The organism is Streptomyces sp. XM4193 (assembly GCF_023072595.1).
Classification (GTDB): Bacteria; Actinomycetota; Actinomycetes; order Streptomycetales; family Streptomycetaceae; genus Streptomyces.
The window spans coordinates 57,672-288,357 of the sequence record NZ_JALLGK010000001.1 but is presented as its reverse complement, the minus strand read 5'-3'; the positions used below and the strand labels follow the sequence as shown (position 1 = coordinate 288,357).

The following is a 230,686-nucleotide window of genomic DNA, read 5'->3' as shown; positions in this document are numbered from 1 at the left end:
GGGGGCACGGCCGGCAGGTTCGAGGGCTCAGTCGGTCCTTACCAGCTGCTGCTGGAGGAGGACGAGGTGAACTTGCGTACGAGGAAGACGAGTCCGGCGACGATCGCGGCGAAGAGCAGCACCTTGAAGAGCAGGGCGATCACCGTCGTCAGAATCCAGGTCACCACCTTGAAGACGAGGAGCGCGACGACGATGATCGCGACCCACTTCACCCACGAGGGGAGTCCGGCGAAGGTTCCTGTCGAGCTCATGGTGTCCTGCCTCCTGTTGCCGTGTGGCACGGCTCCTGGTGTTGCCTCTTGACTGCGTCGGCCGGGCGCCGTTCGCCTTGCCTTCTCGGCCGTCGGTTCGACGGCCGGCCGCTGTGTCGCTGTGTCTTCGATGCTAAGCGGCCCACCGGGGCAGACGGGAGGGCCCGCTGCCCCGGTCCTCCCCTGAACCGACCCTGAGGCGCCCCTGAGTTCGGCGCTCCGACCCAGGCGTGACCCCGTCCGGCCGCCGGGCCCGCCCGACAGCAGCAGGGTCAGCAGGACGCCGGAGTCGACCGGGCACCCGACTCAGCACGGGCGCCCGGCTCAGCAGGGTTTCGGGATCAGCCGGGCGTCGGCATCAGCCGGGCGGGGAGAAGACCACCAGGACCCGCAGGTCCTCACTGATGTGGTGGAAGCGGTGCGGCTGTCCGGCCGGCACGTAGACCACGCTCCCCCGCGCCACCGGGGTGGACTCCTCGCCGACGGTGATCACCGCCCGACCGCTGACGACGAAGTACACCTCGTCCTGGTCGTGCGGCTTCTGGGTGTCCTGCTCGGTGCGGTCCAGCGCGTAGAGCCCGACCGACATGTTCCGTTCCCGCAGAAACTGCAGGTACGCACCGTCGTTGGCGAGGCGCTCGGCCTCCAGTTCCTCCAGGCGAAACGCCTTCACCGGCGCCTCCCCCCTGCCCAGCACACGCCCGACTCTGAAACGATCTGCTGCATGAAGAGCTTCCTTCTCAAGACAATCGCCAACGCCGTCGCGCTAGCGGTGGCCGTGTGGCTGCTGGCCGACATCACCGTCTCCGGCGACACCTCCGGAGAGCGGACCATCACCCTCGTGCTGGTCGCGCTGATCTTCGGTGTCGTCAACGTCGTGGTCAAGCCCGTCGCCAAAGTGCTGTCCTTCCCTGTGCTCGTCCTCACACTGGGCCTCTTCGCCCTGGTGATCAACGCCCTGATGCTGCTGCTGACCTCCTGGCTGGCGGACAAGCTCGACGTCGGCTTCCACGTGGAGGGATTCGGCACCGCGCTGCTCGGCGGACTGATCGTCTCCATCGTGTCCTGGGGCATGGAGATGGTGCTGCCCGACGGCAAGTGAGACGGCGCCCGCTGCGGGCGCACCACCGGGCGGCGTGCTCGTCGGCGCATCGCCGATGATGGGTGCATGGACGCATCGACCCCCCGTACCGACCGACCGGAACCCGCGTATCACGTCTGCTTCGTGTGCACGGGCAACATCTGCCGCTCGCCCCTCGCCGAGTCCGTCTTCCGCGCAAAGCTCGCGGAGGACGGGCTCGCGGACGAGGTCCGCGTTTCCAGCGCAGGCACCGGCGGTTGGCACACCGGCAGCGTCGCCGACCACCGGACCGTGGAAGTGCTGGAAGAGGCAGGCTACGAGTCCGCGCACAGCGCACAGCAGTTTCAGGCCGAGTGGTTCGACGGGCTCGATCTGGTGATCGCCCTCGACCTCGGCCACGAGCGGGACCTCAAGAAGCTCGCCCCCACCGCCGCCGACGCGGCGAAGGTGCGGCTGCTGCGCTCCTACGACCCGAAGAGCGCGAACTCGCCGGAGGTCGCGGACCCGTACTACGGGACGCGCGCGGACTTCGACACGGTGCTGGAGCAGGTCGAGGCAGCCGTCCCTGGTCTCCTCCGGGCCGTGCGCGAGGACCTCGCGGGCCGCCGCGCCGCCGCCGGCACCTCCCCGGAGCCGGACCGCGCGCCGGGCGGGGAGCCGGGAGCGGACGAGGACCCGGAGCCGGGCGCGGACGAGCGTCCGGGCGGGGCCGACGCCGGACGGATGGAGGCCGCACGATGAGCGGACCCGCCGAGGACGCCCCGCAGCCGGCAACAGGAACCCCTCGACCCACGGCCTTCGAGGAGCAGCCCACCGGCGAGGGCACCCGCGCCGTGCACGCCGGGCTGCCGGAGAGCGAGCCGTACGCCCCACCTGTGCCGGGCCCCGTGCTGACCTCCCACTTCCATCTGCCCGGCGACCCCGCCGACGCTCCCTACACGTACGGGCGCGACGGCAATCCGACCTGGACCGCGCTGGAACGCGCGATCGGCGAGCTGGAGGCCCCCGGGCAGGACGTCGAGGTGTTCGCCTTCTCCTCCGGGATGGCGGCGATCTCCGCGGTGCTGCTCTCCCGGGTGCGCCCCGGGGACACCGCGGTGCTGCCGGACGACGGGTACAACCTGCTCGGCCCGCTCGGCGAGCAGCTGACCGCACAGGGCGCCCACGTACGGCGGGTGCCGACGCACGGCCCCGAACTGCTCGCGGCCGTCGAGGGCGCCGCCCTGGTGTGGCTGGAGACCCCGTCCAACCCCGGTCTGGACGTGTGCGATCTGCGGGAGGTCGTCGAGGCGGCCCACCGCGCGGGCGCGCTCGTCGCGGTGGACAACACCCTGGCCACCCCGCTCGGCCAGCGACCGCTGGAGCTGGGCGCCGACTACTCGGTGGCCAGCGGCACCAAGGCGCTCAACGGGCACGGGGACGTGCTTCTGGGCTATGTCGCCTGCCGGGGCGAGGAGTTGGCCGCGCCGGTGCGACGCTGGCGGAAGCTCGTCGGAGCCGTGCCCGGCCCCGTGGAGACGTGGCTTGCGCACCGCAGCCTGGCGACGCTGCACCTGAGGGTCGCCAGACAGCAGGAGAACGCCCTCGCCCTCGCGCGGGAGCTCCGCGACTGGCCGGAGGTGAGCGCCGTGCGCTACCCCGGACTGCCCGAGGACCCCTCGCACGAGGTGGCGGCACGGCAGATGCGGCGCTACGGCTGCGTGGTCTCCTTCACCCTCCCCGATCTCGGCTTCGCGGAACGGCTGTTGGGCGCGGCGCGCATCGTGGAGAACGCCACCAGCTTCGGCGGTGTGCGCACCACCGCCGAGCGGCGCGGACGCTGGGGCGGCGACGACGTGCCCGAGGGGTTCGTCCGGCTCTCGGCGGGTGTGGAGGACGCGGCCGATCTGATCGCCGACCTGCGGCAGGCCAGGGACCGCGCCCGGGAGGGCTGAGCGCAAGCGGGAGCCGGGCCTGGGGCCCGGGAGCCGGAGCCCGGAAGGGCGTCGGCGGGATCGTGGCGGGTCGTCGGAGGCGGGTCGTACGGGTGGCGGGCGCGCCGGCGGGGTGCGGTTGCGAACGCTCGGGGCCGGGTTCGGGCGGCAGAAAGGTTTCGACACCGCCGGGGCGCGGCAGATTTCCAGGCATGGCGGCTGAACGTCCCGTGGTCAAACGCACTGCTCGCGCGATCCTGCTCGACGGCGACGAGCTCCTGCTGATCAAGCGCACCAAGCCCGACCGACCGCCGTACTGGATCACTCCGGGCGGCGGCGTGGAGCCCGGCGACGAGAGCGTGGTCGCCGCGCTGCACCGCGAGGTGGACGAGGAGCTCGGCGCCAAGGTCGTCGACGTGGTGCCGGCCTTCGTCGACACCGTGCCCTACTCGCTCGCCGACGACGGAGAACCGGCCGACGGCCGACCGCTGCCGGCCGACGCCGTGAAGGTGCAGCACTTCTTCGTGTGCCGACTGGAGTCGATGGACACCTCGCGGCGCCACGGCCCCGAGGTCGACGAACCGCGCGGCGCCTACGAGATCGTCCGCATCCCGTTCACCCGCGAGGGCATCGCCTCGGTCGACGTCGTGCCCCCGACGCTCAGCGCGCATCTGCGCCGCAACATCGAGGGCGTACGCGCCCTGTTCGCCGACGACCTCGGCTGAGCGACGGCGCCCGGCGCCGGGCGGCAGGACCGGAGCCGGGCGGCGGCAGTGGTTCGGGCTTCGTGCCGGGCTTCGTACCGGTGCCGCGTGCCGAGGGGCGTGAACGAGCCCGGCGGGCCGGGCGGTTGGCAGTCGTCCTAGCAGTCGGTGCGGGCGAACCAGCCCTCGAACTCGGCGTCGGCGCTCAGCTCCTCGCCGCCTCCGTCGACCGGGTCCGGCTGCTGCGCGTCGCGCACGGTCCCCGGCCCGCGGGCCTCGGCCTCGGCGAGCACCCGCTGTGCCTCCTCCCGCCAGTCCAACACCGGCTGCGGCGGCATCAGTTCGCGGTTGCGGGCGACGGCGGCCGACTCGTCGACGTGCGCCGCCCGCTCCCGACGGCCGGGCAGCGCGGGCAGCGCCTCCGACGAGCGGGAGGGCGCGGGCAGCTCCTGCCCGGCCGACCGGACGGGCAGGGCAGGCCGGTCCGAGGGCGCCTGCCAGGCGGTGTGGTCCTGCCACACGGAAGGCACCGGGGCGGGAGCGTGCTGCTCCCTCGGCACCGGCAGGGCCGACGGACCGGAGTGCGGCTGCGGTTCGTCCCCGGCCGGTTCCTCGCGGCCGAAGGGCCGGTCGCCGCCGGTGGGCAGCGGCAGCGGGGGAAGCGCGGGCAGGCCGGCGGGCGGCTCCTGCGGACCCCGGACCCGGAGGTCCCCGAGTCCGCCGCCGGACGTCCGACCGGACCCCGGACCGTTCGACGGCCGGTGCTCACGCTGTGAGTTCGGCGTCTCGTGCTCCCACGGGCGGTCCGGCGCCCGGTGCTCACGAGCCGCGCTCGGCGGCTCGTGCGGTCCGGACCGCGGCCCGGACCCGGCAAGCGGTTCCGCCGCTTCGGCGGACGCCGGCCGACGCGAGGGCGCGGAGGGCTCGGCCGGCGGCAACTTCCCCGCGTACGACGGGGGTTCGGCCGGAGGCGACTGCTGCTCCCGAACGGACGGGGGTGCGGCGGCGGGCATCGGCGGCGCGAGCGGAGCCCGCGGCGGCACCGGCGGAGCCGCCGCCTCCGCGGACCGCCCGGACCGCCCGGGCTGCTCGGACCGCCCGGGCTGCTCGCCGCCGTACCGACCGTCGGTCGACCCGGTGCGGGTACGGGAGTTCGGCGAGGTGTCGGCGTCGGCGCTCCGTCCGGCGGCGGGCTGCTCGGCCGGCGGCGGGGGAACGCGGGGCGTCCCGGTGGCGCCGGTCCACTCGCGGCGCCGTACGCGTGCGGCGTTCTCGCCGAACGAGCCGGCCGGGCTCCCGCCGCGGTCGTCCGGCCATCCGCCCGCGAACGGCGGCGCCGGCGGGACGGCGGAGGACGGCGCCGAGGGGAACGCGCGCACCGGACGGGACACGGGCGCCGGCGGGAAGCCGGGCGCCGGCGGGTTCGAGGCCGACGGGCCGGAGGCGGCCGACGACGGAGCGGCGGCCCATGCGTTCGAACCGGCTTCCTCCGCCCGCCCGGTGTCGGCCTCGGGCCGATGCGCGGCCCGGCACCCGGACGCGGCACGGTGCGCGGGCTCCGACGAGGACGCGGGCCAGAGCGAGGACGCGGGCTCCGACGAGGACGCGGGCCGGGGCGCGGAGGCGTACGCGGGCTCGGCCTCGGGCTCGGTCCCGTGGGCTCGTGCGGCGTCCGGTTCGGGCTCGGTGGCCGCCGCGGGCACCGGTGCCCGCGATCCGGCCGACTCGGGCGCCCGCTCGGACACCGCAGCGGGCCCGCCCGCGGACACCGGAGCGGACTCGCGCTCGGGCTCCGCGGCGAACTCGCGCTCGGACTGCTCCGCTGCGGCGGCGGCCGTGCGGTCGCGGCTCACACCGAAGAAGTCGCCGCCCTTGCGTCCGGAGTCGTCGGTGCCCCAGTCCCTCGGGGTGCCCTTCGGTGCCTTCTGCAACTGCGGTATGTGCTTGGCGCAGTGGATGTACGCCTCTTCCACGGTGACCTGCACCCACAGCTCGGCGCGCCGCCCGGGGACGGTCTCCACCGGCAGGTCCGGCTGCTGCTCGCGCAGTTCGGCGTCCGGTACGACCCGGGCCTTGCCGTTGATGTGCAGCCCGATCCGGGCGCGGAAGAAGTCGACCAGAATGATGCCCAGATGCGGGTTTTCCTCGATGTTTCCGAGGCTCGCGTGAACGCCGTTCCCGCGGTACTCGGGGAACACGAGTGTCTTTTTGTCGAGCACCCGCAGAAAGCCGGGCGGCCCGGCACGGAAAGTGTTGTCGCATTCGCCGGCCGCGTCGGCCGTGGCCAGGAAGAACATCTCCTGCTCGGCGACGAACTCCCGCATGTTCGCGTTGAGATGGTCGAGCATCTGGGTGTCGTAGAAGCGGTCCGCCCGCTTGGTCGACCCAAGCCGTCGCTGCACCTCGTGCTCGCCGTCGCTGCCCGGCCGCTGTCGGGGCTCCTCGACGGGCTCCCGCACGGTTTCGGCCCCGTCGCGCGCTCGGGGGGCGGTCCCGCCCGCCCCGGACTGCGCCGTGTGCGCCCCGGCCGTCGTCGGGTCGTACGCCCAGCTCGGCCGCCTCGGGGACGGCTCCGGGTACGGCCCCGGGTACGGGCCGATCAGCGGATCGGTGAGCGGGTCGGGCAGCGGATCGGTCAGCGGATCGCTGGGCGTACCTGCTCCCGACGCCTGGTGCCGCGCCGGGAGCGGCCAGGCGGCCGGCCCCGAAGTGTCTTCCGGATGACGGTCGTCAGCCACGTCGTCTACCACTTCTCAATCTCCCGCGAAGGCCAGTTCGTCGAGTGCGTCGTGCCGTATCCGCTCCTGCGGGATGCCGACGTCGCGCAGGGCGTCGATTCCGCTGCGGATCATGCCGGGTGGGCCCGAGACGTAGCCGTCGTGCCCGCTCCAGTGCCCCGAACCGCGGATCACGTCCGGCACCTGGCCGGTCAGCACGCTCGCACGGACCGGGCAGCCGTCGCCGACCACGGGGTGCACGGAGAGCCAGGAGTGCTCGGACTCCAACTGCCGCATGGTGTCCAGGTCGTAGAGCTCGTGGGCGCTGCGCGCGCCGTAGAAGACGTCGAACAGCCGGCGCCTGCCGTACTCGGCGACTTCCTCGATCATCGCCTTGATCGGGGCGATGCCGGTCCCGCCGCCGAGGCAGAGCAGCCCGTTGTCGCTGTGGTGGTTGACGGTCATGGTGCCCGCGGGCCCGCCCAGCCGCACCACGTCGCCCGGCTGCGCCCGGTTGACCAGCGCGCCCGAGACCCAGCCGGCGGGGACTGCCTTGACGTGCAGCGTGATCAGCCCGTCCGAGCGCGGTGCGCCCGCGAAGGAGTAGTGCCGCCAGACCCTGGGCCACCAGGGCGTCTCCACGCTGGTGTACTGGCCCGCGCGGAAGGCGTACGGCTGGTCGGTCCGCAGCGTGATGACCGCGGTGTCCGACCTCCGCCGCTCGTGCGCCACGACCTCGGCCTGCCAACTGGCGGGCGCGCGCTGCTCGTCCACCGCCGCGGCGTCGATCATGATCTGCGAGATCAGCGTGTACGCCTTGACCCAGGCGGTCTCGGCCGCGGGCGACCAGGTGAAGTGCGCGAACCGCTCCAGCGCGCCGAGCAGGCACTCGCCGAGCGACGGGTAGTACTCCGCCCTCGTGCCGTACTTGCGGTGGCCGCGGCCGAGGCCGGAGAGGTAGGAGGTCAGCACGGCCGGGTTGCCGGCGTGGCGGGCCGTGGTCAGCAACGCCCGGAAGAGCCGGTCGCGTTGGGTGTCCATGGCGGCCGGGAAGAGGTCGCGCAGCTGGGGGTTGCGGAGGAAGAGCAGGGAGTAGAAGTGGCTGGTGACCGCGTCGGCGACCGGTTCGATCTCGGCCAGCGTCTGCTGGATCAGGTCGATCTCGGCCGCGCTCGGCACAGCGACGGGCGGCAGCGGTACGGCCTCGACGCCGTCGGCGGGGTGCGGTTCGGGCGTGGCGGTGAGCGGACGCTCCCGAGTTCGGCCTGAATCCGGCGTTTGAGCGGCGGGTGCGGATCGCGCGGCTCCCGAGCCCGCGGGAGAGGGACGGGCGGAGGCGGCGAACCAGCCACCCTCGTCACCGCTGCTGCCCCGCGTCGGTATGTCGTGATCCTCCGACATCGTGGTCATGCGCTGCCCTCGCCCCTTACATATGCGACCGGTTCTGCACACAGGAGTGACGAAAGTGTGTGCGGTAATTCCCAATCTCTTCTCAGCTGGGGTGCTGCGCATTTGTCCGGGCAGGGACGGCTGCTCTTCTCAAAATGCGCGGCACGATGCGTCGTCGACCATACCGCCAGCAGAACCGCACACAAGTGCCGCAGGAAGAAATCTCCACGAAGCCGGAATCAGCCAGTCCGTGCTGCGGTACGGTAACCCACCACATCCCGAGGAAAGTTCACAAGAGCGACAGAAGCGGGCAAGAGCCGCAAGCGTCCCCTCGACTCCTCCCCGACAGCCGCACGTACGGCGAACGTCCGCACGATTCCCCGTCACCACTACTGCCGTGAGCGCGCCGACGACGGCGACCTAGGGTTTCGGACATGAGCGACTTCATCTTCCGTCGAGCGACGGAACAGGACATCGAGGCCATAGTGGCGATGCTCGCCGACGATCCGCTGGGCGCCACCCGCGAGAGCCCGGACGAACTCGGCCCGTACCGTACGGCGTTCGCGGCGATCGACGCCGACCCCCAGCAGCTGCTGGCGGTGGCCGAGCGCGACGGCCGGGTGGTCGGCACCATGCAGCTGACCTTCGTACCCGGCCTCTCCCGCAAGGGCCTCACCCGCGCCCTGATCGAGGGCGTCCGGGTGCACAGCGACGAGCGCGGGTCCGGCCTCGGCACCGAGCTGACCAACTGGGCGGTGGACCAGGCCCGTTCGCGCGGATGCTCGCTGGTGCAGCTCACCTCGGACAAGGCCCGGGTGGACGCGCACCGTTTCTACGAGCGACTCGGCTTCGAGGCAACCCATCTGGGCTTCAAACTCCCCCTGGACTAGGAGGCGTCGCCTCTCGCGCAGCAGCGCACCGCCGCCCACCGGAGCACCGGCGGCCGGACAGGGGCCGGTCAGCAGACGCGGAGGGGCAACAGGCAGGCAACGAGCAGCAGAGGCCGGGGCCGCAGACGACCGGGCCGGCAGCTACAGCGGCCGCAGCGGGACGACGGCGGGCCGGGCGGGTGTTCTGCACACCCGCCCGGCCCGCCGTCGTCAACAGGTCGCGCTCCGGGCCGCTCGGGACACCGCCCCGCGCGGCCACTCGCGGCTAGTCGTCCTGGCCCCGCAACCCTCCGAAGATCGAGCCGCCGCGTTGGCCGCCGTTGGAGGCCCCGACATCGGCACCACCGTCCTGACCGCCGTCCTGGCCGCCGTCCTGACCGCCGTCCGGCCCCTCGTTGGTGCCGCCGGCGTCCTCCTCGTCGCAGTCCGGGTCCCAGGGCAGACAGGGAGTCGAGGGGTCGCTGGGCGACGGACTGTTGCTCGGTTCGCTCGGATCGTCCGAGGGCTCCGGCTCCGACTCGGTCGGGTCGGGCGTCGGGTCCGGGGTCGGATCGGGCGTCGGGCTCGGGGACGGTACGCCTTCGCTGTCCTCGACGTTGTCGATCGGGGTCGGTTGCGGGAACTCCTCCGCCTCCTTGCCCTTGAGCGCCGCCGTCATGTACTCCGTCCACACCTCGGTGGGCAGGGCACCACCGTTGATCGCCTCGAAGCCGCCGACGCCGCGCATGGAGAGCGGGGTGCCGTCCTTGGGATCGGAGCGGAACATCGCGACGGAGGTGGAGAGCTGCGGCGTGTAACCGACCCACCAGGCCGACTCGTTGCGGTCGGTGGTGCCGGTCTTGCCGGCGGCCGGCCGGCCCAGCGCCCTGGCCGCCTTGCCCGAGCCCTCCTCGCCCTCGATGACGTCCTTGAGCACGTCGGTGACGGTGTCCGCGACGTTGGAGTCGATGGCGCTGCGCTTGGTCGGCTTGTCGAAGCCCTCCAGCTCCTCGCTCTCGCTGACCACCCGGGTGACCGAGTACGGCTCGGTCTGGGTGCCGGAAGCGGCGAAGGTCGCGTACGCGTCGGCCATCCGGATCGCGCTCGGGGTCGAAGTGCCCAGCGCGAAGGAGGGGTTGAGGTGCGGGTTGGTGCTCTCCTTCTTGATGCCGGCGGCCATCGCGGTGTCTCTGACCTCCGCCATGCCGGCGTCCATGCCGAGCTGGACGAAGGGGGTGTTGGCCGAGACCTCCATGGCCTTGCGCAGCGTGATCGGTCCCCAGTCCTTGTCGTTCATGTTGACCTGGCGGAACTTCTCGTTCTTGCTGTCGAGGTACTCCGAGCCGTCCTGGTTCTTGATGGTGATCTTGTTGTCGCCGTTGTACTTGCTCTCCGGCGAGATCCCCTGGCCCTGACTCTTGGCGGTGCCGTTCTCCATCGCCGCCGCCAGCACGAACGGCTTCCAGGTCGAACCGACCGGTACACCGAGGGTGTTGGCGTTGTTGGCGTAGTGGCCCTTGTCGAAGCCCTCACCGCCGTAGACGGCGATGATTCTGCCGTCCCCCGGCACCACCGAGGCGGCACCGAACTGGACGTGCTTGTCCACGTCCCGCTTGTCGGTGTCCAGGTTCTCCTTGCGGACCCGCTTGACCGACTTCTCCAGCTGCCCGACCTTCTTCTTGTCGAAGGTCGTGTAGATCTTGTAACCGCCGCGGTCGAAGCGCTCCTTGGTGATGTTGGTCTTGTTGAGCACCTCGGCGCGGGCGATGTCCATGAGGTAGCCGACCTGGCCGACCTTGCCGCTCTGGTCCTGCCGCTGCTGCGGCTCGGGGAACTCGGTGTACTTCGCCCGCTCGGACTTGGTCATCGCGCCGGTCTCGACCTGACGGTCCAGCACCCACTTCCAACGGGCCACCGCACGCTTGCGGTTCTCCTTGGCCGAGCTGTTGGGCCCGACGCCGCCGTGCGGGTCGTAGAGGTCGGCGCCCTTGAGCACGGTGGTCAGCAGCGCCGACTCGTCCGGCTTCAGGTCCACCGCGTCCTTGCCGTAGTACGCCTGGGCCGCGGCCTGGATGCCGTAGGCGTGGCGACCGTAGTAGCTGGTGTTGAGATAGCCCTGGAGGATCTCGTCCTTGCTCAGCTCGGTGCCGGCCTTGATGGAGATGAACAGCTCGCTCACCTTGCGGCTGATCGTCTGCTCCTGGCTCAGCATGGAGTTCTTGACGAACTGCTGGGTGATCGTCGAACCGCCCTGGGTCTCCTTGCCCCTGGCCATGTTGAACACGGCGCGGGCGATGCCCTTGGGGTCGATGCCCGGGTCGTCGTAGAACGTCTGGTTCTCGGCGGCGATCACGGCGCTCTGCATCGACTTCGGGATCTCACCGATCTCGACGTTCTGCCGGTTCGTCTCGCCCTCACGACCCAGGATCTGGTCGTTCGCCCAGTAGTAGACGTTGTTCTGGGCCTTGGCCGCCTCGGTCTCGTCGGGGACGTCGACCCAGGCGTAACCGATGCCCGCGGCACCGAGCAGCAGTGCGACGAAGCCGACGCACATGGCCATGACCTGCTTCCAGGACGGCAGCCAGCGCCGCACCCCCGACTTGCCCGCCCGCGGGTAGTCGATCAGACGCTTGCGACCGGAAGCGGCCGGCGGCTCGGCCCTGCGGCCACGGCGCCCACCGGCCGCGGCAGTTGATGCGGAAGCGCTCTCGGCGCTCTCGGCCCCGCGACGACGACCGCGCTGCGCGGCTCTGCGCGCCTCGGCTCTGCCGCCGGCGGGGCGCCCCTCCGGCGCCGCACCGTACGAACTGGTGGTGGCGCCCCGGGGCGGTTGCCCGCCAGGGGGTGGTGTCCCGCCCTGGGACGGTGTCGCCCGCCTGCCGCCGGACGGCGGCTGCGCGGCACGACGACCGCGCTGCGGCGGTTTGCGACGGTGCTCGCTCATGGGAAAAGCTACTCCTCGGTCAGGCACCCACGCCTGAAGGCGGCAGTGTACTTCCGGCCCCCCGAAGTGCGACCCGCCAGGTGAAGAGGGCGCACTACATCCAGGACGACGACGTGTGGGGACGCCGATCGGTTCCCGGTGGTGTTCTGCACAGCGTCAGGTTACGCACGTACAGAAGATGCTCAACAGGTCATCCCTTACCAAACAGGGCAGTTGGGGCCTGGTGATTCCGTGATCTGAATCCCTTTCGCCGATCCCGGCCTTGCCGACCGCGACCCTGCGCCCTATCGTCTGGATGTATCGAGTCGATACATCAACTCGGCATAGGGCACACGGCGGACACAGGTCGCAGGTGGTCATCACCACGACCGGCGGTCCACCGCACACGGACAGCGACGGCGGAAGGGATGGGTCGACCTCGATGAGCAGACGGTCGGGCGTCCTGGAGTTCGCCGTTCTCGGTCTGCTGCGCGAGTCCCCCATGCACGGGTACGAGCTGCGCAAGCGACTCAACACCTCGCTGGGCGTCTTCCGGGCGTTCAGCTACGGCACCCTCTACCCCTGCCTCAAGGCACTGCTTCAGCAGGGGTGGATCGCCGAGGAGCCGGGTAGCGCGACTACCGAGCCCCTCACCGCACAGCTCACCGGTCGCCGGGCGAAGATCGTTTACGCGATCACCGCCGAAGGCAAGGACCACTTCGAGGAGTTGCTCGCCCAGACGGGTCCCGACACCTGGGAGGACGAGCACTTCGGCGTGCGTTTCGCCTTCTTCGGTCAGACCTCGCGGGACGTACGGATGCGCGTTCTGGAAGGACGCCGCAGCCGCCTGGAGGAGCGCCTGGACAAGATGCGCGCCTCGCTGGCGCGCACCAGGGAGCGTCTGGACGACTACACCCTCGAGTTGCAGCGACACGGCATGGAATCCGTGGAGCGTGAGGTCCGCTGGCTCAACGAGCTCATCGAGAGCGAGCGGGCCGGACGCGACAAGCGGGACCAGTCCCCGCCCGAAGGCGTCTCCGCGCAGGAGGCCCGGGCCGAGGACGGACCCGCGGAAGGTCGGCGTCAGTCAGAGAACACGGGCGGGCTGCCCCGGCATCGGGGTAGTGCCCGGCCGGACTCGTCCGAGGACATCAAGTAGGGACTCCGCGTCCGCGGGTCTTCTCCGAGAACGAACAGGGAGCAACCGGAATGGGTTCGGTTCGCGTAGCCATCGCCGGCGTGGGCAACTGCGCCGCCTCGCTTGTGCAGGGTGTCGAGTACTACAAGGACGCCGCCCCGGACAGCCGCGTCCCGGGTCTGATGCACGTTCAGTTCGGCGACTACCACGTCAAGGACGTCGAGTTCGTCGCCGCCTTCGACGTGGACGGCAAGAAGGTGGGCCTCGATCTCGCGGACGCCATCGGCGCCAGCGAGAACAACACCATCAAGATCTGCGACGTGCCGCCGAGCGGTGTCACCGTCCAGCGCGGCGAGACCCACGACGGTCTCGGCAAGTACTACCGCGAGACCATCGAGGAGTCCGACGCCGAGCCGGTCGACGTCGTCCAGGCCCTCCGCGACGCGCAGGCCGACGTGCTCGTCTGCTACCTGCCGGTCGGCTCCCAGAGCGCCGTCGAGTACTACGCACAGGTCGCCCTCGACGCCGGTGTCGCCTTCGTCAACGCGCTCCCGGTCTTCATCGCCGGCACCAAGGAGTGGGCGGACAAGTTCACCGCGGCCGGTGTGCCGATCGTCGGTGACGACATCAAGTCCCAGGTCGGCGCGACCATCACGCACCGTGTGATGGCGAAGCTGTTCGAGGACCGCGGCGTCATCCTGGACCGCACGATGCAGCTGAACGTCGGCGGCAACATGGACTTCAAGAACATGTTGGAGCGGGAGCGGCTGGAGTCCAAGAAGATCTCCAAGACCCAGGCCGTCACCTCCCAGATCCGCGACCGCGAGCTCGGCGCGGACAACGTCCACATCGGCCCCTCGGACTACGTGGCCTGGCTGGACGACCGCAAGTGGGCCTACGTCCGCCTCGAGGGTCGGGCCTTCGGCGACGTCCCGCTGAACCTGGAGTACAAGCTGGAGGTCTGGGACTCCCCGAACTCCGCCGGTGTCATCATCGACGCCGTTCGCGCGGCGAAGATCGCCATGGACCGCGGCATCGGTGGCCCGATCCTCTCGGCCTCCTCGTACTTCATGAAGTCCCCGCCCGTGCAGTACTTCGACGACGAGGCGCGGGCCAACGTCGAGAAGTTCATCAAGGGCGAGGTCGAGCGCTGATCCGTCCGCGCGCCGGCAGCGGGTGACCGCCGCCGACCGCAACCGAGTGGGGCCCTTCCTACCGAGATCCTCAGGGATCACCGGGGGAAGGGCCCCACTCGTGTGCGCGGCGACTCGGGCGCCGCCGGCGCGCTGCGCATGTGCCCGCGCCCCGCTGCACACCCGCCCGCACGCCGAGCGGTCGGTGCGCGACAGTCGACGCGCGACAGTCGCCGGTCGGTGCGCGACAGTCGGCGGCCGGCGCCCCGCTCGGGCGGCTCAACTCGGGCTGTGGATGCGGGGGTTCCGCGGGCGGGCTTGTTTCACGTGAAACAGGCCGGGCTTCGTCAGCGCTCAACCAGCCGGTCGAACTGGGTCGTTGTGTGCCGCAGATGCGCGGTGAGCTCGTCGCCCACCCGCGGTTCGGGTGCGTCCGAGGGCACGAAGAGAATCGACACCTGCATGTGCGGCGGCTCGGCGAACCAGCGCTGCTTGCCTCCCCAGACGAAGGGGGAGAGGTTGCGGTTCACCGTGGCGAGCCCGGCGCGCGCGACGCCCTTCGCCCGGGACGTCATCCCGTGCAGGGCCTTCGGCGCCTCCAAGCCGACCCCGTGCGAGGTACCGCCGGCGACCACCACGAGCCAGCCGTCACCCGGGGACTTGGCCTGGCGGTAGCCGAACCTGTCCCCCTTGGTCACACGCGTCACGTCCAGCACAGCGCCGCGGTACTCCGTCGCCTCGTGATCACCCAGCCACAGTCTGGTGCCGATCCGCGCACGGAAACGGGTCTGCGGGAACTGCTGCTGGAGCCGCGCGAACTCGTCCGGGCCGAGGTGGCTGACGAACATGGTGTCCAGCGGAAGCCGGGCAGCGCGCAGCCGGTCCATCCAGCCGATGACCTCGTCCACCGCGTCGGTGCCGTCGGTCCGGTCGAGCGGCAGATGGATCGCGAAGCCCTCCAGCCGCACATCGTCGATCGCGGCCCGCAGCCGGCCCAGGTCCTCCTCGACCACTCCGTGGCGCTTCATGCTGCTCATGACCTCGACCACGACGCGAGCGCCGACCAGGGCGGCGACCCCGTCCACCGAGGAGACCGAACGGATGGCCCGGTCCGGCAGCGGCACCGGCTCCTCACCGCGACGGAACGGCGTCAGCACCAGCAGATCTCCGCTGAAGAAGTCCTTGATCCGGGCCGCTTCGTACGTCGTGCCGACCGCCAGCACGTCCGAACCGAACTGCGACACCTCGTCGGACAGGCGCTCGTGGCCGAAGCCGTAGCCGTTGCCCTTGCAGACCGGGACTATCCCCGGGAACTGCTGGAGCATCGCGCGCTGATGCGCCCGCCAGCGATCAGTATCGACGTAGAGGGTGAGCGCCATGGCCGGTAGGACACCTTTCTTGAGGTCTGTCGATTCATTGGGGTCTGTCAGGGGATTCGCGGGTACGGCCGCTGCCGGGCCGCGACTGCGGGGCCTCGCCCGCGGCTCGGCGGCCACGGATCGCGGGGCCGTCCGCCGGAGCCGGCGCCGAAGCGGCGACCCCAGCGGCCCGACGGGGCGTCAGCGACGGGACATGTAGATGTCCAGGGCCTTGTGCAGCAGCTTGTTGAGCGGGAAGTCCCACTCGCCGATGTACTCGGCGGCCTCGCCACCGGTGCCGACCTTGAACTGGATCAGCCCGAAGAGGTGGTCGCTGTCGTCCAGCGAATCCGAGATGCCGCGCAGGTCGTACACGCTTGCACCGAGCGCGTAGGCGTCCTGGAGCATCCGCCACTGCATCGCGTTGGACGGGCGCACCTCGCGCTTGTGGTTGGCCGAGGCGCCGTAGGAGTACCAGACGTGGCCGCCGACGACCAGCATCGTCGCCGCCGCCACGGCCTCGCCCTCGTGCATCGCGAAGTACAGCCGCATCCGGTTCGGGTCCTCGGTGTTGAGGGCCTTCCACATCTGCTGGAAGTAACTGAGCGGCCTGGGACGGAACTTGTCGCGCTCGGCCGTGATCTCGTACAGCCGCTGCCACTCCGCCAGGTCCTCGAAGCGGCCCTGGACGACCTCGACACCGGCCTTGTCGGCCTTCTTGATGTTGCGCCGCCACAGCTGGTTGAAGCCCTTGTGGACCTCTTCCAGGGAACGGTTCTCCAGCGGCACCTGGAAGACGTAGCGCGGCTGCACATCGCCGAATCCGGCGCCGCCGTCCTCCCCCTGCTGCCAGCCCATCTTGCGCAGCCGGTCGGAGACCTCGAAGGCGCGGGGCTCGATGTGCGTCGCCTCCACGTCCCGCAGCCGCTTGACCTCGGTGTCCTGTATGCCCTTCTTGATCGCCGCGGCGTCCCACCTGCGGATCACCACGGGCGGCCCCATCTTCACCGAGAACGCGCCCTTGTTCTTCAGGTGCGCCAGCATCGGCTGGAGCCACTCCTCGAGATTCGGGGCGTACCAGTTGATGACCGGCCCCTCGGGCAGGTACGCGAGATAGCGCTTGACCTTGGGCAGTTGGCGGTAGAGCACCAGCCCGGCGCCGACCAGCTCCCCGCTGCGGTCGTCGAACCAGCCGAGGTTCTCCGAGCGCCACTCCGTCTTCACATCCGCCCACGCGGGGACCTGGCAGTGGCTCGCCGAGGGCTGGCTCCGGATGAACTCCAGATGCTGCTCACGGCTGATCGTCCTCAGGGTCAGACTCATAAGGGGGCGCTCCTCCGCGCTTACTTCGCCGGGTCTGCGCGAAGCCTACTGCGCGGGGCCCTCGCCACGCGTGGCCGTACCTGCCCCTTCCGAAGCCCGACGACGGGGCCGGAGACGGCCGCGGCACCGGCCCGGCGCGGACGGGACGGCGGAGTTGTCGCACTTTCGTGTGGTCCTCGGAGCCGGCCGCGGCCGCCCGGCCGGGGACGACCGGGGACGACCGGGGACGACCGGGGTCGCGCGTACGCCCGGTGAGCGCGCACGCAGCTCCCGCCACGCCCGCCCGCGCACACGGGCCGCCGACCCTGCGCGGGCGGGCCGACGACCCCGCGCGGGTGGGAACTCGTGCGGCGCCGGGGTCAGCCGATCAGGCCGCCCCACAGACCGCCGTGTGCGATGCCGATGTAGAAGCCGACCGCCGCCGCACCCAGACCGATGACGGACAGGAAGCGCTCGCCCGTGGTGGACGAGATCATCTGGCCCCACAGCCCCGCGCCGACGCCGAACAGGCCCGCCCAGGAGGCGATGAGATGGAGCCCGGGGAAGAAGGCCGTGGCCAGGGCAACGAGACCGAGCACCACCGCCGCCGCGGCGAACGCGTTCGCGGCCGGATGCGCTCTGCCGTCGCTGTTGAGGACTCTGCCGAGGGGGGAGGCGGGTGCGCGCTCCCGTACCGCATGTGCCATGTGGGCACCTCCTGCCGGTCGTACCGGTGCGCGGCGCCGGGGAGTGTAGTGCCGCTCACACCCGATGTGTCCAGATTGCGTGCAGGGGTGGCCGGATTTCAAGCGGAGGGGTCGGGGCGGCTACTCTGTACCGTCTGCGTCGAAGTCCTGCCGTTCCCCCGATGCCCCGCCACAGCCGCCGGCCGGTTGTCAGTGGCGTCGGATACAACGGTGGACAGCGAAGCAGGTACGCATCACGACCCTCCTGCCACGGAACGACCGTGGCCGCTGAGTCCAGAGGAGGTGGGTTTTTACATGCGTCACTACGAGGTGATGGTGATCCTCGACCCCGATGTCGAGGAGCGCTCCGTATCCCCGCTGATCGAGAACTTCCTCGCCGTCGTCCGTGAGGGCAACGGCAAGGTCGAGAAGGTCGACACCTGGGGCCGTCGCCGTCTCTCCTACGAGATCAACAAGAAGCCCGAGGGCATCTACTCCGTGATCGACCTGCAGGCCGAGCCTGCGGTCGTCAAGGAGCTCGACCGCCAGATGAACCTGAGCGAGTCGGTTCTGCGGACCAAGGTCCTCCGTCCCTCGACCCACTGAGCGAGGGCCCGTCACGTACGGGTTCCCGGTTCAGCGGGCCGAAGAGTCCAGCGAGTAGCCGCGGCTACCAGCACCAGCAGCCACACCCCGCACCGCACCGCCGAGAGGTTCACCCATGGCAGGCGAAACCGTCATCACCGTCGTCGGCAACCTGACCGACGACCCCGAGCTGCGTTTCACCCCGTCCGGTGCCGCCGTCGCGAACTTCACGATCGCGTCGACGCCTCGGACGTTCGACCGCCAGACCAACGAGTGGAAGGACGGCGACCCGCTGTTCCTGCGCAGCTCGGTCTGGCGTCAGGCCGCGGAGAACGTCGCGGAGTCCCTCACCAAGGGAATGCGCGTGATCGCCCAGGGTCGGCTCCGTCAGCGCTCGTACGAGACCCAGCAGGGTGAGAAGCGTACGGTCGTGGAGCTCGAGGTGGACGAGATCGGGCCCGCGCTGCGGTACGCCACGGCCAAGGTCACCAAGACCGGATCCCGTGGCGGCGGCCAGGGCGGCGGCTTCGGCGGCGGCCAGGGCGGCCAGGGCGGCGGCTGGAACGGCGGCGGCCAGCAGCAGGGCGGCGGCGGCCAGGGGGGCGACCCCTGGGCGACCGGCGGACCCGGCGGTGGCGGCGGCCAGCAGCAGGGCGGCGGCTGGGGCGGTGGCTCCGGCGGCGGCCAGGGCGGCGGCTACTCGGACGAGCCCCCCTTCTAGAGCCTCGACCGGGGCGTCCGGCAAGGGCGTCCGCGGGCTCCGGGAGTGCGGCTCAGCACACACTTCTTGATTTCACTGGAGAGAGACAATGGCGAAGGCGCCTGCTCGCAAGCCTAAGAAGAAGGTTTGCGTGTTCTGCAAGGAGAAGATCTCCTACGTCGACTACAAGGACACGAACCTGCTGCGGAAGTTCATTTCCGACCGCGGCAAGATCCGTGCCCGCCGGGTCACCGGCAACTGCACCCAGCACCAGCGGGACGTCGCCACGGCTGTGAAGAACAGCCGTGAGGTCGCACTGCTGCCCTACACCTCGACCGCGCGATAAGGAAAGGGTGACCGACAGATGAAGATCATCCTGACCAACGAGGTCTCCGGCCTCGGCATCGCCGGCGACGTCGTGGACGTCCGCGACGGCTACGCCCGCAACTACCTTCTCCCCCGCGGTTTCGCGATCCGCTGGACCAAGGGTGGCGAGAAGGACGTCGAGCAGATCCGTCGCGGTCGCAAGATCCGCGAGATCGCCACGATCGAGCAGGCCAACAGCATTCGCGGCCAGCTCGAGTCCACCAAGGTGCGGCTCAAGGTCCGCGCCGGCGACGGCGGCCGTCTCTTCGGTTCCGTCACCCAGGCCGACATCGCCTCCGCGGTGAAGGCCTCCGGTGGCCCGGACCTGGACAAGCGCCGTATCGAGCTCGGTTCCCCGATCAAGAGCCTGGGCGGCCACGAGGTCTCCGTGCGTCTGCACGCCGAGGTCACCGCCAAGGTCGGCATCGAGGTTCAGGCCGCGTAAGCGGTCGGCGGCTTCTGCCGCTGCAAGCCCGAGGGGCCGGCTCTCCGTTGCGACGGAGGGCCGGCCCCTTCGGCGTGCCTACGGCGGGGCGGTGCAGTGCGACTACCGGGTGCACCCGGCCGCGCGGTGCGCACACCGGCGGCGGGGTGCCTGTTCGCGACGGCGGTTCGGGCCCGGCGGGGCGCACCGGCGGCAGGGGCGCGGGCCCGGCAGTGCGGGGCGCGGGCGCCTCAGCGCACGGCGCCGGTCACCACCCACGCTCCGGAACGCGCTCGCCACCACAGCGTGGCCAGCCGCACCGACATCATCAGTCCGGCCAACGCCGCCCAGAGCGCGGTCAGTCCGCCGCCCAGCGCCGGCACCGCGAAGGCCGCCGGTGCGAAGACCACCAGCACCGCGAGCATGGCCCAGGCCAGGTACGGCCCGTCGCCGGCGCCCATCAGCACTCCGTCCAGGACGAAGACGACGCCCGCGATCGGCTGCGTCACCGCGACCACCAGGAGCGCGGCGAGCAGCTGCCCGCGCACCTCCTCATCCCCGCTGAACAGCCGCCCCACGAACGGCGCCGACACCGCCACCAGGACACCGAGCACCGCTCCGGACGCGACGCCCCACTGCACCATCCGCCGGCACGCGGCCCGTGCCCCCTCGGCGTCGCCCGCGCCCAGATACCGGCCGATGATGGCCTGCCCGGCGATCGCGATGGCGTCCAGGGCGAAGGCCAGCAGCGACCACACGGTGAGTGTGATCTGGTGCGCGGCGACCTCCACATCGCCCAGGCGGGCTGCGACCACGGTGGTAATCATCAGCACCGCGCGCAGCGACAACGTTCGCACCAACAGCGGGACTCCGGCCTGGGCGCACGCCCGGATGCCGGCGGCGTCGGGCCTGAGCGAGGCGCCGTGGTGCCGGGCGCCGCGCACCACCACCGCGAGGTAGACCGCGGCCATGCCGCACTGGGCGATCACGGTGCCCCAGGCGGAGCCCGCGATCCCGAACCCGAACCCGTAGACGAGCAGTACGTTCAGCGCGGCGTTGGCGCTGAAGCCGCCGATGGCGACGTAGAGCGGGGTGCGGGTGTCCTGGAGTCCGCGCAGCACCCCGGTGGCGGCCAGGACCACGAGCATCGCGGGGATGCCGAGGGCGCTGATCCGCAGGTAGGTCACCGCGTGCGGCGCCGCCGTCGCCGAGGCGCCGAACGCGTCCACCACCGCGGGGGCGAGCGGCCAGAGCACCGCGGCGACGGCGGTGCCGAGCAGCAGTGCCAGCCAGACTCCGTCCATGCCCTGCCGGATCGCCGCGGCCATGTCGCCGGCGCCGACGCGGCGGGCGACGGCGGCGGTGGTCGCGTAGGCGAGGAAGACGAAGACGTGCACACCGGTGCCGAGCAGCGCCGCGGCGATACCGAGCCCGGCGAGCTGCGGCGTACCGAGGTGGCCGACGATCGCGCTGTCGGTCAGCAGGAAGAGCGGTTCGGCGACGAGGGCGCCGAAGGCGGGCAGCGCGAGGGCGATGATCTCGCGGTCGTGGCGGCGGGCTTCGGCCCTGCGCCCGCCCTTCGGCCCGGGTGCTGAGGCGGTGCGGACGGTCCTGGCGTCGGGCCCGGTGCGGTGCTCTGGCATGCGTCTGATCCAATCATCCACAGGTAATGATCGCAATGAGCATCGGGTCATTACAGTTGCGCGGAATGGGCGATGCGGCACGTACCGGCGCGGAGAACTTCACCACCTCGGCCAACTTTTTCTCCTGCACAGAACGTGGACGACAAAACCCCAGCTCAGGACGGGAGTTCAGAGGTGGGCCCCAACTTCTCCACAGCACTGTCCCCTGACTCGCCCACAGGAAGACCGGGGTTCTCCACAGGTTCGATGCGATCACCCACAGGGTCCTGTGGATAACTGAATTGGTAACTGACCCCGCGCGCCTTACCGTTGTCCGGCACCTGCCCCGTGTGCGACTCGCCTTCGCCGCCCGTTCGGCGCGCGGTCACATCGTCGGCAGGACGCGATCTGTCAGTACGGTGCCGTAGGAATGTGCCGTGACGAACCAGCCGTACGGCACCACCGCACGGCAGCAGTCGACAAGCGCCGCACGAGCACCGCCCACCGCCAGGTGCGGCCCGTCGGCCGGTGAGGAGGTGGCGCGGGGTGACCCAGCCCGAGCGTCTCGAGAGCCCCTGGGCGGCCGGCCCCGGCGGCCACTCCGGCGAACGCATGCCCGCCCGCCAGCGCCGTGCCGACCACCGCGAGGGCCAGGACTCCTACGGCGAGAACGGCTACGGCGGCCACCCCGACCCCTCCGGCGCAGACTCCGCCGGCTACCCGGGCAGCGCCTTCGAGCGCGTCCCGCCGCAGGACCCCGCGGCCGAACAGTCCGTGCTGGGCGGCATGTTGCTCTCCAAGGACGCCATCGCCGACGTCGTCGAGGTCCTCAAGGGCGCCGACTTCTACAAGCCCGCGCACGAGACCGTCTACCAGGCCATCCTCGACCTGTACGCCAAGGGCGAGCCGGCCGACCCCATCACCGTCGCCGACGAGCTCACCAAACGCGGCGAGTTGGCGAAGGTCGGCGGCAACGGCTATCTGATGTCGCTGGTCCAGGCCGTCCCCACCGCGGCCAACGCCGAGTACTACGCCGAGATCGTCCACGAACGAGCGGTGCTCCGCCGCCTGGTGGAGGCCGGCACCCGCATCACCCAGATGGGATACGCGGCCGACGGCGACGTGGACGACATCGTCAACTCCGCCCAGTCCGAGATCTACCAGGTCACCGAGCAGCGCACCTCCGAGGACTACCACCCGCTCGTCGACATCATGGAGGGCGCACTCGACGAGATCGAGGCGATCGGCTCCCGCAGCGGCCAGATGTCCGGCGTCCCCACCGGGTTCGCCGACCTGGACTCGCTCACCAACGGCCTCCACCCCGGCCAGATGATCGTCATCGCCGCCCGTCCCGCAATGGGCAAGTCGACGCTGGCGCTGGACTTCGCCCGGGCGTGCTCGATCAAGAGCAACCTGCCCAGCGTGATCTTCTCGCTGGAGATGGGCCGCAACGAGATCGCGATGCGCCTGCTGTCCGCCGAGGCCCGGGTGGCGCTGCACCACATGCGCTCCGGCAGCATGACCGACGAGGACTGGAACCGCGTCGCGCGCCAGATGCCGCAGGTCACCGACGCACCGCTGTACATCGACGACTCCCCGAACCTGTCGATGATGGAGATCCGCGCCAAGTGCCGCCGCCTCAAGCAGCGTCACGACCTGCGGCTGGTCGTCATCGACTACCTCCAGCTGATGCAGTCCGGCGGCGCCCGGCGTCCCGAGTCGCGCCAGCAGGAGGTCTCGGACATGTCCCGGAACCTCAAGCTGCTCGCCAAGGAGCTGGAGGTCCCCGTGATCGCGCTCAGCCAGCTCAACCGTGGCCCCGAGCAGCGCACCGACAAGAAGCCGATGGTGTCCGACCTCCGTGAGTCGGGATCCATCGAGCAGGACGCCGACATGGTCATCCTGCTGCACCGCGAGGACGCGTACGAGAAGGAGTCCCCGCGCGCGGGCGAGGCCGACCTGATCGTCGCCAAGCACAGGAACGGCCCGACGGCCACCATCACCGTCGCCTTCCAGGGCCACTACTCCCGCTTCGTCAACATGGAGAGCGGCCTGTAGGCAGCCGGTGGGCTCCGGCCCGTACCGTGCGTTGAAGTTCCGCCGACACCCTTGGCCGCACGGGCAATCGCCCGTGGGCCGGAGGTGCGCGATGGACAGTGTCGCCGCGCCGGTGAGTGTCCGTCGGAGGTGTCTCCGCCGGTGGAGGACCGAGAACGGTTGCGGCGACCGCCGAGCTTCTGCAGTCGCTCGGCCGTGGCGGACGTTCCGCCGGTACAGGGGCCGGCAGCACTGCTCGGGTACCTGGCGGTCGGCGACGACGCGCGTGAACGGTGCCCGGATCGAAGAGGGTTGATCCGGGATCAGTACGGCGATCCTCGCTTCACACCCAGTCACCCTCCGGTTCGGCCGCCCGGAGCACCGCGCCCGCGTCCTCCGTCAACGGCTCGCCGTGGGGCACGCACACCGTCTCCACTTCCAGTGCGGCCAACCGTCGGAAGGAAGCGACGGCCTCTTCTCTGTCCACGTTGAACGGACCGAGGATCGCGCGGCCATCCGCCGTCGCGACGATGTCCCCCGGGAACAGCACGCCGCTGGAAGCGAGATGGAGCGCGATGCCTCCCGGAGTGTGGCCCGGAACATGCAGGACGCGGACCGTCTCGGCCCAGCCGTCGAGAGTGTCGCCGTCGCGCAGCTCGACGTCCACCGGCACATGCTTCACAGGAGGCACACCCGCCTCGGCGAATCCAGCCGTGATCTGCTCATGAAGGGCGCGTTCCGAGGCAGTGAGCACCGGCTCGGGTTCGGGGGCGGTGCCGCAGATGAACGGGGTGTCCAGCACACCGGCCAGGACTCGGGCGCCGGTGGCAGCGACGAGATCCGCGGCCGAGCCCATGTGGTCGACGTGGGAATGGGTCAGAACGATCTGCCGCACGTCCTGAGGACTGCCGCCGAGCTGATCGAGGGCCTCCAGGATCGCCGGGGCGGACCCCGGCACACCGGTATCGATCAGGGCGTAGCCGTCCGGCAGACGTACGACGTGAACGTGCCCGACGGCGAAGGGCAACTGCCAGACGGCCCGGGTGATCCGGATGAGGTCAATGGCGTGACGCTAACGGGCGGCCGTGGAGGAGCAGGTCGCCTTGCGCTGCGGGCGAATTGTGCGCAGCGTGAACGAACGCCACGGCCCGCTGCCGGCTCCCGGGGGCCGAGGCGCCGCCGTCGGCGGGCTCCCCTGCTCGGCACGACAGGTGCCCGTGAACGCTTGAGCCGCCTCGCGGCTGCATCCGCCGCTCCCAGCCTCGGCGCGGCGGCGAGCGGCCTCGGTCTCAGCACGTTTCGCCCTCGTCGCGCAGATCAACGGGCCGGTGAACGGAAGCGGTGACGCAGTCGGGGAGCCACAGGTCAGCGCGATTTCCTGGGAAAGAAGCCGGAAGAACCCGCGGGCGGGCGTGCCGTACGCGTCGGTGAGCCTCAACCCGGCCCCGGGGCACGGCCGTTCCTGCGGAGACGACCGGTCCCGTCCCCACGAGCCGGCCGCCCGGGGCGTGCCTGTGTCCGGGGCCTGCCGGTGCCCGTCGGCGGCCACCGTGCGGAGCACGAGGCCGAGCCCCCGGTCCGACGGTTCGGACCGGGGGCGCGTTCATGCGGTCGACAATGAGCGCATGGACGTACCCGCGTTGCTCGAGGCAGCCTCGCTGCTGGTTCCGGAAGGGGCCGCCACCGAGAACGACCTCACAGTGGGAGACATCTGGGACCACCTCGTCCACGACGAGTGGGAGATCGCTCTGGGCCTGCTGGAGGAGCTCGGGGGCGCTCGCTCGCTGCCCGTGGCGTTCTGGCAGCAGCTCGCCGAAGCCGCTGAGGAACTGCGGCTGGAGCGGAGCGCGAGGTGGTGCCGGTGGCGGTGCTCCGAGATCGGCAACGGGGTGATCCGTGCGGACCTGACGCTCTGCTCTGCCGCCGAGGCGCGACGCAGGACGCCGATCCCCGGTGCCGGTGTTCTGCGGCCCATGTGGGACATCGGGCACCCCTCGCCCACCGGCGGCCGTGCGGTCGGCATCGCCCGGCTCTGGGTCGAGCAGCTGCCCGTGCTGGAGCCCGGCGGACGGGCCACGGTTCGCCTGCTGCCTCTGACTCCCGCCCACTGGACGGACGTTCGGCCCGGCCGGCAGATCAACATGCACGAGGACCGAACCGTGGCCGGCACCGCAGTCGTCGTGGAGGTTCGGGGCCCCGCCGCCACCGTGCCCGCGCGATGACTCGGGCGGACGGCGACTTGAGCCGGGCGATGCACGCGACACCGTGCCCGGCGGTGCACCCGGACCGGGCGTGCGGAGACGCGGTGCAGCCTGCTGGACGGTCCGCGAGGGAGGGCAACGATCCGACGCAGCCGTCGCCGGCATGGAGTGAGCTGCGCGGCGCTCTGCCACCGCTTCCGCCAGGCTGTGCACGGGGTCGGGCACGGGCGGGGGTCCGGGGCGCGGCGGAGGCGGGCGCCCCCGCGGGTCGCTCGGGTGCGGCGGGTGCGGCGGGTGCAGCGGGGCGAAAACCCGGTGCTCCAGGGCCGGTTGACGCTCCATACTCGGGTGATCGGTACGACGGGGGGAGAGGACCGCGATGAAGCTTGCGGAGGCACTGGCGGAGCGGGCGGCGGCGACGCGCCGGGTGGAGCAGCTGCGCGCCCGCGTCGTCGGCAGCGCGCGGTACCAGGAGGGCGAGACACCCGCCGAGGACGCGGGCGCGCTGCTGGCGGAGACCGACGAAGTGCTGGACACCCTGGAGGCGTTGATCCGGCGGATCAACCGCACCAACGCCACCGTGGACATGGGTGCGGACGGCACCCTCACCGACGCGCTCGCGCGCCGCGACACACTGCGGCTGCGCCACTCGGTGATCACCGCCGCGGCCGACGCGGCGGCGGGCACGAAGGACCGGGGGTACGGCCGGCAGCTCCGTTCCGAGCTGCTGACGCTCCCCGCCCTCCCGGTCGCCGAACTGCGTGGTCGGGCGGACGCGCTCGCCCGGGAGCTCCGCGAGGTCGACGTGCGGATCCAGCGGGTGAACTGGGAGGCCGACCTGCTGGACTGAGCAGGTCCGACACATCGCGATGCGGAGCAGGTAGCCGCTTCGGAGGCGTGCACACGCCGAGGGCCGGCGGTCTTTCCGGCCCACTCCTGGCGCGTGAAGAGCAACGCGGGGGTTCGACTCCCCTTCATACGGCGCAGCTCAGCACCGCGCACAGGTGACAGTGCACACCGCACAGCACATCACCACGTGCAGATCCGAGGCGGCGAGGGCGGGTTCGGGGCTCTCCGCATCCCACCAGCGCCTCGCCCGCGCGCACGGCGCGTACCGGGTGGGTTCGGCGCGGTCGGCGCGTACCGGGTGGGTTCGTCGCGGTCGGCGCGTACGGACCGTCGCGGCGTACGGGCCGGGTCGGCGCGTGCGGGCGCGGGCGCGTCGGCTGTACGTGCGTCGGGGCGGTTCGGGGGAGCGGAGCAGAAGCGGCGGCTCGCGGCCGGAGCGCCGGTGTCCCGGCCGTCGTCGGCGTGAACCGGACGTCGTGGCGCAGGAGTTGGACGGCCGACCAGCCGGCGGGGCGCCGCACGGATGGCGACCCGCGGGCGCCGACCCGGTGGGCCGGACTCGCAGGTCGGTATCGCAGGTGGGTGTCGCAGCGCCGGGGCCCGCCGCGTCCCCTGTGCGGGCCGGGGCACGGTCGGTCAGTCTCCTCGTCGAGGACGGCTTCGTTCCGGGTCCGGTGCGGGGCCGGGACCGTGGGGGAGGGCCAGGGCCCGGGCGAGGCAAACGAAGGCGAGCGTGGTGACGACGGCTCGTACGGTGTTCCAGACCGTCCAGAGCTTCTCGTCGAGAGCCGCGCGGGCCTCCGCCCAGTCGGCTTCGGTGGTGAGTTCGCCGAAGGATCTCAGCTCCTGGTTGAGCGGTTCGTGGACGGCGACGGTGATCACCCAGGCCAGTGCGAGGAACACCAGCGCGGCGACGATCCAGCGCAGTGCGGTGCGCGCCGGCTCCCGCGCACCCGCCGCCGGCCCGGCCCCGGGACGCGGCTTCGGGCGCCGGTGGAGCACGGCGGAGACGGCGGTGAGGAGCAGTGCTCCGGTGAAGCCGACGCCGATGAACAGCGGTCCGACGATCGCCCTGTCGAGTGCCCGGAAGGCGGTGACGAAGGCGCGGTCGTCGAGGTCGCCCAGGCCCGGCATGACGGCGTTCGACCAGTCGAAGAAGACGCCGGCGGTCAGTCCGGTGGTCACGGTGGCGGCGAGCAGGACCAGGAGTCGGAGGGTGCTGTTGCCCGCTGTGGGACGGGCGGTGCTTTCGGTGTCTTGCGGTAGCGCATTCATGTGTCCAGAAAAGCCCGATTCGACGAGACGTTCCATGCTCTCGGAGCTCGCGTCCATGTGAATGCGTCCATCCACCACTGTGGACAACTGTGCGGCACAGCAGCGACCGCACACAGATTCCGAGGAGGCTGTGGAGGCTGTGGACAACCCCGGTGCTCAGCCCGGCCGCGGTCTACCGTGGAGCCATGGACCCGCTCACCGCACTGCTGGACGCCCCGCGCGCCAGCGGTGCGTTCCTCCTCCGGGTGACGATGTCGCCGCCGTGGTCGGTACGGGTGCAGGACGAGGCGCCACTGGCGGTGGTGGCCGTCACCGGCGGACGGGCCTGCTACGCACCGGACGTCGGCGATCCGGTGCACCTGGGCGCCGGCGATCTGCTGCTCATCGCCCGCCCCGATCCGTACCTGTTCGCCGACTCCCCCGACCGTGCGCCGCAGGCGGTGATCCACCCCGGTGGCCGCTGCGAGACCCCGCTGGGCGGGAGCCTGGAGCTGCCGATGAGGCAGGGCGTGCGGAGCTGGGGGAACGCGGCGCAGGGCCGGGACGTGATGCTGGTCGGCAGCTACCCGCGCGTCAGCGAGGTGGCCGCCCGCCTCATCCGGGCGCTGCCGCCGTCGGTCCTGGTGCGCGCGGACGAGCACCGTACGAGGCTGATCGACGTCCTCGCCGAGGAGATCCAGGGAGAGGGGATCGGCCAAGCCGCCCTGCTGGACAGGCTGTTGGACGGTCTGACGGTCTCCGCGATCCGCCACTGGGCGCATTCCGCCGCCTCCGCCGCGCCGGGTTGGCTGCACGCGGGTGCGGACCGGGCGATCGGTTCCGCGCTGGACCTGATGCACGAACGCGCCGAACACCCGTGGACGGTCGCCTCGTTGGCGCAGCGGGTCGGCCTGTCCCGGGCGGGTTTCTCGCGGCGTTTCGTGACCGCCGTCGGGGAGCCGCCGATGGCGTACCTGACCTCCTGGCGGCTGGCGCTCGCCGCAGACCTGCTGCGGCAGGAGGACCTGCCGGTGTTCCGGGTGGCGTCGGAGGTGGGCTACGCCAGTCCGTTCACGTTCAGCACCGCGTTCAAACGCCACTACGGCGTCAGCCCGCTGGGCTGGCGACAGCGTGGGGCCCAGCCCGCGGACACCGACGTTCCGGCATCCTGACGTCCCCGAACCGACTCCGCCGCACCGCTCCGTGACGATCTCCAATTCCCCTCACACACAAGGCAGTTGAGCCCGCCGCCAATCCGGGTACGGAACTGTTCGCCGATAAGGGGCGTCTCTGCCGGTGACCTGGGGAACGGGGGCGCACCGTGTCAGAGCCATTCGAAACCGGCGTGTACGGGCTGAGCGGCGAACTGCGACAGCTCGGTCCGTACCGGCTGCTCGCCCAGCTCGCCACCGGCGGCATGGGCCTGATCCATCTTGGCCGGAACACGGCGACGGGCCGGGTCGCCGCGCTCAAGACCGTGCTCGCACCGGCGGGCGTCAGCGCGGAGGCGCGCAGGCGCTTCGAGCGGGAGGTCGGCCTCGCGCGCCGCGTCAACAGCAGGTACACCGCCAGGATCCTCGACTGCGACCTGACGGCGGCCCTGCCCTGGATGGCGATGGAGTACATACCGGCGCCGTCGCTGGAGGCGCTGGTCGTACAGCGCGGGCCGCTCACCGATCCGCGCGCAGTGCGCTGGATCGGCGCCGGCGTGGCCCGTGCGCTCAAGGAGCTGCACAGCAAGGGCATCGTCCACCGCGACGTCAAACCGCTGAACCTGCTGCTGACCGCCGACGGCCCGCGGGTGATCGACTTCGGCATCTCCCACGCCGGCGATCTCACGAGCACCCGACTCACGCTCGGCACGGTCGCGTTCGCGGCTCCCGAGCAGGCCGAGGGGGAGGCGAGCACCCCGGCGTCCGACATCTACTCGCTCGGGATCACGCTGTACTACCTGGCGTGCGGCAGGCTGCCGTACCCGGACACCCAGGAGCCGTTGCAGCAGCTCAACCACGTACGCCGCGCCGCCACCGATCTGGGCGCGCTCCCGTCGGAGCTGCGCGCCGTGATCGGCGACTGCACGGCGCCGCGCCCCGCCGACCGGCCGACGGCCGACCAGCTCGTCCGCCGCTTCGGCGCGGACAGTTCGACGGCGCTGCCCGCCGCCTGGTCGGCGCTGATCGCCTGGCACTCGGCGGAGGGGCGGCGTCTGCAACGGGCCGCCGACCAGTCCGAGGCGGAGACGGTCACCAACAGTTGGATCGCGGGCGGCGCGGGCCGGACCCGCCACAACACCGGGCCGACCGGTGGAGGCGGAGCGGCCGGCAACGGCGGTGCGGGGCGCGGCGGTTCGGGCGGCTCCGGGCCCAACTTGTCAGGCTCCGGCGGCGGTTCGGGCGGCGCTGGGCGTCCGAACCGGACGGGTGGCGTGCTTGCCGTCGTCGCGGCCGTCGTCGGCGCACTGATACTCGTGCCGATCCTGGACGACAGGATCGGCTCCTCGGGCGCCCGCGCCGGCAACAGCCCGACACCGACGGGCAGTTCACCGACCCTGACCGACACCGACACCGCGCCGGACACCGCGCCGGACACCGACGACCCGTACGAACCCGCCGAGCGCCCCACCCCCGAGAGGCCGACCCGGACACCGCCTCCCGTCCACACCCCGCCCGCCGAGCGCCCCACGTACGAGAGGCCGACCCGCGAGGCTCCCGCCCCGCCTCCGCGCACCCCGCGCCCGCCGCCGACCTATTGGGGCGCCATCGCCGTCGGCGAACGGGGAGGCTGGGGCAGGTCCTGGGACCACAACTCCCAAAGCGCCGCCCGGCAGGGCGCGCTGAGCCGCTGCCGAGGCACCAACTGCAAGGTGCTCACCAGCTTCCGCAACGGCTGCGGCGCGGTGGCCCACAACCGCAACGCGGGCCACTACTGGGGCGGTTCGGGCGCCACCCGGCAGGAGGCGGAGAACCGGGCGCGCGCCAACGCGGGCGGCGGCTACATCCTTCTCTGGCAGTGCACCACCCGCCCACGCTGAGCCGACGGCCCCGCCGGAGCCCGTACGTCGCGTCACTGCCGCCGCCCCGTACGCCCCCGCGGGCCCGTGCGTCGCGGCCCCCGCGCTGCCCGCCCGTGCACACCGCGCCCCGTACGCGTACGCGCCCGCGCACGCCGCACCCGTACGCCCCCGCGGCCCCCAGGCCGTACGAGTTGCCGAAACCGCAACGAACTTTGCCGCGCCGCTACCGCTCGGGGCACCTTTGCCGCAGCAGCACATCCGCCACTCTCCGAGGGGAATCACCATGGACCAGCAGTTCTGGGACGAGCTCTACGGCAGCCGCGAGCAGCTCTTCAGCGGAGCCGTCAACGGCGTACTGGTCACCGAGACCGCCGAGCTCCCGGTCGGCCGGGCCCTGGACCTCGGCTGCGGCGAGGGCGGCGACGCCCTGTGGCTGGCCGGCCGGGGATGGCAGGTGACGGCGACCGACATCTCCCGCACGGCGCTCGACCGCGCCGCCGCCACCGCCGCCGAGGCGGGCCTCACCGAGAAGGTGACCTGGACCCACGCCGACCTCTCGCGCACCCCGCCGGCCGCCGACTCCTTCGACCTGGTCAACGCCCACTACTTCCCGCTCGAGGTCGAGCCCGGCCACGCGGCCCTGCGCGCGCTGCTGGCCGCCGTCGCACCGGGCGGGACCCTGCTGTACGTCGGCCACGACGTCACCGGCCTCACCGCGGACGACACCCACGGCTTCGACCCGCACGCCTTCTACAAGCCCGCCGAGGTCGCCGCTCTCCTCGACGACCGCTGGACCGTCCTCGTCGACGAGACCCGCGCCCGTACGACGCCCGCCCCCGAGGGCACCCACCACACCCACGACACGGTCCTGCGCGCCCGGCGGCGCGACTGACGCGCACCGAGCCGCACCGAGCCGCACGGGGCGCACCGAGCCGCACGGGCCTCCAACAGGTCGCGTTGTCCGGCCGGTTGGGCCGGTCGGTACGGGACCCCGGTGGGCGGCGCCGGCCGTACGACAGCCGGCGCCGCCCGCAGGGCTCACTCCGTCGCCGCCCCGGCACTCGGCGCAGCCACACCGGCGTCGGATCGTCCGTCCGATCCGGCGTCGTGCGTGCGTTCGGCGAGGCGGGCACAGCGCTGGCGGGCTGCCTGCGGCGTGGCCAGCCCGAGACCGAAGGCCACGTCCGGCCAGGTCATCCCGCGTCCGCGCGCCATCCGCAGCAAGCCCGCCTCCAGCTCGTCCATCTCGCCGCGCATCAGCGGTACGAGGCTGAGCGCGGCGGTGATGTCGGACCGGTCCACCTCCGGCTCGTCCTCGTCGAGCTTCGCGGCACCGCTGAGCAGGAACGACACCAGCCGTACGGCCTCGTGCGGGCCGAGCACGGAGGGATGGGCCTGCCGGGCGCGCTGCTCGGCGGTGGCCGCATGGCGTTCGGCGATGCGGAAGAGGGAGGCGTACACGCGCTCCGCCCGGGCCTGCTCGGGGTGGGGCGCGACGAAGGGATCGCCGGACTGCTGCTGGGCTGCGTTCTCCATGCCGACCAGAGTGCGGGCGCAACACGGTGAAGTCAACGGTTTATTGTGAACACTTTGTTTGCCCAACGGGCGGCGTCGCGCCCCGGCCAACTGCCCCGGCCGTCCCGGCTGTTGAGACCCCGCCCGCACCGGTCTCCCGATGTACCGACGCTCCGTACGCGCGAAGCGCCGTACGCGACGCCCCGTACCCGACGCGCCCGCGCCCGCCCCTCGGCTGCTCAGCGCACCATCAGGGTCACGCCCGCGGTGATACCCACCGCGATGATCACCCCGCGCAGCACCGCGGGCGGCAGACGCCGACCGATCCGGGCTCCGAGCAGCCCGCCGATCGTCGCGCCGACGGCGACGACCAGCACCACCTTCCAGGCGATCTGCGCGACCGCGATGAAGATGACGGCCGCGACGCCGTTGACGAGGGAGGCAAGAACGTTCTTCACCGCGTTCAGCCGCTGCAGTTCTTCCTGGAGGAAGCTCCCGAAGAGGCCCATCAGGATGACGCCCTGGGCGGCGCCGAAGTAGCCCCCGTACACCCCCGTGCCGAGCACACCGCACCACATCGGCAGCCCGCCGTCCTCGCGCGGCCGCTCGCTCGCCGCCCGCCGCTCCCGCGTCCAGCGGTTGATGCGCGATTGCAGCAGCACCAGCAGACACGCGCTGAGGATCAGCACCGGAACGATGGTGTCGAACGCCGACTCCGGCAGCTTCAGCAGCAGCAGCGCGCCGAGCAGTCCGCCCAGCAGCGAGGCCGAACCGAACCGCAGCACCCGCCGCAACTGACCGCGCAGCTCCCGCCGGTAGCCCCAGGCCGCGCTGAGGGTGCCGGGGACGAGCCCGAGGGTGTTGGAGACGTTGGCGAGCACCGGCGGGTAGCCGAAGGCCAGCAGCGTGGGGAAGGTGATCAGCGTGCCCGATCCGACGACCGCGTTGATACCGCCGGCGGCGATGGCGGCGGCACCGATCGCCAGAGCCTCGACCGCGTCCACTGGACCACCCTTCGGAGTGCGCACGACGTGACGGCGCCACAGTGATCGTCGGCCAACGCGAAAGCGGCCGTCAACCCACCACCCCCGCACGTCTCACGGCTCGGACCCGCTTCCCACCCCGGGCCGACCACACCCCGAACCACACGACACCACTCCCACCCCACTCCCACGCCCAGCCCCGCGCAGCCGCACCGCCCACACCCGACGGGACCGCACGGAACCGCACAGGACCGCACCGCCCGGCACCCTCCGCGGGCGCTCCGGCCCACCGCCACCGGGCCCGCCACCACCACCGGAACGGGCCACCGCCGCCGGGCTGTTGACAGCCGCGACGCGGCGGCCGTACGTTGCGTTCACCCTCGCCTAACGCGCGTTACCCGAGGAAACGCGCGATCCGCCCGGCCGTGGCGACACACCGGCCCGAAGCCGTGGAGGCGACCGTGACACCGGACCGCACAGCAGGACCGGACGACCCCCCGACGCCCAACGCCCCCGGCGCTCCGGCCACTTCCACCGCACCGGCCACCCCCGCACCGGACGCCACCGCACCGGACGCCACCGCACACCCCGGCGCGGACGTCCCGGGCCTCCCGCCAACCGCACCATCCGCCCCGCCGCGCCGCGATCACACCCCGCCGCGCCCCGCGCGCCGCGTCACCATGAGCGATGTCGCCGGTCACGCGGGCGTCTCCCGCACCAGCGTCTCCTTCGTGCTCAACGGCCGTACCGACACCAGCATTCCGGAACGCACCCGGGCCCGTATCCTCGCCGCCGCCGACGAGCTCGGCTACCGGCCGAACGCCGGCGCCCGCGCCCTGGCCTCACGTCGCAGCGAGTCCTTCGGCCTGATCTCCGAGATCGTCACCGAGCCGTACGCGCTCGACATCATCCGCGGCGCCCAGCAGCGCGCCTGGGCGGACAACCGCTTCCTGCTCATCGCCGCAGGCAGCGACCGCGGGGGCGGCGGCCCCGAAAGCCCCTCCGCCCGTACCCGGCCCGCGCCCCGCAGCACCCACAGGAGCCCGCGCACCCCGCACGAGACCGCCCCCGCCGACCCTGGCAGCGCCGACGCCCACACTGCCGACACCCGCACCGCCCCCGCCGACGAACTCGACGCCGTCGCCGTCGAGAAGCTGCTGGAGCAGCGCCCCGGCGGCTTGCTGTACGCCACCGCCTCGCACCGGATCGTCGCCCTGCCGCCGGCCGCGTACGAGGTGCCCACCGTCCTCGTCCACTGCCGGGACGCCGAGGGCCGGCTGCCGAGTGTGCTGCCCGACGAGGAGGGCGGCGCCCGTACCGCGACCCGCCGTCTGCTGGAAGCCGGCCACCGCCGTGTCGCGCTGCTGAACCTCGCCGCCACCATGCCCGCCGCGGAAGGCCGCCGCCGCGGCTACGAACAGGCCCTGCGCGCCGCGGAGTCGCACCTCGACCCCGGGCTCGTGGTCACCGCGGGCACCACCGCCGACGACGGGCACCGGGCCGCTCGCGCGCTGCTCGACACGGCCTCCGCGCCCACCGCGCTCTTCTGCGCCAACGACCGGATGGCGATGGGTGCCTACGACGCCGCACGGGAGCTCGGGCTGCGCATCCCCGACGACCTCGCGATCATCGGCTTCGACAACCAGGAGCTGATCGCCACCGGCCTCCGCCCCCGACTGACCACCGTCGCGCTGCCCTTCCACGAGATGGGCGTGCGCGGCGTGGAGCTGCTGACCCGCCTCACCGCGACCACCGCCGCCCCCGACACCGCCGACGCCCCCGCCGCCACCGCGGGACGCCGTCCGCGGGACGCACCCACCGACCCCCGGACCGGCGTCCGTACGACCGACACCACAGTGGGCGCCGGCACCGGCCGCGGCCCGCACCCCGGCACGCCGGCCCCCGTCCAGCTCGTCCTCGACTGCCCGCTCGTCGAGCGCGGCTCGGTCTGACCATCCGGGCGCGCGCCCCGCGAACGCCCCGAAAACCCCCGTACAGCAAGGGAGTTCAACCATGCTCGTGACCGGCGAATGCGTCGCGGACATCGTCCAGGAGCCGGGCCTCGCGGACCGCGTACACCCGGGCGGCAGCCCGGCGAACGTCGCGTACGGGCTCGCCAGGCTCGGCCACGAGGCGCACTTCCTCACCCAGCTCGGCGACGACCGCCTCGGCGAGCTCATCGCCGCACATCTGCGCTCCGCCGGTGTCGTCCTGCACACCGACGGCCCCGAGGACGTACGCACCCCCTCCGCCGTCGTCCACCTGGACTCCGCGGGATCCGCCCGCTACTCCTTCGACATCGCCTGGACGCTGCGCGAGACTCCGGTCCCCGACGGTCGCAGGCATCTGCATCTGGGCTCCATCGGCGCCGCGGTGCAGCCGGGCGCCACGACCGTCCTCGCGCTCGCCGAGAAGCTGCGCCCCACCGCCACCATCAGCTACGACCCGAACGTGCGGCCCGCGCTCATGGGCGACCACGCGGACGCCGTGGCGCAGGTGGAGCGGTGCGTGGCACACAGCGACGTGGTCAAGGCCAGTGACGAGGACCTGAGTTGGCTCTACCCGGGCCGACCGCTCGAGTCGATCGCCGAGCAGTGGGCCACCGCCGAATCCGGTCCCGCGCTGGTGCTGATCACCCGGGGCGCCGAGGGCGCACTCGCCCGTACCGCCACACTGACCGTGGAGCAGCCCTCCGCCCCGGTCGAGGTGGTGGACACCGTCGGCGCCGGCGACGCCTTCATGTCCGGCACCCTGCACGCGCTCGACGGCGCCGGGCTGCTCGGCGCCGCCGCCCGCGGACGGCTCGCCGCACTCGACGCCGCGACCCTGCGCCACGTGCTCCGCCACGCTGCCGCGTCCGCCGCCGTCACCGTCTCGCGCGCGGGCGCCAACCCGCCGGACCTCGCCGAGCTCACCGCCGCCCTCCCGCGGGCCTGACCCCCGCGACGGCACCCGAGCCGACACCGTCACCGACCGAGACACCGAACACCGACTCCGGCGCCGTCTCCGACGCCCTGCGGTGTCCGCCTCCCCAACGGGCCCGGCGGGCACCGTAAGGCAGGATGGGCCCATGAGCGTGCGTGACGACAGCCCGGTACCGCCCACCGCTCAGGACAAGGTCGCCTCGGCCGGGTCCGAGCTGATCGGTGGCCCGCTCGGCCGCCGGGCACTGACCGGCACCAACTGGTGGACCCCGGTGCGGGTCGTGGCGCTGGTCGCGCTCGGCATGTTCGCGCTCGGCATGGTGCAGAAGCTGCCCTGCTACAACGGCGGTTGGTTCTTCGGACAGGGCGCCCAGTACGTGAGCGCCTGCTACTCCGACATCCCGCACCTCTACACCGGACGCGGCTTCGCGGACGGCGCGGTGCCGTACCTGGACAGCATCGCCAAGTACAGCGGCGGGATGGAGTACCTCGAATACCCGGTGCTGACCGGGCTGTTCATGCAGGTGGCCGCCTGGCTGACGCCCGGCTCCGAGAACATGGTGCACGCCCAGCAGATGTACTGGCTGGTCAACGCGGGCATGCTGATGGCCTGCACCGCGCTGCTCGTCGTCTGTGTCGCCCGGGTGCACCGTCGCAGGCCCTGGGACGCGCTGCTCGTCGCGCTCGCACCCGCCTTCGCCCTGACCGCGACGATCAACTGGGATCTGCTGGCCGTCTCGCTCACCGCCGCCGCGATGCTCGCCTGGTCCCGCAACCGCCCGCTGCTCTTCGGTGTGCTGCTCGGGCTGGCCACCGCCGCCAAGCTCTACCCGGTGCTGCTGCTGGGCCCGTTGCTGCTGCTCTGCTGGCGGGCGGGGAAGTACCGCGACTTCGGGCTCGCACTGGCCGGTACGGCCGGCGCCTGGCTCGCGACGAACCTGCCGGTGATGCTGGTCGCCTGGGACGGCTGGTCGAAGTTCTACTCCTTCAGCCAGGAACGCCCCGTCGACTTCGGCTCGATCTGGCTGATCATCTCCCAACGCACCGGCGACCCGCTGGAGAACGCCAACACCTACGGCACCGTGCTGATGCTGGTCGGCTGCGCCGGCATCGCACTCCTGGCGCTCACCGCACCGCGACGACCGCGATTCGCCCAACTCGCGCTGCTGGTCGTGGCGCTCTTCATCCTCACCAACAAGGTCTACTCCCCGCAGTACGTGCTGTGGCTGATCCCGCTCGCCGCACTGGCCCGCCCGCGCTGGCGGGACTTCCTCATCTGGCAGACCTGCGAGGTCCTCTACTTCCTCGGCATCTGGTACTACCTGCTCTACAACCACGGCGGCGACAACAACCACGGACTGACCCCCGAGGCGTACCACCTCGCCATCGCCGCACACATCCTCGGCACCCTCTACCTCTGCGGCGCCGTGGTCATGGACGCGATGCGACCCGAGCGGGACTGCGTCCGGTGGGACGGCTCGGACGACCCCTCGGGCGGAGTGCTCGACCACGCCCCCGACCGCTTCTCGCTCGCCGACCCGACGAAGACACCCTGGTATCCCGAAGGAAGCCGGCCGGCAAGCGCCGGCCCGGCGGCTGCCGGCGCGACCGGCACGGAGAGCCGTGGAGACCAGGACGAGCAGCCGATGACCGTCCGCTGGGGCACCACCCCGACGTCCTGACCCACGGCGTCCCGCACCCCGCGGCGCCTCTCCGCCCCGTTCCGCGCTCTCCCGCGAGAACGTCCCAACTCCGTTTCCGCAGCGGACTGTTTCACGTGAAACAGCGTCCCGGAGCACTCCCGGCTCGCCGCCCCTCGCACACGTCCCGGAGTCGGGGAACGGGGACAGGGCCGGGGACAGGGTCACACCCCACTCCAACCGGATGCCAAGATCCAGCTGCGCCGCGGGATCTGCGAAGCTGCTCACATGGCTGAGGCGCGCACCGGTTCGATCAACGACGCCCGCACACTTCTGCACTTCCGCGACTTCCGTCGTCTGCTCGCCGTCCGACTCACCTCCCAACTCTCCGACGGCGTCTACCAGGTGGCGCTCGCCGGCTATGTCGTCTTCTCGCCGGAGAGCGAGACCTCACCCGGGGCGATCGCCGCCGCCATGGCCGTCCTGCTGCTTCCCTACTCGCTTCTCGGCCCGTTCGTCGGCGTCCTGCTCGACCGCTGGAAGCGCCGCCAGGTGCTCCTCTACGGCAATGTGCTCAGAGCGGTGTTCGCCGCACTCACCGCCGCCCTGATCGTCGCCTCCGTACCGACGTGGCTCTTCTACCTCTCCGCGCTCTGCGTCACCGCGGTCAACCGCTTCGTCCTCGCCGGGCTCTCCGCCTCGCTGCCGCGCGTCGTGGACGAGGAGCGGCTGGTCATCGCCAACTCGGTCTCCCCCACCGCCGGTACGCTCGCCGCCACCCTCGGAGGCGGCGTCGCCATCGCCATCAGGGTCGTCAGCCCTGACGGTGCCGCCGCCGACGCCCTCGTCGTCCTGGCTGCCGCCGCGATCTATCTGCTGAGCGCCGGCACCGCGCTGCGGCTCCAGCGCGACCAGCTCGGCCCCGACCCGTCGTTCCTCCAGCCCCGGCTGCGCGCCGCGCTCACCGACACCGCCCGCGGGCTGCTCATGGGCTTGCGCCATCTGCGCCGACGTTCCGTCGCCGCCAAATCGCTGGCGGCCGTCACTCTGCTGCGCTTCTGCTACGGCGCCTTGACGGTGATGCTGCTGATGCTCTGCCGTTACGCCTGGAGCGACGATGTCTCCGACGGCATGGCGCTGCTCGGAGTGGCTCTCGGACTTTCGGGCGTCGGCTTCTTCGCCGCCGCCGTGATCACTCCCTGGGCCGCCCAACGGTTCGGCCGGCTCGGCTACATGGCGCTCTGCGCCGCTGCCGCAGCGGTGTTGACGCTGGTGCTCTGCCTGCCGTTCCACCCCGCTCCCATGCTGGCGGCAGCGTTCTTCGTGGGGATGGCCACCCAGAGCGCGAAGATCTGCACCGACACCGTCGTCCAGTCGGAAGTGGAGGACGGATTCCGCGGTCGGGTCTTCGCGCTCTACGACATGCTCTACAACGTCGCCTTCGTCGGGGCCGCCGCGGTGGCCGCGGTGATACTGCCGCCCGACGGCCGTTCGCCGTCGCTGGTGGTTCTGGTCGCCGTTCTCTACGGCGGCACCGCACTGGCAGTACGCCGCTTCGCGCGCGACTGACGGCGGCGAGCCCGCCCACGACCGACGCCACGAGCCCCGGACAGCAGACGGGCGCACGGCTCACAGCTCACAGCTCACAGCTCACAGCTCACAGCTGGCCGACGAACGGCGCCGGTTCACGGACGGCTCCCGGCACCCGACTCCCGGACGATCCCCGGCGCCGAGGCGGACACCGCCCCTCCGCCCGCGCCCCACCGGTCTCATCTGTGTGTCATGTGCATCAGCACTGTCACAGCCCTTGCCGCTGTCTGCCCAACTGTCAGTGGCGGCGGCTAGGTTACGAACGTCCGTCGGACCCCCGGCGTGTGCGGTCAGACGCGGTTCTCTGCTTCTGCGCCCAACTGCCTTGCGGAGAAAGGGGGTTCACCCGGTGGAGAAGTGCGCGGCCCGCCAGGGGCCGAGCCGCTCTCGCACCCTGGAGGACCCTGCCTCTCCGCTGCTCAACTCCGCTCGCTAGCTTTGCGCTTCGAACATGCGCGGCGCGTACCGAACTCGGACGCGTACCGAGCACCGGCGCGTACAGAACACCACAGGGGGAACCACCCATGTCCACACCTCCTCCGCCCCCCGGCGGATTCCCGCAGGGCGGCCAGCCCGGCCAGCCCTACGGCGGCCAGCCCTACCCCGGTCAGCCCGGTCAGCCCGGTCAGCCTCCGCAGGGCGGTATGCCGCCGCAGGGCGGGGGTTACGGCTACCCGCAGCAGGGCGGTCAGCCTCCCTACGGCCAGCCGTACGGCCAGCCCGGCGCACCTCAGGGCGGGATACCCGGGCAGCAGCCTCCGCAGCAGAGCTCGCCGTGGGAGAAGATCAAGAAGGTCAAGACGATCGTCGTCGCGATCGTCGTCGTGGCGGGCCTGGGCCTCGCCGCCTACGGCTTCTTCACCAAGGACGACGCCGAGGACGTCGCTGTCGGCGACTGCCTCCGGAACACCGGCTCCGACAGCGACCCCGACATCGAGAAGCTCGACTGCTCGGACTCGGAAGCCACCCACAAGGTGCTGAAGAAGATCGAGGGCAGCTCGCTGAGCTTCTCGTGCAACAGCGTCGAGGGCACCACCACCAGCTACACCCAGCAGAAGAAGGGCGACTCCTTCGTCCTCTGCCTGGGCCCTGCCAAGTAACGGCATCCCACGGCTGACCGGCCCGCACCCCTGCTGCTCAAGCGGGTCCGGCGGGCGGACGGCGCCGTCGCGACCGCCGACCTCGACCCACCCGACCGAGGTCGATCGAGCGACAAGCGGGGGTGTGTTTCACGTGAAACACACCCCCGCTTCGTCTTCGGTACGGCGGAGTCAGCTCGCCTGCGCCGCCCACCACTTCCGGAGCGCGGCCACCGCTTCGTCCTCCGTCATCGGCCCTTCCTCGAGCCGGAGTTCCAGCATGTGCCGGTACGCCTTGCCCACCATCGGGCCCGGCGCCACACCCAGCAGTTCCATGATCTGATTGCCGTCCAGAGCGGGACGAATGGCGTCCAACTCCTCCTGCTCCTGGAGCCGCGAGATGCGCTCCTCCAGACCGTCGTACGCGCGCGACAAGGCGTTTGCCTTGCGCCTGTTGCGAGTGGTGCAGTCCGAACGCGTCAGTTTGTGGAGCCGGTCGAGCAGCGGGCCCGCGTCCCGCACATAGCGGCGCACCGCCGAGTCGGTCCATTCGCCCGCGCCGTAGCCGTGGAAGCGCAGATGCAGCTCCACCAGCCGCGACACATCCTTGATCAGCTCGTTCGGGTACTTGAGCGCGACCATCCGCTTCTTGGTCAACTTCGCACCAACCACCTCGTGGTGGTGGAAGGAGACTCGACCGTCCTTCTCGAAGCGCCGCGTCTTCGGCTTGCCGATGTCGTGGAGCAGCGCGGCCAGTCGCAGCGTGAGATCAGGACCGTTCTCCTCCAGGTCCATCGCCTGTTCCAGAACGATCAGAGAGTGTTCGTACACATCCTTGTGGCGGTGGTGTTCGTCGCGCTCCAGCCGCAGCGCGGGGATCTCCGGCACCACGCGCTGCGCAAGCCCCGTGTCGACCAGCAGCGCGAGCCCCTTGCGCGGATGAGCCGCCAGCAGCAGCTTGTTGAGCTCGTCGCGCACCCGCTCCGCGGAGACGATGTCCAACCGGTCCGCCATCTCCGTCATCGCCGCGACGACCGGCTCAGCGACCGTGAAGTCCAGCTGCGCCGCGAAACGTGCAGCCCGCATCATCCGCAGCGGGTCGTCGGAGAACGACTCCTGCGGCGTACCGGGTGTACGCAGCACCTTTTCGGCCAGATCCCGCAACCCGCCGTGCGGATCGATGAACTGCTTCCCCGGCAGCGCCACAGCCATGGCGTTCACCGTGAAGTCGCGGCGGACCAGATCCTCCTCGATCGAGTCGCCGTAGGAGACCTCGGGCTTCCGCGAGACCCGGTCGTACGCCTCGGACCGGTACGTCGTCACCTCGATCTGGTAGGTGGTCGCCTCACTGCCGGCCTCGGTCGCCTCGCTGCCGGCCTCGGTCGCCTCACCGCTGGCCTCGGGACTCTGCGCGCCCCCCGCGGCCTTCTGGCAGCCCACGGTGCCGAAGGCGATCCCCACCTCCCAGACCGCGTCGGCCCACGGGCGGACGATGCGCAGGACGTCCTCGGGGCGGGCGTCGGTGGTGAAGTCCAGATCGTTGCCGAGCCGGCCCAGAAGTGCGTCTCGCACCGAGCCGCCGACCAGCGCGAGCGAGAAGCCGGCCTGCTCGAAGCGGCGCGCGAGTTCGTCGGCGACCGGCGCGACCCGCAGCAGCTCGGTCACCGCCTGCTGCTGCACGGCACTGAGTTCGCTGCTTCCGGGCGCCGGCGCTGCACCGTCACCCGCACTCCGCTCGGTGTCCCGGTGGTCTGAATTCTCGGCGTTCTCGGGCTGGCCCGTCTTGGCGTTCGACACAGCAGAAGAGCCTACGTGGCCGTTTGCCACGCCTCTGCACAGAGCGGCACCGAACCCGTCGCAGACGCCGCCGCACAACCTGCCGCCCGGTGACGGTGGGCGACGATTCACGTGAAACACTCCGCGGCACGAGCGGCCTGTGGCAATCGTTAGCATCTGCAGTGCGCAAGACCATCACCAGCACGAGCGCATCGACACAGGACGGACCAGCGCGTGGCCGAAGCGGCAAACAAGCACGGTACTTCTGGCGCGCCTGCCCGCAGGAGCCGATCACGTCGTACGACGACCCTGTGCGTGCTGGTACCGCTGATTCTCAGCACGCCCGGCGCGGTGACGGCGGCACACGCCGACGCCCCCCGTTCCGCGCCCGGCACGCCCCTGCCCGCCGCGCAGAGCACCGTACGGCAGGCCGCCGTGCAGCCGAGCGCGCAGCAGGCAGCCGCGCAGAGCCGACAGGCAGCACCGCACCGCCTGCAGAACGGCACCGGCTCACGCAGCGCCGAGGTCACGCTGAACACGGTGAGCCCGGCCGTGCCCGACGCCGACGGCACGCTCACCCTCAGCGGCACCGTGACCAACCGCAGCCGCACCGCGATCTCGGACGGCGAGATCGTCCTCTACTCCGGCCAGCGCCTCGTCTCGCGCAGCGCGATCGAGCAGACGGCCAAGCGCACCGGCTTCCAGCCGGGACAGGAGGGCACCCGCGTCTCCGGCAAGGGCACCACCGTCGAGGTCGACGACCTCAGCCCCGGCCAGACCCGCTCGTTCAGTCTGCGGGTGCCCGTCGAGCGGCTGGGTGTCGGCGACGACGGGGTCCATCAGCTCAGCGTGACGCTCACCGGTCAGAGCCGGGCGGAGCCGTACGAACACGTTCTCGGGGTCGCCCGCACCTTCCTTCCGCAGTACGGCGGCTCCGGCGGCGAGACGGACATGACCTTCGTCTGGCCGCTGATCTCCGGATCGCACCTCACCGCCCGCACCGAGTCCGACCGGCGCCAGACGCCCGTCTTCCGTGACGACCGGCTGGCCAAGGAGATCGCGCCCGGCGGCCGGCTGGAGCAGTTGGTGGCGCTCGGCAAGAACCTTCCGGTGAGCTGGGTAGTCGACCCCGATCTGCTGGCCTCGGTCGACGCGATGACCAAGCCGTACAAGGTCGAGACGCCCGAAGGTGTCGTGGCCGGCGACACCAGGTCCAACGCGGACGCCAGGCGCTGGCTGAACAACCTCCAGGAGGCCGTCGAGGACAAGGAAGTCGTGGCGCTTCCGTTCGGCGACCCGGACCTCGCCGCACTGGCCCACCACGGCAAGAAGGTCAGCGGCACTCTGGGGCATCTGCGCCCGGCGACCGACGGTGCGCGCAAGACCGTCGAGACGATCCTGCACACCACGCCGAACACCGACTTCGCCTGGCCGGTCGAGGGCGCCATCGACCCGTCGGTCGTCTCGGTCGCCACCTCGGGCGGCGCGCGCTCCATCCTCACCCGCAGCGACAGCCTCCGGGAGACGGACGGCCTGCCGTACACCCCGAGCGCCGCCCGCCCGATCGGCGGCGGTGTGACGGCGGTGTCGGCCGACGCCCGGCTCTCCAAGTTGTTCCGCGACGACATGACCAACGCGGAGAAGGCCACCTCGGCGGTTCAGCAGTTCGTGGCCCAGAGCCTGGCGCTCTCCGAACAGAACGCCGCCGGCACCCGCAACCTCGTCGTCGCGCCGCAGCGCATGCCCTCCGCCAGCCAGGCACGCGCCATGGCGGCAGCGGTCGAGGCCCTGGAGGACGCCGGCTGGAGCGACTTCACCGAGCTCGGCGAGGCGTCGAAGGCGAAGCCCGACCCCAAGGCCGCCAAGAGCGTGCCGAGCACGGGCGCCTACCCGGCACGGCTGCGTCAACAGGAGCTGGACACCAACGCGTTCAAGCAACTGCAGCGCACCCAGAGCACCCTCGACGACTTCACCGTCATCCTCAGCCAGGACGACCGGGTCGTCACCCCCTTCGGCAACGCGCTGCGCCGCGAACTCTCCACCTCCTGGCGCGGCCGGGAGAACGAGGCCGCCGCCTACCGCGAGTCCGTCCAGGCGTATCTGTCCGAACTCACCCGCCAGGTACGGCTGGTGCAGAAGTCCCGGATGACCCTGTCCGGTCGCAGCGCGACCATCCCGGTCACCGTGCAGAACAACCTCATCCAGCCGGTCGACGGGCTGGAGCTGCGGCTCACCTCCCAGCGCCGCATCGGCCTGGAGATCGAGGAGGAGCGGCAGCAGGTCGTCGTGGAGGGCGGCCACAGCCAGTCGCTGAAGTTCGAGACCTCCGCCAGGGCGAACGGACGCACCCTGCTGGAGGCCAGGCTCTACACCAAGGACAACAAGCCCTACGGTCCGCCGATGCGCTTCCAGGTCGACGTCACCGAGATCACCTCCACGGTGCTGCTGGTGATCGCGGGCGGCGTCCTGCTGGTCGTGCTCGCGGGCGTGCGGATGTACACCCAGCGCCGTAGGCAGGGCCCCGCGCCTGACCCGGACGCCCCGCTCGTACCGGGCGCCGACGCCGACCAGCGCCCCGAGCCCGAGCCGGACACCGACGCCGCCACCGCTGCCACCGCTGCCACCGACACCGGAGCACACCCCGCCGGCACGGCTGACTCGGCTGACCCGGACGCCCCCGCCGATGTGACGGCCGGCCCCGCCGCCGGGACGACCCCGACGGACCCGCCCGCCCCGGAGACCTCCGGAACCGGCCCGGACGCGCCCAACTCGACGTCCGACGCCGAGGCACCGGACACGGACACCGGGCCGGAAAAGCCCGACTCACCCGGCGCAGGTGAGAAGGTGGACCGTTGAGCGAGGTGTGGGGCCGGCAGAAGCCCGCGGACGACGAGGTGGGGTACCAGTGAACGTGCCGTACGACCGGGAGCCCGACCAGGACCCGGGCGCCGATCAGGGCGCTGCCCCTGACCCGTATCTGCGCGACGCCTTCCGGCGCGACCCGCACCTGCGGCAGCAGTCACCGGGGCACGCACCGCAGGCGCACCCCGGCTCGGGTGGCCCGCACGGGTCGTACGACCCGCACGCCCCGCAGCCGGGCGCCGCCCCGTACGACCCGACCCCGGGCGCCGCGCCGTACGCCGACCCCGGGAACGTGCCGCCCCCGCCCCCGCCGGCGCCGGGCGAGCCCGAGGCGTACCAGCAGCCCCAGATGCCCGACCCGCAGCTGTGGGCCACGCCCCCCGCGCCCGAGCCCCACGGCGGCCCCCACGGCGACGACGGCCGCGGCGGCCACGCCCCGCGCGCGCAGTACACGGGGGTCGACGACCTCCTCGCGCACGCCCAGGGCACCGACCGGGAACGCACCGGGCAGCAGCCCAGCGACGACGTTCCCAGGGCGCTGCCGAACGACGACGCCTTCGCGCACCTCTTCCGCGACCAGAACGCAGCTCCGCCGGCCGCTCAGCACACACCGACCGCCGCGCCGCGCTCCCCGTACCCGCCGCCCGCCGACCGGCACCCGCAGCAGCCGGGCGGGCAGGAGCCGCCGGTCCACCAGCCGCCGGTACAGACGCCCGCCGCCGCGGCCGGCCACCCGCCGTTCCCGCCGCAGCAGTCCGCCGCGCCCCAGCCCGGGGCGGAGAGCCCGCCGCCTCCGCCGCCCGGCGAGACCCCGGCACCGGAGTCCGCCGCGCCGGAACCCGAGCCCGCGGCCGCCCGGAAGTCGGGCGGAGGCGGCGGTCTGCTGAAGTCCAGCGCGATCATGGCCGCCGGTACGCTCGTCTCCCGCCTCACCGGCTTCCTGCGCACCGTGGTCATCACCGCCGCGCTCGGCGCCGCGATGCTCGGCGACACGTACACGATCGCGTACATGCTGCCGACGATGATCTACATGCTGTCGATCGGCGGCGGCCTCAACTCCGTCTTCGTGCCCCAGCTCGTCCGGGCGATGAAGAACGACGACGACGGCGGAGTCGCCTACGCGAACCGGCTGCTCACCCTCGTCATGGTGGCGCTCGCCGCGTTGGTCGGCATCGCCGTGCTCATCGCCCCGCTGCTGATCAAGATGCTCTCGGTGCCCATCGCGGGCAACGAGGACGCCAGCAACGTCGCGATCACCTTCGCCCGCTACTGCCTGCCCACGATCTTCTTCATGGGCGTGCACGTCGTCATGGGCCAGATCCTCAACGCGCGCGGCCGTTTCGGCGCGATGATGTGGACCCCCGTCCTCAACAACATCGTCATCATCGCCACCTTCGGCGCCTTCATCTGGGTGTACGGAACGCAGCGCAGCTCGGAGCTGGGTGTCACCACCATCAGCGAGGAGGGCGTACGGCTGCTGGGCATCGGCACGCTGCTCGGCCTCGTCGTGCAGGCCCTGGCGATGGTCCCCTATCTGCGCGCCGCCGGCTTCAACTTCCGCCCGCGCTTCGACTGGCGCGGCCACGGCCTCGGCAAGGCCGCCAAACTCGCCAAGTGGACGATCCTCTTCGTCCTCGCCAACCAGGCGGGCCTGGTGGTCATCTCGCAGCTGGCCACCTCGGCCGGCGCGGACGCCGCCGAGGCGGGCAACGCCGGCGCGGGCATCATGGGCTACAACAACGCCCTGCTGATCTGGCAGATGCCGCAGGCCATCATCACAGTCTCGGTCATGGCAGCGCTGCTGCCCCGGCTCTCCCGCTCCGCGCACGACGGCGACCTCGGCGCGGTGCGCGACGACCTCTCACACGGGCTGCGCACCTCCGCGGTCGCCATCGTCCCGATCTCGTTCGGTTTCATCGCACTCGGTGTGCCGATGTGCATGGTGCTCTTCTCCTCGGCGGGAACGACCGCCGCGGCGTCCATGGGCTTCATCCTGATGGCCTTCGGAGTCGGCCTGATTCCGTTCTCCGTGCAGTACGTCGTGCTACGCGCCTTCTACGCCTTCGAGGACACCCGCACGCCGTTCTACAACACCGTCATCGTCGCCGCCGGAAACGCCGCCGGCGCCGGGCTCTGCTACCTGGTGCTGCCCAGCCGCTGGGCGGTCGCCGGAATGGCCGGCTTCTACGGCGTGGCCTACGCGGTCGGCGTCCTCATCGCCTGGCGGCGTCTGAGCCGCAAGGAGAACGCCACCCCGGACGCGGGACCGATCATCCGGACGTACACCCGTCTCGCGCTCGCCAGCGTGCCGGCAGCCGCCCTCTCCGGAGCCACCGCGTACTTCGTGCTGGGCGCCGTGGGCAGCGGCTTCCTGGGCGGTGCGGCCTCGCTGCTGGCCGGGTCGGTGGTGCTCGCCGTGGTCTTCGTGCTCGCCGCCAAACGGCTGCGCGTACAGGAGATGACCGCGATGGTGGGGATGGTTCGCGCCAAGCTCGGGCGCTGATACAACCCTTCACCGGTGCCATGTGTCGTGCATGTCGAGGACTACAGGCACAATTGTCTTGGCCGGGTTCCGCTCACGGCTGAAGTTCAGCCGCCAGGGGATCCGATGGCGCTGTCGATCCGTCAAGGAGACAGCGACCTCTCCCGCACTGCCACGCGGGAAAGGTCACCAAGGTCACAGGGCTGCAGAGCCGAAAGGCCGAATCTGCCGCCCGGTGTCGGGTAGTCGCGCGATGTGCGCCGACGACCGAGGTGCACCGATGACGGCAGCAAGCGGATGGGGAGGCAGGAGCGACGGTGGCGGAACGAAACACAGCTGCCGTTGACGTGGCGAGCGCGACCGACGGGAGCGAGGAGACTCCGCCCCCGGCGAGCGCGCCGACCGAACCGAAGAGTTCGTCGAGGCCCGAGAAGGCAACGACGCGGACGACGAGGACCGAGAGGTCCGAGGACTCCGACGGCTCCGAGGAGAAGGCCACGGCCGACGGCAGAAGGCCGCACCGCACCCCCGCAGGCACCAAAGGCGCTCCGAGCGAGCTGCACAGCGGTCACAAGCTCGCCCGCCGGTACCGCCTGGAGGAGTGCACCACCAGGCTCGACGGCTTCAGCAGCTGGCGTGCCGTGGACGAGAAGCTCAGGCGCGCGGTGGGCGTCCACCTGCTGCCCGCGGGGCACAGCAGAGCACGTGCCGTGCTCGACGCCGCCCGCTCCTCCGCCCTGCTCGGCGACCCCCGCTTCGTCCAGGTGCTGGACGCGGTGGAAGAGGGCGACATGGTCTACGTCGTCCACGAATGGCTGCCCGACGCGGTGCCGCTCACCGAGGTGCTCGCGGCCGGCCCGCTGGAGCCGTACGACGCGTACCAGCTCGCCCACCAGGTCGGCCAGGCGATGGCCTCGGCGCACCGCGAAGGGCTCGCCCATCTGCGCCTGACCCCCGGAGCCGTACTGCGCACCGGCTCCGGCCAGTACCGCATCCGCGGCCTCGCGGTGAACGCCGCGCTGCGCGGCATCACCGACGACCGCCCCGAGCGGGTGGACACCGAGGCGATCGGCGCACTGCTCTACGCCGCGCTGACCCAGCGCTGGCCCTACGAGCGGGACGCGTACGGCCTCACCGGCGTCGCCGGCCTGGCGGGCGGCACTCTCCCGCCCGACCAGGTCCGCGCCGGTGTGCACCGCGGCCTGTCCGACGTCGCCATGCGCGCGCTGGTCAACAAGGGCGCCACCGCCACCAGCCAGGACCCGCCCTGCACCACACCGCAGGAGCTGGTCACCGCGCTGACCGAACTCCCCCGCATCAAGGCACCCGAGCCGGTTTTCCCCGCCCCCTACCAGCGCCGGGAGTACCCGCCGTACGCCCACGGCGCCTACCCGAACAAGGCAGCGGCGGCGGCAGCGTCCCACGACCCTGTCCCCGCCGCGCCCGCCCCGACCCTGCCCGGACGCACCGGCAAGGCGCTCAAGTGGGGCGTTTCCGCACTGCTCATCGCCGCCCTCGGTCTGGGCAGTTGGCAGGTGGCGGACGCGCTGATGAACGGCGGCGGGGCCAGTGGCGGCGAGCAGGACGCCGACGACTCCGGCTCCGACGACAAGCCGAAGCAGCAGGCCGCCGGCAGCAGGCTGACGATCCAGGACGCCCGGGAGTACTACCCCGACGGCCGCCCGCAGGCCGCCGACAAGGTGGCGCTCAGCTACGACGGCGACCCCAAGACCCACTGGAACACCAAGAGCTTCCAGGACGGCCCGGCCACCGCCCCGTACAAGGACGGCGTCGGCATCGTCTACGACCTCGGCAAGGCGAAGAAGATCTCCTCCGTCTCCCTCGACCTGCGCAACAGCGGCGAGCACACGGAGATCGCGCTCTACGCCCCCGACTCCCTCGCTCCGTCCGGCGGACCGGATTCGCTGCCCAGGATCGGCGCCGCGAAGACGACCAGTTCCTCCGCCGCGGTGAAGCTCAAGAAGCCGGTGGAGTCCCGCTACGTTCTGGTGTGGCTGACGGCGATGCCGCACTCGGGCAGCGACGGCTTCAGTTCAGCCGGATACAAGCAGGGGATCTCGCATGTGGTGGTGAAGGGGTCCTAGGATCTGCCCCACCATGACCGATCACGATCCCGCCAGGCAGTCACCCGGCACGTCCGCCCCTGCCGAGGCCACCGACGCCGAGCTTCTGACCCGTCATGTCGACGGCGACCCCGACGCCTTCGGCGAGCTCGTGCGCCGCCACCGCGACCGGCTGTGGGCCGTGGCACTGCGGACGCTCGGCGACCGCGAGGAAGCCGCGGACGCCGTTCAGGACGCGCTGGTCTCGGCGTACCGGTCGGCCCGCACCTTCCAGGGCAGGTCCGCGGTGACGACCTGGCTGCACCGCATCACCGTCAACGCGTGCATCGACCGCGCACGCAAGGCGGCGTCGCGCCGGATGTCCCTGACCGACGACACGGAGAAGCTGGACCAGCTGCTCGAACCGCAGGAGTCCGCGGCCGTACCGGCGGAGCGGGCCGATCTCCAACGCCAGGTGGTCGCGGCGCTCGACGAGTTGCCGACCGACCAGCGCGCAGCCCTGGTCCTGGTCGACATGCAGGGCTACCCGGTCGCCGAGGCCGCCCGGATGCTCGACATCCCACCCGGCACGGTCAAGAGTCGGTGCGCCCGCGGCAGAGCCCGGCTGCTCCCGCTCGTCCGGCATCTGCGCCCGGGCAGCGACCCCGAGGACCGGGGGAGCGGGCCGCCGGACGCCACCGGCCGCGGCTCCACCAGAGCCCCGACGGCGAAGGAGCGGGAACCGGAGCGGAACCGGACGCGGGGGACATCCGTCCCACCGGCAGGACAGGGCGAAGGAGCCGGAGCAGTGAAGGACGGAGGTGCACCCTCATGACCGAGCCTTTCCCGACGTCCGGAGCTGACGAGCACCCTGAGGTCGCCGACATCTCCGCTCTGGGCGAAGGATTGCTGCCGCCCGACCGTACCGCCGAAGTCACCGCACACCTCGCCTCCTGCACGCTCTGCGCAGATGTGCGGGACTCGCTGGAGGAGATCCGCTCGGCACTCGGTACGTTGCCGGGGCCGATCAGGATGCCGGAGGACGTGGCCGGGCGCATCGACGCGGCACTGGCCGCCGAAGCGCTGCTGGACGCGGAGACCCGCGCCGAGTCGGCGGCCACCGCCTCTTCCGCACCGGACAGGACGCCCGTCGGCAGCACGGCCGTCGGCAGCACGGCGGCAGCAGCGGATCCCGCGACGGATCCCGGCTCTGCGGAGCCTGGTTCGGTGCGGTCTGGTTCTGCGGAGACTGATACGGCAGCGCCTGTTTCACGTGAAACAGGCAAGCCCGCTCCCCTGCGCGAGCGCCGCGGCGGCGCTTCCCGTCGGCCGCCCTCGCGCAGCGGCGCAAGCGCCGGTCCGGGGCGTTCCTCCCGACGGCGCCGGCTGATCCTCACCTCCGCGGCTGCCTGTGCGGCGCTCGTCGTCGGCGGGCTGATGGTTCCGCTGCTGATGGAGGACAACGACGACAGCGCGGGCATCGCACAGAGCGACACCACGAAGGACGGCGAGCGCGGCATCGCCGCAGCCGATCTGGACAGCCAGGTTCGAGAGTTGCTGGACGCCTCGCCCCACGACACCTCACGGGAGCAACCGCCGTCCGCCGAGGGCAGCAGGAACCCCGGGCAGCCGAGCCGTCAGGAGGATTCCAGCGCCAGCCCCTTCGGCGCGGAGACCGCCACTGAGGTGCCCGACTGCGTCAGCAAGGCCATCGACCGCACCGAGACGCCGCTCGCCGTCAGCCGCGAGACGTACGAGGGCGTGGAGTCCTACGTCGTCGTCCTGCCGCATGAGGGCGAGCAGCGTCAGGTGGACGCCTATGTGGTGGGCGCCGACTGCACCGACTCCGCCGACGGCGGGCCCGGCAAGGTGCTCGCCGAGCAGACCGTCGAACGCCCCTGAGCCGGCCGCACCCACCCGTCGGCTCGCGTCGGCGGGTGGGACTCGGCACGAGGCGACGTCGAGCGGGAATGCGCGCCCCGTAGGATCGCGTTGGATGGAGTGAAGGCTCCGTCCAGCAGATGCAGGAAACCTCGGCAGACAAGGATGACCCCCGTGAGCGACGTCCGTAACGTGATCATCATCGGCTCCGGGCCCGCGGGCTACACCGCTGCGCTCTACACCGCACGCGCCTCGCTCGAACCGCTGGTCTTCGAGGGCTCGGTCACCGCCGGCGGCGCCTTGATGAACACCACCGAGGTGGAGAACTTCCCCGGTTTCCAGGACGGGATCATGGGCCCCGAGCTGATGGACCAGATGCGCGCCCAGTCCGAGCGCTTCGGTGCCGAGCTGGTGCCGGACGACGTCACCGCCGTGGACCTGACCGGCGAGATCAAGACGGTCACCGACTCCGAGGGCACCGTCCACCGCGCGAAGACGGTGATCGTCACCACCGGTTCTCAGCACCGCAAGCTGAACCTGCCCAACGAGGACGAGCTCTCCGGTCGCGGTGTGTCCTACTGCGCCACCTGTGACGGCTTCTTCTTCCGTGAGCACGACATCGCCGTCATCGGCGGCGGTGACACCGCCATGGAGGAAGCCACCTTCCTCTCCCGCTTCGCCAAGTCCGTGACCGTGGTGCACCGTCGGGACACCCTGCGCGCCTCGAAGGCCATGCAGGAGCGTGCGTTCGCCGACCCGAAGATCTCCTTCGCCTGGGACAGCGAGGTCAAGGAGATCCACTCGACGGACGGCAAGCTCTCCTCGCTGACCCTCGCCGACACCAAGACCGGCGAGACCAAGGAGCTCGCAGTCTCGGGCCTCTTCGTCGCCATCGGCCACGACCCGCGCACCGAGCTGTTCAAGGACGTGCTCACGCTCGACGAGGAGGGCTACCTCACCGTCGACAGCCCCTCCACCCGTACGAACATCCCGGGTGTCTTCGCCGCCGGTGACGTCGTCGACCACACCTACCGCCAGGCGATCACCGCAGCCGGCACCGGCTGCTCCGCCGCACTCGACGCAGAGCGCTACCTCGCCGCGCTCACCGACGGCATCGCCGAGGCTGCGGAGCCCGAGCAGGCCGCTGCCGCGATCTGAGGAACGCCTGGGCTCCGCGCCTTCGCTGATCACCGCTGTTCGCGTTTCACGTGAAACGGGCTGCCGCACCACGCGGCAGCCCGTTCGCCGTTTCTCAGCCCCTCTGCCCGGCTCACAAGCAGCGCGCCGCCGGACAGGGTTGGGGCGCGGCGCCCGAGTCGTGCCCCAAGAGTGAGCGGCCGGCCAGGAACACCCGCACACCGCCGCGCAGTACGTCTTCGCACAGACGAGCGCCGCGCGGATCAACTCCGCGCGGCGCTCGTGCACTTCGCTCAGAACGCTTCTCCCAGAACCGTTCCTACTCCTCGTCCTCGCTCTCGGACCCGGGGAGCTGGTCGAGCACCTTCCCCTCGCCCGGCGCCATCTGCGTCAGGATGCGCTCCAGATCCTCCATCGAGGCGAACTCGACGACGATCTTCCCCTTCTTCTGCCCCAGGTCGACCTTCACTCGCGTCTCGTAGCGGTCCGACAGCCGACCGGCGAGCTGGTCCAGCGAGGGCGAGATCCGCTTCCCCGCACGCGGCTTCCTGGGCCGCTTCTTGGAGCTCTCCGACCCCATCAGGGTCACGATCTCCTCGACCGCTCGCACCGAGAGCCCCTCGGCGACGATGCGGTGAGCCAGTCGATCCTGCTCCTCCGCGTCGTCGACGGAGAGCAGTGCCCGCGCATGGCCGGCCGAGAGAACTCCGGCTGCGACCCTGCGCTGCACGGGCGGAGACAGCCGCAGCAGGCGGAGCGTGTTGGAGACCTGCGGACGCGAACGCCCGATGCGGTCCGCCAACTGGTCGTGCGTACAGCTGAAGTCCTTCAGCAGCTGGTCGTACGCAGCGGCCTCCTCCAGCGGGTTGAGCTGAGCCCGGTGCAGATTCTCCAACAGGGCGTCCAGGAGGAGCTTGTCGTCCTCGGTCGCCCGTACGATCGCGGGGATCTTCTCCAGTCCCGCTTCGCGGCAGGCCCGCCAACGACGCTCACCCATGATGAGCTCGTAGGCGTCACCGCCCAACTGGCGCAGCACGACCGGCTGGAGAAGACCGACCTCCTGGATGGAGGTCACCAGCTCTGCCAGTGCGTCCTCGTCGAAGACCTCTCGCGGCTGACGCGGATTGGGCCTGATCGCGTCGAGCGGCACCTCTGCGAAGTACGCGCCCGCCACCGTCTCGGACGCCGCGGCCGAGGCACCGTCGTTCTGCGCCGGCACCGTACCGCTTGCCTGGCGCTCGCCGGCGGCGGCCTCCTCGGATCCTCCGCCGGACCTCGCGGAGGCAGTGCTCGCAGCGCCGCCCTTGCCCGCGACCACCTTCGCCGCAGCCACGCCGCGGTCCGAACCGAGCACACCTGCCGCCGTGCTGCCGCTCCTGGCGCCGGTCTGCCCGTCGGCGGAGTCGTCCGTCTTGGGAGCGGCGGGGATCAGCGCGCCGAGCCCGCGGCCCAACCCTCTCCGTCGATCACTCACTGCTTGCCCTCCACCGTGCTGTGCTGTTCCTGGTGCGGGTGAGCTCCCCGCAGAGCGATTTCCCGCGCGGCCTCCAGGTACGAGAGGGCACCGCTGGAGCCCGGGTCGTACGTCAGAACCGTCTGGCCGTAGCTGGGTGCCTCGGAGATCCGTACCGAGCGGGGGATGTTGGTCCGGAGCACCTCGTTGCGGAAGTGGCTCCGGACCTCCTCTGCCACCTGCGACGCCAGCCGGGTCCGGCCGTCGTACATGGTGAGCAGGATGGTCGAGATGTGGAGCGTCGGGTTGAGGTGACCCTTCACCAGGTCGACGTTCCGCAGCAACTGGCCGAGCCCTTCCAGCGCGTAGTACTCGCACTGGATCGGGATGACGACCTCTGCACCGGCCACCAGTGCGTTGACCGTCAGCAGGCCGAGCGAGGGCGGGCAGTCGATCAGTACGTAGTCCAGCGGCTGTTCGTATGCGCTGAGCGCGCGCTGGAGGCGGCTCTCTCGTGCGACGAGGGAGACCAACTCGATCTCGGCGCCCGCCAGATCGATGGTCGCCGGAGCACAGAACAGCCCCTCGACGTCCTTGACCGGCTGGACCACTTCGGACAGCGGCCTGCTGTCGACCAGCACGTCGTAGATCGAGGGCACATCGGAGTGGTGGTCGATGCCCAGGGCCGTCGAGGCGTTGCCCTGCGGGTCGAGGTCGACGACCAGCACGCGCGCGCCGTGGAGAGCGAGCGAAGCCGCCAGGTTGACGGTCGAAGTGGTCTTGCCGACGCCACCCTTCTGGTTGGCGACCACCATGACCCGCGTCTCCTCGGGTCTGGGGAGGCCCTCGCCCGCAGCGCGGGTCATCGCCTCGACAGCCTGCTGCGCGGCACGACCGACGGGGGCGTCGTCCATCGGAGGCGGTGTTTCCCGAGTTTCACGTGAAACATCCGCCAGTTCGGAACGGGGACCGGGGACCGGCTCGGCCATCGGTCCCGCAAAGTTGGCGTCGGACCGCAACGGTTCACTCTCCTCGCAAGGCGCGTTGACAGTCTCAAAGCCTGCCATGCCTTCGGGGTTCTGAACCACAGAGCCCCGCTTACCTGTGGACAACCTATCCGTTGCCGACGGAACAGCGGGGCTCTGGTTGTGCTTACGGTCGCGTGGAGCGGCAGCCGCACGACCACGACTGATGATTCCCTGAAGCAGAGAGCGACGTTTCACGTGAAACACGATGCACCCGGGCTGCACACCGTACGCAGCGACACTCCGCCCCGCACCGCCATGACGGTTGCTTGGAGCACACGCCCCGCACCGTACGGCCCAGCGCGTCGACTCCGACGCAAGAGAACCGCCGGCCCGGGGCAGAAAGCCCCGGGCCGGCGGTCACTACAGCAAGCAAGCCGTCAACGGGTACGGCGTCGACGGGTGGCACGCCCCACCCGGGCGGCCTTGGCACGCTTCGCGGCGAACCGGACGCCCCCGGGGCTCTCGCCCACCTCGGCTCGTACGACCGTGGAGAGCGGGTCCACCACGCCGTCGCCGACCTGCACGACGGAGGTCTCGACCACGCCGAGCTTCTGCAACGCCGCGCGGGCGCCCAGCAGTTCCTCCTCCGCGGTGTCGCCCTTGATCGCCAGCATCTCGCCGTACGGGCGCAGCAGCGGTACGCCCCAGCCGGCCAGCCGGTCCAGCGGCGCCACCGCGCGGGCGGTGACGACATGCACCGGCTCCAGCGAGCCGAGCACCTCCTCCGCCCGGCCGCGCACGACCGTCACATGGTCCAGGCCCAGCAGTTCGACGACCTCCCGCAGAAAGGTCGTACGACGCAGCAGCGGCTCCAGCAGGGTGATCTGCAGGTCCGGTCGCACCAGCGCCAGCGGGATGCCCGGCAGACCGGCTCCCGAGCCGACATCGCAGACCGTGACGCCTTCCGGCACCACTTCGGAGAGCACCGCGCAGTTGAGCAGATGGCGCTCCCACAGCCGTGGGACCTCACGAGGTCCGATGAGACCGCGCTTGACGCCCGCCTCGGCAAGGAGCTCGCCGTAACGCTGTGCCTCGCCGAAGGACTCACCGAAGAACTCGCGCGCGACTTCAGGAGCGGCAGGCAGCTCCTGAAGTCGCGGCGTTCCGCTCTGCTCCGTCACGGAAGGACGACCACGCAGCGGTTCGGCTCCTCGCCCTCGGACTCGCTCCGCAGGCCCTCGGCCGCGACGGCGTCGTGCACCACCTTGCGCTCGAAGGGCGTCATCGGCCTGAGCTTGACGGGCTCGCCCGCGGACTTCGCCTCTTCGACCGCCTTGGTGCCCAGCTCGGTGAGCTCCTCGCGCTTGCGCGCACGGTGGCCGGCGATGTCCAGCATCAGCCGGCTGCGGTCGCCGGTCTCGCGGTGGACGGCGAGACGGGTCAGCTCCTGCAGCGCCTCCAGCACCTCGCCGTCGCGCCCGACGAGCTTCTGGAGGTCGCGGGTGTGCGCGTCGCTGATGATGGAGACCAGCGCCCGCTCGCCCTCGACGTCCATGTCGATGTCGCCGTCCAGGTCTGCGATGTCGAGCAGACCCTCCAGATAGTCAGCCGCGATCTCACCCTCCTGCTCGAGTCGGGTCAGGGTGTCGGTGCCCTCAGCGGCCTCGGTGGTGTCGGTCACCGATGGACTCCTCACTTCTTGCTCTTCGCGGACTGCTTCTTCTTGCCGTGGTTCGGGCGCTTGCCCTGTGCCTTGCCCTGATGCGACTTGCTCTGACCGGGCTTCTTCTCGGCCGGCTTGTTCATCGAGACGGTGGAGTCACGCTGCGACTTCGACTGGCGCTTGGGCTGCGTACGAGTGGCCCGGGCACGCTCGGCGGCTTCCTTGGCCTCGACCTCGGCCGGGTCCACCTTGATCTTGCCCTTGGCGATCAGCTTCTCCTGGCGCTGCTTGTAGGCGATCGAGCCAGGGGTGGGGTTGCGCTTGAGGACGTACATCTGCTGGCCGAGCGTCCAGACGTTGGTGGTCAGCCAGTAGACGAGGACACCCACGGGGAAGTTGATGCCGAAGACGGCGAACATGACAGGGAAGACGTACATCAGGATCTTCTGCTGCTGCATGAACGGCGTCTTGACCGTGAGGTCGACGTTCTTCGTCATCATCTGCCGCTGTGTGTAGAACTGCGACAGCGACATCATCACGATCATGATGACCGTGACGACACGGACCTGAGTCAGCGAGGCTTCGAGTTCCGCAATCTTGCTGGCGGAGTCCATGAACTTCGTCGCGATCGGAGCGCCGAAGACGGTCGCCTCGCGAGCGCTGTCGACCTGGTCGGAGTTGAGAACACCAACCGTCTTGTCCTGCGCGATCTTGTTGAGCACCTGGAAGAGCGCGATGAAGAACGGCGACTGCGCCAGAATCGGCAGACAGCTGGAGAGCGGGTTGGTGCCCGTCTCCTTGTACAGCTTCATCATCTCTTCGGACTGGCGCTGCTTGTCGCTCTTGTAGCGCTCCTGGATCGCCTTCATCTTCGGCTGGATCGCCTGCATGTTCCGCGTCGCCTTGATCTGCTTCACGAAGAGCGGGATCAGGGCGATACGGATGACGACGACCAGGAACACGATCGACAGTCCCCAGGCCCAACCACTGTCCTCGTGGAAGACCAGGCTGAACAGCGAGTGGAACTGGACGATGATCCAGGAAACTGCGACATAGAGAGGACCGAGGATCGTGTCCACGAATCAGGCTCCTTGGGCGTTGGACTGGGTCCGATGCTGCCAGCGGTTGCGAATCCGCTGATGCCAGACCGGGTGCTTCCGGGCAGGAACGTGGTCGACGCCGCCGGGCGACCACGGATTGCAGCGCAGGATGCGCCAGGCGGTCAGTGCCGTCCCTTTCACCGCTCCGTGCCGGTCGATCGACTGGTACCCGTAGTGCGAACACGATGGGTAGTACCGGCAGACCGGCCCGAGCATCGGGCTGATGGTCCACTGGTAGAGCTTGATCAACCCCAGCAGCGGGTACTTCACGACGGTGGCCCTCCAAGCAGCCGCTGCAACGCAGCGTCGAGATCCCGGGCCAGTTGCCTGTGGTCCGCTTCTCCCGCGCCGGGCAACGCCCGCACCACCACCAGGCTACCTGCGGGCACCGAGGCCAGCCGGTCGCGTATCAGGTGACGGAGGCGACGCTTGACGCGGTTGCGGACAACGGCGTTCCCCACGGCCTTGCTGACGACGAAACCCGCACGCGCGGGAGGAGTCGAATCCCCGAGCGCATGCGGGTTTCTACCGCTGCGTAGATGGACGACGAGCGACGGGCGTCCGGCTCGGCGCCCTCGTCGTACCGCGACCGCGAAGTCCTCGCGCCGCCTCAGCCGGTGCTCGGTAGGCAGCACGTCATGACCTGCGGGTCAGGCTGTCAGGCCGACAGGCGGGCGCGACCCTTGCCACGGCGCGACGCGAGGATCGCGCGGCCGGCGCGGGTCCGCATGCGCAGCCGGAAGCCGTGGGTCTTCGCACGACGACGGTTGTTCGGCTGGAAGGTGCGCTTGCTCACTCGGGGGCTCCAGTAAAGACGTGCGTCTCGGATGAGACGGAATGTGGGCGCCGACTGGCTGTCACCGTGCGCCCACGAGTAGCTCGCAACGCCCGAGTGCACCGCTTCGGATCCCAGTGGATCGTTGCCCATCGGAGGCAGGCGGCAGCAGCCATCGACAACTCGACCTCGATACGGTACGCGCGGCTACTCCATCCGGTCAAACCCGGCCCAGGTGATCGCGAGCGCACCCATCGCCCGCCGGACTGTCCGACGTCGTCCGACGGCCCGGCAGTAGGGCTACACCGTACGCCAGGCGCCGACACCCCCGTACCCACAGGGGTGACCTGGCATGGCACCTTTACACACACCCTGTGGACAACAACTTGAGGCGCCGCTGCCCGGCGCACTACCGTGACGTACTTCGCCCTGCTTCCGACCGCCCCGTGGACCAACCGTGCGTCGAGCACCGACCGCCCGTCGGGTCCGTCGCACAGGCCACGACCGGTCGTGCCGGAACGGCTGCGCGCGGCCCGAGCAGCCGTGACGGATCCGACAAGCCGGACGAGACCCGACGGCACCGACAGACGCCAGAGCAAGAACAGCCAGAGCAAGAACAGCCGAGCAAGAATCCGACGAGACCCGGCGAGGCCCGCAGCGGCTCCGGGAAGAAGTGTCCTCCCCCGAGTTGAGAGAAGCGTGCCCCGTGGCTGAACTGCCTGCCGATCTTGCCGCAGTGTGGCCGCGTGTGCTGGACCAGCTCCTTGACGAGGGGCAGGGCGTCGAAGCCAAGGACCAGCGGTGGCTGCGCGACTGCCAGCCCCTGGTCCTGGTCTCCGGCACCGCGCTGCTCGGCGTGCCCAACGAGTACGCCAAGGGGGTCCTCGAAGGACGTCTGGCGCCGATGATCACCGAGGCGCTCAGCCGCGAGTGCCAGCAGGCCATCCGGCTCGCGATCACCGTGACCGATCCGCTGCCCGCGCCCGCACCGATTCCCGAACCGCGCGCGCAGCACCCCTCGGAAGCGCGGCACACCTCCGAGGCGCGGCACTCCCCGGACAGCCGCCACGCCTCCGAGCCCCGTCACGCCGCAGAGGGCCGGCACACCCCCGAGTCTCGGCAGCAGGGCTTCGATCCGCGCCGCGCCGAGGACGGACGCCGGCCCGAGGAGCCCCAGCGCTACGAGGAGCCGCAGGGCTACGAGCAGCCGCAGCGCTACGACTCCCAGCCCGGCTACGAGCAGCCCGGCTATGAGAAGAGCGGTTACGAGCCGGGCGGGTACGAGGAGCAACAGACCTACGAGGACCGGGAGTTGCCCACCGCGCGTGCCGCCTACCCGGACTACCCGCACGCCCCGCGGCCGCAGGCCCGGCCCGAGCACCAGCCCGGGGCGTGGCCGCGCCGGGACGGCGATTCCTGGCAGCCGCGCGAGAGCTACGGGCACCCGCCCCAGACACACGCACCCGGCGGATACGACAACGGTTCCTACGGCGGGTACGAGGGCTACGAGAGCACCTACGAGAACTACGACGGGTACGAGGGCTACGACGCCCGCCCGCCCGGCCAGCGCTCGCACCCCGGCGGCGACCGTCCAGGCGCCGGCCCCGGCCACCAGGGCGGCGGGGCCTCCGGGTCCGGGCGGCAGGGCCCGCCCGGTGGCGCAGGCGCGGGCGGCCACACCGGCTACGACCCGCACCCGGGCGCACACCCCGGCACCCGCCCCGGTCTGTCCCCTCAACGCTTCGACGAGGCACCGCAGTTGCCCGCGCCCAGCGGTGCACCCGGTCCGCTGGCGGCCCAGCCGGCGCCGGCGACCGGCCCCGGCGAGCCGACCGCGCGGCTCAACCCGAAGTACCTCTTCGACACCTTCGTCATCGGGGCGTCCAACCGGTTCGCGCACGCCGCCGCCGTCGCCGTCGCCGAGGCACCCGCCAAGGCGTACAACCCGCTCTTCATCTACGGCGAGTCCGGCCTCGGCAAGACGCACCTGCTGCACGCGATCGGCCACTACGCCCGCAGCCTCTACCCCGGTACGCGGGTGCGGTACGTGAGCTCGGAGGAGTTCACCAACGAGTTCATCAACTCGATCCGGGACGGCAAGGCCGACGCGTTCCGCAAGCGGTACCGCGACATGGACATCCTGCTCGTCGACGACATCCAGTTCCTCGCCCAGAAGGAGTCGACGCAGGAGGAGTTCTTCCACACCTTCAACACCCTGCACAACGCGAACAAGCAGATCGTCCTCTCCAGCGACCGGCCGCCGAAGCAGCTGATCACCCTGGAGGACAGGCTGCGCAACCGCTTCGAGTGGGGCCTGATCACCGACGTCCAGCCGCCCGAGCTGGAGACCCGGATCGCGATTCTGCGCAAGAAGGCGGTGCAGGAGCAGCTCAACGCCCCGCCCGAGGTGCTGGAGTTCATCGCCTCGCGCATCTCCCGCAACATCCGCGAGCTGGAGGGCGCCCTGATCCGGGTGACCGCGTTCGCGAACCTCAACCGGCAGCCGGTGGACCTCGGGCTCACCGAGATCGTCCTCAAGGACCTCATCCCCGGCGGTGAGGACGCGACTCCGGAGATCACCGCTCCCGCGATCATGGCCGCCACCGCCGACTACTTCGGCCTGACCGTGGACGACCTCTGCGGATCCTCGCGCAGCCGGGTGCTGGTGACGGCCCGCCAGATCGCCATGTACCTCTGCCGGGAGCTGACCGATCTCTCGCTGCCGAAGATCGGCGGGCAGTTCGGCGGCCGGGACCACACCACCGTGATGCACGCGGACCGCAAGATCCGCGCGCTGATGGCGGAGCGGCGCTCCATCTACAACCAGGTCACCGAGCTGACCAACCGCATCAAGAACGGCTGACGCCCGAACCGCAGGCGACCCGGGAGCCGCCGCGGCTTCGGTGCGCCCCCGGCCGGCCCGGCCGGCCCGGCCGGTGCGGGCGGCCCGGGCGGTGGCCCGTCGCCGACCCGACCGCCCCTACCCGAGCAGTCGCCCGTGCCCGAGCGGTCGGGTCGGCGACGCCCGGTGGACGCACAACTCGGAGGGCTCAGAGGGCCGGTGAGGCTCAGAGGGCCGGTGAGGCTCAGAGGGCCGGTGAGGCCCGGGAGGCCCGGAGGACTGCGGTCGTACGCCCGGCGCTGTCCGGCCGAGAGCTGGGGACGTCCGGGGCGCGGTTGAGCCGCAACGCCCCGTCGCCGCCACGACCGCGCCCGCGCCCGCCCGTCGGCGCACGACACCGCGGCGCCCGGCTCATCCGCGGGTTCGCTCCCCGGCCGGTGCCCCGCTCCGGACGGCAGCCACCGCCTCTCCGCCTTGACTGTGTCCTTCTCCTTGGTCCTTGTTCTTGTGCCGTGCCTTGCCGTGTCCGTGCTGCTGCCTCGGCTTCTTCTCCCGCTGTGTTGCTCCCCGCCGTGTGCACGTGAGCGGGTCGGGCTGTGCCGGGCAAACGCCGCGCGGGCCGGACGACTTGGGCCGCGACCTCGGGCGCGGACCGCGGCGCTGATCGTCTCTTCGGGCTCCTCGTACTCGGGGATCCGACGCAGCTTCCCCGCAGCACCCGCGCTCCGCGACGGGCTCCGGCGGCGCGTCCGGACGGCGTTCCGATGCGCGACGCGCGCGCCCAACCGGAGTGAGCGGCCGCCGTGTTGCCCGTTCGCAGAACTCGCAAACCATCGCATTCCACGCATATCCGCCAGCCGCAGCAAGCGAGCGGGAAGGCCGACGGGCTCGTCCGGCGTCTCCGAAGTGTTCGAATCCACAGCTCAGAGGGGGTGTCATCCACAGAAACCCCCAGGCGTGGACTTCCACACCCTGGGGAGTACTCAGTTTTCCAGACTGCGTCCACATACAAGGCAGTTGAGGTAGCGTCATCGCAGGTCGGAGGGGTGTGGATTTGTGGAGCAAACTTGTCCACAGCCTGGGGAAACCTGAGGGCCCGTCAGCATCGACGGCTGGTTGTCCACTGCTCGCCCACAGGGAGGGGTGGGTTGTCCCCAGCTTCTCCACACCTCTGTCCACTGTTCGGAAACCCAACTCGCCCTCTCACTGGTTCGAGTGAAGCGCGTCACACGGAACCGCGAGATTGATCTGTTGAGAACCGGGGTAATCCTGGGGACGGAGCTGTGGGCAAGTACCGCTCTCCTGGGGACGGGATGTGCACAACTTCCGGCCGTCCACAGAAACCCCTGGTTCATCCACTGGTCCGCCCACAGGCGACGTGGATAAAAAATCGCCTCTGACCTGTGAGAAGGCAGTTCTCCACCGTTTCCACAGCACCTACTACTGAGACCACATAGTTAGAGCTCGGAATTCGGTTTGAAGCAGGTCCTGTGCACAAGTTGGGTTCGACCGGCTCGGCCCGCGCCTCGATGACTTGACCCCGAGCAGCAACAGGTGTCAGCGGTGTGCGTCAGACTGGTCCCCGGCAACCAGCAACAGCAGGAGGCGGCTGAAGGTGAAGATCCGGGTAGAGCGCGACGTCCTGGCGGAGGCGGTGGCATGGGCCGCCAAGAGCCTCCCTGCCCGCCCACCGGTCCCGGTACTCGCCGGACTGCTGCTCAAGGCGGAGGAGGGCTCGCTGAGCCTCTCCGGTTTCGACTACGAGGTCTCGGCGCGGGTTTCGGTCGAGGCAGAGATCGAGGACGAGGGCACGGTCCTGGTCTCCGGCAAGCTGCTCGCCGACATCTGCCGTGCGCTGCCGAACCGTCCGGTGGAGATCTCCACAGACGGTGTACGGGTGACCGTCGTCTGCGGCTCGTCGCGGTTCACGCTCCACACCCTGCCGGTCGAGGAGTACCCCTCGCTGCCGGAGATGCCGACCGCGACCGGGACGGTGCCGGGCGAGGTCTTCGCCTCAGCCGTCCAGCAGGTGGCCATCGCCGCCGGCCGTGACGACACCCTGCCGGTGCTCACCGGTGTGCGGATCGAGATCGAGGGCGACACCGTCACCCTGGCCTCCACCGACCGCTACCGGTTCGCCGTCCGCGAGTTCCTGTGGAAGCCCGAGTCGGCGGACACCTCCGCGGTGGCCCTGGTGCCGGCGAAGACGCTGCTGGAGACCGCGAAGGCGCTCAGCAGCGGCGACCACGTCTCGCTGGCGCTCTCCGGCTCCGGTGCGGGCGAGGGCCTGATCGGTTTCGAGGGCGCGGGCCGCCGTACGACGACGCGGCTGCTGGAGGGCGATCTGCCCAAGTACCGCACGCTCTTCCCCACCGAGTTCAACTCGGTGGCCGTGATCGAGACCGGCCCCTTCGAGGAGGCCGTCAAGCGTGTGGCCCTGGTCGCCGAGCGGAACACCCCGGTGCGGCTCAGCTTCGAGCAGGGCGTGCTGATCCTGGAGGCCGGCTCGAACGACGACGCACAGGCTGTGGAGCGGGTCGACGCCCAGCTCGACGGCGACGACATCTCGATCGCCTTCAACCCCGGCTTCCTGCTGGAGGGCCTCAAGGCCATCGAGTCGCCGGTCGCCCAGCTCTCGTTCACCACCTCGACCAAGCCCGCGCTGCTCGGCGGCAAGCCGGCCCTGGACGCGGAGGCGGACGACACCTACAAGTACCTGATCATGCCTGTCAGGTTGAGCGGCTGACTGCCCTTCCGAGCAGGGGTTTCGCCGAGTTCGTATGAGCGGCGGAGCCCACAGACGTGCAGCGGAGGGCGGGCGTAGGCTCGTTCCGTCAGGCAGTACACAGGCGGTGCGTTTCTCGCCCGCCCGCGTGCGGTGTGTCCCGTGCGTGGTGATCTTCAGAAAGGCCCGCTGATGGAGCTCGGTCTCATCGGTCTCGGCAAAATGGGCGGCAACATGCGCGAGCGCATCCGCCGCGCAGGCCACACCGTCGTGGGATTCGACCGCGACGCGGCGCTCGCCGACGTCCACAGCCTCAAGGAGCTGGTGGACTCGCTCAGCGGGCCGCGCGTGGTGTGGGTGATGGTGCCGGCCGGCGCCGCGACCCAGTCGACGATCGACGAGCTCGGCGAGCTGCTGTCCCCCGGCGATGTCGTGGTGGACGGCGGCAACTCCCGCTGGACGGACGACGAGAAGCACGCGCAGGAGCTGGCCGCCAAGGGCATCGGCTTCGTCGACTGCGGTGTCTCCGGCGGTGTCTGGGGCCTGGAGAACGGCTACGCGCTGATGTACGGCGGCGCGGCCGAGGACGTCGCCAAGGTGCAGCCGGTCTTCGACGCGCTCAAGCCCGAGGGCGAGTTCGGCGCGGTGCACGCCGGTAAGGTCGGCGCCGGCCACTTCGCCAAGATGGTCCACAACGGCATCGAGTACGCCATGATGCAGGCCTTCGCGGAGGGTTGGGAGCTGCTGGAGGTTGTCGACTCGGTGACCGATGTGCGGGAGGTCTTCCGGTCCTGGCAGGAGGGCACCGTCATCCGCTCCTGGCTGCTCGACCTCGCGGTGCGTGCGCTGGACGACGACGAGCACCTGCACGAGCTGCGCGGCTTCGCCCAGGACTCCGGCGAGGGCCGGTGGACGGTGGAGGCCGCCATCGACAACGCGGTGCCGCTGCCGGCCATCACCGCCTCCCTGTTCGCGCGCTTCGGCTCGCGCCAGGACGATTCGCCGCAGATGAAGATGATCGCCGCGCTGCGCAACCAGTTCGGCGGCCACGCGGTGGAGAGCAAGAAGTAGCCGACGGCGGGCAGTTGCCCGACACGCGTTGTCCACAGGGTGTCAACAGCCCTGTGGATCAAGCAGGTTGACGATCACAGCGGACAGTGAGAGGCCGGGCGGGAGCGTTCCCGCCGCCGGCTGCGGAAGGTGGGCGAACGGCGATGCACGTCACCCACCTCTCGCTTGCCGACTTCCGCTCCTACCCGGCCGTCGAGGTGGCGCTCTCCCCCGGTGTCACCGCTTTCGTCGGGCCCAACGGGCAGGGCAAGACCAACCTCGTCGAGGCCGTCGGCTACCTGGCACATCTGGGCAGCCACCGGGTTTCGACGGACGCCCCGCTGGTGCGCCAGGGCGCCGAGCGCGCGGTGCTGCGCGCCGCGGTCGTCCAGGGCGAACGCCGTCAGCTGATCGAGCTGGAGCTGAACCCGGGGCGGGCCAACCGCGCCCGGATCAACCGCTCTTCGCAGGTCAAGCCGCGCGATGTGCTGGGCATCCTGCGCACCGTGCTGTTCGCGCCGGAGGACCTCAGCCTGGTCAAGGGCGACCCCGGTGAGCGGCGGCGTTTCCTCGACGAGCTGATGACTGCCCGTTCGCCGCGCATGGCCGGAGTGCGGGCCGACTACGACCGGGTGCTCAAGCAGCGCAACACCCTGCTGAAGACAGCGGCCATGGCCAGGCGGCACGGTGGACGCAGTATGGACCTGTCCACCCTCGACGTCTGGGACCAGCATCTGGCCACCGCGGGAGCCGAGTTGCTGGCCCAGCGGCTCCAACTTCTGCATGTGCTCGAGCCGTTGGTGGACAAGGCGTACGAGGAGCTTGCCCCGGGCGGTGGCCCGGCGCGGCTGGCGTACCGCGGTTCCGGCGGGGAGCTGCCCGGCGGGGACCGGGCGGAGCTGGCGCGGTGGTTGCTGGAGGCGCTGGCCGGGGCGCGCAAGCAGGAGATCGAGCGCGGGGTGACCCTGGTCGGTCCGCATCGCGACGAACTCCTGCTGCGCCTGGGCGAGTTGCCCGCGAAGGGGTACGCGAGCCACGGCGAGTGCTGGTCATACGCGCTGGCGCTGCGGCTGGCCTCGTACGACCTGCTGCGGGCGGAGGGGAACGAGCCGGTGCTGGTGCTGGACGACGTCTTCGCCGAGCTGGACAGCCGCCGGCGGGACCGTCTGGCGGAGCTGGTGGCGCCCGGCGAGCAGGTGTTGGTGACGGCGGCGGTCGCCGAGGACGTGCCCGGGGCTCTGGCGGGCGCGCGGTACGCGGTGGCCGGCGGGGAGGTGACGCCGGCGTGAGCAGCGAGCGGGAGCAGCAGTCGGGTGCGGCTGCGTCGGGCCGCGGGCAGGGAGCGCCCGGCAGCAGCCCGTCCGGCAGCGGCGCAAACGGCACCGGCGCAAACGGCAGCAGTGCAGGCGGCAGCGGCGCCGCCGGAAACAGCCCGTCCGGCAGCGGCGCAAACGGCACCGGCGCAAACGGCAGCAGTGCAGGCGGCAGCGGCGCCGCCGGAAACAGCCCGTCCGGCAGCGGTCCGGACGCGCCGTCGGACGGCGGGCGGGAGGCGCCCCGGCATTCCGGGCTCGACCTCGCGCGGGTCGCGCTCCAGGCGGCGCGGGAGCGGGCGAAGGAGCGCGGCGCGGACGCCCGGCAGCGGCGCCAGGTGCGCGAGGGCGGCGGGCCGCGCTCGGGCGCGCGTCGGGACGGCCGGGACCCGCTGCCGCTCGGAGTGGCGCTGGAGCGGCTGAAGGCCGAGCGCGGCTGGGAGATGCCGATGGCGGTCGGCGGGGTCGCCGGGCGCTGGGCGGAGATCGTCGGGGAGAAGAACGCGGAGCACTGGCAGCCCGACCGCTACGACGAGGAGAGCCGGGTGCTCGCGGTGCGCTGCGACGAGGCGGCGTGGGCCACGCAGCTGCGCCACATGGCCCCGGATCTCGTACGCCGGTTGAACCAGGAGCTGGGCCGGGGCACGGTGCGCGCCATCAAGGTTCTGCCGCCCGGCGGCGGGCCGCGTCGGTACGGGTCGCTGCGGGTGCCGGGCACCTCGCGCCGGGACGCCGACGGCTGGTGAGCGTCGGGTCGTGCCGGCGGTACGTCCCGCCGGTACCTCCTCCGGTGCGGTGACCGTGCCGTCTGTGCAGGTCAAAGCGGTGTGCAGGGTGATTGCGCACACAGTGACGAGTCGTTGTCGGTGAGAAGCGCTGAGTGCCGGTGTGAGCGTCCCCGGCCCCTGGTCCCCATATGGGGAGTCGGCGGAAGGAGGTTCAGGGCGGCACATGCGGACTCAGGCGGCCTCAAACCCCCATTCACTCCTTCGGTAGCGGTAGACTGACTCGTATCCGCGAGCTCGCGGACCCAGTCGAACGACGCAGCCGCTCCCGGAGCCGGGAGTCCGGCTTGTGCTGTGCCAGAAAGGGCGCTTCGTGGCCGATTCCGGCAACCCCAACGAGAATCCGTCGTCCGCCGACTCCGTGCCGGGGGACGCAGTTCCCGTGGCCGCGGGTGAGGCGTCGTACGACGCGAGCGCGATCACCGTCCTGGAGGGTCTGGACGCGGTCCGCAAGCGGCCCGGCATGTACATCGGGTCCACCGGCGAGCGCGGTCTGCACCATCTGGTGCAGGAGGTCGTGGACAACGCCGTGGACGAGGCGATGGCCGGCCACGCGGACACCATCGACGTGACGATCATGGCCGACGGCGGCGTGCGCGTCATCGACAACGGCCGCGGCATCCCGGTGGGCATCGTTCCCTCCGAGGGCAAGCCCGCGGTCGAGGTCGTGCTGACCGTGCTGCACGCGGGCGGCAAGTTCGGCGGTGGCGGGTACGCCGTCTCCGGCGGTCTGCACGGCGTCGGCGTCTCCGTGGTGAACGCCCTGTCCAAGCGGGTCGCCGTCGAGGTCAGAACGGACGGCCACCGCTGGACCCAGGACTACGAACTGGGCGTGCCGACCGCTCCGTTGGCGAAGAACGAGGCCACCGAGGAGACCGGGACGTCCGTGACGTTCTGGGCGGACGGCGACATCTTCGAGACGACCGAGTACTCCTTCGAGACGCTCTCCCGGCGGCTCCAGGAGATGGCGTTCCTCAACAAGGGTCTGACCATCTCGCTGACCGACGAGCGCGAGTCGGCGAAGCAGACCTCGGGCGCCGACACCACGGACTCCGCGGACGACGACAAGGCGCGCACGGTCACGTACCACTACGAGGGCGGCATCTCCGACTTCGTGCGCCACCTCAACTCCCGCAAGGGCGAGCCGGTGCACCCCTCGATCGTCGACATCGAGGCCGAGGACACCGAGCGGATGCTCTCGGTGGAGATCGCGATGCAGTGGAACACCCAGTTCACCGAGGGTGTCTACAGCTTCGCGAACACCATCCACACGCACGAGGGCGGCACCCACGAAGAGGGCTTCCGGGCGGCGCTGACCGGTCTGGTCAACCGCTACGCGCGGGACAAGAAGCTGCTGCGCGAGAAGGACGACAACCTCACCGGTGAGGACATCCGCGAGGGTCTGACGGCGATCATCTCGGTCAAGCTGGGCGAGCCGCAGTTCGAGGGCCAGACCAAGACCAAGCTCGGCAACACCGAGGCGAAGACCTTTGTGCAGAAGGTCGTCCACGAGCATCTGACCGACTGGTTCGACCGCAACCCGGTCGAGGCCGCGGACATCATCCGCAAGGGCATCCAGGCGGCGACGGCCCGGGTCGCGGCGCGCAAGGCGCGTGACCTGACGCGGCGCAAGGGCCTGTTGGAGACGGCCTCGCTGCCCGGCAAGCTCTCGGACTGCCAGTCCAACGACGCGTCCCGGTGCGAGATCTTCATCGTCGAGGGCGACTCGGCCGGCGGTTCGGCCAAATCCGGCCGCGACCCGCAGTGGCAGGCGATCCTGCCGATCCGCGGCAAGATCCTCAACGTCGAGAAGGCGCGGATCGACAAGGTCCTGCAGAACACCGAGGTCCAGGCGCTGATCTCGGCCTTCGGCACGGGCATCCACGAGGACTTCGACATCGAGAAGCTCCGCTACCACAAGATCATCTTGATGGCGGACGCCGACGTCGACGGCCAGCACATCAACACCCTGCTGCTCACGCTGCTGTTCCGCTTCATGCGTCCGCTGGTGGAGGCGGGCCACGTCTTCCTCTCCCAGCCTCCGCTCTACAAGGTCAAGTGGGGCCGCGACGACCACCAGTACGCCTACTCCGACCGCGAGCGGGACCAGCTGATCGCGCTCGGCCGCTCGCAGGGCAAGCGGATCAAGCACGACTCCGTCCAGCGCTTCAAGGGTCTGGGCGAGATGAACGCCGAGGAACTGCGCATCACCACGATGGACATCGACTCCCGGGTGCTGCGCCAGGTGACCATCGACGACGCGGCGGCGGCCGACGACCTGTTCTCCATCCTCATGGGTGAGGACGTCGAGTCGCGGCGCAACTTCATCCAGCGCAACGCCAAGGACGTCCGCTTCCTCGACATCTGAGTCGGCCCGAAGCCGCATCCAGAAAAGGAACTTGAACAGCAATGGCCGACGAGAACACCCCAGGCACCCCGCCCGAGGCGGAGCAGCCCGACGCCGCGGTGACCGCCGAGGAGCCGACCCAGCGCATCGAGCCCGTCACCCTCGAGACGGAGATGCAGCGCTCGTACCTCGACTACGCGATGAGCGTCATCGTCTCGCGTGCGCTGCCGGACGTGCGGGACGGGCTCAAGCCCGTGCACCGCCGTGTGCTGTACGCGATGTACGACGGCGGGTACCGGCCCGAGAAGGGCTTCTACAAGTGCGCCCGCGTCGTCGGCGACGTCATGGGCACGTACCACCCGCACGGCGACACCTCGATCTACGACGCGCTCGTACGCCTCGCCCAGCACTGGTCGATGCGGATGCCGCTGGTCGACTCCAACGGCAACTTCGGCTCCCCGGGCAACGACCCGGCCGCCGCGATGCGTTACACCGAGTGCAAGATGGCGCCGCTCGCCATGGAGATGCTCCGGGACATCGACGAGGAGACCGTCGACTTCCAGGACAACTACGACGGGCGCAACCAGGAGCCGACGGTCCTGCCGTCGCGCTTCCCGAACCTCCTGGTGAACGGCTCGGCCGGTATCGCGGTCGGCATGGCCACCAACATCCCGCCGCACAACCTGCGCGAAGTCGCCGCCGGCGCCCAGTGGTTCCTGGAGAACCCGGAGGCCACCGGGGAGGAGCTGCTCGACGCGCTGCTCCAGCGCATCAAGGGCCCCGACTTCCCCACCGGCGCGCTGGTCGTGGGCCACCGCGGCATCGAGGAGGCGTACCGCACCGGTCGCGGCTCGATCACCATGCGGGCCGTCATCGAGGTGGAGGAGATCCAGGGCCGTCAGTGCCTGGTCGTCACCGAGCTGCCGTACCAGGTCAACCCGGACAACCTCGCGCTGAAGATCGCCGACCTGGTCAAGGACGGCCGGGTCGCCGGCATCGCCGACGTGCGGGACGAGACCAGCTCGCGCACCGGCCAGCGACTGGTGATCGTCCTCAAGCGGGACGCGGTCGCCAAGGTCGTGCTGAACAACCTGTACAAGCACACCGATCTGCAGACCAACTTCGGCGCCAACATGCTGGCCCTGGTCGACGGAGTGCCGCGCACCCTGTCGCTGGACGCCTTCATCCGCCAGTGGGTCGCCCACCAGATCGACGTCATCGTCCGCCGCACCCGCTTCCGGCTGCGCAAGGCCGAGGAGCGCGCCCACATCCTGCGCGGTCTGCTCAAGGCGCTGGACGCCATCGACGAGGTCATCGCGCTGATCCGGCGCAGCGACACGGTCGACGTGGCGCGCAGCGGCCTGATGGGCCTGCTGGAGATCGACGAGATCCAGGCGAACGCGATCCTGGAGATGCAGCTGCGCCGACTGGCCGCCCTGGAGCGGCAGAAGATCACCGCGGAGCACGACGAGCTCCAGGCGAAGATCAACGAGTACAACGCGATCCTCGCCTCGCCCGAGCTCCAGCGCAGCATCATCAGCAAGGAACTGGCGGAGCTGGTCGACAAGTTCGGCGACGACCGGCGCACCAAGCTGGTGCCCTTCGAGGGCGACATGTCCATCGAGGACCTGATCGCCGAGGAGGACATCGTCGTCACCATCACGCGTGGCGGCTATGTCAAGCGCACCAAGACCGACGACTACCGGGCGCAGAAGCGCGGCGGCAAGGGCGTGCGCGGGACGAAGCTGAAGGAGGACGACATCGTCGACCACTTCTTCGTCTCCACCACGCACCACTGGCTGCTCTTCTTCACCAATAAGGGCCGGGTCTACCGCGCCAAGGCGTACGAATTGCCGGACGCCGGGCGGGAGGCGCGCGGCCAGCACGTGGCCAACCTGCTCGCCTTCCAGCCGGACGAGCAGATCGCCCAGATCCTGGCCATCCGCGACTACGAGGCCGTGCCCTACCTGGTGCTGGCCACCAAGTCCGGTCTGGTGAAGAAGACGCCGCTCAAGGACTACGACTCGCCCCGTTCCGGCGGTGTCATCGCGATCAACCTCCGGCAGATGGCGGACGGCCGCGACGACGAACTCATCGGCGCGGAGCCGGTGTCCGCCGAGGACGACCTGCTGCTGGTCAGCAAGAAGGCCCAGTCGATCCGCTTCACCGCCTCCGACGACACCCTGCGGCCGATGGGCCGGGCGACCTCGGGCGTGAAGGGAATGAGCTTCCGCGAGGGCGACGAGCTGCTGTCCATGAACGTCGTACGGGCGAACACCTTCGTCTTCACCGCCACCGACGGCGGCTACGCCAAGCGCACCCCGGTCGACGAGTACCGGGTGCAGGGCCGCGGCGGCCTCGGCATCAAGGCGGCGAAGATCGTCGAGGACCGCGGCGAACTCGTGGGCGCGCTCGTGGTGGAGGAGACGGACGAGATCCTCGCGATCACGCTGAGCGGCGGAGTGATCCGCACGCAAGTCAGCGGTGTCAGGGAGACCGGTCGTGACACCATGGGCGTCTCGTTGATCAACCTGGGCAAGCGGGACGCCGTCGTCGGCGTCGCCCGCAACGCCGAGGAGGGTCGCGAGGCCGAGGAAGTCGAGGCCGTCGTCGAAGCGGCCGTGGAGGCTGCCGCGGAGCAGCGGCCGTCCGACGCGGAGGCCGAGGACCGCGAGACCTCGGAGAGCAGCGAGAACACCGGCAGCGAGGACTGACGTCGTGAGCGTGACTGCGGATGAGGCGGTCCGGGTCGTGTGCCCGGCCGCGCTCGTCCGCCCGCGCGCGGCGTACAGCGCCTACCCCACCGTGCGGGAGCGACGATGACCAGTGCCCAGCCTTCTCAGCCCCAGGCACAGCCGCACTATCCGCCGCAGGCCTACCCGGCCCCGCCGGGCGGCCCGGGGCCCCAGCCGCCGCAGGCCCCGCCGCGGGACTCCGGCGAACGGGACCGGTCGGCCCGGGACTCGGGCCGGGGCCCGACCGGCGGCCCCGCGGAGGAGGCCGAGGACCTCGGACACGACAGTGCCCGGCGCCCGCGGACCAACGCGCGGACGGTCCCCCGAGTGCGCAAGGCGCGGCTGCGCGTCGCGAAGATCGACCCGTGGTCGGTGATGAAGGTCAGCTTCCTGCTGTCCATCGCCCTCGGCATCTGCACGATCGTGGCCGTCTCGGTGCTGTGGATGGTGCTCGACGCGATGGGCGTCTTCTCCTCCATCGGCGCCACGTTGGGCGAGGCGACCGAGTCCGCGGACGGCGGCGGCTTCGATCTGGAGTCCTTCCTCTCGCTGCCGAGGGTGCTGCTGTTCACCTCGGTGATCGCGGCGATCGACGTGGTGCTCGCGACCGCGCTCGCCACTCTTGCCGCCTTCGTCTACAACCTCTCGGCCGGCTTCGTCGGCGGAGTCGAACTGACGCTGGCGGAGGACGAGTAACCCCTCTGGTCCGGCACGGATCCTCGCAGTTGGCGGGCCCCGGCGGCACTGTTGCCGCCGGGGCCCGCCGCCCGTCGGGGAGCCGCCGGGGAGCGCCCGGGAAACGATTTGGGGCACAGGCTGATGTGCGCTAATCTTTCGGTGCAGCGCGGGGCTATAGCTCAGACGGTTAGAGCGCTTCCCTGATAAGGAAGAGGCCACAGGTTCAAGTCCTGTTAGCCCCACAGCAGCGAGGCCCCCGGCGGATTTCCGTCGGGGGCCTTTTTCTGTGCCCGCTGTTCGTACCGGCCGCCCGTCCCCGCGCCGGCCGGGAGTCGGTCGGGGCGGGGACAGGTTCCGTGCGGCGGTTGTTGGCCGGGCCGGGTGGTGCGTGGCTCAGTCCGTGGGGACGGAGAGCCAGGGGAACTCGTTGAGGCGGTCGCGCTGTTCGGCCGGGAGCGCGGCGGCGACGAGCTTGCGGATCTCGGCGACCTTCGCCTTGGCGGCGGGCATGTCGCCGTTCAGCCACTCGTAGGGCGGCGGGACCGGGATCGGCAGCGGGGCGCCGTGCGGGACGCGCGGCGGCTGGTCGATGACGAAGTTGCCGGTGCCCTGCTCGTGGTGCGGGTCGATGGCGTACTGGTGGTCGGTCATCAGGTAGCCGACGACGCCGTTGGCGAATCCGAGCAGGTTGGTGATCGGGTTCTCGGAGTGGCAGATGCCGTCGTTCTTGTTGCAGATCGTCTTGACGTCGATGTTCTCGATCGGGCGCGGGCCGCGCATGGTCATGCCGGGCATGAACGACGGCAGGTTGGTCATGACGCCGCCGGGGCCGCCGTTGACGCCGGGGCGGCGCGCGTCGGCGTAGAGGACGCCGTTGATCCGGGAGTGCGGGACTGCGTCGGAGTCGGAGAACACCTTGAGGGTGTCGCCGGCGACGAGTGCGCCCTGCGAGTACCCGGTGATGGTGATCTTCGAGCCCGGGCAGGCCGCGTGGAAGTCCTTGACCTCCTTGGTCATCTTCTCGACGCCCTCGGCGACGGAGTCGTCCAGGGAGATGGTCTGGCCCGGCAGCGGCCAGATCGACGCCGAGTAGGAGATCTTGGTGAAGCCGACGCCGGCCGGGAGCTTGGCGTTGCTGGCGTCGAAGACCTTGCCCTCTCCGTCGCCGTTGCCGCCGGCCTGGAAGAGCATCGTGTCGACGCAGGCCGTGGGCGCGGCGGCCGTGTCGGAGGCGTGGGCCGTGCCGGCCGCCAGGGCGGTCACGGGTATCAGGGCGGCGCCGGCCAGGAGGGCCGTGTTACGGATTCTCGTGCGCACTAACGCACCTCATCTCGCGTGTGGTGACGGTCGGTTGGCGTTCGCGGGACTTCAGTGGCGGGCCCACGTTTTTCACGAACGCTGGTGTTCACAGAGTCGAGGCGAGGAGCGCCGAAAGGGAGGGGGATGCGCGGCAATTCATCAGATCCGCACAGTGCGCACACGAAATGCACAGGCGGGTGCGTTCTGTCGTGCTCGCGCCGAGGTCTGGGAGGGTGGGCCGACAGGCCCGATACGCCGGGTGCACGCCTCCGTGGTGAGCGCGTACGTTCGGTATCATCGGGCGCCAGAATGGTTTTCGACGTCTTTGAGAAGGACGAGGTAGCGCCGTGAAGAAGCTTCTCCTGGTCGCGCTGGCCGCCATCGGTGGACTCCTCGTGTACCGCCAGATCCAGGCGGACCGGGCCGAGCAGGACCTGTGGACGGAGGCCACCGACCCCGTGCCGTCCTCCGGCCAGGGTGTCTGACCCCCGCAAGCAGTCCAGAGTCTGGTGAAGCCCCGGCTGCAGGCCGGGGCTTCGTCGTGCGGCGCCCGTGGCACGGGCGCGCGGTGTACGGGCGGGACCGGCTCGTGAGCCGTGTGCGCCGGGGTGCGAGGGGCGCCGGGGCCCACGTGTTGCAGGACCGTGACGGCCCTCCACTTGAGCTATGCGAGAGCAAACTCATACGGTCGTGGCAGCTTCGGGACGTCGGCGCACACCGTGCGCGTCCCGAGTCGTGTGCCGGTGCACCGCACGCCGTCCGGACCGGGGGAAGAGGCATGAGCCGTACGCGCCGAGGCCGAGGTGTGCCCGAGGTGTGCGGGCGCCGGGGTCCGCAGGTGGTCATCGGCCCTGTGCGGAACGGGAGTTGGGCGCCGGTGCTCGCGAACGTTGCTGATGTCAACAGGTTGCCCGAGCCCCGGCGGCGCGGCCGGGCGGGGCGTACGGCCGCGGCGGTGCGGGCGCGCGGTGGTGCCTTCGTGTGCCGGCGGTACGGAGGCCCGGTCGCCGGGCGCACGGTCGATCGCCGGGCGCGCGGTGGGCCGTCGGATGCGCGGTGGGCCGTCGGCGTGAACGAGCCGAGGGCCGGACGACGGGGGTGAACACCCCCGCGCGGCGGGAGAGTTGGAGCCCGGGCACGATGGAGCGGCCGGGCAGGGGAGTCGAACGAGGGGCGCGGATGAAGACGCGAAGTGGGGCAAGTGCCGGTCGGCCTCGGGCCAACCGGTCGGTCGCGGCGCTGGCCGCCCTGTGCACGGCGGCCGTCGCGCTGCCCGCGACCACCGCACGTGCGGCCGACGAGCAGGGCGGCAGTGCGGCGGAGCCCGCCGCGTACACGGTCGCGGAGGACGCCCGGGAGGTCGAGGGCACCGAGGGCAGCACCGACGCCCCGGACCTGGCCGACACCGGCTACTACAAGGACACCCTCGGGCCCGGTGAGACCAAGCACTACCGCGTCGATCTGGACTCCGAGCAGACCGCGCACCTGTCCGCCCTCGCCCACCCGGCGGCGGGCATCAAACTCGGCGACTACGACTCGCTGGAAGTGGAGTTGGCCGGCACCGACGGCACCTCCTGCTCCTCCGACGACGCCGCCTTCCAGGGCGACACGACGCCGTACCCGATCGTGGCGTACGCCTCGCGCCGGATCGGCGGGGACTCGGACGAGTGCCAGCAGGCGGACCAGTACCTCTTCACGGTGACGCGGCCGGACGAGTCCGGCTCGGACCCCGGCGACTGGCCGATCGAGATCCGTTACGCACTCGAACCCGGCCTCAAGGGCAGCCGCCCGGCCGTTCCGCCCAAGGGCAGTTGGAGCAGTGAGCCGCCCGCGCCGCCGAGCGGGCAGGCCAAGGAGGTCAGGGGCGGTACGGGCATGAGCACCGCCCGGCCGGTCGCCGCCGGCGTCTGGCGCGACCGGGTGCTGCCCGGCGAGACGCGCTACTACCGGGTGCCGGTGGACTTCGGTCAACAGCTCTTCGCCCGGGTCGAGTTGCCCAACGCCCCGAAGGCGGGCGAGGAGAGCAGCCGGGAGACGGTGTACAAGGGTTTCGCCCTGCACGCCTACACCTCCGCCGGCTGCGCGGTCGTTCACGACAACTTCGAGTCCTACGACGGCGGTCAGAGCGCCGCCTCCCTCGGGCTGCGCCCGATCGACTACGGCAACCGCTACGACAGCGAGGGCCGGGCGCTGAGCACCGCCGGCTTCTACACCCTCGCCGTCACCATGAGCGCCGACCTCCAGCAGTACTTCCCCGAGGACGGCGCCGCCGTCACGCTGCGGGTCAATCTCCGCGGTGCGCCCGAGGAGGCGCCCGACTACGACGGGGACGCGAGGGCCGCCGGTTTCGCCGTCACCGACGAGGACCGGGACGCCGCGCGCGAGGGGCTGAGCGCCGACGAGGCGGCGGGCAGCGGGGCGATGCTGGTCGTCGGCATCGTGGGCATCGGTTCCGGCGTCGCGCTGGTGCTGGGCCTCGGAGCGTGGACGGCGCTCGCCCGCAGGCGTACCGCCGTCGCGGGCGCGGGCGTTGCTGGCGGCGGTCCGGGCGGCCTGGGCGGTCCGGGCGGTCCGCAGCGGTAGCGCGGCGGCCGGTGCGCACCGTATCGGCCGCACCGCCGTAGCCGGCCCGGGGTGGCGATGCGCCCCGGGCCTCCGTGTGCCCGGACTCCGGCCGGGCGGCGCCCGTTCGCGGGCGGCCGGGGCCCGCGTCCGCGGGGGGACGGGGGCGGCGCAGGTACGGGCGGGAGCGCGCGGTCCGGGCACGGGCACGCGTACGGGCCGTACGACGTACGGGTCTTACGACGTACGGGCCGTATCGCGTACGGGTCTCACGGCACACGCCGCCCCCGTGCGGGCTCGGCTCCGTGGGTCAGCTCTGGGTCAGTGCCCAGACGCCGACGGCGATGAGGACGAACGCCAGCAGCAGCACCGGTACGGCCACCTTGGCCGAGGGGCCGGGACGCGGTGCGGTGTTCCGGGCCGACTGCGGGTGCGCGCCGGGGAGTTGGCCGGTGGCCGGGTGCGTCGCCGCGTCGCCCGTCTGCTGCGGATACCCGTAGGCGCCTTCCGTCGGGTGCGCGTACGGCGCCGCGGGCGATACGGCGGTGGGCTCGGGCGGCGGGGAGTGCGGGGAGGCGTGCGGCGGGGAACTCGGCGGGGCGAGGCGGAAGCTGCCGGTCTCCGAGGCCGCGCCGGGGTGGGCGGTACCGGTGGGACCCGCGTCGGCCCGGGGTGCGCCGGTCGGGGGTGCGCCCGGCGGCGGGCCGGCCGCCGTCCTGGTCGGCTCGTCCTGGAGTGCCCGGGCGCCGGACGGCTGAGGGCCGTCCGGGCCGTAGCCCGCCGGCAGCGGGCCGATCTGGTCGAGGACCTCGACCGTCGGTGAACCGCCCCCGCCTGCCGGGGACTTGAGCAGTTCGCCGCAGTCGGCGAGGGCCTTGCGCACGCCGAGCGCGGTCTTGAACCGTGCGGCCGGGTCGGGCTGGAGCAGCGTGCCGAGCACGTGCCACAGCGGTTCGGGCACGTCCTCGGGGGCCGCGGGTACGCCGCCCTCGCGCCGGTAGGTCTCCACCAGCGCGCGCGAGTCCGGCTTGGCGCCGGTCAGGAGGTAGAGCGCGACCAGGCCGACCGCGTAGAGGTCGGCGGTGAAGTCCGGGTCGGCGCCGAGGAGTTGCTCGGGTGCGAAGTAACCGGGTGTGCCGACGATGAAGTTGGTCTCGGTCAGCCGCGGCTCGCCCTTGCGCATCGAGATGCCGAAGTCGGAGACGCGCAGATGGGGGCGGCCCGTACCGGTCGCCTCCAGCAGGATGTTGGCCGGTTTGATGTCCCGGTGGACGACGTCCTCCGCGTGGACGGCCGACAGTCCGGCGAGCAGCTGGTCCAGCAGCGTCAGTACGGTCGCGGGCGGCAACTTGCCGTAGTCGCCGAGGAGATGGGCGAGGGAGCCGCCGCTGACCAGGTCCATGGTGAAGAGCACCTGGTCGTCGTCCGCGGCCCAGCTGGTGGGTGCCAGTACGTGCGGGTGGTCGATCCGCAGCGCCTGCTCGCGCACGAACCGCAGCAGCGTGTGCGCGTCCGACTGCTGCAGCACCTTCGCCGCGACATAGCGCTTCCGTCGGTGGTCCCACGAGCGCCAGACGGCTCCCGCGCCGCCGCGCCCGATCGGGTCCACCAGTTCGTACCGGCCCGCGAAGACCTCACCCATGCTGCTGCGCCCGCCCTCTCGAACTGTCGACCATCTGCTCGGGTTGTTCGTTTGACTGCCGTTCGCTGCCGGCGCTGTCGTCGGCTGCCTGCCTGCCTGCCTGCCTGCCTGCCTGCCTGCGCTGTCGCAGGACGCCGTCCGGGCCGGTCGCGCCGTCGGGGCCGACGCGGTCGCAGGCCGACGGCCGCTGCCGGACGGCCGACGCCTGCCGGATCTCCGCGACCCGCGGGGACGATTCCGGCGGACCGCTCAGCCGTGACGTTTCCGCCGTGACGTTGCGGCCGTGCGGCCCGGGCTCAACCCTGGTGCGCCTCGTAGTGCTTGACCGCGTCGGAGGTCTTCCCTGCGCCGTACACCTTCAGGAACTCGGCGAGCTCCGGATGGTCGTCGGCGAGCAGCTGGGACGCCTCGATGATGCCCTGGGCGTCGGAGATCGCGCGCATCAGCGACTGGATCTCGCGCACCGCTCGCTTGACCGTGGTCTGCTGCCCGGTGCCGCCCCCGCCGGCGGTGCCGCCCAGCACGCTCTGGCCCGCGGTCCGACGGATCTCCTCCATGCGCTTGGTGGCCTCGGCCGCGCTCAGGTGCCCGCCGGCGACCTCGCTGGACAACTCCTGGAGGGCCTGGACCCGTTGGACGACCGCGGGGTTGCCGATCTTCGCGCGCTGGCCGCTCATCAGCTGGGAGAGCATCGGCGCGGACAGCCCGAGCACGGTCGCGAGCCTGGCCTGGTTGAGACCCAGATCGCTGATCAGCCGCCGGAACAGAGTCCCCAGCGGCTCGCCGTACCAGGAGCTTTGAAGCTCCCTGGCCTTCGCCGTCGAGTCCTGCTGCGTTGCGTCCATGGTGTCTCCCCTGGTCTCCCCTGTTCGCTTCGCGCCAGCGAACTTCCCCGCATCCTACGGAGCGCGGATGTGCGGGGCGATACCCGGTCGGTGATCAGTCCGAGGACCAGGTACGCTTGTGGTGCTTCGGGGCCTTAGCTCAGTTGGTAGAGCGCTGTCTTTGCATGGCAGATGTCAGGAGTTCGACTCTCCTAGGCTCCACTCCGAAAGAGGTCCCCCGCCCTGCGTCCGAGCAGGTCGGGGGACCTTTTCGTTTGTCCGCGGCCGGTGTCCGCGGGCGGGAGTCGTGAGCGGGCTGCCCGCGGGGTCTGCGGGGTCGCGAGGTGTGCTGAACCGGGGACTGCGGGGTCGGTTCGGGGGCGGGTCTGCCGGGTGGCTGTGGGCCGGGTGGTTGTGGGCTCTGCCTCGTGTGCTCGGCGGGGACGGCGCCGTCCGCGGTGTCCGCTTGGATCGTCGCGGGGCCCGCGGATGCCCGGTGCGGCCGGTGCGACGCCCGGGGCAGGGGAGTCGCCGATTCGCGGCGCCGGGCGGGCGCGGGAGGCTGTGCCGTGCGGGCCCGGGCGCCGAACGGGTCGCTGCGGCGCTGCGCCGCTGCTGAACGGGGGCGCTGTCGGGGCGTTTGTCGGTTCAGCCCGTGCGCATCGCTGCGGCTGCTGCGGGCGCGGGCGCGGGGGTGGGTGTGGGGGTGCGGAAGGTGGCGGCGACGGTGCGCGGGACGTGCGGGACCTGCCGGCGGTTCCGGTCGGCGGACAGTGCGACGAGGCCGTGCGCGACGGAGGCGAGCGTGGTGTGGCGGTGCCAGCCGGCGTAGGTGCGCCCCTCGAAGTCCCGCAGGCCGACGGGGTAGGAGATGTCGACCAGGTCCCGGTCCACCCTGCGGACGAGTTTGGTCAGCCGCAGCAGTGTGTCCACGGGTGCGTCGGTGAGGTCGGTCAGCCAGGCGTGCGTGAGCCTGCCGTACGGGTTCTCCCACTCGGCCACCAGACTGAACTGGCCCGGCTGGTACGAGAGTTGGGTCCCGCCCGCGGTGTGGAGGCCGCCTCTTGCGCGGCCGGGCTGCGGGGCGCCGAGCGAGACCGGGACCTTGGCGGCCAGGCTGGTGCGCAGCAGGCCCGAGACGGGGTCGATCCACTCCACGGGGCGCCGCAGCCGCCGCGCCGCGTCCGTGACCTGTCGTGCGGATACCGACTGTCTTCGGTAGCCGGAGAGCGCGGTGTCCGCCGGGGTCAGGGTTTCGCTGTTCACGCCGATCCGGGCGATGAAGGGGAGGCGGGCGGCGATGAGCTGGGCCGCCACGGCGGCGGTGACGTCCTCGCCGCAGTCGAGGACCACGGGGCGGCGGCTCAGAGCCCAGCCGTCGGCCATCTCGCGGGCGGCGGCGACGGCGATGTGCAGCGGCGAACGGGCGTGGATGTCGTCCGGAATGCCCGCTCCGCTGCGGCGCTCGGGGCAGTCGAGCCATTCGGACGGCAGCTGTAACTCCCACTGCACGGGCACGCCCACCTGCTCGTTGGCGAGCCATACCCCGTACGCCTCCTGGCAGTTGACCGCGCGTCCGGACCCCACCAGCGGCCTGCGGGCGACGCCGACGGAGTGCGAACCGGCCTTGGGGATCACCAGGCGGCGCACCACCCAGGCGCTGGGGCGCAGCGTGTGGTCGAGGTACTGGGCGACGGCCGCGCGCATGTCGGACCAGCGCCAGGTGGAGCTGCTGACGAAGTGCTGGAGGCTCTGCTCCAGCGACTTGTCGCCGGCGAGGGTGGCGATTCCGCGCATCGACTTGCGCCCCTCCACCTCCAGCAGTCCGCGTACGTAGCTCGCGGCCTTTCGGCGCTGGTCGCTCCGGCGCAGCGGGGCGAAGGCGACGGTGCTCAGCTCGTGGGCCGGAGTGTCTGGCGTGAGATGTCGGAGAACCGGACTCGTCGTCGTGCTCACTTCATCCCCCTCGGTGCCGTCTTCTGCGGATCTGGGAAGGCCCTCGCAGCCGCTTCTCCCGCGGGGGGTGGGATGCCTCCGGCGGTGGGCGGGAGCCACGGGCGGTGAGTCGACCACCGCCGTGTGCTGTACGCGCCAACACCGCAGGCATCGTGTTGACGACGATAACAAACCAACCCGTATGTTTGTAAAGCCCGGGAGAGGGAGTTGTTGGTGGGGCAGGCTGGGAGCTTCGGGGGAAATGGGGGAAATCGCAGGTCATCGAGGTGCGCGAGGGCGGGAGTGAATGACCCGCGTTTCCGGTGCGGCGCGCGGGGGAGGTCTTCTCGCGGTCGTTGTGTGGATGTCCGGCGTCCTGTGGGTGGCAGGAAGGGGCCTGGCCGGCTCATTGACATACCGCTTGCGCTGTTTTTACTCTTGCAAGGACCAATCTCTTCCAGGCCCCGCAGCCCTTCGCCCGCCCTGCCGGTCGGTACGCGCGGGTCGAAGCGCGGAGGGGCCACCGGCGGCCGAAGGACTGCGTGATGAGACAAGAGCGGGCCGAACGGACGAGAGCCGCACTCGTGTTGTCCGCCGCGGCGATGTTCGACAGAGAGGGCTACGAGCGCACGACGCTCACCGGCGTCAGCCGGCGTGCGTCGGTGAGCAAGGGGGCGCTGTCGTTCCACTTCTCCAACAAGGCCCAGCTCGCCGACACGGTCCAGGCGGCGGGCTGCGAGGCGTCCAGGGAGAGTCTGGAGAACCTGCGCGACCGCGGCCTGCCCGCGCTTCAGACGCTGGTCGACATGACCCATCTGATCGCCGACCAGCTGATGCGGGACGAACTCGTCCGCGCCGGCGTCCGGTTGGCCGCCGAGCGCGACACGGACTGCGGCTCGCCGATGCACTTCTTCGGCACCTGGTACGAGACCTTCCAGGAGGTCGCGGTCGAGGCCGAGAGAGACGGCAGCCTGCTGCCCAACCACGCGCCGCGAGCGGTCGCTACCCTGGCGATCTCGGTGGTGTCGTACGCGCACGCGAGGCACCGCAAGGCGGACGCCGAGGTCCGCGGACGGGTCGCCGAGCTCTGGGCGATGCTGCTGCCCTCGCTCGCGACGAGCGTCGCGGGCTGGCAGTTCAGGGCGGAGGGGGCGGACGAGCAGCCGGGTCCCGACGCGCCTGCCGGGCAGAGCGTGCCGGCTTCGCCGGTCCCCGCGCCCGCAGACCCCGCCCGGCCGGGTGCTGCCGCAGCCCCGAGTGCTCCTGCCGCTGCCGCGTCGGCCCCAGCGGCCCGTACCGGGTGCCGGACTCCGGTCGGCAGGTCTGCGCCGCGGCGGCGGCTCCGCGAGGGCTGAGCGCCCGGCAGCGGCACCGGACGCGTGCGTGTGCCGGGTGGGCCGTGGTGGGGCGGGTCGGGGTGTGCCGGGGTGTGGGGCGGGGCGTTTCCGAGCTGCCCGGCCCGTCCGGTCCGCGTCCGCCTGGTCTGAGTCCGTCCGGTCCGCGTCCGTCCGGCTTCGCGCCCGCCTGGTCCGGCCGGGCCGGTCCGCACGGCCGGTCCCGACGTTCGGGCCGAGTGGTCGGTCCGCGGGGGCGGCCGGGTCCCGGGCGACGGGCGTGGTGCGGGTGAACGGACCCCGATGCGCGCGGAGTTCGGCGTGCACCGGCGTTCGGGCCGTACGGTCCCGCCCGGCGCCGGCTTGGGCGTCCGGACCGAGCGGGCCGCGGTGGGAGCAGGGGCCGGGGGCCGTGGTGCGGGTGGTGCTCAGGGGCGGGGGCGGCGGTGCCGGTCGGGCGCCGCGTACGAGTCGAGTGTCGTGTCGTTGCCGAGGGTCGCGGTGAACACCAGCTGGCCCGCCTGGGTACCGGTGACCGTGGCGAACCCGCTCTCGGGGCGGTGGTCCGCGGTCAGTACGCAGGGGCTGTCGTACTCCGCGTAGCGGGCGAAGGTGGCGTGCACGCGCAGTGCGTGGAAGGTGCCGGGGTGGCTGGCGGCAGCGGCGGCCTGGCAGGCGGCCTCCAGCAGCACCATGCCGGGTACGTGGTCGACGGGGTGGTCGAACATCGTGGGGTGCGAGGTGTCCGCGCGCACGTGCCAGACGTCGCGCCGGTCCGTCGGGGCGAGGACCACGTCCAGGGCCGAACTGCGGCCGACGTACTCCGGGCAGACCGGTGCGGGGAGGTGGGGGCCCTGTCCGGCTGCGCGGTGCTGGGCGCCGCGCAGCCGTCGGTAGACGGCGGGGGCGACGGCGGTGAAGGAGGCGCTGCCGGCGGCGAAGGGCCGGCCGTCCCGCAAGAGGGTCACCTCGGTTCTGAAGCCGGCCACCCGTCTTCCCTTGCGGGTGAACTCGGTGCAGGTGGCCAGGAGTTGGACGTCGGCCGGGCTGCTGCCGACCCGGATGCCGGCGCGACTGGTGCGGTAGGACAGCTCGTTCATCACGAAGGCGTGGCCGAACGGGATGCCGTACTCGGCGTGCGCCAGAACAAAAACGGACTGTCGGATTGTTTCCGCGACAAGCGACGGCATGTGGTGGGAACTGGAAGGCGGGGTGAAGAAGCTGTGGCAGCGCGGCCACTGTGCGGCCAGTTCGTAGGTGTCACCTCCCCGGCTCTCCCAGTCGGTGACGAACACCTCGCTGATCGCTGCCCGATGGACGAGTTCGCGGGGCGCGGTGGCACTGAAACCGGGCGCTCGTACGGTAGTTGAACCGCTTCCGGCGCGGTGCGGTGCAATGGTCGGCGCGAGGGCCACCGGCTGTGCGGGGGCGGCGAACTGGGTGGGTGCGGTAAGGGTCATGGCTCCTCCGAGGTGCGTCACGGTGATGCGCGGGCGGGGCTGCTGCCATGGAACTGATCGGTACGTTAAAAACTGGACGGTCTTTTTTCAATACCCTGGTGGATACTGGATGCGCGAGAAGCGGACTGCTGGGTAGGGAACGATCGGCAGCACGGGGCAAGTCGGAAGGACGGAGTGTGCCGATGGCACAGCAGGAGCGCGCGGTGCGCACCAGGGCGGCGATCGTGCGAGCGGCGGCGGAGGTCTTCGGCGACATCGGCTACGAGGTCGCCACGATCGCCGACATCCTGAAGCTGGCGGGAGTCACCAAGGGGGCGCTCTACTTCCACTTCGCCTCGAAACGGGAGCTGGCGCAGGCGGTGCTCGACGAGCAGGTGCACGCCGTGCCGGAGCTCCCGCACGAGCCGATCCATCTCCAACTCCTCTTCGACCAGGGGATGTTGCTCGCTCATCTGCTCAAGTCCGATCCGCTGGTGCGGGGTTCGGTGCGGCTCACCATCGAGCGCGGCGGGCACGAGGGCCCGGACCGCAGAGGCCCGTACCTGCGCTGGGCGGAAGTCACCGGGGCGCAGCTCGAACGGGCGCGGGCGAGCGGGGAGTTGCTGCCGCACGCGGACGTCGAGCAGGTGGCCCAGCTCATCGTCGGGGCCTTCGCCGGGGTGCAGGGAATGTCGCAGGCGCTGACGAACTACGACGATGTGGCCGAGCGTGCCGCGGTGCTGTACCAGAGCGTCCTGCCCGCGGTGGCGGTGCCTTCCGTGCTCGGCCGGTTGGATCTGCGGCCCGATCGCGGGGAGCGGGTGATGGAGCGCGTCCTGAAGGAGGGAGGCGCTTCGGACGAGCTGCGGAGCGCCTCGTGAGTGCCGGGTCGGCCTCATGACAGTGGTGATCACCGGGGCCACCGGGACAGTGGGCCGCGAGGTCGCGCGTCGGCTCGTTTCGGCGGGGAGGCCGGTCAGGCTGCTCGCCCGGCGGCCGGAGGGGCTGCGGCGGCTGCGCGACGAACTGCTGGGCACGGCCCGCGCCGGGGTCGAGGCGGCGTCGGTGGACCTGGGCGACCGGCAGGGGCTGGAGCGCGCGTTCCGCGGGGCGCGCGCCGTGCTGGTGGTGACGAGTGATCCGCTGAGCCCGGAGCACGACGCACGGTTGGTTGCGGCGGCGAGCCGCGAGAGCACGGCGGCAGCACACCGCCGGGACGCCGCGGCCGGCGGACAGGCGCCGGACGGTGAGCGCGGGGCCGTGCACCTGGTGAAGCTCTCGGCGCTCGCGGTGACCGACCCGTGCGCCGACGACCTCCTGACCCGCTGGCAGCGCGAGAACGAGGACCGGATCCGGGAGTCGGGGCTGCCGTGGACGCTGCTGCGGCCACGGGCCTTCATGAGCAACACCCTCGCCTGGGCACCCGGCATCCGGGACGAGCGCACCGTGCGGGCGTACGGGGGGCGGGCGCGCAACGCCTGCGTGGATCCGCGGGACATCGCCGAAGCCGCCGCAGCCGCGCTGGGCGACCCCGCGCACCACGGGCTGACCCACCACCTGACCGGCCCCGAGGCGCTGTCGGCGGCCGAACAGACCGAGCAGCTGGGCCGGTTGCTCGACACCCGGCTCACCCTCGTCGAGCTCAGTCGTGCCCGGGCCGAGGCCGCGCTGCGCGCCCGTTGGCCGGAGCCGGTCGCGCTGGCGCTGCTCGCGAGCGCGGAGCGCCTGCGCGCCGGCAGCAAGGCCGGTACGGAGCCGGGGGTGGCGCGGGCGACCGGCCGTCCGCCCACGTCCTTCGCCCGGTGGGCCGCCGACCACCGCGCCGCCTTCGCCTGAGCACCGCGCCGGCGCGTACGCCCGCGCGGGCGCGCTCGCCCCGCCCCGCCCCGTGCCGCCGAAACGCCCCGCCGAAACGCCGCGCCCGCGCGCGCGCCCGCGGCCCGCGGCGTGCGGAAACGCCCGCGGGCAGCGCTGTCGGCTGCTGCCCGCGGGCGTGGGAACGCCGGACGACCTCGGCCGGGGTCAGCCGCGTACGCCCACGTACCGGCCCATCGCGGCCGCCGCGTGGTCCACGAACGCGGCCGGGTCCTCGCCGAAGGCGGCGATGTGCCCGAACACCGAGAAACCGGTCATGCCGAAGAGCTGCGTCCAGGCGACGAGCAGCCGTGCGACGACCGGCTCGGGCAGGCCCTGGGCCATGCCCTCGGCCAGCCCGCGCACCGCGTCGGCCACCGGCCCCGGCAGCTCCTCCTGCTCGCCGGTCTCCAACGCGCCCTGTTCGGCGGCGTGTTGGAGCGTGCCGATCAGGGCCATGGCGGTACGGGCACCGGCGACCATGGTCTCGGGCGGCGCGTCGTAGCCGGGGATGTTGGTGCCGTAGATGAGCTCGTACTCCTGCGGGTGGTCCGTCGCCCAGTCCCGCACGGCGCGGCAGACCGCGACCCAGCGGGCCAGCGGCGCGGCGTCGGCGGCGGCGCTCTCGCGCACGGCCTGTTCGGCCCGCTCGCCCATGCCGTCGTAGGCGTCGACGACCAGTGCGGTGAGCAGGGCGTCGCGGGAGGCGAAGTGCCGGGCGAAATCGGTCGCGGTCATGCCGAGCGCGGTGCGGACGGACTCCGGGGTGAGGACCAGCGCGCCGTTGCGGTGCAGCTGGCGGGTGCCCTCCGCCTTGATGGCTTCGACGGGTTCCGCGGCGTCGGTCGCGCCGGTGGTCCGGTCGTGGTGTGCGGCTTCAGTCGTCATGTGGCCAACATGAAGTCTCCGTACGGCGTCCGCCACCGCCGTACGGAGACTTCGTTACCTTCGCGGGGGTCCGCTCAGCTCCAGTCGGCCGACACCCCCGTCGTGCGCTCGCCGAGCACCAGTACGGTCGCCGCGACGACCACCATGACCAGCGCGACGGTGCCGAAGAGCCACACCGGCCCCGCCGAGTCCAGCACCGGCAGCAGGGCGAACGGGATGGCCGCGGCGCTCAGCTTGGACAGCGAGTACGCGGTGCCCGCTGCGGTGGCGCGGATGCTGGTCGGGTACTGCTCGGCCAGATACACGTGCGAGACGGTGGAGAAGACGTTGCTCAGCAGCGTGAAGCTGAATCCGAAGGCGACGATCCAGGCACCGGTGTCGGCGAAGGCGAAGCCCAGTCCGCAGGCGGCCATGGCGACCGCGGAGAGCGCCACCAGGAGCTTGCGCTCGATCCGGTCCATGATCGGCACCGAGAGCAGCGAGCCCACCGGGTAGCCGACGAAGGACAGCGCGGCGAAGCTGATGCCCTCCAGAATTCCGTACCCCTTGGCCGCCAGGACCAGTGGGGCCAGGGTGCCGAAGCCGTAGTAGCCGACGACGGACAGTCCGCACAGCACCCACAGCATCGTGGTGCGCCGACGGTATCGGCGGCCGAACAGATCGCGCAGCCGGGTGTTGGGCTTCACCGCGGGTGCCTGCGCCGGCTCGGGCTCGGGCAGCCGGTTGCCGCCTGCGACGGCCTCCGACTCCATCGTGGTGACCAGCCGGTCGGCCTCCTCGCGACGGCCGACCGAGGCCAGCCAGCGGGGTGACTCGATCATCCCGCGGCGCAGCACCCACACCACGAAGGCGCCGAGCGCGCCGAGCACGAACAGCCAGCGCCAGCCGTCGATCCCCAACGGGGCGAGTGGCACCAGCCACAGCGCCGCGAAGCCGACCGCCGGCACGCCGCAGAAGCACAGCGTGTACGCCCAGGCGATGAATCTGCCGCGCTTCCTGGCCGGCAGGGTCTCCGACAAGTAGCAGTCGGAGAGGGCCTGTTCGGCGCCGATGCCCATGCCCGCGATGAACCGGGTGACGATCAGCCAGGCCGCGTTCGGCGAGAACGCCCCGGCCAGGGTGAAGAACGAGTACAGGCCGAGGTTGATCATGAAGGCGCGGCGCCGGCCGAGCTTGTCCCCGACCCTGCCGAGCAGCAGCGAGCCGAAGAACTGGCCGAGGAACGCGGAGGCGAGCGCCAGTTTCAGCGCCGTGCTGTCCATCGCGAACTCGGTCTGCATGACCTGCGCGATCGTCCCCGACAGATGGTTGTCGAAGCTGTCGAAGAACAGCCCGATGCCGATGACCAGCGTCAGCTTCCGGTGCGTGGGCGTGATCGGCAGCCGGTCCATACGGGCGCCGATCGCCTCGGGCGAGTTGCTGCCCGGGGCGGCGGGGGAGGCGGTTTCGACGGGCGCGGACGGCCCGCCGGCACCGGCCTCCAGTGTGGTGACGGGCGTCGGTCCCGGGGCGACGCCCGTGCGGTGCTCTGCGGACATCAGCTCACTTGCCCCTGCCGGACGGGTGCGGAGACCTTGTGCAGGAACGAGGCCACCTCACGGTAGGAGCGGAAAAAACCCACCTCGCGATAGGGGATGCCGCGCTCGGCGCAGTACTCCATCGTCAGCTCCCGCGCCCTGGGCAGGCTCTTCTGCGGCATCGCGGGGAACAGGTGGTGCTCGATCTGGTAGTTGAGGCCGCCGTAGAGGAAGTCCATCAGCCGCGAGGGGCGGATGTTGCGCGAGGTGAGGACCTGGCGCTCCAGCCATCCCAGGCTCTCCTCCTCGCCGTCGCGCAGCTCCATGCCCTTGTGGTTCGGCGCGAAGATCATGCCGAAGTAGACGCCCTGGCAGGCCTGTTGGACGACGACGAAGGCGACGGCCTGGAGCGGGGTGAGTATCCAGAACACCAGGCCGAGGTAGAGCGCGGCGCGGGCGGCGATGAGCGAGGCCTCCAGCACGGGCTGCTTCACCTCGCGACGGGCGATGGCGCGGTAGGCCGTCATCTGCATCTTGAACAGCTCGCACACCAGGAGCACGAAGAACAGCGTGCTCTGGTAGCGCACGATGAAGCGCTGACGGCGGGTGCGGGTGGCGTACTGCTTGGTGTCGAAGATCGCCGTGCGCCGGCCGATGTCCGGGTCGAGGTCGAGGTGGTTGGGGTGGGAGTGGTGGCGGTTGTGGTGGTTGACCCACCAGCCGTAGCTGATGCCGTTGACGAAGTTGGCGTGCGCGTAGCCGACGATGTTCGCCAGGTTCTTGCTGCGGACCATCGACTTGTGGCCGGCGTCGTGCCACATGAAGCTCGACTGGCCGCCGCAGAAGCCCATCCACGCGGCGACGAGCAGGGTCCACCAGCTGGCGCCCAGGGCGAAGAAGGCGGCCAGGCCGGCCAGCAGGAGCGTGGTGTTGAGCGCCAACTTGAAGGCGTAGTAACGGGGTTGCAGGTCAAGGAGACCCTCCGCCTTGACCCGTCGCAGCAGCTCGGCGAACGAGGCGGACTGGCCCGACTTCGCGTCGGCCGTGCTCCCTGCTGGGGTGTTTGTGGTGTGCTGCGCTGACTGCATACAGGTGATCTCCTTGAGTCACCGCGCCCGGTGGGCGGCGGAGCGATGGGAGGCCTCGACACGCTCCGCTCGGAGCCTGATACGCCGCTGACTCGCTTCTGACGGGCGCCGGGGCGGGCGCCGGGGCGTGTGCCGAGCACGGGCGCCGGGCGCCACGCGGGCACACGGGCCGCTCCGGGCGCCCGTCCCGCCCGTCCCGCACGAGGCGTACGAGGCGTACGGGCCGCTCGGGGCGTACGGGGCGTACGGGGCGTACGGGGCGCGCGTCGGGACGGTGGGCGGCTGCGCGTCAACGCCGTGTCAGCGGACCCGGGCACGGTGCGGAGGGAACGAATGTCCCTACCACGCCGCGATTTGGAGCGCTCCTGATGACCACCGAGGCAGCACAAGACCGGAACACCGCACCACCCCCCGGCGCTGGGGCTACCTGGGGAACCCTGTTCGTGGTGCTGGTGGGCGCCTTCATCACCGTCCTCGACTACTTCATCGTCAACGTGGCGGTCCCCTCCGTACAGAGCGACCTGGGCGCCACCGCCTCCCAGTCCCAGCTGGTGATCATCGGCTACGGCGTGGCCTTCACCGCGGGGATGATCACCGGTGGTCGGCTCGGCGACCTCTACGGGCGCCGCCGGATGTACTCGCTCGGGCTCGCCCTGTTCACCCTGGCCTCGCTGGCGTGCGGCCTCGCGCCCGACCCGGAGACGCTGATCGCGGCCAGGATCGCCCAGGGCATCGCCGCCGCGCTGCTGGTGCCGCAGGTGCTGGGCATCCTCAGCTCGACGTACGAGGGGGAGCGGCGCGGCAAGGCGTTCAACGCGTACGGTCTCGCGGTCGGCATGGCCGGTGTCTTCGGCCAGCTCGTCGGCGGACTGCTGATCAGCAGCGACATCGCGGGGCTCGGCTGGCGGACGATCTTCCTGATCAACCTGCCGGTCTGCCTCGTCGCGCTGGCCTGCACCCGCCGCTGGGTTCCCGAGTCCCGTGGCGACAGCAGCGCGCGGCTGGACGTGCTGGGCGCGGTCCTGGTGACCGTGGCGCTGGTGGCGGTCGTGCTGCCGCTGGTGCACGGACACGAGCACGACTGGCCGGCCTGGGGCTGGGTGGTGCTGGCCGCCTCGGTGCCGCTGCTGCTGCTGTTCGTCGCGCACCAGCGCAGGCTCAGCTCCACGGGGCGCTCGCCGCTGATCGAACTCGCCCTGTTCCGGGAGCGCAGCTTCTCGGTCGGACTGCTGGCGATGGTCACCTACTTCATGGCGATGGGCTCCTTCTTCTTCCTGCTGGCGTACTTCCTCCAACAGGGCAGGGGCTACTCGCCGTTGGAGTCGGGACTGATCTTCTTCCCGCTGGGCGTCGGCTACTTCGGCGCCACGATGCTCTCCGGCCGTCTGAGCCCGCGCGCGAACGGCCTGGGTCCGGCGACGCTGGGTGTCGGATACGCGCTGCTGGGCACGATGGTCCTGCTGCTGGGCGAGGGCACCTCCGTTGTGTGGACCGTGCCGGCGCTCATCGTCGCCGGACTCGGGATGGGCATGACCACGGGACCGCTCACCGGAGCGGTGCTCGCCGGGGTCACCGAGCGGCACGCGGCCTCGGCCTCGGGCGCGGTCAACACCATGCAGGAGGGCGGCGCGGCGCTCGGCGTGGCGATCGCCGGCACGGTGTTCTTCCCGGTGCTCACCAGCAGCGACTCCTTCGAGCAGGCCTTCGTGCTCGGTCTCGCCCCGCTGGTCGTCTTCTGCGCGGCGGCTGCGGCGCTGTGGCGCGGAATGCACCCCGCCTCCGCCGGGGGCGGCGCGGCCACCGAGTCGCCGTCCGGTGCCGAGGGCGGCCCGGAAGCCGGCGGCACCGGGGCGGACGGCCCCGGTACGGGTGCCGCGAGCGGCGGCAGCGACCGGCCGGCGGCCCGGGAGACGGTCGGATAGCCGCAACGGCGCGGCCCGAGCGGGACGTTCGACGGCGGGCGTCACGGTGCACCGAGCACCGTGACGCCCGCCGTCGTGCTGTCCGGCGCGCAGCCGCCCCGGCGCGTACCGGTCCGGCCCCGGCGCGTACGGGGCCGGCGTGCGGGAGCGGGAGTGGGCACGTACGCCCGAGTGCGGGCCCGGCACGTACGCCGGTGTGCCCGTACGCCCAACTCCGCCCCGTACGCCCAACTCCGGCACGTACGCGCCCCGTTGCGGGAGCGCCGACCGCCGACCGCCGACCGCCGCCGGGCGCCGGGCGGCGGGCTGCGGCGGCGGGGTGCGATCAGCACCGCATCAGGGGCATGTCAGGTCCCGCTGTTTGCCTGGGCCCAGTGCCTGTCGTTCGGATCTTCGCCGGGCCAGCGACGCCCGGTGGGCAGCGCTCCTCGATCCGGCAAGGCCCAAACGACAGGCTCCGGCCCACACACCACGTCCTGACACTCGTCACGGGGGTTTCCATGACATACGCGGCATCGAGCTCCGAGCGCATAGGACTTCTGCCCGCCCTGGAGCGGCAGGAGGCGCTGGAGACGCTCGCCGTCCGGCACTTCAAGGCGGCCCTGCTGATGGAGGACGAGGAGGAACTCCCCCTGGACGCCAGCTTCTTCGACATCGGGCTGACGTCCCTGCGCCTGATGGACGTCAAGCAGAGCCTGGAGCAGGAGCTCGGTCTGGAGATCGACTCCACGGCCCTGTTCAACCAGCCCACCGTCGAGCAGCTCGTCGAGTACCTGAGCGGCATTCTGGAGGCCCGCGCATGAGTGAAGGCCAGCACCAGCCCGACCGCCCCGCAGGCGGGGAACGCACTCTCGACGCCTATCTGCGGGAGGTGGCCGGCCCCGCCCGTGCCGAAGAGGCGGACGCGGAGGAGCTGCTGAAGCGCAAGTACGAGCCGATCGCCGTCGTCGGCATCGGTCTGCGCTTCCCGGGCGGCAACGATTCGCCGGACGAGTTCGACGAGTTCCTGCGCACCGGGGGCTCCGGCATCGTCCCGCTGCCCGAGGACCGTTGGAACGTCGAGGAGTTCACCCCGCAGGACCCGGCCGACCCCGAGGAGAAGGGGCGCATCAGGACCTCCGGCGGCGGCTTCCTGGACCGCATCGACCTCTTCGACGCCCCCTTCTTCAACATCTCGCCCAAAGAGGCCCAGTACATCGATCCGCAGCAGCGGATGGTGCTGGAGACGGCCTGGAAGGCCCTGGAGCACGCCAACATCGACCCGACCGCGCTGCGTCGCGGCAACGGCGGCGTCTACATCGGCGCCAGTTCCATCGACTACGCGCTGGAGCTGGACGCCCTCCCGTACGACCAGCTGGACGGCCTGCTGGCGTCCGGCATCACGATGTTCCCGCTCTCCGGGCGGCTCTCCTACTTCCTGGGCTGGCGCGGGCCGAGCGTCAGCGTCGACACCGCCTGCTCCTCCTCGCTCGCCGCGCTCCACATGGCCGCGCAGGGGCTGCGCAACGGGGAGACCGACATCGCGCTGTGCGGCGGGGTGAACGCGCTGCACCACCCGCGCATCCCGGTGATGTTCAGCCACGCCAACATGCTTGCGCCGGACGGCCTGTGCAAGACCTTCGACGAGTCGGCCGACGGCTATGTGCGCGCCGAGGGCTGCGGAATCCTGGTGCTCAAGCGGCTCTCGGACGCGTCCCGGGACGGCGACGACGTCCTCGCGGTGATCCGCGGCACCGCCGTCGGTCAGGACGGCGACAGCGCCGGCCTGACCGTGCCCAACGGCGTCGCGCAGGAAGCGGTGATGCGCCGTGCGCTGGAGGCCGCGCTGCTGGAGCCGGCCGACATCCAGTACGTGGAGGCGCACGGCACCGGTACGCCGCTGGGCGACCCGATCGAACTCGGCGCCATCAACGACGCGTTCGCCTCCGGACACTCGAAGGAGTCGCCGCTGCTGGTCGGTTCGGTGAAGACCAACCTCGGGCACATGGAACCGGCCTCCGGCGTGGTCGGCCTGATCAAGGCCGTGCTCCAGCTGCGCAGCGGCACCGTCTATCCGCACCTGAACCTCGACAACCCCTCGGGCCGCATCCCCTGGGACGTCTACGCCGTGAAGGTGCCGAAGGAGTGCACGCCCTATCCGGCCGGCACCCGGCGGGCCCTGGTCAACAGCTTCGGTTTCGCCGGGACCATCGGCGCCGCCGTACTGGAGGAGGCCCCCCGCCTGGCCGACGCGCGCACGACGGCGGGCAGCACGTCCGCCGACAGCGCGACTGCGGGCAGCACGTCCGACGCCCGCGCGACGGCCGACAGCGCGACGGCCGACAGCGCGTCCGCCGCCGCGCCGCCGCGGCTGTTCACCGTCTCCGCCAAGAGCGACGCCGCGCTGACCGCGCAACTGGCCCGCTACCGCGAGCTGTTGGACGCCCGCCCGGACCTCGACCTGGACGCGCTCTGCCACACCGTCCAGACCGGCCGCGCGCACTTCTCCCACCGCCTCGCGCGCCCCTTCACCGACCGCGACGACCTGCTCGCGCACCTCGACGAGGAGATCGCGCGGGAGAAGCGGCCGGCCGCGGCGCGCATCCGCAGAACCGCGTTCCTCTTCACCGGACAGGGCTCGCAGTACCCGGGCATGGGCGACGCGCTCTACCGGCGCCACCCGGTCTTCCGCGAACTGGTCGACGAGTGCGACGCGCTCTTCGCGCCGCTGATCGGACGTTCGGTGCGGGAGCTGGTCACCAGCCGCGAGGTGACGGTCGAGGATCTCGGCGAGACCGCCCACACCCAGCCCGCGCTCTTCACCCTGGAGTACGCGCTGGCGGGGCTCTGGACCTCCTGGGGGGTTCGGCCGCAGGCGCTGATCGGTCACAGCATCGGCGAGGTGGTCGCCGCGACCGTCGCCGGGCTGTTCACGCTGCCGGACGCGGTCACCCTGGTCGCCGCCCGGTCGCGGCTGATGCAGTCGGTGCGCGCCGACGGCACGATGGCCGCGGTGTCCGCCCCCGCGGAGGACGTCGAACCGCTGCTCGCGGACCACCCCGAACTGGCGCTCGCCGCCGTGAACGCGCCCGACCAGTGCGTGATCTCCGGCGCGCGCGCCTCCGTCGAGGAGGTCTGCGCCGGGCTCGTCGAACAGGGCGTGCGGGTCAGCCCGTTGACCGTCTCGCACGCCTTCCACTCCCCGCAGATGGCGGAGGTGTACGACGAGTTCCGTGCCGCGATCGCCGACGTCTCCTTCCACGAGCCGAGGATCACCCTGATCTCCAACGTCACCGGCAGGCCCGCCCGGCTCGCCCAGATCGGCAACGCCGACTACTGGGTGCGCCACATCGGTGAGCCGGTGCGCTTCATGGACGGCATCCGCGCGGTGGCCAAACGCGGACGGCACGCCCTGATCGAGATCGGCCCGTCCACCGCGCTCACCGCGCTCGCCAAACGCTGTGTGCCCGCCGAGGACCACCTCTGGCTGCCCTCCCTGCAGAAGCGCGTGCCGGACGGAAGCGAGCTGCTCCGCTCGCTCGCCGACTACTACGCGGCGGGCCTGACGGTCGGTTGGGACGGCTACCAGGGCGCACACGCGCCGACCAGGGTGACGCTGCCCACCTACGCCTTCCAGCGCAGACGGCACTGGCTGCCCGTCGCACTGCCCTCGGCCGACAACGCCGGCTCCGCGGGGCCGGCGACCCATCCGCTGCTGGGCACCCCGGCCGACCTCGACGCGGACCGAGCCGCCGCCGGCATCCGGGAGTTCACCGCCGTACTGGGTGCGCGCCGGCTGCCCGCGCTGGCCGGCTACCGCACCCCCGACGGTGCCGAACTCCCGCCGGGCGCCCACGTCGAGCTGCTGCTCGCGCTTCAGGACGCGGTGTACGGGCGCACCGACGCGGCTGTCCGCGCCCTGCGTCTGCACCGCCCGCTGCCGCTGCCCGAGGAGTCGGACACCGCCGCGACGGTCGAACTCCGCACCCGGCTGGTGCCGTTGCCCGACAGCGGCGCCGAGGTGCAGGTCGAGATCCTGAGCGGGCACGGCGAACAGGAGGTGCTGCACGCGGACGCGCTGCTGGACCTGCGGCCGAGCCAGACGGGAGACCTGGCGACCCGCAAGCTGCTGCGCGCCGAGGCCGAGGCCGTCGAGGTGCTGGAGACCGTGGAGGGCGTGGACGTCTACACCGACCTCACGGCCGCCGGGCACGAATTCGGCGCCCGGCTGGGAACGTTGGAGCGGGTCACCCGGTACCGCGGCGACCTGCTGGTGGGCGAACTGTCCGTGCCGCCGGTCGGCGCGCTGGACCAACTGCCGCTCGCCGCGCTCTCCGGCGCCCTGCACGCGCTGTCCGTCGTCGACCACCGGGCGCCTGCCCTGGCGCCGGTGCGGTTCGGGGCGATCCGGCTCTACAAGAAGCCGCGCGCCGACCGGCTGCGGGTGCTCGCCCGCCTCCGGCACGACGCCGGTGCCCGCCGCGGGTCCGATCCGGGGGCGGACGGTCAGCGGACCGCCGACCTGCTGCTGATGGAGGGCGACCAGCCGGTGGCCCTGTTCGCGGACGTCGAACTCGCCCGCGCCCAGGAGCCGGACCGGCAGCGGAACTTCCTCCACCGACCGCGCTGGCTGCGGCGCACCGCGGCGCCCCTCGACGGCACGCCCCTCGACGGCTCGCCCCTCGACAGTGCGCCCGCCGCCGAGCGCCACGCCGTCGCCGTACTGCCCGCCGCCGCGCCCGTACGGGGTCCGCTGGCCGAACGGGCCGCCGCGGCCGGGGCGCGGCTGAGCACCGTGGCGGACACCGCGGCGCTGCGCGAGGCGCTGCGCGATCCGTCCGTGACGGAGGTGGTGTGGTTCTGGCGGCCGGGCGAGCAGCGCGAGACCGGTGGTCCGGCCTCGGCCGAGACCCTGCGCGCCGAGTGCGAGGACAACTACCGCCGGCTGCTGGAGACCGTCGCCGCCCTGGCGGACGCCACCGGCCGCTCGCCGCGGCTGTGGCTGGTGACCGAGCGCGCCCAGTGGCTGCCCGACGATCTGCCCGGCACGGGCGAGCAGTTGGCGGCCGGCACACTCTGGGGCTTCGGCCACACCCTGCTCAACGAGTACCCGCAGTACCGTCCGACCCTGGTCGACCTGCCGACCGGCGGCGACCCCGGCGGCCTGGTCGCCGAGTGGGCGGTGCCGGAGGAGGGCGAGCACCAGATCGCCTTCCGCGACGGCGGCCGGTACGTGCGGCGGCTGCTGCCCGGCGACCGCTCTCCGGACTGGCCCGGCGGCTTCGAACTGCGGCCGGCCGCGGCCGGGGAGCACACCGAGATCGTCCCGGTCCCCGCCGCCGACCGGCCGCCGCTCGCCGGCGAGGTGCAGGTCCGGGTGTACGTCGCCGGGCTCTGCGCCGCCGATGTGCGGCGGTCCGCGGAGGGCGAGGACACCGTTCTGGGCACCGGTGCCAGCGGTGTCGTGCTGGCGGTGGGCGAGGGCGTCGGGCTGCCGGTCGGCAGCCAGGTGCTGCTGCGCACCGGGGGCACGCTCCGGCGTACCGTGACGGTCCCGGCCGGCGAGGTCTCGCCCGTGCCCGCGGGCACTCCGCTGACCGAGGCCGCGGCCGCACTCGCCGCCGAGCTGGACACTCCCGAACCCGACGCAGCCCGACTCGAGGCCGGCGCAGCCGACTCGGCCGGGCCGGACCTGTCGGTGGGCGAACTGCCCGGGGCCGGCGGCGACGCCCGTTCCGAGGTGGTCTGCTACGGGCTGGAGGAGACGGACGAGGCGCTTGCCGCGCTCGCCCGCGGCGCCGCACCCGGCACCGTGGTGGTCTGCCTCCACCCGGGCGCCGAACCGGGCCGCCGCCCGGAAGCCGCGGCGCACGGCCCCGCCCGGACTCCGGGTCCCGACGGCGAGGAGGCCGTCGGCGTCCGGCCGGACCGGCTCTATCTGATCACCGGTGGTCTCGGCGGCCTCGGTCTGGTGACCGCCCGCAAGCTGGTGGACCTCGGGGCGCGGCACCTGGCCCTGGTCAGCCGCGGCGGCCGGGCGACGCCCGAAGCGGCGCCGGTGCTCGCGGAGTTGGAACGGCGTGCCGAGATACGACTGCTGCGCGCCGACGTCTCCCGGCCCGAGGACGTCAAGCGGCTGACCGCCGAACTCGGCGAGATCGCCGCGTCCGGCTGTCCGGTGGGCGGCATCGTGCACGCGGCCGGCGCCATCGGCAAATCGCTGGTCGCCAACCTGACGTGGGAGGAGATCGACACCCAGTTCGGCCCCAAGGTCTACGGCGGCTGGCTGCTGCACGAGGCCGCCGAGTCCTTCCCCGAGCTGGACTTCTTCATCTCCTACTCCTCGATCGCCGCCGTCGTCGGCGGAGCGACCCAGGCGCACTACGCGGGAGCCAGTGCGTTCCTGGACGGGCTGACGGAGTGGCGGGCCGCGAAGGGACTGCCGGCCACCTCCGCCAACTGGGGCGCCTGGGCCGCGGTGGGCATGTCGGCGCGGCTGGACGACTCGCTCGGCAAGGAGATCGTCCGGGGCGGCATCTCCTTTTTCTCGCCCTCCAGGGCGCTGCGCACCCTGGACCGGATGTGGCGCGAGGGCGCCGTACGACGCGTCGTGGGCGAGGTCGACTGGCACCGCTTCACCGAACTCTCGCCCGTGGACAACCGGTTGTACGCCCGGCTCGTCGCGCCGGGCTCCGGCCGGGACACCGAGGGCGCCGAAACCCTCGACGTGGCCGCCCTGGTGGCGCTGCCCGACCGGGAGCGCGGCGCGGCCATCGCCGGCGTCGTCACCGAACGGGTGGCCGCCACCCTGCGGATGGCGCCGGACGATCCGCTGGACCCCACCGCGGAGTTCGTCTCGCTGGGTCTGGACTCGCTGATGGGGATGGAGGTCAAGAGCGGCCTGGAGAAGGCGTTCGGGCTGGCGCTGCCCGCCTCGCTCGTCTTCGACCACCCGTCGGTCCAGCAGCTCAGCGACTTTCTGGAGAGCAGGCTCGTACCGCAGGAGGCAGCCGCATGACGGAGACCACAGCCACCACCACCCGGCGCGAGCCGGGCCTCCCCGCGGAAGGCGCCCAGGACGGGCCCGACGGGGGAGCGCGGACGGGCTGGACGCTTGCCGCCCGCAGCGCCGAGCACGCGGCGCTGCGGCCGGACCACCCCGCCGTCCGCTGTGAGGACCGCACCCTCACCCACGCCGAGCTGCACCGCTACAGCAACCGACTGGCGCACGGCCTGCGCGCGGCCGGAGTGGGGCGCGCGGACCGGGTCGCCTTCCTCGGCCGCGAGTCCGAGGACTACTACGCGCTGGTCCTCGCCTGCGCCAAGGCCGGCGCGGTCATGGTCCCGGTCAACTGGCGCCTGACCGGCGGCGAGGTGGACCACATCCTGCGCGACTCGGGAGCCCGACTCCTGTTCGTGGAGGAGGAGTTCGCCGCCGTCGCCGAGCGGATACTGCCCCGGCTGCCGGAGGTGGGCGAGGTCGTCAGAACCGACGGCCCCACCGACGGCCCCACCGACGGCTCCACCGACGGCGACGGTCGCGTGGGCCGGGGGGCGGGGCTGCGGCGCTGGTGCGCGGCCCGTCCGGAGACCGACCACTCCCCCGGCACCGGACCCGACGACCCCGTCGCGCAGATCTACACCAGCGGGACCACCGGCCTGCCCAAGGGCGTGGTGCTGGCCCAGCGCAGCTTCTTCACGCTGCCGCGGGCCATGCGTGCCGAGGGCGTCGCGTGGATCGACTGGCTCCCGGAGGACGTCAACCTGATCTCGCTGCCGGGCTTCGGCATCGCCGGACTCGGCTGGTTCCTGCACGGCTTCAACGCGGGCGGCACCAATGTGGTGATGCGGATGTTCGTCGCCAAGGAGGCGGTGGCGCTCATCGAGCGGCACGGGGTGACCACGACCTTCGCCGCTCCGGCGATGCTCCGGATGATGCTGGACGAACCCGCCGCCTCCGCCGAGGCGTTCGCCTCGCTGCGCAAGATCGCCTACGGTGCTGCGCCCATCTCGGAGCCGCTGCTGCGACGCAGCATGGAGGTCTTCGGCTGCGAGCTGGCACAGATATACGCCAGCACCGAGACCGGCAGCGTCGCGGTGAGCCTGCCCCCGGAGGAGCACACTCCGGGCAATCCGCTGCTGCTCTCGGTCGGCCGCGCCTGCCCGGGCAACGAACTGCGGATCGTCGACTCGCGGGGGCGGGAGCTGCCGGCCGGCGAGATCGGCCAGGTGTGCATCCGTACGCCCTCGGCGATGCTCGGCTACTGGCGGTTGCCGGAGGTGACCGCCGCGACGCTCGTCGACGGCTGGCTGCACATGGGCGACGCCGGCTATCTGGACGAGGCGGGGAACCTCTTCCTCTGCGACCGCATCAACGACACGATCATCGTGGGCGGTCAGAACGTCTACCCGGCCGAGGTGGAGAAGGCGCTCGCCGAGCATCCCGCGGTGGCCGACTCCGCGGTCGTCGGCCTGCCCGACCCGCGCTGGGGCGAGACGGTCCAGGCCGTGGTGGTGCTGCGCGAGGGCGCCGCGGCGACGCCCCGTCAGCTGCTGATGTTCCTGCACGGGCGCATCGCCGACTACAAGATCCCGTGCGACTACCGGTTCACCGACACGCTGCCCCGCAACCCCTCGGGCAAGGTGCTGCGGCGCGAGATACGCGAGCGGCTGCGCGAGCAGCCGACGGCGGCCCCCGACCGGCCCTGACCCGCGCGCAGCGCCCGCCGTACACCCGCCGCGTCCGCCGTACCCGACAACTCGCGTACGGGCCGCACCCATCCACCACACGCGTCCACCGCACGGAACGCGTCCGCCCCGGTCGAACCGGACCACGGCCCGAACCGGACCGGGCCGGACCGGACCCGCGCCGGACCGGACCCGCGCCGGACCCCGGGGCGACCGCGGACGCGCTCACCACGACGCCACGAAGGGACTCACGCACATGGCCACATCAGACGCTCCCAGCACCGCCCCCGGCGGCGCGCCGACGGGGGCGGTCAACATCGGCGTTCTGCTGCCGACCAGGGAGCAGGCCATCACCGGCACGTTCGACGCCGATCCGCTGCTCCAATTCGCCCGCAGCGCCGAGGAGTTGGGATTCGACTCGGTGTGGACCGGCGATTCGCTCGTCGCCCGGCCGCGGCTGGACCCGCTGGTGGTGCTCGCCGCGGCGGGCGCCGCGACCAGCCGCGTCACCCTGGGCACGGCGGCGCTCACACCCGCGCTGCGGCACCCGCTGATCGGCGCCAACATGCTCGCCAGCCTGGACCACGTCTGCGGCTCGCGGCTCGTGCTGGGGCTGGGCTCGGGGTTCCCGGTGCCCGAGACGGAGGCCGAATTCGCCGCGGTGGGCGCCGAGTTCGGCGGCCGGGCCGGTCGGCTGGACGAGATCACCCGGCTCTGGCGCACCGCGTGGCGCAGCCACGAACCGGGCGCGCCCACGGACTTCGAGGGGCGCTACTGGCAGGCCGACGGGCTCGACCGGCTGCCCCGGACCCGTACGCCGGGCGGCCCGCCGCTGTGGCTGGCCGGCAGCGACACCCCGCGCGTGCTGGCCAGGGTGGCACGCGGGTACGACGGCTGGCTGCCGTTCCTGCCCACCGCAGCGGCGTACGGCGCCGCGCGGCGCACGCTGGCCGAACTGACCGTGGCGCAGGGGCGCCCGGCGGACGCCGTCACTCCCGGCTTCTACGCGACCCTCACCGTCAACGACGACGAGGAGCGCGCCAAGGAGGAGCTGGAGCACTACGTCGAGCACTACTACGGCCGCTCGCTGGAGGCGATGGCGACGATCCAGGCGTACGCCTGGGGCAGCCCGGCCAAGTGCGCGCAGTGGCTCGCCGGCTATGTGCACCAGGGCGCCCGGCACATCGTGCTGCGGATCGGATCGCTCGACCCCGAGCCGCAGTTGAAGCAGATCGCCGAGGAGCTGCTGCCGGCCGTCCGCGCCCTCGGCTGAACCTGCCGGGGCGTCAGCGCGGTCGTGACCGCGAGTCAACCGGGTCGCCAGCGGCGGCAGCCCACTTCCAACGCACACCAAGGAGTCCACACGTGGGGGACAACCCAGTACAGGACATGTCGACCGCGGGCCACTGGTTCCACCCGGTCGAGCCCTCCGACGAGGCCGAGACCCGGCTCTTCCTGCTGCCGCACGCCGGCAGCGGGGCGATCATCTACCGGGACTGGGCGGAGCTCCTCCCGCCCACGATCGCACCGCAGGCCGTCACCCTCCCCGGCCGGCACAACCGCCGGGAGGAGGAGACCTTCGAGAAGTGGGACCCGCTGCTCGACGCGCTGTACGAGGCGGTCGTGGCGGAGATCGACGACCGTCCGTTCGCCTTCTTCGGCCACTGCCTGGGCGCCCAGCTCGCCTACCGGCTGACCGTCCGGCTCGCGGAGGACGGGATGCCGGCGCCGGCGCTGCTCGGCACCTCCGGCTGGTCGCCGATCGGCTTCTTCCAGCCCACGGAGGAGCAGAGCCGGATGCCGGACCCCGAACTGGTCGAGTGGATCAAGAAGTTGGGCTCCTTCCCGGCGGAGGTCTACGACAACCCGGAGATGCTCGCCCTGGTCGTGCCCGCGCTCCGGGCCGATCTGCGGGTCGCGGCGCAGTACGTCGACGACGGCGTGACGGTGGACTGCCCGTTCGTCTCCTACGGCGGCAGGTCCGACCCGCTCCAGGAGACCGACGACGCGATGACGCACTGGAAGGACCGCGGCGAACGGTACCTGGGGCACCGGGAGTTCTCCGGCGGCCACTTCTACATCGACCAGCACGCCGCTGCCGTGACCGCCGACTTCGCCCGTCATCTGGACCGGCTGACGGCGTCCGTCTCCGGCTGAACCGCGGCGCCGCCCGCCACCTGCCGCCCCCGGCGCAGGCGGCGGGCGCGTCCCGTCCGGGGCCGCACCGACGGGCGGTCCGCGGGGTCCGCGGGCGGGGCCGCAGGGGTCAGGTACCGGTCAGGAGCCGGTCAGAGCCCTCGTACACAGTGCGGCGAACAACGAGACGGCCGCCGAGCCGCCTCCCGCCCCGCCCCGCCCCTGCGCGCACCGGTCCCGCCGCGCGCCCCGCACTCCTGCGCGCCCGCGCCCGAGCGGACCCGCGCTCCACGGACGCCGCCCCGGCGTGCCCGCCCCCGAAGCACTCGACCCGAACGCGCGCCCCCCAAGCCCCGAACGCGCGAACCCCCGAACCCCCGAACCCGCGAACCGCCGAACCCCCGAACCGCAAGGAGTCGTTGGATGCTGGACGAACAGGAGAAGGTTCTCGACTGGCCGCTCGCCCGGACCTGTCCCATGTCCGTACCGCCGGAACTGGCCGAACTGCGCGACGAACCGCCGTGCGCGGTACGCATACCCGAGGGGGCCGTGGGCTCCCGGCGGGCCTGGCTGCTGACCCGGCACGCGGACGTGCGGATGGCCCTGATGGACCCCCGGATGAGCGCGGACGAGGGCCTGCCCGGCGCGCCCGTACGCATCCAACTGCCGCCGGGCGAGCGCCCCTCCTCCTTTCTGCGGATGGACGCGCCCGACCACGGCAGGCTCCGTACGCTCGTGACCTCGGACTTCACCGCCCGCAGGGTGCGCGCGTACCAGCCGGGCATCGAGGAGCTGGTCGACCAGCTGCTCGACGGCCTCGCGGGCCGGGACAAGCCGGCCGACCTCTGCGAGAACTTCACCACCCAGCTGCCCACCCAGGTCATCGCCCGCGTCCTCGGGGTGCCGCGCGAGGAGTCCGAGCGCTTCGTACGGCTGACGCGGATCACCATCGGTCAGGGCGACCCGGCCGCCTCCTGGGCCGCGTACCAGGAACTCACCGCCTTCCTCACCGAGTTGACGCTCGCCAAGCAGTCGGACCCGGCGGACGACATCATCAGCCGGCTGGCGTCCCAGCACGTCGCGAGCGGGCGGATCACGGTCAAGGAGGCCGTGGGCATAGCCCTGCTCGTGCTGGTCGCGGGTCACGAGACCACCACCAACCAGCTCGCGCTCAGCACCCTCAACCTGCTCCTCGACGAGGAGCTGAAGCGGCAGGTGCTCGCCGACGACGGCAAGCTGCTGCCCGCCTTCATCGAGGAGTCGATGCGCTACTGGTCCATCTCGCAGGACGCGATCGTCCGGCTCTGCCTGGAGGACATGGAGGTGAGCGGCGTACGGATCTCCAAGGGCGACGCCGTCGTCATCTCCATTCCGGCGGCCAACTGGGACGAGAACGTCTTCCCCGACGCGGGCCGGATCGACGTCCACCGGGACACCGGCGAACACCTCCAGTGGGGCATCGGCCCGCACTTCTGCCTGGGCGCGCCGCTCGCGCGACTGGAGATCGAGCTGGCGATCAGATCGCTCTTCGCCCGCTTCCCGGACCTGCGACTGGCCTGCGACAGGGAGGAGCTCCCCTTCCGGCACGAGACGGTCTTCTACGGGCTGCACTCGCTGCCGGTCACCTGGTGACCACCGCGGCCGGCAGCGAACCCGGCCGTCCGGAAACGTCAACGCGCCGCGCGCGAACGCGAGTTCGCGCCGGCGCGACCGAAGGAGGCAACCGTGCCGACGGTCTCGGCCAAGGACGGAACACAGATCCACTACAGCGACGCCGGCAGCGGCCCGCCCGTGGTGTTCCTCAACGTCGCCATGCTCGACTCCCGCATGTGGCACCGCCAGGTGGACGCGCTCGTGGAGCGCGGCCTGCGCTGCGTCACCTACGACCGGCGCGGCTGCGGCCGGTCCGACCATCCCGCCCAGGGCTACGACTACGACACCCTCGCCGACGACCTCGCCGCGCTGCTGGACCACCTCGAACTGACCGGGGTCACCCTCGTCGGCTACGCGGTCGGCGGCGGCGAGGCCGTGCGCTATCTGACCCGGCACGGTGCGCACCGGGTGGACCGGCTGGTACTCGCCGCCTCCGCCACCCCGGTGCTCCACCGCACCGAGGGCAACCCGGACGGCCTGGTGCTGGAGGAGCTGGAGCCGATGTTCGCCGCGATGCGCGCGGACCTCCCGGGCTTCCTGGAGCAGCTGTCCGTACCGTTCTTCGGCGGCCCGGCGGCCACCGAGCAGAACCCGGGCAGTTCCGCCGAACTCCGTTCCTGGGTCGCCCGGTTGGCGATGGACACCGCCCCGCACGCGGCCGAGGCGCTGTACCGGATGCTGCTCGGCGAGGACTTCAGGGCCGAGCTGCCGCTCGTCGGCGTGCCGACCCTGGTGGTGCACGGCGACGCGGACGTGGGCAGCCCCTTCGGGCTCTGCGGCCCGCCGACGGCGGCGCTGGTGCCGGGCAGCTCCCTCTCGGTGTACGAGGGCGCGGCGCACGGTCTGTTCGCCACGCACGCCGAGCGGTTCAACGACGATCTGGTGGACTTCGTGGGCCGCGGACCGCGCTGATCGCGCCACCGCCGCACACACCGCGAGCAGGGCCCGGCAACCGCCGGGCCCTGCTCCTTCGCGCCCGCCCGCCCCGCGTGCCGCGTGCCGCGCCCGCCTGCCCCGCACCGAGTCCCGGCCGTGCGCGCTCGTGCGCCGGGGGAGGCGGGCGCGGGAGGACGGGTGCGGGACGAGTGCCTGGGGTCGGTCAACTCCGCACGCAGAGCTGCCGGTTGGACACTCCGAGCCGGGGGCGTCCGGCCGGCCCGGTCGTCCCCACCGCGAGCCGGTTGCCCCACCGCGAGCCGGTCGTCCCGTTCGCGAGTCGGCCGCGCCGGCAGGCGCCCGCCGCACGCGGGAGCGGCGCGACGCCCGTACCCCGGGGGAGGGGTGTACGGGCGCCGCGCCGCTCGGACTCTCGTACGGCGGGGTGGGGCGGGCGTCAGACACCCGCACCCGCACCGTACGGGCGCGTTCAGCCGCCGGTGGCCGCGCGCAGCTTGCGCAGCGAGAGGTGCTGGAGCAGGGCGAACCCGCCGACCACCACGGCCTGCATCGGAATCCAGAAGGCGCCCACGGTGCTGGGGCTCAGCCACAGCACGAGCGCGGCCACGCTCGCGACGGCCCACAGCGCGTTGGCCTCGATGACCAGCTTGGTCCCGAGCACCGAGGGCGAGGGCTGGGACGCCAGATAGCCGACGAACGCGCCGTACGCCGCCAGGAAGACGCCGATGCCCAGCAGGAACGTGCTGCTCAGGCCGAGCAGGTCGGCCACCGGCCCCGAGAACGCCAGGTAGATGAGGCCGTTGCCGCCCGTCACGACGGCGTCCAGCGTGAGGAACATGCGCAGTGGCTTCGCCGCGGCGGGTGCTGCCGTCGTTGCCGTGCCGCCGGTGGCGGAGGTGTAGGTGGTCATGTCTTACTCCCGGTCGGTGTGTGGTCGGACGTTCGTGCATCCGTGCGGTCGCGCTGCGTAGTCGTTCTCGGGCGGACGGGGTCGGTTGTCGCGGACGGGGGTCGGGTGGAACCAGGTGCGGGTCAACGGGTGTGGTGCGCTCGCGCGGTGCGGTCGCACCGTCCGGCCTACCCGCGCGCTCCCGCGGTGCGGTGCCGCGCGACCGCAGACCCGGACGTCGGGACCGCGGCCCGGCACCTGCGGCGCGGCAGGGGTCCGGAACGGTGCCCGGCCAGCGTCCCCGGATGCGCTGACGGAGGGCTGACGCCGTGTCCGGCGGACGCCTCTTCGGCGGGAGCGGGCCGCCGCCGAAGAGGCGTGTCAGGGTGCCGCGGCCACCAGCACGGTGTTCTGTCCGCCGAAACCGAAGGAGTTGCTCATCGCCAACTGCGCCGCGCACGGCGTCGGTTCGGTGGCGATCTCGATGTCGACGGCCGGATCGGGGGTGGTCAGATTGGCGGTGGGCGGAACGAGGCCGTTCCGCAGGGTCAGCAGTGTCAGGGCGGCCTCGACCGCGCCCGACGCTCCCAGCAGATGGCCCGTCACCCCCTTCGTCGAGGTGACCAGCGGCCGGCCGGGCAGCACCCGGCCGAGCATCTGCCCCTCCACGCGGTCGTTGAGTGGGGTGGAGGTGCCGTGCGCGTTGACGTGGCCGATGTCCCGCACGGCCGTGCCGGCGTCGGCCAGTGCCCGCCGTACGGCCGCCTCGGTGCCGTGTCCCTCCGGATGCGGCTTGGTCATGTGGTGCGCGTCCGCCGAGGCGCCGTAGCCGATGATCCGGCCGTGGCTGCGCGCACCCCTGGCGCGGGCGTCGGCCGCCCGCTCCAGCACCAGTACGCCCGCGCCCTCGCCGGCGACGAAACCGTCCCGGTCCACGTCGAACGGCCGGGAGGCCAGGGCCGGTTCGTCCTCGCGGCGGGAGAGCGCGCCCATCTGCGCGAAGCCCGCCATGGTCACCCGGCCGAGCATCGCCTCGGAGCCGCCGGTCAGCACCACGTCGCAGCGGTCGGCGGCCAACAGGTCCCTCGCGGTGCCGATCGCGGTCGCGCCCGAGGCGCAGGCGGTCGCCACCACGAGGTTGGGCCCCGTGGCGCCGAACTCCATCGCCATCTGTCCGGCGAGCATGTTGGGCAGATGCATCGGCAGCAGCAGCGGCGAGACCCAGCGTGCGCCCTCCGCGAGGAAGGTCTGGTTCTGCTGCTCCATGGTGGCCGTGCCGCCGTCGGCGGTGCCCAGGACGACGCCGACCCGGGCGCCGTCCCAGGTCCGCGGGTCCAGTCCGGCGTCGGCCAGCGCCTCCTTCGCGGCGACCAGCGCGAACTGTACGAAGGGGTCGAGCCGGTGGGCCCTGCGCTGTCCCAGGAGTTCACCGGCGTCGAAGTCGGGGACCCGGCAGGAGATCCGGACCGGGCAGGCGTCCAGCGCCGGGTCCACCGCCGCCCGGGAAACTCCCGAGCAGACGGCCTCCCAGTTCTGCTGCACGCCCACCCCGGCCGGGGTCACCAGTCCGAGTCCGGTTACCGCAGCCTCGAATCCGGACATCAGACCCTGGCACTCCGCTCGTCCATGAGACGCACGATGTCTCCCACGGTCTCGGCCTCGCTGAGCTCGTCCTCGGACACGGTGAGCCCGAGCTCCTTCTCCAGCACGAGGGACAGCTCGACGATGGCCAGCGAGTCCAGGTCGATCTCCTCGGGCGTGGCCTCGGCCGTGATCGTGTCGGGCGACACCTTCAACTTGTTGACCAGGATGTCCTTGAGCGTTTCGAACATGTCGATCTCCTTCGGTGCGGATGGACGGATGGACGGATGGACGGATGGGTCGGCGGTTCGTGCCGGCCGGCCGGAGCAGCCGGGACTGCCGGGGGTCTCGGACGGGTCGTCAGTGCGGGAGGTCGGGCCAGACCACCGTGGTGGCGCCCCAGGCGAGCCCCGCGCCGAACGCGGTGAGCAGCAGCCGGTCGCCCGCCCGGAGCGAGCGGTCGGCGTGGGAGTGGTGCAGCAGCAGCGGGATGCTGGCCCCGCCGGTGTTGCCCACGTGTTCGATGTTGGAGAGCAACCGGTCCTCGGGCAGGCCCAGTTCCTCGCCGACCGCGCCCAGGATCCGGGCGTTGGCCTGGTGCGCGGCGACCCGGTCGACGTCCGCCAGCCGCCAGCCGGCGGAGCCGACGGCCTGCCGGGAGACGGCGGACATGCGTTCCACCGCCTGTCGGAACGTCTGCTGCCCGCTCATCCGGAAGTAGGTGTCGCTCTCCGGCGCGGGCACCCCGGTGGAGCGCTGGCGGGAGCCGCCGGCCGGTACCTGGATCAGCTCCGACCGGCTGCCGTCGCTGCCCAGGAAGACCCGCCCCAGAGCCCCGGGTTCGTCCGGCCGCCCCGCCCGCAGCACGACGGCACCCGCGCCGTCGGCGAAGATCACGGCCGTACCGCGGTCCTGCGGGTCGATGATCGTGGTGAAGGCGTCCGCACCGATCACCAGGACCCGCTCCGCCGTACCGGCCGCGATCAACCCCTGGCCGGCCGCCAGGGCGTAGAGGAAACCGGTGCACACGGCCGAGACGTCGAAGGCGGCGCTGCCGTTGAGGCCGAGCCGGTCGGCCACCTCGGGGGCGGTGGCGGGGCACGGCCGGTCCGGAGTGGTGGTGGCCAGCACCACCGCGTCCGCGCCGTTCTCGCCGTCCGCCCGGCCGGCCGACTTCAGTGCCAGCCGCCCGGCCTCCACGGCCAGGTCCGAGGTCGCGTCGCCGGGTGCGACGACGTGCCGGGTGGCGATGCCCGTGCGGGAGCGGATCCAGCTGTCCGAGGTGTCCAGCCGGGCGCTGAGCTCGGCGTTGGTCACCCGCCGCGGGGGGACCCAGCCGCCCAGCCCGGCCAGTACGGCGGACCGGCCCGGCGCGGGCCCGGGCCAACGGCCGGGCGGGGCCTCGCTGTTCGACACCGCGGCCTCCTCAGCCCTGTCCGGAGAGAATGCCGACGGCGTCCGCCAGGCCCATGTACTCCATCCGGACCTCGGCCATCTCGTCGGTCCAGCGCTCGGCCGTGTCGTAGCGCTCCTCGGGCGTGGTGTCGAGCATCTTTCGGCCCGGCCACACCTCGTAGTCGCCGACCGCGTCCGCGTGCTGCTCCATGCCCTGCTGGAACAGCTCCTCGCGGTGCAGGACGAACTCCCTGTCCGGCACCCGGTCCCACAACTCCCGTCCGGCGCGCAGGATCTCCATCAGCCGCGGCCGGTACTCGGGGTGGGCGATCAGATGGTCCCGCATCAGCGAGCTGCCGACCGCCAGGTGGCGGATCTCGTCGATCGCCGCGGTGCGGGACAGCTCGGCCGCGGCCGGGTCGAGCCGGTCCCACTTGCGCTCGCTCAGCTCCGCCGCGGGGGCCAGCACCCCCTCGATGACGATGGTGAAGACCGCCACGCCGCCGGCGAAGTCGCCCTGGTCGCGCACGATGTCGAGAGTGAACTCCTCGACCGGTGCGAGCACTCGGCGACGGTAGTCGGCGGCCATCTCCTCGATGTCGGCGACCAGGGTCTTCTCCGGCATCCCCAGTTCGACCAGGTGGTTGCGGAAGACGCGGGCGTGCCGCGCCTCGTCGATCATCTGGGTCGCGTAGAACTCCATCTCCGGGATGCCGGGCGCGCGGTCGACGTAGTGCGCCAGCAGCCGGGTGGCGATCTCCTCCGCCAGCGAGCGGTAGCCGAGCTCCAGCACCATGGCCTCGCGCAGCGGTCCGGGTTCCTTCATGAACGCGGGGATCTCGGCGTCCCCGGTGTGCCCGCTGACCCCGCGTCCGCGCAGGGTGCCCTGGGCCACCTCGGTGAACCAGTAGGCGAGATCGCAGCGTTCGGCGGTCAGTTCCAGGGTCTTGGCACCGTCCAGCAGCCCTGGTGCGGTGTCGAAGTCGGCTTCGTGCGCGACGGGCGTGTTCATCGATTCTTACCTTCCTCGCCTGCGGCGATGCTCGGTACGGGGGTGCCGGCGGTGGCGCTCGCCCGGGCGGCGCCCGCGGTCGGCGGCAGCCCGGTCGGGTCGTACGGCGCGGCAGCGGGCAGCGTCGGTGCGGTCAGCGCCGGGGCCCCGGCCGGGGTGGCGGGGGATGCGACGGCCGGCAGTGCGGAGGCCGGGAGCGCGTTCGCCGGGTCGTACAGCGCGGGGGCGTGCAGTGCGCCCGCGTAACTCAGCAGCGGTTCACCGCCGTTGGCGGTCGCCTCGGTGACCAGTCCGAGCAGCACCTCGTGGTCGCCGACCGGCACACAGCTGCTCAGCCGGCAGGTCAGCTGGGCCACCGCGCCGTCCAGCAGCGGAGCGCCGCCGGCGGCCCGCGAGCCCGGCATCCAGTCGACCCCGTCGAACTGGGCCGCGCCCTCGGGCCGGTCCCGGTTGGCGAACCAGCGGGCGAGCGCGTGCTGTTCGCCGCTCAGCACGTTGGCGACGAACCGCTCCTCGGTGCGGACCAGATCGGCCATGGCCGATCCCGGCCGCAGACAGACACCGATGATCAGCGGCTTGCGGGAGACCGAGGTCAGCGTGGAGACCGTGGTCCCGTGCATCCGGTCCCCGCTGCGGACGGTGAGCACGGCGACGCCGGAGGCCAGCGAACGCAGCACCGCGTTCCTCCGGCGGACCGCCTGCGGACGGGCCGGCGCCGCCTGGGTGCTCACGACTCCGCGCCCGTCACCGCGGCCGGCACCCGCGGCGCGTCGCTCCCGGGTGCGCCGCCGCGGCCCGGCGAAGCGGCCGATCCCGACTCCTTGCCGGACTCCGTACCGCCCTCGCCGTCCGGTGCGGACTCCACGGGCGGCAGCGGGTCCGGGGCGACGCCGGCACGGCCCGAACGGGCGGCCACCTCGTCCAGGAGCTGGTTGAAGCGGGGGTCGACGACCGGCTCGAAGTGCAGGCCGAAGGGCTTGAGGAAGTTGCCGAACAGCCCGCGGTCGCCGAAGAGATGCCACGGAATGGCCAGCAGCGCCCACTCGGGCCCGACGAACAGGCACCACAGCCCGATCACCGCAGCCTGCGTGAGCAGGCTGTGCATCGTGTTGTAGAGGACGTAGTACGCCTTGTGGATCTGTTTGGTGCGGCTGCGGTGGTAGGCGATCGCGCCCGGTATGTAGCCGATGAGGTCGATGTAGAGGAAGAGCGCGATCGCCACCGGCCAGCGGATCTCGTCGAAGTGCGCGACGGCGAATCCCGTGGTGACGGCGAAGGCGAGCAGGTACTCGGCCCGGTGCAGACGTGCGGTGACCGGGGTGTCGAAGACGTTGCGCTGGTCCATGTCTCAGCCCTCGCCGGATGTCGCGCTCGGGGCCGCGGTCGCCGGCAGCTCGATCTCGCCGAGCAGCTCGACCTTCTCGAACAGCCCGGTCACCGCCCAGGCGATGGTCTCCCTGATGACGCGCTGGGCGATCGGGTCGAGGATGGACTCCAGGCTCGGGATGCCGAAGTCGAACTCGCAGGAGAAGCGGACGCCCACATCGTCGCCCTGCTGCTCGATCTGCCAGGTCCCGGAGAACTCGTCGAAGTCCCCGTCGGACTGGGAGAAGCCGATCCGCAGCTTCTCCCGGTCGAAGGTCTCGTCCTCCGTCCAGCGCAGCAGCCCGCTGCGGAAGTGCAGCGCCCAGCTGGAGCTGCCCCTGGGGTCGGGCAGCGTGCTGTGAACGGTCGTCTCCCGCACGTGCGGGGCGAGTTCGGGATAGCGGTCCCACCGCAGGATGTTGTCGAAGACGTGCTCGGCGCTCTCGCCGTGCACCTGGGCTTCGAGTTCCACATGACGCACCGTGCTCACCTCACGTTTTTCGGCATGGTGGCCTTGCCGGCGACCAGGTCGCGGCAGGCCTTCTCGAAGGAGCCGAGCAGGTGCTCCACCTCGTTGTCGGTCAGCGTCGCGGGCGGGGTGAACCGCACGACCGTGCTGCCGTTCATCGAGTGGTTGGCAACGACTCCGTTGTTGAACAGCTCGATGAGCAGTTCACCGGCCAGACCGCCCTCGATCAGCTCGACGCCGATCAACAGGCCCTGGCCGCGCACCTCCACCACCAGGTCGGGGATGGTGCGTTCGGCGATCTCCCTGATGCGCGGCAGCAGCGTCGCGCCCAGATCCATCGCCCTGGTGACCAGGCGGTCCTCCTGGATCGCCCGGATCGCGCCCTGGACGGCGGCCATCAGCAGCGGCTGCCCGGAGAAGGTCGCGGTGTGGACGTAGGGGTCCTTGTCGAACGGGCGGAACGCCTGCCGGGTGGCGATGGCCGCCGACACCGGGGCGACGCCGCCGCCCAGCGCCTTGCCGGCGAGCAGCACGTCCGGCACGACGCCCTCGAAGTCGGCGCCCCACCACTCGCCGAGGCGGCCCATCCCGGACTGGACCTCGTCCAGGATCAGGAACCCCTCGTACTCCTTCACGAGTTCGGCGACCCTGGTGAGGTAGCCGCGCGGCGGGAGGATCACGCCGCCCTCGCCCTGGACCGGCTCCAGGATCACGCAGCACTCGCCCGGGTGCGCGGCCAGTTCGCGCTCCAGCGCCTCGGCGTCGCCGAACGGAAGGTGGACGGCGTCGGGCAGCAGCGGCCGGAAGGGCTTCTGGTAGACCTCCTTGGCGGTCGCCGTCAGGGCGCCCATCGTCTTGCCGTGGTAGCCCTTCTCCATCGAGACGATGCGCCGGCGGCCGTTGGCCCGGGCCAGCTTCAGACCGGTCTCCACCGCCTCCGCGCCCGAGAGGCCGAAGTGCACACGGTCCAGCTGCTCGGGCAGCGTGGAGACCAGCGCCTCGGCGGCGCGGGCGACCGTGGGCTCCAGCAGGATCCGGGTGGCGGTGGGATGGGTGGTGAGCTGGCGCTGCACCTCCTCGACCACCAGCGGGTGCCGGGCGCCCATCAGGAAGACGCCGTAGCCGCCCGCGTTCAGGAAGCGCTCGCCGTCGCTGGTGTGCAGCCAGGCGCCCTTGGAGGCGATCTCCATGTGGCTGCCGAAGAGTTCGGCCAGGGTCGCCCGGCCCTTGCTGAGGTGTGCCCGGTAGAGGCCGAGGATCTCCGCCTCGGTGTCCGCGCCGCGCGGCGGGTCACCGAGGCGCGGCAGTTCCGGTGCTTCGGGAAACGTGGTCACGGGAATCTGGCTCCTTCTCTGGGGCGGAGGTCGAAGTGCGCCGGTTCTCCCCGGCGCGAAGTGCGCCGGTCGTCCGGTCCGGAGCGGTCCGGTCGTCCGGTCCGGGTCAGGCCAGTTCGAGCGATCCGCCGGCGAACCAGCCGAGCAGCGGCTCCGCGGCGGCGACCCTGGACGGCGGGTGGAACGCCAACGGCCGTACGGCGCGGGCGAGTCGGGAGTGGTCGGAGGACTGGATGAAGTCCATGCCGCCCAGCAGCTCCAGCGCCTGGTCGGCGACGGCGGCCATCGACTCCTGCGCGGCGTACCGGGCGACCAGCACCGCGGCCACCGCCTCCTCGCCGGCCAGACCGTCCCGCACCGCCCGGGCGGCGCCCTCCAGCAGGGCGAACGCGGCCTCGGACCGTACGGCGAGCTGGGCGCGCTCGGTGCTGGGGCCCCTGCCGCGCCGCAGCACCTCCTCCACCAGAGCGGCGGCGGCACCGGCGTAGCAGGAGGAGATGATCAGCTCGAACCAGACGAAACCGGCGGTCTGGAGATCGTCGAGCCGGGTCGGATCGTCCTCGGTGGTCGTCACGAGCAGGTCCTCGGGGACGAACACGTCCTCCAGCCGCACCTCGTCGCTCTCCGCGGCGGCCAGCACCTCGTTCCCCCAGAAGGGGTGCACCGAGATGCCCGGCGAGTCCGCGGGGACGAGCGCGAGTGCCAGCCCCGGTGCGCCGTTCGGGCCGGGCAGGGCGGTGGAGGCGGTCAGCAGGTCCATCGAACGGGCCAGGCTGCACGGCTTCTTGGCACCGCTCAGCAGGTAACCGCCCTCGGTCGGGCGGGCGTTGACCGTGGGCGCGAGGATGTTCTGAGCGGTCCGCCCCTCGGACCAGCCGGAGGCCATCAGCCGCCGGCCCGGTACGACGTCGGCCAGCACCGCGTTCTGCGCGTCGGTGAGCCGCCCGGCCGTCTCCGCCAGCGAGAACAGCATCGCGGCGGTGAAGTGGTGCATGGCGGTGCCGGCCGCGAGGGAGGGCGAGTAGGAACCGAGCGCCCGCATGACCTGTACGGCCTCGACCGGGTCGGCCGCGTGCCCGCCGTACTCGGTCGGTACGAGCAGTCCGACCCCGTCGTGCCGGCGGAAGAGGTCGATCACGGCGCTTCCCCCGTCGCCGGGGCTCTCCCGCTCGGCGAACGGGATGGCGTCAAGTGCCTTGCACAGACCGGGATGCAGCCGGTCACAGGTGTCGCGGGCGTTGTCGAGAGTGCGCATGTGCGGGGCACCTCCGGGGTGCGATGACTGGGTACGACGGTGTCGGGGCGGTGCCGGCTCCACGGGCCGCTCGTCGTGCCGGCGGGTGCCGGCGGGTGCCGGCGGTCGGCACGGTGCGGCGGTGTGTACGGCGGTCGGCGGGCGCGGCGCGGTGCGGTGCTGTGCGCCGGTCGGCGGGTGCGGTGCCCGCGGGCCGGGTGCGGTCAGTCGCCGAAGACCGCGCGGTAGGGGCTGATGCCCTCGCTGATGCTCACGCCCTGCAGATGCGAGGTCTTGAACATCGGGTAGTTGGCCTCGCCGAACACGCCGCCGGTCATCCCGGTGCCGCCGTGGCTCGGCAGATAGGGCAGGAAGCCGATGTGCGAGTCGTTGACCTTCAGCAGGCCGCCGTTGGTGGTGCGGCTGACGAAGGTGTTGATGACCCGCGGCGACCTGGACCACAGCGAGTTGCGCAGGCCGTAGGCGTTGGCGTTGACGAACCGCACGAACGTCTCGCGCAGCTCCTCGGCGGGCGCCGGCTCGACCGCGACGATGGGCAGCAGCGGGAAGAACGTCTCCTGCATGACCGCCTCGATGCGCCGACCGCGCTCCAGCCCGTCCACCCGCAGCACGGTCGGCTCCAGGAACACGCCGGTGTCCGAGCGCGTCCCGTCCACCTCCATGCGGTGGCCGCCGCACACGAGCTCGGCGCCCTCCTCCAGCGCCTGGGACAGCAGCCCGAAGAACTTCTCGCTGCGCCGCACCGGGGACAGCAGTACGTCGGGGTCCTCGGGGAAGCCGGGCCGGATGCCGCGGATCTTCTCCTTCACATGCCCGATCAGCTCCTCGACGATCTCCGGATGGGCGAGCACGGTGTTGGGCACCATGCAGATCTGCCCCGAGCCGTAGAACGACTCGGTGATCGCCTCCGCGGCGAGCGAGAGGTCGGCGTCCTTCCAGACGACGATCGTGTCGTTGCCGGCCAGTTCGAGGATCGGCTTCTTGCCGGCCGCGATGCACTGCTCCTGGAAGCGCAGTCCCTGGTCGCTGCCGCCGATGTAGAAGATGTCGTCGACCAGCGGGCTGCTCACCCACTTGTCCATCGTGCTGCGGGCGTTGCCGCAGACCACGTTGAGGGTGCCGGGCGGGGCGCCGACCTTCTCCAGCAGCGGGGCGACGATGTCGCGCAGCACGAACATGGTGCTGAGCGGGATGCTGCGCGGCGCCCGTACGACCACCGCGTTGCCGGCCATCAGCGCCAGGACGGCGAGTGCGGCGCTGGGGGCGGGCGCGTTCTGCGGCGGGTTGAAGCAGACGACCCCGTCGGGCTGCCGGTGCGAGATGAGCGTGCGGCCGGCGTAGGAGCACTCGGAGTACATCCGCTTGCGGTACCAGTGGCAGTTCTCCCTGCTGTAGACCTCCAGCAGGCAACTCAGCTCCCAGCGGGCGAGCTTGAGCGGGTGCGCCTCGGCGACGAGCATGTCCAGGAACTCCTGGCGGTGCTCCAGCAGCGCCTCGCGGAACAGCTCTCCCAGACGCATCCGCTCGTCCAGCGGGACCGCGGCCCACACCGGTGCCGCCTCGGCCGCGGCCTCCAGCGCCCGGTCGTTCTCCTCGTCGGTCGCGACGGCCACCCGCCCGACCACGTACGGGTGCTCCGCCGCCTCGGACTGCGGGTTCTGCTCCAGCTCCCGTTTGAGCGAGACGCCGGTGAAGACGTCCTCCAGGAGTGAGCGGGAGCTGATCGTGTACACCCAGGCGCTGTTGGGCAGATCCTCGCCACCCACATAGGACTGGTAGCTGAGCAGCGGCCTCTCGCGTTCCTGCGAGGTCGGCTCCGGCGCGGTCACACCGCTTTCCGCAGCTGCGAGCGTGGTATTCCCTTTCGGAAACATTGCGACTGCCTCCTCATTGCCTGGCAAGCGTCGGCCAGCACGCGTCAGACCGTGTCAAAAGAATCTGACGACCGACTGACGCGGTTCTGACTCGAATGGATTCGGTAATCGGTCGGGAGAAAACCCGGAGCGCGGCCGGTGTGAATGGAAGTGAATTCCCGGTTCCGCCGCGCACCGGAAACGAAAAAGGCCCGGGGCGCGCTCGCTGCGACCTTCGAGGGGGAGCCGAAGGGGGTCGAACGGAGCGCGCCCCGGGCCGGTTCGGGGCGTGCCGCACGGTGGCGCGGCACGGGACGGGTACGGGGCGGCCGGTACGGGGCCGGTCGCGGACCGGGTTCAGGTGCGCAGTGCCGCCTCTATCCAGCGGCGCAGCTCCTCGGGCCGCATCCGGTGCAGCCTCGACGCCTCGTTCGCGACCGAGGCCGGGCCGCCGAGCGAGACGAACTTCTCGCGCACCAGCCGAGGATGGTGCGATCTGGTGTCCTGGCCGGCGGCGCCCAGCGGGATGAGGCGTTCGCGGGTGAAGCTGCGCCCGTCGGTCAGACGCACGGTGACACGGGCCCCGGTGGACTTGGTCGAGCTGGCGAAGTCCCGGTTGAACGGCTCGCGGTGGTCGGCCAGTTCGACCAGCCGATCGCCGCCGAAGTCCCGCAGCCAGCCGCGTCCCGCGGCGCCCGCCTGCCGCACCGCCTCGCCGAACGGCGCGTCCGAGCGCAGCAGTTCCCGGGTCATCTCGGTGTCGTGGACCAGCCGGACCCGGTCGGCCAACGCCCACCGCCGGGCGTCGTCGGTGGCGGGTGCGGCGAGGTCGTCGACCGTGAACTCGCCGTTCAGCAGGGTCGTGGCCACCGGGTAGGGGACGTGCAGGACCAGCGCGCCCTGCGGCGAGCCGGGCCCCGTCACGTACCGCTCCGCGTGCTTGCCGGCGAACAGCGTGTACACCGAGGCCTCGACCACGACCTCCCGCACGTCCTCCGGCGCGACCGGGCCGAGCGCCCGGTGGATCTCGGCGGCGCAGTCCACCGCGGCGTCGATGCCGGGCCCGCCGGGGTGCATCTTGAACGAGAGCGTCTCGGTGTGCCAGCGCCGGCCCAGTCCCGCGGTGGCGGCGTCGGGCAGGGGCACGGTCGCGAAGCGCGCGAGGAAGCCGTCCGGGTGCTCGATCAGGTCGGAGGCGCCCAGCAGTCCGGCCCGTGCGGCGTCGCAGGCGTCCATCGCCGTACGGACCGGGGTGAAGGTGTTCAGCAGTCGGGCGTCGCTGGCCAGAAAGGCGCGCATGAGCGGCCAGTTGGGCATTCCGAGGGCGAGTCCGAGCGCGTTCTCCCACACGCTCGTGGTCGCGCCCTCGCAGGCCAGCCGGCCCGCCACCGCACCGGCGAGATGGGTGTGCACCGCGCTCTGCCCGCGCAGCGGACCGAGCGTCGCGGCGGCGGTGATCCGCGAGGCGCACTCGTTCGCCGCCACCACCGCGGTGAGCAGCGAGAGGCCGTCCAGGCGGTAGGCGTGCGCGTACGCCAGCGGTACGGCGACGGTGGAGTTCGACAGATGACCGGCGTACGCCGTGTCGTCCAGGTTGAGCCAGGAGCCCAGGCCGGCCAGTACCCCGGCGGAGATCCGCGGATCCTCGCCCAGCGGGTCGCCGAACGCCTGGAGCAGGCGCCGGCCGAGCGGGTGCGCCGAGCCGGCGCGCACCGCGGCGATCTGCGACAGGACCTGGCTGGCCGCCAGCTTCAGCACCCGGCAGGGGATGGTCTCGGGCCGCAGCTCCGAGCCCCAGGCGGCCATGGTGTGCAGCGCGGGCCCGGCGTCCGGCGGCGGCGCCTCGACGGGTGCCCCCCACTCCGCGCACAGCGCGTGCACCACACCGGTTCCCAGCAGTTTGGCCACGACGTAACGCCCCTCTCGGGCCTTGGCGGTCAGGCAGGAGCGCGTCGCCCGGTCGCGGCGTGCGCAACGCAAGGTTTGGGGCTCGCGCTGACTCGTCGCTTACGCGCCCCTGACAGGGAATTGATTTCTCGATACTTCGTCAGCTGGGTCTTGTCGGCGGAATTCTTCGGTGCTCTACTGCTCGGCACTGAAGGCGAATTCAATGAGGCTTACAGCTCATGTGGTGCCGGCCGGGAAGAGGAACGCCATGCAGGTCGCGACAGCAAACTTCGAGGAAATACGGGAAGCCATCGGCGCCCATACGGGAGCGGACAATCCGAGCTCCTTCCTGGCGCTCAACGAGGGCACCTCGTCGTTCGGCCGCCCGCATCTGGACGGGGTGATCAGCTACCGCGCGGCGGGCCGCTTCCTGGTCCAGCTCGGCGGCCCCTTCGCGGCCGAGGGGGACCGTGCGGAGCTGCTGCACGAGTTCCTCGGCCACGCCCGGGAGCGTTCGGCGACCGTCGTCGGCGTACAACTCGCCCGCGAGGACGCGGAGTTGTACGTCCGCCACGGCTTCACGGTGAACCAGGTCGGCGCCTCGTACGCCGTGGACCTGGAGAGGTTCACCCTGCGCGGCACCCGCTTCATGCAGCTGCGCAACAAGATCTCCCGCTCCTTCCGGGCCGGACTGCAGGTCACCGAGGTGGACCTGGAAGCCCACGCCGAGGCGGTCGCCGAGATCGACGCGGCCTGGCTCGGCACCAAGGGCGAGGCCGCCCGCCCGCTGGAGTTCCTGGTCGGACAGACCGGCGGCCGGGCACAGGCCGAACGCCGGCTGTTCCTCGGCAGCATCGAGGGCCGGCCGATCGGTTACATCTCCTACTCGCCGGTCTTCGGCAGCAGACAGGGCTGGATGCACGACCTCAGCCGACGAGTGCCCGAGGGCCCGCCCGGTGTCATGGAGGCCATCAACTCCACCGCCATCGAGGTCTTCCGCACGGAGGGCGTCCCGTGGCTGCACTTCGGCTTCACCCCGTTCACCGGGCTGGCCGAGGAGCACGAACTCCCGGGCCGCAGCAGCGCGTTCCAGTGGTTCATGCACTGGCTCTGGGAGAACGGCGAGGCGGTCTACCCCGCCCGGACCCAGCTCTCCTACAAGGAGAAGTGGGCACCGCACGCGGTGCTCCCCGAGTACGTCGCTTTCCAGGGCCGCGCCGACCTCGGCGCCTTCGCCCACATCTTCCGCGCAGCCAACGCCTTCTGACGCGTGCGTTCTGCCGAAGGCCCCGAGCTACGGGCCGACGACGGCCCGAGGAGACGGAGAGAGCCATGTCCGAGACGATCGTGAACCCGCCCACCACGCCGCAGAACGCAGCCATGGCGCTGCCCGACATCAGCGTCTTCCAGCAGGCCGTGGTCGAGACGTTCTTCGGCATCATCGGGGCGCCCGACGACCCCGACGCGCTCGCCGGAGGCGCCCGCGCCCTCGCCGAACTGGACGCGCTGCTCGACGCCGCCCCCGCGGGCCCCGGGACGTCCGCCGGAACGGTCGGCGCCGACAGCTGAGTCGAACTCCGTGGGGGCGGACGGCGATTGCCGTCCGCCCCCACGGCGTGTTCCACCCCGCGCCGCCACGGCTCCGTCCCGCACACGGTGTCCCGCACACAGCGATCCGTACGCGGCGTTCCGTGCACGCGCCTTAGCGCACGCGGCGTCCGCGCGCGCCTTCGCGCACGCGGCGTTCCGTGCACGCGCCTTCGCGCACGCGGCGTCCGCGCGCGCCTTCGCGCACGCGGCGTCCGCGCGCGCCTTCGCGCACACGCCGTCCGCGCGCGGCTTCGCGCACACGGCGTCCAGTACGCGGCGCCCCGTACGCACGAGATCCGGCCCCTGTCACAGGGGCCGGATCTCGTGCGTACGGGGGTTGTGCCGGGCGTACGGGGTTCGCGGTGCCGCCCCGGTCGTGCGGTGCCGGCCGGGGCGGGGCGGATCGGTCACGCCAGGCGGGCGGAGAGCAGCGTCAGTTCGGACTCGACGTGCCGCAGCTGGGGCGCGTGCTGGAGGATGCACTCCTCCAGCTTCCGCAGTTCGGGGGTCGGGTCGATGCCCAGTTCGTCGCTGAGCCGGCGGCGCGTGCGGTGGTAGACCTCCAGCGCCTCCGCCTGTCGGCCCGACCGGTAGAGCGCGATCATCAGCTGCCCGCAGAAGCGCTCGCGCAGCGGGTTCTCCCGGTGGGCCTGGTTCAGCTCGCCCAGCAACTGGCCCTCCCTGCGCAGGGCGAGCTCGGCGTCGAAGAGCGACTCCAGCCCCTGCAACCGCAGTTCGTTGAAACGGGTTGCCGCGCACTCGCACATCAGCCCTCCGCAGTCGCCGCCGAAGACCGGTCCGCGCCACATCCGCAGGGCGGCTCTCAGCGTCCTGACCGCGTCGGCCGGGTCGTCCGCCGCGAGCTCCACGCCGCGGGCGATCGCCGAGCCGAAGTCCGTGGCGTCCAACCGGGCTCTGCCCAGGGACAGTTGGTATCCATGCGCGTAGCTCAGCAGCTGTACGCCGCTGGAACCGTCGTCTATCGAGCGGAGCCACTTGCGCAGTCTGCTGATGTGGGCCTGCAACGCGTTGACGACACCGTTCGGCACGTCCTCGCCCCACAGCTCCTCGATCAGTGCGCCGTGGCCCACCGTGTGCTCTTCGCTCACCAGGAGGGCCTGCAACAGGACCCGCCTGGACTGTCCGCTCACTTTGTGCACGCCACTGGGTGTGTGCACCTGCACGCCGCCCAAGATCTCGAAGTTCAGCACAGAAGCCTCCCCGTTCGAACGGCTTACCAGAGTGCTTCGTCACAGATGGGCGACTTACCGCATTGCGGTGACTTCGTCAGGTGTCCGCCGGCCGCGTTCGTCGTGCCCGGTACGCCGTGCGGAGCCGTCCGGCCGACCTGACGAGGTAGTGGGGCGCGGACCGGTCGCAGAGCCACGCAGCGTCCGCCCCGGCGTACGCCCGGCGCGTATCTCCGTACGGGCGTACGGCGTCCGCACCCGGGTCAGAGAGGTGTCAGGGGGACGTCAGCACACCCCGGCAGAGTCGTCCTTGTCACCGGGAAGGAACATCCGAACCGGGAAGACGTGGAGAGGTACCCGAAGCGGCCCAACGGGGTCCGGGTGCTTTGCACTTGGTCGGGTCTTCATGGCCCTCGCAGGTTCGAATCCTGCCCTCTCCGCTCCTTCCGGTCGATGGGGAGAGGTACCCGAAGCGGCCCAACGGGGTCCGGGTGCTTTGCACTTGGTCGGGTCCTCGTGGCCCTCGCAGGTTCGAATCCTGCCCTCTCCGCTCCTTCCGGTCGATGGGGAGAGGTACCCGAAGCGGCCCAACGGGGTCCGGGTGCTTTGCACTTGGTCGGGTCTTCATGGCCCTCGCAGGTTCGAATCCTGCCCTCTCCGCTCCGTATGCCACGCCGTGTGGGCAACTCCGTTGTCGGTGGCGCCGACCGGCGCCACCCACCACGCGAGGAGCCCGCAACGATGGACACCACGGCCACCCGGTCGGGGCCCGCTCCGGCCACTCTCGCCCCACCCGCCGCCGCGTACACCGGCTCACCGGGTGCGAGGCCCACCCGCGCCCTCATCGTGGCCAATCCCGCCTCCGGGAGCCACAGCGAGGCACTGCTGCGCGAGGTGCGGGAACTGTGCGCGGCCCGGCTCGACGCGGTGGAGGTCCACCTCACCACCGCCCGCCGCGACGCCACGGACGCCGTCGGCCGTGCGCTGCGCCGCCCCTACGCCCCGTACGCGCCGGAGGTCGTGCGCGCGAACGCGACCGCCGCACACTCCGACGGGACCGCCGTGCGGTCCGACGAGGTCCGCCCCGATCTGGTGGTCGCGGTCGGCGGGGACGGCACCGTGCGCGAGGTCGTCCAGGGCATGGCCGACGCGCCCGCGCCCGCGGCTCTGGCCCTGGTGCCGGGCGGCACCGGCAACTCCGGCTACCGCATGATCTGGGGCGACCGTCCCTGGGAGGAGGCGCTCACCGCCCTGCTGAGCCACCCCGGCGACCGGGCCCGGCTTCGGCGGCTGGACCTCGCGCTGCTGCGCGAAACCGCGCAGTTGGTCTTCCTGGGCGCGTGCAGCGGTGTGATCGCCGAGGCGCTGCCGATCGCCCGTACGGTCCCGCTGCACGGCCGCGCCCGGTACGCCGAGGCGTTCGCCCGCGCGGCCGACGCCCACCGGCCCTACCCGGGAAGGGTCACCGTGGACGGCGAGGTGGTCCACGAGGGGCCGACCGTGCTGGCGAACGTGGGCGGCGGCCGTTACCGGGGCGGCCAGTACCTCGTGCTCCCGCACTCCGAGCCCGACGACGGGCTGCTGGACGTGTGCGTCATCGGCGGGTCCGTCGCCGCCTCCCGCGTGCCCGAGCTGACCCGGACCGCCGCGCATCTGGAGCTGCCCGACACCGTCTACGCACGCGGCCGGACCATCGTCGTCGAACGGCTGGACGGCGAGCGGCTGCCGCTGGAGCACGACGGCGAGTACCAGGACACGCTCGGCGACCGCGCCACCCTGGAGGTGCGGGCCGGGGCGCTGTGGACCTGGTGCCCGACGGCGTGACTCCTGGTGCCCGACGGCGTGACTCCTGGTGCCCGACGGCGTGACTTGACGGAGTCTGCCGCTCCGCGTTGCTCCGCCATAAGCCCACCAACAGACTGAAAACACTACTGACGGGGCCGAACAGGCATTGACCACCAAGGAGTTGCCATGGCTGATCTGAACGCGGTCGTCGAGCGTTACCTGGACATCTGGAACGAGCCGGACGCCGAGCGCCGCGCGAAGGCGATCAGCGAGCAGTTCACCGAGGACGCCGTCTACGTCGACCCGCTGGCCTCCGTCGCCGGCCACGACGGCATGGGCGCCGTCGTCCAGGGTGCCCAGGAGCAGTTCGCCGGCCTCCGGTTCGAGCTGCTCGGCGAGGTCGACGCACACCACAACATCGCCCGTTTCCGCTGGGGCCTCGTCGCCCAGGCCGGCGCCGAGCCGATCGCCATCGGCTTCGACGTCGCCGTCACCACCGAGGACGGCCGTATCCAGGGTGTGTACGGCTTCCTCGACAAGGTGCCCGGCTGAACCACGGCCCGTGACGCCTCCGCGGCGCACACGACGGGCGGTGCGCGTACCGAACTCCGGTGCGCACACCGCCCGTTCGCGCGTGACCGCCACCTCTCGCGGCCCGTACCCGGCGTGCGCTGCGTACCCCGCGTACCCCGCGTGCACCCCCACACCCCGTACCCCGCGCCTCTGCCTGCCTCGCGCATGCGGGCGATCGGCGCGCGCGGTGCCTGCCCGAGGCGGCAGGGGACGCTGTGGCGGACGGGACGCAGGAGGGGCCTTCGACTGTCGCTTGTGCCCAACCCCCCACGTTTATAAGGGAGTTGGGCATCCGATACGGCGATGTTCCTCGAGTCTGCGACAGTTCCGCGCAGTACCGGCCGCATTGGTATGGACAAGACAAGTCGCGCTCTCTACTCTCATGCTGCGGACTGAGAGCGCTCCCAGACTGCTGTTGCAACCTCACCCCTGGCAACAACAGAAGGGCATCAACCCCCATGCGACGCAGACGTGTTGTGAGAGTCGGCCTGTCCGCTCTTCTTCTGTTCGGCGGTATCGCCGCCACCGGCCCCGCCACCGCAGCGATGGCCGCCCCCACGAACAACCTCGAGTACTCCCCGGGCCTGATCGAGGCGATGAGCACCGACCTCGGTCTCAGCGCCAAGGAGGCCCGTGCCCGCCTCGCCCTCGAGGCGACCGCGGCGGAGGTCGCGCCGACCGCGGAGAAGGCGGCGGGCAGCGCCTACGCGGGCAGCTGGTACGACGAGGAGACGGGCAAGCTCACCGTCGCCCTCACCGACGGGGACCGCGCCGAGGCGGTACGCGGAACCGGCGCCGAAACGGTGTCGGCCAAGTACAGCGCACGCACCCTGGACAGGGCGATGGCGGACATCGACGCCCTCGCCGCCGAGAAGAACGCCCCCTCCCAGGTGGCCGGTTGGGGCGTGGACACCCGTGCCAACGAGGTCGTGGTGAGCCTGGTCAAGGGAGCGAAGAAGGACGCCGCGACCAAGGACTTCATCAAGCGCGCCAAGGCGGCCGGTCCGGTGACGGTCCGCGCCGACGCAACCGAGGCGCCGAGCACCTTCGCCGCGGGCACGGTCGGCGGCGACCCGTACTACACCGGCAACGTCCGCTGCTCCATCGGCTTCTCGGTGCACGGCGGCTTCGTCACCGCCGGCCACTGCGGACCGCAGGGGCAGCAGGTGCGCGGCTGGGACCACTCGCAGATCGGCCACTTCCAGGGTTCGTCCTTCCCCGGTGACGACCTCGCCTGGGTGAACGTCGGCAGCGGCTGGTGGACCGAGCCGGTCGTACTCGGCTACGGCACCATCCCGGACCAGCTCGTCCGCGGCTCCAACGTGGCCCCGGTCGGCTCCTCGATCTGCCGCTCCGGCTCCACCACCGGCTGGCACTGCGGCACCGTGCTCGCCCACAACGAGACCATCAACTACGAGCAGGGCGCGGTCCACCAGATGACCGGAACCAGCGTCTGCGCCCAGGGCGGCGACTCCGGCGGCTCGTTCCTCGCCGGCGACCAGGCCCAGGGCGTCACCTCCGGCGGCTACGGCGACTGCTCGGCCGGCGGCCGCACCTGGTACCAGCCGGTGAACGAGATCCTGAGCCGCTACGGCCTCACCCTCCACACCGCCTGATCCACACCCCCTGATCCACCCGCACACCCCGCTGGGGCGGGACGCGCGCTTCCCGTGACCGCGCTTCCCCGCCCCGACGGCCAACGGCCGGTGCTCCGCCCCAGCGGCGGGGCGCCGGCCTCCGTCGTCCCCGACCCGGCAACCGCCCGGCCCACCGCCGCCGGGGACGAGGCGGAGGACGTACGTGCCCGGCAGCGCACGAGCCCGGCGTACGTGCCCGACGGCGTACGTGCGCGGCGTACGTGGCCGAGGACGTGCGTGCGCGGGTGCGCGTACCCGGCAGCGTGCAGCCTCGGGACGCACGGGGTGCCGGGCGGTCAACTCGGCGGCTCGCCACCGGAGTTGGACGGCGCCGCGGGTCGTGCCGGGAGCGTCGCGCCGTGGCTCGTGGCCGGGCGGGCGTGCCCCGGGTGCGTGTGTCTCGGTGCGTGTGCCCCGGGCGCGCGTGCCCCGGGACGGGTCAGCCGAGTTCGGCGGGCGGGGTGCGGTCGGCGTCGACCTTCTCGGTGCGCACCAGTTCTCCCCAGACGATGTAGCGGTAGTTCGAGGTGTAGACCGGGGTGCAGGTGGTGAGCGTGATGTACCGGCTCTTCTCGGTGGCGCCGGACTCCTTCGGGATGGCGTCGAGCACCTCGGTGTTGTACTTCGAGGTCTCCGGAAGGCTCGAGTAGACCTCGTAGACGTACCAGGTGTCCTTGGTCTCGAAGACCAGCGGATCGCCGTCCTTGAGCTTGTGGATGTTGTGGAACTTGGCGCCGTGGCCGTCGCGGTGGGCGGCGAGCGAGAAGTTCCCCGACTCGTCCCACGGCATCGCCGACTTGACCGGCTTCTTGTAGTAGCCCGCGATCCCCTGGTTGAGTTCCTTGGGGTCGGTGCCCGGCTTGATCAGGATTTCCTTCTTGCCGAGGCCCGGTGCGTGCAGGAAGCCGATGCCGTCCCGGGTGTCCAACTTGCCCGGTCCGGTCGGGGTGTTGGCGCCCACGTCGCGGTCGGCGGCCCAGTTGTCGCGGACCCGGTCGGACTCGCGGTCCGCCTCGCGGTTGGCCAGGACGTTGGTCCACCACAGCGAGTAGACGACGAAGAGCGCGAGCACCACGCCCGCGGTGATCAGCAGTTCACCGCTCACGCTGACCACGGCCGCCAGCTTTCCGCGCGAACGCCCGCGCGCAGCACCCGACTTGGGGGCGGGCGCCGCCGAACTCCCGTCCCGCGCAGCGGACTTGGCTCCGCTCGACTTTCTGCTCGACGCCCCGCTGGTGGCCTCTCCCGTCGGCGCGTCCTGAACCGATACCGCCTTCTCGTCGGCCTCTCCACCGGCTGCCGGCTGCTTCTCGGAAGCGGTCCCGGCGGCGGACGCCCCCTCGGATCCCGACTCCTCGGAGGCGGGGGCGGGGGCGGTCGCGGTGTCCGCTGTCGCACCGCTGCCACCGGCGCCCTCGGCGTGCTCGCGCTCGATGCGCTCGGCGGACTCCGTCCTGTCGCCGTCTGCGGCCGGTGCCTCGCCGGCCTCGGCCGCTTCCGGAACGTTGTCGGCGGCCGCGCCCGGGGACCCGCCCGGTTTGTCCTCGGAGACCGGCCCGGCTCCGTCCGGGACCGGCTCGGAGACCGGCTTCGCGGCCGACTCCCCGCCCGTACCGCCGACTTCGGCGTTCCTGGCGCGACGGCGGCGCCTGCGCCGGGTCCGCGGGTGGCCGTCCGCAGCGGAGTCGTCCGGCGTCCCCGCGCCGTCCCGCTCGTCCGTCACTGTTCCACTCCCACCGTTGACTGAGCGCGCTGTCGTGCCGCCGGTCCGTCTGCCGCTTTCGCCGGGGTCAGCCGAGTGCGTCCGGCTTGCCCTCGTTCCGGGGGTGTTCGTCGACCATTGTGCCCCACACGATGAGACGGTACTTGGAGCTGAACTCCGGAGTACAGGTCGTCAGTGTGAGGTACCTGCCCTCCTTGGTGAAGCCCGACTCCTTGGGCACGGGGCTGACGACGTCGATGTTGCGCGGCGAGGTCGAAGCCAGCCGACTGGACACCTCGTACGTGTAGTACGTGCTCCGCGTCTCGACGATGATCTCGTCGCCCGCGTCCAACTTGTTGATGTAGCGGAACGGTTCGCCGTGGGTGTTGCGGTGGCCGGCGACCGCGAAGTTGCCCTTCTTGTCCCAGGGCATGGCGGTTTCGATGCCCGACTTCTTGTCGTAGTGGCCGGCCATGCCGCGGTCGAGCACTCCGCCCTTCTCGATCCCCTCGGCCACCGGCACCCGTACGTCCAGCTTGGGGATGTACATGATCGCGAAGCCCTCGCCCGCCTCGAACGCCTCCGGCTCCTCGCCGTCGCCCGCCTCGAAGGACCGCTCCAGGTTGTTGGCTTCCTTGTTCGCCTGCTGGTTGGCCTGGATGTTGGTCCACCACAGCTGGTAGGTGACGAAGAGCAGCAGCAGCACGCCGGTGGTGATGAACAACTCACCCACGGCGCGGCTCGCGAGCGTCCCCAGGTCGGTTCTGCGCTGTTTGGCCGCTCTGGCCGCCGCCTTCCGCCGGGCCACCCGTCCGCCGGTGCCGTCCGGCTCGTCGCCGTCCTTCTTCCGGTCGCGGTTCGCGGCCCTCCCGGAGGTCGCGGTGCTCGCGCTCCTCTCGGCCTGCCGCAGCGCCATCGTCTCGTTGTCGGCGGGCGGTTCGGCCTCGTACGGTTCCTCCCGCACGACCGACTGCCCCGCCGTCCCCGCCGCCGTCCCCGCCGCCGTCCCCCCTGCCGTGCGCGCGGCCCGGCGCCGGCGCGGTTCGTGGCCCGGCCGGTGCTCGGGGTCCTGCGTCGCCCGCCGACCGTCCCGCTCGGGCTCGTACTCGCGCCGGCGCCGGCCGCGTCCGGTCGCGGACCGGTCGGCAGCGCCGGAGTCGACAGCGGCGGGCCGGTCGGCGCCGGCGCCCGAAAGCGGGTCGTTGAGCGGGTCGTTGAGCGGATCGGGAGCGCGGCCCGGTGCGCCGCCGCCCCGCGGGTCGGCCGACGGGTCGGGCGTTCTGCGACGTCCCGGACCCGGCGCCGCGGTCGCGGCCGGTGAACCCGGCATGCCCGGCAGCGGATCGTTGAGCGGGTCGTACTCCGCCCGCGGGCCGTGCCGACGCGGGGAGTTGCGGTCCGGGGAGTGCCCGGGGGCCGGCGCCGCGGGGGCGTAACCGCCCGTGTACGGCTGCTGCTCGGCCCGAGCCTGCTGCGGACGGAACCAGGGCGAACCCGTACCGCCCTGCTGCCCGCCCCGGTGCGAACGCCCGTCGCCCTGCGCCGTTCCACCACCGTGCGGCCGGCCGGGGCCGTGCGGCTCGCCCGGGCCGCCGGGGCCGCGGTGCGGGGTGCTGCCCGGGTGCGGGGCGGTCGGACGGGAAGCGGCGCCGGGCAGCGGGTCGTTGAGCGGATCGCTGAGCCGGCCGACCGCGTCCTCCAGGTCGGTCGGCTCGCCGTACGGGTCGTGCGGGTGGGTCACGTGCCGACCACGGGGGCCAGCCCGCGGGATCGGTCGACGGCTCCGGTGTCACCGCACTCGACGAGCCAGTTGGCGAGCATCAGGTGCCCCCACTCGGTGAGGACCGACTCGGGGTGGAACTGCACTCCTTCGACGGGGAGTTCGCGGTGCCTCAGGCCCATGATCACGCCGGACTCGGTCCGTGCGGTGACGGCCAGTTCCGCCGGAACGGACTCCGGCGCAGCGGCCAGCGAGTGGTAGCGGGTCGCGGTGAACGGGGACGGCAGCCCGGCGAAGACGCCCTCGCCCTCGTGGCTGACCAACGAGGTCTTGCCGTGCAGGAGTTCGGGCGCCCGACCGACCACGCCGCCGTACGCCACAGCCATCGACTGCATGCCCAGGCAGACCCCGAAGACCGGCACCCCGGTCGCCGCGCAGTGCCGGACCATGTCGACGCAGACACCGGCCTGCTCGGGCGTGCCCGGACCGGGGGAGAGCAGGACCCCGGCGAAGCCGTCCTGGGCGTGCTCGGTGCGCACCTCGTCGTTGCGCAGCACCTCGCACTCGGCACCCAACTGGTACAGGTACTGCACGAGGTTGAAGACGAAGCTGTCGTAGTTGTCGACGACGAGAATCCGTGTGCTCATCTGGGCTGTCTTCCCCTGTCGGTCCGGTCCGTGCCGCCGGCGCGCACCCGCGCGTCAGCTCTCGTCGACGGTGACGTCGTTGAAGGGCAGCAGCGGCTCCGCCCACGGGAAGACGTACTGGAACAGCACGTACACCACCGCGAGGAACAGGACGAGTGACTGCACCGATCGCAGCAGGGTGTTCCCCGGCAGGTGCCGCCAGATCCAGCCGTACATGAGCTACCCCGTCCGTCCTTTCACTCGCCGCCCGTGGTGATCGCCGAGCGCGCCGGTCGCGCCGGGTCCAGAGTACGTGGCGGCGCGGCGCTCGGGGATCTGTCCCGACAGAACGGACCACGTGCTGTCCGTCACGGATGCGTGTCCGCTGCCTCCGTCCGCGCCGGCGCCACCTGTGCCGACGCCACCTGCGCGCACGCCGGTCCGGGCGGGCGGCGTCGGCGCGGGGGCACGGACGGCAACCGCTTCGCGGCGGCCGGCTACTCGACGGGCTTGGCGTGGTGGAGTTCGACCGCGCCGGTGTAGGCGGGGACGGTGGTGCTGCGGTGCTCGTCCACCTCCCAGCCGAGGCCGTAGGCGTCGACGTACTTCTTGTACATCTCGATCGTCTTGTTGGTGTCGAGCGACTTCTTCAGCTTCTGCGGGTCCCCCACCGCGGTGACCGTGTACGGCGGTGAGTACAACTGGCCCTGGAGGATGAGGGTGTTGCCGACGCAGCGGACCGCGCTGGTGGAGATCAGCCGCTGGTCCATGACCTTGATGCCCTCGGCGCCGCCCTGCCAGAGCGCGTTCACCACGGCCTGGAGGTCCTGCTGGTGGATCACCAGGTAGTCGGGCTCGGGCTCGGGCCAGCCCGGGAGTTGGGCGGTGGCGTCGCTGGGGGCGTCGGTGAGGGTCACGGTGAGCCCCTTGCCGACGAGCCTCTCCGCGCCGGCGTTCCGCTCGACGTCGCTGAGCCGCTTGCGCTCCTCGGCGCTTCCGCCGCTGTCCCGTTTGGCCAGACCCTGCACTTCTTTGCGAAGCTTGGCGGTGGAGGATTCCAGCTTTCGGTTCTCGCGGCTACGCTCGTCGATGAGGTCGGAGAACCTCAACATGGACTCGTCGCTGCGGATATTGGTGCCCTGTGCGGTGTTGAAACTGACCCAGAAGATCATTCCCGCGAGGGCGAAGATGCCGATGGTGGCGAGCCGCGCCGGTCGGAAGAGGGACGCGATCGATCTGGTCGAAGTGGTCACCGTACCCTTGTCTCCTTCCCACCACCCGGAAGCACTACGCTAACGGACCGCAGCAGTATGAAGCCCGCGCGGTCGGAGCGCATCGACAGGAGATCTCCTCGTGCCGAAGTCACGAATCCGAAAGAAGAAGGACCGCCCCGCGTCCGAGGGGAGCAGGCAGCCGCAGAAGACGAAGATCGATCTCTCCTCCGGGCGGGGTTGGGTCGCGCCGCTGATGCTGGCGATGTTCGCCATCGGCCTCGCGTGGATCGTCGTCTTCTATGTGACGGAGGGCAAGTTCCCGATCGATCCGCTGGGCAACTGGAACATCCTGGTCGGCTTCGGCTTCATCGGCGTCGGGTTCGTGGTCTCCACCCAGTGGAAGTAGCTTCGACCCGGAGTTATCCACAGTCCGTCCACAGGGCTGGGAAAAGTTCCGAGGATCTGTGGATAACTCGGCGCGTGACGCTGGACCAAGCCCCGGTCGGTACCTCGGCCGGGGCTTTCTCATGCCCGAAAGGTGCTGAGAAACGCACCGTTGTGCGAGGTGGGCGCCGTCTTCGAAGGTTCATGCACAAGATCACCCACCCGCTGTGGATAACTCCTGGGGAGAGGTGTGCACAGGGTGTTCACACACCCCTTCGAACCCCGCTGTCCCCACCCCGCGCGGCGGCTCAGCCCAGCAGTATCGAGGTGCGCACCACACAGGCGACGAGCAGCAACGCCAGCACGGCCAGACAGGTGCCGTACTGCACCGCCGTCCGGCTCTGCCGCGGCGCGTGCACCAGCGCGTACGCCACCACCGCACCGACGATCAGGCCGCCCAGGTGCGCCTGCCAGGCGATGTTCAGGCCGGGGAGGAAGGTGATCACCAGGTTGATGCCGAGCAGCACCGCGATGGGCCGCATGTCCGAGCGCATCCGCCGCATCAGCACCGCCGTGGCGCCGAAGAGGCCGAAGATCGCGCCGGAGGCACCGAGCGAGAGCACGTTCTGCGCCATCAGCCAGTAGGTGAGCACGTTTCCGCCGAGCGCGGACAGCAGATAGAGCGTGATGAAACGCAGCCGGCCCAGCGCCTGCTCCAGCGGCGGCCCGAGGAACCACAGCGCCATCATGTTGAAGCCGATGTGCCAGAACTCCTGGTGCAGGAAGGCCGAGGTCACCAGGCGGTACCACTGGCCGTCCGCGACACCGACCATCGAGAACGTGCCCGGGTCGATGGCGTACCCGATCATCGCCAGCCGGCTCACCAGATCGTCGCCGACCGCGAGCACCGCGACGAAGACCGTCACATTGATCGCCAGGAGGATCTTGACGACCAGCCTGGTGTCCGACACGAGCAACCCGCCGGCGACCGTGCGCGGTTGGTTCGCGGACGGTGAGTGGCCGGTGCCGGAGCCCTCGCGCACGCACTCCGGGCACTGGTAGCCGACCGAGGCGGAGATCATGCACTCGGGGCAGATCGGCCGCTCGCAGCGGGTGCAGCTGATGCCGGTCTCCCGCTCCCTGTGTCGGTAGCAGCCGGGCAGCTGGTGCTGCCCCTGACCGTGATCGCCCTGCTGGTGATCCATGGCTCTTCCTTCGCCTCGGACGGTGACCGGACCCGTGGTGGCCCGCCGCCGACAGGACGCGCCCCACCCGTCCTACGGACGGATGGGGCGCCAGGGTTCCCGGCGGCGCCGGAGCGCGATCAGCGACGCTCGACGACGACCGACTCGATCACGACGTCCTGCACCGGACGGTCGGTGCGCGGGTTGGTCGGGGTCGCGCCGATGGTGTCGACGACCTTCTTGCCCGCGTCGTCGGTGACCTCACCGAAGATGGTGTGCTTGCCGGTCAGCCAGGCCGTCGGGGCGACGGTGATGAAGAACTGCGAACCGTTCGTCCCCGGACCCGCGTTGGCCATGGCCAGCAGGTACGGGCGGTTGAACGACAGGTCGGGGTGGAACTCGTCGCCGAACTCGTACCCCGGGCCGCCGGTGCCGTTGCCCAGGGGGTCGCCGCCCTGGAGCATGAAGCCGCTGATGACGCGGTGGAAGACCGTGCCGTCGTAGAGCTTGTCGGTCGTCTTCTGACCCGTGGACGGGTTGGTCCACTCGCGGGAGCCCTCGGCGAGCTCGACGAAGTTCTTGACCGTCTTGGGTGCGTGGTCCGGGAAGAGCCGGACCTCGATGTCGCCCTGGTTGGTCTTCAGGGTGGCGTAGAGCTGCTCAGCCACGATCTACCTTCCATAGTCCTCTGTGCGGCTGTCGATCCTCCCATGCCGGGTCGGGCGCGAGCACCCGAGGGGGAATCAGCGCGCCTGTGCGCGAACCGTGGCATTGTCGGCCTTAGCGAGGCAATCGGTATCCAATGGGTAGCCGTATTGAGTAGACCCGCGCCGGCGGGGCAGGTGATCGAGATGCACGTGATCGAGACGTCCTGTCTGACGTCCCGCGGGATTCCAGCCAGGCATGCTCGACGAAGTACGCCACCGAGGAGGAGGTTCCGTGACCCGCATCGATGATGTGCGCGCCGCGACTACCGGCAGCGCCAAGGAAGGTATGCGGCACGTCAAGGCCGTCAAGGACACGGTGGCACCGAAGGTCGGCCACGCGGCGCAGCAGGCGCAGCTGGGAGCCAAGCAGGCCCAGCTGAGCGCGCGGCAGGCCCAGCTCAGTGCCCGAGAGCAGTTCCAGGCCCATGTGGCACCGCGACTGAGCCACGCCCGGGACACCTTCCCGCCGGCGCTGGACGACGCCGCGACCAAGGCGGCCGGACGCACCCGTGAAGCGGCCGAGCGCACCCGTGAGGCGGCCCGGCACGCCGCCGAGTACGCCGCGCCCCGGCTGGAGGCCGCCCGGGCGGCGGCGCTCCCCGCCAAGGACGAGGCGATGGCCCGTTCCACGGCCGCGCTGGCGGCCCTGCGCGGCGAGGTCACGCCCGCGGAGGTCGACAAGCTGACCAGGCGCCGCGCCCGGCGCGCCCGCACCGGCAGGGCCGTGAAGCGGCTCGCGCTGGTCGGCCTGGTGGCAGGTGGCGCGTACGCCGCCTACCGCTGGTGGGAGCGCCAGGCCAACCCGGACTGGCTGGTCGAACCGCCCGCCGCGACCGAGGTCGGCGAGGACCTCGCCGAGGGCGCCCAGGAGGGCAGCACGGTGCTCGACCCCGAGGTGCGCGCCAAGCAGTCCGAGAGCGACGCCGCCGGCGGCGACCGGGCCGGCTGAGCCCCGTCCGGCGCTGAACGCGGCACCGCCGCCCGTCACGTGCCGGCTGCCGGCCCGCGACGGGCCCGGCGGGCCGCACACGGCGCGCGACCGCGATCGCCGTACGGCGAGCGGCGGTTGAGACGTACGACGGCCCGCTGAACCCCGCACGACGCGGCGGACGCGGGCCGTACGTGCGTGCCGCCCCCGCCGCGTGTCGCGGGAGCACGCCTGCCGTACGAGCCGTACGCGGGCCGCCGTACGCGCCGTACCCGTACGGGCGTCGTGGTCCGGCCGCGTCCGGGTCCGGGGGGCGGAGGAGACGACGAGGGGCCGGTCCGCCTCCCCACCGGGGAGGCGCACCGGCCCCTCGTGCTGTCCGGTCCGGCCGCCGCGCCGCCGGTGGGCGGTGCTGCGGCCGGACCGGGCCGGTCAGTCGTCGTCGCGGCGGTGCGGCCAGCCGTTGTCGCCCGGATCGCCGTCGGAGGACCTGTTGCCGAAGCCGGGGCCGGGGCCGCCGATGAAGCCGCCGTCGTCACCGCCGCCGGGGTCGCCGCCGCCGGGCATCGTGATGACGCGGACGGCGGAGCCCTTCTGGACGTCGGTGTTGGCGCCGGGGGCGGTGCTCAGCACCCGGGCGTCGTCCTCTCCGGGTCCCTGGACCTCGACCTTGAGGCCGGCGTCCTCGAGAGCCTTGCGGGCGTCCTTGAGCGCGCTGCCGGTGACGTCGGGGACCTTGACCTGCTCGGGCGCCGGGGTCTTCGCCACGTCCAGGGTGACCTGGCTCTCCGGCGCCGCCTGCGAACCGGCCGCCGGGTTCTGGCTGATGACCTGGTTCTCCGGGCGGGAGTCGTCGTCCTTCTCGCGCTGGGCGACGGTGAAGCCGAGGCCCTCGAGCTGCTGCTTGGCCTCCTCGTAGTCCTTGCCGACGACGCTGGGGACGGTCTTGGTCACAGTCCGCACGACGGACAGCGTGATCGACGAGCCCTTCTGGGCCTTGCTGCCGCCCGCCGGGTTCTGCTTGATGACCGTGCCCTCGTCCTCGGTGCCGGAGGATACGGCCTTCTCCTCGACCGAGAAGCCGGCCTCCTCCAGGGACTTCTTGGCCTCGTCCACGTTCTGCGTGGTGACGTCCGGCACCTCGACGGGGGCGGGGCCGTCGGACATGGTCAGCGTGATGGTGCTGTCCCGCGGGGCCTTGGAGTCGGCGGCCGGGTCGGTCTTGCAGACCGTGCCCTTCTTCTCCTCGCAGTGCTCGCTGTCGCCCTCGGTGACCTTGAAGCCGCTGTTGTCGGCCCGGGCGGTCGCCTCCTCCAGGGTGAGACCGGCCAGCTTGGGCACCTCGGTGTCGTCGGAACTGGAGGTGCTGAAGAGCGCCTTGCCCATGAAGACGGCGCCGATCAGCACCAGCACCGCGGCGACGACCAGCAGGATCGTCGAGACATGGCTCTTCTTCTCGCGCCTGCGGCCGCGCGGCTCGTCGTAGCCGTAGCCGCCGTCGTCCTCGCGGACCGGCGGGAGCATCGAGGTGCGGGGGTCCTGCTGGCGCAGCGCCTGGGTGGGCTGGTCCTCGCCGTATCCGGCGTGGCCGTACCCGGCGGGGCTGAGCGCGGCGGCGCCGACCGGACGGCCGTCCAGACAGGCGTCGATGTCGGCGCGCATCTCGTCGGCCGACTGGTAGCGGTAGTCGCGGTCCTTCGCGAGCGCCTTCAGGACGATCGCGTCCATCTCGGGCGTGATCTCGGGGTCGAAGGTGCTCGGGGTCGGCGGCTCCTCGCGCACGTGCTGGTACGCCACCGCCACCGGGGAGTCGCCGATGAACGGCGGGCGCACGGTCAGGAGTTCGAAGATCAGGCAGCCGGTGGAGTACAGGTCGGACCTGGCGTCCACCGTCTCGCCCTTGGCCTGCTCGGGCGAGAGGTACTGGGCGGTGCCGACGACGGCCGCGGTCTGCGTCATCGTCATGCCGTTGTCGCCCATGGCGCGAGCGATGCCGAAGTCCATCACCTTGACCTGGCCGTCGCGGGTCAGCATCACGTTGGCGGGCTTGATGTCGCGGTGGACGATGCCGTTGCGGTGGCTGTACTCCAGTGCCTGGAGGATGCCGATGCACATCTCCAGCGCCCGCTCGGGCAGCAGTTTCCGGCCGGAGTGCAGCAGCTCTCGCAGGGTCGAGCCGTCCACGTACTCCATCACGATGTACGGGATGGAGATGTCGTCGACGTAGTCCTCGCCGGTGTCGTAGACGGCGACGATCGCGGGGTGGTTCAGGGAGGCCGCGGACTGGGCCTCGCGGCGGAACCGGGCCTGGAACGTGGGGTCCCGCGCGAGGTCCGCACGCAGCGTCTTCACTGCGACCGTACGACCGAGGCGAGTGTCATGGCCGAGGTACACCTCGGCCATGCCGCCACGGCCGAGCACCTGGCCCAGCTCGTACCGGCCGCCCAGGCGACGGGGCTCGTCCATATCTCCGGCCTTTCCACATCGTCTCGGCCCGCTCGACCCGGAGCCGCTGTCTCGGGGCATACGGTACCCGTGCCAGGTGGCCGAACCGGTTGCCTATTACGCCCCTGTGACGCTCAACTGCCGTACTGTGCTCAGCGCTTGCCGTCGAGAATGGCCTTCATCACATCCACCGCGATCGGGGCCGCGAGACCACCGCCCGAAATGTCGCCGCGTGCCGCTTCGCTGTCCTCCACGACCACCGCGACGGCGACCGGGGAGCCGTTGTCGTCCTTGGCGTAGGAGATGAACCACGCGTACGGGTTGTCCTTGTTCTCCTCGCCGCGCTGGGCCGTACCGGTCTTGCCGCCGACCTTCACACCGTCGATTCGGGCGGTGCTGCCGGTGCCGCGCTCGACGACGGACTCCATCATGTCCTGGAGCTTCTTGGCGTTCGGGGCGGAGACGGCCTCGCCGATCTCCTCCGGCTGGAACTGCTCGACCGTGCTGCGCGGGCCCTCCAGGCGGTCGACCATGTACGGCTTCATCAACTTGCCGTCGTTGGCGATCGCCGCGGTGACCATGGCCATCTGGAGGGGCGTCGCACGGTTGGACGCCTGGCCGATACCTGCCATCGCGTTCTGCGGGCGGTTGTCCTCCGGGTAGACGGAGGCGACGCCGCGGACCGGGGTGAAGACCTCTTCGTTGAAGCCGAACTTGTCGGCCTGCTCGATCATCGCCTTGTTGCCGACGTCGTCGCTGATGCCGGCGAAGGTGGCGTTGCAGGAGAGCTCCATCGCCCTGCGCATGGTGGCCTTGTCGCAGAGCGGGTTGATCTTGTCGTTGCCCAGCATGGTGCTGGACTGCGGCAGCTTGAGCGGGCTCTCGATGCCGGTCTTCTTGTCGACGTCGTACTTGCCGCTCTCCAGCGCCGCCGCGGCCGTGACGACCTTGAACGTCGAACCGGGGGCGTAGGTCTGACGGAGCGCCCGGTTCAGGGTCGGGTCGTCGTCGTCCTTGTTGAGCTCGACCCAGTTCTTCTCGTCGTCCTTGGAGTTTCCGGCGACCTTGGAGGGGTCGTACGAGGGGGTGCTGGCCAGGGCGAGGATCGCGCCGGTCTGCGGGTCGAGCGCGGCGACCGCGCCCTTCTTGCCCTCCAGCCCCTTGAACGCCGCCTGCTGGGCCGCGTTGTTCAGGGTGGTGACGACGTTGCCGCCCTCGCGGGGCTTGCCGGTGAGCATGTCGATCGTGCGGTTGAAGAACAGCCGGTCGTCGTTGCCCGTGAGTATCGTGTCGTAGATCTCCTCGAGCTGGGTGCCGCCGTACGCCTGGGAGGCGCGACCGGTGATCGGCGCCCACATGGTGCCGTCCTTGTAGGTGCGCTTGTACGCGAAGTCGCTGCCGGAGGTCTCGGCGGAACCGGTGATCGACTTCCCCTCGACGATGATGTTGCCGCGGGGGTGGGCGTAGCGCTCGATGGCGACCCGGCGGTTGCCCTCGTGGTTCTTCAGGTCCTCGGCCTGGACGAACTGCACCCAGTTCACCCGGACCATCAGGGCCATGATCAGCAGCCCGCAGAAAATCGCGACCCGACGCAGGGGCTTGTTCACGGCTTCACCACCTGGGTCATCTCGACATCGGGATTGTGTGCGGGCGCGGGGGCCGGCCGTCGGGCCGTGTCGCTGATCCTCAACAGGATCGCCACCAGCGCCCAGTTGGCGATGACCGAGGAACCGCCCTGTGCGAGGAAGGGCATCGTCATACCGGTCAGCGGAATCAGCCCGGTGACACCGCCGGCGACCACGAAGATCTGGATGGCGAAGGCGCCGGAGAGCCCGACCGCCAGCAGCTTGCCGAACGGGTCGCGGGCCGCGAGGGCGGTACGGATGCCGCGCTCGATGAGCAGACCGTAGAGCAGGATGATCGCCATCAGCCCGGCCAGGCCCAGCTCTTCGCCGATCGTCGCGAGGATGTAGTCGCTCTTGGTGGCGATACCGCCGATGAGCCGCGAGAAGCCCTGGCCGAGGCCGGAGCCGAGCAGCCCGCCGGAGCCGAAGGAGTACATCGCCTGGGCGGTCTCGGTGACACCGCCGTTCTGCAGCTCCAGCGGGTTCAGCCAGTTGTGCACGCGGTCGCCGACGTGGCTGTTGACGGAGGCGACGAAGACCGCGCCGGCCGTGGACAGCAGCAGACCGAAGATGATCCAACTGGTGCGCTCGGTGGCGACGTAGAGCATCACCACGAACATGCCGAAGAAGAGCAGCGAGGTGCCGAGGTCGGTCTCGACGACCAGGATCATCAGGCTCAGCAGCCAGATCGCCAGGATCGGGCCGAGGTCCCGTCCGCGCGGCAGGTACAGGCCCATGAAGCGGCGGCTGGCCAGCGCCAGCGCGTCCCGCTTGACCATCAGATAGCCGGCGAAGAAGACGGTGATGACGATCTTGGCGAACTCACCGGGCTGCAGCGAACCCACGCCCGGAATGGTGACCCAGATCCGTGCGCCGTTGACCGGCGGGAAGAAGACCGGCAGCGTCAGCAGTACCAGCGCCACCGCCATCGAGATGTAGGTGTAGCGCTGGAGGATGCGGTGGTCCTTGAGGGTGACCAGCACGCCCACGAAGAGCGCGACACCGAGCGCCGACCACATCAGCTGAGTCGGGGCGGCGTTGTACGGCTTGAGCGCGGGCTCCTGGTCGAGGCGCCAGATCAGCACCAGCCCGAGCCCGTTGAGCAGCGTGGCGATCGGCAGCATCAACGGGTCGGCGTACGGGGCGAACTTGCGCACCACCAGGTGCGTGACGCCGGCCAGCAGGCCGAGGCCCAGGCCGTAGCCGAGCATGCCCGCCGGTATGGTGCCGTCCATCGCGAGGCCGACGTTGGCGTACGCGAAGACGGGCACCAGGACGGCGAAGACCAGAAGCGCCAGCTCGGTGTTGCGTCGGCTGGGCGGACCACCGGAGGAGACGGTGGTGTTCCCGAGATTGAAACTCATCGCTCAGTGACCCTCACGGCATCCGGCAATGCTTGGCGAGCCGCTGCTGCTCTTCCGTCAACTCCGGCCCGGGATCGGTGCTTTCGGAGTCCTTGCCGTCCTTGCCGTCTTTCTTGTCCTTGTCGTCCTGGTTGGCCGTGCCGAACTGCGAACCGATCTCGTCGCTGTCCTTGCCGCTGTCCGACGGACGCTCGTCGGTGACGATCTTGCAGACCTCCGCCTGGTTGCGGAGCGCGCCGATCTTGTCCTCGGCCTGCTCGCGGCTGTCCATCGTGATGGTGGCCTGCACGTCGTCGCGCTGCCACTTCGGCAGGTACTTGAGTTCGACGCCGGTGCGCTCCTGGACGCTGCTCAGGTCTATCCAGGCCAGCTTCTGGCTGATGCCCTGGTAGAGGGCGACCCGGTCGCCGTCCGCGCCGACGAAGTACTGCGTCTTCGTCCACCGCCAGCCGGCGTACAGCCCGCCGCCGATCACCGCCAGCACCAGTGCGATCAGCAGGGAGCGCTTGATCCACCGACCGCGGCGCGGGGGCGGGTCCTGGTAGGCCCCGCCGTATCCGCCGTCGTGCGGCGGCGGGGCGGCGGCGCCGGTACCGCTGCCGGGCGGGCCGAAGCTGCCCTCCGGCGGGGTGGGCGCGGACTGCGGGGGCACGGCCTGCTGGCTGCGGCGCAGCTCGGCCGCCCGACCGGCCGGTGTCTGGAGCGAGGCCCCGCCGGACTGCTGCTGGTTCTCCGCGACGGCGCCGACGACGACCGGGGTGTCGTTGAGCTGGGCCGCGGCGAGGGTGTCGTCGGCGTCGACGTCCAGGACGTCCGCGATGATCACCGTGATGTTGTCCGGGCCGCCGCCGCGCAGAGCGAGCTGGATCAGCTCCTCGACGGTCTCCTGCGGGCCCTGGTAGCTGGAGAGGGTGTCCTCCAGCGTCTGGTGGCTGACGACGCCGGAGAGTCCGTCGGAGCAGATCAGATAGCGGTCCCCGGCGCGCACCTCGCGCACCGAGAGGTCCGGCTCGACATGGTCGCCGCTGCCCAACGCCCGCATCAGCAGGGAGCGTTGGGGGTGGGTGGTGGCCTCTTCCTCGGTGATCCGGCCCTCGTCGACCAGCCGCTGCACCCAGGTGTGGTCCTGGGTGATCTGGGTCAGTACGCCGTCCCGCAGCAGATACGCGCGGGAGTCGCCGACGTGGACGAGGCCGAGGCGCTGACCGGTCCAGAGCAGGGCGGTGAGCGTGGTGCCCATGCCCTCCAGCTGCGGGTCCTCCTCGACCATCACGCGCAGCTGCTCGTTGGCGCGGGCCACCGAGCTGCCGAGCGTGGTGAGGATGTCGGAGCCGGGGACGTCCTCGTCCAGCTCGACGATGGTGGAGATCACCTCGGAGCTGGCGACCTCGCCGGCCGCCTGGCCGCCCATGCCGTCGGCGACCGCGAGCAGCCGGGGACCGGCGTAACCGGAGTCCTCGTTGTGCTCGCGGATCATGCCGTCGTGTGATCCGGCGGCGAATCGCAGTGCCAGGCTCATGCGCACCTCGCCCGTTTGCTCGGGGTACATCCGCACGGTGCCCACCCTCCGGTCGTCATGTTCGTCTACTTCCGCAGCTCGATGACCGTTTTGCCGATGCGGATCGGCGCTCCGGGCGGAATCGGCGTCGGTGTCGTGAGTCGGGTCCGGTCAAGGTAGGTGCCGTTGGTGGATCCGAGGTCCTCGACGATCCACTGCCCGTCGCGGTCCGGATAGATCCTGGCATGTCTGCTGGACGCGTAGTCGTCGTCGAGCACGATTGTTGAATCGTGTGCACGGCCCAACGAGATGGTCTGGCCCTGGAGGGCGACCGTCGTACCGCTCAGTGACCCTTCGGACACGACGAGTTTGGTCGGGGCTCCGCGCTTGGTGCGACCGCCGCGTCCGCCGCCGCGGCTCGCCGCCTGCTGCTGCGGGGCGGCCTGTTGTGGTCGGGCGGCGGCCGGCCGCTCGGGGCCGCGCCGTCCCGCGCGCTGGGTCACGCGCGTGCCGAACAGGTCACTTCTGATGACCTGGACGGCCACGATGACGAACAGCCACAGCACGGCGAGAAAACCCAACCGCATGACCGTCAGGGTCAGCTCTGACATTGCCCCCGCTTCACCCTTCGGCTTGCCGGTAAATGATCGTGGTGTTGCCCACGAGGATCCGTGAGCCGTCGCGGAGCGTAGCGTGAGTGGACCGCTTCCCGTCCACCACGATGCCGTTGGTGGAGCCCAAGTCCTGCACCGTGGACGGGTTTCCGGGCCGGATCTCGCAGTGCCGCCGGGAGACGCCCGGGTCGTTGATCCGCACGTCGGCCTCGGTGGAGCGGCCCATGACCAGGGCCGCGCTCGTCACCTGGTGGCGCTGGCCGTTGATCTCCACCCAGCGCCGCGTCTGGCTCGACGGAAGCGGTCCCGCGCCGGCGACCGGAGGCGGGGTGCTCGGCATCTTGGGGGCGCCGGACGGCATCGGAGGGGCGCCGTTGGGCACTCCGGAGGAGCCGCCGACCGTCGGGCCGCTGGGCCCGCCGCTGCCCGGCCATCCGCCCTGCCGCTCCGACTGGCCGGGCTGGGCCTGCGGGCTCTGCGAGGCGCTGGCGGCCAGGGTGCGGCTGCGCACCCGGTAGAGGCCGGTGTCGAGGTCCTCGGCCTTCTCCAGATGCACCTTGATGGTGCCCATGAAGGTGTAGCGCTGCTGCTTGGCGTACTCCCTGACCATCCCGGCCAGCTCGTCGCCCAGCTGCCCCGAGTACGGGCTGAGCCGCTCGTGGTCGGGCGCGCTCAGCTCGACGATGAAGTCGTTCGGGACCACGGTGCGGTCGCGGTTCCAGATGGTGGCGTTGTTGTCGCACTCGCGCTGGAGCGCGCCCGCGATCTCCACCGGCTGCACCTCGGACTTGAACACCTTGGCAAAGGTGCCGTTGACGAGACCCTCGAGTCGCTGCTCGAAGCGTTTGAGAACTCCCACGATGCACCTACTTCCCCACTGCCTAGTGCTCTAGTACGCCGCGACGGCCTGGCTGGGCCATCACGGCACTGGACCGAACTGCTGTGCCCCGCGACGGCGCACGAGTCCCACTGATCGTATCCACGCGCGGAGAAATGCACTGGTTCCGCTTCGTGGTGCGATGAGCGGGTGTTACCCGTCACACGGGATCGTAGAGGGCTCCGATACCAGTGTCCCCCACAGTCGCAGGGACTGTGGACAGTTGTGCGGGCCGCCGGGCCGCAGCACCCGGGCACCCTGGACGGGGGCCGGGATACGGATGTGAAACCACCGCCCGGAGCGTGCTAATCTTCTGGAAGTCGAGAGGCGCCCACACCGATCGGGATAAAGCAAGCCCCCGAACGGATGTGTGTGTCGAAGGCAACACCCATGCGCGGGTGGCGGAATAGGCAGACGCGCTGGATTCAGGTTCCAGTGCCCGAAAGGGCGTGGGGGTTCAACTCCCCCCTCGCGCACAGAGAGAGACCCCGGCCTCGGCCGGGGTCTTCTTCTTGTTGCGGCAGTGCTGCCGCTTGTTGCGGGATGTCGCGGGGTGTTGCGGGATGTTGCCGCGCACCCGAGGCGCAACAGCCCCGGGCCGCGGCAACTGACGGTGTGCGCCCCGCGTGCGCGACGGTCCGTGCGTTGCGTTGGTGCGACGGGGCTCAGGCCAGGGGCCTGTTGAGCTCCGTGTGCAGGTCGGCCGGGTCCGTCTCCGGGGTGGGCTCGGTGGTGTACACCTCCCAGAAGTCGTCCCGCTCGGCCAGTTCCTGCCCGGCGATCCAGGACTCCAACGCGGCCCAGGCGTCCGGGAGTCCGTCGTAGGAACCGACGTGCACCAGGCGGGCGACCCGGCCGCCGGGCAGGGTGCTCGCGGTGACCCTGCCGTCCGGCTCGGGCGCCCGGTCGACCGGGAATCCGGCCTCCACGTCCGCGGTTTCGGTGATCTCGCCGTGGTAGCGGGAGAAGGCGGGACCGGTGATGGTGAGCCCCTGGGCGACGACGGCGTCGGCCAGCAGCGGGAAGCTGCGGTCGAAGAACTCCGCGAAGTCGGCGAAGGCGACCCGGTCGCGCACGACCACGGTCGGGGTCTGCGCGATCTCGACGATCTCGGGCTCGGTGGCGGGGCGGGCGGTCATGGCGTCCTCCGGAAGGTGCGGTGCGGCGTACTCGTGAGGTGTGACCGTCGCGGAGGCGAAAACTCATCGCGGCAGGCGCGGCAGGCGCGGCAGGCGTGGGAGAGGAGGCGGCCGGTGGGCGCCTGCGGAGCCGGTGGCTCGCGGCCCGGCGGGGACGGGCGGACCCCGGCGCGGTGCGCGGACCGCGGCCGGCGGATCAGGCGGACGCGCTGCCCGGGGTCGGCTTCGGTGCCGGGCCGGGGCTCGGGTCGCGGCGGCGCAGCAGATAGGTGTCCATGATCCAGCCCTTGCGGGCGCGGGCGGCCGTGCGCACCTCCTCGATCTCGGCGGCCTTCTCGGCCAGGGGCCCGCTCACCAGGAGTTCGTCGTCCGTGCCGAGGTACGCGCCCCAGTAGATGTCCAACTCCGCCTGTTCCTCGGGCGGCAGGAGGCTGAACGCGTGCCGGGCGTCCAGCATCACCACGGCGTCGTCCACGCCGCTCGGGAAGCCCGCCGCCAGACGTCGGCCGGTCGTCACCTGGAAGGCGCGGCCGACCCGGTTGAGGCCGATGCGGTGCTGTGCGGCGAGGGTGGAGACGCTGCTGACCCCGGGGACCACCTCGTGCTCGAAGGTGATCCGGCCGCGGGCCAGCACGTCGTCCAGGACGGCCAGCGTCGAGTCGTAGAGCGAGGGGTCGCCCCAGACCAGGAAGGCGCCGCAGCCGTCCTCGGCCAGTTCGTCCCGGATCATCGCCTCGTACAGGTCGCCGCGGCGTCGGCGCCATTCGTCGATCTCGGCGGCGTAGCGCGCGGGGGTGCGGTCGCGTTCGGGATCACGGGCCTCGACGACGCGGTGTCCGGGCCGCGCGTGCTCGCGCAGCATGCCGGTGCGGAGGTCGATCAGCTCCTGCTTCTCCTCCCCCTTGCCGAGCAGGAAGAAGACGTCCGCCGCACCGAGCGCGCGGACGGCCTGGAGGGTCAGATGTTCGGGATCGCCGGCGCCGATGCCGATCACGAGGATGCGTCTCACGCCCCGCAGTCTGCCCCGCCGGTGAACATCCGTGCGCACCGGTGCCGCCGCGTCGTCCGCCCGGGTGCGGGAGACGCGGGCGCGCACCGGGCCCGGTTCGCGTACGGTTCGGGGGCTTTCGCGCGGGTACGGGGGTGCGTTCGCTCTGCGCACCCCGCCGACCGGCGGGGGCAGGAGCGGCACCGTCGGTGGATGCGTCCGACCGGGGCGGCGGGCGAGGCTGTGGCGCGACGGACGACCTGATCCGGTGCGACGCGGCACGGACCGTCCCGCCGGGTTCCGTCAAGGCCACCGCGGGCCCGGCCCGACCAACCGGGCCCGCGGGCAAGGCCGTTGCCCCGACGGCGCAGCAGGGGCGGCCGTCGGCGGTGCGCCCGGACGACACGCGCGGCCCGGCGCCCAGTCCCGAAGAACCTCCCCGAGTCCCGCCCCGAAGACCCTCCCGAGCCCCGTCGCGGACCGCGCCCGCGTCGGCCGCCCGCGCAGGCCGGCTGCGTCGCGCCCGCGCAGGCTGGCTGCGCCGCTCGGGTCGTGGTCGGAGCCGTGGTCGGGCGTCCGGTTCCGTTGCGGCGGAAACGGGTGAAATCCCCCGTACGCACCGCCCGTTGAGGTCGCGGGACGGGGCAGAGGCGCCTACCCGCCTCGCCGGCGGAGGACGCCGAGTCCAAGGTCACAGAATTTCCCAGCTACCGCTCGCCCCGGCGCTCGCCTAGCCTTCCGCTATGACGGTCCAGCCTGACGACGGGCTTTCCCTGGCCGCCGACTTCCCCTCTGCCACGCGTGAAGAGTGGCAACGTCTCGTCGAGGGAGTGCTGGTCAAGACCGGCGCGAGCGACGCGACAGGGTACGAGGCCGAGGAAGCGCTGTTCACCCCACTCGAAGACGAGTTGCACGCCCATCCGCTCTACACGGCGGAGGACGCGCCCACGGCGCCCGTCGGACTGCCCGGTTTCGCACCGTATCTGCGCGGTGGCCGCCCGCAGGGGCGGGTGGTCGGCGGATGGGACGTGCGGCAGCAGCACCGCAGCCCGCACGCCTCCGCCGCCAACGAACTGGTCCTCGCCGACCTGGAGAACGGCGTCACCTCGCTGTGGCTGGTGCTCGGCGCGGCCGGCCTCCCGGTCGCCGAGCTGCCGACCGCGCTGGACGGGGTCTATCTGGACCTGGCCCCCATCGTGCTGGACGCCGGCGAGGAGTTCGAGGCCGCCGCCGAGCAGCTGTTCGCGCTCCACGAGCGCACGGGCGTCGCCCCGTCGGAGGTCGCAGGCAACCTGGGCGCCGATCCGCTCGGCCTCCAGGCGCGCACCGGCGCGGCGGACCGCACCCCCGCGCTGCTGGAGGCCGCCGCAGGGCTGGCCGCACGGCTCGGCGAGAGCCGTCCGCGGCTGCGTGCGATGACGGTGGACGCGCTGCCGTACCACGAGGCCGGCGGTTCGCCCGCGCAGGAGCTGGGCTGCTCGCTGGCGACCGGAGTGGCGTATCTGCGGGAGCTGACGGCGGCCGGGCTCAGTGCCGAACAGGCCTGTGCACAGCTGGAGTTCAGATACGCGGCGACCGCGGACCAGTTCACCACCGTCGCCAAGCTGAGGGCCGCGCGCCGGCTGTGGGCCAGGGTGGCCGAGGTGTGCTCGGTGGGCGACTCCGGGACCGCCGCGCAGCGGCAGCACGCGGTGACGTCCCCGGTGATGGTCACCCGCCGCGACCCCTGGGTGAACATGCTGCGCACCACCGTCGCCACCCTCGCCGCCGGCGTCGGGGGCGCGGACTCGGTGACGGTGCTGCCCTTCGACCACGCGGTCGGGCTGCCGGACGGCTTCGCCCGCCGGATCGCCCGCAACACCTCGACGATCATGATCGAGGAGTCGCACGTCGCCAGGGTGGTCGACCCGGCCGGCGGCTCCTGGTACGTCGAGCGGCTGACCGACGAACTCGCCCGTGCCGGCTGGGAGTTCTTCCAGCGGATCGAGGGCGAGGGCGGCCAGCGGGCCTCACTGGACAGCGGCTTCGTACGGGACCGGCTGGCGCAGACCTGGGAGCGGCGGCGCACCGCGCTGGCGCGGCGCAGGGAGCCGGTGACCGGGGTCAGCGAGTTCCCCGCGCTGGCGGAGGAGCCGGTGCGGCGTGAGCCGGCGCCCGAGCCGCTCGGCGGCGGCCTGCCGCGGGTCCGCCGGGACGAGGAGTACGAGGCGCTGCGGGCGCGTTCGGACGCGGCGCTGGCCGCGACCGGCACACGCCCCCGGGTGCTGCTGGCGGCGCTGGGCACCCCGGCCGCGTACACGGCGCGGGCGACGTTCGTCTCCAACCTCCTCCAGGCGGGCGGGATCGAGCCCCTGACCGAGGAGGTCCGCCCGCCCGACGGTCCGGCTGCCGACGCGCGGACCGCCGGCGCGCGGCCGGTGGACGCGGCCGGGGGAGGCGGCGAACAGCCGCCGGAGGTGGGGCCGTTGGCCGGTCTGCTGCGCGACAGCGGTACCGATGTGGTCTTCCTGTGCTCCAGCGACCGGGTGTACGCCGAGCAGGCGGCTCCGCTGGCCCGCGCCTTCCGGGCGGCGGGCGCGCGGCGGGTGCTGCTGGCCGGGCGGCCCGGCGAGGACCGGGCGGAGCTGGAGGCGGCCGGCGTCGACGAGTTCGTCGGAGCGGGCGTGGACGCGGTGGCGCTGCTGACGGCGCTCCAGGACGGACTGCTCCCGGCAGAGCAGCGAGTGGCGGCGGACGCCTCGAACGGAGCAGTGCGATGAACGACGTCAACTCCCGGCCGGACAGGGCCGGTTCGGCAGAAACCGAGGCACCCGCGGGCGCTGCCGGGCCCAACGGGTCCAACGCGCTGACCGGGCCCAACGCGCCGACCGCGCCCCACGGGTCCAACGCGCCCATCGGGCACGCGGGTTCGGCTGTCCCGGACTTCTCCGGGATCGGGCTCGACAGCCCGGCCGAGGTCGAGACGGACGTGGACCGGTGGCGGACCGCGCTGGAGAAGGAGACCGGGCAGAGCGCCGAGGACCTGCTCTGGGAGACCCCCGAGGGGATCGGCGTCCGGCCGCTCTACACCTCCGAGGACCTGGAGGGCGTCGACTTCCTCGGCACCTACCCGGGCATCGCGCCGTACCTGCGCGGCCCGTACCCGACGATGTACGTCAACCAGCCCTGGACTATCCGCCAGTACGCGGGGTTCTCCACCGCCGAGGAGTCCAACGCCTTCTACCGGCGCAATCTCGCCGCCGGTCAGAAGGGCCTCTCGGTCGCCTTCGACCTGCCCACCCACCGCGGTTACGACAGCGACCACCCGCGGGTGACCGGTGACGTCGGCATGGCGGGGGTGGCGATCGACTCGATCTACGACATGCGGCAGCTCTTCGACGGCATCCCGCTGGACCGGATGAGCGTGTCGATGACGATGAACGGCGCGGTGCTGCCCGTTCTCGCGCTCTACATCGTCGCCGCCGAGGAACAGGGCGTGCCGCCCGAGAAGTTGGCCGGGACCATCCAGAACGACATCCTCAAGGAGTTCATGGTCCGCAACACCTACATCTATCCGCCGAAGCCCTCGATGCGGATCATCTCGGACATCTTCGCGTACACCTCGCAGCGGATGCCGCGGTACAACTCCATCTCGATCTCCGGCTACCACATCCAGGAGGCCGGGGCGACCGCCGACCTGGAGCTGGCGTACACCCTGGCCGACGGCGTCGAGTACCTGCGCGCGGGCCGGGGCGCCGGGCTGGACGTGGACGCCTTCGCGCCGCGGCTGTCGTTCTTCTGGGCGATCGGCATGAACTTCTTCATGGAGGTCGCCAAGCTGCGCGCCGCCCGGCTGCTGTGGGCGAAGCTGGTCTCGCAGTTCGAGCCGAAGAACGCCAAGTCCCTCTCGCTGCGCACCCATTCGCAGACCTCGGGCTGGTCGCTGACCGCGCAGGACGTGTTCAACAACGTCACCCGCACCTGTGTGGAGGCGATGGCCGCGACCCAGGGCCACACCCAGTCGCTGCACACCAACGCGCTGGACGAGGCGCTCGCGCTGCCCACCGACTTCTCCGCCCGGATCGCCCGCAACACCCAGCTGCTGCTCCAGCAGGAGTCCGGCACCTGCCGTTCCATCGACCCCTGGGGCGGCTCGGCGTACGTGGAGCGGCTGACGCAGGACCTGGCGCGCCGGGCCTGGCAGCACATCGAGGAGGTCGAGGCCGCCGGCGGCATGGCGCAGGCCATCGACGAGGGCATCCCGAAGCTGCGCGTCGAGGAGGCCGCGGCGCGCACCCAGGCGCGCATCGACTCCGGCCGCCAGCCCGTCATCGGCGTCAACAAGTACCGGGTGGACTCCGACGAGCAGATCGACGTGCTCAAGGTCGACAACTCCTCGGTGCGCGCCCAGCAGATCGAGAAACTGCGGCGGTTGCGCGAGGAGCGCGACGAGGACGCCACCCAGGACGCGCTGCGCGCCCTCACCCGCGCCGCCGGGGCCGGGGCGGGACCGGACCCGGAGAGCAACCTGCTGCACCTGGCCGTCAACGCCGCCCGCGCCAAGGCGACCGTCGGCGAGATCTCCGACGCCCTGGAGCGGGTGTACGGCCGCCACTCGGGCCAGATCCGTACGATCTCGGGTGTGTACCGAGACGAAGCCGGGCCCTCCTCCGCCCTCACCCGCAGCCGTGAACTGGTCGCGGAGTTCGAGGAGGCCGAGGGGCGCCGCCCGCGCATCCTGGTCGCCAAGATGGGCCAGGACGGCCACGACCGCGGGCAGAAGGTGATCGCCACCGCCTTCGCCGACCTCGGTTTCGACGTGGACGTCGGCCCGCTCTTCCAGACTCCCGCGGAGGTCGCGCGGCAGGCGGTGGAGGCGGACGTGCACATCGTCGGCGTCTCCTCGCTGGCCGCCGGGCATCTGACGCTGGTGCCCGCCCTGCGCGAGGAACTGGCCGCCCAGGAGCGGGAGGACATCCGGATCGTGGTCGGCGGCGTCATCCCGCCGCAGGACGTCCAGCCGCTGCTGGACATGGGTGCCACGGCGGTCTTCCCGCCGGGTACGGTCATCCCGGACGCGGCGCAGGACCTGGTGCGCGGGCTGGCGCGGGCGCTCGGCCACGAGCTTTCGCCGCCGGAGGTTCCGGGGACCGTTGAGCCGAGTTGAGATCCTCCGAGTTGTGAGCGACGTGAGCTGATGCCACCGAAGATCGACGTCGACGCGTACGTCCGCGGGGTCCTGGGCGGCTCCAGGGCGCAGATCGCCCGGGCCATCACGCTGGTCGAGTCCACCAGGGCCGACCACCGCGAGCTCGCCCAGCGGCTGCTGGTCGAGCTGCTGCCGCACGCCGGCGGTGCCCGCCGGGTGGGCATCAGCGGCGTCCCGGGCGTGGGCAAGTCGACGTTCATCGACGCGCTCGGCACACTGCTCACCTCGCGCGGCCACCGCGTCGCGGTGCTGGCGGTCGACCCCTCCTCGGGGCGCACCGGCGGCTCGATCCTCGGCGACAAGACGCGGATGGCCCGACTGGCGGTCGACGAGGCCGCGTTCGTCCGGCCCTCGCCGAGCGCCGGCACGCTCGGCGGGGTCGCCCGAGCCACCAGGGAGACCATGGTGGTGATGGAGGCCGCGGGGTACGACGTGGTGCTGGTGGAGACGGTCGGCGTGGGCCAGTCGGAGACCACGGTCGCCGCGATGGTCGACACCTTCGTGCTGCTGACCCTGGCCCGTACCGGGGACCAGCTCCAGGGCATCAAGAAGGGCGTGCTGGAGCTCGCCGACGTCGTGGCCGTCAACAAGGCGGACGGGCCGCACGAACGCGACGCCCGCTCGGCCGCGCGCGAGCTCTCCGGCGCGCTGCGGCTGCTGCACTCCGGCACCGAGGGCTGGCAGCCGCCGGTGCTCACCTGCAGCGCGCAGCAGGAGCTGCGGCTGGACGAGGTGTGGGAGCGCGTCGAGCGTCACCGCGAAGTCCTCGACGGCACGGGGGAGTTGGTCCGCAAACGCCAGGACCAGCAGGTGGAGTGGGTGTGGGCGATGGTCCGCGACCAGCTGCTCGACCGGCTCAAGGGCGACCCCGCCGTACGGGCGCTGGCACCCGGGCTGGAGGCCGACGTGCGCGCGGGCACCCTCACCGCCACGCTCGCCGCCCAGCGCCTGCTCGCCGCCTTCGGCCGCTGACGCCACGCGGGGCCGGTTGCGCCTCGGTTCTCCCACCCCTCGGCTCTCCCGTCCGGCGGGCTGCGGAGGTGGATGTGCCGACTTGGCGAATTGAAGAATTCTTCATGTGTGAAGATGGTGGAGCCGTACGGCGGTCCGAGCCGCGCGGAGGTCGTCCCGCAGATCGCCGTCCGCCCGTCCAGCCACCGCAGGTCCGCCGCTCCGACGCAGAAAGTGAAGCCCAGATGCCCGTACCGCTCTACCAGGCCAAGGCCGAGTTCTTCCGCATGCTCGGCCACCCCGTCCGCATCCGGGTCCTCGAACTGCTCCAGGACGGGCCGAAGGCGGTGCGCGAGCTGCTGACGGAGATCGACACAGAGCCCTCCAGCCTCTCCCAGCAGCTCGCGGTGCTGCGGCGTTCGGGGATCGTGCTCTCGGAGCGTGAGGGCGGCACGGTCGTCTACCAGCTGGCCGGCGGTGACGTCGCCGAGCTGATGGCCGCCGCCCGCCGCATCCTCACCGAGATGCTCTCCGACCGGAACGCCCTGCTCGACGAGTTGCGCGGGGAGGCCGCGACCGCCTCGGGCCACCGCCGATGAGCGCGGTGCGTCAACTCCTGCCCGGCGGCGCCGACTTCAGGGCAATGACCCGGTCCCCTCGCCGCGATCTGCTGGCCGGGCTCACGGTGGCGATCGTCGCGCTGCCGCTCGCCCTCGGCTTCGGGGTCGCCTCGGGTCTCGGAGCGGAAGCCGGACTGGTCACCGCGATCGTCGCGGGTGCGCTCGCCGCCGTGTTCGGGGGCTCCAACCTCCAGGTCTCCGGTCCCACCGGTGCGATGACGGTGGTGCTGCTGCCGATCGTCGCCCAGCACGGGCCGGGCGGGGTGCTGACGGTCGGGCTGCTGGCCGGGCTGATGCTGCTGGCACTCGCACTGCTGCGGGCGGGCCGGGTCATGCGCTACGTGCCGCTGCCGGTGGTGGAGGGGTTCACCATCGGCATCGCGCTGGTGATCGCGCTCCAGCAGGTGCCGGGTGCGCTCGGAGTGCCGGTGCCCGAGGGGGACCGCGTCGTCGCGGTCGCGTGGCGGGCGGTCGCGGACTTCGCCGCCTCGCCGGACTGGACTGCCCCCGGGATCGCCCTGGGCGTGGCGGTGCTGATGCTGGCCGGCGGCCGGTTGCGACCCGGTGTGCCGTTCTCGGTGCTCGCGGTCGCCGCCGCCGCGCTGCTGGTGGAGCTGACGCCGCTGGACGCCGCGCCCATCGGCGATCTGCCCGCCGGGCTCCCCGCTCCGTCGCTGGAGTTCCTCGAACTCTCCGCGCTCGGCTCGCTGTTGGCGCCCGCGGTGGCGGTCGCCGCACTGGCCGCGCTGGAGTCCCTGCTCTCCGCGACCGTCGCCGACGGCATGACGACCGGCCAACGCCACGACCCGGACCGCGAGTTGTTCGGCCAGGGGGTCGCCAACCTGGCCGCGCCGCTCTTCGGCGGGGTGCCCGCCACCGCCGCCATCGCCCGTACCGCGGTGAACGTCCGCTCGGGGGCCTCGTCCCGGCTGGCGGCGCTCTCGCACGCGGTGTTCCTGGCGGTGGTCGTGCTGGCCGCCGCTCCGCTGGTCTCCCGCATTCCGCTGGCCGCGCTGGCCGGAGTGCTGCTCGCCACCGCCGTGCGGATGGCCGAGCTGCACACGGCCAGGCTGTTGGCCAGGGCCTCGAAGCCGGACGGCGCGGTGCTCGTGCTGACCTGCGCGGCGACGCTGGCGCTGGACCTGGTGCAGGCGGTGCTGATCGGCATCGCGGTCTCCGGTGTGCTGGCGCTGCGCGCGGTCGCGCGCCAGGCGGGCCTGGAACGGGTGCCGGTCGCGCCGCGCGACGGCAACGCACCGGCGGCGGGCGCCCGTTCGTCCGCCGGGTCGGTTGGTTCCGTCGGGTCCGTCGGGTCCGTCGGGTCCGTCGGGCCGGTCGGGTCGGTCGGGTCCGTCGGATTCGCCGAGCAGATCGCCGTCTACCGGCTGCGCGGTCCGCTCTTCTTCGCCGCCGGCGACGGCTTTCTGCGCGAGCTGGCCGAGGTGCCGCGGGCGCGGGTGCTGATCGTGCGGATGTCGGCGGTGACGGTGGTCGACACCACGGGCGCGACCGTGTTCGCGGCAGCGCTGCGGGAACTGCGCGAACGCGGAGTGACGGTGCTGGTCTCCGGAGTGCGGGAGGAGCAGCGTCCGGTGCTGGAGGCGTTGGGCGTGCTGGACGAGGTGCGGGCCGCGGGAGGGGAGTTCACGACCGCCGAGTTCGCCTGGGCGGCTGCGGCGAAGCTGCTGGGCGACCCCGCGCCGCCGCAGCCGCGGGACGAGCAGGGCGCCGCCGCACCCGGAGCCGCCGGGGCCGCCGTCGCCGAAGCCGTGTCCGGGCCGGACGGAGCGGCGGCGGGACGGGCCGAGACCGCGCGGGGCGGTGAACCGCGGTGAGGGGCGCGGAGCGCAGGCTCGCGGAGATCTCCGGCGCCGAGGCCCTCTGGCTGTTGGCGGGTTCGCGGTCCGGTCGTCTGGTGTACACCCGCAGGGGCGCCACAGTGCTGCGCCCGGCCGCCCATCTGCTGGAGTACGGGCGGCTGATCGTGCGCGCCCCGGCACCGGAGGAGATCGCGGAGACGGACGCCGAGGTCACGTACCAGGTCGACGAGGTGAACGCGGCGAGCGGGCGCGGCTGGACGGTGACGGCGGCCGGTCCGGTCGAGGCGGTGGCCGACCCGTACGAGCACGGCCACTACCGCAGGGTGCTGCGCGGCTGGGCGCACGGACGGCACGACTCGGTGCTGCGGATCATGCCGCACACCGTGCACGGATTCCGGCTCGCGAACCGGTAGGAACCGGACCCGTCGGCTCCGCGAAAGCCCGGGCCGCGCCGTGGTCTTCGCCCGCGGAACCGCGGGCCCGGAAGCCCGCGGCTGGTGCGACAATCGCGCTATGGCGGAAATCATCCAGAGCGACGGGACCTGGACATTCGACGGAGAGATGCTGCGCATCGTTCCGGGCGGCGACAAGGGCGTCAGCCTGCTGCGGAAGTCGCTGGGTGAGATCACCGTCCCCGTGGAGGCGCTGGCGAGCATCTCCTACGAGCCGGGGAAGAAGAAGCGCCGGCTGCGGCTGCGCATCCGGGCCGGTGCCGATCCGCTCACCCAGGTCGCGGGCGGCAAGTGGGACGACGCCTCCGACCCGTACCAGCTCACCGTGCGCGCGGACCGCGGCGGTGTCGCCGAGTACCTCGTGGACTCCGTGCGCCAGGCGATGGTGCTGGAGGAGGTGCCCGCCGGGCCGAGCGACCGCTATCTGATGCCGGGCCCCGCGCTGCCCGCGACCGCGTCCGCCGGCGACGGCAGCGCGACCTTCGACGGCGAGACGGTGCGGCTGGACTGGAACTGGAAGACCGAGGAGGCGAAGGCCTCCTTCGGGGCCAACGTGCTGCCGCTGGAGGACATCCTCGCGGTGGAGTGGCAGCCCTCGCAGGGCTGGGAGAACGGCCATCTGCGCTTCACCGTGCGGGGCGCCACCACCAAGGCGCCGCCCAAGCACGACCCCAACGCCGTTGACCTGTACGGCTTTCGCAAGGACCCGCTGATGGTGCTGGTGGCCGCCGCGGTGCAGGCACGGCTGCCGCACCCGTCCGCGGCCGAGGGCTCCGGCGCCGTGCTCGCCGCCGTCGAGGAGCCGGCCGCCACCTCGTTCGCCAAGGCGCTCGCCCCGGCCGAGGGTCAGGGCTCCGCGCCGGGCGGGGAGCAGACCGAGGACCACGACGCGCTGCTGCGGCGGCTGCGCGAGCTGGGCGAGCTGCACCGTGACGGCATCCTGACCGACGAGGAGTTCGCCGCCGCCAAGCAGGCGGTCCTGCGCCGCATGTGAACGCCGCCGGACGTGCGGTGAGCGCCGCCGGAGGTTTCGTGAACGCCGCCGGACGTGCTTGTGGGGCCGCTTCCCCGGAGGGAGGCGGCCCCACTGCGCTGTGGTGCCTCGACGACGGCCCGGCGGCTCCGTGCCGTCCGGCAGGTCAGCTGAGCTTCGCCGCGAGGGCCTTCGCCTTGGAGCTGGCCTCCTCGCGGGCCCGCTCGCGGGACTGCTCGAAGAGCGGGATGAGCTCGGCCATCGCCGGCACGGTCGGCGCCAGGGTCAGCTCGGGCACGATGAAGTCGACCTCCATGCCCAGGCTGGTGCCGAAGATGTGCTGGAGGTAGGGCGTCAGGAAGTCGTTGCCGGCCTGCGGGGTGCCCTCGGCGTACGAGCCGCCGCGGCTGGTGACGACCGTGACGGGCTTGCCGGCCAGGGTGCCGTTCTCGGTGCCGGAGGTGCGGCCCATCGCGATGATCCGGTCGATCCACGCCTTCAGCGAGGAGGGCACGTTGAAGTTGTACAGCGGGGCGCCGACCAGCACCGCGTCCGCCGACTCGATCTCCGTCAGCAGCTCCTCGGTCAGCGCGTAGGCCTCGCGCTGCTCCGCGGTGCGCTCCTCGGCCGGGCTGAAGCCGGCGTAGTAGGCGGCGGCGTCCACGTGCGGGACGGGCTGGGCGGCCAGATCGCGGTAGATCACCTTGCCCTCCGGGTGCTGGCTCTGCCAGGTCTCGCGGAAGAGCGCGGTGACGGCGCGCGAGGCGGAGTTGTCGCCGTTGAGGGAGGAGTCGATGTGCAGCAGGGTGGCCATGAGGGGTGGCTCCTTCGTAAGGGAATGACGTTTCCGATGTCTCTATTGGTAACACAGCTACTTACTTTTTGAAAGTCGCTTGTGTGGTTCCAGTACCCTGGGGGCATGGCCAAGCAGAGAGAGCCCTCCGCCGAGGGCGTGCGCGACGCGGGGCAGCCCGGTGGCTGCTCGGCGCCCGAGATCGCGGTGAGCCATGTCTTCGCCGTGCTGGGCAAGCGGTGGAGCGGGATGGTGCTGGCCGCGTTGATGACAGGTCCGGGCCACTTCACCGAGCTTCGGAGAGCGGTGCCCGGTATCAGCGAGCGGATGCTCTCCGACCGGCTGGCCGAGCTGGCCGGCCTCGGTCTGGTCCGGCGCAGCGTGGAGGAGGGCCCGCCGTTGCGGGTCTCCTACCGACTCACCGAGGCCGGGATGGCGCTGAAGCCCGCGATGGTCGCGCTGACCAGCTGGGCCGAGGAGCACCTCCCCGGCGCCGAGGGCAAGTGCCCGGACGCGTTCCGGGAGTAGCGGGCCGGACCGGTTCGCGCTGCCCGGCCGGTGAGCCGGTCGGTTCGCGCTGTCGGCTGTCGGCTGTCGGCTGTCGGCTGTCGTCTCGGCTGTCCGGCGCTCGCGGTGGGGGCGTCGCGGTGGGGGCGGTCGCGAGGTCCGCGAGGAGCGCTGTCGCGGGGAGCCCGGCGGCCGGTTCCGCCGGTTGCGTAGGGTGGCCCGGTGAGCAATGAGCGCAGCGAAGAGCCCGCCACCGACCGGTTGGCGCGGGCGGTACGCGCCGCCGAGACAGCGTTGATCGAGTACGAGATCGCGGTCGACACCTTCCGCATCGAGGTCGACAACTTCTCCCGGCTGCACCACCAGCGCCTCGGCCCGGTCTACCGGCGCATGGACGAGCTGGACGCGTTGATCGCGGAAGCCGTCGCCGCCCGTACCGGCGACCCCGCGGACCTGCTGGCCGCCCGCAACGCGCGTGCCGCGATCGCTCCGATGCCCGGCCTGGACGACCTGCTCGGCGGCTGGGTGCAGGAGGACGGCATGTCGCCGGAGGCGCTGGCGATGCTGACCGGCGAGCAGGTGGCTCCGCCGAAGCGGGTCAGGGCGAGCGAGGAGGCCCGCAGGATCTACCGCGACCTGGTCCGCCAGGCGCACCCCGACCTGAGCGCGGACCCCGAGGAGCGGTCCCGCCGCGAGGAGTTCATCGTCCGGGTCAACCGCGCCTACGCCGACGGCGACGAGGCGCAGCTGGCGGCGCTCGCCGAGGAGTGGGCGACCGGCCCCCGCGAGGCGCCGGACCTGCTCACCCGCGCCGAGGAGCTGTACGCCCGGCTGGAGTGGCTGGCCCAGCGCAAGGACTGGTTGGCGCAGCAGGTCAGGGAGTTGGAGGAGAGCGCGATCGGCTCGATGCTCAAGCTCGCCGCCGACGACCCGGACGGACTGCTGGAGGAGATCTCCGAGGAGCTGCACGCCCAGGTGGCCCGGAAGGAGGCCCGGCTCGCCGAGCTGAACCGCGAGGCCGACGGGCACACCCCGCACGAGCGCCCCGCCGCCGACACCGTCTCCTCCGGCGACGCCGTATCCGCCGACGCCGTGTCCGCGGACACCGACTCCGCGGACGCCGTCTCCTCCGCGGGCGCCGGGCCCGGCTCCGGGACCGCGGCGCATGCCGCCGCGGGGGAGCACACCGCACACGACCACACAGACGAGAGGCGCAGCTGATATGTCGTTCGGACAGCAGGTACCGACCGTGACCGCCGGTGAAGTGCCCGCCGACGGGCTGCTGTTGGACGTCCGCGAACCGGACGAGTGGGCGGCCGGGCACGTCGAGGGCGCGTTCCACGTACCCATGGGCGAGTTCGTGGCACGGTTCGGCGAGGTCGCCGAACGGGCGGGCGACGGGCGGGTGTTCGTGATGTGCCGGGTCGGCGGACGCTCCGCCCGGGTCACGCAGTACCTGGTGCAGCAGGGCTTCGACGCGGTCAACGTCGACGGCGGAATGCTCGCCTGGGACGCCGCGAACCGGCCGATGACCAGCGACAGCGGCGACCCGTTCGTACTGTGAACGGCCCTGCGCCGTACGCGCCGTGAGCCATGCGCGGTACGCGGCGCACGAGCCGTGTGCGCCCCGGGCCCCGCGCCGTACGCGCTCGGCGTGAACGCCCCCGCGGTGAACGTCCCCCGGGGGTGCGGGAGTCGGGGCGCGCGTACGCGTCCCTGCCGCGGCCCGGCGCCGGGGGTGACGCCGGGGGCGCGTCAGGCGTCGAAGTCCACCGAGACCGCCGCGGTGGCCGGGTGGGACTGGCAGGCCAGCGCGTACCCGGACGCCAACTCCTCCTCCTCCAGCGCGTAGTTGCGCTCCATCCGCACCTCGCCGGCGGTCACGCGCACCCGGCAGGTGCCGCACACACCGCCCTTGCAGGCGTACGGGGCGTCGGCGCGGTTGCGCAGCACGGTCTCCAGCACGGTCTCGCCGTCCCGCACCGGCCAACTGCCGCTGCGGCCGTCCAGGGTCGCGGTGACGGTGGCGCCGCCCGGCGCGGTCCAGCCGCCCGGGGGCGCGGCCACGGTCTCCTCGCCGGCGTGGAACACCTCCTGGTGCACCCGCTCCCGCGCCACTCCGAGCGCCGAGAGCACGGCCTCGGTCGAGCGGATCAGTCCGAGCGGCCCGCAGAGGAACCAGCCGTCCACCTCCGGGACCGGCAGCAGCGCGGGCAGCAGTGCGGCCAGCCGCTCCTCGTCCAGCCGGCCGGACGGCAGACCGGCGTGCTGCTCCTCCCGGGAGAGCGCGTTGACCAGCTGGAACCGGTCGGGATACCGGTCCTTGAGCTCCGCCGTCTCCTCCAGGAACATCGTGGAGGCCACCGTCCGGTCGCTGCGCACCAGGCAGAAGCGCGCTCCGGGCTCCCGCTCCAGCAGCGTGGCGGCGATGGAGAGCACGGGCGTGATGCCGCTGCCGCCGACCACCGCGGCGAAGTGGCCGGGCCGCGGCTCCAGCACAAAGCGTCCGGTGGGAGGCATCGCCTCGACGGTGTCGCCCGCCGCCAGCTCCTTGAGCGCGTAGGTCGAGAACACCCCGTCCTCGACCCGCCGTACGCCGATCCGCAGCAGGGGCGCGGCCGGTGCGGCCGTGGCGGGTGCGCAGATCGAGTACGAGCGGCGCACCTCCCGGCCGTCGGTGTCGCGGTGGCGCAGATTCAGGTGCTGACCGGGGCGGTGGCGGAACGTCTCCCACAGCTCCGGCGGCACCTCGAAGGTGATCCGGACCGCGTCGTCGGTGAGCGGCTCGACCTCGGCAACCCGCAGCGGATGAAAGATCACAGCAGTTCCTTGAAGTGGTCGAACGGCTCGCGGCAGGAGGTGCAGCGCCGCAGGGCCTTGCAGGCGGTGGAGGAGAAGCGGCTGAGCAACTCGGTGTCCACGCTGCCGCAGTTCGGGCAGCGGATCGCCAGCGACAGCGGTACGGGCCCGTCGGCGGCCGGGCCGCCGGGACGCGGCGGCGCGATACCGGCCTCGGCGAGCTTGCGTCGTCCCTCTTCGGTGATGTCGTCGGTGGTCCACGCGGGGGAGAGCACCCGCACCACCCGCACGGTGCCGAAGCGTTCCGCGGACAGGGCCTCCCGGATGTCCTCGGCCATCGTCTCCACGGCGGGACAGCCGGTGTAGGTGGGGGTGAGGCGGACCTCCGTGACGCCGTCCCGGTGCCGGACGACGCCCCGCAGCACGCCCAGGTCGGCGAGGCCGAGCTGCGGCAGCTCCGGGTCCGGCACCGCCCCGGCCAGCGCCAGCGCCTCCGCCTCCAGCGCCTCCGCCTCCGGCGCGTGCGGCGCCTCCGCCGTGTGCGGGGCCGGGGCCTCGGGGGTGCGGGGGCCGTGGTGGTTCGGCCGGGCCGTCCGCGTCACCACGACGCCCCCGGGTGGCTGCGGTGCAGATGCTGCATCTCCGCCAGCATCCGCCCGAACGACTCGGTGTGCACGCCCTGTCGGCCCGCACCGGCCGACCAGGCCGAGGACTGCGGTCCCTCGGGCACGGTCAGTGCCGCCTGCTCGATCACCGCGCCGACGACGTTCCGCCAGCCGCTCGCCAGCGCCTCCCAGTCGGCAGGCACCCCTTCGACGGGCTGGAACAGCTCACCGGTGTAGCGCCACAGGCCGTCCAGCGCGCTCTGCATCCGCCGCCTGCTCTCGGCCGTGCCGTCGCCGAGCCGCAGCGTCCACTGCTCGGCGTGGTCGCGGTGGTAGGCGGTCTCCTTCACGGCCTTGGCCGCCAGCTCCGCCAACTCGCCCCGCCCGCCCGCCAGTTGGCCGTACAGCAGCTCCTGGTGGACGGAGAAGTACAACTGGCGCGCGATGGTGCGGGCGAAGTCGCCGTTGGGCTGCTCGACCAGCTGGACGTTGCGGAACTCGCGCTCCTCGCGCAGATACGCCAGCTCGTCCTCGTCGCCGGCCAGCGAGAGCAGGGTGCGGGCCTGGCCGAGCAGGTCGAGCGCGATGTTGGACAGCGCGACGTCCTCCTCCAGCACGGGCGCGTGACCGGCCCACTCCCCCAGCCGCTGGGCGAGCACCAGCGCGTCGTCGCCCAGCGCCAGCGCGGCCCGTCGCTGCGGGCCCGGTGCGGTGCCGCCTCCGGGCGGCTGCTCGTGTGCGCTCACAGGTTCCGGACCCCCTCGGGCACCTCGTAGAACGTCGGATGCCGGTAGGGCTTGTCGCCCGCCGGTTCGAAGAACGGGTCCTTCTCGTCCGGCGAGGAGGCGGTGATCTGCGCGGACGGCACCACCCACAGCGATACGCCCTCGCTGCGGCGGGTGTAGAGGTCGCGGGCGTTGCGCAGTGCGAGTGCGGCGTCCGGCGCGTGCAGACTGCCGACGTGGGTGTGCGACAGCCCGCGACGGGACCGTACGAACACCTCCCACAGCGGCCAACCGGCCTGCGGAGAGGGGGTGTTGGGCTGTTCGACCGTCATGCTGCCGGCCCGCCTTCCGTGTGCTGTTCCGGACCGGTGGATTCCGCGCCGGTGGTGACGCGCGCCTGCTGGGTGTGCGCCTGCGGGGTGTGCGCGACACCGGCTTCGGGGGCGTAGGCCGCGGCGCGGGCGGCCTGCTTCGCGGCGTAGGCGGCGGCGGCCTCGCGCACCCAGGCGCCGTTCTCGTGCGCGGTGCGGCGCTGGGTGACGCGCTGCTCGTTGCACGGGCCGTTGCCCTTGAGCACCTCCTGGAACTCGGACCAGTCGATCGTGCCGAAGTCGTGCAGCCCGCGCTCCTCGTTCCAGCGAAGGTCGGGGTCGGGGAGGGTCAGGCCCAGCGCCTCGGCCTGCGGTACGCAGATGTCGACGAACCGCTGCCGCAGCTCGTCGTTGCTGTGCCGCTTGATCTTCCAGGCCATCGACTGGGCGGAGTGCGAGGACTCCGCGTCGGGCGGGCCGAACATCATCAGCGACGGCCACCACCAGCGGTCCACCGCGTCCTGCGCCATCGCGTGCTGGGCCGGTGTACCGCGGCTGAGCGCGAGCAGCAGCTCGTACCCCTGGCGCTGGTGGAAGGACTCCTCCTTGCACACCCGCACCATCGCCCGCGCGTACGGGCCGTAGGAACAGCGGCACAGCGGCACCTGGTTGGTGATCGCGGCGCCGTCCACCAGCCAGCCGATGGCGCCGACGTCGGCCCAGGTCAGGGTGGGGTAGTTGAAGATCGAGCTGTACTTCTGGCGGCCGGTGTGGAGCTTGTCCAGCAGATCCTCGCGGTCCGCCCCGAGGGTCTCGGCCGCGCTGTAGAGGTACAGGCCGTGGCCGGCCTCGTCCTGCACCTTGGCCATCAGGATGGCCTTGCGGCGCAGGGAGGGCGCGCGGGTGATCCAGTTCGCCTCCGGCTGCATGCCGATGATCTCGGAGTGCGCGTGCTGGGCGATCTGCCGGATCAGGCCGGACCGGTACTTGTCGGGCATCCAGTCGCGGGGCTCGATGCGCTCGTCGGCCGCGATGGCCGCGTCGAAGACCGCGAGGCGGTCCGCGTCGTCGAGGGCGCGGGCGTCCCCGCCCCCGGGTCCCGACTCCCCGCCGGAACCGCGCTCCGGCAGCACTGTCGTCATGGCTGAGCTCCCTTGCCCGCGGCAATCCAACCGACCGATCGTTCGGTTCAATGGTGGGCGGCGGCGGTACAGGGTGTCAAGACGGTGGCTAACCTCTGGGGAGCAGACCGAGGAAACCGGGGACGAGATGCAGCGAGACCCAGAGCCGCCCGAGCGCCGCTCGCGGGGCGAGGGACCGGGCGAGGGGCCGGACACCGACGGGCCGACGGCCGCCGCGGCGGACGAGCGACAGCCGGCCGGGGCCGACGGGGCCGACAGGGCGGCCACGGCGGACGGGGCGGGCACGGCGGACCGGGCGGGCACGGCGGACCGGGCGGGCACGGCCGCGGGGGCGGAAGCCGAGTCGGCCGACGAGCGCCGCGGGACGGCCGCCGCGACGGGACCGCCGCAGCCCGCCGTGCCGACGGCGGAGCCGTCCGCCCCGCCGTCCGGCGAGTCGCCGTCGAACGAGCCGCCGTCCGGCGCGGCCCCGGAGCCGTCCGGCCCACCGCGTCCGCCCCGGCGTGACGCCCGCGGCAATCTGGTGCTCAGCACCTCCTCCTCCGCGGTGCTGATCGGTGTGCTCTCGCTGCTGGCCGCCGGGGTGCTGGTGCATCTGGGCATGGTCTTCCTGCACGTCGCGCCCCCCAACACCGTCTCCCGGCAGTACGAGGAGGCGATCGACGGCTACATCTATCCGGAGTTCGAGCAGAACTGGAAGCTGTTCGCGCCCAATCCGCTCCAGCACAACATCGCGGTGCACGCACGGGTGGAGACCCGGGGGCCCTCCGGCGAGCGGGAGCGCGGTGACTGGGTGGACCTCACCGCCTTCGACGCCGAGGACATCCGCGGCAACCTGCTGCCGAGCCACACCGCGCAGAACGAACTCCGGCGCGCCTGGGACTTCTTCACCGGTTCGCACGACGCCCAGAACGAGCCGACCGGGCCGCGCGGCCTGCTCTCCGAGACCTACGTCAAGCGCATCGCGATGCTCCGGCTCGCCGAGCACAAGGGCCTGGACCCGAGCACCGTGCAGCGCATCCAGCTGCGCTCGGCGACCACGCCCGTCCAGCCCCCGCCGTGGAGCGGCGAGACGGTCAAGGACGAGACCAAGTACCGCACCCTGCACTGGTTGCCGGTCACCGGCGCCGACGTACCGGAGGCCGCACGATGACCCGCCCGACCGCCGCGGTCGCGTCGAAGCCCCCCACCGTGCGTCAGCTCGGTGCGCGCTTCGACGCCGCCGTGGTGCGGTACTTCCTCACCGTGGTCTCGCACGCGCTGGGCCCCTACCAGACCGCCATCCTGCGGATCGGCGTCGCCGCCACCTGGTTCTTCTTCCTGATCAGGGAGATCCCGCACCGGTACGAGCTGTACGGGCCCGAATCGCCCTGGGCGTTCAGCCTCGCCGAGCAACTGGTCGAGCGGAACAAGGCGTTCACCGTGCTGCTGTGGTCCGACGGCGCGGTGTGGTTCGAGCTGGTCTACTTCGGGGCGATCGCGGCGAGCCTCGCGCTGCTGCTGGGCTGGCGCACGCGCACCATGTCGGTGCTCTTCATGGTCGGTGTCTTCTCGCTCCAGAACCGCAGCGTCTTCATGGGGGACGGCGGCGACAACGTCATCCATCTGATGGCGTTCTACCTGATCTTCACCCGCTGTGCGCAGGTCTGGTCGCTGGACGCCCGACGGGCCCGGCGCACCGAGGCCGCGCTGCGGGACGGCGCCGATCCGGACTCCCAACTGGACCGCACCGGTGTGGTGCTGCTCGTCCTCACCGGCTTCGCGCTCGGCATACCCACGCTGCTCGGACTGTTCACGCTGCTGTGGGGGCTCTTCTTCTGGGCGCTGTGGTTCGTCCAGCTCGGCTGGTTCCTCCTGCAGTTCCACGGCACCGGGGAGCCGCGCTCGCTCGCCACCGCGGTCGCCAACCTCGCGCACAACGCGGCGCTGGTGGTCATCATGGCCGAGGTCTGCCTGATCTACGCCACCGCCGGCTGGTACAAGGTGCAGGGCTCGCGCTGGCAGGACGGCACCGCCACCTGGTACCCGCTGCACCTGGACTACTTCGCACCGTTCCCCGCGCTGGCCGACATCCTGACGAGCAGCGGGCTGATCGTCATGGTGATCACCTACGGCACGGTGATGGTGCAGGTCGCCTTCCCCTTCACGCTCTTCAACCGCCGCATCAAGAACGTGCTGCTCGCACTGATGATCGTCGAGCATGTCTCGATCGCGGTGCTGCTCGGACTGCCGTTCTTCTCCATGGCGATGATCGCCGCCGACGCGGTCTTCCTGCCCACGGTCTTCCTCCTGTGGCTCGGTGCACGCGCGAGCGGAGTGCGGGAACGGCTGCTCGGGCGGCTGGGCAGAGGGCCGCGCGCGGAGAAGTCGGCGCCGCGCGACCCCTGGCCGATCCTGCCCTCGCCCGCCGGTCCGCCGGCCGGTGAGACCGCCGCGGTCGCGGAGCCCGCGCACGCCTCGAAGGCGGCCGTGTCCCGACCGCCGACGGAGGCCGCTGCGTCGGGCGCGGACGGCACCGGGTCGGGGGCCGGCGACGGCGCCGGGCCGAGGGCCGCGGGACCGACGGGCCCGGGCGGCGCGGGTGCGCCCTCGGTGGGCGGGACGGGTGCGCCGCCGGCGGGCGGCCCGCCGCCGAAGGGCCCGGAAGCGGAGCCCCCGGGATCGCAGGAGCCGGACGAGAGCCGCTGAGCAGCCGTACGGGCCGTAGCGGGCCGCAGTGCCGTACGGGCCGGAGCGCGGCGTACGGGCCGGAGCGGGCGGGAGCTGGGCGGCGGGGGCCCGAACGACGGGCGCTGCGGCCGGAGTTGCCGGCGGCGCCCGGGTGGCGGTGGGTGTCGACGGGGCGGCGCCCGGCGCCGGTGGTGTTCACGGGGCCGGCGCCGGGCCGCGGCACCGGCGCCCGCGCGTTCAGCTCTCCGGGGTCGTCGTGGCCTGCCCTTCGAGCACCCGGGCGATCAGGTCGCGGTGGGCAGGCTGGACGTTCTCGGGCAGCTCGTCCGGCAGGAACCAGCCGGCGTCGAGGATCTCGGTGGGGTCCAGCTGCATCGTGCCGCCCACGAAGTGCGCCTCGTAGGCGACTTCGAGCCGCAGCCTGAACCCGCTCCGCAGATAGATCAGTCCGCCGGGACGCACCTCCAGGGCGGTCTCCTCGCGCACCTCGCGCACCACCGTCTCGGAGAACTCCTCACCGCTGATCGCGTACCCCGACGGCAGGCCCCACTGCCTGTCCTGCGGCCACAGCCGGTGGCGGAGCAGCAGGAAGCGGCCCTCGTCGTCGTGGACCGCGCCGGTGACGCCGACCATGAACTTGGCGTTCGCCACCCACAGCACCCGCCACTGAATCGGCCCGCGCGTCGCGTGCCAGAGCCTTGCCAGAAGTCGCCTCACCGCTGTCCACACCTCTCCTCGCCCACCGCCCGTCCGGCACCCGGTGGTGCCCGCCCGCGCGCAGCCGTGCCGGTTCGTCGCACCAGGGCGAACTCGCCCGCCTCGGCACGGAGTCGGGAGGGCAGCGTACGTGCTCGCGGACGCGGGCGCGCCCGCCCGGGAGGTCCCGGACGGGCGCGTGGTGATGCGTGCGGTGCACGGTCCCCGCGGTGCTGCGCGGGCTCGCGGTGGTGCGTGCGGTGCTCGTGCCGTGTGCTGCGTGCTGTGTACGGCGTTCAGCATTCGGCGTTCGGCGTGAGTGGTGCGTTCACCGCGAGCTGTGCGGAGCGGGACGGGGTGTCACATGCCGCAGCTGGGGGCCGACCAGTGGCGACCGGAGCCGCCGGCGAGGTGGGTGTGGTCGTCGTGGCCCGGGAAGCCCGGGCCCAGGATCTCGGTGAAGCCGTGGTCGCGGGCGGCCAGGGCGAGTGCGCAGAAGCCCTGCGAGCCGGCGCCGAGGTCGGCCGCGTGGCCGTACATGTGACGGCTGTTGGGGGCGCCGCCGACGTTGCTGTTGCAGGTGACGCTGCGGAAGCCGCCGTTGACGGTGATCGGCTTGTCGCCCATGGCGTGCCGCATGGCCTGGAGCTTCCACATGGTGACCAGGGCGTTCGCCTTGGCCGTGGCGGCGTCGACCTTGCCGCCGGACCAGTCGGAGTTGCAGTTGTTCAGCTCGGAGAAGTCGAAGTTGGCCGGGGAGCAGTCGGCCTTCTGCAGCTCGTAGATCTTGTTGAAGGTCTGCGGGCCGGCGATGCCGTCGGCGCCGAGTCCGTAGGCGGACTGGAAGCGCTGCACGGCGGCCTTGGTGGCGGGGCCGTACTGGCCGTCGATGGCGATGTCGCCGCCGTGGCCGGGGTAGCCGGCGACGCGGATCTGCAGCTGGCGGACGGCCTCGCCGGAGGAGCCCTCGTTGAGGGTGCCGCTCCAGGTGTAGCAGGCGTTGGCCGGCTTGACGTCCGAGGACGGCTTCGCGACGGGCGCGGGCGCGGCCACGGCGGGCACGGCCGCGGGGGTGGCGAGCAGCAGTCCGGCGCCGGCGAGGGCGGAGAGCAGGAATCTGGCGGAGCGTGAACGCATTTGGGGGGCTTCCTCTTCTGTCCGTGGAGCTTGATGGGGGGACGAGCCGACCGGAGTTTCACGAGATTCGCGCCACCGCATCAGATTGTCAAGAACACGCCAATTAGGTGGAATGCTCATTGTCATTGCCATGCGAGGTGTGGCCCGTCCGAAGCCGCACCTCCGTGACGGCGCGGGCCGCTGCGTAGGGTGGCGGGGTGACGATGAGCAGCGAGGACACGGACGCGGTACGGCGCTGGCGGGCGTCCGCACCCGACTCGGTACTGCTGGACGGCTTCCACGCGGTGAAGCACGCCCTGCGATTCGGCGCGCACGTACGGCAGTTGCTGACCGCCGACCGGGAGGCGATGCTCGGTCACGCCGCCGAACTCGCACCCGACCTGCACGGCGAACTCGCCGCGCGCGCCGAAACGGTGGCCCCGGAGACGCTGCGCGGGCTCGTGCCCAGGCTGCACCCCACCTCGACCGCCGCGCTGGCCGAGCGCCGCGACCCGGAGCTCAACCGGCAGGCCCTGTACGGACGTTCGCGCACAGCTCCGATCGTCGTGCTGGAGGACCCCCGCCATCTGGGTAACGTCGGCGCCGTGGTCCGGCTCGCGGCCGGGATCGGCGCGACCGGCGTACTGACCACCGGCACCACCGACCCCTGGCACCCCAGCGCGGTGCGCGGCGGCGCCGGACTGCACTACGCGACCGCCGTCGAACGCCTCACCGGGGACGACCTGCCCGACGGCCCGCTCTGTGTGCTCGACCCCGAGGGCGTCGAGCTCCGCGACACACACCTGCCCGACGACGCACTGCTCGCCTTCGGCACCGAACGCCACGGCGTCTCCGACCAACTACGGGCCCGTGCCGACCACTTGCTCGCACTGCCGATGCGGCCGCAGGTCTCCAGCTACAACCTGGCCACCAGCGTCGCCATGACGCTCTACCACTGGACCACCGGCACCCGCACACCCCGCTGACCCGCCGCTCCCGCTGACGACGCTCGTCCCGCCGTCCCGCCGTCCCGCCGTCCCGCCGTCCCGTCTGCTCGCGTCCGGCGCGTCCGTACGTCCCCGCGTCCCGTCCCGTACGCCCCGGCGCCCCGTCGGTCGGCGCGTTCCGTGTCCGCATCGCCGGATGTGAACTCCGGCCCCCGGAAAGGGATTTCGTCCCGGCGGCGCGTCGGACCCGACGCCGTGCGCGCTGTTCCCGCCCTCGGCCTCACCCCTCGTCGCGCCGCCCTCGCCCACAGTGGCGACGCCGCCGAAACGCGCGCGACCCCGCCGTGAGCACTGGTGTTCCGATCGGAATGCCAGTTGGTTCCAGCACTAGCCTGAGTGATCTCCGAACCGATATGAAGCCTTGACGTCGCCGAACAGCGGCGACGGCGAACACCCCACCGCCGTCGCCCGTTTCCCCCTCCCCGAGTCAGGAACAGCACATGAGCACACCGGCCTTCGAATCCCCAGCCACAACGCCGAACGAGTACCGCGCCCCCGGCGAATGGAGCGAGGCCGCTCGGCGTTCGTACCTCTTCGTCCTCGGCAGTTCGCGCACCGACGGCAACACCGAGGTGCTGGCCCGTGCCGCCGCCGACCAGCTCCCGCCGCAGATATCGCAGCGCTGGATCGACCTCAAGCTCGTCCGGCTGCCCGACTTCCGCGACGGGGTGCACCAGGGGCACGAGGGGTACGAGGACGGCGTGTTTCCCGGCGGGGAGGCCGAACGGCAGCTGTACGAGGCGACGGTGTCGGCGACCGACATCGTGTTCGTCGCGCCGATGTACTGGTACGGGCTGCCCGCCCAGCTGAAGCGCTACTTCGACTACTGGTCCGGCTGGCTCAACGCGCCGGCGCTGGAGTTCCAGCAGCGGATGGCCGGCCGCCGGCTCTGGAACATCGCGGCGAGGGCCGACCCACGGGACGAGATGGCCGAGGGTCTGATCGCCCAACTCACCAACGCCGCCGCCTTCATGGGGATGAGCTACGGCGGTGCGCTGCTCGGCCGTGGGGTCGCCCGCCGCGACATCTACCGGGACCAGGCCGCACTCGCCCGGGCCAAGACGTTCTTCCGGCAGGACGTGCCGCTCGCCCGCTTCACCTGCGACGTCCCCGTCGAACAGCGGTAACGCCCCCTGGCCCGACCCGGGCCAACCGGCCCGCGCACAGGGCGCGTTCGCCCCGACGGGCCCGCGCGGCCAACCCGTACCGGCGCGGGAGCCGCCCCGCGCCCGCGGAACCCCGTACTGCTGTGGAGCCCCGTACTGCGGTGGAGCCCGGTCGCCCTCCGGCGGCCGGGCTCCACGGGTACGGCTGCGGGAAGACCGCAACGGCTTTCTCCCGCCCGGCGCTCAGTCGGCCGCCGTACGAGCCGTCGCACACGGTGGTCCCGCACACGCGTACGCGGTCATCCGCCGTACATGCCCCGGAAGACCACCACGCCCAGGATCATGCCGATGATCAGGCCGGCGATCGAGACGCCGATGGCGGTGTTGGCCAGGCGCTCGTTCTTGTTCTCGGCGACCACGCCGCAGACGATGCCGGCGATGCCGAAGCCCGGCGGGCAGAACAGAAAGGCGACACAGCCGAGCACGATGCCGACGACGCTGAGCGTGTTGGAGTCGTTCGGCTGGGCCTGGTACGGCCCGTAGTTCTGTTAGGGCGGCGGCTGGTGCGACATGTGATTCCCCCCGGATGTTGTCCAAACAAATGCGAAATGCACCTTCTCGTGGTGTGCATCCGTTGTGAACAGTGCCCCGGAGCCCGGTCCGGTACACCAACGACCAGCGCAGATGCCCCGGTTCGGGGTGCCGGAGACGCCGGGAGCGGGTTCGTCCCGGGCGTCCGTCCCGGGCGTCCGTCGTCCGGGGAGGAGGCCAGGACGCGGACGGCGACCGGCCTCAGCCCTTCGTGCAGACCTTGGTGAGCTCGGTCCCGGCGTCCTTGAGCGGGGAGAGATCGGGACTGCGGTCCTCGCGCAGCGAAGCGTGGACGTCCTTGGTCGCGTCACCGACCCGCTCGGCCGCCCTGCGCATGTCGGCGTTGTCCGCGCGGTCCTTGATCTTCTCCACGTCCCGGTCGAGCTTCTCGGTGACCTCGGTGGAGTCCCGGTCCAGCGCCGAGCCGATGGCGGCACGTTCGAGCTGGTCGATGCTGCGGGAGACGGAGAGGGCGAGCTTTCCGCAGTCGAGGGCGCGTTCCGTGGCGTCGTTGCAGCCGGTCAGCCCGGTCGTGAGTACCGCCGCGCCCAGCAGCGCGGCGACCCCCGCCGTCGTACGTCGTCGGCGTGTGCTGCTCGAAGTCACGTTCAAGTCCCCCCGTACGGCGGTGAGTCGGCCACCCGTACCGCACTGCGGCGGCCCCGGTCGGTGGGTAGGACGCAGAAACGGCGCCCGCGGATGCCCCGCAGCCGCCACCACGGCCGCCGCCCACGACGGGCCCGTGCGCCCAGGGGCGCGCCCGGCACCGCACACGCCCCTGCCGGGGACGCACGGCGTACGCACCTGCCCGCCGTACGCACCTGCCCGGACGTACGCACCCGCCAGCCGTACGGTGCCGGGTCGCTCAGACCGCCTGGTGGTCGTAGGAACTGCCCGGCTTCGGGAAGGACTTGACGTCCGCGAGCTTGGCCGCCGTCGCCGCCTGGCCGGACGCCTGCGCCGCCTGGATCGCGAGGTAGACCCCGGTGAGCCCGGTCGCCATCTGGTCGGCGAGCTGGACCATCTTCGCGATCTTCAGTGCGATGGACGCCGCCGCGGCGGCCGTGACCACCAGGCCCACGCCGGTGAAACCGGCCGCGGCACCGGCCGCCGCCTCCAGCGCGGCGATCAGCGCCAGATCGAGGATGGTCGACATGCACGCCTTCACCATGTTCACGAAGGCGTTGATCTGGCGGCCGATCTCCTCGTAGCAGGTGCACAGGGCGTTGAACGTCTCCTGCGCCGAATCCAGCTTCTGCGCCGCGGTGTTGAAGTAGTCGTACGCCTGGGCGGCGGACTGGCCGGTCCAGCTGTTGCTGAGCAGGCTGTTGCCGAAGGCGATGTTCTCCGCGACGGCCTTGCAGAGGTCGCCGAGCTGCCGCCAGGTGGTGGCGCACTGCTCGAAGGAGTCCCAGTCGCCGGCTATCCAGTTGGCGACCATGTCGAACAGATCGAAGTTGAAGGCCAGTTTGAGGCCCTCGTTGATCAGCACCGACGGGCTGGTGAAGTCGAGTACGACGCCGACCGCCTCGCCCAGCCCGCCGAGGGCGCCGTTGTCGTTGTTGAAGACGCCGTCGATGCGGTCGCCGGCCAAGCCGTCCCAGCGGTCCTTCCAGCCCGACTGGGCCGGGTCCGACTCCAGCGAGTCGGTCGGGTTGCTGCGGTCGGTGAAGCCCGTACCGGGCAGGTTGAGCCCGCCGAGACCGGCGAACGCCCCGCCGCCGACCGCGGCGCCGCCCGAAGGCGCGCCCCGCCCGCCGGGGTAGGTGGCGTCGACGTTCGCCGCCTGCTGCTCGTCGGTCTGCCGGTAGTACTGCGCCGATCTGATCAACTCGTCGCTGGAGCTGCCCAACACCTGCTCGAAGCCGTTGAACAGGGCTTTCGCATCGGTGGTGTTGGTGCTGTGGATCTCGACCACCTGGCTCCAGATGGTGCTCGCGGCCCCGGAGGTCGACAGGTTCGCCTTCTTGTCGACGTGGGTGTTGCCCGCCAGCAGGTCCTTCTCCGCCCTGGAGAGCATCCTCGCGTAGCCGTCCAGATCCTCGGGCTCAACCTTGAAGCTCACAGCCGTCGACCTCTTCTCCCCGTGCACCCCGTGCGGCTCGCGCGCCTGCGCGTTCCGGCCCCGGACGGGGCTCTTCGGAGCCTACTCAGCAGCGCCGACGCGGTGTGTGCGGGGGCCAGTCATCGCCCCGCGCCAGGTCAACGGGCCGTCTGCGCACCGCGGTTGCCCCGCCCGGGCGGCCGGCTCTCAGCGACCCGCCGGTGGCGCGGGCGGCGGCGGTGCGGGGACGGCGGGTCCGGCCCCCGGCCGGTCGCGGCCGAGCCGCAGAAGCTCGCGGGTGTGCAGCGCGGAGCGCAGCAGGAGCGCGGACGCCGAGAGCGCGGGGGCGATCAGCAGCGCCGCGAGCGCGCCCTCGGCCGTCCCCTCCCAGAACCCCAGCAGCACCGAGCCGCACAGCAGGAGCGCGGCGGTGTGCAGCACGGTTCCGGCCAGGAAGGCCGGTCTGCGCCGCAGGGTGGCGGTGCCGGCCGGCCGCAGCTCCTGGACCTCCTCGGACCGGTGGACGGTACCGATCTCGGGACCGTCGGGCGCGCCCGGGCCCGGCGCGTCCGGTGTCCAGCCGAGCGCGCAGCGCCCGTCGCCGAGCGCGAGCACCGCGGGAACCGACGCGCTCGCGTCGCCGGGGCGCCCCGAGGGCACCCAGTGGAGCCGCCCGGGTCGGCCGTGGAAGGCGGAGGCCAGCGCCTCGGCGTGCACCCGGTGGTCGAGGTGGAGCAGCCGCTCGCCCGCGCCCGGCACGCTCAGCCGCAGCGCGAACTGCCGACGTGCCGTACGTGCCCGCGCCGCCCGCTCCCCGTACGGACGGCCCTTGCGCGCGGCGGTGCCGGCGACGGGCAGCGCGCCCTCGGGGTGCGGGCGGTGCACCCCCGCGCTCCACCCGGTGACCTGCACCGGAACGAACCGGGCGGTGCCGGAGGCCACCGCGTCCTCGACGGCGTCGGCGACGTACTCGCTCTCCGCCGCGGTGACCCGGCGCACGCCCCACGACCAGAGGAGGATCAGTGCGGCCAGGCCCGCCCCGCGCGTCAGCGCCGAAACCGGATCGGCGGTGTGGCTCGCGTCGGCGCGGGAGAGCGCCCACTCCCCGACGGCGAGCAGCGGCACCGCCGCCGATGCCACCACGGCGGCGGTCGCGAAGCGGCTGTCGGCCAGCGCCCTGCGGTCCAACAGCCGCACCGCGCGCGGCGGACGGGCGGTGATCGGTGCCGGCGGCAGCCGGAGCGCGGCACGGTGTTCGGAGGCCGTCTGCCGGTGGTGGGCCAGGACGCCCAGTACGGCGACGGCGAGGCAGGCCAGTACGTCCGCGCGCGGTGCGGGGGCCTCCGGTCGGAGCGCCAACAGCACGGCCGCCCCGACGATCGCCGACCAGACGGCGACGCCCCAGACGAGGGAGACCGGGCTCGTCCCGGCGCGCCCAGCCGGGCCCGTGGCGGAAGTCACCCCGGGGTTCACGGCGGGCCCGGCAGGGGGGCCGACTGGGCCGGCGACGGGGGTGGTGGCAGGTCCGGCCGCAGGGCCGGCGGGGCCGACTTGGCCGGCCGCGGGGTCGGCGGGTCCGGCGGCGGGGTGGGCGGTGCCGGGCGGGCCGTTGCGGCCGGTCCCGCCCCAACCGGGTTCGCTGCCTGTGCCGTTCACCTCGTGCCTCCCTGACCGTGTCGGTACCGCCAACGAGACGGTAGCCGTCCGCCGTCGTCGGGCCGCGGGCCGCCCGGCCTGCAGCCGCTGCCGAAAGGCCCGCACACCCGGCATTCGGCGCGGTGTGCGGGAGGCGTGGCGATACGGATGTGGTCGATGGGGATATATCTGCCGCTCACGCGGGCAGGTAGGCGGGCAAGCCCGTCATGTTCCTCCGGCAGGTGGCACAGACGGGGCGGGTGCGCCTCCCCGGCTCGGCGGAGGGCCGTTCACCCGTCTGCCCGCCGACAGGCAGCCGCCACGTCCGCCACGTATACAGAGGAACTACGACAAAGCGCCGCGCCCCGACGCACCGCCGGGCGCACGGACCAGACGCACCGCCAGACCCGCCGCCGCCCGCACCACCAGACCCGCCGCCGAAACGCTCACCGACACCACCGGGAGAACGCCGTCCGGCACCGCCGCCGGAGCCGTCCCGAGGTCCGCCGCCGCGGGCCGCCCGCCTCGACCGCGCCGAGAGCAGCAGGAGTGACGTGCTCGTACTGATCGCCGCCCATGCCGTGCTGGCTGCCGTACTGCCTTTTCTGGAGCGTTGGTACGGACGCGGTGTGTGGGCGGTGGCGGCGGCGGTACCGGCCGCGACGTTCCTGTGGGCGGTGGTGCACGCGCCCGCGGTCCTCGACGACCGGGTGGTGCATGAACAGCTGACCTGGGCGCCGGCGCTCGAACTCACCGTGGATCTGAGGCTGGACGCGCTCGCGCTGCTGCTGGTCGGCATCGTCAGCGGCGTCGGCGCCCTCGTCATGATCTACAGCGGGCGGTACACCTCCGAGGGCCACGGGCGGGAGTCCGCGCTGCTGGTCGCCTTCGCGGGCGCGATGGTCGGCCTCGTCACCGCCGACAACCTGCTGGTGCTGTACGTGTTCTGGGAGCTGACGACCATCGTCTCCTTCCTGCTGATCGCCGGCCGGGGCCGCACCACCGAGCACCGGCGCGCGGCCGAGCAGGCGCTGATCACCACCGCGGCCGGCGGCCTCGCGATGCTGCTCGGCTTCGTGCTCCTCGGCGAGACCGCGGGCACCTACCGCCTCTCCGAACTGCTCGCCGACCCGCCGGGCGGCGGGTACGTCACGATCGCCGTCGTCCTGGTGCTGCTGGGCGCGTTCACCAAGGCGGCCCAGATGCCGCTGCACGCCTGGCTCCCCGCGGCGATGGTGGCACCCACCCCGGTCAGCGCGTTCCTGCACGCGGCGGCGATGGTCAAGGCCGGTGTGTATCTGGTCGCCCGGTTCGCCCCCAGCTTCGCGGCGGTGCCGCCGTGGCAGGCGCTGGTGCTGGTCGTCGGCTCGGTCTCGCTGATCGTCGGCGCCTGGCAGGCGCTGCGCGAGCACGATCTGAAGCGGGTGCTCGCCTACGGCACCATCAGCGAACTCGGCCTGCTCATCATCCTGTTGGGCCACGGCAGCCGCACGGCGGCGCTGGCCGGTGCGACCATCCTGCTGGCGCACGCCACCTTCAAATCGGCGCTCTTCCTGGTCACCGGCACCATCGAGAAGCTGACCGGCACCCGCGACATGCGCCGGCTGAGCGGGCTCGGCCGAAGGCAGCCCTGGCTGGTGGCCGTCGCGGTGATCTCCGCCGCCTCGATGTCGGGAGTGCCGCCGCTGGTGGGCTTCGTCGGCCACGAGGCGGCGTTCGAGGCGTTCCTGCACCCGGACGGCTTCGACGGGGCGTACCACGGCTGGGTGCTGGCCGCGCTCTTCCTCGGCTCGGTGCTGACCGTGGCGTACAGCGTCCGCTACTTGTGGGGCGCCTTCGCCGACCGGCCGGGCGTCGAGCAGGTGCGTGCCGACGGGCGCGAGCCGTGGCTGCTGGGGCCGATCACGGTGCTCGCCGCCGGCAGCGTGACGCTCGGCGTCGGCTACCCGCTGACCGAGGCGCTGACCGAGCCGTACGCCGACACCCTGCGGTCCGGCGGTGAGACGTACCACCTCGCGCTGTGGCACGGCTTCACCTTCGTACTGGCGCTCTCGGTCGCGGCGCTCGCGCTCGGTGTGCTCTTCTTCCGGATCAACCGGCTGGTGCGCAGACAGCGGCTTCGGCTGCCGGACGTGCCCACCGCCCAGGAGGTCTACTGGCGGGGGATGGACAGCCTGATGGCGGGCGCGGTGCGGCTGACCCGTCGCACCCAGGTCGGTTCGCTCCCGGTGTACCTGACCGTGCTGCTGGCCACCTTCGTGGTGCTGCCCGGCGGCGCGGTGCTGTGGGCGGCGACCCGCGGCGAGGTGCCGCTGAGCCGGCCGCCGCTGTGGGACACCACCATCGAACTCCCCCTGGGCGCCATCGTGTTGACGGGCGCCGCCGCACTGGTCGGCGCCCGGCACCGGCTGACGGCGGTGCTGCTCGCCGGTGCGGTCGGATACGGCGTGGCGGGGCTCTTCCTGCTGCACGGCGCACCGGACCTGGCGCTGGCGCAGTTCCTCATCGAGACGCTGACGCTGATCGTCATCGTGCTGGTGCTGCGCGGTCTGCCGGCCGATCTGGGGCCGCGCCACACCTCGCCGCGCACGGTCGCGCTGCGGGCCGCGCTGGCCTGCACGGCGGGGGCGTTCGTCGGGCTGCTGTCGCTGGTGATCAGCAGCGCCCGAAACGATTCCTCACCGGTCGCCGAGGAGATGATCCGGCGCGTCAAGGAGACCGGCTCGCACAACGTCGTCAACGCGATCATCGTCGACTTCCGCGCGGGGGACACCTTCGGCGAGATCTCCGTGCTGATGGTCGCCGCGATCGGCGCCGCGGCGCTCCTCGGCTACCACCGGGCGACCTCCCGCGACGAACCGGGCAGGCCGGCGGTGGCGCTGCCCGAGCACAAGCGCTCCCTGATGCTGGAGATCGTCGTACGGCTGCTCTTCCCCTGCGTGCTGGTGCTCTCGGTGTACCTGCTGTTCTCCGGACACCTGCGACCGGGCGGCGGGTTCGCGGGCGGTCTGGTGGCGGCGCTGGCGTTCGCGCTGCGCTATCTGATGGGCGGCCGGGACGACCGCTCCTTCGCCGGGCCGCTGGACGCCCGGGTGGTCGCCGGCAGCGGACTGGCCCTGGCCGGAGCAGCCGGCCTCGCCCCGCTGCTCTTCGGCCGCGCGCCGCTCTCCTCGGTGGTGGCGGACTGGCAGCTCCCGGTCTTCGGCCACGTCGAGTTCGCCACCAGCCTCGCCTTCGACGTCGGCGTCTACCTGGTGGTCGCGGGCGTCGGAATGCTGCTGATCTCGGCGGCCGGCCCCGCGCAGGAGCCGGGCGGCGGACGCGGAGTGGGCGACGCCCCCGGCGGCGGCGACGCCGTCGAGCGCGACGGCCGCCGCTACAACCGGCACGAGGACGACCGTGCACCCAGGCTCTCCGTCGTGCGACGGGGCCGTACCGGCGGGAGGTCGGGACGATGACCGTACTGGACCTGACCACCGCGCTCGTGGTCGGCGGACTCTTCGCCGCCGGCTTCTTCCTGCTGCTCCAACGCACCCTGATGCGGCTGCTGTTCGGCTTCCTGATCCTCGGCCACGCCACCAACCTGCTGCTGCTCGCCGCCGCCGGACCGCCCGGCGCACCGCCGATCACCGGCGAACTGCGCGCCGGCAGCGAGGCCGACGCCGACCCGCTGCCGCAGGCCATGGCGCTGACCGCGATCGTCATCACCTTCGCCCTGACCATCTTCCTGCTCGCCCTGGTCCACCGCGCCTGGCAGCTGCACGGCCACGACGAGGTGCGCGACGACGCCGAGGACCGCCGTATCGCCGAGAACCAGGAGCGGGAGCACACCGACGCCGACACCGCCGACCGCGAACAGCGCCCTGCCGCCTCCTCGGACCCGACCTCGCGCTCGCTGTCGATGCGCGAGGAGCCCCGCAGCGAGGCCGAACAGCGCCGCACCCGCCCCCGCCGCGGCGGCACCCCCGGCGGCGCGGGCGGCACGGGCGGCGCGGGCGGCACCTCCGGCAGTACGGGCAGTACGGGCAGTACGGGCGGTGCGCCGCCGCCGGTGGACGGTACGGACGACGGGAAGGGGGACGCACGATGAGGGCCCTGATGCTCGTCGCGCCGATCATGCTGCCGCTCATCGCGGCCGGCCTCTCGGTGGCCGTCTGGCGCCGCTCGGCGATCCAACGCGCCGTCGGCGTCGGGGTGTTGCTCGTCCTGCTGGTCGACGCCGTCGCGCTGCTGCTGCTCGCCGACCGGGACGGGGCCCAGGTCCTCGCCATCGGCGGCTGGCCCGCCCCGCTGGGCATCTCGCTGGTCGCCGACCGCACGGCGATGCTGATGCTGACGATGGCGCTGACCGTCTCGCTGGCGATCCTGCTCTTCGCCGTGGGCCAGGGCAGCGCCGAGGCGTGGTCGTCCCGCCCGGCCTTCCACCCGGCGTACCTGGTGCTGGTCGGCGGCGTCGCGCTCGCCTTCCTCACCGGCGACCTCTTCAACCTCTTCGTCGCCTTCGAGGTGATGCTCGCCGCCTCGTACGTGCTGATCAGCCTCGGCACGGACGAGAAACGCATCCAGGCCGGGATGACGTACACCATCACCTCGCTGGTGTCGTCGCTGATCTTCCTCACCGCGGTCGCGCTCGTCTACGCGGCCACCGGCACCGTCAACTTCGCCGACCTCAGCATCCGGGTGCCCGAGCTCGCGGGCGGTGTCCAGGACGCGCTCAGCCTGCTGCTGCTCATCGTCTTCGGCATCAAGGCGGCGATGGTGCCGCTGCACTTCTGGCTGCCGGACAGCTATCCCACGGCGCCCGCGCCGATCACCGCGGTGCTCGCCGCGCTGCTCACCAAGGTCGGCCTCTACGCCATGGTGCGCACCCAGACGCTGATGTTCTCCCGCGACGAGAGCTGGACCCTGCTGCTCTGCCTGGCCACCGCGACGATGCTGATCGGGGTGCTCGGCGCGGTCGCGCAGAAGGACCTCAACCGCATGCTCTCCTTCGTCCTGGTCAGCCACATCGGGTACATGCTGTTCGGCCTCGCGCTGTTCACCGCCGAGGGGCTGAGCGGCACGCTGCTGTACGCGGTGCACCACATCGCCGTGCAGGCCGCGCTGTTCCTGATCGCCGGACTCGTCGCCGGGTGGAGCGGTACGGCCGCGCTCCAACGGCTCACCGCCGCGCCACCCCCGCCGACCCTGCTGGCCGGGCTCTTCCTGGTCAGCGCGATGAGCCTGGCCGGACTGCCGCCGTTCTCCGGCTTCATCGGCAAGGTGGCGCTGCTCCAGGCCGGCGTGGACGCCGGCGGCGCGCCGACGCTGCTGGTGCTCGGCGCGCTGCTGGTCACCAGCCTGCTCACGCTCTACGCGATGGCCAGGGTCTGGCGGGCCGTCTTCGCACAGGGCCCGGACCGGCCGCCGCCGGTCTCCCGGCACGACCGCGGCACCCGCACGATGCTGGCGACCACCGCGGGCGTCGTGGCGGTCGGCATCGCCGTTGCCCTCGCCGCGGGCCCGCTCTCCCAGGTCACCGAGCGCGCGGGCGAGGACCTGCGCGACCCGGTCGTCTACCAGGAGTCCGTGCTGCCGCCCACCGGCCCCTCCGACGACGATCCGAGCGGCGTCTCCTCCGGCGGCGAGCGCGAACGGGGCAGCGCGGAGACGGACGGGAACGGGGGCGACGGAGACGGCCCCGGCGGCGCGGGGGAGGGCGCGCCCACCAACGGCGCGGACCGACCACTGGTGCAGCGATGAACGGGCGACCGGCCGAGGTGGCGTACCGCCGCACGGCCGGCGCGACGATCCGGGAGGTACCCGCGATGAACTCGGAGACACCGCGATGAGCACCCAGACCGAGCACTCCGCCTCCGGCGGCGCCGACCCGCCCCCGGACGTCCCCGCGAACGAGGGGGACGGCCGACCCGGCGGTGCGCTGCGCGGCCGACTCGTCCTGGTCGTCGGCCTGTTGCTGCTGTGGATCGTGCTCTGGGGATCGGTCAGTGCGGTGGTGCTGCTGTTCGGCGTGATCGTCGCCGTCGGCGTCGCGCTGCTGTGCCCGGTACCGACCACCCGGTTCGTGCTGATCAAACCCTGGCGGCTGCTCGCCCTCGCCGGCCGCACCGCCGCCCACCTCGTCGGCTCCGGGGCGACCGTCGCCTGGGAGGCGGTGCGCCACGGACCGCGCACCCGGTCCGCGGTGGTGGCGGTGCCGCTCCAGATGGACACCGACCGGCTGGTGCGCGGCGCCGTACAGCTCACCGGACTCTCCCCCGGTTCGCTGGTGCTCGAGATCGACCGCGAACGACGGGTGCTGTACGTGCACTCGCTGCCGGTGTGGGACGCGGAGGAGGCGGAGAAGCGGCGCTCGGAGGTGCTGGCCGCCGAGGCCGCCATCCTGCGTGCCTTCGGCGACACCGGCCCGTCCGGCGGGGCGGGCGCGGGCTCCTCGCGCGCCCCCGGCCCGGGGCGCTCCGCGGGCGGCGCGGGTGGCGCAGGTACGGGCGGCGGCGCGGGTACGGGCGACGCGGGCGGCGCAGGTACGGGCGGCGGCGCAGGTACGGGCGGCGCGGGTACGGGTGGCGCTGCGGGTGTGGAGTCGGAACCGGGGTCGTCCGGCGGGGGCGACCGGAAACGCAACGGGAGTGAGGGCTCGTGACCGTCGTCGCCATCATCGCGCTGACCATCCTCGCGGTGGCCGCGCTGCTCGTACTGATCCGTCTGCTGCGCGGCCCGCGCGTACTGGACCGCATCAACGCCGTGGACGTGCTGGTCACCCAGATCGTCGCCGGAGCGGCGGTGGCGGCGGCCGTGTGGAACTACGTCACGGTGCTGCCCGTGCTGCTCGTACTGGCCCTGCTCGGCTTCAGCGGATCCGTCGCCGCGGGCCGCCTCGTGGAGGAACGGGAGGACATGCGGTGAAGATCCTCGCCGACGTCGTCACCGCCGTACTGCTGCTCTCCGGTGCGGTGTTCTGCCTCTCCGGCGCGATCGGGCTGCTGCGGTTCCCCGACACCCTCACCCGGCTCCAGGCGTCCGCGAAGGCGCAGTCGCTCGGACTGGTGATCATCCTGCTGGGCGCCGCGGTGATGGTCAGCGGCCCCTACACCGGACTGCTGCTGCTGATCGCCGCGTTCCAGCTGATCACCGCGCCCGTGACCGGGCAGATCCTGGGACGCATCGCCTACCGCACCGACGCCGTCGACCGCTCCCTGCTGACCGCCGACGAACTCGTCGACCACAAGCACCGGTTGCGCGCAGCAGCCGCCTCCGAAGCCCGCCGCGAGACGGGCGCGGACGGCTCGTACGGGCCGTACGGGCCGGACGCTTCCGGCGCGGGCGGGGTGGAAGCGGACGGCCGGAGTGGGCGGGGCGAGGCCGGGGACGACGCGCAGGACACCGACGGGAACGGCTCGGCGAACGCCTCCGGTACGGACACCTCCGGGACGGACACCTCCGGGACGGACGCCTCCGGGGCGGGCGGGGCGCGCGGCGGGGAGAGCTGAGGGCCGGTCGGCCGAATCAGTCGGCCAGCACCTGGAAGAGCACCACATGGGCGATCACCAGGGTCGCTCCGAGCAGCAACCAGCTGCTCACACGGTTGCGCCAGGCGAGGATCGCGCTGGTGATCGCCCCGACCGCGAGGGCCACGCCGGCCATTCCCTGCGGGCTGCCGACAAGCCCCCCGGAGCTGTCGTCACCGGACACCTTGGAGATCGAGGCCGTCAGCTGCACCAGGGCGCAGAAGATGATGAACAGGGCGCCGCTCTCGCGCAGTCGGCGCGCACCACGGGTCTCGGTCGGCGCCGCGTCGCGGCTGCCGCCGTTGCCGTCGGGCTCGTGGGGCTGGTCGTCGCGCTGACTGTTCATGCGTCCAACCTACGTAGCCGGCGGCTCCGCCGACATCCCGAGTCGCCCTCGATACGCCCCTGTGCCCGGCCCGTTATGCCGGGCGGGGGTGTCAGAGGGTGAGGAGGTGGCCGATCAGGAAGATCGTCGCGTCGACGAGACCCGCGTACAGCAGCCATCGCACTTCGCGGTGGCGGAAGCCGCGCACCGCCCAGACGATGGCGACCGCGGCGAGCGCCACCAGTACGGCGACGGTGAACGACTGCACGACGACGCCGTGCTGCGACCACGGTCCGGTCGCGTCGAGCGCGACGCGGCTGTGGTTGAGGGCTCCCAGAACGGCGAACAGGCCGGCCAGGGTGGCCGCACCCGACCAGGCCCGCCGGGTGATCGCGTCCTCGGGGCGGGGCGCCGGGCCGTCCGTGTCCGCATGGGCGCGCGGACCTCCGGAAGAACTCATGCGACAACGGTAGTCGGTCGGTTCGGAAGCGCTCCGCCCGGTGCTCCCGACGGTGTTCTTCTGGTGTTTCCACCGTTTCCGGCGGAATGGTGGCCCGGTGCCCTCTATTCATGTCCGGGTGCGGCGGCCGACCCGGCGGGCCGTTTCACGGGCGGCGTAGGGTGGCCGCTGCAACGATCGAAGAACGGGGGAAACGCCGTGAGTTTCAAGGTCGAGCACGAAGATCTGGAGAGCTATGCGAAGCAGCTCGGACGGGTTTCGGAGGACGCGGAACAGGCGAAGCGGTACGTCGGTCAGCACACCAACGCGGATGTGTCCGACGGGCTGTTGATATCCGCCTTCGGTGCGCCTCACCAGGACGTGGTGCAGAAGGTGAAGGACGCGCTCCAGAAGGTCCAGGACATCGCCAAGGGATCCCAGAACGAGCTGTCGTCGGCCGCGAAGTACTACCGCGACACCGACGAGAGCAATGCCGAGGCGGTGGACGCCACTTACCCCGCGAGCAAGCGCTGAGCCGGCGTCACCGGCCTGCGGCACGAGCATCCGAACGAATCGATTTGAGCAGACATGAGTGGTTTCGCGGACACTTCCGAACCCGTGCACTATCTCAAGCCACCCAAGCTTGAGGGCGACGAGTTCTCTCGCGGACTCTTCGTCGACGGTTTCAATACCGTCAGTGACCTGGTGAGTCCGACCTACTGGATCAACGAGGGCATCAAGCTCGTATTCGACAAGAATCCGCTCGACGCGGTTCTGGAGTGGTTCGCAGGCGACTGGGAAGCGTTCTTCGAATGTTCGCAGGCGTGGGAGAACCTCGCGAAGTGTGTGAACGCCATGGCGTCCAACATCGATTCGGGAAACAAGAGCCTGGACGCCACGTGGAACGGAAACGCGGCCGACTCCGCGTTCATCTACTTCGAGCAACTCGTCGGAAAGCTCGACGAGTTGGAGTCCTCGCTCGCCGAACTCTGCGCGGCGTACCAGAACCTGTCCACCGGTATGTACTCCGCGGCGATGTTCGTCCGCACGCTGCTGCTGGCGATGGGGGACGCACTCGTCCTGCTCGCGATCGAACTCGCCGCCGGAACCGCGTTGTCCTGGACCGGTGTCGGCGCCGTTGTCGGCTACGGGCTCGCCGCTCTGGAGATTGCCCGGCTCATCAAGCTGTGGGGTGACCTCACCAAGCAGCTCACCACCGCGCAGCAGCTGGTGAACGCCGCCTCGGGCATCGTCCAGGGCGTTGGCGGGACCCTCTACAGCGGCATGGTGAAGTTCCCCGTCCCGGGGCAGACCTACGACCACCCCGGCGTATGACCCCGTCGGACCGGCAGGAGGAGATCGGCCCATGAGCGGAGACGAGCAGCAGATAGGGGACTCGGACCTGACCGGGCTCACCGGCGGGGACGAGGCGCGGGCGAGGGCGCTGCGCAAGTCCCTCCAGCGGTTGGCCGGAGGCGAACACGTCAGCGCGCCGCTGCGGGAGATGGCGAACGAGGTGCTCGCCGGCCGTATCGGGCTGCGCCAGGCCATGCACATCGACTCCTACTCGGAGGCCCTGGGGGAGCAGGTCGCCCGGGGCAGCCGGGAGTACCAGGAGCTGCCGCCCGAGGAGGTCGCGCGCCAGAAGGAGGCGGCCGAGGAGTACTTGGCGGAGCAGCGGGCCGAGATCGAGGCGGAACGCGGCGACGGTGACGAGGGCCCGGGCGGTCCGGACGGCCCGGGCGGTGGATCCGGCAGTTCCGGAGGCGGGTCGGGCGGCTTCGGCGGTCTCGCCGGCGGCCCGGGCGGCAGGGGGCAGTGGCCGGGCAGCCACGACTGGCGCCGACGGTGAGCTGCCGGGCAGCCGCCGCCCGTTGACGCGGGGCTGCGACGCCGCGGACCCGACCGCCCGCCGTCGCGGACCCGACCGCCCGCCGTCGCGGCCCCGACGACCGCCCGCCGTGACCACGGCCCGCTCCGGGAGGTGGGAGGCCGTCGCTACTGGCCGAGTTCGTCGCGGGGGTTGCGCCAGTCGCGGGGGGCAGGGCGCATCTTGGGCGGGGCGCGGAACCGGCCGCTCTCCTCGTCGTCGTCGCCCATCCGCACCTTGGTCTGCGGCTGGTCGGGTCCGCTGCGGCGGATGACGACGACGCGGTCGAGCAACTGGAGGGTCTCCACCTCGGGTTCGTCGAAGTTCAGCAGGCGGTGGCCGCGGATCACGGCGACGATCAGGGCGTCGCACTCGCGCGGCGAGTGGCCCGCCTCCGCCTTGGTGACCGGGCGTTCGACGAGGCTCAGCCCGGTGCCGTAGTGCATCAGATCCTCCATCACCAGGCCCGCGCTGGGGCTGATGAGGGAGAGGCCGAGCATCCGGCCGGCGGCGCCGGAGCTGGTGATCACCGAATCCGCGCCGGACTGCTTGAGCAGCGGCACGTTCTCGTGCTCCCGGACGGCGGCGACGATGCTGAGCCCGGCGTTCATCTGCCGGGCGGTGAGCGTCACCAGTACGGCGGTGTCGTCGCGTTCGGTGGCGATGACGATCTGCCGGGCGCGGTCGGTGCGGGCGCGCTCCAGAACGCTGGAGCGGGTGGCGTCGCCGACGACACCGGCGAACCCGTCCGCGTTGGCGGCGTCGACCACCTTGGCGTTGGGGTCGACGATGACGATCTGCTCCTTCGTCATCCCGGTGGAGAGCAGCGACTCGGCGGCCGACCTGCCCTTGGTGCCGAATCCGACGATGACGGTGTGGTCACGCACGCGGGAACTCCAGTGGGACAGCCGCCACTGATGGCGGGTGCGCTCGGTCAGCACTTCCAGTGAAGTCCCGACGAGGATGATCAGGAAGAGGATGCGCAGCGGTGTGATGAGAAAGGTCGTCAGCAGGCGCGCGGTGGTCGAGACGGGTGCGATGTCCCCGTAACCGGTGGTGGAGAGGGAGACGGTGACGTAGTAGAGCGAGTCCAGGAAGTTGACGTTGCCGTCGGCGTTGTCGGTGTAGCCGTGCCGGTCCAGATAGACGATGGCGACCGCCGTGAACAGCACGATGTGGGCCATGAGCAACCGTTTCGCCACCTGGATCAGCGGCCCGGCGAGGTGGCGGGGCAGCTGGACCCGGAAGGTGTGCTCGTCGGCGACCATCGCCCGCCTGGTGTTCCACGCGGTCACCGCCGACCAGGCGGACAGGGGGCTGGGGAGCTTCATCACGCATCCTGAGACGGAGAACCGAGTGGGGTCGGGGTCGGGTGTCGGGGGCTGGGAGTGTCGGGGGTGGCGCCGGAGGTGTGCGGCGCCGGGCCGGCCGGGGGTCCGGCGTGCCGTTCGTCCGGTCGGGGTCGGCCGGTGCCGGAGGACCTTCGGCGGTCCGGTCGGTCCGGTCCGGCCCGTCCGGGGCGCGGTCCGGGCGGGGCGGGCCCGGCAGCCCATGGCCGGAAAGCGCCCGCGCGGTTTACCGCCCGGGCAACCGCAGCAGCACGACCGTCGAGCCGGCGGACGAGGCCGCGCCGGGCGGGATCACCGCCATCGCGTCGGCGGCGGCGACGCCTCGGAGCATAGCGGGACCGTGGTGGCGCAACGGCCGGACTCCCCCCGGGCCCTCCCGCTCGGTCACCGGGACCAGCCGGGTGTCCGTGGGATGGCCCTCGACGCGGGTCGCCAGCCGTGCGGTGGGCGGTTCGGTCTCCGGCTCGTGGTCGCCGAGCGCGCGCAGCAGCGGTTCCACGAGGGTGAGCAGCGCGGCGACGGCGGCCAGCGGGTTCCCGGGCAGTCCGACGAGGTGCCGGACCGGCGCGACGTCGTCGCCAGGGTCGTCGTCCGGCGCGACGGGGCGCTGCGCATCGGCGCCGGGCGCGTCGAGGCCGGGTCCGTGGACGGTCGCCGCATCCGGGCCCGGTGCGTCCGCACCCGGTGCGTCGACGGCCATCGCGTCGACGGCCATCGCGTCGAAGCCCAGGGCGTCGAAGCCCAGGGCGTGGGGGCCCGGCGCGCGGGATCCGGGCGCGTCGGGGTTCGGCGAGCCGTCGGCCGGTGCGTCGGGGCCCGGGGAGCTGTCGGGGGTCGGTCCGGCAGGCGCGCGCCGGGTGTCGGGGACGGCGTCGGGGACGCTGCGGGTGGCGGGGCCGGTGTCGACGTCGCGGCCGGTGTCGGCGTCGCGGTCGGTGGCGGGCGGGAGTTGGGCGAGCAGCATCGGATGGCCGGGGCGCACCGCCACCGAGTCGACCAGCAGCCGTGCGCCGATCCGCGTCAGCAGCGGCCGTACGTGGTCCATCGGGCCGCCGGCCGTACCGCCGGTGGTGAGCAGGACGTCGGCGCGGGAGTCGTCGACCGCCGTCGCCAGTGCCGCCGGGTCGTCGCCGAGGTGGCGCACGGCCAGCACTTCGGCGCCGAGCGCGGTCAGCCACGGGTCGAGCATCGGCCCGAGAGCGTCCCGCACCAGGCCGGGGGCCGGTACGCCGTCCTGGGTCAACTCCGCGCCGAGCACGAGGACTTCGACCCGGGGGCGGCGCGTGACGTTCAGTTCGTCGTGGCCGGCCGCGGCGGCGAGACCGAGCACCACCGGGGTGACCCGGGTGCCGGCGGGCAGCAGCAGATCGCCGGTGCGGCACTCCTGGCCGCGCGGCCGGATGTCGGTGCGGTGGTCGGCCGGTACGTGCGGACTTCCCGCGCCGCGCGGCCCGGTGCGGGCGAGCCGGTCGCCGTCGACGGTGGCGTGCTCGGTGCGCAGCACTGCCGTCGCGCCCGCCGGCACCCGGGCGCCCGTGGCGATGGCGACCGCGTACCCGTCGGCCAGCGCGGACGCCGAGGCGGCCCGGTCGCCGGCCAGCACACCCGGCGCTCCCGGCCCCTCGCCGGCGGATCCGCCGGTGAGTCGCCAGGGTCCCGGGCCGGCGACGGCCCAGCCGTCCATGGCCGAGGTGTCGAACGCCGGCAGATCGGTACGGGCGACCAGCGGCGCGGCCAGGCTGTGGCCGAGCGCCCGGTGCAGCGGCAGCGTCAACGCACTGCCGGCGCGCGCCGCCCGCCGTGCGCGGGATCTGGCGGAGGCCCAACTCACTGCGGTCGGCCCGTCGCCGGCAGCCGCCGCGGAGGTACGGGGCTCAGCGCCGGGCGTGCCCGCGCTGCCGGGCGTACCGGCGGGCGGCGCACCGCGGGAGGCGGGGCGCGACGCGGCGGGGCGGGGCCGGGTGGCGCTGTTGGCGAGGGCGAGCGCGTCGTCGAAGTCGTCGGAGGAGTCGAAGCGGTTCATGGTGTGCTGCGTTCCGATCTGACTGTCGCGTTGCCGGGATACCGGTGCGGACGGTGACGGGGTCCGGCGCCCACGAGCGGGGCGCGGGCGTACGAGCGGTGCGGGTGCCGCGGGGCGTGCGGACGGCGGAGCCGGTGGTGCGGGCGTACGGGCGGGTGGCGGGTGGTGCGGGACGTCCCGTGTGTGCGGGGTGGCGCGGGTGGTCAGTCCGGGGGCTCCTGGGGCGCGGGGCTCCGGACGCCGGCGACGCCCTCCCCGTTTCCCGTCCCGTTCTGCTCGCCCGCGCTGCCCGGCCGGTCCGTGCCGCCGGTCTCGTCGGGCTCGTCGGCCCGGCTCGTGTCGGTCGGCTCCTCGGTTCGGCTCGCGCTGCCCGAAGCCCTGGGCCGGCTCGTGTCGGTCGGCTCGTTCTGCCCGTCTTCGCCGCGCGGCGCGTTCGGCGTGCTCTTCTCCTGCTCCTCGCCCCAGCGTTCGGCGAGGGCTGCGGCGCGCAGGGCGGCCCGGGCGATGTCCTCGGTGGTGCCGCCGCCGCGGGCCGCCGCGTAACCGATCAGGAAGGTCGTCAACGGTGCGGCCGGCCTGGTGACGGAGTGGGCGGCGTCCCTGGCGAGGTCGAGGAGCAGTGCCTGGTCCACGTCGAGGTCGAGGTCGAGTTCCGCTTTGAGCGCGGCGATCCATTCGTCCAACATCCGCCCATGCTCTCTGATGTGTCCACGGGCCGCCGCCAGGTCGTCCCAGGTGTCGCAGTCCGCGGTGTCGGGCGGACCGCCGGTCGGGTCGCCGTGTGCGGGCAACGGGACGCGGGCGACGACCAGTTCGGGCACGAGCAGCCGCAGCGGCAGGTGGTCGAGCCGACCGTGTTCGGCGGCGATCAGGGCGAGTTCGCGCTCCAGCGGTTCGCGGTGGTACGCCGCCAGCAGCGGCTGGTCGCGGCCGTCCGCGGGGTCGTGGGCGAGCGCCGCCTCCACGCCGTCGGTGCGCAGACCGCGCAGCAGCGCCGCAACCGTCACCGGCCGCAGGAACGGCAGATCGGCGCTGAGCACGAGCAGCGTCGGCGCGGTGCTGGCCCGCAGCCCCGCGTCCAGCGCGGCCAGCGGGCCCGCGCCGGGCCGCCGCTCGCGGGTCCACTCCACCGGTCGGTGGGTCGGTCTGCGCGGACCGACCACCACGGTGCGGGCGGCGTCCGCGCAGGCGGCCAGGGTGCGATCGAGCAGGGTGCGTCCACCGACGGTCAGCGCGGGCTTGTCCGCCCCGCCGAGCCGACGAGCGCGTCCGCCTGCGATGACGAGGGCGTCGTAGGTCACGGACCGAGCGTACGGTCAGCCCGTCACGTACGGATGTCGCCCTCCGCACAGGGCCCCTCCGCACCGGGCCCCTCCGCACCGGGCTCCTGCGCCCCCGGCGGGCCGGGCCGCCGCGGCGGGGCGGCCCGGTCGCCGGTCACAGGGTGCGCAGCAGGGTGGCGGGTTGTTCGACGCAGTCGGCCACGTACCGCAGGAAGCCGCCGGCCGTTCCGCCGTCGCAGACGCGGTGGTCGAAGGTGAACGACAGCTGCACCACATGACGCACCGCCAACTCGCCCTGGTGCACCCACGGCTTCTCGACGATGCGGCCGACGCCGAGCATCGCGGCCTCGGGGTGGTTGATGATCGGCGTGGAGCCGTCCACCCCGAAGACCCCGTAGTTGTTCAAGGTGAAGGTGCCGCCGGTGAGTTGGGCCGGTGCGAGGCGGCCGGCACGGGCGGCCTCGGTGAGTCGGCCCATCTCGGCGGTGATGCCCTCGGCGCCGAGGGTGTGCGCGTCGCGCACCACCGGCACCACCAGTCCGCGTTCGGTCTGCGCGGCGAAGCCGAGGTGCACGGCGTCGTGCCGGACGATCTCGCGGGCGTCCGCGTCCACCGAGGCGTTGAGCTCGGGGTACCGCGTCAGTGCGGCGACGCAGATCCGGCCGAGCAGCGCGAGCAGGGAGATCTTCGGGCCGTCGACGGCGTTCATGGCCCGTCGGGCGGCGAGGAGTTCGGTGGCGTCGGCGTCGACCCAGGTCGTCGCGTCGGGGATCTCGCGGCGGCTGCGCGAGAGCTTGTCGGCGACCGCTCCGCGTACGCCCTTGAGCGGCACTCGCTCGCCGGTGAAGGAAGCGGAACCACCTGTTCCGGTCGCGACGGTGCCCGGGCTCGCGGCGGTCGACGGCGCGCCGTGCGGCCGGCCGGCGGCGGCCTGCACGGCCGCGGTGCGCAGAACGTCGGCGCGCATGATCAGCCCGTCCGGGCCGGTGCCCGTCACGGTGCGCAGGTCGACCTGCTGCTCGCGGGCGAGCCGCCGCACCAGCGGTGAGATGACGGGTACCGGGCCGTCGCCGTGCACGGGTGCGTGCGGCGCGCCCGGCGCCGGCTGCGGCGTACGCACCGGGGCGGGTACGGAGCCCGCCGGCGCGGTCGCGGCGGCGGCCGAACCGGCTCCCGCACGGCCGGCCGAACCGGCCGCGGTGCGGCGGCGTCTGCGCGGTGCGGTGCTGGTCCCGTAGCCGACGAGCACGTTGCCCGACCCCTCCTCCGCGCCGGCGGACGCCGGAGCCGGGGAGGCGTGGCCCGGAATGGTGAGGCCCGAGGCGTCGCCGGCCGAGGCGTCGCGACCGGAGGCGCCCGGGCCCGGTGCGGCGGAACCGCCGGTCACCGCGCCGGAGTCGGCGGTCGGTCCCGTCGGCCCCGCCGTGGCCGCGGTGCCCGCGGCGATCGACGAGGCGACCGTCACCAGCGGTGCGCCGACGGGTATCTCCTGGCCCTCCTCGCCGTACCGCGCGGTGACCACCCCGCCGTACGGGCAGGGCACCTCGACCATGGCCTTGGCGGTCTCCACCTCGACGACCGGCTGGTCGACGGCGACCACATCGCCGACCTCCACCAGCCAGCGGGCGATCTCCGCCTCCGTCAACCCCTCGCCCAGATCGGGCAGTTTGAACTCGCGCACCTCGGCCATCAGCGCCCGTCTCCCTCGGCTCGACCAGGCCCAGCGGCCCGCTCTCCACTCTCGGTCCAGCGGGACTCCCACTGCAACCGGTCGACGGCATCCAGGATGCGGTCCACGCCGGGCAGATGGTGCCGCTCCAACATCGGTGGCGGATACGGGATGTCAAAACCGGCCACTCTCAGGACCGGCGCTTCCAGATGGTGGAAGCAGCGTTCGGTGACACGGGCGGCGATCTCCCCTCCGGGACCGCCGAAACCGGTCGACTCGTGCACCACCACGGCCCGTCCGGTGCGCCGTACCGACTCGCAGATCGTCGCGTCGTCGAACGGCACCAGCGAACGCAGGTCGACGACCTCCAGCTCGATCCCGTCCTCGGCCGCCGCCTCGGCGGCCTCCAGACAGACCGGGACGGACGGCCCGTACGTCAGCAGCGTCGCCGAGGAGCCCCGACGGCGTACGACGGCCCGACCGGCGGGCGGTACGGCGCTCGGGGCGTCCGGATTCCAGTCGCTGCGCGACCAGTAGAGACGCTTCGGCTCCAGGAAGACCACGGGGTCGTCGGAGGCGATCGCCTCGCGCAGCATCCCGTACGCGTCCTCGACCGTCGCCGGGGTGTAGACGTGCAGACCCGGTGTCGCCAGGTAGTACGCCTCGGACGAGTCGCTGTGGTGCTCGACGCCGCCGATGCCGCCGCCGTAGGGAATGCGCACGGTCAGCGGCAGCGGCATGGTGCCCCTGGTGCGGTTGCGGTGCCGCGAGACGTGCGAGACGAGCTGTTCGAAGGCCGGGTAGGCGAACGCGTCGAACTGCATCTCCACGACCGGCCGCAGCCCGTACATCGCCATGCCGACCGCGCTGCCGAGGATGCCCGCCTCCGCCAGCGGGGTGTCGGTGCACCGCTGGGGGCCGAACTCCTCGGCCAGCCCGTCGGTGACCCGGAAGACGCCGCCCAGCGTGCCGACGTCCTCGCCGAGCACATGGACGCTCGGGTCCTCGGCCATCGCGTCGCGCATCGCCCGGGTGAGCGCCTGGGCCATGGTCGCCGGTTTGCGCGCCGCCGCCGTGCCGCGCCTGCGTTCCGCCGCTGCCGTGCTCATCGGCCCTCTCCCCGCCCGGCCCCGCCGTGCTGCCCGTGCTGCCCGGCGTGCTGCCCGTCGTGCTGCTGTCCGTGCTGTCCGTCGTCGGTGGTCTGCGCGTCTGCCTCCGCCTCCGCCAGTTCGGCCCTCAACTGCTCGGCCTGCTCGCGGAGTTGGGTGGTCTGCTCGGCGTAGACGTGGGCGAAGAGGGACATCGGGTCCAGCACCGGATCGGCGTTCATCCGCTCCCGCAGATCCGCGGCCATCTCCTCGGCGGCGTCCTTCGCCCGGCGCACGCCCTCCTCGTCCAGCTCGCCGCGCTCGGTCAACTCCCGCTCCAGCAGCGCGATCGGGTCGTGTTCGCGCCAGACCTCCAGCTCCGCCTCCGCCCGGTAGCGGGTGGCGTCGTCCGCGTTGGTGTGCGCCTCCATGCGGTACGTCACCGCCTCGACGAGCGTGGGGCCCTCGCCCGCGCGGGCCCGCTCCACGGCCTCCCGGAGCACCTCGTGCACCGCCGCCGCGTCGTTGCCGTCCACCAGCCGGCCGGGCATCCCGTAGCCGACCGCCTTGTGCGCCAGGGTCGGCGCGGCGGACTGCTTCTCCAGCGGCACCGAGATCGCGAAGCCGTTGTTCTGCACCAGGAAGACGACCGGGGCCTGCCAGACGGCGGCGAAGTTCAGCGCCTCGTGGAAGTCCCCCTCGCTCGTGCCGCCGTCGCCGACCATCGCCAGCGCCACCACGTCGTCGCCCTTGATCCGGGCGGCGTGCGCCAGCCCCACGGCGTGCGGCAGCTGGGTCGCCAACGGCGTGGACAGCGGCGCGACGCGGTGCTCGTACGGGTCGTACCCGGTGTGCCAGTCGCCGCGCAGCAGGGTCAGCGCGTGCACCGGGTCCACGCCCCGCGCGACCACCGAGAGGGTGTCGCGGTAGCTGGGAAAGAGCCAGTCCTGCTCGCGCAGCGCCAGCGCCGCGGCGACCTCGCACGCCTCCTGGCCCACCGACGAGGGGTAGACCGCCAGCCGTCCCTGCTTGGTGAGCGCGGTCGCCTGGTGGTTGTACCGGCGTCCGCGCACCAACTGCTCGTACAGCTCGCGCAGCAGGCGCGGGTCCAGCTCCGCACCGGTGCCCAGCAACCGGTACGGGCTCGCGTCGGGCAGCAGGGGAGCGGCGTCCCTGCGGGGCTGCCAGGCGGGCGGCGGTGCGGGGCGGTAGGCACCTCGCTGCTCTAGCACCGTCATGTCGAGCACACCTCCGGGTCGGGCGGGGCGGGCGTCAGCCGTACGGCCCGCACTGTGTTCGGCTGCCCTGCCGCGCGGGTGCGGCGGCGGGCTGTCGGTTCTGTGCGCTTCTCCGCGTGCGCCGGTGTCCACTGTGGGCACACACCCGGGCCGTCGGCCCGCCGGAAGGCGGAGTGGTCGGACGGCCGGCGAGTGGGGATCGTGGTCACCGGGAACCGGAGAGCTCGGGGGAACCGCGGGAATCGGAAGAGTCGGGGGGCGGAATGCGTGTCGTCGGCAGCGTCGGTGTCGTCGGGGGACAGGACGAGTACGTGTGCGGGGACGGGACCGGTACGTGTGCACGGACCGGCACCGGCACCGGCACGACAGGCGGTCGGGACGGTGAACGCGTGTGCGCTCTCCCTACCGATTGTTCGGTCCGGAGTGCATTCTGGCTACAGGTGCGGTCCGCCTGTAGACACTTGGCCACGGCGGACGTGGGATGTCGGCAGGACGTCCAGCGAAGGGAGGTGGGAAGGCATGACCGATGAACAGATGGCCCCCAGGCCGCTCGATCCCGTCGACCGGGAGATCGTCCGACTGCTCCAGAAGGACGGCCGGGCCTCGATCCGGTCCGTGGCGGAGGAGGTGCACGTCTCCCGCGCCAACGCCTACACCCGGATCAACCGCCTCATCGCGGACGGTGTGATCCGCGGCTTCAGCGCCCGCATCGACCACGAGCGCGCCGGGCAGGGGGCGTCCGCGTACATCACGCTCAAGATCGTCCAGGACTCCTGGCGCAGCGTGCGCGAACAGCTGGAGCAGTTGCCCGGCGCCACTCATCTCGCCCTGGTCAGCGGCGACTTCGACGTGCTGCTGCTGGTCCACACCGTCGACAACCGCGCCCTGCGCGAGCTGGTGCTGACCCGTATCCAGTCCATCCCCGGAGTGCTGAGCACCCGCACCCTGCTGGTCTTCGAGGAGACCGACCTCGACCCGTCCGACCAGTAGCCGCCACCCGCAACGGCCTGCGTACGGACCGTGCACGGCGCCCGCCCGGTCGCGGCGAGGGGTGGGCGCGGGTGCGGGCGACGGCGGTGGTTACGGTCGTGGGGCAGCGAATCGGCGGGACGTACGTGATGGGTGGGGCGAGTGAGGTCGATGCGCACGGCGGCCGACGGGGACGAGGAGGAGCGGCTGCGTCGGCGTGCGCGTACGGGTTCGTACACGGCGCTGGCGGGGGTCGTGGGTTTCACCGTCTGTCTGCTGGTGCGGTTCAGCACGGTGTTGCCGCGGTGGGATCTGTTGGCGATGCTCGCGGTGGTGGGCGTCGGGGCGGCGATACGGATGCACGCCCTGCGCGCCCGAGTGCTCAACTCCGTTGATCCGCGGCACATGCTGCGCCCGGACGTGCCGCCCGTTCCGCCGGGTTTCCGTATCGAGAAGCGTCTGTGGTGGCCCGACCGCAAGAGCATGGAGAGCACGGTCGTCCTGCTGCTGTGCGCCGTGCCGCTGGTGCTGCTCGCCTACTCCGCCTCGAACACCACCGCGGTCCTCGACCGCGTCCGGGGCAGTGACCACACCGTCGTCCGCGGCACCGTGACCCATGTGGAGGCGAGGAAGGCCCACCAGCCCAAGGTCTTCGAGGGGGGGCACCGCGACTCGGTGTTCACCTACGACCTGCGCGTCAACACCCGGGCCGACCGCACCGGACGCGCGCTGGAGGGGACGATTCGTCGTGAGCACATCGTCGACGCACAAGGCGAATCGCTCCTGGTCGAGGGGGACGCGGTCTGGATCGTGTACGACCCGGCGAGCACCTCCCGGCAGGCGGCCCTCGCCACCGACCGCGGCAAGCTCGACGAACTGCTCGGCGGGTGGACCGCGGACCGGGGCATCTGGAAGGTGGCCCTCGTCCCCGCACTGCTCTGCGGGGTGCGGTGGTTGCTGGTCGCCTCCGGCGCCGTGAACCAACCGGGCCAGGACCTGGTGGCAGCCGCCGTCCACACCGGACGGGCCCGGGCCCTGCGGGTGCGGGTGGCCGGCGTGGGACGAGCCTCGGTCAACCGGGGACGGGTCCTGCGGCTGACCGCGCCCGAGGGCGAACGCGAACTGCTGCTGGAACGCTGGGCCGACCCGGACCACGTCGCCCACCGCCTTCAGGGGCAGAACGGTTGGCTCTACTGGGGCCGTACGGCACGGGACGGCGCACCCGCCGCCGCCCAGACCCTCCGCGACCGGGTGTGGGCCACAGTCACCCTGGCCCGGCGACGTGCCAACACCGGTCCGAGGGCGCTCGATTCCGCCGTGCTGGTGCTGGCGGACGGACGCTGTCTGCGCGGTCGTACGCCCCGAACGCTCGACGGGACGATGGCCCCCGGCCGGGCCGTGGAACGTCGCCGGCCGCAGTCGTGTCCCGAGGCACAGCCGGTCGAGCGGCACGTCCTGCGTGCGGTCCGGGTGCGCCCGCTCGCCGTTGTGCTGGCGCTGCCCGCGGTGGCCACGTTCCTGGCGATGCTCACTGTCCCGCTCGGCGACCTCACCGAGGACGGGCCGACGAACGCCGTCCTCCTGACGCTCACCGTCCTGGCCTCCGGATACGCCTCGTACCGCGCCGCCGTCCACGGCGGCTCACGACGCTGAGGGGCGCTGAGGGGCGCTGAGCGCGGCGCGGTTCGCGGCGGTTCGTGGCGCTGAGGGGGCGCTGAGAGGCCCGCCGGTCCGCGTGGACGGTGGGGGTCGTTACGGTCGTTGGGCAGTGAATCGGCGGGGCGAGCGGGGTTGATGCGGGTGGTGTCGGTGCAGGCGGACGAGGAGGCGCGGCTGCGTCGGCGTGCGCGTACGGGTTCGTACACGGCGCTGGCGGGGGTCGTGGGTTTCACCGTCTGTCTGCTGGTGCGGTTCAGCACGGTGTTGCCGCGGTGGGATCTGTTGGCGATGCTCGCGGTGGTGGGCGTCGGGGCGGCGATACGGATGCACGCCCTGCGCGCCCGAGTGCTCAACTCCTCGGACCCGGCCCGGCAGTTGCGCCCCGACGCACCGTCGCAGCCGCCGGGCTTCCGTGCCGAGCAACGCCTGTGGTGGCCCCGCCACAAGTCCGCGACGGCTGCGGTCGTCTTCTGGCTCTGCGCCGTCCCGGTCACCCTGCTGGCGCTTTCCGCGGGGCAGACCACGGGTGTTCTGGAACGGGTGCGCAGCAGCGACTTCAGGATCGCCGAAGTCACTGTCGTTCGGGAGGAGACGACCACGCACCGTCCACGTACCAGGGCCAAAGGGGAGAGCACCTCGATATCGACCGTGGAGATCACGGCGAAGACGCGGGCCGACGGTCGGGGACAGCTCCTGGAGGGGACCATCCGCCGCGCTCAGAACATCTCGGTGGTCGAGGGCGGGCGGATCTGGGCGATGTACGTACCCGCCTCCTCACCGTCCCCCACCGAGGCAGTGTTCGCGACCGAACGCAGCAAGCTGGAGGACTGGGCGGGCGGTTGGACGAGGAACCCCGGACACCTCGGTTCGGCTCTCATGCCCGCTCTCGTCCTCGTCGTCCTCCTGCGGCTTCTGCGCAGGGGAAGTCTGGACGGCAGAGGACAGGAACCGGTCGCGCTCCAGGTCCACACCGGACGAGCCCGCGCGTTGCGAGTGCGCGTCACCGGCGTACGCACTGCGACGCTCAACAAGGGGAACGTCCTCGTGCTCACTGCGGCCGAGGGCGAGCGCGAACTTCTCCTCGGCCGCTGGTCCGACCCGCGACACGTCGCCAACTCGCTGGCGGGACAGAGCGGTTGGCTCTACTGGTCCCGCACCGCTGCGGACCGTCACACTCCGCCGAAGACCGCCCTTCGCAAGGCGTGGCACCTCCTCACTCTCGGCCGTCTGCGCGCCAACGTCGGCCCTGCGGCGCTGGATTCCGCCGTGCTGGTCCTCGCGGACGGGCGCTATCTGCGCGGCCGTACGCCCCGTACGCTCGACGGGCCGATGCCGGCGGGTCGAATCGTTCCCCGGCGGCATCCCGACGAGTGCCCCCAAGTGCGCCCGCTGGAACCGCGTTTCCTCCGTCTGCCCGCCCTTCGTCCGCGTGCAGTGCTCCTCTGGATGCCCGGTCTGCTGATGCTGCTCGCCCTGTCGGCCCTGCCGTTCGGCGACCTCACGACGTACTGGCAGCTCTACACCTTCCTCCCCTGGGCGGTCGTCATGGCTTCGGGTTATGCCTCCTACCGCGCTGCGACCGGTTCGGGAGCCCGGCGGTGATCCGGCGTGCGTCGACGGATGTGTCCGGTGGCGAGCCGAGGTCGGATGCCTCGCAGTCCGCCGAGGGGCGGATCCCCGGTGGGGCGACGGCAGGGGCGTGGCTGGCGCTGGCCGGAGTGTTCGGCTTCACCGTCTGTCTGCTGGCGCGGTACGCCGCGGCGCTTCCCCGCTGGGATCTGCTGGCCATGCTCGCTGTGGCGTGCCTGGGGGCGGCACTGCGAGCCCTCGCCTTGCGCAGGCCGGTTCGCCGCGAACCCGCCGGATGTGGGTCCGCATCACTGCGACCGCAGGGATTTGCGGCGGAGCCGGCGGCAGGGTGGCCGGACCGCAAACGTCAACGCACCGCCGTGCTCTTCTGGTTGTGCACGGTGCCGGTGGTGGTGCTTGCGGGATCGGCGGCCCAGACGACGGGACCGGAGAACCGGGTCCGCGGTGCCGCGAGCACGGCTGTCGCCGAAGTCACCGTGCTCCGGGTGGACACGACGAGGGTGTCGACTGCGCAACGGACCTTCCGCATCAGGGCGAACACGAAGCCCGACGGCTCCGGCCGGTATCTGGAGGGGACCATCGCGCACGCCCACAAACGTGTGTCCGTGCACTACCGCGACGAGGTCTGGGCCAGGTACAGAACCGACGTGGCCTCCGGCGACGCGATCATGGCGTTGAGCCGCGGCGAGCTGGAGGAGAGAAGCGGCGGTTGGAGCCGGAGCCCGGAGCCGCTGCTGCTCGCTCTCGTGCCGGCAGGGGTGGCCGGCGCCCGATGGTGGTGGGTGCGTACCCGCAGGTCCGACCGGGCAGGTCGGGGGCCAGTGGCTGCCGCCGTGCACAACGGACGGGCTCGTGCACTGCGGGTACGGGTCAGCGGCCACCGGAAGTCCGCTTTCAACAAGGGGCGGGTACTCGTTCTGACCTCGCTCCGCGGCGGCGAGCGCGAGCTGCTGCTGGAACGCTGGGTCGACACCGACCGTGTGGCCGAGACTCTCTCCGGATGCGAAGGATGGCTCTACTGGGAACCCCGGGCCGTTCGGGGACCGTCACCGTCCTCCGTCGGAGTGCAGCACGGCGATGCTCCGCGCAGCCTCGGACCGAGGATGCGTGACAGCGGCCGTCCCGCACTCGATTCCGCTGTGTTCGTACTCGCCGACGGGAGTGCCCTGCGCGGCCGTACGCCGTCGGTGCCGTCGGAATCGATGCCCGAGGGGGAGCGGGTGCCTCGGCTCCCCGCGGAACGCTGCCCGCAGGTCCGACCCCTCGACGGGCGCGTCCTTCGCAGGCCCCGACTGCGCCTGACCGCGCTCCTGGCGGGGCTGCCCGGGGCGGCCGTGCTGCTGGCGATGCTCGTGGTTCCGCTCGGTGACCCGGAGCAGGTCTGGTCGATGAGGCTCATGCTCCTCGCTGCCGCGGTGCTGATCCCCTGCTTCGTGCACAACCGGCTCGCCGGCCGCGCGTGGGCCAGACGGTGAGTTGCGCCCGCGGTGGTGCCGACACGATCGGTGCCACGGCAGACCAGGGCGCCCCGTGATTGTCCTGCCATGCGCAGGCCCTGGGCGTGGGACCGCTGGTGGCCTCAGACCGCTCGGTGGTCGTAACTGTTGCCGGGAGTCGGGAAGTTCGTGATCTTCGAGAGCTCCTTCTCCAGATCGCTGGTGCTGGACCCCTCGATGGTGTTGAGCACTGCGAAGAGGGCGCTGAGACCGAGCACCACTTCCGTGTACCTGCCCAGCATCTGCACGATGTCCAGGGCGATGGAAGCGGCTGAGGCTCCGGTCAGTACCAGGCCCACTCCCGTGCTTGCGGCGGCTCCGGCCACCGCGGCCTTCAGCGCAACCTCGATGGCCTTGTCGAGGATTAGAGTGATCGCCAGCTTGAGCGAGTTCACAAATGCAGCGATATCGGTGGCCAGGGCCTCGTAGTTGGCAATCAGGCGATCGAAAGCATCCGCGAACTCGTTGAGTTGCTGTGTCAGTCCGTTGAAGTAGTGCCAGCCGGACGCAGCTGCTTTCCCCTGCCAGCTGGTGCTCAGAGTCTCGTTGCCGGACTCGATGTTCTTCGCCACGGCGACACAGAGGTTTCCGATGCGCTCCCAGGTCGCCTCCACGTCAGCGAACTTCCCCCAGTCACCTGCGATCATCTGGGCGAACTCGTCGAGCACGTCGAAGTCGAAGGCGAGCTTCAGGCCCTCGTTGAGGAGGGTGGATGGACTTGTCAGGTCGAGCACGAACCCCACGCCGTCTCTGAGTGCTCCCAGCGCACGTCCATTGGCCAGATTCTGGCTGAGGCTGTCCGAGCGGGCCCCGACAACCGCTTCGTATCGATCTTCGAAGTGTCCTTCGACCTTGTTCAGTGCATCCCGTGCGGATTCGCGATCGTTGAAGCCCTGGGTATTCGCTCCGGGGCTCGGGCTGGGAACCTTGGAGAGTCCACCAGGATAGGTGGAATCGACCTTTCGAGCCTCTTCCTCGTCTGTCCTCCTGTAGTAATCGGCGGATTTCCTCAGCTCCTGGGCTGAGCTCGCGAGCACCCTTTCGTATTGATTCAGTGCTGTTTCGACCCTGCTGCAAATGCTCTTGTGCTGGGTCAGAATTCCTTTCCAGAGCTGACTGCCTCCGCTTATCTTGTTGTGCTCGTTGTCCTCTTTGCGTACGTGGTTCGCGCCTGCTGACATGTCGTCCTTGGCGCGGCCGATCATTTCGCCGTATGCCTTGATGTCTGCTGCGTTGACCTTGAAGCTCATTCGGGTCCACCGGGGGTCGCGGGTGCGGTCGGTCCGGGCGTGCGGGGCGTGTGGTGACGGCGAGCTGTTACAGCGTCCAACCGCCGCTGTGGCGGGGCGGGTTGCCGCCGTTGCGCTTGCGTTCCTCGGCGGCGCGCTCCTCGCGGAGTTCGCGTTCCTGCTGCTCGTAGTCGCGCTGTCCCTGTGCGGCCAGTTCCTCGCGTTCGGAGTCGGAGAGTTCTTCCCACTTCTCCTTGAACGGCTGCATCCCCTGGACGAGTGCCTCGGAGTACGCGGGCACGGTGACCGCCTGGCGGAGTCCGATGCGTCCGGACAGCACCTCTCGGGCCATTTCCTGGGTGGTCTCTCCCGCTCCGCCCTCGGCGAGTTTTTCGAGAGTGAGTCGCAGGTTTCTGGCGCCCACCGGGTCGTTCTGGGTGAACTCCAGGAAATCGTCGTCGCCGAGCCACTGCTCGTCGTTTCCCCGGCCCTTGTTCTGGCTGTCCATGATCTTTCCCGTCCGCGATGGTCCCCCGGTCGAAGGGCAAGGCTATCGGGGCGGGGTGAGCGAGTGGCAAGAGGAGTTCGAGCGTGAGCGGCAATATCGGGCGTTTCGGCTGGACCCGAAATACGTGCTCAATTCGGTGGCGTTGTGGCGCTCCGGGAATCTCAACTCGGGGTCATGGCAACGGAGTTGTGAAGAGGACGGAACACTGCGGTCGATACGACGCGCACCGTGGTGCCGGGTGCCGGGTGCCGGGTGCCGGGTGCCGGGTGTCAGGTGCGCAGGCCGGCGAAGGCGAGCTTGACCACCGCCTCGGCGACCTCTTCGCGGGCGGAGACGGAGCCGAGTTCGGGGCGGTACCACTCCACGATCGAGTTGATCATTCCGAAGAGCAGCCGGGTCGCCAGTCGCAGGTCGACGTCGGCGCGCAGGTCGCCGTCCGCGGCGGCGTGCTTGAGGAGTTCGGCGACCTGGTGGTCGAACTCGCGGCGCCGCGCCATCGCCCAGCGTTCGGTGTCGGTGTTGCCGTGTACGCGCAACAGCAGGGTGACGTACGGGAGTTCGGCCATCAGCACCTCGGCCGTGCGCCGTGTCACGTACTCCAGGCGGGCGACGGGTCGGCCCTCGCCGGCGCCCGGTTCCTCCAGGATCGCGAAGAGTCCGTCCAGGGCGCGGCTGAGGGCGCGGCGCAGCAACTCGTCCTTGCTGCGCACATGGTGGTAGATCGAGGACTTGGAGATGCCGGCCGCTTTGGACAGGTGCTCCATCGAAGTGCCGTCGTAGCCGCGTTCGTTGAACACCTGCACCGCGACGGTGAGCAGTGAGTCCGGGGTGTAGGTGTCGCGTTTGGGCATGGTCATGATTCTGCGCTCCTTCGCCGGAGCAGGGCACGCGAGGGTGCGTAACGGCCGGTCGGATGTTCGGTGTGCAGATGGCGCAGCACGTCGACGGTCCACTCCCAGCCGAGGGCGGCGCCCCAGCCGAGGGGCCCGCGCGGGTAGTTGACGCCCAGGCGCATGGCGGTGTCGATGTCCTCGGGGGTGCCGATTCCGCGTCCGGCCGCGTCGGCGGCGAAGTCGACCAGCATCGCGACCGTGCGGGCGACGATCATTCCCGGTGCCGGTTCGATGACGCTGACCTGCTTGCCGAGTGCCTGGAACAGGCCGATGGCGTCGGCCAGTTCGGACGCCGGGACGGTGTCGGCGGGGGCGAGCGCGATGCGGGTGGCGGTGCGGTAGTCGAGCGCGAGGTCGAAGTGGATGTCCCGTCCCTCGGGGGCGCGGCCGTCGGCCAGGCAGAGCCGTCCGCCGCCGGGCAGCAGCAGCCAACCGCCGTACGCATGGGGGCTGTTGTGGTCCTCCGGTGTCGCCCGGTCGACCGGGATGCCCGCCTCGGCGAGCAGTTCGGTCAGCAGCTCCGCCGGGCCGAGTCCGCCGTGTACGCCGACCCTGTCGGGTGGGGGGCAGGGCTGCGCGGTCTGCGGTTCGGGGCGTACGGCGTGCTCGCCGTGGTCGTACCAGCCCTGCCCGGACTTGGCGCCCAGCCGGCCGGACTGCACCAGGCGGCGCTGGGCGAGGGACGGGGTGAACTTCACGTCCTGGAAGAAGGACTCCCACACGCTGCGGGTGACGGACTCGTTGACGTCCTGCCCGATGAGGTCGGTGAGTTCGAACGGGCCCATCCGGAAGCCACCGCTCTCCCGCAGCACCGCGTCGAGCGTTGCGGGGGAGGCGATCCGCTCCTCGAGGAGGCGGAAGGACTCGGCGTAGTAGGGGCGGGCGACCCGGTTGACCAGGAATCCCGGGGTGTCGGCGCAGCGCACCGGGGTCTTGCCCCAGGCTGCGGCGAGTCGGTGCGCGCGGTCGGCGGCGGCCGGGTCGGTGGCGTGTCCGCTCACCACCTCCACCAGCGGGAGCAGCGGCGCCGGGTTGAAGAAGTGCAGTCCGAGGAAGCGTCCGGGGCGGCGCAGCGCGCCCGCGACGGCGGTGACGGAGAGGGAGGAGGTGTTGGTCGCGAGCAGGCAGTCGTCGGTGACGATCTGCTCCAGAGCGGTGAACAGCTGCTGTTTCGCGCCGAGTTCCTCGAGTACGGCCTCCACCACCAGTTCGGCGTCGGCGAGTTGCGTCATGTCGGAGGAGTCGGGTACGGGGTGCAGCCGGGCGGCGGCCTCGGTGCGCTGCGGCTCGCTCAGCCGGCCCTTCTCGACCAGCCGGTCGAGCCGTCGGCCGATCGCCTCGGCGGCCTCCGCGGCCCGACCGGGCGCCACGTCGTGCAGCCGTACGCGGTGACCGGCCAGCAGGGCGACCTGGGCGATGCCCTGTCCCATCGTGCCGGTGCCGACGACCGCGACCGTCCCGAGCGTGCCCTGCATCCTGCCCCCTGCTGTCCTCGCGTCTGCTGCTTCGTGCCGGCTTGTCGCTGTGCGGGACGCTGCCAGCTAGCGCCGAGGGCCGCACCGGTGGCACACGGACCTGCGGCATGCGGACCGGCCCCGCTGCGTGCGACTCGTCGGACCCTCTTGTCCCGACCGATCGTTCGGTTACTCTAGCCGGGGAACACAGCCCCCGCCCACCCGTCACCCCGGACGCTCGACGAGGAGATGGTCCCTGATGGCCGCCGCGCTCACCGCACCGCAGTTGATCGAGAAGCACCGTCCCACCCTGGACCAGGCGCTGGACACCATCCGCAGCCGGGCGTACTGGTCGCCGCACCCCGAGCACCCCAAGGCGTACGGCGAGGAGCACGGATCGCTCGGTCCGGCCGAGGGCAAGGCGGCCTTCGACGCACTGCTCGGCGGACGCTTCGAGATCGACCAGCCCGGCACCGAGGGCTGGGTGGGCGGCGAGAAGTCCCCGTACGGCATCGAGCTGGGCATCACGTACCCGCGGGCAAACCCCGACGTACTGATTCCGGCCATGCGCGCGGCGATGCCGGACTGGGTCGCGGCGGGAGCGGAGGCCAGGGCGGCGGTCTGTCTGGAGATCATCGCGCGGATCAACGCCCGTACGCACGAGTTCGCCCAGGCCGTCATGCACACCAGCGGGCAGGCGTACATGATGGCGATGCAGGCGGGCGGCCCGCACGCGCAGGACCGCGGAATGGAGGCGGTCGCCTACGCCTACGTCGAGCAGGTGCGCACGCCCGACACGGCGCTGTGGTCCAAGCCGCAGGGCAAGCGCGACCCGCTGCACCTGGACAAGCGCTTCACCCCCGTACCGCGCGGTGTCGCGCTCACCATCGGCTGCAACACCTTCCCCACCTGGAACGGCTACCCGGGCGTCTTCGCCTCGCTGGCCACCGGGAACGCCGTCCTGGTCAAGCCCCACCCGCACGCCGCGCTGCCGCTCGCACTGACCGTACGGGTCGCCCGCGAGGTGCTGGCCGAGGCGGGGTTCGACGCCAACCTGGTGGCGCTCGTCGCCGAGGGCGAGGGTGAGGACGGCGCCGCGGGGAACACGGGCATCGCCAAGGAGCTCGCGCTCCACCCCGAGGTGCGCATCGTCGACTACACCGGCTCCACCGAGTTCGGCGACTGGCTGGAGGCCAACGCCCGCCAGGCGCAGGTCTACACGGAGAAGGCCGGCGTCAACACGGTCGTCATCGACTCCACCGACGACTACCGCGGGATGCTCGCCAACCTGGCCTTCTCGCTCTGCCTCTACAGCGGCCAGATGTGCACCACCCCGCAGAACCTGCTGATCCCGCGCGGCGGCATCGCCACCGACCAGGGCGACAAGAGCTACGACGAGGTCACCGCCGACCTCGCGGCCGCCGTCGACAAACTGCTCGGCGACGACGCCCGCGCGGTGGCGATCCTCGGCGCGATCGTCAACCCGGCCGTCGAGGGCCGCGTCAAGGAAGCCGCCTCGCTCGGCGAAGTCGCCCTGGAATCACGGGCGTTGACGCACCCCGAGTTCCCCGGCGCGACCGTCCGCACCCCTGTGGTGGTCAAGCTGGACAGCGCCGCCGCGGACGCCGCCGACACGTTCCTGAACGAGTGCTTCGGCCCGGTCTCCTTCGCCGTCGCGGTCGACTCGACCTCCGACGCCGTAGCGCTGCTGCGCCGCACGATCCGCGAGAAGGGCGCCATGACGGTCGGCGGCTACACCACGGACGCCGCCGCCGAGAAGCTGATCGAGGACGCCTGCCTCACCGAGTGCGCACAGCTCTCGCTCAACCTGACCGGCGGCGTGTACGTCAACCAGACGGCCGCGTTCTCCGACTTCCACGGCAGCGGCGGCAACCCGGCCGCCAACGCCGCGCTGTCCGACGGCGCCTACGTCGCCAACCGCTTCCGCACCGTGGAGGTCCGCCGCCAGGCGTAGCCCACGCGCGTACGCCCCGCCGGCCCGCCCGGCCCGGCCCGGCCCGGCCCGGCCCGCCCCGCCTTCCGCCGGTCTTCGGACTGTGGAGGGGCGGGGCGGCGTGGTGGAGAGTCGGGCGTGGCACGGGTGACGCGGGATGTCTCGTGTGGCGCGTCGGGCGGGTCCTCCGCGTACGGTCGATCGTCGGGTTCGGTGGAACTCCCGGCGGGAGTGCGGGAGGCTGAGACACATGGTCTCGGTACTGCAGAACGTGGCGATCGACTGTGCCAACGCCTATGAACTGGCCCGGTTCTGGAGCGCGGTGACAGGACGCCCGCTGGACCCGGAGGACGGGCCGGGGTCCCGGGAGACGGCCGTGTTGCTGGCCGAGGGGCCGGTCCTCTACTTCAACCAGGTTCCGGAGCCGAAGACCGTCAAGAACCGTCTCCACCTCTGTCTGCGGCCCGAGACCTCCCGCGACCGGGAAGTGGAACGGCTGTTGGGGCTCGGTGCGCAACTGGTGGCCGACCGCCGCAACCCCGACGGCACCGGCTGGGCGGTGCTCGCCGACCCCGAAAGCAACGAGTTCTGCGTACTCCGCAGCGCCTCCGACCGGGCGGCGGAAGGAGAGGCGGCGGACACAGAGGCGGCGGAGGCAGCGGCGGCAGAAGGAGAAGCAGCCGGCTCGTAGGGGCGCGGGAGTGCGGTTCAGCCCCAGGTGAGCGGGTCCAAGTGGAGGTAGAAGGCCAGGCGTTCGGGGTCCGGCACGAGGCCGTACCGATCCGCGAACGCCCTGTCGGCATCCACGGCCCACTCCTCGTCCGGCCAGGTCTCGCGCGAGTTGGCCAGCAGCAGCGCCAGATCGGCGTGGCGGTCGGCCGCCCCGAGACGCCCGAGGTCGATGAGGCCGGACACGGTCAGGGACCGCGGATCGACGACGATGTTCGGCAGGCAGAGGTCGCCGTGGCAGACCACCGTGTCAGCGGTCTCCTGTGCCAGACGTTCCGGCAGCTGACGTTGAATCCGGGCCAGCAACTCCCTTGGCGGCGACTGCTGTTGCTCGACCGGCAGGAACTCGGGGTTCACGGCGTCACGGCCCACGACCTCGGCCGCCAGGTCGACGACAGTCCCCAGACTCCGCCGGAACGGGCACTCGGACGCGGGAACGGCGTGCAGCGCTCGCACCGTGTCGGCGATGCCGGCCCAGGCGCCGTTCAGCTCCCGGGCGGACAGCCGGTCGGCGGTCACGCCCGCAACCGCGCTGGTCACCAGGCATGCGCCCGTATCGCCGGAACGCCAGTCCAGCACCCGGGGGCCGGGGGTCACGTCCTGGCTTCCCAGCCAGACGAGACGATCGCGCTCGCCCTCCAACTCGGCTGCGGAGCAGGGCGGGACGCACTTCGCGTACCGGTCGCCCTTCGTGCTGCGGAAGACCCGAGCACCGGACTCACCCGCCTCGACACGCTCCCAGCCCTCGCCGTCCCCGCCGGGCGACGGGAGCAGGAGAGGACGGCCGCGTTCCTCGTTCATCACGGGCTCGCTCCGTTGACGCTCATACAGACGGCCACGACAACTGGCCGCGCGACGCTACGACTTGAGGTGCAGTACGAACAGCGTCCATGCCTCCGCGGACACCGCAAGCGAAGGCCTCCGTACGTCCTTGCTGTCGCGCACCGGTACGACGCCGGTCGCCGCGACCGACGGCGCCCATTCGAGGCAGTTGTCGCCGCCGTTGCCGCTGTAGCTGCTCTTGATCCAGTAGGACAAGGACTCGGTGGACATGAGCAACTCCTCCTCGCTCAGAGCGACTTGAGGTGTCCAATGAAAACCGCCCACGCGCGCGTGTCGACGGACAGGCCCGGCCGCCGTACGTCCTTGCTGTCGCGTACCGGTACGACTCCGGTGGTCGCGGTGGCAGGTGCCCATTGCACACAGCTGCCGCCGCCGTTGCCGCTGTGGCTGCTGCTGATCCAGTGTGTCGGGGATTCAGTGGCCATGCGCAACTCCTCTGCGCTTAGTGCGACTTGAGGTGCTCGATGAAGATGGTCCAGGCGTGTGTGTCGACGGTCAGGCCCGGCCGGCGGATGTCCTTGCTGTCGCGTACCGGTACGATGCCGGTCGCCGCGGTGGCAGGTGCCCATTCGAGGCAGTTACCGCCGCCGTTGCCGCTGTAGCTGCTCTTGATCCAGTCGGACTCTGTGTTTGCGATCATCCGTACTCCTTCAAGATGTTCTTCAAGAACTCGCCTGATTCCTGAGGCGATAGAGCTGATGCCCTCAGAAGATCGTAGCTTCGTTGTCGCTCCTGCACGGCTAGACGATCCTCGATCAACGTACCGGTGGAGATCGACTCTTCGTAGGCCACGCGTGAGCCGTCGTCCAGAACCATCAGGGTCAAGGTGCCCCCCATGAGGGCGTGACCTCCGTGGGCGAACGGTAGGACCTGAATTGTCGTTGACGGTGTGAGTGTCAACTGCCGCAGGTGCTCGAGCTGGTCCCGTATGACTGCCTGGGAACCGAATGGCCGTCGAATGGCCGCTTCATCCAGTACCAGCGCGAGGTCGTTGACGGATGCAGGGCCGAATCTCTCTTGCCTGCTCAGCCTGGCGGTGACGAGCTCGTCCACTTGCTCGGCCGTAGCCTTGGGGTTGGCCAGGATGAACTGGGCTCTGGCGAACGCGGGGGTCTGTACGAGCCCCGAGATGATTTGCCCCGTGTATTCCTGGAAGAGCACGGCCCGTTCTTCGAGTTCCATGCGGCGGCGGAACTGGTCGGGGTGGATCTCCTTCTTCGCCAGCCCGTAGAGCCGGACGAAGAGGCCGCCGGTTTCGAGAAGCGTGTCCAGCGACGTGGGAAGGTCGGGAGGAATCATGCTCTCGGCGGTCTCGTACCGGGCCAGGCTGCTCTTGCTGGAGGCGAGCGCGACGGCCATCTGCTCCAGCGTGTAGCCCTTGTCCTCTCTCAGCCTGCGCAGTTCCGAGCCGAAGAGGTGGCGGGCGGAACGGTCGGGGGTCAGGTCTCTCGTACGCGCGGGCATCACAACTCCTGTTCCCAATCGGACAGTTGGTACATCACGCGCTTTCCATCGTAGCTGCGTCGCGTAAGCATGGGGGCACAGAAAGTGAAACCCCCGCGACGGCGGCAACCGTCCGGGGGTGTGGTCAACAGCTGCAAAGGGAGCGCTGACGTGACAGATCGTACCGAGAGGGTGTTGGGCGGTGCAGGCGATGGTTCGGCCGGCCTTGAGCGGGAGGCAGGCGGTTCTTCGCCAGTGGTTCCGCGGCTTCTCGCCCCCGGCTTGGTGGTGCTCGACCTGCGGGTGGAGCGGGTGGGCGTGGTGCAGGAGGCCGGGTGCGAGACCGTCTGGCTCCGCCCGCGCAGTGGCGGTCGTGAGTGGGAGGCACGTGCCGAGGACCTTCGGGTGGCCGGCACGTGATCGCCGAGGGGCGGGGGACGCGCGCGGTCGCGGCGGTGGAGCGGCTTCGCGCGGTGCTGGGTGACGCAGGCGTCTGTCTGCCCGAACTACGAGTTGAACCCTGCGTCTGGGACGTCCCGGAGATCGATGGGCCGGCGCGTGCGGTGGAGCTGGGGCAGGTGTTGCCCGAAGTCGCCGACAGAATCGCCCACTTGCTGGAGACGGGACTACGAGCCGAGCGGGAACCTCTGCGTCGGCGGCTGCGGGAGGTGAACGAACGCACGGCGAAACGCGGCGAGTTGTGGCGACGGTGACCAACACCCGTTGTGCGACTCGTGGTTGATGCAGCGCGGTACGGCCGCCCCCGAGCGCCCGTACCGCGCTGTCGCGCCACGAGCAGCGAGCGCGACCGTCCCGCCAATGGTGAGCGAACTGCACAACGCCCGGACTGAATCCGGGCGTTGTGCTGAGTTGGCCCCGGCGCTCGGTCCTCGACAGTCGGCACCGGGGGCGAAGCCCGACTGTCGCCGTGAACGCCTGAGATGTGGCGGCCACCGTGCGGTACGGGCGTGGTGGCCGCCGACGTCGACCGCTCAGATCATGGGCTTGCCCTCGCGTCGGGCGGCGGCCCACTCGCTCATGAAGGCGCGACAGATCACGAACAGCACACCGGCCACGATCATCGGCCACACGAGGACGTATGCGGTAAGGACAGCACTAGTCACGGTCTCTCCTCTACTTGGGCTGTGCGGTGTCGGTCGTGTCGGTGGTGTCGGCCGGGCCGTCGGTGTCGGGTCCGTCGGCCGGGGTCTGCTCGTCCGCCTCGTCGAAATCGCCGGTGCGCTGGGAGAGGACGGCGAAGTCGAAGGACTCCTCGCGGCGTACGGACATCGACCAGCAGACGATCGTGCTCACGGAGTAGGCGACGAGGGAGCCGCACAGCGTGGCGTACTCGTGCAGCGAGCCGATGGCGAACGGTGCGGACGCCAGCGCTGCCACGGTGCCGACGATCTTCGCCGGTTTGGCGCCGACGAAGCCGAAGACCATGAGGCCGAGGACGACGCCGATGCCGATGACCGACAGCACGTCGACCACGATGCCGAAGAGGCCGTCCGTCGGGATCCAGGAGAACCGGACCGGCAGGAACACCGCGAGCGCCGAGGTGACCGCGGTGGTGAACGCCCGGCCGCTGACCTTGTCCCAGTAGAAGCTGGCCAGGACGGGGAAGACGAGCGCGCCCCAGAGCGCGCCGACGAACACCAGCAGGTCCAGGATGCTGAGTTGGAGGCTGGCGAAGGCCACGGCGACGGCGGTCGCGACCACCATCGTCAGCCGGCCGACCAGCAGCATCGTCTTGGGGTTGGCCTTCTCCTTGCCGGCCACGTTCTGGCCGTAGACGTCGGCCATCGTGATCGAGGACAGCGCCGAGAGGTCGGAGTCGGCGGTGGAGGAGAGCGCCCCGATGATCATGATGAAGAAGAGCGCCAGCAGCACGGGCGGCAGATACTCGGCGGCCATCTCGGGGATGAGGTTGTTCAGGTCGCCGTTGGTCGGCTCCACGCCGAGGTAGAGGGCGAGGACACCGAGCATGCCGATGCCGATCACCATGGCGCCGTAGCCGACGGTCGCGGTGATGAAGGTGGGCTTGATCAGGGACTGCTTCACGGCGAAGAGCCGCTGGGCGATGGTCTGGTTGCCGATCGCGTAGGCGAGCACCGCGGCGATGTAGGGCGCGCCCTGGTTCATGAAGGCTTCGCTGGAGAAGAAGTTGCCCTGCTGCGAGGTCAGGTTGTCGGCGCCGCTCTCGAAGACAGCGGGGAATCCGGCGGCGAAGAAGATGAACGGAACGATCACCACCACGGCGCCCAGCATGGCCACGACCTGCACGAAGTCGGTCAGCACGGAGGCCCGGAAGCCGGACCACAGGGTGTAGAGCAGAACGCCGGCGGCGACGGTGAAGACGCCCTGGATGAAGTTGAACGGCGAGAGCAGCGAGATGAGGACGCCGCCCGCGATGAAGTTCGACATCAGGCTGATGACGCTGCCGACCACGTTGGAACCGGCCAGCATCAACTGGCTGGAACGGCCGTGCCGGGCGTACATGACCTCGGCCAGCGTGTGCGCCTTCGGGGCCACTTCACGGATGCGCTTGCCGAACGGGTAGATGAACAGAATCATCAACGCGCCCCAGAGCCCGTAGTGAATGGGCCCCGATATTCCGTAGGTGTATCCCGAGGTGGCCGACGCGTACATCGAGGAGGCCCATATCCAGGTCGCCGTCATACTGGCGGCCGATATGCCGAACCCGACGTTGTTGCCGGCGGTCATGTAGGCGTCCGCGTTTTCGTTCTTCTTGCCGATGCGGCTCGATATCAGAAAGGTCCCCCCGTAGAAGAAGACCAGAAGACCGATTACCACCACGGCGCTGAAACCTGCGGTCTCCGCTCCGTTCACACGCGCCACCTCCCTTTGGATTTGTGGAGCCCGGCAGGCAGCCGTGATCGGGCCGCCGACCCGGCTGCGAACACACCCCGTAGCGCGGTCGGCGACCGGGGAGGCTCCGTCCCGGCGACGCGAACTCCGGCGCCGGGGCGTACATAAAAAAGACAGACCCTTTGAGTCTGCAAACCGTCGGCACGTTAACAGCTTGATCCGGTCGGCCCGGCCGGGGTCTGTGTCGGTGGCTCGGAGTGCAGAAGTTCGCGTTTCATGACATTGCGGGAGAGTGCTCGGGTGGAGGTTTGGGTGGTACTGGCGAAAAGTGATGTATTGCAGGGTCTTTGCGCGCGCCCGTTCACAAGTCACAAGTGCGACGTCAAGTTCCGTGCGGTGTAGTAAAGATCACCGGTGTCGGTGGCGCACCGTCGGTCGCGGTCGCGGTACGGCCTTGGTTGCGATTACCGAAGGTGATCGGACGCCCGGGGGCGGGTGATCATCAGGAGGTGATTCGGTCCGTGAAGCGCGAGAAGTGGGCGGATCGGGCGGAGCGCTGTTGTGGGGCGCTGTGGCGCCGCCCGGATGCGGTCGGGTCGGGGTCGGGTCGGGGGCAAGTCGGAATCTCGCGCCGCGGCCGTCGGTGTTTCCGCCGGGGGTCGGTGAAGGGGGTCGGTGAATTCGGTGCGGGGAGAGTGTTGTTGGGGAATTGGGGCGGGGTTCTTCGTTGTTTCCGGGCTCGCGGAATTCCGCGCGGCCCCCAGTGCGCCCGTCGAGGGGATGATTGTGGACGGTCGTGGCCCGGGAGCGGAATGGGCGTGTTGTCAGCGGCCGGGTGCGGCGGTGCGGTCGGAGGGGCCCGGGCCGTGCCGGGTGACGATCGTCCAAGTCGCGATCGACGCACAGGCGACACCGGTGCCGAGCAGCGCTCCGGCCAGCGTGTCCGTCGGCCAGTGGACGCCGAGGAACATCCGGGTGAAGCAGACGCCGATGACGGAGACCGCGGCCACGACGACGGCCAACACCCACCACACACGGGCCACTTGGGACCGGCGCGCCAGCCACAGCAGGAGCACTCCGCTCGCGGCGGCGGTCATCGCGTGGCCCGAGGGGAGGGCGTGGAGAGAGGCCGAGTCCACGGGGTGCTCCCACACCGGCCGCTCGCGTCCCAGCGCGAAACGCAGGGCCGTTCGTCCTCCCCACTCCAGCGCGCTGGTTCCCGCCACCCACAGGCCGAGGTACCGCTGCCCCCGCGCGCAGAGCAGGATCACGGCGACCAGAAGCAGAGCCCGCATCGTCCACGGGTCCCAGAACCAGTCGGTGAGGATCCGGTTGGCACGTGTCAATCCGTCGTGTTCCAGAGCCAGTTGGTGCAGCTGAGCGGCGAGGTGCCGGTCCGCGCGCAGCAGTGGCTGCCAGCCTGCGGTGACCAGGGCCATCACCGCTGCCGCCCCGGCGATCAGTACGGCCGCGGCCTTTCCCGCAGGCTCGGCGAACCACTGGGCGACGCGAGCGCCGAAGCCACCGCCCGCACCCGACGACGCCCCCGGCGAGGCCGACGCACCTGTGGCGGTGAGCGGTGCGTCCCGGGGCGGTGAGGCGGGTGAGGAACCAGGTTCGGACGGGGCGTTGGGGGAGGTATCGCTGCCCGTCATCCGGTGACTCCAGGGGTCGGTCGGTCGCGGCCCGTCTGTCGCAGCGCTCTGCCGCACCCGGCTGGGACGAGCCGCCGCGGCAATCGCGGGGCGGGGGCGGAACACTGTACGGGACGCTTCCCGCGCTCCCGGCGCACCCGCGGTCCCCGGCGCGAAGCGACCCGGCCCCGGCCGGTGCGTCGTCTCCGGGGACGTACGCCGTGCTCCGGGGACGTGACCCGTCTCCGGGGACGTGCCCCGTACTAGGGTCGGTTGGCCCTGGCCCCGTGTTCTCGGAGGACGAAGAAATGACCGCCGGCCTCTCGCCGTCACCGCGTGTGCTCGTCGTCCGCAACTCCGAGGGCAGTGCGCCTCGGCGCCTGCTGCCCTGGCTCGCCGAGGAGGGCGTGACCTGCGAAGAGGTCGAGGGACCCGACGTACCCACGGCCGCGGACGGCTACGACGGCGCGGTGCTGCTCGGCGGCGGCTTCATGCCGGACGACGACCTGCGGCGGCCCTGGTTGGCGCGCGAGCGCGCTCTGGCCCGTCATGCCGTCGACGAGGGCGTACCGCTGCTGGGCATCTGCCTGGGCGCGCAGCTGTTGGCGGTCGCGCGGGGCGGTACGGCGGCGAGCAGCCACGGCACCCCTGAGCGCGGCTCGTGTTCGGTGCAGCTTCTCGGCGAGGCGAAGGAGGACGAACTCCTGAACGACCTGCCCGCGCACTTCCCCGTGATCCAGAACCACCGTGACCAGATCACCGAACTCCCGCCGGGGGCGGTGCACTTGGCACGCAGCGAGGCATGTCCGGTGCAGGCGTTCCGGGTGGGCGACCGGGCGTGGGGTGTGCAGTTCCACCCCGAGGTGGACGCCGCCCGACTGGCCCAGTGGGACGAGAGCGCGCTGACGGAGGAGGGCCTCGACCTGGACGCGCTGCGCGCGAGGGCGGAGCAGGCCGAGCCCGAAAGCGCCCGCGCCGCCCGGCAGTTGGTGGCCAACTTCGCGGCAGTGGTGCACACGTACGCCGCCGGGCGCCGCAGCCCGACCGTCGGCTGACACCGCCGCACCGGTGAGCGCTCCGCACCGGTGAGCGCCCCGCACCGGTGAGCGCCAGCAGCAGCGTGCGTGCGGGGCACACGACTCACGGTCGGTTGGGGTGGGTCAACTGCGCAGTGACGCAAGGGCTTTGGCCACCTGCTCGACGACCGTCGGCGGGGTGGAGGCGTGCGGGGAGAGCCGGAGCGAGTCGGCGCGCACGGTCGGCGTGACGCCTTCGGCGTGCAACGCCTCGGCGACGCGGGCCGGTTGGTGGCCGGGGAGGGTGAAGGAGAGGATGCCCGCCCGGTGCGCCGGGTCGGTCGGGGAGAGCAGCTGGGCGCCGTACTCCCGCACCGTGTCGGTGAGTTCGGTGATACGGGCGGAGACTGCCGCCTCGATCGCCGGCACGGTGTACCGCTCCACCACTTCCAGGGCCGCGACGAATGAGGCGGCCGTCACCGGGCTGAGATTGGTGATCGACCAGCGGCCCGCGTTCGGGGCGGGCGGGTGCTCCTCGCCGTCGAAACGGGCGACGTCCTCGACTCCGGTCCACCCGGTGAGCACCGGCTCAAGAAGTTCCAGCGCGCGGTCGGAGAGGACGGCGAAACCGGTGGACCAGCCGGCGCGAAGCCACTTCTGCCCGCCCGTGACCACCACGTCCGCCACCTCCCACGGCATCGCCGCGACCCCGAACCCCTGGATGGCGTCCACGATCAGCAGCCGGTCCGGACCGATCACCTCGCGGAGCGCGGCGAGATCGACCCGGAAACCGGTGCGGAAGTCCACCGCGCTGACCGAGAGCGCCACCACGTCGTCGGTGAGCGCGGCGCGGACCAGTTCCGGTGTCACGCCGCCGCCGGGCCCCGGTTCGAGCCAGCGCGCTGTGCTCCGCCCCAGCTCCGCCGCGCGGCGCCACGGGTAGTGGTTGGACGGGAACTCGGTGCGCGACACCAGCACCGTGCCCGCGCGCACCCCGAGCGCGGCGTGGAAGAGGCCGGTCGAGGTGTTGGGCAGCAGCACGGTGTGCTCGACGTCGCTGCCCGCCAACCGGGCAGCGGCCTGCCGCGCCCGGCGCTCGGCCTCCATCAGCCCGTTCACGGTGGTGTGGTCGGCACGCGCCGACTCCTCCGCCGCCCGCGCGAGCGCGGCGACCGCCTCCCGGGACGGCGGGCCGAAACGCGCGAAGTCGAGATAACCGGCCGGGGCGTCGAAGTGGTCGGCATACGAAGCGGACACGGAACACGTCCTTTCACGGCGGAACGTACGGGCTGCGGAACGTACGGGCGGTCGGGCTGCGGAACGTACGGGCGGTGGGCGGTCGATCCGCGGAACGTACGGGCGCAGGTCGGTCCGCGGTTCGTGGCTGAGGGAACGGGCCGGGTGCGAGGCACGGGCGTACGCGCCCCACGCAGGTCGTGAGACCCGTCCCGTCGTGTCGCACGCTACGCCTCGTGCGCGGGTCTCCGGCAGGCGCCCGCCTCCCCCTCCCGATCTCGTGCGCGCGTCCGCCCGCGCCCGGTCGGTGCCGAGGCGCGGTCGGACCGGCCACGGATTCCGTGTGCATCTTGCCTGTTCTTACCGGTGGTTCCTGTGCAGAATGAGCAATAACGAGCTCAGGCTTAGGAGTTCGCCACCCCCCAGCCGCCAGCGCGGCGGCGGCGGAACACACCCACCGCCGCGCTGGCACACCAACCGGGGTCGCCCGCAGGCGAGTTGCACACCGCTCGGCTCTTCAGCCCCGTGCACCACCGTCCTGCTTCTCTGCGCCGCCACGCGCCGCACTCGCCACCGCCGGAGTTGGTACTGCGCCGTGTGCGTGTCGAACGCACGGCTCGTGCCGAAGAGCCGGCCGGGGTGCGTTCACGATGCCGAGGCACGGGCCGCACGGCACCGGTGGCCGATACGGTCGCGCCGGTTCTGCCGAGCTGCCGGCAGCCGGAAGTGGGTCGGGGTCGAGGGTGGGGCGCTCAGCCGGCTTGGGTGGCGAGTTGTTTGATCTTTTCGAACGGGTAGCCGCCGATCACCGCCACCACGAGCAGATACGCGGCCAGTACGGCCAGCGGCAGCAGGTCCAGCTCGCCGCCGTCCGGGTCGACGATCACCCGGTAGAGCGGCAGCAGCGGGGCCGCGCTCAGCGCTGCCGCGCCGGTGCACCAGAAGGCGACCAGGCTGTGCGCGCGAGCGAGCAACTGCCGGTCGGCACAGACCGCTTCGGGGATCTCGAACCCCAGGAAGCGGTCGGCCACCGAGCCGCGGAAACCGATCACCGCCAGCATCAGATACACCACGGCCATCACCGTGAAGCCGAACAACAGAAACAGGGCGACCATGGGAAGCCTTCGAACGCGCGGGGGGTGGGTCCGGCGACCGCCGGGACGGGACCTCACATCTTCTGCCCCGATTCGGCGTTCGCACGCCCTCCCCCGGCACGACCTCCGCCCCCGCCGACCGGCGGGGCCGCCCCGCCCGTACGCCCCGCGCCGCCCCGCCGACCCCCGCCGCGGGGTGTCTCTCCCGAAAGTCGGAGGGCGGGTCCGACTCAGGACGCAGGGAATCCGGCGTCGGGCCCGTGACAATTGACCCATGCCCCGCACCATCCGAAGTCCCTTCACCGCGCCCGGCGAACAGGGCGGGAAGTGGTGGCGTGCGGCCCTTGAGGGGGTCGGCGTCGGCGTACCGCTGGCGCTGAGCGAGGTGGCGGTGCACGAGGCGAGTGCCGGTTTTCCGCTGCCGGTGCTGCTGGTGCTCGGTACCGCCGTCATCTGCCTCTTCGTGGTCCGCCGCCGCTTTCCCGCGTCCAGTCTGCTCGGCATCGCCGCGCTGCTGTCGGTGCTGCTGTCGGCCGGTCTGCCCGCGGCGATGGTGTCCTACGGCGCCACCCGGCAGATGGTGCCGTCCCGCAGACGGATGCTGGTGCTGCTCGGTTCGGCGGTGCTGCTGATCGTGCTCAGTACGGGACTGGCGCCGCTGATCGGCATGGGCGGCCACGGCTACGGGCTGGCCATGGGCTCGGTCTTCGCCACCACGACGATCATCGTGCCCGGCCTCGTCGGTACGGCGGCCGGTCAGCAGGACCGGCTGCTGGAGGCGCTCAAGGAGCGCGCGGCGGCGGCCGAGGAGGCCCGTCGGCTGGTCGACAGCGAGTCGCGCACCCACGAGCGTTCGCGGATCGCGGCCGAGATGCACGATCTCGTCGGGCACCGGCTGTCGCTGATCTCGCTGCACGCGGGCGGGCTGGAGATGGCGCTCGACAAGCAGGCGCCCGAGCTGCGCGACGAGGCCACCGTGGTGCGCCGCGCGACCGGTGACGCGATGCGTGAGCTGCGTGAAGTCCTGGGCGTGCTGGGGCCGTTGAGCCGCGACACCGGTACGGCGGCGCTGACCGACACCACCGGTACGCGTTCCGACATCGAGGCGCTGGCCGAGGAGTCGCGCCAGGTCGGCATCCCGGTCGAACTCGACTGGGACGGTCCCGACCTGGACAGCCGTTCGGCCTCGGTGCGGCGCGCGGTGCACCGGGTGGTGCGCGAGTGCCTGACCAATGTGCACCGGTACGCCACCGGGGCCCGGGTCGCCGTGACCGTCCGGCACACCGAGGAACGGATCGACGTCGAGGTCCGCAACGGTGTTCCGCCCAAGCCGCCGACGGCGAGCACCGGTCTGGGCTCGGGTCGCGGGCTGCCCGGCCTGCGGGAGCGCGTCGGGCTGCTCGGCGGTTCGCTGGAGGCGGCGCCGACGGCGGGCGGCGGCTTCGCGGTGACCGCGCTGATCCCCACCGAGCCCGATCCGAACGCCGCGACCGGCGACCCCGACCGGCCGGACGGCGGGGGCGGGCCGCACGAGAACGCGTACGAGGCCGGCGGGCAGGGCGCACACCCCTCGCGCGGCAGACAGTTCCTCGACCGGTTCCAACGGCGCTTCCTCGCCGCGCTGACCGGGCTGCTCGGCCTGACCGGGGTCGGGGTGATGATGCTGTTCGGGGCGGTGCTGGTCGAGGAGGCCAGGGTCGCCGACCAGCCGGTGGCGCGGGAGGATCCGCGGCTCGGGATGACGATGGACGAGGTCACCGAGTCCGTCTTCGGCGACAGCGCCGAGGTGCGGGCCGCGGCCACCGGCAAGGAGCCGCCGCGTCCGGACTTCGTGACCAGCTGCATCTATCCCACGGTCGGGACCGAGGAGTTGCCCGAATGGGAGTACCGCTACTCCTCGGAGGGCGCGGAGTCCGAGACGACCCATCTGCGGATCACCCGTTACTGCTTCCGGGGCGAGAGACTGGCCGACATCGAACGTTTCATCGTGCCGTTGGTGTCGCGGACACCACCCTGGGAGACCCCATGACCGATCAGACCGCGCCCGCACCGCCCGCCTTCGACGCCTCGCGTCCGATCCGGGTGCTCCTCGCCGACGACGAGGAGATGATCCGGCACGGCGTACGGCTGATCCTGCGTCACGCCGAGGGCATCGAGGTGGTCGGCGAGGCGGTCAACGGCGAGGAGGCGGTGCGGGTCGCCGCCGAGACCCGACCCGATGTGGCGCTGATCGACATCCGGATGCCGGTGCTCGACGGACTGGCCACCATCGAACGGCTGGTGGCCCTCGATCCGCGTCCGCAGGTCGTCATGCTCACCACCTTCGGCGACGACGACAACGTCACCCGGGCGCTGTGGTCCGGCGCGACCGGGTTCCTCCTCAAGGACGACGGCCCGCAGGAGCTGATCACCGCCGTACGGGCCGCGGCGGGCGGCGACGCGGTGCTCTCGCCGGGGGTCACCGGCGCGGTCATCGCCCGTATGCTGCGCGGCGGTTCGCGCACACCGGCCACCGCGCCGACCGGCGGACCGGCGGGCGGCGGGGCCTCCCCGGCCGGCAGTGGACCGGCCGGCGGCGGACCGGGCGGCGGCAACAGGCCCGCGGACCGCCTGACGGGCCTGACCGAACGCGAGCGCGAGGTCCTGCTGCTGCTCGGCCGCGGGCTCGCCAACGGCGACATCGGCCGCCAACTGGGCATCGGCACGGGCACGGTGAAGAGCCATGTCAGCGCCATCCTGGAGAAGACCGGCACCGAGAGCAGGGTGCAGGCCGCGCTCCTGGCCTACCAGGCCGGCCTGGTCGACTGACCCCGCCCGGGACGCCGCCGGGCCTCCGCCCCGCCCGGCACCGCCCTGTCCCGCCCGGCACCGCCCTGTCCCGCCCGGCGCCGCCCTGTCCCGCCCGGGACGCCGCAGACGCGCCCCGACGGCCCCGGGCGGCGCACGAGGCGCGGCGTACGGCGCGGGACGTACGAAGCGCTCGGGGCGTACGAGGCGCCCGGCCCCGGGGCGGTGCGGGCGGGGTGGGCGTCCGGGCCGGCGGGTGGCGCTGTGACCTGCGGTCACGTCGCCGGGCGGCCGGCTGCGCGGCGGAGGCGGCCTCCGACCGAAGGCAGGGACGGCCCTCTGCCCAAGGGCAGAGGAGGGGTCCGTCGCAGGGTGTACGCGGGGCCCGGCGCCCAACCTTGGACGGGCCGGGTTTTCGGCACCTGAGACCTATGTTTCCGGGGGTCCGGCGGGTCGAGCATGGAGGAATCCAGCCGACCCGCCGACCAACCGGGAGCCTCCATGAGCGCCATGTACGCCGCCCTCACCGCCAACTCCCTCCACACGCCGTCCCGTTCGGCCGCGGAGGCGACAGAGCTCACCAAGATCTACGGCGAGGGCGACACCCGCGTCGTCGCGCTCGACTCCGTCTCGGTCGGCTTCGAGCAGGGCCGCTTCACCGCGATCATGGGCCCCTCCGGCTCCGGCAAGTCGACGCTGATGCACTGCATGGCGGGTCTCGACTCGATCTCCGCGGGCAGCGCCCGGGTCGGTGAGACCGAGCTGTCCGGCCTCAACGACCGTGCGCTCACCCGGCTGCGCCGGGACAAGATCGGCTTCGTCTTCCAGGCGTTCAACCTGCTGCCGACGCTCACCGCGCTGGAGAACATCACGCTGCCGCTGGCCATCGCCGGGCGCAGCGCGGACCAGGCATGGCTGGACACCGTCGTCACCACGGTGGGTCTGTCCGGACGCCTCGCCCACCGTCCCGCACAGCTCTCCGGCGGCCAGCAGCAGCGCGTCGCGGTGGCACGCGCCCTCGCCTCCCGGCCGGACATCGTCTTCGCGGACGAGCCGACCGGCAACCTCGACTCCCGCGCGGGCGGCGAAGTCCTCGGCTTCCTGCGGGAGTCGGTGCGGCAGTGGGGCCAGACGGTCGTGATGGTCACCCACGACCCGGTGGCCGCCTCGTACGCGGACCGGGTCGTCTTCCTCGCCGACGGGCGCCTCACCGACCAGCTGATGGACCCGACCGCCGAGAGCGTGCTCGACCGCATGCGCCAGTTCGACACCGCCACGCGCACGAGCTGACCGCCGCCGGGCGCGCACCGCCGCCCCGTACCGCGGCCGGCTCCGTACCGCGGCCGGTCCCGTACCGCGCACCTGCCGACCGCGCCCGGGCCCGTGAGCCGGGCCGCTCCCGGCGCCCGCGCCCGCCGCTCGATCCGTATCCGCGGGCTCCGGCCCGCCCCTTCCGCTTACCTCCTCAGGACTGAGACCCCATGCTGCGTACAGCTCTGCGCAATCTCTTCGCGCACAAGGCACGGTTGAGCATGACCGCCCTGGCGGTGCTGCTCGGTGTGGCCTTCGTCGCCGGCACCCTTGTCTTCGGTGACAGCGTCACCCAGGCGTTCCGCAACGCCTCCACCAAGAACCTGGACGGCGTCGCCGTCTCCGTGCAGGCCGAGTACGCCGACACCGACGGCTACGCCTTCGCCGACGCCGGCGAGCCGGCGGAGACCAAGCTCACCGCCGAACTGGTCGACCGGGTGCGGAAACTGGACGGCGTCAGCGCCGTGCACCCCGTCGTCAACGGCAACGCGACGCTCTCGGCCAAGGACGGCAGCCCGTACAACGCCCAGTACTCCTGGCAGAACCTCGCCGTCAACTGGGTGCCCAACTCCGAGTCGGGCAAGGGGGGTTCGGGCTCCGGCGAGGCGGCGCAGGACAGCCGCTACCCGCTCGCCGAGGGCCGCGGCCCCGCCGCCGAGAACGAGATCGCGCTCGACCGCAGCACTGCGAAGGGCGCGGGCTACGAGGTCGGCGACACCGTCCGCTTCGCCACCGACGGCCCGACCCTGGCCAAGAAGCTGGTCGGCGTCGTGGAGACCGACGACCCGCGCGTCACCGCGGGCGGCACCCTCGCGCTCTTCGACACCGCCACCGCGCAGAAACTCTTCCTGCACGACGGCCAGTTCCACGAGCTGACCGTCTCCTCGCCCCCCGGCACCGACAACGAGGCACTGACCGCCGCGGTCGCCGAGGCGCTGCCCGCGAACAGCGGCACCGCCACCAGCGGCGCCCGGCTCGCCGACGAGCAGGCCAAGCAGATCGCCGACTCCACCAAGGCGCTCACCCAGACGCTGCTGGTCTTCGCCGGCATCGCGCTCTTCGTCGGCATCTTCCTGATCGCCAACACCTTCACCATGCTGATCGCTCAACGCAGCCGGGAGATCGCCCTGTTGCGCGCGGTCGGCGCCAGCCGCCGCCAGGTCGTGCGCTCGGTGCTGATCGAGGCCGGACTGCTCGGACTGGTCGCCTCGGCGGTCGGCTTCGCGCTCGGCATCGGCATCGCCGCCGCGCTGCGCCCGCTGCTCAACTCCTCCGGCGCCGGGCTGCCGGCCGGTCCGCTGGTCATCTCCGGCGGGACGGTCGCCTGGTCGCTGGTGGTCGGCGTGGTCGTCACGGTGCTGGCCGCCTGGCTGCCCTCCCGACGTGCCTCGCGAATCGCGCCGATCGAGGCCCTGAGCACCGTCGACCTGGCGCCCCCGGTGCGCGCCATGCGACTGCGCAACACACTGGGCGGGGTCGTCACCGGCCTCGGCGTGCTGATCATGCTCTACCTCTCCACCCTGGAGAAGGTGGAGGAGCCCGAACTGATGGTCGCGATGGCCGGCTCGGCGCTCACACTCACCGGAATGATCATGCTGGCGCCGCTGCTCTCCCGGCCGCTGGTCAATCTGATGGGCCGGCTCACCACCCGCTTCTTCGGCATCGGCGGCAAGTTGGCGCAGGAGAACGCGCTGCGCAACCCGCGCCGCACCGCGGCCACCGCCGCCGCACTGATGATCGGGCTCACCCTGATCACCGGGCTCAGCGTCGCCGGCAACTCCACCGAGATCGCGATCAAGGAGGAGGCCGTGAAGGGGATGACCGCCGACTACAAGGTCACCATGGAACGGGGCATGGACCCCGAACTCGGTGACCGGATCGGCGACGTGGACGGCGTCGAGCACGCCGCGCAGCTGGCCTCCGCCAGCATCGAGGCGTCGGGACGGTTCGCGATGATGACCGGCGCCGACCCCCAGAAGCTCGGCGAGGTCCTCGACCTGGAGTTCAGCAGCGGCTCCCTCGCGGACATCGGGCCCGGCCGGATCGCCGTCTCCGAGTCCTTCGCCGAGCAGACCGGACTGGCCGAGGGCGACACCGTGACCACCACGGTGGGCACCGGCGAGGGCACCGAGAAGCTCACCGTCGTCGGCGTCTACGGCGACAGCAGGCTGGTCAGCGACGCCATCGCCACCATGGACGACGTCCTTCCGAACAGCTACGACGGCACACTGGACAGCGTGCTGGTCAAGGGCGGCGGCGCGTCGGAGACGGACCTCCGCGAGGCGCTCGGCAACAGCCCGCTGTTGAAGGTCCGCAGCCCGGAGCAGCTGACCAGGGACGAGGCCGGCTCCATCAACACCATGCTCAACATGGTGTACGGCCTGCTGGCGATGTCGCTGATCATCGCGGTCCTCGGTGTCGTCAACACCCTGGCCATGTCGGTCTTCGAGCGCACCCGCGAGATCGGCCTGCTGCGCGCCATCGGCCTGGACCGCAAGGGCGTACGTCAGATGGTGCGACTGGAGTCCGTGGTCATCTCGCTCTTCGGCGCGGTCCTCGGCATCGGCACCGGCATCTTCCTCGCCTGGTGCGGCGGCGGCATGACCGAGTCCTCACTGGCCACCTACGAGACCGTGCTCCCCTGGGCGCGGCTGGCGCTGTTCCTCCTCGCCGCGCTCGCCACCGGCGTGCTCGCCGCGCTCTGGCCGGCCCGCCGCGCGTCCCGGCTGAACACCCTCCAGTCGCTCGCCGCCGACTGACGGCGACCGCTCAACCCCCGTTTCGCGCACGGGAGTTGCCGCCCGGACGCCCCGATCCGGCGGTGCGCAGGACCCCCGGCGCGCGCAGCGGAACCCCCGGCCCAGCCGCCGGGGGTTCCGCTGCGTCGCGACCCCCGCCGCCGCCCCGGGACGCGGAGCGGCCCGTGCCTCCCGAGGCGTCGCGGGCCGCCGTACGGTCCAAGCGGTGGAGAGCCCCGCCGTACGGCCCCGTCGTGCCCCGCCCCGCCGCGCCGGCCGTGCCACGCCCCGCCGTACGGACCCCGCCGCCGCGCCCCTCCCCGCCCGCCGTGCCGGTCGTGCGGTGCCGCGGCTGCGGTGAACTGCCTTCGCCGGGGCGCCGATCGGCGCCTGCGGGACGGCTCGTCCGTCTCTTTCGTCGCCGCTCGCCGCGACCAAAGTGGCCGATCCGGCGCGGTCCGGCTCCCACCTCCGGGCGATGCGGCGGCGGGCGAGCGGCGGAAGACTTCGGAGCAGAGCACGGAGCCGTACGCCGCGACGGTCCCGGCCGGCAGCGCCGTACGCGTACCCGCCGGAAGGTCCGTACGGCGAGCGGCGGCGACGCGCACCGCGAGACCGCGAGACCGCGAGACGACAGGGAGGACGGTCCAGTGCCGACAGCGATGGAGCCCGACTGGGGCATGACGGGCGTGCTGGGCGGAGCCCGGGGCGCCCGCGGGAACGACGAACTGATCGGTACGCAGCACCTGCTCGCCGCGACCGCCTCCGGCAAGGGCCCGGTGCGGGACGCGCTCGCCGACGAGGGCGTCACCAGGACCGCCGTGTTCGCGGTGATGCGCGACGGCATGGAGGTCGACGACGCGTGGAGCGGCGCGGACGATCCGGGCCGGAGCGTCTCGAGCGCCGAGATCCTGGGGGAGCACGGCGACGAGCGCACCAGGTTCACCGGTGCCGCCGCCGACGCGCTCGGCGCGGCGATGGAGCTGGCCCGGCAGGAGGACGCGTCGAAGTTCGGCCCCGCCCATCTGCTGCGCGCGCTGCTGGCCGAGGAGAACCACGCCGCCGAGCTGCTCTCCAAATGCGGGACGACCCCCGAGGCCGTGCTGAACCGGCTCGACGGCGGCCCCGGTTCGGGGGACGACGACCTCGACCCGCTGCTGCGCCCCACCCGCGACGCGCTCCTCAACCGCGTCCAGTACCGGCGGATGCCCTTCTGGCAGCGCTGGGTCTCCCGGTGGGGCAACATCAACTGGGCGGCCAGGCCCACCGAGTGGATTCCCTGGGAGGCGCAGGAGCAGGCCCGTCGCCGCGGCGGGGAGACCCTGGGCACCGAGCACGTACTGCTGGCGGTGCTGGCCACCCACGCGGTGGCCGAACGTCATCCGCACCTCGCGGGCGAGGGCGGATCGGCCGACGACCGGTACGCGGGCGGGGTCCGGTTGGCCGACCGCGGCCTGGACCACGCCACGGTCCACCGGGCGCTGGAGGCCGGCACGTTGAGCCTGCCGCCGGACCCGCGCCCGGCGCAGCAGTACCTGGACGAGGCCAGGGCCGCCGACGGCACCTCGCCGGCCGACGCCCCGGGCACCGGTCCGCTGGTGGACGCGCTGCTCAGCGAGGACACCCGGGCCCGACGCCTGGTCGAACACCTCGCCGCGACGCCCTCCGAACCGCCCGCCTGACGCACCTCCCGCGCCCGCCGCGCCTCCCGCCCGACGCGCCTCCCGCCCGACGCGCCTCCGGGCGGGAGGCCGCGGGGCGGTCCCCTCCGCAGGCGCCTGCCCGACGACACGAATCCCGCGCACCCGCGCGCCCTCCGGGGACGAATCCCGTCCGGAGGGCGAATCCTCCGGCGGCCAGGGGGTAGGCTCCCCGCTTCACTGGCAGGAGCATGTCAAGCAACTGATCTCGGAGGCCGCCCCCCATGAAGAAGCGAACCGGCATCGTGCCGGCCATGATCCTGATGGCAGGACTCGCGGCACCGTCCGCCTCCGCCGCGGGCACGCACGACGCCACCGCGACCGACCAGCGCGCGCAGGCGACCAACTTCCAGCTCCCCTTCACCTGCGGCGACCCCTGGCGGCTCGACACCTGGGGCCACAACCCCGCGCTGGACATGGTCGCCGAGCCGGACCAGCACGGCACCGAGGGAGCGCCGCTGCTCGCCTCCGAGGCCGGTACGGTCAACCTCTCCTTCTGGCACGACAACGCGGGCAACGTCGTCCAGATCGACCACGGCGGCGGGTACTTCACCACCTACATCCACCTGGAGTCACGTTCGGTGGAGGTCGGCGACACCGTGGCGCAGGGAGCGGGCATCGGCTTCGTCGGGCGTACCGGCGCGGGCGCCAACGACCACCCGCACCTCCACTTCGAGCTGGGCATCGACGCCGACGGTGACGGTCAGGCGTCCTGGGGCGCCGCCGACTCCGAGCGTGTCAACGCCGTCTTCGACGGGGTCGAGTACGCGGGTGCGGCCCAGACCTGGCGGGACGTGGTCAGCAACAACTGCTGACCACCGCGCCCGTGCACGGAACCTGACCACCCCGCCCGCGCACGGAACCTGGCCCTGCGCCGCCGGCCCGCGGATGCCGGTCGACCGCCCGTACGGGGTCGGCCGGCGTCGCAGGTCCGGTCCGGCTCGGTCCGCAGGCGCCGCGGATCGGACATTCCGCATTCACCCCGGCGCGGTGCGTTACATGCGTCACTGATGCGTTTGGGGCGCACGGGACTGGGCAGCGGCGCAATCTGGGTGGAATCAGGTCCGTACCAGGTTTGACTCAGTGCATAATCATACAAGTCGGGCAGAATCGAGCTGAAAGGGTCCGACTCAGCGACCCGCCGGCGGGGGTGGCGGGTCGTTTTTGCGTACGACTCGTGAGGTGGATGTGAGCAGACTCCAAGCCGAGCACCTGTACAAGGTGTTCGGTAAACATGTGGATCAGGCGGTGACCCGGCTCGAGGCCGGCGAGGACCGCGACGAACTCCGTAAGAGCGGCACCACAGCGGCCGTCATCGACGCGAGCTTCGAGGTCGAGCCGGGCGAGATATTCGTCGTGATGGGCCTGTCCGGCTCCGGCAAGTCCACGTTGCTGCGCCTGCTGAACGGACTGCTCGAGCCGACGTCCGGTGCGGTGCGGTTCGACGGCGAGGACGTGACGAAGCTGAGCCCGCCGGCGCTCCGCGAGGTCCGTGCCAAGAAGATCAGCATGGTCTTCCAGCACTTCGCCCTCTTTCCCCACCGCAGCGTTCTGGAGAACGCCGCCTACGGGCTCGAAGTGCAGGGCGTGGAGAAGCCGGAGCGGGAGGAGCGCGCCACCGAGGCGCTGCGGCTGACCGGTCTGGAGGGCTGGGAGAAGTCCTGGCCCGACGAGCTCTCCGGCGGTATGCAGCAGCGCGTGGGCCTGGCCCGTGCGCTCGCCACCGACGCCGACCTGCTGCTGATGGACGAGGCGTTCTCCGCGCTCGACCCGCTGATCCGCCGCGACATGCAGGACCAGCTGCTCGAACTCCAGGAGACGCTGAAGAAGACCATCGTCTTCATCACCCACGACCTCAACGAGGCCATGCGTCTGGGCGACCGCATCGCGGTCATGAAGGACGGCCGCATCGTGCAGATCGGCACGCCGGAGGACATCCTCGTCCGCCCGGCCACCGACTACGTGCGGCGCTTCGTCGAGGACGTCGACCGCACCCGGGTGCTGACCGCCGGTTCGATCATGGAGGAGCAGGCCGAAGGCGCCAAGCCCTTCAAGTCCGCGGTCAACGTGCCCGAGGACACCCCGGTCGCCGAGCTGTTCGCGCCCTTCGCGGGCGGCGGCGAGACCGTCGGTGTCACCGGCGACGACGGCGATCTGATCGGCCGCATCGAGCGGGACCGACTGCTGACCGTCCTCGGCGAGGCGGTCGGCGACCCGGACGCCGACGACGGCGAGAGCAAGAAGGTGGCGGCCGGTGCCTAGGATCGATCTCGGGTCGAGAGTCGAGTCGTTCATCGACTGGCTCCAGGCCAACCTCACCTGGCTGTTCGACGCGATCAGCGCCGTACTGACCAACTGCTTCGACGCGGTCAACACCGTGCTGAGCGCCCCCGAGCCGCTGATCATGGGCGGCATCCTCGCGGTCATCACCTTCTGGCTGCGGGGCCTGTTCCCCGCCGTGCTGGCGATGCTGGGCTTCCTGGTCATCGACTCGGTGGGCCTGTGGGACAACGCGATGATGACGTTGTCCATGGTGCTCGTCTGCGCCCTGATCACGCTGCTCATCGCAGTGCCGCTGGGCATCTGGGCCGCGCGCAGCAAGACCGTGTCGGCGATCGTCCGGCCGGTGCTGGACTTCATGCAGACCATGCCGGCGATGATCTACCTGCTGCCCGGCGTGGTCTTCTTCGGCGTCGGTGTCACCCCGGGTCTGCTGGCCACGGTCATCTTCTCGATGCCCCCGGCCGTGCGCATGACCGAGCTGGGCATCCGGCAGGTCGACTCCGAGCTGGTGGAGGCCGCCGAGGCCTTCGGCACCACGCCCGGCAACACCCTTCGCAGGGTGCAGCTGCCGCTCGCGTTGCCGACCATCATGGCCGGCGTCAACCAGGTCATCATGCTGGCGCTCTCGATGGTCGTCATCGCCGGTATGGCCGGTGCGTCCGGCCTCGGTGAGGACGTCTACAACGCGGTGACCCGCGTCGAGATCGGCTCCGGTTTCGAAGCCGGCCTGGCGGTCGTCATCCTCGCCATGTACCTGGACCGCATGACCGCGGCGCTGAACCTCCGCGTCTCGCCGCTCGGCCGTCGCAGCCTCGCCAAGGAGGCCGCGACCGCGAGCGGCTGGAAGCTGATGCACTACCGTCCCGGCACCGCCGTGGCCGGTGTCGGCGTCGTCGTGCTGGCGCTCGTCGCGGGCGGCATGAGCTTCGTCGGCGGCGACGACGACGAGAAGACGGCCGGCGCCACCGACGTCGGCAAGGGCAAGCAGATCAAGATGGGCTACATCCCCTGGGACGAGGGCATCGCCTCCTCGTACCTGTGGAAGGAGGTCCTGGAGCAGCGCGGCTACAAGCCGACGATGCAGCAGCTGGACCCGGGCCCGATGTTCGCCGCACTCGCCAAGGGTGATCTGGACTTCCAGACCGACACCTGGCTGCCGACCACCCACGAGCAGTACTGGGAGAAGTACGGCGACAAGCTGGAGGACCTCGGCCAGTGGTACGGCCCCACCACGCTCGAACTCGCGGTGCCCTCGTACATGAAGGGCATCAAGACCCTCGAGGACCTCAAGAAGAACGAGGACAAGTTCGACAGCAAGATCATTGGCATTGAGGCGTCCGCCGGAATGATGGGCATCCTCAAGGACAAGGTGGTCAAGGAGTACGGGCTGGAGGACTGGAAGATCGTCTCCTCCTCGACGGCGTCGATGCTGGCCGAGCTGGACCGCTCGTACAAGCAGGAGAAGCCGATCGTCGCCACCCTGTGGTCGCCGCACTGGGCGTACAGCAAGTACGAGATGACCAAGCTAGAGGACACCAAGGGTGCCTGGGGCAAGGGCGACAAGATCCACACGGTCGCGCGCAAGGGCTTCAGCGAGGACGACCCGACGGTCTCCGGCTGGCTGAAGAACTTCAAGATGACCGAGAAGGACCTCACCGACCTCGAGAAGCTGATCACCGAGGCCGGCAAGGGCAAGGAGCAGGACGCGGTCAAGGAGTGGCTGGAGACCAAGCCCGACGACTACGTCGAGAAGATGGCTCCGGTCGGCGGCGGCGAGACCGCCGAGGGCAAGGACGCGGGCAAGCCCGTGAAGCTCGGCTACTTCCCGTGGGACGAGGCCATCGCCACCACCTGGCTGTGGCACAACATCCTCGAGGACCGCGGCTACAAGCCCTCGATCAAGCAGCTCGACCCGGGTCCGCTCTACACGGCGCTGGCCAGGGGCGACATGGACGTCCAGTTCGACGCCTGGCTGCCGACGACGCACAAGCAGTACATGGACAAGTACGGCGACAAGCTCACCGACGTGGGCCAGTGGTACGGCCCCACGACGCTCGAGCTGTCGGTGCCCTCGTACATGAAGGACGTCAAGTCCCTCGAGGACCTGAAGGACCACAAGGGCAAGTTCAAGGGCAAGATCATCGGCATCGAGTCCTCCGCCGGCATGATGGGCATCCTCAAGGACAAGGTCGTCAAGGAGTACGGCCTGGAGGACTGGGAGATCGTGTCCTCCTCGACCGGCACGATGCTCGCCGAGCTCGACCGCTCCATCAAGAAGAAGGAGCCGGTCGTCGTCACCCTGTGGTCCCCGCACTGGGCATACGCGGAGCACGACCTGGTCAAGCTCGAGGACCCGAAGGGCGCCTGGGGCGAGGGCGACAACATCCACATCACCGGTAAGAAGTCCTTCGCCGAGGACCTCCCCGAGCTGAACAAGTGGCTGGAGAAGTTCAAGATGACCGAGAAGGAGCTCGCCGCACTGGAGGCCGAGATCCAGAACGGCGGCGCGGGCAAGGAGGAGGAGTCCGTCCGCAAGTGGATGGACGCCAACCCCGGCATCGTGGACCGGCTGGCGCCGGTCGACTGATCCGGCACCGTCCGCCCTCCTGAGGGTTCCGCCGAGGCCCCGCTCCCACCGTCGCAGGACGGCAGGAGCGGGGCCTCGGCCGTTCCCGTACGTCGGCGCCCGGTGGCGGGTGCGGTCGGTGGTCGGACGGTGGGTCAGGGGCGCGGCGCGGGCGCCGGGGCGGCCCGTACGCGGGAGTCCAGCCAGTCGCACAGCTCCCGCAGTCCGGCGTCGGCCCTCTCCCGGTCGCCGGTGGCCAGGAGGTCGTTCTGCAGGCCGGCGAAGGCGGCGTTGAGCAGTGTCGCGACGGTGCGCGCCTCCGACTCCGGCACGCCGCGCAGGGTCAGGCAGCCGGCGACGAAGTCGGCCCGGCCGCGTACGAACCCCGGGCCGGGCAGGGTCAGTCGACCCGCCGCGGCCAGGCCCTCGATCTCCCGGATCAGCCGGGTGGTCGCCGACTCCCGGGGCCCGAGGGTGCGCTCCCAGGCCGCGCGGACGATGTTGCCGACCGGGACGGCCGGGTCGTACCAGCCCGGGGTCGCCCTCAGCGCCTGGTGCTGGCGTTCGTCCAGGCGTTCCAGCACCGCGCCGATCAGGGCGCTCTTGTCCGCGAAGTGGTGGGTGAGCACCCGGGTGGACCGGCCGAGGCCGGCCGCCAGCGTACGGAGGGAGAAGTCCCCGATACCGGTCTCGGCGAGCTGCTCGATGACGGCGTCGGTCACCTCGCGACGGCGCTCCGGGCTCACGGGTCTGGGCATGCGCACCTCCTGTGGAGCGAGGTTTTCACATCCGTAAGGGAAACGACTGTTACCTTAACTGGATGCCCCTGCGACTCCCGCGCCCTCTCTGGCTCCACGCACTGACCCTGGCGGCCTTCGTCGTGCAGACCGACGACTTCATCATCGTCGGGGTGCTGCCCGCGATCGCCGACGACCTCGGCGTCAGCCATGCCGCGACCGGTCGGCTGGTGACGGTCTACTCCCTGGTCTACGCGTGCGCCGCACCGCTGTGGGCGCTCGCCCTCGCCCGCGTCCCCCGCCGTACGGCGCTGCTGAGCGCGCTCGCGGTCTTCGCCGCGGCCAACTTCGCGGTCCTGCTCGCCGATTCGTACGCCCAGCTCATGGTCCTGCGGGTGGTGGCCGCCGGTGCGGCAGCCGTCGTGCTGCCGCTCGCGCTGGCGCTGGCCGCCTCGCTCGCGCCGCCCGGCCGGACCGGCCGGTACCTGGCGAGCGTCATGGTCGGACTGACCGGTGCCGTCCTGGTCGGCGTGCCCGCCGGCACCCTGATCGGCGCGGGCTTCGGCTGGCGGGCGACCTTCGTGGGATGCGGACTCGTCGCCGTGCTCGTCCTGCTCGGCACCTCGGCCGCCGTACCCGGCGGAGCGTCCCCCACCCGTACCGACGACACGGCGGACGCGAGCCCGGACGCGGGCCGGGACACGGACGCGGGCCGGGACACGGACGCGGGCCGGGACACGGGACCGGGCTCTGGCCGGCGTGCGGACGCGGGCGGCGGGGCGGGGCGATTCCTGCTGGACCGCACGGTCGCAGTGATCCTCGCCGTCACCGTGCTCACCGTGGCCGGCAACCTCGCCCTCCAGACCTACCTCGCGGTCTACCTCGCCGATCTCGCGGGCGCGGGCCCCGGAACGCTCGCGGTGCTGCTGGTGTGCGCGGGTGCGGGCGGCGTCGCGGGCACCCGGATCTCCGGCCGACTGGTCGACGGACAGGGCCCGTTGCGCACCTTCGTACTCGCCTGCGGAGCCTTCTGCGGTGCGCTGCTCGCCCTCTCGGCCCTCTGGGCGGTACGGCCGGTGCCGCCGGCGCTCGTCGTGCTGCCGCTCGTCCTCTGGTCGGCGGCGGCGTGGGCCGTGCCGACCGCCGTACAGGCGCTGCTGCTCGAACGAGTCGGCACCGGCGCGGCGGCGCGGGCGGCGGCGGTGCTCAGCAGCTCCGCGTACGTCGGCGCCGCGCTCGGCGGGGCACTGGGCGGAGCCGTCGTCGTCCAGGGCGCCGGTTGGTTGCCGTCGGCGGCGATCACGCCGGTGGCCGCCGGGCTCACAGTGACGCTGCTCACGCTGCGCCGCACGGCCCGGCCCCGCGCGGGGGCCGAGGGGACGGCATCGGCGCCGGTCAGCGGCGAGAGCCGGACTCTCTGAGCCGGTCGCGCGTCCCGAACCGCGCGGACAACGTCCCGACGCCGGTGTGCAGCGGGCCGCCCGACGGGTGAGGCTTGGGTCATGCGTGGTGATCTGGAAGCGCTGGTGGACCTGGTGGCCGGCGGGGCGGAGCCCTCGGCGGTCGTGGACTGGCTGCGGGAGGCGGTCGACTGCGAGGCCGTACTGGCGACCGGGGCGCAACCCCCGTCCGCGGCCCCCAGCAGTCCCGGAACCCTCGAACTCGTCACCCTGATCTCCGGCCACACCGACCGGGTGCGGCACGTGCCCGGCGACGACTGGCACACACTGGTCGCCCCGGTGGGGGCGACGCCGCCCAGGCCGCTCCTGTGGGCCTGGCGCGCGCTCCCGTGGGACGACGAGGACTGGCGGACCGTCGAACGGGCCGCCGGTGTCGCCGCGACGCTGACGGCAGCGGCCCGGGCCGCGATCGGCGACGCCGCGACCATGGCGGCACGCATCTCCGCGCTCCAGGCGCTGATGGCCGGCGACATGGTCCGCGCCTCCCGCGCGCTCGCCCCGCTGACGCCGCAACTCGTCCCGGCCGGCGCCGGGCAGATCGCCATCCTGGAGGTGCCGCCGGGGGCCGACCGTCGGGCCGCGGCCCGAGAACTGGACCAACACCTCGCCTCCCGCGGCGCGTTGGTCGTGGTCTGCCCGGTCGACGACCGGCAGGTCATCATCGTCAGCCCCGGCCGGCATCTGATCGAGGACCTCACCCCGATGGTGGGGGACGGACGCGTCGCAGGCGTCTCGTCGATCAGCCCCTGGCAGCGTACGGCCGCCGCCTACCGCGCCGCCTCCGAGGCGCTGGCCGCCGTGCGCGGCACCCCGGCGAAGATCGCCCGGCACGACGGCCGCGCCCCGCTGGCCGATCTGCTGCACGCCGACGCCCGCATCTGGGCCGACCTCGTCCTCCAGCCGCTGTCCATCCTCAGCCCCGCCGACCGCGAGGACCTGCTGGGCATGGCCCGGGAGGTGACCTGGTGGGGAGAGTCGGCGGCAGCCGAACTCGTGGGCTGGCACCCTTCCTCGCTGCGCCGCCACACCGACCGGCTCGCCAACCTCATCGGCCACGACCGCCGGCAGCTGTGGCCGAGCATCGCGCTCCACCTGGCCGTGCACCTCTCCGCGCTGCCGCCGCCCCCCGACCGTTCGCACCGGCCCACCCTCGCCGACATCCTGCACGTCTCCGCGATCACCGACTGGGCCCACCAGGTCGTCGACCCCTTCCCCGACCAGGTGCGGGAGGCCGTGACCGCGTGGCTGCGCTCGGGCACGGACACGGAGGCCGCCTGCCGCGAACTCGGCATCGCCCGCGCCACGCTCTACCGCCGCCTGGAACGCGCACGCGACCTCAGCCACCTGGAGATCACCCGCTACCCGGGCGCCACCATCGAGCTCGCGGTCGCTCTCTATGTCCTCGGGCACCTGCCGATGGGTACGGTGCCAGATCTGGCGGACCGTCGACTGACGCCGGTCCGGGGAGGGGAGCACATGGAGATCGACACCGCCCGCCCGCACCCCGCACGGGTGTACAACTACCTCTGCGGCGGCGACACCAACTACCGTCCCGACCGCGAACAGGCCCTGCGGATGCTGGAGTACGACCCCAACGCCTCCGCCGCGGCGCAGGCCAACCGGGCGTTCCTGATCCGCGCGATGGAGCAGGTCGCGGCCCACGGCGTCACCCAGGTCCTGGACCTCGGCTCCGGCATCCCGATGGCACCCCATCCGCACGAGGTGCTGCTGCGCACCCGGCCGGACAGCCGCGTCGTCTACATCGACAACGACCCGATCGTCCTCGCCCACGCCGAGGACCTGCTCCGCGGCGCCCCCGCCGGCCAGGTCACCTACGTGCAGGCGGACGTCGGCATCGGCGGTCCGGAACTGCTCGAACTGCCCGAGGTGCGCCAGACGTTGGACCTCGACAAACCCGTCTGCCTCTCGGCCGTCGCGCTGCTCCACTTCCTGCCCGGCGAGCCCGGACCGGCACTGGTGCGCGACATCCTCGACCGCCTCGCACCCGGCAGCATGCTCGTCCTCTCCCATCTGACCGCCGACTTCGCGCCCGAGCTCGTCACACCCGGAGTCGAGCAGTACTCGCAGAACGTCGCACCGCTGTGCACCCGCAGCTACAGCGAGGTCACGGCGATCTTCGAAGGGCTGGAGATGCTCGAGCCGGGCATCGCCCCCGCGCCCGAATGGCGCCCCGGCGCCGACGACACCCGCCCCGCCCGCGAGCAGGCCAACTGCTGGGCCGGAGTCGGCCGCACCGTCTGAGCCCGGCCGGCGGCCGGCGGCGCGCGGGCCGTGCGTGGGCGCGGGTCGTGCGCGTAGGCGTGCGTCGGCGCGGGCCGTGCGTGGGCGCGGGTCGTGCGCGTAGGCGTGCGTCGGCGCGGGCCGTCGGCGGGGCGGTGGTGCGTGGCATACGTGGGCGCGGGCTGCCGGCGGGGCGTCCGGGGTTGTGGTGTTGGGCGTCCGGGCGCGTGCGCCGGGCCGCTCGTCCGGTGGCCCGCGGCGACGTGCGCAACCGGTGTGCGGGAGCGGGCGGTTGGGGCGTCCGGCCGCGCGAGGGATCGGGCGTGCCGCCTCGGGTGCCGCCTCCGCCTCGACGAGGGCCCGGCATCCGTGG

The 230,686-nt window shown here is 71.9% G+C and carries 190 protein-coding genes, 6 tRNA genes and 1 pseudogene; 103 read left to right on the top strand and 94 right to left on the bottom strand.

Annotated features, from left to right (window positions below):
• Positions 1-38: 38 nt before the first annotated feature.
• Positions 39-251: a DUF5326 family protein gene (locus MTQ01_RS01200; protein WP_211039690.1), complete on the bottom strand. Its 213-nt coding sequence runs from the start codon at positions 249-251 to the stop codon at positions 39-41.
• Positions 252-609: 358 nt separating this feature from the next.
• On the bottom strand, positions 610-924 hold the full coding sequence (locus MTQ01_RS01195) for a cupin domain-containing protein (RefSeq protein ID WP_247486409.1): 315 nt from the start codon (positions 922-924) through the stop codon (positions 610-612).
• Positions 925-975: 51 nt separating this feature from the next.
• On the opposite strand from MTQ01_RS01195, the gene MTQ01_RS01190 reads away from it, so the two are divergent.
• The 4 genes from MTQ01_RS01190 (at position 976) to MTQ01_RS01175 (ending at position 3,970) form a co-directional block, all read left to right on the top strand.
• The gene (locus MTQ01_RS01190) at positions 976-1,353 is read left to right on the top strand and encodes a phage holin family protein (protein WP_247486408.1); all 378 of its coding nucleotides are present in this window, start codon (positions 976-978) and stop codon (positions 1,351-1,353) included.
• A 66-nt stretch (positions 1,354-1,419) separates the two neighbouring features.
• Positions 1,420-2,073, top strand: a complete 654-nt coding sequence (locus MTQ01_RS01185; protein ID WP_247486407.1) for a low molecular weight protein-tyrosine-phosphatase — start codon at positions 1,420-1,422, stop codon at positions 2,071-2,073.
• A complete protein-coding gene (locus MTQ01_RS01180) occupies positions 2,070-3,266 on the top strand; it encodes a cystathionine gamma-lyase (protein WP_247486406.1) in 1,197 nt (398 codons plus the stop codon). The genes MTQ01_RS01185 and MTQ01_RS01180 overlap by 4 nt, the downstream gene beginning before the upstream one ends.
• A gap of 191 nt (positions 3,267-3,457) precedes the next feature.
• Positions 3,458-3,970, top strand: a complete 513-nt coding sequence (locus MTQ01_RS01175) for an NUDIX domain-containing protein (RefSeq protein ID WP_247486405.1) — start codon at positions 3,458-3,460, stop codon at positions 3,968-3,970.
• A 137-nt stretch (positions 3,971-4,107) separates the two neighbouring features.
• Here MTQ01_RS01175 and MTQ01_RS25060 read toward each other — a convergent pair whose 3' ends face one another.
• Both MTQ01_RS25060 and MTQ01_RS01165 read right to left on the bottom strand, forming a co-directional pair.
• Positions 4,108-6,687 (bottom strand): pyridoxamine 5'-phosphate oxidase family protein, encoded by a 2,580-nt coding sequence (locus tag MTQ01_RS25060; RefSeq protein WP_308294342.1) that lies wholly within the window; start codon positions 6,685-6,687, stop codon positions 4,108-4,110.
• 15 nt (positions 6,688-6,702) lie between these two features.
• Complete coding sequence (locus MTQ01_RS01165; protein ID WP_247486404.1) at positions 6,703-8,076, bottom strand: globin domain-containing protein; 1,374 nt, start codon at positions 8,074-8,076, stop codon at positions 6,703-6,705.
• Between the two features lie 413 nt (positions 8,077-8,489).
• Here MTQ01_RS01165 and MTQ01_RS01160 point away from each other — a divergent pair, with 413 nt between their 5' ends.
• Positions 8,490-8,945, top strand: a complete 456-nt coding sequence (locus MTQ01_RS01160) for a GNAT family N-acetyltransferase (RefSeq protein WP_247486403.1) — start codon at positions 8,490-8,492, stop codon at positions 8,943-8,945.
• A gap of 265 nt (positions 8,946-9,210) precedes the next feature.
• Here MTQ01_RS01160 and MTQ01_RS01155 read toward each other — a convergent pair whose 3' ends face one another.
• The gene (locus MTQ01_RS01155; protein WP_247486402.1) at positions 9,211-11,868 is read right to left on the bottom strand and encodes a transglycosylase domain-containing protein; all 2,658 of its coding nucleotides are present in this window, start codon (positions 11,866-11,868) and stop codon (positions 9,211-9,213) included.
• 421 nt (positions 11,869-12,289) lie between these two features.
• On the opposite strand from MTQ01_RS01155, the gene MTQ01_RS01150 reads away from it, so the two are divergent.
• Together MTQ01_RS01150 and MTQ01_RS01145 are read left to right on the top strand one after the other, a co-directional pair.
• A complete protein-coding gene (locus MTQ01_RS01150) occupies positions 12,290-13,006 on the top strand; it encodes a PadR family transcriptional regulator (protein ID WP_247486401.1) in 717 nt (238 codons plus the stop codon).
• 50 nt (positions 13,007-13,056) lie between these two features.
• Positions 13,057-14,139 (top strand): inositol-3-phosphate synthase, encoded by a 1,083-nt coding sequence (locus tag MTQ01_RS01145; RefSeq protein ID WP_247486400.1) that lies wholly within the window; start codon positions 13,057-13,059, stop codon positions 14,137-14,139.
• A gap of 326 nt (positions 14,140-14,465) precedes the next feature.
• On the opposite strand, the gene MTQ01_RS01140 is transcribed toward MTQ01_RS01145, so the two are convergent.
• From MTQ01_RS01140 to MTQ01_RS01130, 3 genes are all read right to left on the bottom strand, one after another.
• Positions 14,466-15,497: an alanine racemase gene (locus MTQ01_RS01140; RefSeq protein ID WP_247486399.1), complete on the bottom strand. Its 1,032-nt coding sequence runs from the start codon at positions 15,495-15,497 to the stop codon at positions 14,466-14,468.
• 180 nt (positions 15,498-15,677) lie between these two features.
• A complete protein-coding gene (locus MTQ01_RS01135; protein WP_211039701.1) occupies positions 15,678-16,799 on the bottom strand; it encodes a peptidoglycan bridge formation glycyltransferase FemA/FemB family protein in 1,122 nt (373 codons plus the stop codon).
• 359 nt (positions 16,800-17,158) lie between these two features.
• Positions 17,159-17,485 carry a hypothetical protein gene (locus MTQ01_RS01130; RefSeq protein WP_247486398.1) on the bottom strand — a complete coding sequence of 109 codons (327 nt, stop codon included), beginning with the start codon at positions 17,483-17,485 and terminating at the stop codon, positions 17,159-17,161.
• 294 nt (positions 17,486-17,779) lie between these two features.
• Between MTQ01_RS01130 and rpsF the strand changes: the two genes are divergently transcribed.
• The 4 genes from rpsF to rplI all read left to right on the top strand — a co-directional run bounded on the left by rpsF (position 17,780) and on the right by rplI (position 19,560).
• Positions 17,780-18,070, top strand: a complete 291-nt coding sequence (gene rpsF / locus MTQ01_RS01125; RefSeq protein ID WP_247486397.1) for a 30S ribosomal protein S6 — start codon at positions 17,780-17,782, stop codon at positions 18,068-18,070.
• Between the two features lie 115 nt (positions 18,071-18,185).
• Entirely contained in the window at positions 18,186-18,770 is a 585-nt protein-coding gene (locus MTQ01_RS01120; RefSeq protein ID WP_247486396.1) for a single-stranded DNA-binding protein, read from the top strand.
• An 88-nt stretch (positions 18,771-18,858) separates the two neighbouring features.
• The gene (gene rpsR, locus MTQ01_RS01115; RefSeq protein WP_211039705.1) at positions 18,859-19,095 is read left to right on the top strand and encodes a 30S ribosomal protein S18; all 237 of its coding nucleotides are present in this window, start codon (positions 18,859-18,861) and stop codon (positions 19,093-19,095) included.
• A gap of 18 nt (positions 19,096-19,113) precedes the next feature.
• Positions 19,114-19,560: a 50S ribosomal protein L9 gene (gene rplI, locus MTQ01_RS01110; protein ID WP_247486395.1), complete on the top strand. Its 447-nt coding sequence runs from the start codon at positions 19,114-19,116 to the stop codon at positions 19,558-19,560.
• A gap of 230 nt (positions 19,561-19,790) precedes the next feature.
• Here the strand turns inward: rplI and MTQ01_RS01105 are convergent, their stop codons facing one another.
• Positions 19,791-21,182 (bottom strand): MATE family efflux transporter, encoded by a 1,392-nt coding sequence (locus MTQ01_RS01105; RefSeq protein ID WP_247486394.1) that lies wholly within the window; start codon positions 21,180-21,182, stop codon positions 19,791-19,793.
• Positions 21,183-21,773: 591 nt separating this feature from the next.
• Between MTQ01_RS01105 and dnaB the strand changes: the two genes are divergently transcribed.
• Positions 21,774-23,219: a replicative DNA helicase gene (gene dnaB, locus MTQ01_RS01100; RefSeq protein ID WP_282613192.1), complete on the top strand. Its 1,446-nt coding sequence runs from the start codon at positions 21,774-21,776 to the stop codon at positions 23,217-23,219.
• A 322-nt stretch (positions 23,220-23,541) separates the two neighbouring features.
• Here dnaB and MTQ01_RS01095 read toward each other — a convergent pair whose 3' ends face one another.
• Positions 23,542-24,225 (bottom strand): MBL fold metallo-hydrolase, encoded by a 684-nt coding sequence (locus MTQ01_RS01095; RefSeq protein ID WP_282613118.1) that lies wholly within the window; start codon positions 24,223-24,225, stop codon positions 23,542-23,544.
• 598 nt (positions 24,226-24,823) lie between these two features.
• On the opposite strand from MTQ01_RS01095, the gene MTQ01_RS01090 reads away from it, so the two are divergent.
• A complete protein-coding gene (locus tag MTQ01_RS01090) occupies positions 24,824-25,420 on the top strand; it encodes a hypothetical protein (RefSeq protein ID WP_247486391.1) in 597 nt (198 codons plus the stop codon).
• A 358-nt stretch (positions 25,421-25,778) separates the two neighbouring features.
• The gene (locus MTQ01_RS01085; protein ID WP_247486390.1) at positions 25,779-26,249 is read left to right on the top strand and encodes a DIP1984 family protein; all 471 of its coding nucleotides are present in this window, start codon (positions 25,779-25,781) and stop codon (positions 26,247-26,249) included.
• Positions 26,250-26,884: 635 nt separating this feature from the next.
• Here the strand turns inward: MTQ01_RS01085 and MTQ01_RS01080 are convergent.
• Positions 26,885-27,523 carry a DUF1772 domain-containing protein gene (locus MTQ01_RS01080; protein ID WP_247486389.1) on the bottom strand — a complete coding sequence of 213 codons (639 nt, stop codon included), beginning with the start codon at positions 27,521-27,523 and terminating at the stop codon, positions 26,885-26,887.
• A 185-nt stretch (positions 27,524-27,708) separates the two neighbouring features.
• On the opposite strand from MTQ01_RS01080, the gene MTQ01_RS01075 reads away from it, so the two are divergent.
• The 3 genes from MTQ01_RS01075 to MTQ01_RS01065 all read left to right on the top strand — a co-directional run bounded on the left by MTQ01_RS01075 (position 27,709) and on the right by MTQ01_RS01065 (position 31,407).
• On the top strand, positions 27,709-28,674 hold the full coding sequence (locus MTQ01_RS01075) for an AraC family transcriptional regulator (RefSeq protein WP_247486388.1): 966 nt from the start codon (positions 27,709-27,711) through the stop codon (positions 28,672-28,674).
• 149 nt (positions 28,675-28,823) lie between these two features.
• The gene (locus MTQ01_RS01070) at positions 28,824-30,533 is read left to right on the top strand and encodes a protein kinase (RefSeq protein ID WP_247486387.1); all 1,710 of its coding nucleotides are present in this window, start codon (positions 28,824-28,826) and stop codon (positions 30,531-30,533) included.
• A gap of 265 nt (positions 30,534-30,798) precedes the next feature.
• The gene (locus MTQ01_RS01065) at positions 30,799-31,407 is read left to right on the top strand and encodes a bifunctional 2-polyprenyl-6-hydroxyphenol methylase/3-demethylubiquinol 3-O-methyltransferase UbiG (protein ID WP_247486386.1); all 609 of its coding nucleotides are present in this window, start codon (positions 30,799-30,801) and stop codon (positions 31,405-31,407) included.
• Between the two features lie 146 nt (positions 31,408-31,553).
• Here the strand turns inward: MTQ01_RS01065 and MTQ01_RS01060 are convergent, their stop codons facing one another.
• Together MTQ01_RS01060 and MTQ01_RS01055 are read right to left on the bottom strand one after the other, a co-directional pair.
• The gene (locus MTQ01_RS01060; RefSeq protein WP_247486385.1) at positions 31,554-32,051 is read right to left on the bottom strand and encodes a DNA-binding protein; all 498 of its coding nucleotides are present in this window, start codon (positions 32,049-32,051) and stop codon (positions 31,554-31,556) included.
• A 218-nt stretch (positions 32,052-32,269) separates the two neighbouring features.
• A complete protein-coding gene (locus tag MTQ01_RS01055; protein ID WP_247486384.1) occupies positions 32,270-33,034 on the bottom strand; it encodes a sulfite exporter TauE/SafE family protein in 765 nt (254 codons plus the stop codon).
• A gap of 440 nt (positions 33,035-33,474) precedes the next feature.
• On the opposite strand from MTQ01_RS01055, the gene MTQ01_RS01050 reads away from it, so the two are divergent.
• The 5 genes from MTQ01_RS01050 (at position 33,475) to MTQ01_RS01030 (ending at position 40,267) form a co-directional block, all read left to right on the top strand.
• Positions 33,475-34,965, top strand: coding sequence for a LacI family DNA-binding transcriptional regulator (locus MTQ01_RS01050; RefSeq protein WP_247486383.1), 1,491 nt, complete (start codon positions 33,475-33,477; stop codon positions 34,963-34,965).
• A 61-nt stretch (positions 34,966-35,026) separates the two neighbouring features.
• Positions 35,027-35,950: a carbohydrate kinase gene (locus tag MTQ01_RS01045; protein WP_247486382.1), complete on the top strand. Its 924-nt coding sequence runs from the start codon at positions 35,027-35,029 to the stop codon at positions 35,948-35,950.
• Positions 35,951-36,083: 133 nt separating this feature from the next.
• Positions 36,084-37,619 (top strand): glycosyltransferase family 87 protein, encoded by a 1,536-nt coding sequence (locus tag MTQ01_RS01040; RefSeq protein ID WP_247486381.1) that lies wholly within the window; start codon positions 36,084-36,086, stop codon positions 37,617-37,619.
• Positions 37,620-37,865: 246 nt separating this feature from the next.
• Complete coding sequence (locus tag MTQ01_RS01035) at positions 37,866-39,146, top strand: MFS transporter (RefSeq protein WP_247486380.1); 1,281 nt, start codon at positions 37,866-37,868, stop codon at positions 39,144-39,146.
• A 545-nt stretch (positions 39,147-39,691) separates the two neighbouring features.
• The gene (locus tag MTQ01_RS01030; protein ID WP_247486379.1) at positions 39,692-40,267 is read left to right on the top strand and encodes a hypothetical protein; all 576 of its coding nucleotides are present in this window, start codon (positions 39,692-39,694) and stop codon (positions 40,265-40,267) included.
• 171 nt (positions 40,268-40,438) lie between these two features.
• Here the strand turns inward: MTQ01_RS01030 and MTQ01_RS01025 are convergent, their stop codons facing one another.
• Entirely contained in the window at positions 40,439-41,926 is a 1,488-nt protein-coding gene (locus MTQ01_RS01025; protein ID WP_247487632.1) for a CCA tRNA nucleotidyltransferase, read from the bottom strand.
• Positions 41,927-42,256: 330 nt separating this feature from the next.
• On the opposite strand from MTQ01_RS01025, the gene MTQ01_RS01020 reads away from it, so the two are divergent.
• The 6 genes from MTQ01_RS01020 to trxB all read left to right on the top strand — a co-directional run bounded on the left by MTQ01_RS01020 (position 42,257) and on the right by trxB (position 52,468).
• A complete protein-coding gene (locus MTQ01_RS01020; RefSeq protein WP_374207563.1) occupies positions 42,257-44,878 on the top strand; it encodes a DUF6049 family protein in 2,622 nt (873 codons plus the stop codon).
• 49 nt (positions 44,879-44,927) lie between these two features.
• Positions 44,928-47,387, top strand: a complete 2,460-nt coding sequence (gene murJ, locus MTQ01_RS01015) for a murein biosynthesis integral membrane protein MurJ (protein WP_374207562.1) — start codon at positions 44,928-44,930, stop codon at positions 47,385-47,387.
• A gap of 296 nt (positions 47,388-47,683) precedes the next feature.
• Entirely contained in the window at positions 47,684-49,471 is a 1,788-nt protein-coding gene (locus MTQ01_RS01010; RefSeq protein WP_247486377.1) for a protein kinase family protein, read from the top strand.
• 13 nt (positions 49,472-49,484) lie between these two features.
• Entirely contained in the window at positions 49,485-50,264 is a 780-nt protein-coding gene (sigM, locus tag MTQ01_RS01005) for an RNA polymerase sigma factor SigM (protein ID WP_247486376.1), read from the top strand.
• Positions 50,261-51,331: an anti-sigma factor gene (locus tag MTQ01_RS01000; RefSeq protein WP_247486375.1), complete on the top strand. Its 1,071-nt coding sequence runs from the start codon at positions 50,261-50,263 to the stop codon at positions 51,329-51,331. Before sigM ends, MTQ01_RS01000 begins: the two co-directional genes overlap by 4 nt.
• Before the next feature lie 153 nt (positions 51,332-51,484).
• Positions 51,485-52,468 (top strand): thioredoxin-disulfide reductase, encoded by a 984-nt coding sequence (gene trxB / locus MTQ01_RS00995; protein ID WP_247486374.1) that lies wholly within the window; start codon positions 51,485-51,487, stop codon positions 52,466-52,468.
• 298 nt (positions 52,469-52,766) lie between these two features.
• Here the strand turns inward: trxB and MTQ01_RS00990 are convergent, their stop codons facing one another.
• The 8 genes and pseudogenes from MTQ01_RS00990 to rpmH all read right to left on the bottom strand — a co-directional run bounded on the left by MTQ01_RS00990 (position 52,767) and on the right by rpmH (position 58,427).
• Positions 52,767-53,921, bottom strand: coding sequence for a ParB/RepB/Spo0J family partition protein (locus tag MTQ01_RS00990; protein WP_247486373.1), 1,155 nt, complete (start codon positions 53,919-53,921; stop codon positions 52,767-52,769).
• Entirely contained in the window at positions 53,918-54,967 is a 1,050-nt protein-coding gene (locus MTQ01_RS00985; protein WP_282613117.1) for an AAA family ATPase, read from the bottom strand. Before MTQ01_RS00985 ends, MTQ01_RS00990 begins: the two co-directional genes overlap by 4 nt.
• Before the next feature lie 338 nt (positions 54,968-55,305).
• Positions 55,306-56,049: a 16S rRNA (guanine(527)-N(7))-methyltransferase RsmG gene (rsmG, locus tag MTQ01_RS00980; RefSeq protein WP_247486372.1), complete on the bottom strand. Its 744-nt coding sequence runs from the start codon at positions 56,047-56,049 to the stop codon at positions 55,306-55,308.
• Positions 56,046-56,549 (bottom strand): R3H domain-containing nucleic acid-binding protein, encoded by a 504-nt coding sequence (locus MTQ01_RS00975; RefSeq protein ID WP_247486371.1) that lies wholly within the window; start codon positions 56,547-56,549, stop codon positions 56,046-56,048. Before MTQ01_RS00975 ends, rsmG begins: the two co-directional genes overlap by 4 nt.
• An 11-nt stretch (positions 56,550-56,560) precedes the next feature.
• Entirely contained in the window at positions 56,561-57,610 is a 1,050-nt protein-coding gene (gene yidC / locus MTQ01_RS00970; RefSeq protein ID WP_247486370.1) for a membrane protein insertase YidC, read from the bottom strand.
• Between the two features lie 45 nt (positions 57,611-57,655).
• Positions 57,656-57,901, bottom strand: a pseudogene (yidD, locus tag MTQ01_RS00965) (membrane protein insertion efficiency factor YidD); the annotation flags it as partial.
• Positions 57,898-58,266, bottom strand: coding sequence for a ribonuclease P protein component (rnpA, locus tag MTQ01_RS00960; protein ID WP_247486369.1), 369 nt, complete (start codon positions 58,264-58,266; stop codon positions 57,898-57,900). The pseudogene yidD and the gene rnpA, both read right to left, overlap by 4 nt.
• Positions 58,267-58,289: 23 nt before the next feature.
• On the bottom strand, positions 58,290-58,427 hold the full coding sequence (gene rpmH, locus MTQ01_RS00955) for a 50S ribosomal protein L34 (RefSeq protein WP_003949374.1): 138 nt from the start codon (positions 58,425-58,427) through the stop codon (positions 58,290-58,292).
• A gap of 685 nt (positions 58,428-59,112) precedes the next feature.
• Between rpmH and dnaA the strand changes: the two genes are divergently transcribed.
• The 9 genes from dnaA (at position 59,113) to MTQ01_RS00910 (ending at position 73,123) form a co-directional block, all read left to right on the top strand.
• A complete protein-coding gene (gene dnaA, locus MTQ01_RS00950) occupies positions 59,113-61,269 on the top strand; it encodes a chromosomal replication initiator protein DnaA (protein ID WP_308294341.1) in 2,157 nt (718 codons plus the stop codon).
• A 1,594-nt stretch (positions 61,270-62,863) separates the two neighbouring features.
• On the top strand, positions 62,864-63,994 hold the full coding sequence (gene dnaN, locus MTQ01_RS00945) for a DNA polymerase III subunit beta (RefSeq protein WP_247486368.1): 1,131 nt from the start codon (positions 62,864-62,866) through the stop codon (positions 63,992-63,994).
• A 171-nt stretch (positions 63,995-64,165) separates the two neighbouring features.
• Complete coding sequence (gene gnd / locus MTQ01_RS00940) at positions 64,166-65,044, top strand: phosphogluconate dehydrogenase (NAD(+)-dependent, decarboxylating) (RefSeq protein ID WP_247486367.1); 879 nt, start codon at positions 64,166-64,168, stop codon at positions 65,042-65,044.
• Positions 65,045-65,187: 143 nt separating this feature from the next.
• Positions 65,188-66,312, top strand: coding sequence for a DNA replication/repair protein RecF (recF, locus tag MTQ01_RS00935; RefSeq protein ID WP_247486366.1), 1,125 nt, complete (start codon positions 65,188-65,190; stop codon positions 66,310-66,312).
• Positions 66,309-67,082 (top strand): DciA family protein, encoded by a 774-nt coding sequence (locus tag MTQ01_RS00930; RefSeq protein WP_247486365.1) that lies wholly within the window; start codon positions 66,309-66,311, stop codon positions 67,080-67,082. Before recF ends, MTQ01_RS00930 begins: the two co-directional genes overlap by 4 nt.
• Positions 67,083-67,410: 328 nt before the next feature.
• Positions 67,411-69,489, top strand: a complete 2,079-nt coding sequence (gyrB, locus tag MTQ01_RS00925) for a DNA topoisomerase (ATP-hydrolyzing) subunit B (RefSeq protein ID WP_308294340.1) — start codon at positions 67,411-67,413, stop codon at positions 69,487-69,489.
• 41 nt (positions 69,490-69,530) lie between these two features.
• Positions 69,531-72,182, top strand: coding sequence for a DNA gyrase subunit A (gene gyrA, locus MTQ01_RS00920; RefSeq protein ID WP_247486364.1), 2,652 nt, complete (start codon positions 69,531-69,533; stop codon positions 72,180-72,182).
• 105 nt (positions 72,183-72,287) lie between these two features.
• Positions 72,288-72,899, top strand: a complete 612-nt coding sequence (locus tag MTQ01_RS00915) for a DUF3566 domain-containing protein (protein WP_247486363.1) — start codon at positions 72,288-72,290, stop codon at positions 72,897-72,899.
• A gap of 150 nt (positions 72,900-73,049) precedes the next feature.
• Positions 73,050-73,123, top strand: a tRNA-Ile gene (locus MTQ01_RS00910).
• A 151-nt stretch (positions 73,124-73,274) separates the two neighbouring features.
• On the opposite strand, the gene MTQ01_RS00905 is transcribed toward MTQ01_RS00910, so the two are convergent.
• The gene (locus MTQ01_RS00905; RefSeq protein ID WP_247486362.1) at positions 73,275-74,198 is read right to left on the bottom strand and encodes a PE-PPE domain-containing protein; all 924 of its coding nucleotides are present in this window, start codon (positions 74,196-74,198) and stop codon (positions 73,275-73,277) included.
• Positions 74,199-74,527: 329 nt separating this feature from the next.
• Between MTQ01_RS00905 and MTQ01_RS00900 the strand changes: the two genes are divergently transcribed.
• Both MTQ01_RS00900 and MTQ01_RS00895 read left to right on the top strand, forming a co-directional pair.
• The gene (locus MTQ01_RS00900) at positions 74,528-74,665 is read left to right on the top strand and encodes a DLW-39 family protein (protein ID WP_211041725.1); all 138 of its coding nucleotides are present in this window, start codon (positions 74,528-74,530) and stop codon (positions 74,663-74,665) included.
• 694 nt (positions 74,666-75,359) lie between these two features.
• Positions 75,360-76,763 carry a hypothetical protein gene (locus MTQ01_RS00895; protein ID WP_247486361.1) on the top strand — a complete coding sequence of 468 codons (1,404 nt, stop codon included), beginning with the start codon at positions 75,360-75,362 and terminating at the stop codon, positions 76,761-76,763.
• Positions 76,764-77,052: 289 nt separating this feature from the next.
• Here MTQ01_RS00895 and MTQ01_RS00890 read toward each other — a convergent pair whose 3' ends face one another.
• Entirely contained in the window at positions 77,053-78,384 is a 1,332-nt protein-coding gene (locus MTQ01_RS00890) for a serine/threonine-protein kinase (protein ID WP_247486360.1), read from the bottom strand.
• 296 nt (positions 78,385-78,680) lie between these two features.
• Positions 78,681-79,229, bottom strand: a complete 549-nt coding sequence (locus MTQ01_RS00885) for a DNA-binding protein (protein ID WP_247486359.1) — start codon at positions 79,227-79,229, stop codon at positions 78,681-78,683.
• A 128-nt stretch (positions 79,230-79,357) separates the two neighbouring features.
• On the opposite strand from MTQ01_RS00885, the gene MTQ01_RS00880 reads away from it, so the two are divergent.
• Positions 79,358-79,430: transfer RNA gene (locus MTQ01_RS00880), tRNA-Ala, on the top strand.
• Between the two features lie 426 nt (positions 79,431-79,856).
• On the opposite strand, the gene MTQ01_RS00875 is transcribed toward MTQ01_RS00880, so the two are convergent.
• Complete coding sequence (locus MTQ01_RS00875; protein WP_247486358.1) at positions 79,857-81,164, bottom strand: transposase; 1,308 nt, start codon at positions 81,162-81,164, stop codon at positions 79,857-79,859.
• A 524-nt stretch (positions 81,165-81,688) separates the two neighbouring features.
• Here MTQ01_RS00875 and MTQ01_RS00870 point away from each other — a divergent pair.
• Entirely contained in the window at positions 81,689-82,498 is an 810-nt protein-coding gene (locus tag MTQ01_RS00870) for a ScbR family autoregulator-binding transcription factor (protein WP_247486357.1), read from the top strand.
• 407 nt (positions 82,499-82,905) lie between these two features.
• Here the strand turns inward: MTQ01_RS00870 and MTQ01_RS00865 are convergent, their stop codons facing one another.
• Positions 82,906-83,937 carry a ScbA/BarX family gamma-butyrolactone biosynthesis protein gene (locus MTQ01_RS00865; protein WP_247486356.1) on the bottom strand — a complete coding sequence of 344 codons (1,032 nt, stop codon included), beginning with the start codon at positions 83,935-83,937 and terminating at the stop codon, positions 82,906-82,908.
• Positions 83,938-84,119: 182 nt separating this feature from the next.
• Here MTQ01_RS00865 and MTQ01_RS00860 point away from each other — a divergent pair, with 182 nt between their 5' ends.
• Positions 84,120-84,797, top strand: coding sequence for a ScbR family autoregulator-binding transcription factor (locus MTQ01_RS00860; protein ID WP_247486355.1), 678 nt, complete (start codon positions 84,120-84,122; stop codon positions 84,795-84,797).
• Between the two features lie 16 nt (positions 84,798-84,813).
• On the top strand, positions 84,814-85,752 hold the full coding sequence (locus MTQ01_RS00855; RefSeq protein WP_247486354.1) for an SDR family NAD(P)-dependent oxidoreductase: 939 nt from the start codon (positions 84,814-84,816) through the stop codon (positions 85,750-85,752).
• 186 nt (positions 85,753-85,938) lie between these two features.
• Here the strand turns inward: MTQ01_RS00855 and MTQ01_RS00850 are convergent, their stop codons facing one another.
• The 3 genes from MTQ01_RS00850 to MTQ01_RS00840 all read right to left on the bottom strand — a co-directional run bounded on the left by MTQ01_RS00850 (position 85,939) and on the right by MTQ01_RS00840 (position 89,263).
• Complete coding sequence (locus MTQ01_RS00850) at positions 85,939-86,658, bottom strand: TetR/AcrR family transcriptional regulator (protein WP_247486353.1); 720 nt, start codon at positions 86,656-86,658, stop codon at positions 85,939-85,941.
• Between the two features lie 74 nt (positions 86,659-86,732).
• Positions 86,733-88,196, bottom strand: coding sequence for an MFS transporter (locus tag MTQ01_RS00845; RefSeq protein ID WP_247486352.1), 1,464 nt, complete (start codon positions 88,194-88,196; stop codon positions 86,733-86,735).
• On the bottom strand, positions 88,196-89,263 hold the full coding sequence (locus MTQ01_RS00840) for an acyl-CoA desaturase (RefSeq protein ID WP_247486351.1): 1,068 nt from the start codon (positions 89,261-89,263) through the stop codon (positions 88,196-88,198). The genes MTQ01_RS00845 and MTQ01_RS00840 overlap by 1 nt, the downstream gene beginning before the upstream one ends.
• A gap of 368 nt (positions 89,264-89,631) precedes the next feature.
• Between MTQ01_RS00840 and MTQ01_RS00835 the strand changes: the two genes are divergently transcribed.
• The 8 genes from MTQ01_RS00835 (at position 89,632) to MTQ01_RS00800 (ending at position 104,553) form a co-directional block, all read left to right on the top strand.
• Positions 89,632-91,185 (top strand): MFS transporter, encoded by a 1,554-nt coding sequence (locus tag MTQ01_RS00835; protein ID WP_247486350.1) that lies wholly within the window; start codon positions 89,632-89,634, stop codon positions 91,183-91,185.
• Positions 91,186-91,685: 500 nt separating this feature from the next.
• Positions 91,686-91,988 carry an acyl carrier protein gene (locus MTQ01_RS00830; protein ID WP_247486349.1) on the top strand — a complete coding sequence of 101 codons (303 nt, stop codon included), beginning with the start codon at positions 91,686-91,688 and terminating at the stop codon, positions 91,986-91,988.
• Positions 91,985-98,182 (top strand): type I polyketide synthase, encoded by a 6,198-nt coding sequence (locus MTQ01_RS00825; protein ID WP_247486348.1) that lies wholly within the window; start codon positions 91,985-91,987, stop codon positions 98,180-98,182. Before MTQ01_RS00830 ends, MTQ01_RS00825 begins: the two co-directional genes overlap by 4 nt.
• The gene (locus MTQ01_RS00820; RefSeq protein WP_247486347.1) at positions 98,179-99,873 is read left to right on the top strand and encodes a long-chain-fatty-acid--CoA ligase; all 1,695 of its coding nucleotides are present in this window, start codon (positions 98,179-98,181) and stop codon (positions 99,871-99,873) included. Before MTQ01_RS00825 ends, MTQ01_RS00820 begins: the two co-directional genes overlap by 4 nt.
• Before the next feature lie 235 nt (positions 99,874-100,108).
• Positions 100,109-101,125, top strand: coding sequence for an LLM class flavin-dependent oxidoreductase (locus MTQ01_RS00815; RefSeq protein ID WP_247486346.1), 1,017 nt, complete (start codon positions 100,109-100,111; stop codon positions 101,123-101,125).
• Positions 101,126-101,241: 116 nt separating this feature from the next.
• On the top strand, positions 101,242-102,009 hold the full coding sequence (locus MTQ01_RS00810; RefSeq protein WP_247487623.1) for an alpha/beta fold hydrolase: 768 nt from the start codon (positions 101,242-101,244) through the stop codon (positions 102,007-102,009).
• Positions 102,010-102,411: 402 nt separating this feature from the next.
• Complete coding sequence (locus MTQ01_RS00805; RefSeq protein ID WP_247486345.1) at positions 102,412-103,620, top strand: cytochrome P450; 1,209 nt, start codon at positions 102,412-102,414, stop codon at positions 103,618-103,620.
• A gap of 93 nt (positions 103,621-103,713) precedes the next feature.
• Positions 103,714-104,553, top strand: coding sequence for an alpha/beta fold hydrolase (locus MTQ01_RS00800; protein WP_247486344.1), 840 nt, complete (start codon positions 103,714-103,716; stop codon positions 104,551-104,553).
• Between the two features lie 454 nt (positions 104,554-105,007).
• On the opposite strand, the gene MTQ01_RS00795 is transcribed toward MTQ01_RS00800, so the two are convergent.
• The 12 genes from MTQ01_RS00795 to MTQ01_RS00740 all read right to left on the bottom strand — a co-directional run bounded on the left by MTQ01_RS00795 (position 105,008) and on the right by MTQ01_RS00740 (position 117,497).
• Entirely contained in the window at positions 105,008-105,448 is a 441-nt protein-coding gene (locus MTQ01_RS00795) for a hypothetical protein (RefSeq protein ID WP_247486343.1), read from the bottom strand.
• A 360-nt stretch (positions 105,449-105,808) separates the two neighbouring features.
• A complete protein-coding gene (locus tag MTQ01_RS00790) occupies positions 105,809-107,029 on the bottom strand; it encodes a beta-ketoacyl synthase (protein WP_247486342.1) in 1,221 nt (406 codons plus the stop codon).
• Positions 107,029-107,259, bottom strand: coding sequence for an acyl carrier protein (locus tag MTQ01_RS00785; protein ID WP_247486341.1), 231 nt, complete (start codon positions 107,257-107,259; stop codon positions 107,029-107,031). The genes MTQ01_RS00790 and MTQ01_RS00785 overlap by 1 nt, the downstream gene beginning before the upstream one ends.
• 109 nt (positions 107,260-107,368) lie before the next feature.
• Positions 107,369-108,424 carry a beta-ketoacyl-ACP synthase III gene (locus MTQ01_RS00780; protein WP_247486340.1) on the bottom strand — a complete coding sequence of 352 codons (1,056 nt, stop codon included), beginning with the start codon at positions 108,422-108,424 and terminating at the stop codon, positions 107,369-107,371.
• Between the two features lie 10 nt (positions 108,425-108,434).
• Positions 108,435-109,415, bottom strand: coding sequence for a VlmB-like protein (locus MTQ01_RS00775; RefSeq protein WP_247486339.1), 981 nt, complete (start codon positions 109,413-109,415; stop codon positions 108,435-108,437).
• Positions 109,412-110,146 carry a flavin reductase family protein gene (locus MTQ01_RS00770; RefSeq protein WP_247486338.1) on the bottom strand — a complete coding sequence of 245 codons (735 nt, stop codon included), beginning with the start codon at positions 110,144-110,146 and terminating at the stop codon, positions 109,412-109,414. Before MTQ01_RS00770 ends, MTQ01_RS00775 begins: the two co-directional genes overlap by 4 nt.
• Complete coding sequence (locus MTQ01_RS00765) at positions 110,143-110,760, bottom strand: hypothetical protein (RefSeq protein ID WP_247486337.1); 618 nt, start codon at positions 110,758-110,760, stop codon at positions 110,143-110,145. The genes MTQ01_RS00770 and MTQ01_RS00765 overlap by 4 nt, the downstream gene beginning before the upstream one ends.
• Before the next feature lie 3 nt (positions 110,761-110,763).
• Positions 110,764-111,270: a type II toxin-antitoxin system RatA family toxin gene (locus MTQ01_RS00760; protein ID WP_374207560.1), complete on the bottom strand. Its 507-nt coding sequence runs from the start codon at positions 111,268-111,270 to the stop codon at positions 110,764-110,766.
• Positions 111,267-112,583 carry an aminotransferase class III-fold pyridoxal phosphate-dependent enzyme gene (locus tag MTQ01_RS00755; protein ID WP_247486336.1) on the bottom strand — a complete coding sequence of 439 codons (1,317 nt, stop codon included), beginning with the start codon at positions 112,581-112,583 and terminating at the stop codon, positions 111,267-111,269. Before MTQ01_RS00755 ends, MTQ01_RS00760 begins: the two co-directional genes overlap by 4 nt.
• 106 nt (positions 112,584-112,689) lie before the next feature.
• A complete protein-coding gene (locus tag MTQ01_RS00750) occupies positions 112,690-113,838 on the bottom strand; it encodes an acyl-CoA dehydrogenase family protein (protein ID WP_247486335.1) in 1,149 nt (382 codons plus the stop codon).
• Positions 113,839-114,041: 203 nt separating this feature from the next.
• The gene (locus tag MTQ01_RS00745) at positions 114,042-115,667 is read right to left on the bottom strand and encodes an aldehyde dehydrogenase (protein WP_247486334.1); all 1,626 of its coding nucleotides are present in this window, start codon (positions 115,665-115,667) and stop codon (positions 114,042-114,044) included.
• Between the two features lie 381 nt (positions 115,668-116,048).
• Positions 116,049-117,497, bottom strand: a complete 1,449-nt coding sequence (locus MTQ01_RS00740; RefSeq protein ID WP_247487619.1) for an MmgE/PrpD family protein — start codon at positions 117,495-117,497, stop codon at positions 116,049-116,051.
• 349 nt (positions 117,498-117,846) lie between these two features.
• Here MTQ01_RS00740 and MTQ01_RS00735 point away from each other — a divergent pair, with 349 nt between their 5' ends.
• Together MTQ01_RS00735 and MTQ01_RS00730 are read left to right on the top strand one after the other, a co-directional pair.
• Complete coding sequence (locus tag MTQ01_RS00735) at positions 117,847-118,845, top strand: bifunctional lysylphosphatidylglycerol flippase/synthetase MprF (protein ID WP_247487617.1); 999 nt, start codon at positions 117,847-117,849, stop codon at positions 118,843-118,845.
• A gap of 65 nt (positions 118,846-118,910) precedes the next feature.
• Positions 118,911-119,147, top strand: a complete 237-nt coding sequence (locus tag MTQ01_RS00730; RefSeq protein ID WP_247486333.1) for a hypothetical protein — start codon at positions 118,911-118,913, stop codon at positions 119,145-119,147.
• 428 nt (positions 119,148-119,575) lie between these two features.
• Here MTQ01_RS00730 and MTQ01_RS00725 read toward each other — a convergent pair whose 3' ends face one another.
• Positions 119,576-120,319, bottom strand: coding sequence for an AfsR/SARP family transcriptional regulator (locus tag MTQ01_RS00725; protein WP_308294338.1), 744 nt, complete (start codon positions 120,317-120,319; stop codon positions 119,576-119,578).
• A 386-nt stretch (positions 120,320-120,705) separates the two neighbouring features.
• Between MTQ01_RS00725 and MTQ01_RS00720 the strand changes: the two genes are divergently transcribed.
• The 6 genes from MTQ01_RS00720 (at position 120,706) to MTQ01_RS00695 (ending at position 124,332) form a co-directional block, all read left to right on the top strand.
• Positions 120,706-120,798, top strand: a tRNA-Gln gene (locus tag MTQ01_RS00720).
• Between the two features lie 17 nt (positions 120,799-120,815).
• Positions 120,816-120,908, top strand: a tRNA-Gln gene (locus MTQ01_RS00715).
• 17 nt (positions 120,909-120,925) lie between these two features.
• Positions 120,926-121,018 (top strand) — tRNA-Gln (locus tag MTQ01_RS00710).
• Between the two features lie 81 nt (positions 121,019-121,099).
• The gene (locus MTQ01_RS00705; RefSeq protein WP_247486331.1) at positions 121,100-122,182 is read left to right on the top strand and encodes a diacylglycerol kinase family protein; all 1,083 of its coding nucleotides are present in this window, start codon (positions 121,100-121,102) and stop codon (positions 122,180-122,182) included.
• Between the two features lie 147 nt (positions 122,183-122,329).
• Entirely contained in the window at positions 122,330-122,695 is a 366-nt protein-coding gene (locus MTQ01_RS00700; RefSeq protein ID WP_247486330.1) for a nuclear transport factor 2 family protein, read from the top strand.
• 479 nt (positions 122,696-123,174) lie between these two features.
• Entirely contained in the window at positions 123,175-124,332 is a 1,158-nt protein-coding gene (locus MTQ01_RS00695; RefSeq protein ID WP_247486329.1) for a S1 family peptidase, read from the top strand.
• Between the two features lie 460 nt (positions 124,333-124,792).
• Here the strand turns inward: MTQ01_RS00695 and MTQ01_RS00690 are convergent, their stop codons facing one another.
• The 5 genes from MTQ01_RS00690 to MTQ01_RS00670 form a co-directional block, all read right to left on the bottom strand.
• The gene (locus tag MTQ01_RS00690; protein WP_247487615.1) at positions 124,793-125,476 is read right to left on the bottom strand and encodes a class E sortase; all 684 of its coding nucleotides are present in this window, start codon (positions 125,474-125,476) and stop codon (positions 124,793-124,795) included.
• A 667-nt stretch (positions 125,477-126,143) separates the two neighbouring features.
• Positions 126,144-127,796, bottom strand: coding sequence for a class E sortase (locus MTQ01_RS00685; RefSeq protein ID WP_247486328.1), 1,653 nt, complete (start codon positions 127,794-127,796; stop codon positions 126,144-126,146).
• Positions 127,793-128,422, bottom strand: a complete 630-nt coding sequence (locus tag MTQ01_RS00680; protein ID WP_247486327.1) for an aminodeoxychorismate/anthranilate synthase component II — start codon at positions 128,420-128,422, stop codon at positions 127,793-127,795. Before MTQ01_RS00680 ends, MTQ01_RS00685 begins: the two co-directional genes overlap by 4 nt.
• Before the next feature lie 54 nt (positions 128,423-128,476).
• On the bottom strand, positions 128,477-128,638 hold the full coding sequence (locus tag MTQ01_RS00675; protein WP_247486326.1) for a hypothetical protein: 162 nt from the start codon (positions 128,636-128,638) through the stop codon (positions 128,477-128,479).
• Between the two features lie 260 nt (positions 128,639-128,898).
• The gene (locus tag MTQ01_RS00670; RefSeq protein WP_247487613.1) at positions 128,899-129,573 is read right to left on the bottom strand and encodes a DUF881 domain-containing protein; all 675 of its coding nucleotides are present in this window, start codon (positions 129,571-129,573) and stop codon (positions 128,899-128,901) included.
• Positions 129,574-129,754: 181 nt separating this feature from the next.
• On the opposite strand from MTQ01_RS00670, the gene crgA reads away from it, so the two are divergent.
• A complete protein-coding gene (gene crgA / locus MTQ01_RS00665; protein ID WP_211040927.1) occupies positions 129,755-130,021 on the top strand; it encodes a cell division protein CrgA in 267 nt (88 codons plus the stop codon).
• Between the two features lie 286 nt (positions 130,022-130,307).
• Here the strand turns inward: crgA and MTQ01_RS00660 are convergent, their stop codons facing one another.
• A complete protein-coding gene (locus MTQ01_RS00660) occupies positions 130,308-131,204 on the bottom strand; it encodes a rhomboid family intramembrane serine protease (RefSeq protein WP_247486325.1) in 897 nt (298 codons plus the stop codon).
• A 119-nt stretch (positions 131,205-131,323) separates the two neighbouring features.
• A complete protein-coding gene (locus tag MTQ01_RS00655) occupies positions 131,324-131,851 on the bottom strand; it encodes a peptidylprolyl isomerase (RefSeq protein WP_247486324.1) in 528 nt (175 codons plus the stop codon).
• Between the two features lie 271 nt (positions 131,852-132,122).
• Between MTQ01_RS00655 and MTQ01_RS00650 the strand changes: the two genes are divergently transcribed.
• Complete coding sequence (locus tag MTQ01_RS00650; RefSeq protein ID WP_247486323.1) at positions 132,123-132,839, top strand: DUF5324 family protein; 717 nt, start codon at positions 132,123-132,125, stop codon at positions 132,837-132,839.
• Positions 132,840-133,250: 411 nt separating this feature from the next.
• Here the strand turns inward: MTQ01_RS00650 and pknB are convergent, their stop codons facing one another.
• From pknB to MTQ01_RS00620, 6 genes are all read right to left on the bottom strand, one after another.
• The gene (gene pknB / locus MTQ01_RS00645; protein ID WP_247486322.1) at positions 133,251-135,284 is read right to left on the bottom strand and encodes a Stk1 family PASTA domain-containing Ser/Thr kinase; all 2,034 of its coding nucleotides are present in this window, start codon (positions 135,282-135,284) and stop codon (positions 133,251-133,253) included.
• A 131-nt stretch (positions 135,285-135,415) separates the two neighbouring features.
• Positions 135,416-136,870: a penicillin-binding protein 2 gene (locus tag MTQ01_RS00640; RefSeq protein ID WP_247486321.1), complete on the bottom strand. Its 1,455-nt coding sequence runs from the start codon at positions 136,868-136,870 to the stop codon at positions 135,416-135,418.
• Entirely contained in the window at positions 136,867-138,252 is a 1,386-nt protein-coding gene (locus MTQ01_RS00635; protein WP_247486320.1) for an FtsW/RodA/SpoVE family cell cycle protein, read from the bottom strand. The genes MTQ01_RS00640 and MTQ01_RS00635 overlap by 4 nt, the downstream gene beginning before the upstream one ends.
• Before the next feature lie 13 nt (positions 138,253-138,265).
• Positions 138,266-139,771 carry a Stp1/IreP family PP2C-type Ser/Thr phosphatase gene (locus MTQ01_RS00630; RefSeq protein WP_282613115.1) on the bottom strand — a complete coding sequence of 502 codons (1,506 nt, stop codon included), beginning with the start codon at positions 139,769-139,771 and terminating at the stop codon, positions 138,266-138,268.
• Positions 139,772-139,836: 65 nt separating this feature from the next.
• The gene (locus MTQ01_RS00625; protein WP_211040919.1) at positions 139,837-140,361 is read right to left on the bottom strand and encodes an FHA domain-containing protein; all 525 of its coding nucleotides are present in this window, start codon (positions 140,359-140,361) and stop codon (positions 139,837-139,839) included.
• A gap of 10 nt (positions 140,362-140,371) precedes the next feature.
• A complete protein-coding gene (locus MTQ01_RS00620; RefSeq protein ID WP_247486318.1) occupies positions 140,372-141,223 on the bottom strand; it encodes a DUF3662 and FHA domain-containing protein in 852 nt (283 codons plus the stop codon).
• Positions 141,224-141,633: 410 nt separating this feature from the next.
• Here MTQ01_RS00620 and MTQ01_RS00615 point away from each other — a divergent pair.
• Positions 141,634-141,717, top strand: a tRNA-Leu gene (locus MTQ01_RS00615).
• 189 nt (positions 141,718-141,906) lie between these two features.
• Here MTQ01_RS00615 and MTQ01_RS00610 read toward each other — a convergent pair.
• Together MTQ01_RS00610 and cobF are read right to left on the bottom strand one after the other, a co-directional pair.
• Positions 141,907-142,380: a GyrI-like domain-containing protein gene (locus MTQ01_RS00610; RefSeq protein WP_247486317.1), complete on the bottom strand. Its 474-nt coding sequence runs from the start codon at positions 142,378-142,380 to the stop codon at positions 141,907-141,909.
• A 196-nt stretch (positions 142,381-142,576) separates the two neighbouring features.
• A complete protein-coding gene (gene cobF, locus MTQ01_RS00605; protein ID WP_247486316.1) occupies positions 142,577-143,389 on the bottom strand; it encodes a precorrin-6A synthase (deacetylating) in 813 nt (270 codons plus the stop codon).
• 722 nt (positions 143,390-144,111) lie between these two features.
• Here cobF and MTQ01_RS00600 point away from each other — a divergent pair.
• From MTQ01_RS00600 to MTQ01_RS00570, 7 genes are all read left to right on the top strand, one after another.
• Positions 144,112-146,127: a methylmalonyl-CoA mutase family protein gene (locus tag MTQ01_RS00600; RefSeq protein WP_247486315.1), complete on the top strand. Its 2,016-nt coding sequence runs from the start codon at positions 144,112-144,114 to the stop codon at positions 146,125-146,127.
• Positions 146,124-148,514, top strand: coding sequence for a methylmalonyl-CoA mutase (scpA, locus tag MTQ01_RS00595; RefSeq protein WP_247486314.1), 2,391 nt, complete (start codon positions 146,124-146,126; stop codon positions 148,512-148,514). Before MTQ01_RS00600 ends, scpA begins: the two co-directional genes overlap by 4 nt.
• A gap of 30 nt (positions 148,515-148,544) precedes the next feature.
• Positions 148,545-149,528, top strand: coding sequence for a methylmalonyl Co-A mutase-associated GTPase MeaB (meaB, locus tag MTQ01_RS00590; RefSeq protein ID WP_247486313.1), 984 nt, complete (start codon positions 148,545-148,547; stop codon positions 149,526-149,528).
• A 224-nt stretch (positions 149,529-149,752) separates the two neighbouring features.
• A complete protein-coding gene (locus tag MTQ01_RS00585; protein ID WP_247486312.1) occupies positions 149,753-150,106 on the top strand; it encodes a helix-turn-helix transcriptional regulator in 354 nt (117 codons plus the stop codon).
• 44 nt (positions 150,107-150,150) lie between these two features.
• Entirely contained in the window at positions 150,151-151,962 is a 1,812-nt protein-coding gene (locus MTQ01_RS00580; RefSeq protein WP_308294337.1) for a SulP family inorganic anion transporter, read from the top strand.
• A complete protein-coding gene (locus MTQ01_RS00575) occupies positions 151,959-152,360 on the top strand; it encodes a pyridoxamine 5'-phosphate oxidase family protein (RefSeq protein ID WP_247486310.1) in 402 nt (133 codons plus the stop codon). The genes MTQ01_RS00580 and MTQ01_RS00575 overlap by 4 nt, the downstream gene beginning before the upstream one ends.
• 100 nt (positions 152,361-152,460) lie before the next feature.
• On the top strand, positions 152,461-153,393 hold the full coding sequence (locus MTQ01_RS00570) for a DUF4429 domain-containing protein (RefSeq protein WP_247486309.1): 933 nt from the start codon (positions 152,461-152,463) through the stop codon (positions 153,391-153,393).
• 145 nt (positions 153,394-153,538) lie between these two features.
• On the opposite strand, the gene MTQ01_RS00565 is transcribed toward MTQ01_RS00570, so the two are convergent.
• Positions 153,539-154,186: an FMN-dependent NADH-azoreductase gene (locus MTQ01_RS00565; RefSeq protein WP_247486308.1), complete on the bottom strand. Its 648-nt coding sequence runs from the start codon at positions 154,184-154,186 to the stop codon at positions 153,539-153,541.
• A gap of 105 nt (positions 154,187-154,291) precedes the next feature.
• Here MTQ01_RS00565 and MTQ01_RS00560 point away from each other — a divergent pair, with 105 nt between their 5' ends.
• From MTQ01_RS00560 to MTQ01_RS00550, 3 genes are all read left to right on the top strand, one after another.
• Positions 154,292-154,693 (top strand): helix-turn-helix domain-containing protein, encoded by a 402-nt coding sequence (locus tag MTQ01_RS00560; protein ID WP_247486307.1) that lies wholly within the window; start codon positions 154,292-154,294, stop codon positions 154,691-154,693.
• 201 nt (positions 154,694-154,894) lie between these two features.
• A complete protein-coding gene (locus MTQ01_RS00555) occupies positions 154,895-155,893 on the top strand; it encodes a hypothetical protein (protein ID WP_308294336.1) in 999 nt (332 codons plus the stop codon).
• 1 nt (position 155,894) lies between these two features.
• Positions 155,895-156,236 (top strand): rhodanese-like domain-containing protein, encoded by a 342-nt coding sequence (locus MTQ01_RS00550; RefSeq protein WP_247486306.1) that lies wholly within the window; start codon positions 155,895-155,897, stop codon positions 156,234-156,236.
• 191 nt (positions 156,237-156,427) lie between these two features.
• On the opposite strand, the gene MTQ01_RS00545 is transcribed toward MTQ01_RS00550, so the two are convergent.
• The 5 genes from MTQ01_RS00545 to paaA form a co-directional block, all read right to left on the bottom strand.
• A complete protein-coding gene (locus MTQ01_RS00545) occupies positions 156,428-157,489 on the bottom strand; it encodes a 2Fe-2S iron-sulfur cluster-binding protein (RefSeq protein ID WP_247487611.1) in 1,062 nt (353 codons plus the stop codon).
• Positions 157,489-157,974, bottom strand: a complete 486-nt coding sequence (paaD, locus tag MTQ01_RS00540; RefSeq protein ID WP_247487610.1) for a 1,2-phenylacetyl-CoA epoxidase subunit PaaD — start codon at positions 157,972-157,974, stop codon at positions 157,489-157,491. Before paaD ends, MTQ01_RS00545 begins: the two co-directional genes overlap by 1 nt.
• A 95-nt stretch (positions 157,975-158,069) precedes the next feature.
• Positions 158,070-158,822 carry a 1,2-phenylacetyl-CoA epoxidase subunit PaaC gene (gene paaC / locus MTQ01_RS00535; RefSeq protein WP_247486305.1) on the bottom strand — a complete coding sequence of 251 codons (753 nt, stop codon included), beginning with the start codon at positions 158,820-158,822 and terminating at the stop codon, positions 158,070-158,072.
• Positions 158,819-159,133, bottom strand: a complete 315-nt coding sequence (paaB, locus tag MTQ01_RS00530; RefSeq protein WP_211042507.1) for a 1,2-phenylacetyl-CoA epoxidase subunit PaaB — start codon at positions 159,131-159,133, stop codon at positions 158,819-158,821. Before paaB ends, paaC begins: the two co-directional genes overlap by 4 nt.
• A complete protein-coding gene (gene paaA / locus MTQ01_RS00525; RefSeq protein ID WP_247486304.1) occupies positions 159,130-160,254 on the bottom strand; it encodes a 1,2-phenylacetyl-CoA epoxidase subunit PaaA in 1,125 nt (374 codons plus the stop codon). The genes paaB and paaA overlap by 4 nt, the downstream gene beginning before the upstream one ends.
• A gap of 127 nt (positions 160,255-160,381) precedes the next feature.
• Between paaA and MTQ01_RS00520 the strand changes: the two genes are divergently transcribed.
• Positions 160,382-161,407, top strand: coding sequence for a DUF5819 family protein (locus MTQ01_RS00520; RefSeq protein ID WP_247486303.1), 1,026 nt, complete (start codon positions 160,382-160,384; stop codon positions 161,405-161,407).
• Positions 161,404-162,942 (top strand): HTTM domain-containing protein, encoded by a 1,539-nt coding sequence (locus tag MTQ01_RS00515; RefSeq protein WP_247486302.1) that lies wholly within the window; start codon positions 161,404-161,406, stop codon positions 162,940-162,942. The genes MTQ01_RS00520 and MTQ01_RS00515 overlap by 4 nt, the downstream gene beginning before the upstream one ends.
• 219 nt (positions 162,943-163,161) lie before the next feature.
• Here MTQ01_RS00515 and MTQ01_RS00510 read toward each other — a convergent pair whose 3' ends face one another.
• Together MTQ01_RS00510 and MTQ01_RS00505 are read right to left on the bottom strand one after the other, a co-directional pair.
• On the bottom strand, positions 163,162-163,641 hold the full coding sequence (locus tag MTQ01_RS00510) for an NUDIX domain-containing protein (RefSeq protein WP_247486301.1): 480 nt from the start codon (positions 163,639-163,641) through the stop codon (positions 163,162-163,164).
• 339 nt (positions 163,642-163,980) lie between these two features.
• On the bottom strand, positions 163,981-164,757 hold the full coding sequence (locus MTQ01_RS00505) for a M15 family metallopeptidase (RefSeq protein WP_247486300.1): 777 nt from the start codon (positions 164,755-164,757) through the stop codon (positions 163,981-163,983).
• 203 nt (positions 164,758-164,960) lie between these two features.
• Between MTQ01_RS00505 and MTQ01_RS00500 the strand changes: the two genes are divergently transcribed.
• A complete protein-coding gene (locus MTQ01_RS00500) occupies positions 164,961-165,722 on the top strand; it encodes an RNA methyltransferase (RefSeq protein ID WP_247487608.1) in 762 nt (253 codons plus the stop codon).
• A 461-nt stretch (positions 165,723-166,183) separates the two neighbouring features.
• Positions 166,184-166,870 (top strand): flavodoxin family protein, encoded by a 687-nt coding sequence (locus MTQ01_RS00495; RefSeq protein WP_247486299.1) that lies wholly within the window; start codon positions 166,184-166,186, stop codon positions 166,868-166,870.
• A gap of 278 nt (positions 166,871-167,148) precedes the next feature.
• Here the strand turns inward: MTQ01_RS00495 and MTQ01_RS00490 are convergent, their stop codons facing one another.
• From MTQ01_RS00490 to MTQ01_RS00475, 4 genes are all read right to left on the bottom strand, one after another.
• Positions 167,149-167,334: a hypothetical protein gene (locus MTQ01_RS00490; RefSeq protein WP_247486298.1), complete on the bottom strand. Its 186-nt coding sequence runs from the start codon at positions 167,332-167,334 to the stop codon at positions 167,149-167,151.
• A gap of 307 nt (positions 167,335-167,641) precedes the next feature.
• Positions 167,642-168,046 (bottom strand): hypothetical protein, encoded by a 405-nt coding sequence (locus MTQ01_RS00485; protein ID WP_247486297.1) that lies wholly within the window; start codon positions 168,044-168,046, stop codon positions 167,642-167,644.
• A 259-nt stretch (positions 168,047-168,305) separates the two neighbouring features.
• Entirely contained in the window at positions 168,306-169,505 is a 1,200-nt protein-coding gene (locus MTQ01_RS00480; protein ID WP_247486296.1) for a hypothetical protein, read from the bottom strand.
• A gap of 186 nt (positions 169,506-169,691) precedes the next feature.
• Complete coding sequence (locus MTQ01_RS00475; protein WP_247486295.1) at positions 169,692-170,945, bottom strand: hypothetical protein; 1,254 nt, start codon at positions 170,943-170,945, stop codon at positions 169,692-169,694.
• A 728-nt stretch (positions 170,946-171,673) separates the two neighbouring features.
• Here MTQ01_RS00475 and mbhE point away from each other — a divergent pair.
• From mbhE to mnhG, 6 genes are all read left to right on the top strand, one after another.
• Positions 171,674-174,577 carry a hydrogen gas-evolving membrane-bound hydrogenase subunit E gene (gene mbhE, locus MTQ01_RS00470; RefSeq protein WP_247486294.1) on the top strand — a complete coding sequence of 968 codons (2,904 nt, stop codon included), beginning with the start codon at positions 171,674-171,676 and terminating at the stop codon, positions 174,575-174,577.
• Entirely contained in the window at positions 174,574-175,209 is a 636-nt protein-coding gene (locus tag MTQ01_RS00465; protein WP_247486293.1) for a Na(+)/H(+) antiporter subunit C, read from the top strand. The genes mbhE and MTQ01_RS00465 overlap by 4 nt, the downstream gene beginning before the upstream one ends.
• Positions 175,206-176,861 (top strand): proton-conducting transporter membrane subunit, encoded by a 1,656-nt coding sequence (locus MTQ01_RS00460; protein ID WP_247486292.1) that lies wholly within the window; start codon positions 175,206-175,208, stop codon positions 176,859-176,861. The genes MTQ01_RS00465 and MTQ01_RS00460 overlap by 4 nt, the downstream gene beginning before the upstream one ends.
• Before the next feature lie 85 nt (positions 176,862-176,946).
• Positions 176,947-177,762 carry a Na+/H+ antiporter subunit E gene (locus tag MTQ01_RS00455; protein ID WP_247486291.1) on the top strand — a complete coding sequence of 272 codons (816 nt, stop codon included), beginning with the start codon at positions 176,947-176,949 and terminating at the stop codon, positions 177,760-177,762.
• Positions 177,759-178,025, top strand: a complete 267-nt coding sequence (locus MTQ01_RS00450) for a monovalent cation/H+ antiporter complex subunit F (protein WP_211043226.1) — start codon at positions 177,759-177,761, stop codon at positions 178,023-178,025. Before MTQ01_RS00455 ends, MTQ01_RS00450 begins: the two co-directional genes overlap by 4 nt.
• Entirely contained in the window at positions 178,022-178,609 is a 588-nt protein-coding gene (gene mnhG / locus MTQ01_RS00445) for a monovalent cation/H(+) antiporter subunit G (protein ID WP_247486290.1), read from the top strand. The genes MTQ01_RS00450 and mnhG overlap by 4 nt, the downstream gene beginning before the upstream one ends.
• Before the next feature lie 16 nt (positions 178,610-178,625).
• Here mnhG and MTQ01_RS00440 read toward each other — a convergent pair whose 3' ends face one another.
• Together MTQ01_RS00440 and MTQ01_RS00435 are read right to left on the bottom strand one after the other, a co-directional pair.
• Positions 178,626-178,973, bottom strand: coding sequence for a hypothetical protein (locus MTQ01_RS00440; RefSeq protein ID WP_247486289.1), 348 nt, complete (start codon positions 178,971-178,973; stop codon positions 178,626-178,628).
• A gap of 91 nt (positions 178,974-179,064) precedes the next feature.
• On the bottom strand, positions 179,065-179,412 hold the full coding sequence (locus MTQ01_RS00435; RefSeq protein WP_247486288.1) for a hypothetical protein: 348 nt from the start codon (positions 179,410-179,412) through the stop codon (positions 179,065-179,067).
• A gap of 198 nt (positions 179,413-179,610) precedes the next feature.
• Between MTQ01_RS00435 and MTQ01_RS25055 the strand changes: the two genes are divergently transcribed.
• From MTQ01_RS25055 to MTQ01_RS00420, 3 genes are read left to right on the top strand one after another with little or no spacing between them, the layout of a single operon-like run.
• Entirely contained in the window at positions 179,611-179,925 is a 315-nt protein-coding gene (locus MTQ01_RS25055) for a type VII secretion target (RefSeq protein WP_247486287.1), read from the top strand.
• 54 nt (positions 179,926-179,979) lie between these two features.
• Entirely contained in the window at positions 179,980-180,726 is a 747-nt protein-coding gene (locus MTQ01_RS00425) for a WXG100 family type VII secretion target (RefSeq protein ID WP_247486286.1), read from the top strand.
• A gap of 31 nt (positions 180,727-180,757) precedes the next feature.
• Positions 180,758-181,243: a hypothetical protein gene (locus MTQ01_RS00420; RefSeq protein WP_247486285.1), complete on the top strand. Its 486-nt coding sequence runs from the start codon at positions 180,758-180,760 to the stop codon at positions 181,241-181,243.
• A gap of 146 nt (positions 181,244-181,389) precedes the next feature.
• On the opposite strand, the gene MTQ01_RS00415 is transcribed toward MTQ01_RS00420, so the two are convergent.
• The 6 genes from MTQ01_RS00415 to pdhA form a co-directional block, all read right to left on the bottom strand.
• Complete coding sequence (locus MTQ01_RS00415) at positions 181,390-182,529, bottom strand: TrkA family potassium uptake protein (RefSeq protein ID WP_247487605.1); 1,140 nt, start codon at positions 182,527-182,529, stop codon at positions 181,390-181,392.
• Between the two features lie 307 nt (positions 182,530-182,836).
• Positions 182,837-184,633, bottom strand: coding sequence for a molybdopterin molybdotransferase MoeA (locus MTQ01_RS00410; RefSeq protein WP_247486284.1), 1,797 nt, complete (start codon positions 184,631-184,633; stop codon positions 182,837-182,839).
• 203 nt (positions 184,634-184,836) lie between these two features.
• A complete protein-coding gene (locus MTQ01_RS00405; RefSeq protein WP_247486283.1) occupies positions 184,837-185,934 on the bottom strand; it encodes an NTP transferase domain-containing protein in 1,098 nt (365 codons plus the stop codon).
• Positions 185,935-186,070: 136 nt separating this feature from the next.
• Positions 186,071-187,606 (bottom strand): dihydrolipoamide acetyltransferase family protein, encoded by a 1,536-nt coding sequence (locus tag MTQ01_RS00400; protein WP_247486282.1) that lies wholly within the window; start codon positions 187,604-187,606, stop codon positions 186,071-186,073.
• Positions 187,606-188,694, bottom strand: a complete 1,089-nt coding sequence (locus tag MTQ01_RS00395) for an alpha-ketoacid dehydrogenase subunit beta (protein ID WP_247486281.1) — start codon at positions 188,692-188,694, stop codon at positions 187,606-187,608. The genes MTQ01_RS00400 and MTQ01_RS00395 overlap by 1 nt, the downstream gene beginning before the upstream one ends.
• Positions 188,691-189,911, bottom strand: coding sequence for a pyruvate dehydrogenase (acetyl-transferring) E1 component subunit alpha (pdhA, locus tag MTQ01_RS00390; RefSeq protein ID WP_247486280.1), 1,221 nt, complete (start codon positions 189,909-189,911; stop codon positions 188,691-188,693). The genes MTQ01_RS00395 and pdhA overlap by 4 nt, the downstream gene beginning before the upstream one ends.
• Positions 189,912-190,430: 519 nt before the next feature.
• On the opposite strand from pdhA, the gene MTQ01_RS00385 reads away from it, so the two are divergent.
• The 3 genes from MTQ01_RS00385 to MTQ01_RS00375 all read left to right on the top strand — a co-directional run bounded on the left by MTQ01_RS00385 (position 190,431) and on the right by MTQ01_RS00375 (position 194,141).
• Complete coding sequence (locus MTQ01_RS00385; protein ID WP_247486279.1) at positions 190,431-190,901, top strand: Lrp/AsnC family transcriptional regulator; 471 nt, start codon at positions 190,431-190,433, stop codon at positions 190,899-190,901.
• A gap of 141 nt (positions 190,902-191,042) precedes the next feature.
• Positions 191,043-192,533 carry a hypothetical protein gene (locus MTQ01_RS00380; protein WP_247486278.1) on the top strand — a complete coding sequence of 497 codons (1,491 nt, stop codon included), beginning with the start codon at positions 191,043-191,045 and terminating at the stop codon, positions 192,531-192,533.
• 150 nt (positions 192,534-192,683) lie between these two features.
• On the top strand, positions 192,684-194,141 hold the full coding sequence (locus MTQ01_RS00375) for a hypothetical protein (RefSeq protein WP_247486277.1): 1,458 nt from the start codon (positions 192,684-192,686) through the stop codon (positions 194,139-194,141).
• A 334-nt stretch (positions 194,142-194,475) separates the two neighbouring features.
• Here the strand turns inward: MTQ01_RS00375 and MTQ01_RS00370 are convergent, their stop codons facing one another.
• Complete coding sequence (locus tag MTQ01_RS00370) at positions 194,476-194,622, bottom strand: hypothetical protein (protein WP_247486276.1); 147 nt, start codon at positions 194,620-194,622, stop codon at positions 194,476-194,478.
• A 7-nt stretch (positions 194,623-194,629) separates the two neighbouring features.
• Between MTQ01_RS00370 and MTQ01_RS00365 the strand changes: the two genes are divergently transcribed.
• On the top strand, positions 194,630-195,604 hold the full coding sequence (locus MTQ01_RS00365; protein WP_247486275.1) for a hypothetical protein: 975 nt from the start codon (positions 194,630-194,632) through the stop codon (positions 195,602-195,604).
• 104 nt (positions 195,605-195,708) lie between these two features.
• Here MTQ01_RS00365 and MTQ01_RS00360 read toward each other — a convergent pair whose 3' ends face one another.
• The 4 genes from MTQ01_RS00360 to MTQ01_RS00345 form a co-directional block, all read right to left on the bottom strand.
• Entirely contained in the window at positions 195,709-196,875 is a 1,167-nt protein-coding gene (locus tag MTQ01_RS00360) for a hypothetical protein (RefSeq protein WP_247486274.1), read from the bottom strand.
• Between the two features lie 67 nt (positions 196,876-196,942).
• Complete coding sequence (locus tag MTQ01_RS00355; protein WP_247486273.1) at positions 196,943-197,362, bottom strand: hypothetical protein; 420 nt, start codon at positions 197,360-197,362, stop codon at positions 196,943-196,945.
• Between the two features lie 269 nt (positions 197,363-197,631).
• The gene (locus MTQ01_RS00350; protein ID WP_247486272.1) at positions 197,632-198,219 is read right to left on the bottom strand and encodes a TetR/AcrR family transcriptional regulator; all 588 of its coding nucleotides are present in this window, start codon (positions 198,217-198,219) and stop codon (positions 197,632-197,634) included.
• Complete coding sequence (locus tag MTQ01_RS00345) at positions 198,216-199,730, bottom strand: 3-hydroxyacyl-CoA dehydrogenase (protein ID WP_247486271.1); 1,515 nt, start codon at positions 199,728-199,730, stop codon at positions 198,216-198,218. The genes MTQ01_RS00350 and MTQ01_RS00345 overlap by 4 nt, the downstream gene beginning before the upstream one ends.
• A 238-nt stretch (positions 199,731-199,968) precedes the next feature.
• Here MTQ01_RS00345 and paaN point away from each other — a divergent pair, with 238 nt between their 5' ends.
• The gene (gene paaN / locus MTQ01_RS00340) at positions 199,969-201,684 is read left to right on the top strand and encodes a phenylacetic acid degradation protein PaaN (RefSeq protein WP_247486270.1); all 1,716 of its coding nucleotides are present in this window, start codon (positions 199,969-199,971) and stop codon (positions 201,682-201,684) included.
• 229 nt (positions 201,685-201,913) lie between these two features.
• Complete coding sequence (locus MTQ01_RS00335) at positions 201,914-202,354, top strand: VOC family protein (RefSeq protein ID WP_247486269.1); 441 nt, start codon at positions 201,914-201,916, stop codon at positions 202,352-202,354.
• Positions 202,355-202,371: 17 nt separating this feature from the next.
• Here MTQ01_RS00335 and MTQ01_RS00330 read toward each other — a convergent pair whose 3' ends face one another.
• From MTQ01_RS00330 to MTQ01_RS00310, 5 genes are read right to left on the bottom strand one after another with little or no spacing between them, the layout of a single operon-like run.
• On the bottom strand, positions 202,372-203,193 hold the full coding sequence (locus tag MTQ01_RS00330; protein WP_247486268.1) for an APH(3'') family aminoglycoside O-phosphotransferase: 822 nt from the start codon (positions 203,191-203,193) through the stop codon (positions 202,372-202,374).
• A 57-nt stretch (positions 203,194-203,250) separates the two neighbouring features.
• Positions 203,251-203,445 (bottom strand): DUF397 domain-containing protein, encoded by a 195-nt coding sequence (locus tag MTQ01_RS00325; RefSeq protein WP_247486267.1) that lies wholly within the window; start codon positions 203,443-203,445, stop codon positions 203,251-203,253.
• Positions 203,446-203,462: 17 nt separating this feature from the next.
• Positions 203,463-203,660, bottom strand: a complete 198-nt coding sequence (locus MTQ01_RS00320) for a DUF397 domain-containing protein (protein ID WP_247486266.1) — start codon at positions 203,658-203,660, stop codon at positions 203,463-203,465.
• A gap of 17 nt (positions 203,661-203,677) precedes the next feature.
• On the bottom strand, positions 203,678-203,875 hold the full coding sequence (locus MTQ01_RS00315; RefSeq protein ID WP_247486265.1) for a DUF397 domain-containing protein: 198 nt from the start codon (positions 203,873-203,875) through the stop codon (positions 203,678-203,680).
• Positions 203,872-204,699, bottom strand: a complete 828-nt coding sequence (locus MTQ01_RS00310) for a helix-turn-helix transcriptional regulator (RefSeq protein WP_247486264.1) — start codon at positions 204,697-204,699, stop codon at positions 203,872-203,874. Before MTQ01_RS00310 ends, MTQ01_RS00315 begins: the two co-directional genes overlap by 4 nt.
• A 150-nt stretch (positions 204,700-204,849) precedes the next feature.
• On the opposite strand from MTQ01_RS00310, the gene MTQ01_RS00305 reads away from it, so the two are divergent.
• Positions 204,850-205,098: a hypothetical protein gene (locus MTQ01_RS00305; protein ID WP_247486263.1), complete on the top strand. Its 249-nt coding sequence runs from the start codon at positions 204,850-204,852 to the stop codon at positions 205,096-205,098.
• Between the two features lie 572 nt (positions 205,099-205,670).
• Here the strand turns inward: MTQ01_RS00305 and MTQ01_RS00300 are convergent.
• The 3 genes from MTQ01_RS00300 to MTQ01_RS00290 all read right to left on the bottom strand — a co-directional run bounded on the left by MTQ01_RS00300 (position 205,671) and on the right by MTQ01_RS00290 (position 209,165).
• Positions 205,671-205,802 carry a putative transporter small subunit gene (locus MTQ01_RS00300; RefSeq protein WP_247486262.1) on the bottom strand — a complete coding sequence of 44 codons (132 nt, stop codon included), beginning with the start codon at positions 205,800-205,802 and terminating at the stop codon, positions 205,671-205,673.
• A gap of 10 nt (positions 205,803-205,812) precedes the next feature.
• Entirely contained in the window at positions 205,813-207,531 is a 1,719-nt protein-coding gene (locus MTQ01_RS00295) for a sodium:solute symporter family protein (protein ID WP_247486261.1), read from the bottom strand.
• Between the two features lie 803 nt (positions 207,532-208,334).
• Positions 208,335-209,165, bottom strand: a complete 831-nt coding sequence (locus MTQ01_RS00290; protein WP_247486260.1) for a phosphatase PAP2 family protein — start codon at positions 209,163-209,165, stop codon at positions 208,335-208,337.
• Positions 209,166-209,452: 287 nt separating this feature from the next.
• Between MTQ01_RS00290 and MTQ01_RS00285 the strand changes: the two genes are divergently transcribed.
• Positions 209,453-210,199 carry a type 1 glutamine amidotransferase gene (locus MTQ01_RS00285; RefSeq protein ID WP_247486259.1) on the top strand — a complete coding sequence of 249 codons (747 nt, stop codon included), beginning with the start codon at positions 209,453-209,455 and terminating at the stop codon, positions 210,197-210,199.
• Positions 210,200-210,304: 105 nt separating this feature from the next.
• Here MTQ01_RS00285 and MTQ01_RS00280 read toward each other — a convergent pair whose 3' ends face one another.
• Entirely contained in the window at positions 210,305-211,417 is a 1,113-nt protein-coding gene (locus MTQ01_RS00280) for an aminotransferase class V-fold PLP-dependent enzyme (protein ID WP_247486258.1), read from the bottom strand.
• 731 nt (positions 211,418-212,148) lie between these two features.
• Entirely contained in the window at positions 212,149-212,511 is a 363-nt protein-coding gene (locus tag MTQ01_RS00275; RefSeq protein ID WP_247486257.1) for a hypothetical protein, read from the bottom strand.
• A gap of 253 nt (positions 212,512-212,764) precedes the next feature.
• Between MTQ01_RS00275 and MTQ01_RS00270 the strand changes: the two genes are divergently transcribed.
• The 8 genes from MTQ01_RS00270 to MTQ01_RS00235 all read left to right on the top strand — a co-directional run bounded on the left by MTQ01_RS00270 (position 212,765) and on the right by MTQ01_RS00235 (position 225,896).
• Positions 212,765-214,519, top strand: coding sequence for a histidine kinase (locus MTQ01_RS00270; protein ID WP_247486256.1), 1,755 nt, complete (start codon positions 212,765-212,767; stop codon positions 214,517-214,519).
• Positions 214,516-215,298 carry a response regulator transcription factor gene (locus tag MTQ01_RS00265; protein WP_247486255.1) on the top strand — a complete coding sequence of 261 codons (783 nt, stop codon included), beginning with the start codon at positions 214,516-214,518 and terminating at the stop codon, positions 215,296-215,298. Before MTQ01_RS00270 ends, MTQ01_RS00265 begins: the two co-directional genes overlap by 4 nt.
• 489 nt (positions 215,299-215,787) lie before the next feature.
• Positions 215,788-216,567 (top strand): ABC transporter ATP-binding protein, encoded by a 780-nt coding sequence (locus MTQ01_RS00260; RefSeq protein WP_247487604.1) that lies wholly within the window; start codon positions 215,788-215,790, stop codon positions 216,565-216,567.
• A 191-nt stretch (positions 216,568-216,758) separates the two neighbouring features.
• The gene (locus MTQ01_RS00255; protein ID WP_247486254.1) at positions 216,759-219,347 is read left to right on the top strand and encodes an ABC transporter permease; all 2,589 of its coding nucleotides are present in this window, start codon (positions 216,759-216,761) and stop codon (positions 219,345-219,347) included.
• 629 nt (positions 219,348-219,976) lie between these two features.
• Positions 219,977-221,008: a Clp protease N-terminal domain-containing protein gene (locus MTQ01_RS00250; protein ID WP_247486253.1), complete on the top strand. Its 1,032-nt coding sequence runs from the start codon at positions 219,977-219,979 to the stop codon at positions 221,006-221,008.
• A 242-nt stretch (positions 221,009-221,250) separates the two neighbouring features.
• Positions 221,251-221,841, top strand: coding sequence for a M23 family metallopeptidase (locus tag MTQ01_RS00245; RefSeq protein ID WP_247486252.1), 591 nt, complete (start codon positions 221,251-221,253; stop codon positions 221,839-221,841).
• Positions 221,842-222,214: 373 nt separating this feature from the next.
• Entirely contained in the window at positions 222,215-223,288 is a 1,074-nt protein-coding gene (locus tag MTQ01_RS00240) for a betaine/proline/choline family ABC transporter ATP-binding protein (RefSeq protein WP_247486251.1), read from the top strand.
• The gene (locus MTQ01_RS00235) at positions 223,281-225,896 is read left to right on the top strand and encodes an ABC transporter permease/substrate binding protein (RefSeq protein ID WP_247486250.1); all 2,616 of its coding nucleotides are present in this window, start codon (positions 223,281-223,283) and stop codon (positions 225,894-225,896) included. The genes MTQ01_RS00240 and MTQ01_RS00235 overlap by 8 nt, the downstream gene beginning before the upstream one ends.
• 134 nt (positions 225,897-226,030) lie before the next feature.
• On the opposite strand, the gene MTQ01_RS24765 is transcribed toward MTQ01_RS00235, so the two are convergent.
• Positions 226,031-226,633 carry a TetR/AcrR family transcriptional regulator gene (locus MTQ01_RS24765; protein ID WP_282613112.1) on the bottom strand — a complete coding sequence of 201 codons (603 nt, stop codon included), beginning with the start codon at positions 226,631-226,633 and terminating at the stop codon, positions 226,031-226,033.
• 62 nt (positions 226,634-226,695) lie between these two features.
• On the opposite strand from MTQ01_RS24765, the gene MTQ01_RS00220 reads away from it, so the two are divergent.
• Together MTQ01_RS00220 and MTQ01_RS00215 are read left to right on the top strand one after the other, a co-directional pair.
• A complete protein-coding gene (locus MTQ01_RS00220) occupies positions 226,696-228,033 on the top strand; it encodes an MFS transporter (RefSeq protein WP_247486249.1) in 1,338 nt (445 codons plus the stop codon).
• An 81-nt stretch (positions 228,034-228,114) separates the two neighbouring features.
• Positions 228,115-230,334, top strand: coding sequence for an SAM-dependent methyltransferase (locus tag MTQ01_RS00215; protein WP_247486248.1), 2,220 nt, complete (start codon positions 228,115-228,117; stop codon positions 230,332-230,334).
• Positions 230,335-230,686 lie beyond the last annotated feature (352 nt).

Excerpts from the sequence above, each read along its gene's own strand:
- MTQ01_RS00580 (WP_308294337.1), top strand. The coding sequence starts at position 150,151 with ATGACCCGGTCCCCTCGCCGCGATCTGCTGGCCGGGCTCACGGTGGCG.
- MTQ01_RS00890 (WP_247486360.1), bottom strand. The coding sequence starts at position 78,384 with ATGGGTGAGGTCTTCGCGGGCCGGTACGAACTGGTGGACCCGATCGGG.
- MTQ01_RS01180 (WP_247486406.1), top strand. The coding sequence starts at position 2,070 with ATGAGCGGACCCGCCGAGGACGCCCCGCAGCCGGCAACAGGAACCCCT.
- MTQ01_RS00360 (WP_247486274.1), bottom strand. The coding sequence starts at position 196,875 with ATGAGCTTCAAGGTCAACGCAGCAGACATCAAGGCATACGGCGAAATG.
- MTQ01_RS00740 (WP_247487619.1), bottom strand. The coding sequence starts at position 117,497 with ATGGCCGCCTGGGGCTCGGAGCTGCGGCCCGAGACCATCCCCTGCCGG.
- MTQ01_RS01150 (WP_247486401.1), top strand. The coding sequence starts at position 12,290 with ATGAGCAGACGGTCGGGCGTCCTGGAGTTCGCCGTTCTCGGTCTGCTG.
- MTQ01_RS00825 (WP_247486348.1), top strand. The coding sequence starts at position 91,985 with ATGAGTGAAGGCCAGCACCAGCCCGACCGCCCCGCAGGCGGGGAACGC.
- MTQ01_RS01085 (WP_247486390.1), top strand. The coding sequence starts at position 25,779 with ATGAAGCTTGCGGAGGCACTGGCGGAGCGGGCGGCGGCGACGCGCCGG.
- MTQ01_RS00310 (WP_247486264.1), bottom strand. The coding sequence starts at position 204,699 with ATGCCCGCGCGTACGAGAGACCTGACCCCCGACCGTTCCGCCCGCCAC.
- MTQ01_RS00795 (WP_247486343.1), bottom strand. The coding sequence starts at position 105,448 with ATGACCACCTACACCTCCGCCACCGGCGGCACGGCAACGACGGCAGCA.
- MTQ01_RS00860 (WP_247486355.1), top strand. The coding sequence starts at position 84,120 with ATGGCACAGCAGGAGCGCGCGGTGCGCACCAGGGCGGCGATCGTGCGA.
- MTQ01_RS00570 (WP_247486309.1), top strand. The coding sequence starts at position 152,461 with ATGGCGGAAATCATCCAGAGCGACGGGACCTGGACATTCGACGGAGAG.
- MTQ01_RS00730 (WP_247486333.1), top strand. The coding sequence starts at position 118,911 with ATGTCCGAGACGATCGTGAACCCGCCCACCACGCCGCAGAACGCAGCC.
- MTQ01_RS01000 (WP_247486375.1), top strand. The coding sequence starts at position 50,261 with ATGACCGAGCCTTTCCCGACGTCCGGAGCTGACGAGCACCCTGAGGTC.
- MTQ01_RS00895 (WP_247486361.1), top strand. The coding sequence starts at position 75,360 with ATGAAGACGCGAAGTGGGGCAAGTGCCGGTCGGCCTCGGGCCAACCGG.
- recF (WP_247486366.1), top strand. The coding sequence starts at position 65,188 with ATGCACGTCACCCACCTCTCGCTTGCCGACTTCCGCTCCTACCCGGCC.
- MTQ01_RS00285 (WP_247486259.1), top strand. The coding sequence starts at position 209,453 with ATGACCGCCGGCCTCTCGCCGTCACCGCGTGTGCTCGTCGTCCGCAAC.
- MTQ01_RS01130 (WP_247486398.1), bottom strand. The coding sequence starts at position 17,485 with ATGGCACATGCGGTACGGGAGCGCGCACCCGCCTCCCCCCTCGGCAGA.
- MTQ01_RS01160 (WP_247486403.1), top strand. The coding sequence starts at position 8,490 with ATGAGCGACTTCATCTTCCGTCGAGCGACGGAACAGGACATCGAGGCC.
- MTQ01_RS01145 (WP_247486400.1), top strand. The coding sequence starts at position 13,057 with ATGGGTTCGGTTCGCGTAGCCATCGCCGGCGTGGGCAACTGCGCCGCC.
- MTQ01_RS00830 (WP_247486349.1), top strand. The coding sequence starts at position 91,686 with ATGACATACGCGGCATCGAGCTCCGAGCGCATAGGACTTCTGCCCGCC.
- MTQ01_RS00440 (WP_247486289.1), bottom strand. The coding sequence starts at position 178,973 with ATGAACAGTCAGCGCGACGACCAGCCCCACGAGCCCGACGGCAACGGC.
- MTQ01_RS00915 (WP_247486363.1), top strand. The coding sequence starts at position 72,288 with ATGACCAGTGCCCAGCCTTCTCAGCCCCAGGCACAGCCGCACTATCCG.
- MTQ01_RS01135 (WP_211039701.1), bottom strand. The coding sequence starts at position 16,799 with ATGAGTCTGACCCTGAGGACGATCAGCCGTGAGCAGCATCTGGAGTTC.
- MTQ01_RS00270 (WP_247486256.1), top strand. The coding sequence starts at position 212,765 with ATGCCCCGCACCATCCGAAGTCCCTTCACCGCGCCCGGCGAACAGGGC.
- MTQ01_RS00215 (WP_247486248.1), top strand. The coding sequence starts at position 228,115 with ATGCGTGGTGATCTGGAAGCGCTGGTGGACCTGGTGGCCGGCGGGGCG.
- MTQ01_RS00350 (WP_247486272.1), bottom strand. The coding sequence starts at position 198,219 with ATGACCATGCCCAAACGCGACACCTACACCCCGGACTCACTGCTCACC.
- MTQ01_RS00835 (WP_247486350.1), top strand. The coding sequence starts at position 89,632 with ATGACCACCGAGGCAGCACAAGACCGGAACACCGCACCACCCCCCGGC.
- MTQ01_RS00565 (WP_247486308.1), bottom strand. The coding sequence starts at position 154,186 with ATGGCCACCCTGCTGCACATCGACTCCTCCCTCAACGGCGACAACTCC.
- MTQ01_RS00435 (WP_247486288.1), bottom strand. The coding sequence starts at position 179,412 with ATGAGTTCTTCCGGAGGTCCGCGCGCCCATGCGGACACGGACGGCCCG.
- MTQ01_RS00335 (WP_247486269.1), top strand. The coding sequence starts at position 201,914 with ATGGTCTCGGTACTGCAGAACGTGGCGATCGACTGTGCCAACGCCTAT.
- MTQ01_RS01030 (WP_247486379.1), top strand. The coding sequence starts at position 39,692 with ATGTCCACACCTCCTCCGCCCCCCGGCGGATTCCCGCAGGGCGGCCAG.
- MTQ01_RS00885 (WP_247486359.1), bottom strand. The coding sequence starts at position 79,229 with ATGGACGCAACGCAGCAGGACTCGACGGCGAAGGCCAGGGAGCTTCAA.
- MTQ01_RS00505 (WP_247486300.1), bottom strand. The coding sequence starts at position 164,757 with ATGCGTTCACGCTCCGCCAGATTCCTGCTCTCCGCCCTCGCCGGCGCC.
- MTQ01_RS00290 (WP_247486260.1), bottom strand. The coding sequence starts at position 209,165 with ATGACGGGCAGCGATACCTCCCCCAACGCCCCGTCCGAACCTGGTTCC.
- MTQ01_RS00220 (WP_247486249.1), top strand. The coding sequence starts at position 226,696 with ATGCCCCTGCGACTCCCGCGCCCTCTCTGGCTCCACGCACTGACCCTG.
- MTQ01_RS00415 (WP_247487605.1), bottom strand. The coding sequence starts at position 182,529 with ATGGTCGCCGACGAGCACACCTTCCGGGTCCAGCTGCCCCGCCACCTC.
- MTQ01_RS01090 (WP_247486391.1), top strand. The coding sequence starts at position 24,824 with ATGGACGTACCCGCGTTGCTCGAGGCAGCCTCGCTGCTGGTTCCGGAA.
- MTQ01_RS00560 (WP_247486307.1), top strand. The coding sequence starts at position 154,292 with ATGGCCAAGCAGAGAGAGCCCTCCGCCGAGGGCGTGCGCGACGCGGGG.
- pknB (WP_247486322.1), bottom strand. The coding sequence starts at position 135,284 with ATGGACGAGCCCCGTCGCCTGGGCGGCCGGTACGAGCTGGGCCAGGTG.
- MTQ01_RS00410 (WP_247486284.1), bottom strand. The coding sequence starts at position 184,633 with ATGAACCGCTTCGACTCCTCCGACGACTTCGACGACGCGCTCGCCCTC.
- MTQ01_RS00985 (WP_282613117.1), bottom strand. The coding sequence starts at position 54,967 with ATGGCAGGCTTTGAGACTGTCAACGCGCCTTGCGAGGAGAGTGAACCG.
- MTQ01_RS01155 (WP_247486402.1), bottom strand. The coding sequence starts at position 11,868 with ATGAGCGAGCACCGTCGCAAACCGCCGCAGCGCGGTCGTCGTGCCGCG.
- MTQ01_RS00355 (WP_247486273.1), bottom strand. The coding sequence starts at position 197,362 with ATGGACAGCCAGAACAAGGGCCGGGGAAACGACGAGCAGTGGCTCGGC.
- MTQ01_RS00765 (WP_247486337.1), bottom strand. The coding sequence starts at position 110,760 with ATGGACCAGCGCAACGTCTTCGACACCCCGGTCACCGCACGTCTGCAC.
- MTQ01_RS00275 (WP_247486257.1), bottom strand. The coding sequence starts at position 212,511 with ATGGTCGCCCTGTTTCTGTTGTTCGGCTTCACGGTGATGGCCGTGGTG.
- MTQ01_RS01045 (WP_247486382.1), top strand. The coding sequence starts at position 35,027 with ATGCTCGTGACCGGCGAATGCGTCGCGGACATCGTCCAGGAGCCGGGC.
- MTQ01_RS00850 (WP_247486353.1), bottom strand. The coding sequence starts at position 86,658 with ATGACGACTGAAGCCGCACACCACGACCGGACCACCGGCGCGACCGAC.
- MTQ01_RS01035 (WP_247486380.1), top strand. The coding sequence starts at position 37,866 with ATGGCTGAGGCGCGCACCGGTTCGATCAACGACGCCCGCACACTTCTG.
- MTQ01_RS01065 (WP_247486386.1), top strand. The coding sequence starts at position 30,799 with ATGGACCAGCAGTTCTGGGACGAGCTCTACGGCAGCCGCGAGCAGCTC.
- gyrA (WP_247486364.1), top strand. The coding sequence starts at position 69,531 with ATGGCCGACGAGAACACCCCAGGCACCCCGCCCGAGGCGGAGCAGCCC.
- MTQ01_RS00255 (WP_247486254.1), top strand. The coding sequence starts at position 216,759 with ATGCTGCGTACAGCTCTGCGCAATCTCTTCGCGCACAAGGCACGGTTG.
- MTQ01_RS00840 (WP_247486351.1), bottom strand. The coding sequence starts at position 89,263 with ATGCAGTCAGCGCAGCACACCACAAACACCCCAGCAGGGAGCACGGCC.
- MTQ01_RS00600 (WP_247486315.1), top strand. The coding sequence starts at position 144,112 with ATGACGGTCCAGCCTGACGACGGGCTTTCCCTGGCCGCCGACTTCCCC.
- MTQ01_RS00245 (WP_247486252.1), top strand. The coding sequence starts at position 221,251 with ATGAAGAAGCGAACCGGCATCGTGCCGGCCATGATCCTGATGGCAGGA.
- MTQ01_RS01105 (WP_247486394.1), bottom strand. The coding sequence starts at position 21,182 with ATGCCAGAGCACCGCACCGGGCCCGACGCCAGGACCGTCCGCACCGCC.
- MTQ01_RS00815 (WP_247486346.1), top strand. The coding sequence starts at position 100,109 with ATGGCCACATCAGACGCTCCCAGCACCGCCCCCGGCGGCGCGCCGACG.
- MTQ01_RS00700 (WP_247486330.1), top strand. The coding sequence starts at position 122,330 with ATGGCTGATCTGAACGCGGTCGTCGAGCGTTACCTGGACATCTGGAAC.
- MTQ01_RS00455 (WP_247486291.1), top strand. The coding sequence starts at position 176,947 with ATGAGCACCCAGACCGAGCACTCCGCCTCCGGCGGCGCCGACCCGCCC.
- MTQ01_RS00635 (WP_247486320.1), bottom strand. The coding sequence starts at position 138,252 with ATGAGTTTCAATCTCGGGAACACCACCGTCTCCTCCGGTGGTCCGCCC.
- MTQ01_RS24765 (WP_282613112.1), bottom strand. The coding sequence starts at position 226,633 with ATGCCCAGACCCGTGAGCCCGGAGCGCCGTCGCGAGGTGACCGACGCC.
- MTQ01_RS00585 (WP_247486312.1), top strand. The coding sequence starts at position 149,753 with ATGCCCGTACCGCTCTACCAGGCCAAGGCCGAGTTCTTCCGCATGCTC.
- MTQ01_RS00790 (WP_247486342.1), bottom strand. The coding sequence starts at position 107,029 with ATGTCCGGATTCGAGGCTGCGGTAACCGGACTCGGACTGGTGACCCCG.
- scpA (WP_247486314.1), top strand. The coding sequence starts at position 146,124 with ATGAACGACGTCAACTCCCGGCCGGACAGGGCCGGTTCGGCAGAAACC.
- MTQ01_RS01140 (WP_247486399.1), bottom strand. The coding sequence starts at position 15,497 with ATGGCGCTCACCCTCTACGTCGATACTGATCGCTGGCGGGCGCATCAG.
- MTQ01_RS01080 (WP_247486389.1), bottom strand. The coding sequence starts at position 27,523 with ATGAATGCGCTACCGCAAGACACCGAAAGCACCGCCCGTCCCACAGCG.
- MTQ01_RS01185 (WP_247486407.1), top strand. The coding sequence starts at position 1,420 with ATGGACGCATCGACCCCCCGTACCGACCGACCGGAACCCGCGTATCAC.
- MTQ01_RS00870 (WP_247486357.1), top strand. The coding sequence starts at position 81,689 with ATGAGACAAGAGCGGGCCGAACGGACGAGAGCCGCACTCGTGTTGTCC.
- meaB (WP_247486313.1), top strand. The coding sequence starts at position 148,545 with ATGCCACCGAAGATCGACGTCGACGCGTACGTCCGCGGGGTCCTGGGC.
- MTQ01_RS00855 (WP_247486354.1), top strand. The coding sequence starts at position 84,814 with ATGACAGTGGTGATCACCGGGGCCACCGGGACAGTGGGCCGCGAGGTC.
- MTQ01_RS00345 (WP_247486271.1), bottom strand. The coding sequence starts at position 199,730 with ATGCAGGGCACGCTCGGGACGGTCGCGGTCGTCGGCACCGGCACGATG.
- gnd (WP_247486367.1), top strand. The coding sequence starts at position 64,166 with ATGGAGCTCGGTCTCATCGGTCTCGGCAAAATGGGCGGCAACATGCGC.
- MTQ01_RS00630 (WP_282613115.1), bottom strand. The coding sequence starts at position 139,771 with ATGAGCCTGGCACTGCGATTCGCCGCCGGATCACACGACGGCATGATC.
- MTQ01_RS00675 (WP_247486326.1), bottom strand. The coding sequence starts at position 128,638 with ATGTACGGCTGGATCTGGCGGCACCTGCCGGGGAACACCCTGCTGCGA.
- MTQ01_RS00750 (WP_247486335.1), bottom strand. The coding sequence starts at position 113,838 with ATGCGCACTCTCGACAACGCCCGCGACACCTGTGACCGGCTGCATCCC.
- MTQ01_RS00400 (WP_247486282.1), bottom strand. The coding sequence starts at position 187,606 with ATGGCCGAGGTGCGCGAGTTCAAACTGCCCGATCTGGGCGAGGGGTTG.
- MTQ01_RS00425 (WP_247486286.1), top strand. The coding sequence starts at position 179,980 with ATGAGTGGTTTCGCGGACACTTCCGAACCCGTGCACTATCTCAAGCCA.
- MTQ01_RS00515 (WP_247486302.1), top strand. The coding sequence starts at position 161,404 with ATGACCCGCCCGACCGCCGCGGTCGCGTCGAAGCCCCCCACCGTGCGT.
- MTQ01_RS01200 (WP_211039690.1), bottom strand. The coding sequence starts at position 251 with ATGAGCTCGACAGGAACCTTCGCCGGACTCCCCTCGTGGGTGAAGTGG.
- MTQ01_RS00695 (WP_247486329.1), top strand. The coding sequence starts at position 123,175 with ATGCGACGCAGACGTGTTGTGAGAGTCGGCCTGTCCGCTCTTCTTCTG.
- MTQ01_RS00315 (WP_247486265.1), bottom strand. The coding sequence starts at position 203,875 with ATGATCGCAAACACAGAGTCCGACTGGATCAAGAGCAGCTACAGCGGC.
- MTQ01_RS00805 (WP_247486345.1), top strand. The coding sequence starts at position 102,412 with ATGCTGGACGAACAGGAGAAGGTTCTCGACTGGCCGCTCGCCCGGACC.
- MTQ01_RS00820 (WP_247486347.1), top strand. The coding sequence starts at position 98,179 with ATGACGGAGACCACAGCCACCACCACCCGGCGCGAGCCGGGCCTCCCC.
- MTQ01_RS00610 (WP_247486317.1), bottom strand. The coding sequence starts at position 142,380 with ATGACCGCCCGCCCCGCCACCGAGCCCGAGATCGTCGAGATCGCGCAG.
- MTQ01_RS00680 (WP_247486327.1), bottom strand. The coding sequence starts at position 128,422 with ATGAGCACACGGATTCTCGTCGTCGACAACTACGACAGCTTCGTCTTC.
- MTQ01_RS01075 (WP_247486388.1), top strand. The coding sequence starts at position 27,709 with ATGGACCCGCTCACCGCACTGCTGGACGCCCCGCGCGCCAGCGGTGCG.
- MTQ01_RS00785 (WP_247486341.1), bottom strand. The coding sequence starts at position 107,259 with ATGTTCGAAACGCTCAAGGACATCCTGGTCAACAAGTTGAAGGTGTCG.
- paaN (WP_247486270.1), top strand. The coding sequence starts at position 199,969 with ATGGCCGCCGCGCTCACCGCACCGCAGTTGATCGAGAAGCACCGTCCC.
- MTQ01_RS00735 (WP_247487617.1), top strand. The coding sequence starts at position 117,847 with ATGCAGGTCGCGACAGCAAACTTCGAGGAAATACGGGAAGCCATCGGC.
- MTQ01_RS00660 (WP_247486325.1), bottom strand. The coding sequence starts at position 131,204 with ATGGATCACCAGCAGGGCGATCACGGTCAGGGGCAGCACCAGCTGCCC.
- MTQ01_RS00265 (WP_247486255.1), top strand. The coding sequence starts at position 214,516 with ATGACCGATCAGACCGCGCCCGCACCGCCCGCCTTCGACGCCTCGCGT.
- MTQ01_RS00260 (WP_247487604.1), top strand. The coding sequence starts at position 215,788 with ATGTACGCCGCCCTCACCGCCAACTCCCTCCACACGCCGTCCCGTTCG.
- MTQ01_RS00395 (WP_247486281.1), bottom strand. The coding sequence starts at position 188,694 with ATGAGCACGGCAGCGGCGGAACGCAGGCGCGGCACGGCGGCGGCGCGC.
- MTQ01_RS00460 (WP_247486292.1), top strand. The coding sequence starts at position 175,206 with ATGAGGGCCCTGATGCTCGTCGCGCCGATCATGCTGCCGCTCATCGCG.
- MTQ01_RS00325 (WP_247486267.1), bottom strand. The coding sequence starts at position 203,445 with ATGTCCACCGAGTCCTTGTCCTACTGGATCAAGAGCAGCTACAGCGGC.
- MTQ01_RS00670 (WP_247487613.1), bottom strand. The coding sequence starts at position 129,573 with ATGATCTTCTGGGTCAGTTTCAACACCGCACAGGGCACCAATATCCGC.
- MTQ01_RS00865 (WP_247486356.1), bottom strand. The coding sequence starts at position 83,937 with ATGACCCTTACCGCACCCACCCAGTTCGCCGCCCCCGCACAGCCGGTG.
- pdhA (WP_247486280.1), bottom strand. The coding sequence starts at position 189,911 with ATGACGGTGCTAGAGCAGCGAGGTGCCTACCGCCCCGCACCGCCGCCC.
- rpsR (WP_211039705.1), top strand. The coding sequence starts at position 18,859 with ATGGCGAAGGCGCCTGCTCGCAAGCCTAAGAAGAAGGTTTGCGTGTTC.
- paaA (WP_247486304.1), bottom strand. The coding sequence starts at position 160,254 with ATGACGACAGTGCTGCCGGAGCGCGGTTCCGGCGGGGAGTCGGGACCC.
- MTQ01_RS01165 (WP_247486404.1), bottom strand. The coding sequence starts at position 8,076 with ATGACCACGATGTCGGAGGATCACGACATACCGACGCGGGGCAGCAGC.
- MTQ01_RS00775 (WP_247486339.1), bottom strand. The coding sequence starts at position 109,415 with ATGAACACGCCCGTCGCGCACGAAGCCGACTTCGACACCGCACCAGGG.
- MTQ01_RS00330 (WP_247486268.1), bottom strand. The coding sequence starts at position 203,193 with ATGAACGAGGAACGCGGCCGTCCTCTCCTGCTCCCGTCGCCCGGCGGG.
- MTQ01_RS00810 (WP_247487623.1), top strand. The coding sequence starts at position 101,242 with ATGTCGACCGCGGGCCACTGGTTCCACCCGGTCGAGCCCTCCGACGAG.
- dnaB (WP_282613192.1), top strand. The coding sequence starts at position 21,774 with ATGCCCGCCCGCCAGCGCCGTGCCGACCACCGCGAGGGCCAGGACTCC.
- sigM (WP_247486376.1), top strand. The coding sequence starts at position 49,485 with ATGACCGATCACGATCCCGCCAGGCAGTCACCCGGCACGTCCGCCCCT.
- MTQ01_RS01120 (WP_247486396.1), top strand. The coding sequence starts at position 18,186 with ATGGCAGGCGAAACCGTCATCACCGTCGTCGGCAACCTGACCGACGAC.
- MTQ01_RS00500 (WP_247487608.1), top strand. The coding sequence starts at position 164,961 with ATGAGCAGCGAGGACACGGACGCGGTACGGCGCTGGCGGGCGTCCGCA.
- MTQ01_RS01060 (WP_247486385.1), bottom strand. The coding sequence starts at position 32,051 with ATGGAGAACGCAGCCCAGCAGCAGTCCGGCGATCCCTTCGTCGCGCCC.
- MTQ01_RS00420 (WP_247486285.1), top strand. The coding sequence starts at position 180,758 with ATGAGCGGAGACGAGCAGCAGATAGGGGACTCGGACCTGACCGGGCTC.
- MTQ01_RS00495 (WP_247486299.1), top strand. The coding sequence starts at position 166,184 with ATGAGCACACCGGCCTTCGAATCCCCAGCCACAACGCCGAACGAGTAC.
- MTQ01_RS00625 (WP_211040919.1), bottom strand. The coding sequence starts at position 140,361 with ATGTCAGAGCTGACCCTGACGGTCATGCGGTTGGGTTTTCTCGCCGTG.
- MTQ01_RS00845 (WP_247486352.1), bottom strand. The coding sequence starts at position 88,196 with ATGTCCGCAGAGCACCGCACGGGCGTCGCCCCGGGACCGACGCCCGTC.
- MTQ01_RS00705 (WP_247486331.1), top strand. The coding sequence starts at position 121,100 with ATGGACACCACGGCCACCCGGTCGGGGCCCGCTCCGGCCACTCTCGCC.
- MTQ01_RS01190 (WP_247486408.1), top strand. The coding sequence starts at position 976 with ATGAAGAGCTTCCTTCTCAAGACAATCGCCAACGCCGTCGCGCTAGCG.
- MTQ01_RS00520 (WP_247486303.1), top strand. The coding sequence starts at position 160,382 with ATGCAGCGAGACCCAGAGCCGCCCGAGCGCCGCTCGCGGGGCGAGGGA.
- rplI (WP_247486395.1), top strand. The coding sequence starts at position 19,114 with ATGAAGATCATCCTGACCAACGAGGTCTCCGGCCTCGGCATCGCCGGC.
- MTQ01_RS01040 (WP_247486381.1), top strand. The coding sequence starts at position 36,084 with ATGAGCGTGCGTGACGACAGCCCGGTACCGCCCACCGCTCAGGACAAG.
- MTQ01_RS00465 (WP_247486293.1), top strand. The coding sequence starts at position 174,574 with ATGACCGTACTGGACCTGACCACCGCGCTCGTGGTCGGCGGACTCTTC.
- rpsF (WP_247486397.1), top strand. The coding sequence starts at position 17,780 with ATGCGTCACTACGAGGTGATGGTGATCCTCGACCCCGATGTCGAGGAG.
- MTQ01_RS00385 (WP_247486279.1), top strand. The coding sequence starts at position 190,431 with ATGACCGATGAACAGATGGCCCCCAGGCCGCTCGATCCCGTCGACCGG.
- MTQ01_RS00320 (WP_247486266.1), bottom strand. The coding sequence starts at position 203,660 with ATGGCCACTGAATCCCCGACACACTGGATCAGCAGCAGCCACAGCGGC.
- MTQ01_RS01175 (WP_247486405.1), top strand. The coding sequence starts at position 3,458 with ATGGCGGCTGAACGTCCCGTGGTCAAACGCACTGCTCGCGCGATCCTG.
- MTQ01_RS00550 (WP_247486306.1), top strand. The coding sequence starts at position 155,895 with ATGTCGTTCGGACAGCAGGTACCGACCGTGACCGCCGGTGAAGTGCCC.
- paaB (WP_211042507.1), bottom strand. The coding sequence starts at position 159,133 with ATGACGGTCGAACAGCCCAACACCCCCTCTCCGCAGGCCGGTTGGCCG.